The organism is Streptomyces sp. NPDC093544, from assembly GCF_040683495.1.
GTDB lineage: Bacteria > Actinomycetota > Actinomycetes > Streptomycetales > Streptomycetaceae > Streptomyces.
In genome coordinates this window covers 171,097-397,167 of the sequence record NZ_JBFBEA010000004.1, presented here as the reverse complement: position 1 = coordinate 397,167, position 226,071 = coordinate 171,097, and the positions used below count along the sequence as shown (strand labels likewise).

At 68.9% G+C, this 226,071-nt stretch carries 208 protein-coding genes, 2 tRNA genes and 8 pseudogenes (2 of these 218 cut by a window edge); 129 read left to right on the top strand and 89 right to left on the bottom strand.

Annotated elements, in window-relative coordinates; all coding sequences use genetic code 11:
* Both AB0N66_RS08050 and AB0N66_RS08045 read left to right on the top strand, forming a co-directional pair.
* Nucleotides 1–525: the final stretch of a fatty acid desaturase gene (locus tag AB0N66_RS08050; RefSeq protein ID WP_365430169.1), read on the top strand. 528 nt of this gene lie to the left of the window's left edge; 525 of the gene's 1,053 nt are visible here — the last part of the coding sequence; its start codon lies beyond the left edge, outside the window; the stop codon is at nt 523–525.
* Between the two features lie 75 nt (nt 526–600).
* Nucleotides 601–1,002, top strand: a complete 402-nt coding sequence (locus tag AB0N66_RS08045; protein ID WP_365430167.1) for a DUF5994 family protein — start codon at nt 601–603, stop codon at nt 1,000–1,002.
* Here the strand turns inward: AB0N66_RS08045 and AB0N66_RS08040 are convergent.
* The 9 genes from AB0N66_RS08040 to AB0N66_RS08000 form a co-directional block, all read right to left on the bottom strand.
* On the bottom strand, nt 968–1,567 hold the full coding sequence (locus AB0N66_RS08040; RefSeq protein ID WP_365430165.1) for a DUF5994 family protein: 600 nt from the start codon (nt 1,565–1,567) through the stop codon (nt 968–970). The two genes, AB0N66_RS08045 and AB0N66_RS08040, sit on opposite strands and share 35 nt — an antisense overlap.
* A gap of 267 nt (nt 1,568–1,834) precedes the next feature.
* A complete protein-coding gene (locus AB0N66_RS08035; protein WP_365430163.1) occupies nt 1,835–2,005 on the bottom strand; it encodes a hypothetical protein in 171 nt (56 codons plus the stop codon).
* 33 nt (nt 2,006–2,038) lie between these two features.
* Nucleotides 2,039–2,395: a PRC-barrel domain-containing protein gene (locus AB0N66_RS08030; protein ID WP_365430161.1), complete on the bottom strand. Its 357-nt coding sequence runs from the start codon at nt 2,393–2,395 to the stop codon at nt 2,039–2,041.
* 248 nt (nt 2,396–2,643) lie between these two features.
* Nucleotides 2,644–3,030, bottom strand: a complete 387-nt coding sequence (locus AB0N66_RS08025) for a hypothetical protein (RefSeq protein WP_365430159.1) — start codon at nt 3,028–3,030, stop codon at nt 2,644–2,646.
* Between the two features lie 171 nt (nt 3,031–3,201).
* Nucleotides 3,202–3,807: a hypothetical protein gene (locus AB0N66_RS08020; protein WP_365430157.1), complete on the bottom strand. Its 606-nt coding sequence runs from the start codon at nt 3,805–3,807 to the stop codon at nt 3,202–3,204.
* A gap of 200 nt (nt 3,808–4,007) precedes the next feature.
* Nucleotides 4,008–4,724, bottom strand: coding sequence for a GAF and ANTAR domain-containing protein (locus tag AB0N66_RS08015; protein WP_365430155.1), 717 nt, complete (start codon nt 4,722–4,724; stop codon nt 4,008–4,010).
* A gap of 79 nt (nt 4,725–4,803) precedes the next feature.
* Complete coding sequence (locus tag AB0N66_RS08010; protein ID WP_365430153.1) at nt 4,804–5,670, bottom strand: ANTAR domain-containing protein; 867 nt, start codon at nt 5,668–5,670, stop codon at nt 4,804–4,806.
* A gap of 103 nt (nt 5,671–5,773) precedes the next feature.
* Nucleotides 5,774–6,271: an STAS domain-containing protein gene (locus tag AB0N66_RS08005; protein WP_365430151.1), complete on the bottom strand. Its 498-nt coding sequence runs from the start codon at nt 6,269–6,271 to the stop codon at nt 5,774–5,776.
* Between the two features lie 458 nt (nt 6,272–6,729).
* Complete coding sequence (locus AB0N66_RS08000; RefSeq protein WP_365430149.1) at nt 6,730–7,632, bottom strand: TauD/TfdA family dioxygenase; 903 nt, start codon at nt 7,630–7,632, stop codon at nt 6,730–6,732.
* A gap of 31 nt (nt 7,633–7,663) precedes the next feature.
* Here AB0N66_RS08000 and AB0N66_RS07995 point away from each other — a divergent pair, with 31 nt between their 5' ends.
* A complete protein-coding gene (locus AB0N66_RS07995) occupies nt 7,664–7,819 on the top strand; it encodes a hypothetical protein (protein ID WP_365430147.1) in 156 nt (51 codons plus the stop codon).
* Between the two features lie 268 nt (nt 7,820–8,087).
* Here the strand turns inward: AB0N66_RS07995 and AB0N66_RS07990 are convergent, their stop codons facing one another.
* Nucleotides 8,088–8,414 carry a hypothetical protein gene (locus AB0N66_RS07990; protein WP_365430145.1) on the bottom strand — a complete coding sequence of 109 codons (327 nt, stop codon included), beginning with the start codon at nt 8,412–8,414 and terminating at the stop codon, nt 8,088–8,090.
* Nucleotides 8,415–8,552: 138 nt separating this feature from the next.
* Between AB0N66_RS07990 and AB0N66_RS07985 the strand changes: the two genes are divergently transcribed.
* A complete protein-coding gene (locus AB0N66_RS07985; protein WP_365430143.1) occupies nt 8,553–10,928 on the top strand; it encodes a histidine kinase in 2,376 nt (791 codons plus the stop codon).
* Nucleotides 10,928–11,584 carry a response regulator transcription factor gene (locus tag AB0N66_RS07980; RefSeq protein WP_365430141.1) on the top strand — a complete coding sequence of 219 codons (657 nt, stop codon included), beginning with the start codon at nt 10,928–10,930 and terminating at the stop codon, nt 11,582–11,584. The genes AB0N66_RS07985 and AB0N66_RS07980 overlap by 1 nt, the downstream gene beginning before the upstream one ends.
* 238 nt (nt 11,585–11,822) lie before the next feature.
* Here AB0N66_RS07980 and AB0N66_RS07975 read toward each other — a convergent pair whose 3' ends face one another.
* The gene (locus AB0N66_RS07975; protein WP_365430139.1) at nt 11,823–13,223 is read right to left on the bottom strand and encodes a macro domain-containing protein; all 1,401 of its coding nucleotides are present in this window, start codon (nt 13,221–13,223) and stop codon (nt 11,823–11,825) included.
* A 169-nt stretch (nt 13,224–13,392) separates the two neighbouring features.
* Here AB0N66_RS07975 and AB0N66_RS07970 point away from each other — a divergent pair, with 169 nt between their 5' ends.
* Complete coding sequence (locus AB0N66_RS07970; RefSeq protein WP_365430137.1) at nt 13,393–14,274, top strand: macro domain-containing protein; 882 nt, start codon at nt 13,393–13,395, stop codon at nt 14,272–14,274.
* Nucleotides 14,275–14,346: 72 nt separating this feature from the next.
* Here the strand turns inward: AB0N66_RS07970 and AB0N66_RS07965 are convergent, their stop codons facing one another.
* From AB0N66_RS07965 to AB0N66_RS07945, 5 genes are all read right to left on the bottom strand, one after another.
* The gene (locus AB0N66_RS07965) at nt 14,347–15,051 is read right to left on the bottom strand and encodes a nucleotide-binding protein (RefSeq protein WP_365430135.1); all 705 of its coding nucleotides are present in this window, start codon (nt 15,049–15,051) and stop codon (nt 14,347–14,349) included.
* Entirely contained in the window at nt 15,048–16,661 is a 1,614-nt protein-coding gene (locus AB0N66_RS07960) for a hypothetical protein (protein WP_365430133.1), read from the bottom strand. The genes AB0N66_RS07965 and AB0N66_RS07960 overlap by 4 nt, the downstream gene beginning before the upstream one ends.
* 45 nt (nt 16,662–16,706) lie before the next feature.
* Complete coding sequence (locus AB0N66_RS07955) at nt 16,707–17,387, bottom strand: hypothetical protein (RefSeq protein ID WP_365430131.1); 681 nt, start codon at nt 17,385–17,387, stop codon at nt 16,707–16,709.
* 162 nt (nt 17,388–17,549) lie between these two features.
* A complete protein-coding gene (locus AB0N66_RS07950) occupies nt 17,550–18,317 on the bottom strand; it encodes an SDR family oxidoreductase (RefSeq protein ID WP_365430129.1) in 768 nt (255 codons plus the stop codon).
* Nucleotides 18,318–18,415: 98 nt separating this feature from the next.
* The gene (locus AB0N66_RS07945; RefSeq protein ID WP_365430127.1) at nt 18,416–19,852 is read right to left on the bottom strand and encodes an RNA polymerase subunit sigma-70; all 1,437 of its coding nucleotides are present in this window, start codon (nt 19,850–19,852) and stop codon (nt 18,416–18,418) included.
* 159 nt (nt 19,853–20,011) lie between these two features.
* On the opposite strand from AB0N66_RS07945, the pseudogene AB0N66_RS07940 reads away from it, so the two are divergent.
* Nucleotides 20,012–20,248: pseudogene (locus tag AB0N66_RS07940) on the top strand (transcriptional regulator); the annotation flags it as partial.
* A gap of 8 nt (nt 20,249–20,256) precedes the next feature.
* On the opposite strand, the gene AB0N66_RS07935 reads toward AB0N66_RS07940, so the two are convergent.
* Both AB0N66_RS07935 and AB0N66_RS07930 read right to left on the bottom strand, forming a co-directional pair.
* The gene (locus AB0N66_RS07935) at nt 20,257–20,604 is read right to left on the bottom strand and encodes a DUF1330 domain-containing protein (protein ID WP_365430125.1); all 348 of its coding nucleotides are present in this window, start codon (nt 20,602–20,604) and stop codon (nt 20,257–20,259) included.
* Between the two features lie 166 nt (nt 20,605–20,770).
* A complete protein-coding gene (locus AB0N66_RS07930) occupies nt 20,771–21,418 on the bottom strand; it encodes an Lrp/AsnC family transcriptional regulator (protein ID WP_365430123.1) in 648 nt (215 codons plus the stop codon).
* 161 nt (nt 21,419–21,579) lie between these two features.
* Between AB0N66_RS07930 and AB0N66_RS07925 the strand changes: the two genes are divergently transcribed.
* From AB0N66_RS07925 to AB0N66_RS07860, 14 genes are all read left to right on the top strand, one after another.
* Nucleotides 21,580–23,166: an ABC transporter substrate-binding protein gene (locus AB0N66_RS07925; protein WP_365430121.1), complete on the top strand. Its 1,587-nt coding sequence runs from the start codon at nt 21,580–21,582 to the stop codon at nt 23,164–23,166.
* A complete protein-coding gene (locus tag AB0N66_RS07920; RefSeq protein ID WP_365430119.1) occupies nt 23,156–24,235 on the top strand; it encodes an ABC transporter permease in 1,080 nt (359 codons plus the stop codon). Before AB0N66_RS07925 ends, AB0N66_RS07920 begins: the two co-directional genes overlap by 11 nt.
* Entirely contained in the window at nt 24,232–25,146 is a 915-nt protein-coding gene (locus AB0N66_RS07915) for an ABC transporter permease (protein WP_365430117.1), read from the top strand. The genes AB0N66_RS07920 and AB0N66_RS07915 overlap by 4 nt, the downstream gene beginning before the upstream one ends.
* On the top strand, nt 25,143–25,937 hold the full coding sequence (locus AB0N66_RS07910) for an ABC transporter ATP-binding protein (protein WP_365430115.1): 795 nt from the start codon (nt 25,143–25,145) through the stop codon (nt 25,935–25,937). Before AB0N66_RS07915 ends, AB0N66_RS07910 begins: the two co-directional genes overlap by 4 nt.
* Complete coding sequence (locus tag AB0N66_RS07905; protein ID WP_365430113.1) at nt 25,934–26,884, top strand: ABC transporter ATP-binding protein; 951 nt, start codon at nt 25,934–25,936, stop codon at nt 26,882–26,884. The genes AB0N66_RS07910 and AB0N66_RS07905 overlap by 4 nt, the downstream gene beginning before the upstream one ends.
* 164 nt (nt 26,885–27,048) lie before the next feature.
* Nucleotides 27,049–28,209, top strand: coding sequence for a Xaa-Pro peptidase family protein (locus AB0N66_RS07900; RefSeq protein WP_365430111.1), 1,161 nt, complete (start codon nt 27,049–27,051; stop codon nt 28,207–28,209).
* Between the two features lie 92 nt (nt 28,210–28,301).
* Nucleotides 28,302–28,802, top strand: a complete 501-nt coding sequence (locus tag AB0N66_RS07895; protein WP_365430109.1) for a DUF4440 domain-containing protein — start codon at nt 28,302–28,304, stop codon at nt 28,800–28,802.
* A 515-nt stretch (nt 28,803–29,317) separates the two neighbouring features.
* Nucleotides 29,318–30,418 carry a beta-ketoacyl-ACP synthase III gene (locus AB0N66_RS07890; protein ID WP_365430107.1) on the top strand — a complete coding sequence of 367 codons (1,101 nt, stop codon included), beginning with the start codon at nt 29,318–29,320 and terminating at the stop codon, nt 30,416–30,418.
* Nucleotides 30,419–30,601: 183 nt separating this feature from the next.
* On the top strand, nt 30,602–30,835 hold the full coding sequence (locus AB0N66_RS07885) for a phosphopantetheine-binding protein (protein WP_365430105.1): 234 nt from the start codon (nt 30,602–30,604) through the stop codon (nt 30,833–30,835).
* Nucleotides 30,835–32,067 carry a beta-ketoacyl-[acyl-carrier-protein] synthase family protein gene (locus AB0N66_RS07880; RefSeq protein WP_365430103.1) on the top strand — a complete coding sequence of 411 codons (1,233 nt, stop codon included), beginning with the start codon at nt 30,835–30,837 and terminating at the stop codon, nt 32,065–32,067. The genes AB0N66_RS07885 and AB0N66_RS07880 overlap by 1 nt, the downstream gene beginning before the upstream one ends.
* Nucleotides 32,068–32,160: 93 nt before the next feature.
* A complete protein-coding gene (locus AB0N66_RS07875; protein WP_365430101.1) occupies nt 32,161–33,096 on the top strand; it encodes a 3-oxoacyl-[acyl-carrier-protein] synthase III C-terminal domain-containing protein in 936 nt (311 codons plus the stop codon).
* Between the two features lie 307 nt (nt 33,097–33,403).
* Entirely contained in the window at nt 33,404–34,255 is an 852-nt protein-coding gene (locus AB0N66_RS07870; RefSeq protein ID WP_365430099.1) for a ferredoxin, read from the top strand.
* 41 nt (nt 34,256–34,296) lie between these two features.
* Entirely contained in the window at nt 34,297–35,538 is a 1,242-nt protein-coding gene (locus AB0N66_RS07865) for a cytochrome P450 (RefSeq protein WP_365430097.1), read from the top strand.
* 225 nt (nt 35,539–35,763) lie between these two features.
* A complete protein-coding gene (locus AB0N66_RS07860) occupies nt 35,764–38,844 on the top strand; it encodes an FG-GAP-like repeat-containing protein (RefSeq protein ID WP_365430095.1) in 3,081 nt (1,026 codons plus the stop codon).
* A gap of 96 nt (nt 38,845–38,940) precedes the next feature.
* Here AB0N66_RS07860 and AB0N66_RS07855 read toward each other — a convergent pair.
* Nucleotides 38,941–39,030 (bottom strand): annotated as a pseudogene (locus AB0N66_RS07855) (phosphodiesterase); the annotation flags it as partial.
* Between the two features lie 12 nt (nt 39,031–39,042).
* Between AB0N66_RS07855 and AB0N66_RS07850 the strand changes: the two are divergent.
* A complete protein-coding gene (locus AB0N66_RS07850; protein WP_365430246.1) occupies nt 39,043–39,543 on the top strand; it encodes a CGNR zinc finger domain-containing protein in 501 nt (166 codons plus the stop codon).
* A gap of 292 nt (nt 39,544–39,835) precedes the next feature.
* Here the strand turns inward: AB0N66_RS07850 and AB0N66_RS07845 are convergent, their stop codons facing one another.
* The gene (locus tag AB0N66_RS07845) at nt 39,836–40,666 is read right to left on the bottom strand and encodes a hypothetical protein (protein WP_365430244.1); all 831 of its coding nucleotides are present in this window, start codon (nt 40,664–40,666) and stop codon (nt 39,836–39,838) included.
* Nucleotides 40,667–41,080: 414 nt separating this feature from the next.
* On the opposite strand from AB0N66_RS07845, the gene AB0N66_RS07840 reads away from it, so the two are divergent.
* From AB0N66_RS07840 to AB0N66_RS07825, 4 genes are all read left to right on the top strand, one after another.
* Nucleotides 41,081–43,021: a serine/threonine-protein kinase gene (locus AB0N66_RS07840; RefSeq protein WP_365430093.1), complete on the top strand. Its 1,941-nt coding sequence runs from the start codon at nt 41,081–41,083 to the stop codon at nt 43,019–43,021.
* A gap of 358 nt (nt 43,022–43,379) precedes the next feature.
* A complete protein-coding gene (locus tag AB0N66_RS07835; RefSeq protein WP_365430091.1) occupies nt 43,380–43,937 on the top strand; it encodes a TetR family transcriptional regulator in 558 nt (185 codons plus the stop codon).
* Nucleotides 43,934–44,827 (top strand): aldo/keto reductase, encoded by an 894-nt coding sequence (locus tag AB0N66_RS07830; protein WP_365430089.1) that lies wholly within the window; start codon nt 43,934–43,936, stop codon nt 44,825–44,827. The genes AB0N66_RS07835 and AB0N66_RS07830 overlap by 4 nt, the downstream gene beginning before the upstream one ends.
* Before the next feature lie 108 nt (nt 44,828–44,935).
* A complete protein-coding gene (locus AB0N66_RS07825; RefSeq protein WP_365430087.1) occupies nt 44,936–45,955 on the top strand; it encodes an NADPH:quinone reductase in 1,020 nt (339 codons plus the stop codon).
* 732 nt (nt 45,956–46,687) lie between these two features.
* On the opposite strand, the gene AB0N66_RS07820 is transcribed toward AB0N66_RS07825, so the two are convergent.
* Both AB0N66_RS07820 and AB0N66_RS07815 read right to left on the bottom strand, forming a co-directional pair.
* Nucleotides 46,688–48,841 carry a protein kinase gene (locus AB0N66_RS07820; RefSeq protein WP_365430085.1) on the bottom strand — a complete coding sequence of 718 codons (2,154 nt, stop codon included), beginning with the start codon at nt 48,839–48,841 and terminating at the stop codon, nt 46,688–46,690.
* Between the two features lie 575 nt (nt 48,842–49,416).
* Nucleotides 49,417–52,725, bottom strand: a complete 3,309-nt coding sequence (locus tag AB0N66_RS07815; protein ID WP_365430083.1) for a BTAD domain-containing putative transcriptional regulator — start codon at nt 52,723–52,725, stop codon at nt 49,417–49,419.
* 110 nt (nt 52,726–52,835) lie between these two features.
* Between AB0N66_RS07815 and AB0N66_RS07810 the strand changes: the two genes are divergently transcribed.
* On the top strand, nt 52,836–53,165 hold the full coding sequence (locus AB0N66_RS07810; RefSeq protein ID WP_365430081.1) for a hypothetical protein: 330 nt from the start codon (nt 52,836–52,838) through the stop codon (nt 53,163–53,165).
* A 130-nt stretch (nt 53,166–53,295) separates the two neighbouring features.
* A complete protein-coding gene (locus tag AB0N66_RS07805; RefSeq protein WP_365430079.1) occupies nt 53,296–53,463 on the top strand; it encodes a hypothetical protein in 168 nt (55 codons plus the stop codon).
* 302 nt (nt 53,464–53,765) lie between these two features.
* Here the strand turns inward: AB0N66_RS07805 and AB0N66_RS07800 are convergent, their stop codons facing one another.
* Complete coding sequence (locus tag AB0N66_RS07800; RefSeq protein ID WP_365430077.1) at nt 53,766–54,167, bottom strand: hypothetical protein; 402 nt, start codon at nt 54,165–54,167, stop codon at nt 53,766–53,768.
* Nucleotides 54,168–54,411: 244 nt separating this feature from the next.
* Complete coding sequence (locus tag AB0N66_RS07795) at nt 54,412–55,272, bottom strand: tetratricopeptide repeat protein (RefSeq protein WP_365430075.1); 861 nt, start codon at nt 55,270–55,272, stop codon at nt 54,412–54,414.
* A 484-nt stretch (nt 55,273–55,756) separates the two neighbouring features.
* Between AB0N66_RS07795 and AB0N66_RS07790 the strand changes: the two genes are divergently transcribed.
* Nucleotides 55,757–56,176 (top strand): hypothetical protein, encoded by a 420-nt coding sequence (locus AB0N66_RS07790; RefSeq protein ID WP_365430073.1) that lies wholly within the window; start codon nt 55,757–55,759, stop codon nt 56,174–56,176.
* A 435-nt stretch (nt 56,177–56,611) separates the two neighbouring features.
* Here the strand turns inward: AB0N66_RS07790 and AB0N66_RS07785 are convergent, their stop codons facing one another.
* Both AB0N66_RS07785 and AB0N66_RS07780 read right to left on the bottom strand, forming a co-directional pair.
* Entirely contained in the window at nt 56,612–57,568 is a 957-nt protein-coding gene (locus AB0N66_RS07785) for an IS5 family transposase (protein WP_365430071.1), read from the bottom strand.
* 108 nt (nt 57,569–57,676) lie between these two features.
* Nucleotides 57,677–58,126: a hypothetical protein gene (locus tag AB0N66_RS07780; RefSeq protein WP_365430069.1), complete on the bottom strand. Its 450-nt coding sequence runs from the start codon at nt 58,124–58,126 to the stop codon at nt 57,677–57,679.
* Between the two features lie 1,000 nt (nt 58,127–59,126).
* Here AB0N66_RS07780 and AB0N66_RS07775 point away from each other — a divergent pair.
* Both AB0N66_RS07775 and AB0N66_RS07770 read left to right on the top strand, forming a co-directional pair.
* Nucleotides 59,127–60,326, top strand: coding sequence for an AAA family ATPase (locus AB0N66_RS07775; RefSeq protein WP_365430067.1), 1,200 nt, complete (start codon nt 59,127–59,129; stop codon nt 60,324–60,326).
* A 20-nt stretch (nt 60,327–60,346) separates the two neighbouring features.
* A complete protein-coding gene (locus AB0N66_RS07770) occupies nt 60,347–61,966 on the top strand; it encodes a VWA domain-containing protein (protein ID WP_365430065.1) in 1,620 nt (539 codons plus the stop codon).
* Nucleotides 61,967–62,226: 260 nt separating this feature from the next.
* On the opposite strand, the gene AB0N66_RS07765 is transcribed toward AB0N66_RS07770, so the two are convergent.
* Entirely contained in the window at nt 62,227–63,075 is an 849-nt protein-coding gene (locus tag AB0N66_RS07765; protein ID WP_365430063.1) for a LysR family transcriptional regulator, read from the bottom strand.
* Between the two features lie 31 nt (nt 63,076–63,106).
* Here AB0N66_RS07765 and AB0N66_RS07760 point away from each other — a divergent pair, with 31 nt between their 5' ends.
* Complete coding sequence (locus AB0N66_RS07760; RefSeq protein WP_365430061.1) at nt 63,107–63,547, top strand: zinc-binding dehydrogenase; 441 nt, start codon at nt 63,107–63,109, stop codon at nt 63,545–63,547.
* Nucleotides 63,548–64,013: 466 nt separating this feature from the next.
* On the opposite strand, the gene AB0N66_RS07755 is transcribed toward AB0N66_RS07760, so the two are convergent.
* On the bottom strand, nt 64,014–64,847 hold the full coding sequence (locus tag AB0N66_RS07755; RefSeq protein ID WP_365430059.1) for a PIG-L family deacetylase: 834 nt from the start codon (nt 64,845–64,847) through the stop codon (nt 64,014–64,016).
* 343 nt (nt 64,848–65,190) lie between these two features.
* Nucleotides 65,191–65,264 (bottom strand) — tRNA-Gly (locus AB0N66_RS07750).
* Nucleotides 65,265–65,803: 539 nt separating this feature from the next.
* On the opposite strand from AB0N66_RS07750, the gene dcd reads away from it, so the two are divergent.
* The 5 genes from dcd to AB0N66_RS07725 all read left to right on the top strand — a co-directional run bounded on the left by dcd (nt 65,804) and on the right by AB0N66_RS07725 (nt 68,052).
* Complete coding sequence (dcd, locus tag AB0N66_RS07745) at nt 65,804–66,379, top strand: dCTP deaminase (RefSeq protein ID WP_365430057.1); 576 nt, start codon at nt 65,804–65,806, stop codon at nt 66,377–66,379.
* A complete protein-coding gene (locus AB0N66_RS07740; protein ID WP_365430055.1) occupies nt 66,376–66,900 on the top strand; it encodes a phosphoribosyltransferase in 525 nt (174 codons plus the stop codon). The genes dcd and AB0N66_RS07740 overlap by 4 nt, the downstream gene beginning before the upstream one ends.
* Before the next feature lie 75 nt (nt 66,901–66,975).
* Nucleotides 66,976–67,188 carry a hypothetical protein gene (locus AB0N66_RS07735; protein WP_365430053.1) on the top strand — a complete coding sequence of 71 codons (213 nt, stop codon included), beginning with the start codon at nt 66,976–66,978 and terminating at the stop codon, nt 67,186–67,188.
* Between the two features lie 184 nt (nt 67,189–67,372).
* Nucleotides 67,373–67,660, top strand: coding sequence for a hypothetical protein (locus AB0N66_RS07730; RefSeq protein WP_365430052.1), 288 nt, complete (start codon nt 67,373–67,375; stop codon nt 67,658–67,660).
* Nucleotides 67,657–68,052 (top strand): DUF6188 family protein, encoded by a 396-nt coding sequence (locus AB0N66_RS07725; RefSeq protein WP_365430050.1) that lies wholly within the window; start codon nt 67,657–67,659, stop codon nt 68,050–68,052. Before AB0N66_RS07730 ends, AB0N66_RS07725 begins: the two co-directional genes overlap by 4 nt.
* A 153-nt stretch (nt 68,053–68,205) precedes the next feature.
* Here the strand turns inward: AB0N66_RS07725 and AB0N66_RS07720 are convergent, their stop codons facing one another.
* Nucleotides 68,206–68,652, bottom strand: coding sequence for a hypothetical protein (locus tag AB0N66_RS07720; RefSeq protein ID WP_365430048.1), 447 nt, complete (start codon nt 68,650–68,652; stop codon nt 68,206–68,208).
* Nucleotides 68,653–68,803: 151 nt separating this feature from the next.
* On the opposite strand from AB0N66_RS07720, the gene AB0N66_RS07715 reads away from it, so the two are divergent.
* Complete coding sequence (locus AB0N66_RS07715) at nt 68,804–68,977, top strand: hypothetical protein (RefSeq protein ID WP_365430250.1); 174 nt, start codon at nt 68,804–68,806, stop codon at nt 68,975–68,977.
* Between the two features lie 115 nt (nt 68,978–69,092).
* Here the strand turns inward: AB0N66_RS07715 and AB0N66_RS07710 are convergent, their stop codons facing one another.
* The 7 genes and pseudogenes from AB0N66_RS07710 to AB0N66_RS07680 all read right to left on the bottom strand — a co-directional run bounded on the left by AB0N66_RS07710 (nt 69,093) and on the right by AB0N66_RS07680 (nt 75,555).
* Complete coding sequence (locus AB0N66_RS07710) at nt 69,093–70,226, bottom strand: hypothetical protein (RefSeq protein WP_365430046.1); 1,134 nt, start codon at nt 70,224–70,226, stop codon at nt 69,093–69,095.
* An 856-nt stretch (nt 70,227–71,082) separates the two neighbouring features.
* Nucleotides 71,083–71,919 carry a tetratricopeptide repeat protein gene (locus AB0N66_RS07705; RefSeq protein ID WP_365430044.1) on the bottom strand — a complete coding sequence of 279 codons (837 nt, stop codon included), beginning with the start codon at nt 71,917–71,919 and terminating at the stop codon, nt 71,083–71,085.
* A 277-nt stretch (nt 71,920–72,196) separates the two neighbouring features.
* A complete protein-coding gene (locus AB0N66_RS07700; RefSeq protein WP_365430042.1) occupies nt 72,197–72,385 on the bottom strand; it encodes a hypothetical protein in 189 nt (62 codons plus the stop codon).
* Between the two features lie 1,252 nt (nt 72,386–73,637).
* A complete protein-coding gene (locus AB0N66_RS07695; protein ID WP_365430040.1) occupies nt 73,638–74,024 on the bottom strand; it encodes a hypothetical protein in 387 nt (128 codons plus the stop codon).
* A 220-nt stretch (nt 74,025–74,244) separates the two neighbouring features.
* Nucleotides 74,245–74,559: a CPCC family cysteine-rich protein gene (locus AB0N66_RS07690; RefSeq protein ID WP_365430242.1), complete on the bottom strand. Its 315-nt coding sequence runs from the start codon at nt 74,557–74,559 to the stop codon at nt 74,245–74,247.
* A gap of 33 nt (nt 74,560–74,592) precedes the next feature.
* Nucleotides 74,593–74,799: pseudogene (locus AB0N66_RS07685) on the bottom strand (ATP-binding protein); the annotation flags it as partial.
* A 57-nt stretch (nt 74,800–74,856) separates the two neighbouring features.
* The gene (locus AB0N66_RS07680) at nt 74,857–75,555 is read right to left on the bottom strand and encodes a hypothetical protein (protein WP_365430038.1); all 699 of its coding nucleotides are present in this window, start codon (nt 75,553–75,555) and stop codon (nt 74,857–74,859) included.
* Between the two features lie 453 nt (nt 75,556–76,008).
* Here AB0N66_RS07680 and AB0N66_RS07675 point away from each other — a divergent pair, with 453 nt between their 5' ends.
* Entirely contained in the window at nt 76,009–76,794 is a 786-nt protein-coding gene (locus AB0N66_RS07675; protein ID WP_365430036.1) for a single-stranded DNA-binding protein, read from the top strand.
* 107 nt (nt 76,795–76,901) lie between these two features.
* On the opposite strand, the gene AB0N66_RS07670 is transcribed toward AB0N66_RS07675, so the two are convergent.
* The 6 genes from AB0N66_RS07670 to AB0N66_RS07645 all read right to left on the bottom strand — a co-directional run bounded on the left by AB0N66_RS07670 (nt 76,902) and on the right by AB0N66_RS07645 (nt 85,104).
* Nucleotides 76,902–77,906 (bottom strand): Yip1 family protein, encoded by a 1,005-nt coding sequence (locus AB0N66_RS07670; protein WP_365430034.1) that lies wholly within the window; start codon nt 77,904–77,906, stop codon nt 76,902–76,904.
* Nucleotides 77,907–77,956: 50 nt separating this feature from the next.
* Entirely contained in the window at nt 77,957–79,426 is a 1,470-nt protein-coding gene (locus AB0N66_RS07665) for an FG-GAP repeat protein (protein WP_365430032.1), read from the bottom strand.
* A 267-nt stretch (nt 79,427–79,693) separates the two neighbouring features.
* Complete coding sequence (locus AB0N66_RS07660) at nt 79,694–81,121, bottom strand: FG-GAP-like repeat-containing protein (RefSeq protein WP_365430030.1); 1,428 nt, start codon at nt 81,119–81,121, stop codon at nt 79,694–79,696.
* A 35-nt stretch (nt 81,122–81,156) separates the two neighbouring features.
* Nucleotides 81,157–82,593 (bottom strand): FG-GAP-like repeat-containing protein, encoded by a 1,437-nt coding sequence (locus AB0N66_RS07655; protein ID WP_365430028.1) that lies wholly within the window; start codon nt 82,591–82,593, stop codon nt 81,157–81,159.
* A 332-nt stretch (nt 82,594–82,925) separates the two neighbouring features.
* On the bottom strand, nt 82,926–84,245 hold the full coding sequence (locus tag AB0N66_RS07650; protein WP_365430026.1) for a VCBS repeat-containing protein: 1,320 nt from the start codon (nt 84,243–84,245) through the stop codon (nt 82,926–82,928).
* 151 nt (nt 84,246–84,396) lie between these two features.
* Nucleotides 84,397–85,104 carry an SDR family NAD(P)-dependent oxidoreductase gene (locus tag AB0N66_RS07645; protein ID WP_365430024.1) on the bottom strand — a complete coding sequence of 236 codons (708 nt, stop codon included), beginning with the start codon at nt 85,102–85,104 and terminating at the stop codon, nt 84,397–84,399.
* A gap of 101 nt (nt 85,105–85,205) precedes the next feature.
* Between AB0N66_RS07645 and AB0N66_RS07640 the strand changes: the two genes are divergently transcribed.
* Nucleotides 85,206–86,039 (top strand): helix-turn-helix transcriptional regulator, encoded by an 834-nt coding sequence (locus tag AB0N66_RS07640; protein ID WP_365430022.1) that lies wholly within the window; start codon nt 85,206–85,208, stop codon nt 86,037–86,039.
* A 116-nt stretch (nt 86,040–86,155) separates the two neighbouring features.
* Here the strand turns inward: AB0N66_RS07640 and AB0N66_RS07635 are convergent, their stop codons facing one another.
* Nucleotides 86,156–88,423 (bottom strand): heterodisulfide reductase-related iron-sulfur binding cluster, encoded by a 2,268-nt coding sequence (locus tag AB0N66_RS07635; RefSeq protein WP_365430020.1) that lies wholly within the window; start codon nt 88,421–88,423, stop codon nt 86,156–86,158.
* Between the two features lie 308 nt (nt 88,424–88,731).
* On the opposite strand from AB0N66_RS07635, the gene AB0N66_RS07630 reads away from it, so the two are divergent.
* From AB0N66_RS07630 to AB0N66_RS07610, 5 genes are all read left to right on the top strand, one after another.
* A complete protein-coding gene (locus tag AB0N66_RS07630; RefSeq protein WP_365430018.1) occupies nt 88,732–89,778 on the top strand; it encodes an undecaprenyl/decaprenyl-phosphate alpha-N-acetylglucosaminyl 1-phosphate transferase in 1,047 nt (348 codons plus the stop codon).
* A gap of 162 nt (nt 89,779–89,940) precedes the next feature.
* A complete protein-coding gene (gene dnaK, locus AB0N66_RS07625; RefSeq protein ID WP_365430016.1) occupies nt 89,941–91,788 on the top strand; it encodes a molecular chaperone DnaK in 1,848 nt (615 codons plus the stop codon).
* Nucleotides 91,785–92,453 carry a nucleotide exchange factor GrpE gene (grpE, locus tag AB0N66_RS07620; protein ID WP_365430014.1) on the top strand — a complete coding sequence of 223 codons (669 nt, stop codon included), beginning with the start codon at nt 91,785–91,787 and terminating at the stop codon, nt 92,451–92,453. The genes dnaK and grpE overlap by 4 nt, the downstream gene beginning before the upstream one ends.
* Nucleotides 92,454–92,486: 33 nt before the next feature.
* The gene (gene dnaJ, locus AB0N66_RS07615) at nt 92,487–93,674 is read left to right on the top strand and encodes a molecular chaperone DnaJ (RefSeq protein ID WP_365430012.1); all 1,188 of its coding nucleotides are present in this window, start codon (nt 92,487–92,489) and stop codon (nt 93,672–93,674) included.
* A 7-nt stretch (nt 93,675–93,681) separates the two neighbouring features.
* Nucleotides 93,682–94,134 carry a helix-turn-helix domain-containing protein gene (locus tag AB0N66_RS07610; protein ID WP_365430010.1) on the top strand — a complete coding sequence of 151 codons (453 nt, stop codon included), beginning with the start codon at nt 93,682–93,684 and terminating at the stop codon, nt 94,132–94,134.
* 143 nt (nt 94,135–94,277) lie between these two features.
* Here the strand turns inward: AB0N66_RS07610 and AB0N66_RS07605 are convergent, their stop codons facing one another.
* Complete coding sequence (locus tag AB0N66_RS07605; RefSeq protein WP_365430008.1) at nt 94,278–96,203, bottom strand: PA14 domain-containing protein; 1,926 nt, start codon at nt 96,201–96,203, stop codon at nt 94,278–94,280.
* A 323-nt stretch (nt 96,204–96,526) separates the two neighbouring features.
* On the opposite strand from AB0N66_RS07605, the gene AB0N66_RS07600 reads away from it, so the two are divergent.
* Nucleotides 96,527–97,654, top strand: coding sequence for a substrate-binding domain-containing protein (locus AB0N66_RS07600; RefSeq protein WP_365430006.1), 1,128 nt, complete (start codon nt 96,527–96,529; stop codon nt 97,652–97,654).
* Here AB0N66_RS07600 and AB0N66_RS07595 read toward each other — a convergent pair.
* A complete protein-coding gene (locus tag AB0N66_RS07595; protein WP_365430004.1) occupies nt 97,596–97,844 on the bottom strand; it encodes a DUF397 domain-containing protein in 249 nt (82 codons plus the stop codon). The two genes, AB0N66_RS07600 and AB0N66_RS07595, sit on opposite strands and share 59 nt — an antisense overlap.
* Nucleotides 97,845–97,956: 112 nt before the next feature.
* Here AB0N66_RS07595 and AB0N66_RS07590 point away from each other — a divergent pair, with 112 nt between their 5' ends.
* Nucleotides 97,957–98,334, top strand: coding sequence for an ATP-binding protein (locus AB0N66_RS07590; protein ID WP_365430002.1), 378 nt, complete (start codon nt 97,957–97,959; stop codon nt 98,332–98,334).
* Nucleotides 98,335–98,386: 52 nt separating this feature from the next.
* Nucleotides 98,387–99,064: a M15 family metallopeptidase gene (locus AB0N66_RS07585; RefSeq protein WP_365430000.1), complete on the top strand. Its 678-nt coding sequence runs from the start codon at nt 98,387–98,389 to the stop codon at nt 99,062–99,064.
* A gap of 2 nt (nt 99,065–99,066) precedes the next feature.
* Here the strand turns inward: AB0N66_RS07585 and AB0N66_RS07580 are convergent, their stop codons facing one another.
* The 3 genes from AB0N66_RS07580 to AB0N66_RS07570 are packed head-to-tail and all read right to left on the bottom strand — an operon-like array spanning nt 99,067 to nt 102,447.
* Nucleotides 99,067–99,930, bottom strand: coding sequence for a transglutaminase family protein (locus tag AB0N66_RS07580; protein WP_365429998.1), 864 nt, complete (start codon nt 99,928–99,930; stop codon nt 99,067–99,069).
* A 2-nt stretch (nt 99,931–99,932) separates the two neighbouring features.
* Complete coding sequence (locus AB0N66_RS07575; RefSeq protein ID WP_365429996.1) at nt 99,933–100,865, bottom strand: alpha-E domain-containing protein; 933 nt, start codon at nt 100,863–100,865, stop codon at nt 99,933–99,935.
* Nucleotides 100,866–100,902: 37 nt separating this feature from the next.
* A complete protein-coding gene (locus tag AB0N66_RS07570; RefSeq protein ID WP_365429994.1) occupies nt 100,903–102,447 on the bottom strand; it encodes a circularly permuted type 2 ATP-grasp protein in 1,545 nt (514 codons plus the stop codon).
* A 523-nt stretch (nt 102,448–102,970) separates the two neighbouring features.
* Between AB0N66_RS07570 and AB0N66_RS07565 the strand changes: the two genes are divergently transcribed.
* Entirely contained in the window at nt 102,971–104,020 is a 1,050-nt protein-coding gene (locus AB0N66_RS07565) for a helix-turn-helix transcriptional regulator (protein WP_365429992.1), read from the top strand.
* Here AB0N66_RS07565 and AB0N66_RS07560 read toward each other — a convergent pair.
* Together AB0N66_RS07560 and AB0N66_RS07555 are read right to left on the bottom strand one after the other, a co-directional pair.
* Nucleotides 103,986–104,978, bottom strand: coding sequence for a helix-turn-helix transcriptional regulator (locus tag AB0N66_RS07560; RefSeq protein WP_365429990.1), 993 nt, complete (start codon nt 104,976–104,978; stop codon nt 103,986–103,988). The genes AB0N66_RS07565 and AB0N66_RS07560 overlap by 35 nt on opposite strands.
* A gap of 23 nt (nt 104,979–105,001) precedes the next feature.
* Nucleotides 105,002–105,985, bottom strand: coding sequence for a helix-turn-helix transcriptional regulator (locus tag AB0N66_RS07555; RefSeq protein ID WP_365429988.1), 984 nt, complete (start codon nt 105,983–105,985; stop codon nt 105,002–105,004).
* A gap of 341 nt (nt 105,986–106,326) precedes the next feature.
* Here AB0N66_RS07555 and AB0N66_RS07550 point away from each other — a divergent pair, with 341 nt between their 5' ends.
* Entirely contained in the window at nt 106,327–106,665 is a 339-nt protein-coding gene (locus tag AB0N66_RS07550; protein ID WP_365429986.1) for a hypothetical protein, read from the top strand.
* Between the two features lie 133 nt (nt 106,666–106,798).
* Here the strand turns inward: AB0N66_RS07550 and AB0N66_RS07545 are convergent, their stop codons facing one another.
* Nucleotides 106,799–107,215 (bottom strand): TIGR03618 family F420-dependent PPOX class oxidoreductase, encoded by a 417-nt coding sequence (locus AB0N66_RS07545; RefSeq protein WP_365429984.1) that lies wholly within the window; start codon nt 107,213–107,215, stop codon nt 106,799–106,801.
* Nucleotides 107,216–107,406: 191 nt separating this feature from the next.
* On the opposite strand from AB0N66_RS07545, the gene clpB reads away from it, so the two are divergent.
* The 3 genes from clpB to AB0N66_RS07530 all read left to right on the top strand — a co-directional run bounded on the left by clpB (nt 107,407) and on the right by AB0N66_RS07530 (nt 110,949).
* Nucleotides 107,407–110,004 carry an ATP-dependent chaperone ClpB gene (gene clpB, locus AB0N66_RS07540; protein WP_365429982.1) on the top strand — a complete coding sequence of 866 codons (2,598 nt, stop codon included), beginning with the start codon at nt 107,407–107,409 and terminating at the stop codon, nt 110,002–110,004.
* A 242-nt stretch (nt 110,005–110,246) separates the two neighbouring features.
* Nucleotides 110,247–110,777: a YbjN domain-containing protein gene (locus AB0N66_RS07535; protein WP_365429980.1), complete on the top strand. Its 531-nt coding sequence runs from the start codon at nt 110,247–110,249 to the stop codon at nt 110,775–110,777.
* A gap of 34 nt (nt 110,778–110,811) precedes the next feature.
* Nucleotides 110,812–110,949 carry a hypothetical protein gene (locus tag AB0N66_RS07530; protein ID WP_365429978.1) on the top strand — a complete coding sequence of 46 codons (138 nt, stop codon included), beginning with the start codon at nt 110,812–110,814 and terminating at the stop codon, nt 110,947–110,949.
* A gap of 28 nt (nt 110,950–110,977) precedes the next feature.
* On the opposite strand, the gene AB0N66_RS07525 is transcribed toward AB0N66_RS07530, so the two are convergent.
* Nucleotides 110,978–112,168 carry a pyridoxal phosphate-dependent aminotransferase gene (locus tag AB0N66_RS07525; RefSeq protein WP_365429976.1) on the bottom strand — a complete coding sequence of 397 codons (1,191 nt, stop codon included), beginning with the start codon at nt 112,166–112,168 and terminating at the stop codon, nt 110,978–110,980.
* A 1,264-nt stretch (nt 112,169–113,432) separates the two neighbouring features.
* The gene (locus AB0N66_RS07520) at nt 113,433–114,215 is read right to left on the bottom strand and encodes a GntR family transcriptional regulator (protein ID WP_365429974.1); all 783 of its coding nucleotides are present in this window, start codon (nt 114,213–114,215) and stop codon (nt 113,433–113,435) included.
* 156 nt (nt 114,216–114,371) lie between these two features.
* Here AB0N66_RS07520 and AB0N66_RS07515 point away from each other — a divergent pair, with 156 nt between their 5' ends.
* The 21 genes from AB0N66_RS07515 to kynU all read left to right on the top strand — a co-directional run bounded on the left by AB0N66_RS07515 (nt 114,372) and on the right by kynU (nt 132,183).
* On the top strand, nt 114,372–114,701 hold the full coding sequence (locus AB0N66_RS07515; RefSeq protein ID WP_365429972.1) for a hypothetical protein: 330 nt from the start codon (nt 114,372–114,374) through the stop codon (nt 114,699–114,701).
* 2 nt (nt 114,702–114,703) lie between these two features.
* Complete coding sequence (locus tag AB0N66_RS07510; RefSeq protein ID WP_365429970.1) at nt 114,704–116,047, top strand: FtsK/SpoIIIE domain-containing protein; 1,344 nt, start codon at nt 114,704–114,706, stop codon at nt 116,045–116,047.
* Between the two features lie 87 nt (nt 116,048–116,134).
* Nucleotides 116,135–116,308 carry a hypothetical protein gene (locus tag AB0N66_RS07505; RefSeq protein ID WP_365429968.1) on the top strand — a complete coding sequence of 58 codons (174 nt, stop codon included), beginning with the start codon at nt 116,135–116,137 and terminating at the stop codon, nt 116,306–116,308.
* Between the two features lie 73 nt (nt 116,309–116,381).
* Nucleotides 116,382–117,041, top strand: coding sequence for a DUF2637 domain-containing protein (locus tag AB0N66_RS07500; RefSeq protein ID WP_365429966.1), 660 nt, complete (start codon nt 116,382–116,384; stop codon nt 117,039–117,041).
* Between the two features lie 19 nt (nt 117,042–117,060).
* Nucleotides 117,061–117,249 (top strand): mobile element transfer protein, encoded by a 189-nt coding sequence (locus AB0N66_RS07495; RefSeq protein ID WP_365429964.1) that lies wholly within the window; start codon nt 117,061–117,063, stop codon nt 117,247–117,249.
* 17 nt (nt 117,250–117,266) lie between these two features.
* Nucleotides 117,267–117,620, top strand: a complete 354-nt coding sequence (locus AB0N66_RS07490) for a hypothetical protein (protein ID WP_365429962.1) — start codon at nt 117,267–117,269, stop codon at nt 117,618–117,620.
* 91 nt (nt 117,621–117,711) lie between these two features.
* Entirely contained in the window at nt 117,712–117,894 is a 183-nt protein-coding gene (locus AB0N66_RS07485; RefSeq protein WP_365429960.1) for a hypothetical protein, read from the top strand.
* Nucleotides 117,891–119,318: a replication initiator protein RepSA gene (repSA, locus tag AB0N66_RS07480; protein ID WP_365429958.1), complete on the top strand. Its 1,428-nt coding sequence runs from the start codon at nt 117,891–117,893 to the stop codon at nt 119,316–119,318. The genes AB0N66_RS07485 and repSA overlap by 4 nt, the downstream gene beginning before the upstream one ends.
* On the top strand, nt 119,315–119,512 hold the full coding sequence (locus tag AB0N66_RS07475; RefSeq protein WP_365429956.1) for a helix-turn-helix domain-containing protein: 198 nt from the start codon (nt 119,315–119,317) through the stop codon (nt 119,510–119,512). Before repSA ends, AB0N66_RS07475 begins: the two co-directional genes overlap by 4 nt.
* Nucleotides 119,512–120,774, top strand: coding sequence for a site-specific integrase (locus tag AB0N66_RS07470; RefSeq protein WP_365429954.1), 1,263 nt, complete (start codon nt 119,512–119,514; stop codon nt 120,772–120,774). Before AB0N66_RS07475 ends, AB0N66_RS07470 begins: the two co-directional genes overlap by 1 nt.
* Before the next feature lie 178 nt (nt 120,775–120,952).
* Complete coding sequence (locus AB0N66_RS07465) at nt 120,953–121,276, top strand: hypothetical protein (protein WP_365429952.1); 324 nt, start codon at nt 120,953–120,955, stop codon at nt 121,274–121,276.
* 406 nt (nt 121,277–121,682) lie between these two features.
* A complete protein-coding gene (locus AB0N66_RS07460) occupies nt 121,683–122,216 on the top strand; it encodes a DUF2617 family protein (RefSeq protein WP_365429950.1) in 534 nt (177 codons plus the stop codon).
* Between the two features lie 96 nt (nt 122,217–122,312).
* Entirely contained in the window at nt 122,313–124,049 is a 1,737-nt protein-coding gene (locus AB0N66_RS07455) for a polyamine aminopropyltransferase (protein WP_365429948.1), read from the top strand.
* Nucleotides 124,050–124,127: 78 nt separating this feature from the next.
* The gene (locus tag AB0N66_RS07450; RefSeq protein ID WP_365429946.1) at nt 124,128–124,997 is read left to right on the top strand and encodes an SRPBCC domain-containing protein; all 870 of its coding nucleotides are present in this window, start codon (nt 124,128–124,130) and stop codon (nt 124,995–124,997) included.
* Nucleotides 124,998–125,182: 185 nt separating this feature from the next.
* Nucleotides 125,183–125,971: an aldose 1-epimerase gene (locus AB0N66_RS07445; protein ID WP_365429944.1), complete on the top strand. Its 789-nt coding sequence runs from the start codon at nt 125,183–125,185 to the stop codon at nt 125,969–125,971.
* Between the two features lie 10 nt (nt 125,972–125,981).
* Nucleotides 125,982–126,530: an orotate phosphoribosyltransferase gene (pyrE, locus tag AB0N66_RS07440; protein WP_365429942.1), complete on the top strand. Its 549-nt coding sequence runs from the start codon at nt 125,982–125,984 to the stop codon at nt 126,528–126,530.
* A gap of 175 nt (nt 126,531–126,705) precedes the next feature.
* Complete coding sequence (gene fbaA, locus AB0N66_RS07435) at nt 126,706–127,728, top strand: class II fructose-bisphosphate aldolase (RefSeq protein WP_365429940.1); 1,023 nt, start codon at nt 126,706–126,708, stop codon at nt 127,726–127,728.
* 62 nt (nt 127,729–127,790) lie between these two features.
* Nucleotides 127,791–129,284, top strand: coding sequence for an MFS transporter (locus tag AB0N66_RS07430; RefSeq protein WP_365429938.1), 1,494 nt, complete (start codon nt 127,791–127,793; stop codon nt 129,282–129,284).
* 258 nt (nt 129,285–129,542) lie between these two features.
* On the top strand, nt 129,543–129,956 hold the full coding sequence (locus AB0N66_RS07425) for a DUF3151 domain-containing protein (protein WP_365429936.1): 414 nt from the start codon (nt 129,543–129,545) through the stop codon (nt 129,954–129,956).
* Between the two features lie 153 nt (nt 129,957–130,109).
* A complete protein-coding gene (locus AB0N66_RS07420) occupies nt 130,110–131,003 on the top strand; it encodes a tryptophan 2,3-dioxygenase family protein (RefSeq protein WP_365429934.1) in 894 nt (297 codons plus the stop codon).
* Nucleotides 130,996–132,183: a kynureninase gene (kynU, locus tag AB0N66_RS07415; RefSeq protein ID WP_365429932.1), complete on the top strand. Its 1,188-nt coding sequence runs from the start codon at nt 130,996–130,998 to the stop codon at nt 132,181–132,183. The genes AB0N66_RS07420 and kynU overlap by 8 nt, the downstream gene beginning before the upstream one ends.
* Nucleotides 132,184–132,339: 156 nt before the next feature.
* Here the strand turns inward: kynU and AB0N66_RS07410 are convergent, their stop codons facing one another.
* Nucleotides 132,340–132,957, bottom strand: coding sequence for a TetR/AcrR family transcriptional regulator (locus tag AB0N66_RS07410; protein WP_365429930.1), 618 nt, complete (start codon nt 132,955–132,957; stop codon nt 132,340–132,342).
* Nucleotides 132,958–133,157: 200 nt separating this feature from the next.
* Here AB0N66_RS07410 and AB0N66_RS07405 point away from each other — a divergent pair, with 200 nt between their 5' ends.
* The 4 genes from AB0N66_RS07405 (at nt 133,158) to AB0N66_RS07390 (ending at nt 137,706) form a co-directional block, all read left to right on the top strand.
* The gene (locus AB0N66_RS07405; RefSeq protein WP_365429928.1) at nt 133,158–134,243 is read left to right on the top strand and encodes an alpha/beta hydrolase; all 1,086 of its coding nucleotides are present in this window, start codon (nt 133,158–133,160) and stop codon (nt 134,241–134,243) included.
* A 120-nt stretch (nt 134,244–134,363) separates the two neighbouring features.
* Nucleotides 134,364–135,701, top strand: coding sequence for a histidine kinase (locus AB0N66_RS07400; RefSeq protein ID WP_365429926.1), 1,338 nt, complete (start codon nt 134,364–134,366; stop codon nt 135,699–135,701).
* Nucleotides 135,698–136,375 carry a response regulator transcription factor gene (locus tag AB0N66_RS07395; RefSeq protein ID WP_365429924.1) on the top strand — a complete coding sequence of 226 codons (678 nt, stop codon included), beginning with the start codon at nt 135,698–135,700 and terminating at the stop codon, nt 136,373–136,375. Before AB0N66_RS07400 ends, AB0N66_RS07395 begins: the two co-directional genes overlap by 4 nt.
* Nucleotides 136,376–136,485: 110 nt before the next feature.
* A complete protein-coding gene (locus AB0N66_RS07390) occupies nt 136,486–137,706 on the top strand; it encodes a cytochrome P450 (RefSeq protein WP_365429922.1) in 1,221 nt (406 codons plus the stop codon).
* Between the two features lie 353 nt (nt 137,707–138,059).
* Here the strand turns inward: AB0N66_RS07390 and AB0N66_RS07385 are convergent, their stop codons facing one another.
* From AB0N66_RS07385 to AB0N66_RS07375, 3 genes are read right to left on the bottom strand one after another with little or no spacing between them, the layout of a single operon-like run.
* Nucleotides 138,060–138,251: a hypothetical protein gene (locus tag AB0N66_RS07385; protein WP_365429920.1), complete on the bottom strand. Its 192-nt coding sequence runs from the start codon at nt 138,249–138,251 to the stop codon at nt 138,060–138,062.
* Nucleotides 138,244–138,579, bottom strand: coding sequence for a hypothetical protein (locus AB0N66_RS07380; protein WP_365429918.1), 336 nt, complete (start codon nt 138,577–138,579; stop codon nt 138,244–138,246). Before AB0N66_RS07380 ends, AB0N66_RS07385 begins: the two co-directional genes overlap by 8 nt.
* A complete protein-coding gene (locus tag AB0N66_RS07375; RefSeq protein WP_365429916.1) occupies nt 138,580–138,993 on the bottom strand; it encodes an ATP-binding protein in 414 nt (137 codons plus the stop codon).
* A 173-nt stretch (nt 138,994–139,166) separates the two neighbouring features.
* Here AB0N66_RS07375 and AB0N66_RS07370 point away from each other — a divergent pair, with 173 nt between their 5' ends.
* Together AB0N66_RS07370 and AB0N66_RS07365 are read left to right on the top strand one after the other, a co-directional pair.
* Nucleotides 139,167–140,012: a helix-turn-helix transcriptional regulator gene (locus AB0N66_RS07370; protein ID WP_365429914.1), complete on the top strand. Its 846-nt coding sequence runs from the start codon at nt 139,167–139,169 to the stop codon at nt 140,010–140,012.
* Between the two features lie 20 nt (nt 140,013–140,032).
* Nucleotides 140,033–140,230, top strand: a complete 198-nt coding sequence (locus AB0N66_RS07365) for a DUF397 domain-containing protein (RefSeq protein WP_365429912.1) — start codon at nt 140,033–140,035, stop codon at nt 140,228–140,230.
* 191 nt (nt 140,231–140,421) lie between these two features.
* Here the strand turns inward: AB0N66_RS07365 and AB0N66_RS07360 are convergent, their stop codons facing one another.
* Both AB0N66_RS07360 and AB0N66_RS07355 read right to left on the bottom strand, forming a co-directional pair.
* Entirely contained in the window at nt 140,422–142,047 is a 1,626-nt protein-coding gene (locus tag AB0N66_RS07360) for an ABC transporter permease (protein ID WP_365429910.1), read from the bottom strand.
* Entirely contained in the window at nt 142,044–142,976 is a 933-nt protein-coding gene (locus tag AB0N66_RS07355; protein WP_365429908.1) for an ABC transporter ATP-binding protein, read from the bottom strand. The genes AB0N66_RS07360 and AB0N66_RS07355 overlap by 4 nt, the downstream gene beginning before the upstream one ends.
* 136 nt (nt 142,977–143,112) lie before the next feature.
* Between AB0N66_RS07355 and AB0N66_RS07350 the strand changes: the two genes are divergently transcribed.
* Nucleotides 143,113–143,640: a MarR family transcriptional regulator gene (locus AB0N66_RS07350; protein WP_365429906.1), complete on the top strand. Its 528-nt coding sequence runs from the start codon at nt 143,113–143,115 to the stop codon at nt 143,638–143,640.
* Between the two features lie 46 nt (nt 143,641–143,686).
* On the opposite strand, the gene AB0N66_RS07345 is transcribed toward AB0N66_RS07350, so the two are convergent.
* Entirely contained in the window at nt 143,687–145,207 is a 1,521-nt protein-coding gene (locus tag AB0N66_RS07345) for an APC family permease (protein WP_365429904.1), read from the bottom strand.
* Nucleotides 145,208–145,432: 225 nt separating this feature from the next.
* Here AB0N66_RS07345 and AB0N66_RS07340 point away from each other — a divergent pair, with 225 nt between their 5' ends.
* Complete coding sequence (locus AB0N66_RS07340) at nt 145,433–146,827, top strand: ethanolamine ammonia-lyase subunit EutB (RefSeq protein WP_365429902.1); 1,395 nt, start codon at nt 145,433–145,435, stop codon at nt 146,825–146,827.
* 222 nt (nt 146,828–147,049) lie between these two features.
* Complete coding sequence (gene eutC / locus AB0N66_RS07335) at nt 147,050–147,805, top strand: ethanolamine ammonia-lyase subunit EutC (RefSeq protein WP_365430240.1); 756 nt, start codon at nt 147,050–147,052, stop codon at nt 147,803–147,805.
* 222 nt (nt 147,806–148,027) lie between these two features.
* On the opposite strand, the gene AB0N66_RS07330 is transcribed toward eutC, so the two are convergent.
* Nucleotides 148,028–148,888, bottom strand: coding sequence for a diacylglycerol kinase (locus AB0N66_RS07330; protein WP_365429900.1), 861 nt, complete (start codon nt 148,886–148,888; stop codon nt 148,028–148,030).
* Nucleotides 148,889–149,089: 201 nt separating this feature from the next.
* Here AB0N66_RS07330 and AB0N66_RS07325 point away from each other — a divergent pair, with 201 nt between their 5' ends.
* Entirely contained in the window at nt 149,090–150,373 is a 1,284-nt protein-coding gene (locus AB0N66_RS07325; RefSeq protein ID WP_365429898.1) for an adenylosuccinate synthase, read from the top strand.
* Nucleotides 150,374–150,499: 126 nt separating this feature from the next.
* Nucleotides 150,500–150,814 (top strand): hypothetical protein, encoded by a 315-nt coding sequence (locus tag AB0N66_RS07320; protein WP_365429896.1) that lies wholly within the window; start codon nt 150,500–150,502, stop codon nt 150,812–150,814.
* Nucleotides 150,815–150,941: 127 nt separating this feature from the next.
* On the opposite strand, the gene AB0N66_RS07315 is transcribed toward AB0N66_RS07320, so the two are convergent.
* Nucleotides 150,942–152,138 carry an acyltransferase family protein gene (locus tag AB0N66_RS07315; RefSeq protein ID WP_365429894.1) on the bottom strand — a complete coding sequence of 399 codons (1,197 nt, stop codon included), beginning with the start codon at nt 152,136–152,138 and terminating at the stop codon, nt 150,942–150,944.
* 276 nt (nt 152,139–152,414) lie between these two features.
* On the opposite strand from AB0N66_RS07315, the gene AB0N66_RS07310 reads away from it, so the two are divergent.
* Nucleotides 152,415–152,705, top strand: coding sequence for a hypothetical protein (locus AB0N66_RS07310; protein ID WP_365429893.1), 291 nt, complete (start codon nt 152,415–152,417; stop codon nt 152,703–152,705).
* 91 nt (nt 152,706–152,796) lie between these two features.
* Here AB0N66_RS07310 and AB0N66_RS07305 read toward each other — a convergent pair whose 3' ends face one another.
* From AB0N66_RS07305 to AB0N66_RS07295, 3 genes are all read right to left on the bottom strand, one after another.
* Entirely contained in the window at nt 152,797–153,447 is a 651-nt protein-coding gene (locus tag AB0N66_RS07305; protein WP_365429891.1) for a hypothetical protein, read from the bottom strand.
* Nucleotides 153,448–153,608: 161 nt separating this feature from the next.
* Nucleotides 153,609–154,304, bottom strand: coding sequence for a GntR family transcriptional regulator (locus tag AB0N66_RS07300; protein WP_365429889.1), 696 nt, complete (start codon nt 154,302–154,304; stop codon nt 153,609–153,611).
* Nucleotides 154,305–154,512: 208 nt separating this feature from the next.
* Complete coding sequence (locus tag AB0N66_RS07295) at nt 154,513–155,868, bottom strand: aspartate aminotransferase family protein (RefSeq protein WP_365429887.1); 1,356 nt, start codon at nt 155,866–155,868, stop codon at nt 154,513–154,515.
* 284 nt (nt 155,869–156,152) lie between these two features.
* Between AB0N66_RS07295 and AB0N66_RS07290 the strand changes: the two are divergent.
* The 3 genes and pseudogenes from AB0N66_RS07290 to AB0N66_RS07280 form a co-directional block, all read left to right on the top strand.
* Nucleotides 156,153–156,323: pseudogene (locus AB0N66_RS07290) on the top strand (MarR family transcriptional regulator); the annotation flags it as partial.
* Nucleotides 156,324–156,402: 79 nt separating this feature from the next.
* Nucleotides 156,403–158,442: a protein kinase gene (locus tag AB0N66_RS07285; protein ID WP_365429885.1), complete on the top strand. Its 2,040-nt coding sequence runs from the start codon at nt 156,403–156,405 to the stop codon at nt 158,440–158,442.
* Between the two features lie 125 nt (nt 158,443–158,567).
* Nucleotides 158,568–159,971, top strand: coding sequence for a M20/M25/M40 family metallo-hydrolase (locus AB0N66_RS07280; protein WP_365429883.1), 1,404 nt, complete (start codon nt 158,568–158,570; stop codon nt 159,969–159,971).
* Between the two features lie 120 nt (nt 159,972–160,091).
* On the opposite strand, the gene AB0N66_RS07275 is transcribed toward AB0N66_RS07280, so the two are convergent.
* On the bottom strand, nt 160,092–160,853 hold the full coding sequence (locus tag AB0N66_RS07275) for an SLATT domain-containing protein (RefSeq protein WP_365430238.1): 762 nt from the start codon (nt 160,851–160,853) through the stop codon (nt 160,092–160,094).
* A 314-nt stretch (nt 160,854–161,167) separates the two neighbouring features.
* Between AB0N66_RS07275 and AB0N66_RS07270 the strand changes: the two genes are divergently transcribed.
* The 3 genes from AB0N66_RS07270 (at nt 161,168) to AB0N66_RS07260 (ending at nt 162,877) form a co-directional block, all read left to right on the top strand.
* Entirely contained in the window at nt 161,168–161,512 is a 345-nt protein-coding gene (locus tag AB0N66_RS07270) for a YbaB/EbfC family nucleoid-associated protein (protein ID WP_365430236.1), read from the top strand.
* A 113-nt stretch (nt 161,513–161,625) separates the two neighbouring features.
* Nucleotides 161,626–162,225, top strand: a complete 600-nt coding sequence (gene recR / locus AB0N66_RS07265; protein ID WP_365429881.1) for a recombination mediator RecR — start codon at nt 161,626–161,628, stop codon at nt 162,223–162,225.
* Nucleotides 162,218–162,877: a DUF5063 domain-containing protein gene (locus AB0N66_RS07260; protein WP_365429879.1), complete on the top strand. Its 660-nt coding sequence runs from the start codon at nt 162,218–162,220 to the stop codon at nt 162,875–162,877. The genes recR and AB0N66_RS07260 overlap by 8 nt, the downstream gene beginning before the upstream one ends.
* A gap of 148 nt (nt 162,878–163,025) precedes the next feature.
* Here the strand turns inward: AB0N66_RS07260 and AB0N66_RS07255 are convergent, their stop codons facing one another.
* Nucleotides 163,026–163,442 (bottom strand): hypothetical protein, encoded by a 417-nt coding sequence (locus tag AB0N66_RS07255; protein WP_365429877.1) that lies wholly within the window; start codon nt 163,440–163,442, stop codon nt 163,026–163,028.
* 78 nt (nt 163,443–163,520) lie between these two features.
* On the opposite strand from AB0N66_RS07255, the gene AB0N66_RS07250 reads away from it, so the two are divergent.
* From AB0N66_RS07250 to AB0N66_RS07235, 4 genes and pseudogenes are all read left to right on the top strand, one after another.
* A complete protein-coding gene (locus AB0N66_RS07250; protein ID WP_365429875.1) occupies nt 163,521–164,339 on the top strand; it encodes a helix-turn-helix transcriptional regulator in 819 nt (272 codons plus the stop codon).
* Entirely contained in the window at nt 164,336–164,527 is a 192-nt protein-coding gene (locus AB0N66_RS07245; protein ID WP_365429873.1) for a DUF397 domain-containing protein, read from the top strand. Before AB0N66_RS07250 ends, AB0N66_RS07245 begins: the two co-directional genes overlap by 4 nt.
* Nucleotides 164,528–164,618: 91 nt before the next feature.
* Nucleotides 164,619–164,726, top strand: a pseudogene (locus AB0N66_RS07240) (DUF4440 domain-containing protein); the annotation flags it as partial.
* A 165-nt stretch (nt 164,727–164,891) separates the two neighbouring features.
* The gene (locus tag AB0N66_RS07235; RefSeq protein WP_365429871.1) at nt 164,892–165,395 is read left to right on the top strand and encodes an SgcJ/EcaC family oxidoreductase; all 504 of its coding nucleotides are present in this window, start codon (nt 164,892–164,894) and stop codon (nt 165,393–165,395) included.
* Here the strand turns inward: AB0N66_RS07235 and AB0N66_RS07230 are convergent.
* A pseudogene (locus AB0N66_RS07230) lies at nt 165,361–166,071 on the bottom strand (response regulator); the annotation flags it as partial. The gene AB0N66_RS07235 and the pseudogene AB0N66_RS07230 overlap by 35 nt on opposite strands.
* A 225-nt stretch (nt 166,072–166,296) precedes the next feature.
* On the opposite strand from AB0N66_RS07230, the gene AB0N66_RS07225 reads away from it, so the two are divergent.
* The 4 genes from AB0N66_RS07225 to AB0N66_RS07210 all read left to right on the top strand — a co-directional run bounded on the left by AB0N66_RS07225 (nt 166,297) and on the right by AB0N66_RS07210 (nt 171,129).
* Complete coding sequence (locus AB0N66_RS07225; RefSeq protein WP_365429869.1) at nt 166,297–167,589, top strand: aspartate kinase; 1,293 nt, start codon at nt 166,297–166,299, stop codon at nt 167,587–167,589.
* Nucleotides 167,590–167,629: 40 nt separating this feature from the next.
* The gene (locus AB0N66_RS07220) at nt 167,630–168,718 is read left to right on the top strand and encodes an aspartate-semialdehyde dehydrogenase (RefSeq protein WP_365429867.1); all 1,089 of its coding nucleotides are present in this window, start codon (nt 167,630–167,632) and stop codon (nt 168,716–168,718) included.
* Nucleotides 168,719–169,195: 477 nt separating this feature from the next.
* Nucleotides 169,196–169,864: a SigE family RNA polymerase sigma factor gene (locus AB0N66_RS07215; RefSeq protein ID WP_365429865.1), complete on the top strand. Its 669-nt coding sequence runs from the start codon at nt 169,196–169,198 to the stop codon at nt 169,862–169,864.
* Between the two features lie 83 nt (nt 169,865–169,947).
* Complete coding sequence (locus tag AB0N66_RS07210) at nt 169,948–171,129, top strand: hypothetical protein (RefSeq protein ID WP_365429864.1); 1,182 nt, start codon at nt 169,948–169,950, stop codon at nt 171,127–171,129.
* A gap of 112 nt (nt 171,130–171,241) precedes the next feature.
* Here the strand turns inward: AB0N66_RS07210 and AB0N66_RS07205 are convergent, their stop codons facing one another.
* The gene (locus AB0N66_RS07205) at nt 171,242–172,051 is read right to left on the bottom strand and encodes an SURF1 family protein (RefSeq protein WP_365429862.1); all 810 of its coding nucleotides are present in this window, start codon (nt 172,049–172,051) and stop codon (nt 171,242–171,244) included.
* A gap of 147 nt (nt 172,052–172,198) precedes the next feature.
* On the opposite strand from AB0N66_RS07205, the gene AB0N66_RS07200 reads away from it, so the two are divergent.
* On the top strand, nt 172,199–174,079 hold the full coding sequence (locus AB0N66_RS07200; protein WP_365429860.1) for a prolyl oligopeptidase family serine peptidase: 1,881 nt from the start codon (nt 172,199–172,201) through the stop codon (nt 174,077–174,079).
* Between the two features lie 148 nt (nt 174,080–174,227).
* On the opposite strand, the gene AB0N66_RS07195 is transcribed toward AB0N66_RS07200, so the two are convergent.
* Both AB0N66_RS07195 and AB0N66_RS07190 read right to left on the bottom strand, forming a co-directional pair.
* Complete coding sequence (locus AB0N66_RS07195) at nt 174,228–176,147, bottom strand: NAD-binding protein (protein WP_365429858.1); 1,920 nt, start codon at nt 176,145–176,147, stop codon at nt 174,228–174,230.
* A 194-nt stretch (nt 176,148–176,341) separates the two neighbouring features.
* Nucleotides 176,342–177,229 (bottom strand): alpha/beta hydrolase, encoded by an 888-nt coding sequence (locus AB0N66_RS07190; protein ID WP_365429856.1) that lies wholly within the window; start codon nt 177,227–177,229, stop codon nt 176,342–176,344.
* Between the two features lie 238 nt (nt 177,230–177,467).
* Here AB0N66_RS07190 and AB0N66_RS07185 point away from each other — a divergent pair, with 238 nt between their 5' ends.
* Entirely contained in the window at nt 177,468–178,664 is a 1,197-nt protein-coding gene (locus tag AB0N66_RS07185; protein WP_365429854.1) for a helix-turn-helix domain-containing protein, read from the top strand.
* 73 nt (nt 178,665–178,737) lie between these two features.
* Here AB0N66_RS07185 and AB0N66_RS07180 read toward each other — a convergent pair whose 3' ends face one another.
* Nucleotides 178,738–180,150: a condensation domain-containing protein gene (locus AB0N66_RS07180; RefSeq protein WP_365429852.1), complete on the bottom strand. Its 1,413-nt coding sequence runs from the start codon at nt 180,148–180,150 to the stop codon at nt 178,738–178,740.
* A gap of 424 nt (nt 180,151–180,574) precedes the next feature.
* Here AB0N66_RS07180 and AB0N66_RS07175 point away from each other — a divergent pair, with 424 nt between their 5' ends.
* The 3 genes from AB0N66_RS07175 (at nt 180,575) to AB0N66_RS07165 (ending at nt 183,150) form a co-directional block, all read left to right on the top strand.
* Nucleotides 180,575–181,795 (top strand): amidohydrolase family protein, encoded by a 1,221-nt coding sequence (locus AB0N66_RS07175; protein WP_365429850.1) that lies wholly within the window; start codon nt 180,575–180,577, stop codon nt 181,793–181,795.
* Between the two features lie 143 nt (nt 181,796–181,938).
* Nucleotides 181,939–182,160 (top strand): ferredoxin, encoded by a 222-nt coding sequence (locus AB0N66_RS07170; protein ID WP_365429848.1) that lies wholly within the window; start codon nt 181,939–181,941, stop codon nt 182,158–182,160.
* 66 nt (nt 182,161–182,226) lie between these two features.
* Complete coding sequence (locus AB0N66_RS07165; protein WP_365429846.1) at nt 182,227–183,150, top strand: FkbM family methyltransferase; 924 nt, start codon at nt 182,227–182,229, stop codon at nt 183,148–183,150.
* Between the two features lie 95 nt (nt 183,151–183,245).
* On the opposite strand, the gene AB0N66_RS07160 is transcribed toward AB0N66_RS07165, so the two are convergent.
* The 6 genes and pseudogenes from AB0N66_RS07160 to AB0N66_RS07135 form a co-directional block, all read right to left on the bottom strand.
* A complete protein-coding gene (locus AB0N66_RS07160) occupies nt 183,246–184,013 on the bottom strand; it encodes a glycosyltransferase (protein WP_365429844.1) in 768 nt (255 codons plus the stop codon).
* 455 nt (nt 184,014–184,468) lie between these two features.
* Nucleotides 184,469–188,542 (bottom strand): AAA family ATPase, encoded by a 4,074-nt coding sequence (locus AB0N66_RS07155; RefSeq protein WP_365429842.1) that lies wholly within the window; start codon nt 188,540–188,542, stop codon nt 184,469–184,471.
* A 515-nt stretch (nt 188,543–189,057) separates the two neighbouring features.
* Entirely contained in the window at nt 189,058–189,831 is a 774-nt protein-coding gene (locus tag AB0N66_RS07150) for a polysaccharide deacetylase family protein (protein ID WP_365429840.1), read from the bottom strand.
* 478 nt (nt 189,832–190,309) lie between these two features.
* Nucleotides 190,310–190,546, bottom strand: a complete 237-nt coding sequence (locus AB0N66_RS07145) for a hypothetical protein (protein ID WP_365429838.1) — start codon at nt 190,544–190,546, stop codon at nt 190,310–190,312.
* A gap of 128 nt (nt 190,547–190,674) precedes the next feature.
* Nucleotides 190,675–190,782 (bottom strand): annotated as a pseudogene (locus AB0N66_RS07140) (ATP-binding protein); the annotation flags it as partial.
* Between the two features lie 76 nt (nt 190,783–190,858).
* Nucleotides 190,859–191,305 (bottom strand): DUF6086 family protein, encoded by a 447-nt coding sequence (locus AB0N66_RS07135; protein ID WP_365429836.1) that lies wholly within the window; start codon nt 191,303–191,305, stop codon nt 190,859–190,861.
* 128 nt (nt 191,306–191,433) lie between these two features.
* Between AB0N66_RS07135 and AB0N66_RS07130 the strand changes: the two genes are divergently transcribed.
* A complete protein-coding gene (locus AB0N66_RS07130; RefSeq protein WP_365429835.1) occupies nt 191,434–191,580 on the top strand; it encodes a hypothetical protein in 147 nt (48 codons plus the stop codon).
* Between the two features lie 1,387 nt (nt 191,581–192,967).
* Here AB0N66_RS07130 and AB0N66_RS07125 read toward each other — a convergent pair.
* Complete coding sequence (locus tag AB0N66_RS07125) at nt 192,968–193,414, bottom strand: hypothetical protein (RefSeq protein WP_365429833.1); 447 nt, start codon at nt 193,412–193,414, stop codon at nt 192,968–192,970.
* 307 nt (nt 193,415–193,721) lie between these two features.
* Here AB0N66_RS07125 and AB0N66_RS07120 point away from each other — a divergent pair, with 307 nt between their 5' ends.
* From AB0N66_RS07120 to AB0N66_RS07105, 4 genes are all read left to right on the top strand, one after another.
* Nucleotides 193,722–194,987 carry a TerD family protein gene (locus AB0N66_RS07120; protein ID WP_365429831.1) on the top strand — a complete coding sequence of 422 codons (1,266 nt, stop codon included), beginning with the start codon at nt 193,722–193,724 and terminating at the stop codon, nt 194,985–194,987.
* 839 nt (nt 194,988–195,826) lie between these two features.
* Nucleotides 195,827–196,204, top strand: a complete 378-nt coding sequence (locus AB0N66_RS07115; RefSeq protein WP_365429829.1) for a DUF5958 family protein — start codon at nt 195,827–195,829, stop codon at nt 196,202–196,204.
* A gap of 571 nt (nt 196,205–196,775) precedes the next feature.
* Nucleotides 196,776–196,976 (top strand): hypothetical protein, encoded by a 201-nt coding sequence (locus tag AB0N66_RS07110; RefSeq protein ID WP_365429827.1) that lies wholly within the window; start codon nt 196,776–196,778, stop codon nt 196,974–196,976.
* 104 nt (nt 196,977–197,080) lie between these two features.
* Nucleotides 197,081–198,223, top strand: a complete 1,143-nt coding sequence (locus AB0N66_RS07105; protein WP_365429825.1) for a hypothetical protein — start codon at nt 197,081–197,083, stop codon at nt 198,221–198,223.
* An 84-nt stretch (nt 198,224–198,307) separates the two neighbouring features.
* On the opposite strand, the gene AB0N66_RS07100 is transcribed toward AB0N66_RS07105, so the two are convergent.
* Entirely contained in the window at nt 198,308–201,490 is a 3,183-nt protein-coding gene (locus AB0N66_RS07100) for a type ISP restriction/modification enzyme (protein WP_365429823.1), read from the bottom strand.
* 1,172 nt (nt 201,491–202,662) lie between these two features.
* Here AB0N66_RS07100 and AB0N66_RS07095 point away from each other — a divergent pair.
* Nucleotides 202,663–203,415, top strand: coding sequence for a hypothetical protein (locus AB0N66_RS07095; RefSeq protein ID WP_365429821.1), 753 nt, complete (start codon nt 202,663–202,665; stop codon nt 203,413–203,415).
* A gap of 410 nt (nt 203,416–203,825) precedes the next feature.
* On the top strand, nt 203,826–204,215 hold the full coding sequence (locus AB0N66_RS07090) for a type II toxin-antitoxin system PemK/MazF family toxin (protein ID WP_365429819.1): 390 nt from the start codon (nt 203,826–203,828) through the stop codon (nt 204,213–204,215).
* Between the two features lie 43 nt (nt 204,216–204,258).
* Here the strand turns inward: AB0N66_RS07090 and AB0N66_RS07085 are convergent, their stop codons facing one another.
* Nucleotides 204,259–205,506, bottom strand: a complete 1,248-nt coding sequence (locus AB0N66_RS07085) for an XRE family transcriptional regulator (protein WP_365429817.1) — start codon at nt 205,504–205,506, stop codon at nt 204,259–204,261.
* Nucleotides 205,507–205,664: 158 nt separating this feature from the next.
* A complete protein-coding gene (locus AB0N66_RS07080) occupies nt 205,665–206,045 on the bottom strand; it encodes a GntR family transcriptional regulator (protein WP_365429815.1) in 381 nt (126 codons plus the stop codon).
* Nucleotides 206,046–206,499: 454 nt separating this feature from the next.
* Here AB0N66_RS07080 and AB0N66_RS07075 point away from each other — a divergent pair, with 454 nt between their 5' ends.
* The 13 genes from AB0N66_RS07075 to AB0N66_RS07015 all read left to right on the top strand — a co-directional run bounded on the left by AB0N66_RS07075 (nt 206,500) and on the right by AB0N66_RS07015 (nt 216,845).
* The gene (locus AB0N66_RS07075) at nt 206,500–207,267 is read left to right on the top strand and encodes a DUF4097 family beta strand repeat-containing protein (RefSeq protein WP_365429813.1); all 768 of its coding nucleotides are present in this window, start codon (nt 206,500–206,502) and stop codon (nt 207,265–207,267) included.
* 158 nt (nt 207,268–207,425) lie between these two features.
* Complete coding sequence (locus AB0N66_RS07070; protein ID WP_365429811.1) at nt 207,426–207,716, top strand: hypothetical protein; 291 nt, start codon at nt 207,426–207,428, stop codon at nt 207,714–207,716.
* A complete protein-coding gene (locus AB0N66_RS07065; protein ID WP_365429809.1) occupies nt 207,713–208,702 on the top strand; it encodes a DUF2637 domain-containing protein in 990 nt (329 codons plus the stop codon). Before AB0N66_RS07070 ends, AB0N66_RS07065 begins: the two co-directional genes overlap by 4 nt.
* Nucleotides 208,702–209,073 carry an RRQRL motif-containing zinc-binding protein gene (locus AB0N66_RS07060; RefSeq protein ID WP_365430234.1) on the top strand — a complete coding sequence of 124 codons (372 nt, stop codon included), beginning with the start codon at nt 208,702–208,704 and terminating at the stop codon, nt 209,071–209,073. Before AB0N66_RS07065 ends, AB0N66_RS07060 begins: the two co-directional genes overlap by 1 nt.
* A gap of 165 nt (nt 209,074–209,238) precedes the next feature.
* Complete coding sequence (locus tag AB0N66_RS07055) at nt 209,239–211,467, top strand: cell division protein FtsK (RefSeq protein WP_365429807.1); 2,229 nt, start codon at nt 209,239–209,241, stop codon at nt 211,465–211,467.
* Nucleotides 211,468–211,608: 141 nt separating this feature from the next.
* On the top strand, nt 211,609–211,884 hold the full coding sequence (locus AB0N66_RS07050) for a hypothetical protein (protein ID WP_362617477.1): 276 nt from the start codon (nt 211,609–211,611) through the stop codon (nt 211,882–211,884).
* Nucleotides 211,881–212,075 carry a hypothetical protein gene (locus tag AB0N66_RS07045; RefSeq protein ID WP_086748407.1) on the top strand — a complete coding sequence of 65 codons (195 nt, stop codon included), beginning with the start codon at nt 211,881–211,883 and terminating at the stop codon, nt 212,073–212,075. Before AB0N66_RS07050 ends, AB0N66_RS07045 begins: the two co-directional genes overlap by 4 nt.
* A 14-nt stretch (nt 212,076–212,089) precedes the next feature.
* Nucleotides 212,090–212,554, top strand: coding sequence for a hypothetical protein (locus AB0N66_RS07040; RefSeq protein WP_365429805.1), 465 nt, complete (start codon nt 212,090–212,092; stop codon nt 212,552–212,554).
* 161 nt (nt 212,555–212,715) lie between these two features.
* Entirely contained in the window at nt 212,716–213,606 is an 891-nt protein-coding gene (locus tag AB0N66_RS07035; protein WP_365429803.1) for a bifunctional DNA primase/polymerase, read from the top strand.
* Nucleotides 213,603–213,959, top strand: coding sequence for a hypothetical protein (locus AB0N66_RS07030; protein ID WP_365429801.1), 357 nt, complete (start codon nt 213,603–213,605; stop codon nt 213,957–213,959). Before AB0N66_RS07035 ends, AB0N66_RS07030 begins: the two co-directional genes overlap by 4 nt.
* Nucleotides 213,956–215,122, top strand: coding sequence for a DUF3631 domain-containing protein (locus AB0N66_RS07025; protein ID WP_365429799.1), 1,167 nt, complete (start codon nt 213,956–213,958; stop codon nt 215,120–215,122). The genes AB0N66_RS07030 and AB0N66_RS07025 overlap by 4 nt, the downstream gene beginning before the upstream one ends.
* Nucleotides 215,123–215,356: 234 nt before the next feature.
* Nucleotides 215,357–215,566 (top strand): helix-turn-helix domain-containing protein, encoded by a 210-nt coding sequence (locus AB0N66_RS07020; protein ID WP_365429798.1) that lies wholly within the window; start codon nt 215,357–215,359, stop codon nt 215,564–215,566.
* 73 nt (nt 215,567–215,639) lie between these two features.
* Entirely contained in the window at nt 215,640–216,845 is a 1,206-nt protein-coding gene (locus tag AB0N66_RS07015) for a site-specific integrase (protein ID WP_365429796.1), read from the top strand.
* 83 nt (nt 216,846–216,928) lie between these two features.
* Here AB0N66_RS07015 and AB0N66_RS07010 read toward each other — a convergent pair.
* The 3 genes and pseudogenes from AB0N66_RS07010 to AB0N66_RS07000 form a co-directional block, all read right to left on the bottom strand.
* Nucleotides 216,929–217,002: transfer RNA gene (locus AB0N66_RS07010), tRNA-Pro, on the bottom strand.
* 33 nt (nt 217,003–217,035) lie between these two features.
* A pseudogene (locus AB0N66_RS07005) lies at nt 217,036–217,831 on the bottom strand (Pr6Pr family membrane protein).
* 260 nt (nt 217,832–218,091) lie between these two features.
* Complete coding sequence (locus tag AB0N66_RS07000; protein WP_365429794.1) at nt 218,092–219,018, bottom strand: metallophosphoesterase; 927 nt, start codon at nt 219,016–219,018, stop codon at nt 218,092–218,094.
* Between the two features lie 133 nt (nt 219,019–219,151).
* On the opposite strand from AB0N66_RS07000, the gene AB0N66_RS06995 reads away from it, so the two are divergent.
* Entirely contained in the window at nt 219,152–219,619 is a 468-nt protein-coding gene (locus tag AB0N66_RS06995; RefSeq protein ID WP_365429792.1) for a GatB/YqeY domain-containing protein, read from the top strand.
* Nucleotides 219,620–219,953: 334 nt separating this feature from the next.
* On the opposite strand, the gene AB0N66_RS06990 is transcribed toward AB0N66_RS06995, so the two are convergent.
* On the bottom strand, nt 219,954–222,239 hold the full coding sequence (locus tag AB0N66_RS06990) for a transglycosylase domain-containing protein (RefSeq protein ID WP_365429790.1): 2,286 nt from the start codon (nt 222,237–222,239) through the stop codon (nt 219,954–219,956).
* A gap of 407 nt (nt 222,240–222,646) precedes the next feature.
* On the opposite strand from AB0N66_RS06990, the gene AB0N66_RS06985 reads away from it, so the two are divergent.
* Nucleotides 222,647–222,985: a WhiB family transcriptional regulator gene (locus AB0N66_RS06985; RefSeq protein ID WP_365430232.1), complete on the top strand. Its 339-nt coding sequence runs from the start codon at nt 222,647–222,649 to the stop codon at nt 222,983–222,985.
* 150 nt (nt 222,986–223,135) lie between these two features.
* Here AB0N66_RS06985 and AB0N66_RS06980 read toward each other — a convergent pair whose 3' ends face one another.
* Both AB0N66_RS06980 and AB0N66_RS06975 read right to left on the bottom strand, forming a co-directional pair.
* Nucleotides 223,136–224,599, bottom strand: coding sequence for an ArsA family ATPase (locus tag AB0N66_RS06980; RefSeq protein ID WP_365429788.1), 1,464 nt, complete (start codon nt 224,597–224,599; stop codon nt 223,136–223,138).
* The gene (locus AB0N66_RS06975; RefSeq protein ID WP_365429786.1) at nt 224,596–225,573 is read right to left on the bottom strand and encodes an ArsA-related P-loop ATPase; all 978 of its coding nucleotides are present in this window, start codon (nt 225,571–225,573) and stop codon (nt 224,596–224,598) included. The genes AB0N66_RS06980 and AB0N66_RS06975 overlap by 4 nt, the downstream gene beginning before the upstream one ends.
* A 118-nt stretch (nt 225,574–225,691) precedes the next feature.
* Between AB0N66_RS06975 and AB0N66_RS06970 the strand changes: the two genes are divergently transcribed.
* Both AB0N66_RS06970 and AB0N66_RS06965 read left to right on the top strand, forming a co-directional pair.
* Entirely contained in the window at nt 225,692–225,850 is a 159-nt protein-coding gene (locus AB0N66_RS06970; protein WP_073492664.1) for a DUF4177 domain-containing protein, read from the top strand.
* On the top strand, nt 225,847–226,071 hold the start of the coding sequence (locus AB0N66_RS06965) for a RidA family protein (RefSeq protein WP_365429784.1). Its footprint extends 264 nt past the window's final position; 225 of the gene's 489 nt are visible here — the first part of the coding sequence; the start codon lies at nt 225,847–225,849; the stop codon falls past the right edge of the window. Before AB0N66_RS06970 ends, AB0N66_RS06965 begins: the two co-directional genes overlap by 4 nt.

Sequence of the window (226,071 nt, the reverse complement as noted above, 5' to 3'; positions counted from 1 at the left end):
TTGCGTGGGCTGCTGCACGCACACGTCGGCTGGCTGTTCCGCAACGACGCCACGCCCGCGGACCGATACGCCCCCGACCTGGTCGGAGACCGCGACATCAGCGCCGTCTCCCGTGCCTTCCCGACCCTGTGCCTTCTCACTCTCGCGCTGCCGTTCGCGGTGGGCTGGGTCATCGGCGGTAGCTGGGTGTACGGCCTGACCGCTCTGCTGTGGGCGGGAGTTGTGCGTATCGCACTGCTCCAGCACGTCACCTGGAGCGTGAACTCGCTGTGCCACATGATCGGCGAGCGCCCGTTCCGCACCCGGCGCCACGACCGGGCCACCAACCTGTGGCCGCTGGCCCTGCTCTCCTTCGGCGAGAGCTGGCACAACCTCCACCACGCCGACCCCACCAGCGCCCGCCACGGTGTCGACCGCGGCCAGATCGACCCCTCCGCCGCCGTCATCCGCCTTCTCGAACGTCTCGGCTGGGTGAGCGAGGTGCGCTGGCCCGCGCCGGACCGCGTCGCCGCCCGCCGGGTGTGAACACCCCGGGCCGCCCATGGCCCACCCATCGTCGTACGGAAGTCCGTCGTCGTACGGAAGTCACCAGGAGCCCTCATGGCCATCGCACTGCAGGACCCGCTCCCCCCGCACCCCCTCCTCCGGCTACGACTCGCGCCCGGCGGTGGCCTGCCGCATCCCATCGACGGTGCGTGGTGGCCCCGCTCGTACGACCTGCTCGCGGAACTCCCGTCGCTGCTGGCCGGGTTGCCGCAGGCCTGGGGTCACATCGGCAGCGTCACGGTCAACGGGGCGACATGGGCCGCGACGCCCGGCCGGATGCTGGTCCTTGACCGGGTCGTGCGCCTGCACAGATCCACCGCCGCGTCCGCCCCGCACACGGTCTGTCTGCTCGCCCCCAGCCGGGGGCGATGGGACCTGCTGGTCGTGGCGCCCGATACTCCGCCGGACATCGCCGAGCCGCTCATGGCCGCTGCCGCGGGCTCAGCGGGGCGCTGAGGGCCACGGCGGCCGGGTAGGGCGCGGGGCCGCCCTCGTTCTCCCAGGTCTCCTGGGTCGTCCCGGGTCCTTCGGAATCCTGGTCCCGGTCGGCCACGGAGCTGCCGTGGAGGGCCTGTTCCGCCGCCATGAGTGCGCTCGCGGTCGTCTCGGGGCCGGTGCCCGCGCTCGCGGCGGCCATCAGACGTGCCGCTGCCGGGGGACTGGTCTCCGGCGGGACCACCAGCAGGTCCCAGCGGCCTGCGGTGTAGGAGAGCAGCAGGATCTTGTGCGGGTCGAGCTCCCGGGTGAACCAACCGATCTTCACCACATGGCCGTTGACGGGCACCATACGAGGGATGACCGGCCAGTGGGTCGGGTTGACCGCGATCCGGGTGATCCGTCCCCACAGGGGGTCCAACACCTCGGCCAGAGTGGAGAGTTCGGCTGTCAGGTCGCGGGAGCGGGGCCACCAGGCGCCGTCCAGCAGTCCTTTGGACGTGCTCGCGGGCTTCAGCGCGAGGCGGACGGCCGGAACCCTGTAGGGCACGATCCGCAGGGGGGGATGGTCGGTGGTCGCGGACATCGCGCGAACCTGTCTCCCGGCCGGTGCTCGTGGGCAGCGGCCCGGTGTTGTCACTCGCCGAGAACGACAGCGGCGTGGCGGCCGGTGCGCGGAATACTCTCGATGCGCCCACGCTACTCTCCCGGTTCGCCGAACGGACGCCCACGAGAAGCGGGTTCCGAACGCTGCCCTTCGGGTGTCCTGTTGGCGGGACGGGTCAGCCTGCCGGGATCGGTGAGCTTGCCGGGGCGGGGCATCCTGCCGGGGCGGTCAGCCTGCCGCGGCCGGTCAGCGGAGGGGACGCCGCCGGGCGCGCCGCGACAGTCGCACGGCGGCGAAGGCCACGTCGGCCACGAGCAGCACGATGCCGATCACCAGCAGATAGCCCAAACCTTCGGCTGCCGCGCCGATGATGCCCAGGACGAGGGCCACGAGCGCGAGCAGCAGGAAGAGCACCATGACTCGAAGACCTCCCTTGGGCCGGACGGGTGATCAGCGGCGTGCGAGCTGCCGTTCGCCGCCCGCGCCGGGCTGATAGGCCAGGCCGTAGTACTCGAAGATCTCGGGTTCCTGCTCGGCGGGCAGGACGTCGTCCGTGCCGATCGAGGGAGCCTTCCGCACCTGGTTCCTGTCGTAGGAGACCTTGACGTAGTCCGGCCCGAGGAGTGCCTTGTCCAGGGGGACGAAGACGAGGCGACGACGGGTCGGCAGTCCGGTCAGGACGGTGACCACGGCCGGTTCGTCGGTGGCGGTGTCCACGTAGACCGCTTCGAGCACGCCGATCTTGTGCCCTTTCGGGTCGACGACGTCATGGGTACGCCACTCGCGGATATCGGCTGCCTGGATCATGCCGTCTCCCTCCTGCCGAGCCAACGGCTGCGGCAACGACTCCGGCGCGGACACGCCGGAGTCGCCCTTCCGGGCGGCCGCACGTGAGAGTGCGCCGACCCGCCGCCTATTTTACTGCGGATGGCGCTTCTCGGTGCATTCGGCTGTTTATGCCCATTTACTGGAATCAATTGGACTGCTGGAACTGGAATTGCTCGCACGGTGTGAATGTCGGCCGCCTGAAGACACCTAAAGACACCTAAAGCTGCCTAAATGCGCAGCAGCCGTTGGGTGATCTCCCGGTACTGCCTCAGCGCGAGCCGGAGTTCCGTCGACCGTGCTTCGGGGTCTTGGCTCTGGCTCTCGCCCTGGCCCTGTTCCTGTTCCCGTTCTTGCTCCTGCCATGCCGCGTGCAGGTCGCGCCGCCGTTCCGCGAGAGTGTTCACGAGCTGGGCGGTGGCTTCGTCGAAGGCGGCCTCGGCCTCTTCCAACGCCTGGGCCGGGTTGTCGGCGAAGGTGTTCAGGGCTTTTTGCAGGCGCAGGTTGAGCCGGCTGCGTTCGTCCGACGGGAGGAGCGGCTCCGGGCCCGGGGTACGGCGATCGGCGCGGCCGGGAAGGTTGTTCGCGGGCTGCTGGGCGCGTGTCTGGTCGTACATCGTCGTGTGCCACTTCCCTGTGCTTCGTGCCGGCGGGTGCCCACGAGATGTGGTCGCGGCCGGGGTACGGGCGGCTGGTGGACGGCGGGCACGCCGAGACTACGCCTGAAGGCGCGCCGGACGAGCCGGGCGAAGCGGCGGGTGCGGTCCGCCGGGTCCGCCTCCCGTCGGCTATTCGGGCCGTTGCGTCCGGTCATTGTGCGCAAGGCCGTCAGGATGGGCGGCCGAGCGCTCCCCGAGGGGGAGGACCAGGACGCGCAGGACCGCAGGACCGGGTGTGGACGGCCGGTGGATCCGGCCCACCTCCTGCCAGCCCCAGTTCTCGAAGGCGGCACGCGCCGTACGGTCGGACGGGTCCGCCAGTGTGGCGCCGAGGGACGCCTGGTGGTCGTCGAGCAGTCGCTCCTGGAGCCGGCGGGCGAGTCCGCGGGCGTGTTCGTGCGGATGGACGAGGGTTTCGAGGATCGCGAAGACGTGCCCGGACGCGGTCAGCTGTTCCAGGTTGTGCGGCAGCGGCCCGTCGAACCCCTCCCACCAGGAGCCGTCGCGCGGCACCGGGTATCCGAAGACACAGCCGGTCAGGGCCCGCGCCTCGGCGACCAGCATGTCGAATCCGGGCAGTTGTACGCCGTCCGCCAGGCGTTGCAGGAAGTCCTCCCGGCCGCGGAACTCGGCGCCGGCGCGGGTCTCGGAGGACTCCACGTACAGGTCCGCCAAGTCCTCCCGCATTCCCTCGGCCTGCCAGCGGTTCAACCGGCGCAGGCGCACGACGTCCATGGCGGAGGGTTCTGAGTTTTCGGGGGTGTTGTCCGGTTGCCGGGAAGTGCGCATGGGCGCCTCGGTTCAGGAGACGTACGGGACAGCCATCGAGGCCGACTGACGTGGTGGCGCCGGGGTCCGGGACGTCCGCTCACCAGTTTACTCCCGGATCGGCCCTGCACCGGGGCCAGTTGGGCCGGTGGTCTTCGGGATGCCGGTCAGGGCACCAGGCCGGGGAGGGGTTCGGAGTTGTCGATGAAGGCACGGGCCACGTCGGACAGCCGGCGGTTGTGGGAGCGGGCGTAGGTACGCAGTGTGGTGAAGGCGCGTTCCATGTCGATGCCTTGGCGTTCGGCGAGCTTTCCCTTGGCCTGCTCGATCAGTACGCGGCTGTTCAGCGCCGCCTGTAACTGCTCGTTGAGGACGGTGTTGCGGTGCGCGGAGCGCTGTTGCAGCAGGCTGATGGTGGCGACGTCGGCGAGGGCCTGGGCGAGGGGTGCGGCGGCCGGGTCGAAGGGGCCGGGGGAGGCGCGGAAGAGGTTCAGGGCGCCCACGACCTCGTCCCGCAGGCGCATCGGCAGGGCCTGCACCGCCCCGAATCCGCTGAGCCTGGCCTGTACGGCGAAGCGCGGCCAACGGGCGGTCTCCGTGGCGAGGTCGGCGACGATCACCGGTGTGCCGGTGTGGAAGCATTCGAGGCAGGGGCCTTCGTCGTTCTGGAGCTGGAAGAGCTCAAGGAGGCGTACCTCTTCGTCGGAGGCGGCCATCACCCGCAGTTCGCCGTCCCGGTCGGCGAGCAGCACCCCGGCGGCGCTCGCGCCGAGCAGACCCACGCAGCGGTCGGTCAACAGACGCAGGAAGTCGATCAGATCGAAGTCGGCGACCAGGTTGTCCGCCAGTTCGACGAAAGTCCTGGCAAGGAGCTGCTGATTCATCGTGGGCACCCTCAGTTGGGACTGTTCCCGCCTGGACGGGGCGGGAAGTGTGGCGCGTTCGTCGGACGGCGCCGGTGCGTCAGGGTTCCTCGTCGGTCCGCTCCGCCACCGTCTCGGCCTCGTTCCCCGTTTTGGCCTCGTTCCCAGTCTCGGCCTTGGGTCCGGCTCTGTCTCCTGATTCCGTCCCCGTCCTTTTTCCTGTCCCTGTGCCTGTCCCTCTTCCTCTTCCTGCCCCCGTCTCCGGGGAGAAGAGGAGCCGGCGTGCCACCAGGTCGGCGGCCACGTCCGTGAGCCGGCGTTCGTGAGCGTAGGCATGGGCGCGGAGCCGGATGAAGGCCTCTTCGACGCCGACGCCGAGCTGGACGGTGAGCATGCCGGTGGCCTGGTCGATCTCATCCCGGTACGCGCCCAGATCCTCCATGGGGCCACCGAGTGCCCCGCCCTCGTCGATCCGCGCATCGAGCAGCACGAGCGTCGCGAGGTCGGCGAACGCGAGCGCGTCGGCGAGTTCCTCCGCGTCCAGCCGTACCGGGACGTTCGCGTACAGGTCCAGAACGCCGGGGCTGATCGCCCCCACGAGCAGGGGGAGCGCGAAGACGGCGGCCGCGCCGGCTTCCAGGGCCGCGTCGACGAACACGGGCCAGTGGTCCTGGAGTTCCGCGGTGCGCAGATCGGACGTCAGGACGGCCGAGCCGCGGGTGAAGGCATCCACGCAGGGCCCCTCACCCAGCGTGAGCTGCAGCTCCTCCAACTGCTCGCTGATGGCGTCGGTGCTGCACAGGGGATGGCTCGCCGCGGTCCTGGACATCGCGGACAGCCCGGCGCCGCCGACCGGCAGCGCGATCACTGCCGCGGTGCATACGTCCACCACGCCGACCCGGGCACCACGCAGGGCCGCCTGCTCGGCGACCAGCGACTGGATACGGGCCGAACGGCCGTCCGGCATCACCCTGGCCACCGCGTCCAGGCATGGCGGGCCAGTTCGTCCGGCCGCGCGTCCGGCAGCGAGTTCGTCCGTTCCCCGACGGGACCTCGCGGGGGCCGGGCCGTCACAGCGCGCACCAGGCGGCGGCGGTCGCGACCGGAACGAGCCGACGCAGTCCTTCGAAGGAGGGCATGGTGGGTGGGGCTGTCGGGACGGCGGCGGCGGTCGCGGTTGAGGTTGAGGTTGGGGCGGAGGCGGAGGCGGAGGCGGGGGCGGTCGGGCGAGGAGACGCTTCCGTCGCGGACGGACGGCCCACGAGCAGGAAACCCGTGTCGGTGACGTCCACGATGAGCGCCAACGTGTAGGGCGGGTGGTGCAGTTGGAGGGATCCGCCGGCCTCGACGGTGTGCTGCCATGCCTCGATGAAGACGTTCAGCCCGCTGCAGTCGCAGAAGGTGAGGGAGGTGAGGTCGACGTCGATGGTGCGGGCGCCGTCCCGCAGGCATTCCTTGAGCGCCTCGCGTACCAGAGACGTGGTCCCCAGGTCGATCTCACCGGCCAGGGTGATCAGTGACCGTTTCTTCCTGTCGTGCCGATAGATGTTCAACTGCGATAGGGGCATGACGCCTCGGTTCAGATGACCGCCCGGACGGCGAACGCAGTGGTGGTGCCGGGCTCCCGGCACCTCGTGGCGTGCTCCCCGGTACGGTCGGTGTACGTTCGGCGGAGAAGGATCGGCGGCCGGTCCGGCAGTCTCTGCGCCGGACGTGCAAACGGCCCGCCTGCCTCCAGGGCGATGCGCCGGGCGACCGGGCCAAGGGCTCGTTCCCCACAGCGATCTGTGCTCAGTGACAACACGCCGCCGGGGTCTGGGACGTCTGGCCTCAGCATAGCTCTCCGCCATGCCCGGATGGCGGTCCGTGGCCGACGGATACCCACCGGCTGCCGTGCGGGGAACCCCACGTGCAAGGAAAACGCTTTGACTCGCCGCGGTCCGGGATCAGCCGGGCCGCGGCGGACCGCTTGCCGGTACGGGTGACTTTGCCGGTACGGGTGCTGCCGGCTCGGTGACAGGGCGGGTCAGCGTGGGTCCGTGGGGCCCACAGGGGTGTCACCGCGCAGGGTGATGCGGTGCATGACGCGGTGTTGGTCGCCGTAGTCGCGGTTGGCGTAGTGGGCCGTGCTGCGGTTGTCCCACAGGGCGACGTCCCCCGGCTGCCACCGGTGACGCACGAGGTGCTCGGGCTTGGTGAGGTGGGCGTACAGGATGTCGAGGATGCCCCGGCTCTCGTACTCAGAGACGCCGGCGATGTGCGAGGTGAACCCGGGGTTCACGAACAGGCCCTTGCGGCCGCTCTCGGGATGCACCCGGACCACCGGGTGCTCCACCGGTGTCAGCTCGGTGAACGCCTCTCCCTCCCAGAGGTTTCCCTGTCCCTGCCGGCGCTGGGCGAGGTAGTAACCGAACGCGCGGTTGCCGTCGTGCACCGCGGTGAGTGGGTCGAGACAGGTACGCAGGCCCGGCGACAGCGACTCGTAGGCGAGCTGGCTGTCGGCCCAGGTGGTGTCGCCGCCGTTGGGCGGCAGGACGACGGCGCGGAGGACGGAGACCGCCGGCGGGCGCCGTACGAAGGTGACGTCCGTGTGCCAGACGTCGGAGAAGCCGTTCTCCTGGCTGTCCAGGGCGTACACCTCGGGCGCCACGTCACCGGAGTCGTGGATCGGGTGCCCGACGGTGACCTCGCCCAGCCGCCTGCCGAATTCGATCTGCGCGGTGTCGTCGAGGTCCTGTCCGCGGACGAAGAGCACCTTGTGCTCCACGAGTGCTTCGCGGACCCCGGTCACCTGGTCGTCGGTGAGACGGCTCAGGTCGATGCCGCGGATCTCGGCGCCGAAGCTCGGGCCGAGCTTGGTGAGGGGCAGCTCCGCCGGCGTGCGGCGGGCGGCTCCAGGTGCGGAGGTACGTTCGCTGGTGATGCTCAACTCTGCTTCCCTTCCTGGGTGTTCGTAACCGATGGTCAGGTCAGGCCGCCGCGGCGGACTTGACGGCGTGGGCGACCTGCGCGCGCAGCTCGGCGAACTCCCGGGGCTCGTGCAGTTCGTCGGCGTCGAGGTCGTGGTGTCGTCGACACGGGCGGCCTCCAAGGGGCGCCGGAATATCAGCGGTTGAGATCAGCGGAGCTGAACAACGCAGAGAAAGCACCGCGCATGGCATTGCGGTGCGGAGGCGATGAGGGGCGCTTCAGAAGCGCGAGGTCAGCAACAACACGTAGCCGGGCGTCGGCACAGGTCGATGACCAGGCGTCGCACCAAGGGCTCGTGATTCATGGGGCCCATTTCTACAACAGCCGCAGCTTTCCACCAACAGCCGTCCACTCTCTGGAACGGCAGAAACAGCCACACGGGACGAGCCGCTGTTCTCCCGCACGTCCGAGGGCTCAGGCCGTTGGGTGCGGCGACGGGGGACCGTCGGTTGAGGGGTCGTCGTCGGCGGCCTCGCGGCTGTCCTTGCCGACGAAGAAGCTCAACACGGCCGTGAGGGTGGAGGCGATCGCGAACCGCACGACGTGCTCGCCGACGGAACTGTTCCCGACGGCGGAGGTGAAGGCAGGCGTGTTGAGCAGGGCGGCGCTCAAGGGCAAGGAGCCCGCGCCGGTCAGCAGACAGGTCCACAGCGGAGGCTCGTTGAAGGTGATGAGGATCGCGGCCGCGATCATCACGACCACGCCGAGTATGACGGTGAGCGAGGTGATGTCCATGGCCATCAGCCTTCCGTCGGCCGGACGGTGAGTCGTCGGCGCAGCGGAGGAACGGGGCCTCTACCGCAGGGTAGAGACGCCCCGCCCGTTGCGTCGGAAGCCCGGTGTTCCGACCGCGCGGCGGGCCCTACGCTCGTGCCCGACATGGAGACGACACGAAACTGGGCGCTTCCGGGACTGCTCGCCGCCGCGCAGGTGGCGTGGCTGTGGCCCGGGGCCGGGCTGATGTACAGCCGCCCATCGGACCTGGTGGGCGTCGTCGGCATTCTCGTCGCCGTCGCGGTGGAGACCGTCGCGCTGAGCCTGCGGCGGCGCGCGCCCGTGCGGGCGCTGATGTGGACACTGGGGGCCTCCGTTCTGGGCCAGACGATGGCGTACGACGAGTACGGAGACCTCGGTCTGCCGGTCGCCCTCTATTCCGTCGCGGTCCGCTGCCCCGTCACGGTCACATCGCGCGTCCTGGCCGCGGCCGTCGTTTCGTCCTGGCCGCTGGCGGTCGTGCGGTTCGGCCCGCACACCGCACTCGCCACCCAACTCGCGCTCCAGGCAGCCATGTACGTCAGCTGCGCGGGCCTCGGTCTTGCGCGGCGGCAGTGGCTGGCCAGGAGGCTGGCGGCGGCCCGGCTGCTGGCCGGGGCGGAGGAGAGCCGGCAGCAGGCCGGTGAGGCCGAACGCGGCAGACTGGCGCGCGAGTTGCACGACGTCAGCGCGCACCACCTGACATCCGTCGTGGTGACCGCGGACGTGGCCCGCAGACTCGGCGACCGCAAGCCCGAACTCGTCGCCGAGGCGCTGGAGTTCGCCGAGCGGACGGGCCGCGAGACCCTGACGTCGATTCAGCGGCTGGTCGCGGTGATGCGGGACGCGGGCCAGGCCGACGCCCGGCCGATGACCGGACGTATCCATGAACTCGTCTCCGGATTCGGCCGGTTGGGCCGCCCGATCGCCACCGAGATACCCGACGACCTCGCCGGACCCGCTGCCGAGGCGGTGCACGGCATCATGCGCGAAGCCCTCACGAACGCCCTGCGGTACGCACCCGGAGCGGCTGTGCGGGTCGTCGTACGCCGTGCGGACGGGACGCTGGAGCTGACCGTGGACAACGCCGCCGCGCGCGGCACGGTCGACTACGGGGGAATGGGATCCGGCAGGGGCGTCGCGGGCATGCGGGAGCGCGCGGCGGCGGTCGGCGGGGAACTGACCGCAGGCCCCGTGCCCGACGGGGGCTGGCGGGTGCGCGCCGGACTGCCCGACACCACGGGGCCCCGACAGTCCGCCGTACGTCCCCGGCGGCGCGACTTCCTGCGCGAGCAGCGACTGACGGACACCGCGCTCGCCTTCACCGCGGCCGTACTCCCCTTGATCTTCCTGCTGGCGGCCGCGGAGGACTGGAAACTTTCCGACGGCACCACCGGCCCTTGGGGCATCGGCCTGGTGTCCGTGCTGTTCACTCTGCACGCGCTGCCGCTGCTGTGGCGGCGCCGCGCGCCCTGGACGGTTCTCACCGTGGTGCTGGCCACGGCGTGGCTGTGGCCGCCGGCCTGCGTGTTCGTGGCGCTGTCAGGACAGCTGTCGCCGTTCCTGGCGGGCGGTCTGCCGGCCGAGACGCTGGCCGTGTACACCCTGGCGGCCTACGGTCGCGGCGCCGCGTACACCTGGCCCTCGCCGTTCGTGGCCGCGGGAGCGGGCGCCGGGGTGCTGACCGTGACGGCTGCCGCCGACGGCGCTCTGGCCGGCGAGGCACCCTCCGTGCGCACCGTGGCGCTGAACATCGCGCTGCTGGGAATACTGCTGTGTCTGATGTTCGCCCTGGCCTGGGGCGTGGGGTTGATCGTCCGGAGTCAACGGCTGCGCGCTGTGGCCCGCGACGACCTCGCCCTCAGCTACTCCCTGTGGCAGGCGGAGACCGCGGCGGGTGCCGAGCGACACCGGCTGGCCGCCCGACTGCGCGACGCGGTGCTCCACCGCACCGTGTCACTCGTCGAACTCGCCCACCAGGGACGGCTGGACGAAGTGGCCGCCGAGGCCCGCGCGGCGCTCACCGCCATGCGGGAACTGCTCCACGGCATGAACGACGCACGGGACGGACAGGACGGTGAACATCCGCGCCAGCGGCAGCCGACCGTGGCCGACCTCGACGCCCTGTGCCGGACAGCGGGAGGGGCCGGCCGGAAGGTGACCGTGCGCGGTCTCCCCGAGGCCACCGCGGGCTTGCCGGAACCGGTGGTTGTGACGGCGTACCGGATGCTGGAAGCGGCACTCGGCGCGGGAGACCGGGGACCCGTTCGGATACGACTGCGGCTGCGGCGGCGCCGGGGAGCGCTGCACCTCACGATCACCGGCGTGCGCCTGGCGGTGAACGGCCCGGCCGCGGAACGCCTGCGGTCGCGGGCCACCGCCGCGGGAGCCCGCATCACCTTCGAACCGGCCGGTACGGTAAGGGCGTTGCTGCCGCTGCCGGCGCGACCGAGTCGAGCCCCGGCCCCGCCCCAGGAGGTGTCCCCGTCGCCACACGCGTGATGGTCGTCGACGACCAGGCAGTGGTCCGCGCCGGGTTCGCCGCCATCGTCGACGCCGAACCCGATCTGACCGTGGTCGGCGAAGCCGGGGACGGTGCGAGTGCCGTGGAACTCGCCATCCGGGAGGCACCCGACCTGGTCATGATGGACATCCGGATGCCCGGCATGGACGGCCTGACCGCGACCCGTCTCATCACCGCGCTGGAGACGGGGCCCCGCGTCTTGGTGCTCACCACCTTCGACCACGACGCCTATGTGTACGAGGCGTTGCGGGCCGGCGCCTCGGGTTTTCTGCTCAAGGACGCTCACCCCGATGACCTGCTGACCGCCCTCCGCGTCGTCGCCTCGGGCGAGGGGATCCTCGCTCCGGCCGTCACCCGCCGCCTGATCAACACCTTCGCCCAGGGCGCGCCCGCGCCGCCCGCCGTCACCGGCGCCCTCGGCCAACTCACCCCACGCGAACGGGAAGTACTGCTCCACATCGCCTCGGGCCTGGCCAACGCGGAGATCGCAACCGCCCTGGGCGTGACCACCGGAACCGTCAAGACCCACGTCAACGCCCTGCTCACCAAGCTGGGGCTACGGGACCGGGTGCAGGCAACCATCCTGGCCTACGAATGCGGCCTGATCCGCCCCCGCGGCGCGCCCGCCGACTGATCTCCGGGGCTGCGGCCTCTCATCGGAACCGGATCGGAAGCGGATGGCGGCTACCCGCGGAAGCGCCGGAAGCGGTCCACTGGGGGTCGGTGAGGCCGGGCGGCGGTGGCGGGCCGTGCGACCGGTGGACGATGCCGCATGGGGGAGCCGGAAGATGCGGAGGCACCCACCGGACCGGGGGACGGTCGCCGAGGACTGCCCGGTCTCACCTTCGACCTGTCGTCTTTGCCGCCCTCGGTCACTCCACCCGGTCCGGGCCCGAACCGGGCTCCAGATCCGGGACCAGCTCCTGGAAGCGGCGCTCCACCGGCGACAGATCGGTGCTGGCGAGGTCCTCCGGGCGGACCACGACGCGCAGTTCGGGCGTGAGCGCCGGGTACCGGCGGCAGGCGTCGATGAACGAGTCGACGATCAGGGCCAGGAGCTGGCCCCGGTCGAGGTCGGTGACGCGGGCGAGCCCGGAGCCGATGAGCGGGATCGCGACCGGTTTGAACAGGCCGTGCACGGCCACCGCGCCCCAGAGGTTGTCCAGGCTCAACCGCAGATCCGCGTCACCGGATCTGGCCACCAGGTCGTTGCCGATCCGCGAGTAGGCGGTCGCGAACACCCGGCGGCCGTCTACGGGTACGACGATGGTCGTGCCCACCGGATAGCGGACCCGCCGGCCCCGGGGCTTGGCCCGTGCGCTCTCGGTGGCGACCGGCCGCACGGTGCGCAGTCCGGTCCGCAACTTCTCGTCCAGCAGGCGGCGTTGACCGGCGAAGAGCCGGTCGACGAGCTGACTCTGCACGCTGTCGCGGCTGATGACGATGTCCTGGTCGGTCTCCGTGTCGAAGGTGTCGGTGAAACCGACCACCAGGTTGCAGTCCGCCTGCTCGAACAGGTCGCCGCGGACCAGGACGACATCGGCCCGCTGGCCGGACAGGGGCACCTTGTGGCGCAGCAGTTCGGCGCCGTGGCGCGCGCGGAGCGCGGTCCGCAGAGCGTCGAGGGTGCGCGCGGCGTCGAGCTCGTCGGGGTGGTCGCGGACGATCAGTTCGGCGATCGGCAGTGCGAGGTCGGGGCGGCCGAGATCGGCCTGGATGCGGACCAGTTCACGGCGGGCGGAGTCCCGCAGGGTGGTGAGGCGGTGGATGAAAGGGTTCGCGAAATCCTCGCCGTTGACTTCGGCCAGCGGCCGGCCATGGAGCAGGGAAAGCGCCTCGGCCAGCCGGTGGGCGGCGGTGGCGGGCGGAGCGAGGAAGGCGCTGCGGACGATCCCGGTGAACCGCGCGCTGTCCAGTTCCTCGGGGCGCAGCACCAGTCGGTAGGCGGTCTCCGGGCCGTGCACGGTCCCCTGCTGCTCGGTGCGCAGGACGCGGGCGGCCGTGCCGTCGTGGCGGGGGTCGAGAGCTCGCCGCAGTTCCAGGACGCGTTTTTGCACCTCGTTGCGGTTGCGCTGGGCCAGATGGCGTGGCTCGTCCGCCAGGCCCCATACGTCCCGGCGCAGTTGCCGTACCGGCACGGCCTCGCCCTCGGCGGCCACCAGACGAACCAGCAGCCGGGTGGTCAGCGGTGTCAGCCGGACCGGAACTCCGTCGATTTCGAGCTGGACCGGTCCCAGCACTTTCACCTGGACGCGCGCTTGTGCGTCGGTCACTCGCGTTACCCCCGACACATCGCTGCGTCACCCTACGTCACTGGAAGTGACCGGCAGATTATCATGATGTCTTGGAGCAGCCGTGAGTTCGGATGATTCCGCTGGGCGGGATCCGAGACGGGGCCGCGGAGAGTTCCGGGCAGGTCTCCGCGCTCAACTCCGCTTACCGGTGCGGCTGTTGCGGCGGCTGTGCGGTTCGTGGCGGGCTCGCCAGGTGTTCCTGCGCAACATGATGGTGGCCTTCGGCGGGATATCAGCGGTGCTCCAGTTCGTCGGACAGTTCTTCCCGCGGAGCTTTCCCGATCCCGGCACGGTCACGGTGGTGTCGGTCGCGGCGTGCCTGATGTGGGGACTGGGCCGGGCCCGTCCGGTGCCGCGGGTGGAACAGGAGTTCCGGCGGCCCGACATGACCGTGGTGGTCGAGGTGGGCGACGTGTTCGACCAGCCTGCACATCTCGTCGTCGGGTTCTGCGACACCTTCGACACCGCGACGCTCGACGGAGCGGTCATCAACGGCGGGAGTATGCAGGGGCAGTTGTCGGACCGGCGATACGGTGGCGACGTACGACGCCTGGACGCGGAACTGGCCGTGGCGCTCGCCTCCGTCACGCCGGTCGTGCGGGAGGACCGGGAGCACAAGCCGCTGGGCAAGCTGGACCGGTATCCGCTCGGGACCGTGGCGGTCCTGGGCGCCCGGCCGAGGCTGGTGTTCGCCGTCGCGTACAGCCGAATCGGCAACGACTGTGTGGCCGCCTCCAGTGTGGAGGACCTCTGGTTCGGCCTCAGCCGGCTGTGGGACGCACTGCACCGGCACGCCCAACTGGAGCGGGTGGCCATGCCGTTGGTCGGGTCGGGGCTCTCCCGGCTCGATCACCTCGACCAGGACAGCCTGCTGCGGCTGATCCTGATGTCCTACATCGCCCGGTCACGGGAGGGTTCGGTCTGCCGGGAGTTGCGGGTGGTGGTGCGGCCCGCCGATCTGGAGCGGATCAACATGCGCGAGGTGGCGGCTTTCCTGAGCGTTCTGGCGTCGGGCCTTGACCGGACGTGAACTGTAAGGACGTAGACACGACTTGAGGGGTGGCCACCCCTCCCGCAGGCGGCCACCCCTCAAGCGGGTCGATCAGGCGAGGCGCCGGTACGCCGACAGGTTCTGGAAGTGCCAGGTCTCGCGCCATTCCGGGCGGGTGTCGTCGAGTTCGCAGCCGGCCTGCCTCAGCCGCGAGGCGATCTTCGCGAGGGAAGCCTCCGTGCCGTCGAACCGGATGACGTTGATGCCCGCGATGTCGGCGACGTGCCGCAGCCGGCCGACCTCGACGATGACGGTCCGCTCGGGGTAGGCCATCAGCACCATGCCCAGCTCGATCAGCACGTTCTGCCGGGGCTGGCCGGTCAGCCGGGTCTCGTCGTCACGCTCGCTGTTGCCGAGCAGCTGCGGGTGGAGCTTGGCGATGTCGTCCGGGGTGAGCAGGACCAGCGCCGCCTGTGCCTGCGCCGGTGCGTTCATGACCACTTCGCCGAGGAAGGGCGAGGTCTTGCCGGTGGCCCGCACCAGTTCCTCCCACTCCAGCGGCCGCAGATCGAGCCGGCGCAGCAGCCCGAACATCGCCTGGCGGACCTCTTCGTCCCGGCCGTGCACGACGAAGACGCTGCGGCCCCGGCCGTACTCGGCGGTCGGCTGATCGGACGATTTCTCCGCCGTGCCGGACCGCCCGGCACCGGACGTGGGTGACTCGGCGGTCGGCGCCGCGTAGTAGTTGTAGCCGATGTGCCGGTTCTCCCCGCCGACGAAATTCTGGCTGTTGTCCCCGAACCGGTTCTCGCTCATGAAGACCGCCCCCCGCCGCTCCCGGGCGGGTTGGGGCCGCCCGCCTGGTAGTTGTAGCCGATGTGCTCGTTGTGCCCGCCGTAGAAGTTCTGGCTCTTGTCGTCTCCCATGAGGATGTTGGTCTGCGCACGGTCGTGCTCGGCGAGATCCACGTGGTGCTCGCTCAGGAACGACCGGATGTTCACGAGCAGCCGGCGCTCGATGATCTGCGTGTACTTCACGGCGTCGGATTTCTGGAAGAAGTGGTGGTAGGTGTCGCTCGTCGCCATTTCCCGGACGCTCGTCAGCGCCCCGCAGTCGACCGCCTCGTTCGCGTAGCGGCCAAGGCGGAACTCGCTGATGTCGACCGCCGAGTCCTCCGCGACGCCGCCGGCGAAGATCCGTCCGGCCCGCTGCGGGCGCATCAGCCGGCGCAACGGCGACGGCAGGAAACGCCCGGGAACCAGCCACAGCGGCCACACGGACAGGGCCACGCACCAGCGCAGCGCGGTCTTGGCCATGTCCCACGCCACCCGCACGGCCAGCCGTCCGTCGAATTTGTCGGGCAGTTGGTCGACGAGGTGGAACTCCCGCAGGAGTGGCCCGAGTACATAGGTGTAGAACTCGGTGTGCAGTGTGTCGCCCTTGAGGTCGAACCCGACGAAGACCGAGGTCACCAGCTCCTCGTTCCACGACCCGACGCGCACGCACAGATACTCGCGCGCCGAGTCGTAGTCCTCCCGCCAGTGGACGTCCGGAAGGTCGTCGGTACTGGGCAGCTGGGACCAACCCACCCCGAGTGTCCGGTCGTTGGTGCGGACCGCCGTGGTGAAACGGCGCTGCTCGACGGTCAGTCCCTCGATACGTTCGTCCCGGCGAGCCTCGTCGCGCAGCTCCGCGGCCATCCGCGCGGCGACGTACGTGGTGATGTCGTGGACGGTGAACGGCAGGACGGACTTTCGCTCCACGGTGTCCAGGTCGATCCTGGACTCCTCGTAGTCCCGGCGCGCGGCGATGCGGGTCTTGGGCGCGCCGAGCAGCAGTTGGGCGTTCGACCAGTCGCGCAGGGGTTCACCGGCGCCGACGAAGGGCCGGAAGCCGCCGTAGAAGACCAGGCCGCTGCCGGCGGACTGCTCACGGTCTATCTTGCGGATCAGGGCGTCGGTGAGCGGGCCACTGACCGGGTAGGAGCCGTCGAAGCCGCCGTCGGGGGCGGTCTCCTTCAGCCGGGTCATCAGGATGTTCAGGGTGACGACCCGGCGCAGATAGGCCGCGCCCCACAGCACCCAGCACAGGAGCAGCACGGCGACCAAGGGGCTCAGCAGGTCGTTGTACATCAGCGCCAGGAGCACGAGGACCGCGCCGATGCCCGCGCCCCACTGGATGCGGCGCATCCGGCGTGCGGTGAGCGCGTGGGCGAGGACCGACACGGCGTCGTAGCCGTACGACGGCGCGACCACCCGGAAGCGTCTCTTCAGCAGTTCCCGGATGACGGTCCGGCGATAGCCGGGATCGAGGTAGGTGCCCGCGGACAGCAGGCGGGTCGCCTTGGTCCGCGCGTACTGGCGGGGGACCGGCGGCGCGGGTGGCGGGCCGGGTGGATGCGGGTGGTGCGGTGCCTGTGTGGTCACGGTGGTTCAGCGCTCCGCTCGTGCCGGCGTGCCGGCCCCGGGTCGTCAGGTGGTCGGGGTTGCCGTGCCGTCGGTGATCACACCGTCGAGGACGGTGTAGGTGACGTCGTACGAGCGCGAGGTGCCGTCCGTCTCCAGGGCGTCGAGGACCAGTTGTACGACGTCGCCCTGCACGGACACGATGCTGATGGTGTCGTGCTCGGTGGTGCTGTAGCCCGCGACGAACGAGGTGTAGTCGGTCTCCAGGTTCCTGCCGCCCAGGTCCCAGGCGGTCGGGTAGTCACGGTTGTTGATCGCCTCGAAGTAGGCGGTGACGACGGCCTCCGGTGCCGCCACCGCCGTACCGGTCGCGGTGGCCCCGTCCGTCGGTTCGCCGAATAGTCCACCGGCGTCCGCGACTCCCCCGGACTCCGTCGTCCCCGGCGTGCTCGCCGTGTCGGGGGTGCTGTAGATGTCCGGCGTGGTCGGTTCGGTGTAGTCCGTGGCTGGTTCGGTGTACTCCCACGGCGAGCCCGCGGTCCCGGTCTCGTCCGGGTCGGAGCCGGCGGCCAGCCCCCCGACCAGGACGAACAGCAGGGATACGCCGACGACGCCCAGCCCCCAGGTCCGGGCGGGCCCGGCGGGCGGTATCAGCCCTCCGCCCCGGTAGGGCGGCGGAACCGGCACGACGGGATGGAACGGTGTGGGTGGCCTCGTGGTGGGCGGCGGCAGTCCGGCGTTGTTCATGTGGGACTCCAACGGTCACTGCGGTGCACCGATTGGCGCACCCGGACCCGCCGGCACGGTCGGCGGGGCAGGAGTGCGCGAAAAGGCTGATTGACACCCCTGAGGCCACCAGTTGGGCCGCTTCCGCCACCAGAACCGATCCGCTTCCGATCCACTTCCGGGTCAGCTGGGAAACATTCCGGCGGTCGCGTTGACCCAGGTGCCCGTGATGGTGACGCCGGCATCGGAGGCGAGGAACGTCGCCAGTGCGGCGATGTCCGCGATCCGCGGCGAGCGCTTCGTCATGCGGAGGCTGTCCAGGTGGGTACGGATGCCCTGTACGGCTTCCTCGTTCAGGCCCGGGGCGCCGGCGGCGGCGAGCTTCTCGGGGGTGAGGCTGTCGGTGACTCCGGCGGTCCAGATCCCGCAGACGCGCACGCCGGCCGGGCCCACCTCCTGGGCGAACTGCCGGATCAGCGCGTCGATCGCGCCGTCCGCCGCAGCCGTGCCGCCCAGCATGGGACTGCCGTTGCCGGACCCGCTGTTCAGGGAGAGGATCACGCCCGAACCCCGCGCGGCCATCCGGCGGGCCGCGGCCCGCGCGGTGATGAACTGGCAGGCGATCCCCCGTACGACCGGTCGTGTGTAGTCCTCGACCGACATCTCTGTCAGTGGTACGCCCTGGAAGTCGCCCCGCGGTACGAGGTTGAGCGAGATGTCGATTCGGCCCGCCCGCTCGACGACCGATGCCGCGTGGGCCTCGACGGCTTCCTCGTCACGGGCGTCGAGCACGTCGTACTCGGCACCTGTCCCGGCGGCGACCTTCTGGAGCGTGGCCTCCGTACGGCCGACGAGGAACACCCGCGCGCCCGCCCGTGTGTACGCCTCCGCGACGCCCGCGCCGAGGGAACCCGCTCCGCCGTAGATGACCGCGACCTTGTTCTTCAGCATGACTCTTCGACTCCTTGGGACGGGGGCGCCGTGTGCGCCCGTCACCCCTATGACGTCCCTGCCGGGGAAACTCATCGCTCGGAGACGATCAGAGACGGTCAGAACGTCATCGGCAGCCCGAACGCGGCGAACAGGTGCGGCTCGAAGGTGGTGATCTCGGCGATCCGCCCTTCCTCGACGCGCAGTACGTCGATGAGCTGGGCCCTGAAGACACTGGTCCCGGGCCGCCGCAGGTAACCGGCCACCGCCAACTGGCCGTTGGCCCGCACGGGCAGGTGCCGCCAGTGCCCGGCGAACATCGGGGACGCCGGATCGAGGTTCGGCCGTACGAACGCGAAGAGCGCGTCACGGGAGGTGAACCAGAACGGGTTCGGCGGCATGGTGAGGACCGCGTCCTCGCGCACCAGCTCGATCATGGCGTCGATGTCGGTCCGGGCAGCCGCGTCCATGTAGCGCTGGAGCAGCGCCAGATCCTCGGCGCTGGGCGCGGCGGCCGACCAGTCCTCGCGTCGGCCGGGCAGCGCCTGCCGCAGGGCCGATCGGCCGCGCTGAACCGCGCTGTTCGCCGACGCCACGCTGGAGCCCAGCAGTTCGGCGGTCTCCTGGGCCGACCACCCCGCGACATCGCGCAGGACCACCGCGGCCCGCTGGCGCGGCGGGAGTTGCTGGATGGCGGTCAGGAAGACGAGTTCGAGGGTCTCGCTCGCCACTGCCTGGTCGGCGGGCTCGTGCTGGGGCGCGGGGGCCTCGGGCAACTGGTCGTCCGGGAACGGCTGTAGCCACGGCATCCGTGGTGGCGGCGGCCCGCCACCCGAGTCCATGCCCGGTACCGGTTCATAGGGAACCGGGCGCCGGTTGTGCCTGCGCAGGAAGTCGAGGCACGCGTTGGTGGCGATCCTGTAGAGCCAGGCCCGCGCGTTGTCGACGCCCTCCAGCGTCTCCCGAGCCCGCCACGCCCGCAGGAACGCCTCCTGGGTGAGGTCCTCGGCCTCGTCGTACGAGCCGAGCAGCCGGTAGCAGTGCACCCGCAGTTCCCGCCGATGCCGCTCGATGAGGGCGGTGAAGGCGTCGTCACTTGGACGCGCTTCATCGGGATGCGCCTCATTGGGGTGGGCTTCATCGGGATGGGTCTCGACGGAATTCGTCACGCGGGATTTCGTCACGTCGGCAGGTGTGACGCTTTCCGCTTCGGCGGCGTCGGCGTCGATGCCGACGTGGTCCGGGACGGCCGCCGCAGGTACCTTGACCCGAACCGCACCCTCACGAGCCTGACGCGCGAGGCGTCGCAACTGCGCGAACCGTGTGGACAGCCCCTCGACATCGGCGTGGAACGCGAGGCCGGGCTTCAGCCGCAGCCGCCCCAGCCGGTCCCCTATGTCGGAGATCAGCTCTCTGGCGGGTACATCGGCCGGTCGCCGCCGTTCCCGGTTGGCGCGCTGGCGGCACGCCTGCGAGCAGTACGACGCGGCCAGCCCCGGCCCGCCGTCACTCGCGAGCGGACCCCCGCAGACCTGGCACTTCGCTGTCGTGCTCACCCGGTCACCACCCGCAGGGCAACGTCATCAGCCATGACCGCAAACTATCGTCCGGCACGCGCGAACGCGGCCGCAAGCCAACAGTGCCCGACGGCGAGGGGGACGCCGTCGCAGCCGGCGGATGTGGGGCTCCCGGACTCCGGGGAACGCCGTCGGGTGCCGGGTCTGCGCCCGAACACGGCACGGCTGGTCTTCCTCGACGCGCACACCCGGGACCTGTACGTGGACTGGCCGAAGGAGGCCGGAGATGTGGTGGGGAAGCTGCGGCTCGCCGCCGGGCAGCATCCCGACGATCCTCGGCTCGCCGCGCTGATCGGTGAACTGACCATGAGGAGAGGGGAGTTCGCCATGATGTGGTCCGAGCACCGGGTCCGTAACCGGGACCTCGCGACGTACCGCTCCTCTTACTCGGGAGCCAAGGACTCCCGCATCGACTTTGCCGTGGCAGCCGGGTCGTAGTCCTCGGGGACGCCGGCGACCAGGATGATGTCGCCCTCGATGTGCCGCGAGCGCAACGGGGCGATCTCCTGGTACGCGGGTGAGTCCCACCATGCCCGCGCCTCGGCGATTCCGGGGAAGCTGATCACCACGACGCCCCCGGGCCAGCTGCCCTCCTTCACCTCGTGCTGTGTGACGTGCACGAGGAAGCGGCCGCCGTACGGCTCGAAGGTGCCGGGGATGCGCTCGATGTACTCGGCGATCTCCGGGTGCGGGGTGGCATCCCGCAGGTGAGCTATGGCGTAGGCAGGCATGGTGTCCTTCCGGTCGGTCGGGCTCGGCTCCGTACGTCGACGATCCTGGCATCAGGACGCGCCGGGGGCGATTACCTGACAGGTAAGCGCTCCCGCTCTCTCTGTCGCGGGTCGGAGCGCACCGCTGCTGACCGTGGTCGCGCACCGCTGGTGACCGCCCCCGCTGTCAGTCGTCCGGCTCGGAATCGCGTTGAAGGTCGGCCCGTCCCTCGGCGGCGCGGATGAAGCGGGTCATGCCGAACTGGCTCGTTCCGGGGGCGTCCTGGGGGGTGCCGGACGCGGATTCGGTGGAGCGGGGTGCGGTCGGCAGGACGTAGGGGCGGCGCAGCACCTCGTCGAGGATGATCACGGTCTCGGTGGCGCGGACCGCGGGAATGGTGGACAGCCGGTCGGTGACCAGGCGGTGGACGGCGGAGACGTCGGCCACCCGGATCTGGATCATGGCGTCGTGCTGGCCGGTGGTGACGGCGCAGTACTCCACCTCCGGCATCTGGGCGAGAGCGGTGCGGAACTGCTTCCACAGCTCCTGGCGGACCGTGACGAAGATCAGGGCGCAGATCTCCAGGCCGACGCGGTTGTGGTCGACGCGGGCGCTGAAGCCGTTGATCACACCGTCGGCGCGGAGGGCTTCGAGGCGGGTGTAGGCGTTCGCGCGGGAGACGCCGACGCGATCCGCGAGGGCGGCGACCGAGATGCGGCCCTGGGTGCGGAGGACGTCAAGGATCTTGAAATGCACCGAATCCAGGACAAGACCGATGCCGATCCGTCCAGAGCGGCGCTCGCCGGGGGTCTCGGGGGCCGACAGATCTTCCATGTTCGCGCCTCTCCGTTGATTTTCGTCTCGCGGTGGTCCCGTCAGCCGAAAGTCCTGGTTAGTTTCAGCCAACCCTAACGGCGAATCGTCCAGCTCCCCTCTCGGTGTCGGTCCGCCCCCGCCTGGCCTTCTTCCGCTCCGCCCTGCTCACGGAGGCACGCATGCCCAGATTCACTGCCGGGTCCTACCCGGCGGCACTCTCTCTCGTCGCGGTCGCGGCGCTCGCCCTGAGCGCCTGCTCCGGCGGTACGAGCGCCTCCGGCTCCTCGACCGGCAAGACCCTGGTCGTCGACACCTCGTTCAACCTGAAGACCGCCGACCCGGGCCGCGAGTTCGAGCCGACCGGGCAGATCGTGGACAAGGCGCTCTACGAGACGCTGCTGACCTTCAAGGGCTCCGACGTCACCAAGCCGGTGCCGGGCCTTGCCTCCTCGTACGAGCAGTCCAAGGACGGCAAGACGCTCACCCTGCACCTGCGTACGGGCGCGAAGTTCGCGGACGGCAGCGCGGTCACCGCCGATGACGTGGTGTTCTCGCTGAACCGGGTGATCGCGCTCAAGGGCAACCCGTCGTTCCTGCTCGACGGCGTCACGGTCACCAAGACGGACGCCTCCACCGTCACCCTGGTGTCGAAGAAGGCGAACCCGGCGCTGCCCTTCATCCTCCCCAACCCCGCGCTCGGCATCCTCAGCGCGAAGACGGTCCAGGCCCATGGCGGGACCGCGACCTCGGCGGACGGGGCGGAGAAGTACCTGAACACGACGTCGGCCGGCTCCGGTCCGTACACGCTCACCTCCTTCAACACCAACACCCAGGTCGTCCTGACGAAGAACCCCAAGTACACAGGCTCGGACAAGCCCACGTACGACAAGATCGTCCTCCGCAACGTCCAGGCGCCCACCCAGAAGCTGAACGTGCAGCGCGGTGACAGCCAGGTCGCCCTCGACCTCACCTCCGACCAGGTCAGCGGGCTCGGCGGCGGGCTCCAGGTGGACAGCGGAGCGTCCTCGGACGTGATCTTCCTGCTGCTGAACCAGAACACCAAGGTCAGCAGTACGACGTCGAACGCGAAGTTCGCGGAGGCGGTGCGCAAGGGCATCGACTACAAGAGCCTGCTGTCGCTCGCCGGTACCGGCTCCGTCCAGCCCGCCGGGATCATCCCGTCGACCTTCCTCGGCGCGCTGCCCGCCTCGGAGGCCCCGGACCGCGACCTGGCCGGGGCGAAGGCCGCGCTCAAGGCGAGCGGGATCGCCAAGCCCTCGGTGACACTCGGCTACGCCAGCGACCTGACCGTCGACGGACTGTCCCTCCAGACCCTCGCCGAACGCGTCCAGGCACAGCTGAAGGAGGTCGGCATCACCGTCACGCTGGCCCCCGCGCCGACCACCACGGAACTGGACAACTACCGCAACGGCAAGGAGCAGTTGGGCCTCTGGTACTGGGGCCCGGACTACCCGGACCCCAGCGACTACCTGGCCTTCCTGCCCGGCAACCTGGTCGGCCTGCGGGCGGGCTGGACGGCCGGCGCCGACCCCTCCCTCACCGCGCTCGGCGACAAGGCGGCCACCACGATCGGCGACGACGCCCGCAAGACGCTGTACGAGCAGATTCAGACCCAGCTGAACGCCGATGGCCCCTTCATCCCGCTGATGCAGCCGAGCCGGAACACCGTCTCCGCCGCGTCCGTCACCGGCGTCGCCTACAACCCCGTATGGACGATCGATGTCGCCTCGCTGGGTGCCAAGTAAGGACACGGGCGGCGGCGGGCGTCTCCTCGCCCGCCGCCCCCTCGCCCGCCACCCGCTCGCCCGTTTCCTGCTGCGCCGCACCGCCACCGCCGTCCTGCTCGCCCTCGGCGTGACCCTGGTGACGTTCGTCCTCACCAACATGGTCCCGGGCGACCCGGCGGCGGCCAACCTGGGCCAGCGGGCGATCGGCGACCCGGCGATCGTCGCCCAGTGGCGGCACCAGAACGGCCTCGACAAGCCGCTGCCCGTCCAGTACGTCACCTACCTCGGCAACCTGCTCCAGGGCGACCTCGGCGAGTCCCAGCAGAGCCATCAGGCGGTCCTCACCGACCTGTCCACCGCCGTCCCCGCCACCCTGGAACTCGCCGGGGCCGCGATCGTCGTCTCACTGGTCGTGGGCGTGGCGTTCGGTGTCATCGCGGCGCTGCGCCGGGACCGCTTCACCGATCAACTCCTGCGTGTGATCAGCCTGTTGGGAGTCTCGGTGCCGACCTTCTGGCTGGCGCTGCTCGCCTTCTACGTCTTCTTCTACCGGCTCGGCTGGGCGCCCGGCAGCGGTCGCCTCGACCCCGGCATGACCGCCCCACCGCACGTCACGGGCCTGTACACGGTCGACGCGGTACTCGCAGGTCAGTGGCCGGTGTTCTGGAGCGCGGTGGGCCATCTCGCCCTCCCCGCACTGGTGTTGACCGCGTACACCGTCGGCCTGCTCACCCGCTTCACCCGCTCCGCCGTCCTGGAGGTGCTGAACCAGGACTACGTCAGGGCGGCCCGCGCCAAGGGCCTGCCCGGCCGCACGGTCCTCTTCCAGTACGTGCTCCGGGCGGCCCTCGTGCCCGTCATCACGGTCGCCGGACTGGCCTTCGGGGCGCTGCTTTCGGGCACCGTCCTGGTGGAGTCGATCTTCGCCTGGCCGGGCCTGGGCGCGTACGCCTACCGCAGCGCGACCACCCTCGACCTGCCCGCCGTGATGGGCGTCGGCCTGGTCGTCGGCATCGTGTACCTGACCGTCAACCTCGCCGTGGACGTGCTGTACGGCGTGATCGACCCGAGGGTGAGGGTGCAGTGAAACTCAGTCCCGAGGGTGTGGTGAAACGCAGTCCTGAGCGTGCGGTGAAACGCGGTCTGCTACGACGGCTGCCGCCCGCCTGGCGTCGCCCGCTGGCCGTCACCGGCGGCGTGGTCGCGGTGATCTGGCTGGTGATCGTGATCGCCGCCCCGCTGCTCGCCCCGCACGATCCCCTCGCGCAGGACCTGCCCCGGCTGGCCGCTCCCGGAGCCGGGCACTGGTTCGGCACCGACGAGCTGGGCCGGGACGTGCTGAGTCGCGTGCTGTACGGAGCGCGGGTCTCCATCCCGCTCGCCCTGCTCCTTGTGACCATGTCGCTGCTGGTCGGCGGAGTGCTCGGGGCCTGCGCCGGGTTCTTCGGGCGGTGGGTGGACGAGACCGTGATGCGGATCGCGGACCTGGTGTTCGCCTTCCCCACCGTCATCCTGGCGATGGTGGTCGCCGCCGCACTCGGCGCCAGCCTCCAGAACGCGGTGCTCGCCGTCCTGGTCGTGTCCTGGCCGTCGTACGCCCGGGTCACCCGGGGCCTGGTCATGGGGATGCGCAACCGCGAATTCGTGCTCAGCGGACGGCTGTTGGGCTTCTCCGCCTGGCGGTCCATGCGCGTCGACATTCTGCCCAATGTCCTCGGCCCGCTGCTCGTCCTTGCCACCCTGGACATCGGTACCGCGACGCTGCTGCTGTCCGGGCTGTCCTTCCTGGGGCTCGGCGCCAAACCGCCGACCGCCGAGTGGGGCGCGATGGTGGCGGACGGCACCCAGCAGTTCGACAAGTGGTGGATCGGGGTCTTCCCGGGCCTGGCCATCCTCACCGTCGTGCTCGCCTTCAACTTCCTCGGCGACACGCTCCGGGACGCCCTCGACCCCGGCACCGCCCGCACGATCGGTGCGGAGAAGGAGCGTGTGGGATGACACCAGTGAGTGCCGGCAACGTGCTGGAGATCAGCGGCCTCACCCTCGACCTGGGCGGCCGTCGCATCCTCGGTGGCGTCGACCTCGCGGTGCGGCCCGGTCAGGTGCACGGGCTCGCGGGGGAGAGCGGCTCGGGCAAGACCATGACCGGTCTGGCGGCGCTCGGTCTGCTGCCGCCGGGCGCGCGCACCGGCGGCCGGATCGAGTTCGAGGGCACCGACCTGTTGACCCTCCCACCCCGTCAACTGGCCGCGCTGCGCGGGCGGTCGGTGAGCATGGTGTTTCAGGACCCGTCCACCAGCCTGCACCCCATGCTCAGCATCGGACACCAGCTCACCGACCATCTGCGCCACCACCTCAAGCTGGACCGCAAGGCCGCGAAGGAGCGGGCCGCCGAGTTGCTCACGCAGGTCCGCATCCCCAACCCCCGTGAGGCGCTGGGGCGTTACCCGCACCAGTTCTCCGGCGGGATGCGCCAGCGGATCGCCATCGCGATCGCGCTGGCCTGCGAGCCGAAGGTGCTGATCGCCGACGAGCCGACCACCGCCCTCGACGTGACCGTGCAGGCCGGCGTCCTGCGGTTGCTGCGCGGCCTCTGCGACGACCTGGGCCTCGCCATCCTGCTGGTCACCCACGACCTGGGCGTGATGTCCGCGATCGCCGACGAGGTGAGCGTGATGCGCCACGGCCTGGTCGTCGAGACCGGCCCGCGCGGCCGGGTCCTGACCGATCCACAACACGAGTACACCCGCCAGCTCCTGGACGCGCTCCCCGGAAGGAGCACCGTATGACCCCCCACCCGACGGCCCCTCTCCTCTCGGTCGACGACCTTGTCGTCCAGTACCACCGGCCGGGTGCGCCGCCCACCCGCGCCGTCGCCGGGGTCAGCCTCCAGGTGCGGGCCGGTGAAGTCGTCGGGCTGGTCGGTGAGTCGGGCTGCGGCAAGTCCACCCTGGCCCGGGCGGTCTGCGGGCTCACCGCACCCGCGGAAGGCCGGATCACCTTCGACGGCACACCGGTGCGCCCGCTGCGGGTGCGCCGCCGCGACCCGGCCCTCACCGGCGTCCAGATGGTCTTCCAGGACCCGTACGGCTCCCTCAACCCCCGCCGCCGGGTGGGCGCGCAGCTCGCCGACGGTATCCGCACCGCCGCCGAGCGCGGTGAGGCACCCGAAGGCTCCACCCCTGAGGACCTGCTGACCCGGGTCGGGCTGTCGGCGAGTGCCGCACAGGGGTACCCGCAGGAGTTCTCCGGCGGCCAGCGGCAGCGCATCGCCATCGCCCGCGCGCTCGCCGCCCGCCCCCGGCTGCTCGTCGGAGACGAACCGATCTCCGCCCTCGATGCCTCCGCCCAGCTCCAAGTGGCCACGCTGATGCGGTCGTTGGCCGTCGAGTCGGGCGCAGGGCTGCTGTTCATCAGCCATGACCTGTCCGTCGTACGGCTGATCGCCGACCGGATCGCCGTCATGTACCTCGGGCGGATAGTGGAGACCGGTCCCACCGCCGAGGTCTGGGCCGACCCGCGGCACCCCTACACCCGGGCGCTGCTGGCCGCCGTACCGCGGCCCGACGGGGCGGGAGTGCTGCCCGCCGAACTCCCCGGCGACGTACCCGACCCCGCCGCCCCGCCGAGCGGCTGCCGCTTCCACCCCCGCTGCCCACAGGCCTTCGACGGCTGCGACCGCGAGGATCCGCAGTTGATCGCCGGGGGCGTCGCGTGCCGCCTGTATGCGGCCTGACCTGGGCCGGTCCGGGCTGCGCCGACTGACCAAGGGGACGTTCCACAGCGTCGGGTGACGCCACTCGTACAGGTCCGCCCGCCCCGAACGCCGACATGCGCGATCGCGACCCTCCCAAGGGTGCCTTGCCCTCCCGAGGGCACCCCACGCTTCAAGGAGACCTGATGCCTCACACCCCGACGCCCGACGACGGCCGCCCCCGTCCCGTCGAGCCGGCCGCGGCTCTGTACCCGGCCGGCCGCCTCGACGACGCCAGGGAAGCCACCGCCCGGGCCGGGATCGACGCCCTGCTGATCTCGCCCGGTGCGGACCTGCGCTACCTGACCGGCTACGACGCCCTGCCGCTGGAGCGGCTGACCTGCCTGGTCCTGCCGGCCGACGGCGACCCCTTCCTGCTCGTACCGGCCCTGGAGGAACCCGCCGCGCGGGCATCCCCGGCCGGTGACCTGGGCATCGAGATCACCGGCTGGAACGAGACCGACGACCCCTATGCCCTCGTCGCGGCCCGGCTGCCCGCCCGGACGGCCCGCCTCGGCGTCGACAACCACATGTGGGCGGAGAAGACCATCGCCTTCCGCGCCGTACTGCCGGGCGCCGAACAGGAGTTGGCCGGGAACGTGCTGAACGGGCTGCGGATGCGCAAGACCCCGCAGGAGGCAGCCGCCCTGCGCCGGGCCGGTGCGGCCATCGACCGGGTGCATGCCCGCGTGGGCGACTGGTTGCGCGCCGGACGCACCGAACGCGAGGTCGGCCGGGACATCGCGGACGCGATGATCGCCGAGGGGCACGTCCGGGTCGACTTCGTGATCGTCGGCTCCGGGCCCCACAGCGCCAGCCCGCACCACGAACTGTCCGACCGGGTGATCCAGCCCGGCGACCCGGTGGTGGTCGACATCGGCGGCACTACCCGGGACGGCTACTGCTCCGACTCCACCCGTGTGTACGTGGTGGGCGAGCCGGCCGCGGACTTCCGTCGGCTGCACGACGCACTGCTGCGTGCCCAACGCGCCCAGACCGACGCCGTACGGCCAGGCATCACCGCCGGTCAGCTGGACGCCGTCGGCCGGGACATCATCTCCGACGCCGGATACGGGTCGTACTTCATCCACCGCACCGGACACGGCATCGGCCTGGAGACGCACGAGGAGCCCTACATCGTGGCCGGCAACCAGCTCCCGCTGGAGCCCGGCATGGCCTTCTCCGTCGAACCCGGCATCTACCTGCCCGGCCGGTACGGAGCGCGCATCGAGGACATCGTGATCTGCACGGAGGAAGGCGGGGAGCGCCTCAACCGCACGCCCCGGGACCTGGTCGTACTCCCATGACCCCGGAGTCGTGGACGGCCCCGCGAACGTGGGCGCACGACCGCCCCTGACCCGAGCCGCCCCTCGTTCACCACTCACCCAAGGACCCCGCCATGCCCGCTTCACCGTCCCGTTCCGCCCGTCCCGCACCCGGCGGCAGAGCCCGCCCGGGGGGCGCACCCGCCGACCTGGCCGAGGTGTGGGAGGTGATCACGGGCATGTACGAGGGCTACACCGCGGGCGACCGCGAGCGCATCGACTCCTTCCTCGACCCCGAGGCCACCGTCTGGGACTCGGCGACCCCCGAACTGCTCTGTGGCAAAACCGAGTTGGACCGTGTCCGGGACGGCCGCCCCACGGAAGACGGCGCGCCCGCCGAGACCGCTCTCACGGCATACGACCAGGTCGTCGACGTCTTCGGAGACCTGGCCGTGGCCCGCTACTGGCTACGGGTCGACTTCCGCACCGGCCCACCGGCACTGGCCCGCAACACCGCGCTCCTGCGACGCACCCACCTCGACGACCACTGGCTCGTCATACATCTGCACGAGGACATTCAGAGCGCCCCGGACCAAGGGAGAAACCTTGGTCGGACAGAAGCCCCGGGCCACTGACCTGGGTCCGGATTCTGTGCGTCGGCCGATCGCCTCCGAGGGGCCCGGCCGAGGTGGTGGGGGCGGGCGGGACGGCACCGCCGTTGACCGTGGTTGTCGATCGTCCGATCGTCCGATCGTCCGATCGTCCGATCGTCCGATCGGAAGGACACGGCTGGGGCGCGAGCCCTTTGCGCTCACGCTCGACGTCACGTGTGCGGCCGGGTACGCACGCCTCCCCGGCCGGCACTCCTGCGCTGGAGGAATCGGCAGCCCCTGAACGGCCGGTGGGGCGGCGACCCGACATCCCTCCAACGGCCGTCCTCTTTCGCTGCCTTTCGGGTGATACGCGAATGGCTCCGTGGCCGTAACGTTTCTGCATTCCGGCCGCTGAGCTGGCGCTTTGTGGACGGTCGAGACGGATGGCTCATTCGTTCGGATGGTGTCGCGCCTCGGCGTGATCTTGATCCGATCTACAGTCGTGCCACTCGTTCAAGATCACTCTCCACCGAGGCGTGTGTGTCCTTTCAATTCCCATGCGCAGTAGCCGTCTTGATGACGCCGCTGTCGGCCCGACGCGATGGGGCCACCCGGTGACGGCGGCCGTTCTCGAGGGCATCGCCGGTTTCGTCCCCCCGCACGTGGTGGCGAACGACGAACTGCCCGTCGCATGGGGTGTCGACGACGCCTGGGTGCGCAGGCGCAGCGGCATCGGTGAGCGACGCTGGGCGGCACCCGGTGTGGCCACGGGCGATCTCGCGCTGGAGGCTGCTCGCAAGGCGTTGACGGTGGCCGGCCTTCCGCTGGTGGACGCCGTCATCGTCGCCACCTCCACGCCGGACCGGCCGATGCCGGCCATGGCGCCACGGCTGGCCACCCGCCTCGGGCTCGGCGGGGCCGCCGCGTGGGACGTGTCCGCCGCATGCAGCGGATTCGTCTACGGGCTCGCCACCGCCGCCGGTGTCCTGGCTTCGGGGTGTGCCGACCGGGTGCTGCTGGTCGCGGCAGAGGTGTACTCGACGCTGATCGCCCCGCAGGATCGTTCCGCCGGAATCGTGTTCGCGGACGGCGCCGCGGCGGCCGTACTGCGGCGCGGTGACAAGGGCGAGCCGGGCAGCGTCGTGGCATTCGACCTCGGCAGCGACGGCTCGGGCGACACCCTGATCCAGGTACCTGGTGGCGGTGCGCTGGAGCGCTCACGCCCCGACGGCTACGGGCCGGACGACCGCTACTTCCGTATGCAGGGACGCGAGGTGTTCCAGCACGCGGTCACGCGGATGGCGCAGTCCGCCCAGGCAGTGCTCAAGCATGCGGGCTGGTCCGCCGAGGACGTGGACCGGTTCTGCGCCCATCAGGCCAACGCGCGCATCCTGTCCGCCGTCGGGGCCCGCATCCCGGTACCGGCTCATCGGCACGTCACCAACATCGAGCGGGTCGGGAACACCGGCGCCGCCTCCATCCCCCTTGCCCTGGCCGACGCCGCTGCCCGGGGCGAACTGCGCGGCGGGCAACGCGTGTTGCTGACGGCCTTCGGCGCCGGACTCACCTGGGGCTCGGCCGTCCTGCTGTGGCCGGAGCTGCCGCCCGTGCCTCATGTGGACGTCGCCGCCCCGCCCGCGCGGGTACCGATCGCCTGACGCCCCGACTTCCCCAGGGCGTCCCCGCCCAGCTCGCAGATCCCGTCCATGCGCCCATGGCCCTACGTCCCCATGGCCCTAGGTCCCGCGTCTTCACGTCCCTACGTCCGCACGTCCCCATGTCCCCTCGTCCCCACGGGTTCCGTTGCTTTGCTCCCGTTGCTCCCATTGAAAGGAACGTTCATGTCCCCTGCCCAGTCCGCCGTAACTGCCGTACTGACCCAGAAGTTCGAGGTCAGTCCCGAGAGCATCCGTCCGGAGGCCACCCTGGAGAGTCTCGACCTCGACTCCCTCGCCCTGGCCGAACTCGCCCTGGCGCTCCAGGAGGAGCTGGGTGTCCCCGTGGAGGAGGACGAGGCGGCCAAGCACAGCACGGTGGGCGAACTCGTCGCGGCGCTGAACGCCAAGCGGGCGTGATGACGGCACTGCGTACGTCCGTCTCCGTCACCGGCCTGGGGCTGATCACCCCGGCCGGGGTCGGCCGCGAGGCGACGTGGGAGGGGATCCTGCGCGGTCGCTCCACCGCGTCGACGGACCCCGAACTCAAGGAATGCGCCGTCGACTTCTCCTGCCGCATTCCGGCGATGACGCCGGAGCAGGCCCGTATCGGCGGCGGCAAGGCGTGGCGCATGGGGCACTTCAGCCGGCTCGCCGTACTCGCCGCGCGCGAGGCGGTCTCCGACGCGGGCCTCGACCCCGCCGGGTGGGACGGTGCGCGGGTCGCTGTCGTGATCGGTTCGGGGCTGGCCGGAGCCGCGCATCTGGAGGAGCAGACCCTCCGCCATCACCAGGGAGGACCCGAGCTGGTCTCTCCCGCGCTCGTGCCCATGCTGATCTCCAACATGGCGGCGGGCGAGGTGCTTCTGGATCTGGGCGCCCGCGGCCCTTCGCTGGCCACGGAGACCGCGTGTGCCTCCGGAGCCAGCGCCCTGGCCACGGCACGCCAGTTGCTCCTGGCCGGTCTGTGCGACATCGCGGTCGCGGGCGGCGCGGAGGCGGCCATCACTCCGGTGATCACATCCGGCTTCCAGCGGATGGGGGCGCTCTCGGCCCGCACCGGCGACCCCGGGGCGGCTTCGCGGCCCTTCGCGGCGGACCGGGACGGCTTCGTGATCTCCGAGGGCGCCGCCGTACTCGTACTGGAGCGACAGGAGGATGCGCGAGCCCGCGGCCACCGTGCCTACGCCCAGTTCGCCGGCGCCGGACTCACCTCGGACGCGCACCATCCAACCGCGCCTGCCCCCGGGGGAGTTCATGCCGAGGCCGCGCTGCGGACGGCGCTCGCGGAGGCGGGCCTGCAACCGGTGGACGTCGATCACGTCAACGCGCACGGCACCTCGACGCCCCTCAACGACCTGACCGAGGCCGAGATGATCGGCCGCGTGCTTCCCCACCGCCCCAGCGTCACCGCCGCCAAGGGAGTCCTCGGGCACAGCCTCGGCGCCGCGGGCGCGATCGAGGCGGCGCTGACGGCACTGACCATCAGGCACTCCACCGTGCCGCCGATCGCCAACCTCACGGCAGGCAACCTCGCCTTCGACCTGGACTGTGTGACGGGTGAGGCCCGTACCCAGCGCGTCCGTGCCGCCGTGAGCCAGTCCTTCGGGTTCGGCGGGCACAACGTCGTGCTGCTCTTCACCGAGGGCTGATCAATACCGAGGACGATCAATGAGGACTGATCAATGACCGTTCACAGCAGTATCGTTCATGCGGCTGTCCATGTCCCCGAGGGGCGGCAGAGCGTGACCGCGGTGGAAGACCGCTTCCGTGCGAACAGTCCCGCCGTCCCGCTCTCCCGCGGGGTGCTCCAGCGCATGTACGGGCTGGCCGAACGCACGGTGGCCGACGACCAGGAGCAGCCGTCCGACCTGGCCGTCCACGCGGCGCGCCGGCTGCTGGCGGACACCGGCACCGATCCGGACCGCGTCGACCTGCTCCTGTACGCGGGCATCCTCGCCGACATGGAGGAGCCGGCCACCGCTCATGTCGTCGCCGACAAGCTGGGCCTGGGGTGTCCCGTCTTCGACCTGAAGAACGCCTGCAACGGAGTCCTCAACGCGCTGGAGGTCGCGGACGCGTTCATCCGCGGCGGCCAGTACCGCAGGGTGCTGGTGACCACCGCCGAGGTCAGTACCCGCGAAAGCCGCTGGCAGGTGGACGACCCGGCGGACCTACTGACCGCGCTGCCCAGCCTCAGCACCGGCGACATGGGATCCGCCCTCCTGGTGGAGGCGAGCGACCGGCCCGGCATCCTCGGCTCGCGCTTCTTCGCCAACTCCTGGGGCTGGCAGGCCGCGACCCTGCCCAACCCGTACGCGCAGCACCGCAGGCTCGGCCACCTGCGGATCGACTCCGCGCAGTTGGTGGGCTCGTTCGAGGGGCTGCCCGGCAAGGTGCGGGGAGCACTGAAGGAGTTCGGCGTCGAGGGCGACGACCTGGACCTCGTCTGCGTGCACCAGCCGTCGGTGCCGTTCACCCGGGTCGTCTGCGACTGGGTGGGCGTGGACCCGCAGCGGATCCTGGCCACCTTCCCCACCCACGGCAACGTGGCGACCAACACCATCCCGCTGCAACTCGCCACCGCCCTGGACAGCGGCCGCCTGCAACGCGGCGATCTGGTGGGCATGTTCGGCTTCGCGAGCGGGGCCAGCGCGGGAGTGGTCGTCTGCAGGTGGTGAACCACTCCTGACGCGGGCCGCCCTCCTGTGCCGGAGGCCGCTTCAGTGTCTGACATGGCTCCGGTGCCGGAGGCGGCTTCGGTGCCTGACATGGCTCCGGTATCGGAGGCGGTTCTCAGTGCCTGACGTGGCTTCGGTGCCGGAGATGGTCTCAGTGCCTGACACGCCTTCGGTGCCGGAGACGGCCTCGTGCCTGACACGCCTCCAGCGCCCGAGGCCGCCTCAGTGCCCGAGCCGGCCTCAGCGCCCGACACACCCCCAGCACCCGACACGCCCCGGACCCCGTACGAACGCGAAAGCTCCCCTCATGACCACATCGCCCGTCAACACCCCACTCCCCACCCCACTCCGCACCCCACCGGACACTCCACCAGACACCCCGCCCCGCATCCCTCCCCGCATCCCTCCCCTCCTTCCGTCCGAGTGGCCCCCGGTCCTGCGGTCGTTGCTCGCGGACTCCCACCAGGACGGTCCCGGCCGGGAGAACCTGTTCGGCACCCTCGCCCACCACCCTGCCCTGGCGCACGCCTGGCTCTCCCTCGCGCGCGTACTCACCCACGAGGGAACCCTCGGTCACCGCCGGCGCGAGCTGGTCGTGCTGCGCATCGCGCACCGGCTCGACGGGACGTACGTCTACGAGCGGCACCGGGCGCCGGCCGCGGAAGCCGGCCTGACGGCGGCGGAGATCGCGGCCACGGCGGCCGGACTGGACACCCACTCCTGGGTGGAAGAGGAACTCGTACTCCTACAGGCGTGCGACCTGCTCGCTGCCAACGCCCCCGTCCCCGACGGACTTTGGGACCGGCTCACCCGCGTCCTGCGCCCGGAGCAACTGGTCGAACTGCTGGTCCTGGCCGGCCAGAGCGCCACCATGTGCACCGCCCTCAACGTTCTGCGCACGCCCTCCGACGCGCCCTCCGCCGCGCCTTCCGACGGCGCCCCCGCCCGACAGCGACACCTCACCGTGCACCTGGACAGGGAACGCTGCTGCAGCGCCGGCCAGTGCGTCGGTGCCGCGCCGGAGGTGTTCGAGCAGGACGAGTCGGACGGGCGGGTCACCTTCCTCGTGCCGGAGCCCGACCAGCGGTACGCCGCCGACGTACGGCTGGCCGCGGACCTGTGCCCGAGCGGTGCCATCACCCTCGTCGACACCCCCTGAACCACCACGAGCCGAACCGCCACCAGGAGACAGCCCAGCTCATGATGCCCACCGCACCTTCCACCCCCACCGCACCCTCCCCTCCCACCGCAGCCGTCAACCTCCCCTCCCCATACGGCAGTTGCCCATTCGACCCGCCTCCCGCCTACTCGGCCGCCGCCCGCGACGGGGCCGTCACCCGTGCCGTACTGCCGGACGGCACCGCATGCTGGCTGGTGACCGGCTACGACGAGGTACGAGCCGTCCTGGCGGACCCCCGGTTCAGTGCCGACGCGCGTACACCGGGCTTCCCCTTCCTCTCGGCGGGTCAGCGTGAACTGGCCACCGCCAAGCCGAGCTTCATCCGCATGGACGATCCCGAACACGCCCGGCTGCGCCGCATGGTGACCAAGGACTTCCTGGTCAAGCGCGTGGAGGAACTGCGCCCTGGCATCCAGGACATCGTCGACAAGGCCGTGGACCGCATGACCGACGGCCGCACCTCGGCCGACCTCGTGGCCGACTTCGCCCTGCCCATCCCGTCCCTGGTCATCTGCCTGATGCTCGGAGTGCCGTACGAGGACCACGACCTGTTCCAGGCGCTCAGTCGCACGCTGCTCGACAACCACACGACACGGCGGCGGGCGGAGGAGGCCCACGCCCAACTGATGGGCTATCTGGCCCGGTTGGCCGAACACAAACGCGACCACCCCGCGGACGACATCCTCAGCCGCCTCGCGGCACGCGAGGACCTGACTCCCCAGGAGACGGCGTCACTCGGCTTCCTCCTGCTGGTCACCGGCCACGAGAGCACCGCGAACATGGCGGCCATCAGCGTGCTCGCCCTGCTGCGCGACCCCGACCAGGCGGGCCTCCTTCGCAACGACCCGGAACTGGTCCGCGGCGCGGTGGAGGAACTCCTGCGCCACCTCACGATCATCCACCTGGGTCTGGGCCGTGCGGCGACCGAGACCGTGACGGTGGGCGGAGCGACGATCCCGGCCGGCGACGGCGTGATCTGCATGCTCTCCACCGCCAACCGCGAGGAGGGGCTGTTCGCGGCCGGCAGCGGTACCGGTCCGGCCGACCTCGACGTCACCCGGGACGCCCGGCGCCATGTGGCCTTCGGCTACGGAATCCACCAGTGCCTGGGCCAGACCCTGGCCCGCGTCGAACTGCAGATCATCCTCACCACCCTGCTGCGCCGCCTGCCCGGACTAGGCCTGGCAGTGCCCCCTGCCCAACTCACCTACAACCAGGACAACATCGTCTACGGCCTTCGCGCCCTCCCCGTGACCTGGTAGGGCCCGGGCAACGAAACAGAGCCGAGCGGATGCCGTCTCCTCTGGGCCCGTCAGCGATCACTTTCCCCGGTACTCCTGAGGCGCCTGGGCCTGCTGTTATTCTCGTGCTTCTGTGCATGGGGGGCAGCCGGGGGGCTGGACATTTTCGCAGCACCGTCGACGCGCGCCTGATCGGCCGCCGCCGTCCCATCACGCCTTTTCTGTTGAGAAGCCTTGGAGGCGACGATGGCCCGTCGTACCACCGCCCGTGGCGTCGTCGCCACGTTGGCAGTCCTCGCCGTGACCGCCGGTCCCGGCGCGCTCGCCGTCACGGCCGAAGCGGACAACGGTGTCGGGGGCACCGCCCTCGCAGGTGCCGCTCTCGCGGCGGAGAAGGTCTTCCAGTCGGACCGCTACATACCGCGCCGGGACCGGATCTACAGCGCCGGCCCCAGCGGCTATCTGCATGCCCAGGAGGGGAGCTCCGGCTACCTGTGGACGTCGTACGCCACCGGTACGACGACCGAGCTGGGCGCCCTGTCCCGGCTCGAACTCCCCGCATACCTGGGGTCGTCGTCCGACGTCGTCGCCGATGTCGTCTCGCCCACCCAGAAAGTCGTCCTCAGGGACCTCGCCGCCGGTACCGCCACGGATGTCGCCCTCACCCACGGCACGTACGAGGCCACCTTCGGCACCCATGTGCTGACCCAGGCCCGGGACGCCGCCGGCAACCGTGTCCTGTGGCTCTACGGCGACGGCGCCCCCGCCAACGGCACCCTCGTCGACGGATGGCCGACCGGAATCACGGCCAACTTCACCGTCCTGGGCGGCGACAGCGGTACCGCCGTCATCGGCTACGCGTCGGCGAACGGCGAGCGGCACCTGGCGCTGGTGGACCTGGCCACCGCGACAGTCACCGGCGACGTGGCCGTGTCCGCCGCTCCGACGGCCGTCGCGCTGAGCGCGGACCGGCTGGTCTGGTACCGCTCCGACAACCCGGTGGCCCACGTCCTGGACCGCGCCGACCTCTCCGCCGCCGAGACGAAGTTGACGGTGCTCGGCACGCAGGGCACCCCGTCCGTGGGTATCGCCGGAGGCTGGCTGGTGGTGGCCAATACCGTGCCGTCGAACCCAAGCAACCCGGCCGACAGGTCCGGCGTGCCGCTGATGGCCGTCCCCCTCACGGGCGGTGACCCGCTCACCCTGCTCCGGCACGCGAACAGCTCCCTCGTCACGGCACCGGACGGCAGTCTGCTGGCCGTCGGCGGTGCCGACGCCGGGCACTGGGCGGTACGCCGGGTCACCGACACGGGGGCGGACACCCCGACCCTGACGGAACTGACCGCCGTACCACCGGCGGCCGCGACGATCAGCCAACTGTCTCTGCAGAACGGCACCCTGGCCACCGACGAGCCCAACAGCAGCTTCCTGGGCGCCTACTACACCCGGAAGATCGCCGACGACGGAACGCCGAGCGCGCCGGCCTGGCTGGCCTGGGACGGCCGCGGGGCGGGTCCCTATGCCACCGGCGACGGACGGGCGGTGACGTTCACCGCCGAGCCCGACCCCACCGTCGACTCGTACGTCCAGTCCCTCAACAACGGGGCGGGCTTCTCCGTGCCCTCGGCCGCCGGAACCGTCCTCGACGTCACCGGCCGCTACGCGATCGTCAACGGCACCTCCCCCACCAAGCAGTACGTCGGTGACCTCGGCTCCTCCTACAGCCCGCCGATCGTCACCCGTTCCGTCACGGCCGCCTCCGTCTGGGGGACCAGCCTGTGGACGCCGGGTTCCGGCACCGGTGTCGTCACCGCCAAGGACCTGAAGACCGGCAAGACCACCGACACCGTCAGCACCGGCGCACCGTGCGTCCCCAAGGAGCTCCAGGCGGTGGGCCGTTGGATCTACTGGTCCTGCGGCCCGGCCGCGACGGCGGGTGTCTGGGACCGTACGGCGAAGAAGAACATCCCCGTCCCGTCGGGCGAGGCACTGCTCGGTGACGGTTACCTCGTCCGGCACGACACGTCGGCAGGGGCCCTCCTGCTCACCGACTTCGCCGACGGCACCGCGGCCACCCGCAAGCTCGGCGACCTCGCGGCGGGCACGTCCAGCCTGCGCGGGGTGACCTGGACCGTGGACAAGTTCGGCGGGCCCGCGGCCTACGTCGACGCCGACAAGCGGATCCACCTGGTGCCCAGCGAGGTGGCCACCCAGCGGCTCGCGGTCATCGAGTCCGAGGTGCGGGACAACGCGTGGGGGAGCGACTCGGCAGGCAGCCCGTGGTGGCAGTGGTACGGGCTGCTCTCCAAGCCCGCCGCCTCCTGGACGGCCACACTGACCAGCAAGGTCACCGGCGCCGTGGTCCGTACGCTCTCCGGCGGAGAGGTGAGCGGCGACCTGCCCGCGAACTGGGACATGCGCGACACCAAGGGCGCGTTTGTCCCCAACGGCACGTACACCTTCAAGCTGACGGCCCCGCCCGCCGACGGTTCAGGACCGTCGCTGACGGTGTCCCAGACGGTGAAGGTGTCCAACGGAGCCGCCGTACGCCGCGACTTCACCAACAGCGCCAGCTGGGCACCCGACGGAACCGGCGACGCCCTCACCCTCAGCTCGTCCGGCGTCATCAGCTACCGGCCGGGCAACGGGACGGGCGCCTTCGGCGCGAGCATGCCGGCCTCGGGCTGGCCCTCCTCCGTGACACTGGTCCCGTTCGGTGACCTCAACGGCGACCGCCGCAACGACATCCTCGTCCGGTTCAGCAGCGGCGAGCTGCGGGTGTACCGGACCATGCGCGGGCAGGCCTTCCTCACCAACACCCCGCACACCTCCCTCGGCAAGGGCTGGAACCAGTACGACGTCCTGACCTCGCCCGGCGACGTCAGCGGCGACGGCCGCCCGGACCTCATCGCCCGCAACTCCTCCACGGGGGCCGTCTACCTCTACAAGGGGACGAGCTCCGGCAAGCTCTCGGCGCGCGTGAAGCTGTACGACAACTGGAAGACGTACAAGAAGGTCGTGGGCGTCGGTGACCTCAACGGCGACGGCATCGGCGACCTGATCGCCCAGGACAAGTCCAACAACCTGTACCGGTACTACGGCAAGGGCAACGGCACCTTTGCCGCCCGTGTGAAGGTCTTCTCTGCCTGGGGAGGTTCCTACAACGCCATCGTCGGCGTCGGCGACATCACCGGCGACGGCAAGGCGGACATCATCTCCCGCGACACCTCCGGCAACGTGTGGCGCAACAACGGCAACGGCAAGGGTTCGTTCGGCCCCCGAGCGAAGATCGCCTCGGGATGGCAGGCGTACAAGAGCGTGTTCTGACCTGGCCTTAAATCGTCGCAAGTACGACGAGTACATTGACTCTGGTCCCCCAGTTCATCGCGCCTCCTCAGTCCCTCGGACCGTGCGAGCGGGGGATCAGAGCACGACGCGGTAGTGGGTGGTCAGGCGCCGGTCGTCGTCCAGGATGTGGAAGGCGAGGCCGGGCGGCTGGTCGCGGTCCAGGGAACAACGCACTGGATCCAGGAGCAGGGGGATCTGCCGGCCGGCTGCGTCGCGGCCGGGGAACCCGCACCGGACGAGGACCTCAGGCTCGGGATCATCGAGCTTCGGCGGGCAGTCCGGGCACTGTTCGCTCGCGCGGTCAGCCCCGCTCCCCCCAGCCCGCCGGACGCCCATCGCCTGATGACTGCCGACCAGGCAATGGCCCACCTCAATACGGCTGCCGCGCGGGAACTGGTCGCCCCTCAGATGGACTGGCCCGCCGAAGGAGTCCCCGCCACCCGACTGCTGTCGGCGGAGAACGACCCGTACGTTCGGCTCCTCGCGGCCCTGGCCCGAGCCACCATCGACTTCCTCAGCGGCCCGCAGCGCACGCAGTTGCGCTCCTGCACCGCGCCCCGCTGCGTGCGCTACTTCGTCAAGAGCCACGGCCGGCAGGAGTGGTGCAAGCCATCATGCGGAAACCGCGCCCGAGCAGCTCGCCACTACAGGCGGCAGCGGACGATGGCTGATGGCTGATGGCGGTTCCGCGGTTGGTTGATCGCGCGCTTCGCCGGTGCACAGTTGCGGGTGGGCAGGGCGACCAGCATCCTGCCGCCGTCCGCGCGGCGACAGGCCGGCCGATCTCGAACCGGGGGTGGGCCCGGGAACCGTGACCTCGTCCCTGGGTCCCGGTCCTGTGCAGCAGCGGCCTCTTCCCCCCCGCCCCCCGGGCCGGGGGCCCACCCTCGCCGGTCGGCGCCCCGTCGCCGCACCGCCCGGCGCATTCCGGCGCATTCCGGCCGCCGGGCCGCGGCCCCCGGCCCCCGGCTCAGTGGTCGTCGGTGATGCTGGTCGCGATGCCGTTGCTGATCTGGACCTCGGCGGAGAAGCCCTTCTTGGCGGCCGCCTCCAGCTGGGCCTCGGTGCACTCGACGCCGCCCTCGCCGCCCGGACCGGTGTTCACGGCGTCGCAGATGTCGTCGTAGCCCACGATCTTGGTGTCATCGGCGACGAGGAACTGCTGCTCGGTGCCCTTCATGTCGGACACGGTGTACTTGCCCGGCGCCAGGTAGGACACGTTGCCGAGCCAGGTTCCGTTGACACCCTTGCCGTTGTCGATGCCCTCGATGACCGACTCGTCGCGGCCCGAGGACGAGTCGGAGTCCGTGTCCGTGCCGGCGTCCGACCCGGAGGAACCGGAGTCGGCGTCCTGCTGGGCGGCGCGGCGCTCGGTCACCAGGGTCGCGACGCCGCTCTTCATCTCCACGTCGGCGTTCACGGCACCCTTCTCGAGGGCCGCCTCCAACTGGTCCAGTGTGCACGGCGCGTCCACCTTGGAGCCGGCCTCACCGCATATGGTGCCGACGCCGTAGACCTCGGTGTCGTCGGCGACCCAGAACTGCTGGTCCTCCTTGCCCGGTACGGACACGATGTACTTGCCCGGGGCGAGATAGGTGACCTTGCCGTTCTTGAACGAGCCGCTGACGCCCTTGGAGTCCTTGGAGCCCGACGCCTTCTCCGCGACCGCCACCGGGCTTGCCGAGTCCGCCGGGCTGCTGCCGGACGAGCTGGTGCCGGTGCCGTTCTGGCATGCCGTCATCAGCAGTCCGGCGGTGAGCGTGGCGGTGGCGACGATTGCCTGGCGCAGGTGGCGGTTCATCACGGGAGGTTCCTTCCGGGGGCGGGAGTAGCAGGGAGCCGGCGGCGTTTCGTTTCCGCCGTTTCCCGCTCTGTGATCACTATGAGGAGGCCCAGGTCCCACAGGTCACGCCTGTCCTCGCTTCAGAACAGCACGGTCACACAGCCGTGACACAGCAACACGCGGCAGTACACAGCAACACATGCACTGTGGACGCCGGTTGGCATCGTTGGCGGCACCGTCAGCGGCGGCGTCGGTGGGGATCGGCGTGGGCTGTTCGGCGCGCTCCTCCTCATCCCGGCCCGGCGCGCTGTGGGGGTTCTGGGCGGGTCCGCGCGAAGTCCGGTGAAGCAGATCACTGCCAAGTCCGTGCTGAGTACACTCCGTCACCTGGCAGGACGGTCGGCTGTGGCGCGAGGGGCATGGGGTGGAGCGGTGCTGGTGACGCCGGAGGCCGGGGACAGGATCGCTGACCGGTATCTCTTGCAGGAGCCCATCGGCAGAGGCGGGATGGGCGTCGTCTGGCTGGCCTGGGACGAACGGCTGGAACGGCCGGTCGCGGTCAAGTGCGGGCGTCTGGACGACGATCGGGCCACGCGACGGCTCATGGGCGAGGCGCGCAATGCCGGGCGGCTGCACCACCCGAACATCGTGGGCGTCTTCGACCTCATCGACGAGGGCGCCACCTGCTGGATCATCATGGAGTACGTCCCCTCGCGCAGCCTCGCGCAGATCGTGACGGAGAGCGGCCCGCTCACGCACGAGGAGGCCGGGTCGATCGGCTGCCAGATCGCGGCCGCGTTGGTGAAGTCCCACCAGGCGGGCGTGGTGCACGGCGATGTGACGCCGGAGAACATCCTCGTCACCGACGAAGGCATCGCGAGACTGACCGACTTCGGGATCTCGCGGGCCCTGTGGAACGACGTCACCCACAGCGCGCCGGGCAGTGTGCGCGGCAAACCCCGCTATCTGGCACCGGAGTTGGCCAAGGGGCAGCCCGTGGGCGAGAAGTCCGACGTGTTCTCCCTGGGCGCCTCGCTGTTCGCGGCGGTCGAGGGCCGGTCGCCGTACGGGGAGGCCGAACACCTCATGGCGTATCTGGCCCGGGCCGTCGAGGGACATATCGAGCCCATGCACCGGCCCGGCCCGCTGGACGGGCCGCTCACCGATCTGCTGGAGGTGGAGCCCGGGCGCCGGCCCGACGCCGCCAGGGCGCAACGGCTGCTGATGCGCGCGGCACCCCCGCCCTCGTACATCCAGGAGCAGTTGCACGACAGCCGTACGGGGGACCGCACGCTACGGCTGCCGCGACTCCTTCGCCGCGCTGGGGACTTCACGCCCTTCATGCTTCAACCGCCACAGCCCGTACGCCGCCGACGACGCCGCCCTTTGGCGATCACGGCGGTGGCGCTGGCCGCGGCGGGCGCGATCACGGCGGGCCTCGTCCTCTTCGGCCCGTGGGCCTCGAAGGACGAGGCCGACAACAGTGGCCGTACCAGCGCGGCCGACGCGAAACCGTCGGCCACGGCGCAGGCCGGCGCCCTCGGCGACGAGCGCACGGCGGACCCCTGCGGGCTGCTCGACGCAGCCTCGCTGAGCCGCTTCGGCGACACCGCACTGGACCCCGACTACGGGGAGATCGACCGGTGCGACGTCCTGGTGCGCAACAACAGCGGTGACGACAACGCGGACGTTCAGGTCAACCTCGATTCGGACCGGGACGATTTCGACGACATCCTGTCCACCCGCCTGGTCGGCAGCCTCACCGTCGTGACGCTCAAGCGCGACGGGACGGACTGCGCACGGGCCGTCCTGACCGCCGACGGCAAGCAGATCCGCGTCATCGGGAAGCAGTTCGACACCCCGTCGCCCGACCCGTGCGAGATGGCCGACGCCGCCACCGACCACGTGGTCGGCGTACTGGCCGAGGGCCCGGTCCCCCGCCGTTCGTCGTCGCCGGCCGCGGACTCCCTGGCCCGGCTCGACACCTGCACGCTGCTCGACGCCACCGAGCTCAAGCGGGTTCCCGGCGTCGAGGCGGACAACAGGGACCGCGGCTTCGGTTCCTGGGACTGCGACTGGTCGAGCGACGACGGCGACCGCGCGGTGGAGATCCAGTTCAGCCGCGACAACTCGCTGGACGCCGACGACGGAACGCCGGTGAACGTCGCCGGCACGAAGAGCTACTTCATCGCGGACGAGGCAGAGGACGACAGCTGCACCGTACGGACCCCGCACCGCACCTACACGGACTCGGTGGGCGACCGCACCACCGAACTCTTCCAGCTCACCGTGTACGCCCCGGAGCCCTCCAAGCAACTGTGCGACACCGCAACGGAGTTCGCAGCCGTCGTCGTACGGAACATCGCGAAGTGACTGCCTCAGATGTGAGGGCATGGCGACGGCCGGGGGAGCGGGTAATGCCCGCTCCGGGCGGGGCTCCGGGCGCGGTGCGCCTCGGCCGGGTCGTCGGTGACGACCGCCGCCACCCGGGCGCCGGTCCTGCCGCCACCCACGGGAGCCTCGCCCGGGGGCGCGTCCGCTCCGATGCCCGGTGTCCTTTTCGCGAGCGCACCCTGCCTGCGCTCGCACTCTGAACCCGTCGCGAACGGGCTCGGTCGTCACGGTCGGGCCCTGTTCGCGGTGAGGTGACGTACCCCTCCCTAAAGAGAACCACCATTCTGCTAGTGTCTCGCGCACAAGCAGAACCGGCATTCCTTTTGAGGGGGGTGTGATGCCACGGCTCACCGACGCGCGCAAGGAACTGAGGCGCGCCCAGATCGCGGAGGCCGCCGTCCGCTGCTTCGGCCGCAACGGCCTGGAGCGGACCTCGATCGCCGACATCATCGCCGAGTCCGGACTCTCGGCCGGTTCCATCTACGCCCACTACCGCAACAAGGCCGACCTGGTCCAGGCAGCCGCCCGCGAGGTGCTCGCCGAACGCGCCAAGACCCTCGGCGAGCACGCCGCGAGCGACACCCCGCCCGACCCCGACGAACTGCTGGCCCGCCTGATCGCGGCGATCGACCCCGCCGAGGCCCGGGTAGGCGTGCAGACCTGGGGCGAGGCGACCACCAATGCGGCAGTCCGCGACATCGTCGTCGACATGACCGACCGGATGCGCGCGATGCTGCACGACTGCGTCACCGCCTGGCTCGTCAAGGTCGAACAGCACGAGCCCGCCGAGGCCCGGGAGAGGGCCACCCCGATCGCCCACCGGGTGATGGCGCTCTACCAGGCCGAACTGCTGTACACCGCCCTGCCATCACCAACCGAGGAGACAGCGTCATGACCACCCCGACCGCCTCGTTCTCCGGCCGCACCGTCCTACGCGTCGGCTACGGCGCGTTGCAGCTCGAGCGCCTGCACGACCGCCGAGGCGAGGCCGTCGCACTGCTGCGCCGCGCGGTGGAGCTGGGCGTCGACCATGTGGACACCGCCGAGTTCTACGGCTTCGGTTTCGCCAACGACGTGATCCGCGAGGCGCTGCGCCCCGCGGACGGCGTCCTGGTGGTCACGAAGGTCGGTGCCGACCCCAACCCGGGCGGGCGCGTGTCGTTGCGTCTGGCGCAGCGGCCCGAGCAACTGCGCGTCAGTGTCGAGGACAACCTGCGCAGTCTCGGCCTCGACCAGCTCCCCGTGGTCAACCTCCGGCGCCTCGACTCCGGCCCCGGTCTGCGTCCCGAGGGCGACCAGGTCGTCGACCTCGACGACCAGCTCGCGGTGATGACCGCCCTGCGCGACGAAGGCAAGATCGGTGCGATCGGTCTGAGCAGCGTCACCCTGGACGGCCTTCGCCGTGCGCTGCCGGCGGGCATCGTCTGTGTGCAGAACGCCTACAGTCTTGTCTCCCGCGACGACGAGGACATGCTGCGGCTGTGCACGGCCCAGGGCATCGCCTGGGTGCCGTTCTTCCCGCTCGGCGGAGCCTTCCCCGGCCTGCCCAAGGTGACCGACGAGCCGGCGGTGCACGCGGTGGCCGAGTCCCTGGGCGTCACGGTCTCCCAGGTCGGCCTCGCCTGGCTGCTGCACCACGCCCCGAACGTGCTGCTCATCCCCGGCACCGCCGACGCCGCGCACCTGGAGGACAACATGGCCGCCGCCGAGATCACCCTCGACGCGGTGACCCTCGCCGCCCTCGACGCCGTCGAATCCCGCTCCAACGAGGTCCCCATCGGCTGACCGGAGCCGACGCGACCGAGTCACGACCACACCCCGGACACCCGGAAGGAATCCCGGCCGCGCCGGGAACCCCTTCTTCACCGGGCACTGAGTTTCCAAGGACTGATCATGAAGGCCATCACCTACCGCGACAACGGCGGCCCCGACGTTCTCCAGCTCGTCGACCGTGACCTGCCCACGCCCGGCCCCGGCGAGGTTCGCGTCCGGGTCGCCGTGTCCGGGGTCAACCCGACCGACTGGCAGGCCCGCTCCGGCGCCGGCCACCCCAAGCACTTCTCCGAAGTCACCCCGCACCACGACGGCGCCGGCACGATCGACGCCGTCGGTGAAGGGATCGACCAGAGCCGGGTCGGTCAGCGGGTCTGGCTGTTCATGGCCGCCGCCGGTCGGCCCACCGGTACCGCCGCCGAGTTCACCGTCGTGCCCTCCGAACAGGCGGTGCCGCTGCCTGACGAGGCCGGGTTCGACGTAGGCGCCGCACTCGGCGTCCCCGCGCTCACCGCGCACCGCGCGCTCACCGTCGCCGAGGACGGGCCGCGCCGGCTGCGGCCCGGAGCGCTCGACGGCAAAGTGGTGCTCGCCGCGGGCGGGGCAGGGGCGGTCGGGCACGCGGTGATCCAGCTCGCCCGATGGGCCGGCGCCACCGTGATCAGCACGGTCAGCGGCCCGGAGAAGGCCCGGCTGGCGAGCGCCGCCGGCGCCCACCATGTGATCAACTATCGCGAGGGCGACCCGGCCGCCGAGATACGCAAGACCGCCCCGGACGGCGTCGACATCATCGCCGAGGTGGCGCTGGGCGCGAACCTCGCACTCGACCTGGCCGTGCTGCGGACCCGCGGCACGATCTCGACCTACGCCAACGACGGTGGCCGGCGGGTCGAACTGGACGTACTGCGGAACATGGTGCTCAACACACGCTTCCAGTTCCTGGTGCTCTACACCGCCGGACCGGACGTGCTGGCCGCCGCCGCCGAGGATGTCGCCGCCGCGATCCGCGACGGCGCCCTGCCGGTCGGTCAGGAGCACGGCCTGCCGCTGGTCCGCTTCCCCCTCGACCGCACCGCCGACGCACACCGCGCGGTGGAGAGCGGCACCGTCGGCAAGGTCCTGGTGGACATCCCGTCGTGACACATCGCCGGTCGTCGGTCGTCGGTCATCGGTCGTCGCGCGAAGAGCGCCGTAGCCGCCGTAGCCGCCGTAGCCGCCGTGGACATGGACGCCACGGCCCGGAGGGCTCGGGGCGCTTGCGGCCGGACCAAGCCGATGAGCCTTCCGGTATCGAACTCGCACCCAGCTTGGGAGGCGATGTCGCTTGCGTAGCCGGAAGCGGGTGCACGTCGAGGTTGGGGCGTTGAGCGACGGGTGCTGCCGCTCACCAGGTGAGGCGTCAGGCCACCCAGCCGATGAGCAGCCCGCTCAACAGGGCGGCGGCCCCGGCGAACCACAGCGGCCGGTCGTGCTCGGACCTATCTCAACAGCCGGCGCGGGGTAGCTCTCGTAGGTCGGAAGGGTGGCGGGACGGAGAGTGATCCCGTCCCGTCACCCTGTCAGTGTTCGACCGGCTTACTTACAGCCGTTCTCCTTGCCCCAGTAGGTGCAGGGAACGAAGCCCGGATCCAGCCAGGGCAGGCGCAGTTCGAGGCAGCGCCGCCCTCGACTACCGGCTGCCCCTGGCAGATGCCTTTTCCGAGTCACGGGTGACATCACGACGATTGCCTCGGTTGCCCTGCGGGACGTGCGCCGGTAGGCCTGAGCAAAGGAGTGTGCCCCGCGGAGGCGTTGCTGCGGTTGCGTGCCGACAGTGCCGACAGGGGTGATCGTGCTGGGGGTGCCAGTGGCGGCGTCAGACCTGTCGGCCGGTCAGGTGGGCCCGTCCGGACTCAGGGAGAAGGCCGTGTCGCCGGCCATCGCCACGATCGCGTCCTTGACGAGCAGTACTTGCGGCGGGGTGTTCTGCGCCTTGTCCCCGGGGTCGTCCAGTGCGGAGGTGCGCCATATCTCCGCTCCGGTGCGGCTGTCCAGTGCCAGCAGGCGGCCGAAGCGGTTGGAGAAATAGACGCGCTTGTACGTCGCTGACACCGCGGGCGCGGACAGACTCTCCACGTCCGTCGCCTTCTGCCAGAGTTGCTTGCCGCTGTCCGCCGACACCGCGGTGACCGACCCGTTGGACCGGACGAAGTAGACGACGCCGTCCACAAGGGTGGCCGTGCCGGTCAGCGGATGTGCCAGCGGAATCCGTCTGACCTGCCCGGTTTCCGGGACCACTCGCAGCAGCGCGTTGTACGGCCGTTCGTACCCGGCCTCGTACACGTCCTTCGCGGTCTGGGGGGCGAGGAACACGGGTTGCCCGCCGACGGCACCGAGCGCTTCCGCCTTCTGGGGCAGTGCGGCGGTTTCAGTCAGGCTGTCGGCTTCGAGCTTCATCAGCTCGACCGGGGCCTGGCCGGGCTCGGTGCCGGCCTCGCACAGGGCGTAAGGGACGCCTGCCAGCACCGACGGAGTGCAGTACTCGTCCAGCGAGGGCGCCCGCCACAGTTCCTTCCCGGCAGGCCCGTAGGCGACGAACGACGAGTGGTCGGGGGAAAGGGTCAGCAGTCCGCCGTCGTACAGGACCGCGTCCTCGGACTTGCTGATGTCGCGTTGCCACCGCTGGTGCCCGGTACCGGCGTCGAGGGCCACCACGCGCCTGGTCGTGTCGTCCGGATCCTCGTACGCGTAGACCACCCCGTCGCGGACGCCGATCGGTTGCGTCCCCTGAGGGCGGGTACCGGTCCGCCACACGGCGCGGCCGGAGGCCGGGTCGATCCTGGCGACCGTGACGCCCGTACCGCTACAGAACAGGGCGTTTCCCTCCGCCACGCATCCGGGGGTCTGGTAGTCGAGAGGGATACCCGTCACGTCGTACCGCAAGGCCGTGCGCCACGGCTGCCAGCCGTCGGGCAGCGACGCGGCACGGGTCGTGCTCGTGGCGGTGGAGGTGGCGTCGGAGGCGGCGGTCGTGTCCCGGCCTGACAGGAAGACGCCCACTCCGACACTCAGCCCCGTGACGGCCAGCGCCGTGCCGATGCCGGCGAGCACCATCCGGGCTCGGCGCCCCTTGCCGGTGCCGGTCGCGACGCCCGCAAAGGTGCTGCTCGCACCCTGAGGAGTGGGGCGGGGTCGGGGCTTCGCGGACTTCCTGGCCTTCCGGGGCGCAGTGGAGTCGGAATCCGGCAGCGCCTGGAGCATGCGATGCAGATCCGCCAGTTCCGGCCGTGCGGCCGCGTCCTTGTCGAGGCAGCGCTCCACAATGCGCAGCAGAGCTTTGGGCACGCCGTCGAGGTCCGGGGCCTCGTACATGACCTGATAACCGGTCAGGTATGGGCTGTCGCCGTCGAACGGTCCTGTGCCGACGGCCGCGAACACCATCAGTGACCCCAGCGAGAACACGTCCGAGGCCGGGGTGACGTCCCGGGGAGAGGAGAGCTGTTCCGGCGACATGAAGGGCGGAGTGCCGATCATCCGCCCGGTCACGGTGAGTCTCTGGTTGTCGGCAGCGCGCGATATGCCGAAGTCGATGACGCGCGGCCCGTCCTCGGTCATCAGGACGTTGGCCGGTTTGAGGTCCCGGTGCACCAGGCCCGCCCGGTGGATGTCGCGTAGCGCCTCGGTGAGCCCCAGCCCCAGCGCGCGCAGGTCCCGCGGGCTCAGCGGGCCGTCCTTCTTCACGACTTCGGCAAGATTGAGCGCCGGCACGTAGAGCGTCGCCATCCACGGGCGGTCGGCGTCGGGGTCGGCGTCCACGACAGGCGCGGTGAAGGCGCCGCTCACTCTGCGCGCTGCCACGATCTCTTGCCGGAAGCGCGCGCGGAACTCCTCCTCCTGGGCGTACGGCGCGTGCACGAGCTTGACCGCGACCTGCCGTCCCGAGGCGGAGACTCCCAGATAGACGACTCCCATGCCGCCCGCCCCGAGCCGATCGAGAAGGGTGTACCCACCTATGGACTTCGGGTCCCCGGTGCTCAGGGGCGTCATCGCCGATCATCCTTCCCAGCGCCTGCCTGCCTCACGGGGATCAGAGTAGGGCCTGCCATCCCGGAAGCGGAGCCGCGCCTATCACGGATCGGTGTCCCTGTGCCCCTGTGCCGTGCGACGTCGCGCAGATGTCTTGCAAGTGCGGCGCCGCGAGGCCCGTCTCGCGCCCCTGTTGACCGTGGTTGTCCGCGCTTACGGGCACGGATTGGGCACGGCTTCGGCCCAGGCTGTTCGGCAGCTCTGCCTCGCCCTTGGCGAGATGCACTGGGCGCAAGCCCGGCAAGGCGTGTGCGGCCGCCGTTGCATGCGTATCCAGGTGGCGCGGTCTCCGGAAACCCCACGCTCGCTCACCGTCTCAGGGCGCCAACGAGAGGGGTACGAGCAGGGGTCGTGCCGACCAGGCGGCAGCGATGCGGAACGTCGCCGCGATGATGGGAGCTCTGGCCGGCTCACAGACGCATCGGCTCCTGGTCGCGCAGTTCCAGGTCAGCCTTGCCTTCGAGGATGTGGATGAAGTCCTCCCTGGTGTGCTCGCACCAGCAGCGCTCGGACTGACGGGCCCAGCCGAGGAGACGTCACCGGTCGAGATCCTCGTACTCCGTCTCGGGCACGCCGATGTCCGAGTAGATGGCCCACGCCTGTCGCATCATCAGTTCGGCGGCGGCGGCGGCGACGACGTCGGTCTTCCGGTGGGCGCGGGCGAGTGCCATGAGGGTGCGGGCCTCGCCGAGTCGATGGCCGGTCTCGCGGTGTACGGCGAGGGCCTCCTGGCCGAGCTCGACGGCTGTGCCGTGTGCTTCTTCGGCCTCCGCCGTCTCGCACAGGGCTGTCAGGGCCTGGCCCTCCACCACGCGGAAGGAGTGGGCGCGGGCCAGGGCCAGCGCCTGTTCGGCGTGGGCGCGGGCCTCGTCGTACCGGCCCGCTTCCTTGTAGGTGAGGGAGAGGCACAGAAGGCTGTCCGCCTCGGCCCGTCTGAATCGCGCCTCGCGGGCCAGGGCGAGAGCCTGTTCGCCGGACTGAAGAGCCCGGTCCAGCTGGCCCAGTCGTCGGCGGGCGGCGGCGATCGTGTTGAGGATGCTGGACTGAACCCAGTGTCGTTTTGTGTCCTGGACCAGGGCGAAGGCTCGCTCGGCCTGCTTCAGTCCTTCGCCGTGGCGGCCGAGTTCGACATTGATCTTCGCGATGGCGTTGAACATCATCGCGTGGCCGTTGCGGTAACCGGCCCTCTTGTCGGAGGCCACCTCCGGGCCGAGGAGGTCGAGTCCGTCGGTGAGACGGCCGAGTTCCCAGTACACCCCGCCCAGGATCTGCAGGGCCGAGTAGGCGTCCCACCAGCTGACCTCTGCCGCGAGGCCGACGGCGCGTTCGAGGTGGTGCGCGGCCTCGTGCAGCCGGCCCAGATCCCGGCAGGCCATCCCGAGGCCGATCATCCCGAATCCTTCGAAGTAGCGATTCCCGGTCTCGCGGAAGATGCGCAGGCCGACGGTGAAATCGTCGTGCGCACTGTCGAGGCGCGCCATGCTCCAATACGCCATGCCTCTGAGGCCGAGACCCGACGCCTCGCCCGTCGCCCAACCGAGCTCCCGGCTGATGTCCAGTGCGCGTGTGGCGTGTTCCATCGTGTGTCGGACATGCCCCCGGTCCCACCGTGCCGCGGCGAGGCTGGAGTGCATCGCTGCCTGGCCGAACAGATCACTCTCGGCCTCGGCCGCGTCCAGCGCTGTCTGCGCGGTGGTCTGCCAGGTCTTCCGTGGCAGATGGATCCAGAAGTCGCTGAACAGTGCGGAGGTCAGGTGCCAGGCGACGGGACGGGGGCCGTGGTGGGCGGCATGGTTGATGACGGCGAGCAGATTCGCCCGTTCCGCATCCAGCCATGGTCCGGGCGCGGTGGCCGACGGCATGCCCGGATGCCTGCCGGGATGGAGGCTGCTGGGCAGCTCCGGAAAGAGTCCGGCCCCCGCCATGGTTCGGGTGGCGTTCAGGTACCAGATCAGGAGGCGTTCGAGGGCGGCTTCACGGTCCGAGGCTGTCTCCTCCACCAGCGCACACTCCTGTGCGTACTCGCGGAGGAGATCGTGGAACCGGTAACGCCCCACCGTCGCGGGTTCGATCAGGTGGGCCGAGGTCAGCGCACCGATCAGACGCCGGGCCTGCGGCAGGGGCGCGTCCAGGAGCGCCGCTGCGGCCTCGGTGGTGAACTCCGCTCCCGGGAAGAGGCCGAGCAGGCGGAACAGCCGGCGTGCGCCGGGTGCCAGGACCCGGTACGACACCGAAAAGGCCGTACGCAAAGGGGAGTTGGCGTTACCTTCCGGCTCCAGTGCCTCCAGCTTGTTGCCCTCGGTCATCTCGGCGACGAGGTCGGCCGTCCGCAGGGCCGGGTCGCCCGCGAGTCTGGCGGCGGCCACGCGCAGGGCCAGGGGGAGGCTGCCGCAGAGCCGGATCAGTTCGTCGACCGCGTGTTTGTCGTCGTCGACCCGGTCTGTGCCGAGGGTCCGGCTCAGCAGTGCGCGGGCCTCGTCCGGCTTGAGGAGGTCCAGGGCCAGGGCGTGGGCGCCGTCGTGGGCGACGAGGTCGCCGAGCCGGTTGCGGCTGGTGACGAGGACGCAGCAGGTCGGGCCGGACGGCAGCAGTGGACGTACCTGCTCGGCCGAGGCCGCGTTGTCCAGCAGGACGAGCATGCGCCGGTCGGTCAGCAGGGTCCGGAACACTCGGCCCTGGGCCTCGTGGTGCGGGGGAATCTCCGACGCCGCGAGCCCCAGGCTGCGCAGCAGCAGTTCAAGAGCCTCGCCGGGTTCGAGGGGCTGCCGGTCGTGGTCGAAGCCGTGCAGGTTGACGTAGAGCTGGCCGTCCGGGAAGCGGTCGCGGACCTGGTGTGCCCAGTGCACGGCCAGCGCGGTCTTGCCGATGCCGGCGGCGCCGCCGATAGCGGAGATGACCACGGTGTTCGCCGTCCCTTGTGCCCGCGCGGGCACAAGCAGCGAGTGGAGCCGGTCGAGTTCACCGGTACGGCCGGCGAAACCCCGGGTGTCGTGCGGGAGTTCGGCGGGCACGGCGATTGCACGCGGCGTGGAGAGCGCAGACGGGGGCGGACGCAGGAGGAACACGTCGTCCTGCTGCAGTACCGCTTCGTGCACCCGGCGCAGTTCCTCACCGGGATCGGTTCCGAGCTCGTCACGCAGCCGTTCGCGCAGGCCCTCGTAGGTCGTGAGCGCTTCCGCCTGACGTCCGCTGCCGTAGAGGGCCCGCATGCGCAAGGCCGTCAGCGACTCGTCGTAGCGGTCAGCCGACGAAGACGCCGACAGTCCGCTCAGGTCGTCGAGGGCATCTCCGAACCGGCCCAGCAGGACCAGGCACTTGAGCCGCTCCAGCCGAAACGTCCGTCTGCGTTCCTCCAGCCGCTGCCGCTCCTCCTGCGCGAATGGTCCCGGCAGCCCGGCCAGGGGCTCGCCCCGGAACAGCCCGATGGCTGCGGAGAGTTGGTCTGTGGCGGTGGCCAGGTCGCCCGACGCGACGGTACGCAGCGCCTCGTCGCCCCGTTCGTCCAGATCCGCCGTATCCAGCCTGACCTCCTCAACGGCGAAGCGGTACCAGCCCTTGCCGCTGCGGATCACCGACTCCGCAAACGGGGTGCCTTCCGGATCGAGCACCCTGCGCAGCGAGTTGATGTGTGTGGGCAGCACCTTGCGGCCACCTGCGGGAGGCTCCTCACCCCACACCGTGTCGAGCAGTCGCTCATGACTCACCACGGACCCTTGGCGCAGCAGCAGAGCGGCCAGCACGGCCTGCCGCTTGATCGGCCCCAGCTTCAGCGGCGCCCCGCCCCGCCATGCCCGTAACGGTCCGAGCACTTCGAACCGCAGCAGCTGAGGAGATCCCTCGTCCACGCCGAAGCCTCCGCTCCCCTAAGTCATCGGAATTTCATCAGAATTGCAGCACCCCCGGCCACATTGATGGACACGACATCGCACAACCCGCACAACCGAAGGGGGTCCTCGTGACCGAAGTGGAGTTGGTGGCCACCGCATTGGCCACGGGGGCGGCGGCCGGGCTCACCGACACCTCACGAGGACTCGTCCACGACCTCCACGCCGAACTGAGGGAGGCGGTCCGCCGACGGTTGTCCGGTGGCGGCGACGGCGTGCGGGGCGGATACGGCGTACGGGTTCTGTACGCATACGAGACGGACCCCGATGTGTGGCGGACCCGGCTGCTCCAGGTGCTGGCCTCCGGGCTGGAGATGGACGAGGAGATCCTCGGGGCGGCTCGTGCAGTGCTCCGCGCGGAAAGGAGGAAAGGGCACATCACCGCGGTCGTCGGTCAATGACGGAGTGGGCGACCTTTCTGGCCATGCTGTTGGGTGCGGGTGTCGCCATGGCGATCTCGCTACTGGTGGAAGCCCGCAGGGACCATCGTGAGCTGGGGCGGGAGGCCCGCAGGCACACATACGACGTCACGTGCGGGCGGCGCAGGACCCGACCGCAGTTGCGACTCCCGCGGTTCTCTACGCGGGCAAGGGAGCCGACGGACTCGTCTTCCTCGGCGAGAAGAGCGCGGCCTTCCGCCGCGGCACCTTCGGCCGGAAATGCGCAAGGCTCGTACCGAAGGCAGCGTTGATCCGCTAACACTCCGACGATGACCGACAGCACGAAGTTGCTGCCGGTCCCGACGCCACTGTCTGGATGGCACGCCAGGAAGCTGCGACCGTGCCAGATGACGACACCGATGATCCAGACGATCAACCCTCTGGCACGAATCTGGCACGAATCTGGCACGCGACGAGTGATCCACGGAGACAGCAAAAAGGCCCGGGCTGATGACCTGGGCCTTTGTCATGGCGCGGGTGACGAGAATCGAACTCGCACTCTCAGCTTGGGAAGCTGCGGGCATTTGAGTCCCGTTCGAGCGCTGACCTGAGCGAGCGGCCCTACCACTTCCGCCACTTGTCCGTGATCTGGTACCGGCCGAGTCCATGCCAGGCGGCCAATGCGACGATGTCGATGCCGTGATCGGTGAGCGACTGGTCGATGAAGTCGCACAGTTGCTCGCGCTCGTCGGTTTCGTAGGTGCTTTCGTTGTGGGCTGCGTTCACGGCGTTCAGGGCTGGGACGACGCGTTCCACGACGCCGAAGATCTGCGCGTCGTCTGCCTCACCCAGGCCGGCAAGCTCCCTCTCGAAGGTGCCGAGGACGGCATCCGTCGACGTGAGCAGCTCTTTGGGGAAGAGTCCCGCCATGCACGCGCACTCAGGGTCCAGGGTGCCGGCGGCAAGCTCTTCGGCTTCCTTGGCTATGCCCTCGCGCCAGTACGTTGTAGGTCTCTCGGCCATGGAGCGGACCGTACGGCGCCAGTCTGACAGGGGGACTGGGTACCGACGTGCCTTGCACGCCGGCGTCAGCACCAGGTACACGCTCTCCAACTATGGTGGGATGGCGGCTCTTGTAGGGGGCCGTTCACCTGCGTTCATAGGCGGCTGACTAGTTCTGGCGGAGCCGAATTGGGTCTCGCCTGAACGACCGTGAACGTAGCTGAATGAGACGGAAATTGAGACGGGCCGCGGCCTTGGTTGCCGATCACCCGCCGTGCTGGCGGGCCATGCTGATGAGCATTTCGGCTTCGGAAGGCCGGCCGGCCAGTTGACCAGCCGTGCGGATCTGCTCCTCGCTCATGCCCTGCTTCGCGAGCCGGATCGCCTCATGGATCCCGTCTCCATTGCCCTTGTCGAGTATCGCCAGGAACCACCGCACGGCCTGGACCGGGTCCGGCGCTGTTCCCAGGCCGTCGCGGTACGAGCACCCGGCGGCGAACATGGAGCCCGCGTGGCCCCGCTGGGCGGCATGCAGGTACCAGTTCAGGGCCTCGGCGTCCTTGTCGACGGCGGCGAGTAGGTCGCCGAGCACGGCGGCGGCCTCGGTCACGCCCCCGCTGACGGCTTGGCGCAGGAGACGCAGACACTGGTTGTGGTCTCGCACCTGGGTATCGCCCGTGATGTGCATGCCCGCCAGGTTGAAAGCGGCGTATGCGTCGCCGGCCTTGGCGGCCGCTGTGAAGAGGGCCTCGGCCTGGCGCACGTCCGTCTCAACTCCGCGGCCGGTGCGGTACATGACGCCCAGTGTGCGCTGGGCTGCCGGATGCCCGGCCCGTGCCGCGGCAGTTGCATAGGTCAACGCCGTAGGCAGAGCGGACTCGTGGAAGAAGTCGAGCATCACACCGGCCAGGAGGGCCTGTGCGTCAACGTCCCCTTCATCCGCCTGAGCCTTCAAAGGCGGGGCCGCCGTGAGCACCAGGTTCGCCGATTCCAGACTTCCGGCATTGGAACCAGTGATCCAGGCTGTGACAGCCGTCTTCCAATCTCCCTTGGCGGCAGCCTGCTGGCCTCGCTCGATGAAGTCGGTGGCGGAGCCACCACCTGAGGGGGCAGGGGTATCGCTCATGAGGAGACATCCTGCCGCACGACAGGTCGATGCCGCCGATTGGATCTGGTTGCCAGAGACCGCTGTTCGACAGGCAGGGGCTCACCGAGACCTCAGCTTGGGCTTCTTGGCGGCGGTTGCTGTGCTGACCTGCGGCGAAGTGACGCGGGGGCCTGCCTGACCGTCGGCCTTGGCCCTCGCCATTCCCAATGGTTTCCCGCACGTTCTGGCACGTACCTGGCATGGGCATGGCCGTCTGTCCGGACAACTTAACCTGCCGGTCTACTGATCACCGGTTCCGCTGACCAGCGGGCCTGACGAAGCCCACGGCACTGACCAGCTCAGATGCCGTGGGCTTCTGTCGTTGTCGGTCAGCGTCGGCTGACATCGGACGGCCCAGGTGCAGAACAATGTCATCGGTCATGGCGGCAAGCTACTGAACTTGATCGGGCGATGTCGGGTGATTGTCTGACAGATGAGGGATGGGTCCGGTAGATGTGTGTGCGTGAATGACTTCACGCCCGAGGACGGCGAGCCCGCCTTCTTCGTCGAGAAGACGAAGAACTGGTACGAGAGACACAAGCCGAAGATCCGCATCGTCGGCGCTGTGACTCTGGCCGTGGGCCTGACCGTGGTTGCCCATCTCGCCACGAGGCAGGACGGCGAGAGGTGCGACGCCGAGGACCTCGGGGATTCCGAACCGGTCTCCGGCCGTGAAGCCACGGACGAGCCTCGTCGGTCCTTCCTTGACCCTGACCGCGACCCCTTCCTGCGGAGGCTCCCCCTCGGTCAGCAGGCCAGCGAGGCGGCCAAGGCGAGGTACAAGGAACTGACGGGCAACGACCTCCCTCCCGGTTACACCTTGGTTCGCCGGTGGTTCTACCTGAGCCCAGGCGACGAGGACCCCGGCGAAGCCGCAGCCTGAGTGAAGGGCCCTTCGGCCTGTCACTCAGCCGAACGCCCTGACATCACCCAATCGCCCGTCTCTCGCCAAAGTGAACGGGCGCGTCCTTTCTCTTGCCGAGCCGCGCCCACGATGTGAAATGACACCGACGAAAAGAGATGCCCAAGTCCGCTTGCCTACACGAAAGTTGGACGTGAGGTGGCGTTTCACGTGAAGCCAGAGGGTCGGCCCAAGCCCTTACCTGTGCGGAATCAACGACTAGTTCAGGACGAGGACGCCGCTAGACACCTGGGTCGGCGGAGTCTCAATGGGCGAGTCCACCCCCGAGCGACCTTGAAAACCGTCGTGGCAGCGATGTCACCGTGGGTTCAAATCCCACACCCACCGCACGTGAACGCCCCCTGACCAGGTGAATCGCGGAGCGCGGGTGGCTCCTCCTGGAGGCGTCGGGGGCATTCAGTGCCGGCCGGAGGCCCGTGGCCGTGCCAGACGTCGGCTCATCCGCGTGACCATCGACCACCGGATCATTGCCTCACTGGTGGCGGGCAGGGTCTCGTAGTCCCGGGCCGGGCGGCGGGAGTTCATCAGCCACGGGAACGTGCGCTCTGCCACCCACCGCCTCGGCAGCACTACGAATCCCTGCATGTCGTCGGTGCGCTTGACGATCTCCAACGTCAGGGCGAGTTTGTCCCGGCACCAGCCGACGAGGGAGCCGGTGTAGCCGCCGTCGGCCCAGACGACGGTGATGTCGCGGTGCAGGCGGCGCAGCCGGGTCAGCAGGCCCGCCGCGGCGTCCCGGTTGCCGATGTTCGCGGCGGTGACTGCGACCACCAGGAGCAGACCGAGGCAGTCGGTCACGATGTGCCGCTTGCGGCCCGGCACCTTCTTCCCGCCGTCGTAGCCGCGTGAGGCGGCTGGCACCGTCGCGGCGGCCCGCACCGACTGCGCGTCGATGATCCCCGCCGTGGGCTCGGCCTCGCGGCCCTCGCGCTCACGGCCCTTCCCGCGCAGCCGGTCGTGGAACTCGGCGACCAGCCCGTGCTCGCGCCACCGGCGGGAAAAGGCGTAAACCCGGCCCCAGCCAGGGAAGTCCGCGGGCATCGCCCGCCACGAGATACCGCCCGCGACCAGGTAACGGACCGCGTCAATCAGCTGCCGATGACAGTAGCCCTCGGGCCGTCCGCCCCGCCCCTGAAGCCAGGCCGGCACTGGCAACAACGGCCGGGTGGCCGCCCACTCCGCGTCCGTCATGTCCGACGGATACCGGCGCACCCGATCCGGATGATCGGCCGCGTTGCCGTACACGTGCGCGAGGCAATCGCACGACACGGCAGGCGAGTTGAAATTAACGGGCTCGGGCGCGTACAACAACGACAACAGGGCCTCCGGGAACCGCTCGGAATGGGATCGCACCCCCGAGCTACCAGGAGGCCCTGCCTTCATGCGCGTACCGCCGGAAGACCACCCGACCAGGAACTCCGTTCGATCCACACGTTCCAAGGTCAGTTGAGATGCGGCTCCTCAGTCAGCACTAGGCCAAATCTGAACAACCCACACCTCAAGGGGATCCTCGTGCGGCCCTTCAGGAGGGAAGGGATCGAGAGCCAGCAAAGCCTCAACATGATCTCGCCCTCGGCAGAGCAAACGCAGGTGATAGCGCCCAGGCCGCAGCGGGATTTCGCCGTAACAGACGCCACCCAAGTCGACCACCGCGAGGTGATCTGCCATCGGAGAATGGAAAAACCGTTCATACTCCCAAGAGCCTGATGGCTGAGGAGCGGGCCCGTCCCACACCTCCAAACGCACCAAAGGGTAGAAATCGTTGTCGCTGGAGGTAAGGCTCAAGCCTTCCCCGGGGATCTGAACAATGTCGTCCTCCGTCGGCGCTTGTTCGAAGAGGATGGGGCCGATCTGGATGGTCCTGTAGTACACGCGCGGGCGGACATCAACAGCGTTGATCAGAGCGGGCACTTACTCTCCTCACCATCGAGCGAGCAGGGCCCGTCAGGCTAGCCCGACTTGAACTCACAGCCCCTCACCTCACCTCGCAACGATCGCAAACGGGCACTCGCCCCTGGCTTCATGCGCGTACCGCCGGAAGATCACCGTTCAGAACTCCGTTCGATCCACACGTTCCAAGATCGGTTGAGATACGGCTTCTCAGCCGGTGATGTCAGACATCAGTGGCCTGCTTGACGTTTTTCGCGATCAGGACTAGTGCCTGCGTAAGGGCACCCAACTCTCCCTACAGATAAGGGGGTTGCGCCGGGCCCGAACGACGTTTCACGTGAAACCAACTATCCGGTGGTCCTGTCCGCGCGGTCTGCGGCGGTGTTGTCGATCCGGCGAGCCATCCCGCGATAGATCACCCAGAGGCTGACCAAGACCAGGACTGCTCCGCAGATGGGCCACCCCACGGATCCGCCGTCACGGTAGTCCCTGATGCCGATCACAAGCAGGAAAGTGGACGGAATCAGCCCTGCCCAGTCGAGGACTCTGCTCAACCTTGAGAATCTCGAAGACTCCATCACAGCCTGATCATGGCAGGCAGTTGCGCCCCTTACCCACCTAACCCCAGTACTGCCGCCTTCACCCCACCCACCTCAACCCGCTATCCACCTCAGCTCCCATCCCGTCTGCCGTTGACCCACACACCGTGGAGCGGGCGTGGTTCAGGGCGTCAAGGTGGAGCGCGCCACTGTACGAACGACCTTGCCCTGGGCCGCGACTGCTCGGCTCTGCCTGGGTCGATGGCGGACGGGATGGGAGCACCCCGCGCACGCCACTACGCGGTCGGCACTCGCGAACGGCGCCGTTGTCCGCCTGAAGGGCACGCGATGCGCACGACGCCATGAGGCGGACGAGTCTCGGAGTGGCCGCCCGTACCCTCAGGTACCTTGCACCTCGTCGTAGCCTCGCAGGAAGGGCCGTCTCGTCAGCCCAACAGGGCGTCACAGGCTAGGAGTTGACTATGGGCGCGCTGGGCGTGCAGGACACGGCCATGAGGCTGCGGGCGATCAGCGACGAGTTGTCGGACCGCTTCTATGAGCGGGCTGACGTGGTGCGGACGCTGGTGGTGACGCTGCTGGCCGGACAGCACTCGCTGGTGCTCGGCCCGCCCGGAACGGCGAAGTCCGAGATGGCCCGCGAACTCACGGGCAGGTTCGAGGGGGCGTCCTACTGGGAGATCCTCCTGTCGAAGTTCACCGCGCCGACGAGGATGTTCGGCCCCATCGACGTCGCGGCGCTGGCCAAGGGCGAGTACCGCCAGGTGTACGAAGGTCGTGCCACGACCGCGCATGTCGCGTTCATCGACGAGATTTTCAAGTGCTCCACGGCAGCGCTGAACGAGACGTTGGGCTTTCTCAACGAGCGGATCTACCACCCCGAGAGCGGCGGCGAGCCGATCCGCTGCCCCCTGATCGGGGCCATCACGGCGAGCAACGAACTGCCCAGCGGGGACGACACGGCCGCGATCTACGACCGGCTGCTGGTGCGGATCGAGGTCGGGTACCTGGAAGACCCCTCCAATTTCGCCGCGCTGGTCCGCTCCGCCGTCAGCCGCCCGGCGGCACCGACACGGACCACGGTCGAGCTGGCCGCGTTGCAGCACGCCGTGACCGAGGCCGTCCCGGCCGTGGACGTACCCGACGTGATCGTGGAATCGGTGTGCACCCTGCGGGCCGCCCTGCGCCGCAAGGAACTCGTCGCCTCCGACCGCCGCTGGCGGCAGGCGGTGGGCCTGCTCCAGGCGTCCGCGTACCTCGACGGCCGCCCGGCGGTCGCCGAGACCGACCTGTCGGTGCTGACTCACGTGCTGTGGGACTCCCCCGCCGAACGCCCGACCGTCGAGCGCGAGGTGCTGCACCTGGTCAACCCCGATGCCAAGGAGGCACTCGACCTGGCCGACACCATTGATGAGCTGGAGGCCCAACTCGACGCCATGGCAGGGCAGTCCCGCGAAGCGCTGAGCGAGTGGGTCATCAAGAAGGCCCACAACCAGCTGGCCATGGCGGGGAAGCGGCTGGAGAAGCTCCGCGAGGAGGCGGCGGGCGCCGGCCGCTCCACCGCCGCCATCGACAGGGTCACCGGCCGCCAGCGCGCCGTCCGCACCCGCGTTCTCACCGAGGCCCTCGGCATGGACGCGAGCATGGTGCAGGCCCAGCTCTGAACACCTGGGGTATCAGGACCATGGGCAGGACACCGAGCACACTCGACGAGCTGGCAAGCCGGGCCGGGAGGTGGCTGGGCCTGTCCGCCACCGCATCCGAGCAGCACACCACGGCCGTGGTCGCGGACCGGTTCGACCGGTTCACCTGGCAGGACACCTACGGGCAGTCGGCCGGATTGCGGGACCTGGCCGAGGAGTTGAATCAGCGCTACGACCACACCACCGACGTCCTGACCGACGTGTTCCTGGCCGCCTACAAGGTCAGACCGCAGTTGCGTGAGCGCGAGGAGATGGACCCCTCGCGACTGGTCAATCACCAGGTCGTCACCTCACTGGTGGAGTCACCGGAGTTCGCCGAGCTGCACCGGGAGACGGCCGGCGACCCTTACGCCGCCGCCATGGCCGTGCTCGCCCAGGCCGCCGCGCTGCGCCGGATACTGGAGTGCTCCCGGGATGCCCAGGAACAGGTCGAGCAGGCGAAGCAGGCCCGGCAGGCCGTCGAAGGTGCGGCGAACGCCGTGGGCGAGGCGCTCCAGGAGGCCGCCGACGAGGCCGACGAGGACGGCACCGTGCCCTTTCCCGCCGACGATGCCGTACAACAGGCGATCGAGGCCGCCGGCGCCGCCGAGGCCACTGCGCGGCAGGCCGCACGGGCCGCCGCGCAGGCCCTCACGGCGACGGCCCCCGGCATCGGTGCCGCCGCGCGGAACGCGGTGGCGAAGGCCGCCGAGGCCACGCGGGAGGAGGGCGCGCTGATGCGGGCATGGGGAGTTGGTCCCGGCGAGCTGGAGCGGATGCCGTTCGACCAGCGGGCCCGGCTCGCCGAGCGGCTGCGCACCGGCCGACTCGCCGAGTGGGCCGAACTGATCGGCCGTTTCCGGCAGATGGCCGACGGCGAGCGCGCCCGCAAGGTCGAGAACGCCACCGGAGAACTGGTCGGCGTCACCCTGGGCAACGACCTCTCCCGCGTCATCCCCTCCGAACTGGCCAACCTCGGCCTGCCCGCACTGCGCGCGGTGTTCGCCGCGCGCTACGCCGCCGGGGAGCTGATGCTCTACGACAGCCAGGGAGAGCAGAGCACCGGCCAGGGCGCCATCATCGCGTGCGTCGACACCTCGCACTCCATGTACGAGGCAGGGCCCGGCGGAGTCACCCGGGAGGCGTGGGCCAAGGCGTGCGCCCTGGCGCTGCTGGACCAGGCTCGCAACGCGGGGCGTGAATTCGTCGGCATCCTGTTCTCCGCCGCGGACAAGCTCCAGGTCTTCCGTTTCCCGGCCGATCAGCCGGCCGATATCGCCCAGGTGCTCGACTTCGCGGAGACCTTCCTCGGCGGCGGCACCAGCTACCAGCGACCGCTGTCAGCGGCCGGTGAACTGCTGGAGGAGGAGTTCACCGACACCGCCCGCATGCGCGGCGACATCGTGATGCTCACCGACGACGACTGCGGCGTCACCGAGAAATGGATGCGCGGCTGGAACGAGGCCAAGCACCGCCTGGGCTTCCGCGTCTTCGGCGTGGCCATCGGCGCCCCGCGCGTCGCCGAAGCCGACTCGGTCCTGGACGCCCTGTGCGACAACCTGCGCTCCATCGAGGACTTCACCGACGTCCACGCAGCCGCCGACCTCTTCCGCGTGATCTGACCCGGGCCTCCTCCCCGGCGACGTGGTGGTACGTGGCTCCAGCCGGGCCTTGAGCGACAGAGACTGCTCCGCTGCTGACCGCGGGATTCGAACCTTCGACACCCGCTTTGAGGAGTTCAATCCGCGCACACCGTCGGCTCGGAGGCGTGGAGGGCCCTCTTGGCGGCTGGCGAGCGGCCGAGCTCTGGAAGCGAACGTTGCCCGGAAGGCCGCTGTTTCAGGTTCAAGGTTCTGGCCGCTTTTCCGCGCATGCACGCCGCTCAGCCGGCGGCGGGGGTGATTGCGGCCCTGACCATGGTCGGCCGGGATACCGACGGCGTCACGGTGCGGGCGAGATCAAGGATCTCTGCGATCCGGCGGTCGCGCGATTCTGCCGGCCAGGCGAGCAGGAGGTCGGTCGGCGGCAGGCCGGTGACCGGAACTCCCATGACAGCGGAGCCGAGGCGGTCGGTGACGCTGTGGCCGACGACAACGACGAGCCGTCCGAGTGCCACGCGGTCGATGAGTTCGTCCAGGCCGGTCGCAGGGCACTCGGGCAGGTAGGCGGGATCGCTGCGCAGGCGGGCGAGGGAGACGTCGCTTCGCGCGGCGAGGGGATGGTGGGCGGGCAGCAGGGCCACCGGGTACTCCTGGGCGATGTCGCTGCTCTCGAGGTCGCGGAGGTCCTCGGTCGCGCAGAGCAGGGCGACGTCGGCCTGCCCGGTTCGTACGGCTGTGGCCTGATCGTGGGTGAAGATCAGCTGCATCGTGTCGTGGCCGTGGTGTGCCTGGTAGCGGCGGTGGGTGTCGCGCAGCAACCCGGAGCCCATGCCCGGGGCGACGGCGATGCGCAAGGTGCCGCCGGCGGCATGGAGCGTCCGCTGGACAACGCGATCGATCGCTTGCAATGCCTTGCGGGCCTCGACCAGGAAGACCTTGCCTGCCGGCGTGAGTTCGACGTGCCGACTGGTCCGCTCGAACAGTTTGACACCCAGGCGTCGTTCCCTCTGAGCGATGGCACGGGACAGCGGCGGGGGCGCGATGCCGAGTCGTTCAGCGGCGCGGCTGAAGTGCAGCTCCTCGGCGAGGGCGATGAAGTATTCGAGCTGTCGAACCTCGACCCGATCCATACCTCCAGGGTAATGATCTGCGCCAAAGTCTGTGGCCGTTCAGATCGCGGTGGCTCGCGGGGTAACAGTGCTGGGTGCCGGCGCAGCTGATCACGCCGAGTTCCTGCGGCGCCTCGGCGCGACGCCGGTCGGCGGCGACGAACAGGTCACCGAGCGGGTCCGCACCATCGTCCCCGGCGGGGTCGACGCAATGTTCGACACTGTCGGCCGAGGCATGCTCACGCGCGCCGCCGCGGCCGGACACGACGCCACACGCCATGCGTCGACCGTCGACATCACTGATCCGAGCACCCGCCCGGTGTTCGCGCGCCTGGTACCCGGGGACCTGCACGCGGTAACCGAACTCGCCACACACGGCCGTCTCCTCCCACACGTCGGAGCGGTCCTCCCCCTGTCCGAGGCAGCCGATGCGCACCGCCTCGCCGTGACACGGCACGGCAAGGGACGTGTCGTTCTGCGGATCGGTGCTTGACGGAGCACGGTGTTCGTTCGGGCTGGGCGGCAAGGCCCCCGGCGTCGACGGCAGTGCGACGTCGGGGACGGATTGGCCTCAACTCGCCGATGATCACTGCCCGTACGCACCATCAGCAAGATCTGCCGGTTCACGCAACCCGGTCAGAGCCTGGACCAGCCAACAAACAACCCCCAGGCCGCTGACCCGGGGGCAGATGTTCGCGACGCCGGACAGGCTGAACGCATGGTACGTGGAGTCCGCCATCGTCGATGCGGCCTCGCGGTTGCCAGGTGGGAGACCTGCGGGGACGAGCGTGGTGTCGGGTCGGCAGCGCGGGCACGCGTCGGCGCCGCCGACGAGGGCCTGGTCGCGGGCTGTCGGAGCGCTACTCGCGTGGAGGAGCCTTCGGGTGTGTGATGCGCTCGATCGCGCTGTGCGGCCGATGAGCTTTCCCGAGCCCGAGCCCGAGCCCCGGTCGGGCGGATCAGCGCAGTCCGGCGAAGAGATCGTTTTCGGATACGGCCGCGCCGGTGGCGTCCTTGACACGTACGAAGGTTTCCACGCCCATCAATTCGCCGAACCTCTCCTTGCCCATCTTGAGGAAGAAGATGTTCTCGCCCTGACTGGCGTGCGCGGCCAGCGCGTCGAACTTCTGACCGCTGAACGCGGTGGTGTCCACCCACGTGGTGATCTCAGTATCGGGGAGGCCGATCTCGGCCATCGCGGCGGCCTCGGCAGGATCCGGCTCCGGCATGTCCGGATGAAACTCGCGCATGACCTCGCCGAACCGCTGCATCATCGAGCGGGGCATCGTGGTCCAGTACACCTTCGGTGTCAGCGCGGTCATCTCCAGCGCCGCCATCGTGATGCGGTGGGCCTGGATGTGGTCGGGGTGGCCGTAGAAGCCGTTCTCGTCGTAGGTGACGACCACATCCGGTCGGTAGTGCCGCATGAGGTCCGCGAGTCGGACGGCGCCTTCCTGCACGGGGGTCTGCCAGAAGGATCCGGGGGCGTCGTTGCTGGGCCAGCCCGCCATCCCGGAGTCGGCGTAGTCCAGCATCTCCAGATCGCTGACCTTCAGGACGTCACAGCTCGCCCCGAGTTCTTGACGGCGCATCAAGGCGACCGCCGCCGGATCGTGCCCGGGATCGCCCGGTTTGACACCCCCCGGTCCGTCACCGCAACCGCCGTCGGTACACGTCACGAGAACCGTGCGGATGCCTTCCGCCGCGTACCGCGCGAGGACCCCTCCGGTTCCGGTGGCCTCGTCGTCGGGGTGGGCGTGCACTGCCATGAGCGTCAAGGGCCGGTCAGTCATAAGAACAGTCCTCCTGCAGAAATACGTATCGGTCCGAATGCGCGGCGGGCGTACCGCGATCCCGGGGCCCGGACCCTGGCGGGCGGACGACCTTGTGGTCTCCGTGTCCCCCGCCCGTGCGGCGCCAGTGCCTCGGTCGATGCAACAGCGCCGACCGGACCGGCTGTTCCCGGCGCCGGACTGGATGATGGAGAGTTCCTGTTCGTTGAAGCGGACGCGGTGGGCGGGGCGCTGCTTCTTGTCGCGCGGGCGGGACTTCCCTTAGGGCACGCAGGGAGCACGCCGCTCTCAAATTGGTCAGACAACAAACAAACCCCAGGCCGCCGGCCTGGGGCTTCAATACTGGAGCGGGTGACGAGAATCGAACTCGCACTCTCAGCTTGGGAAGCTGATGTTCTACCACTAAACTACACCCGCTTAAGACGCCGGTTCGGGCCGGTGTCGAATGCCCGCTCACTCTACCTCATGCCTGGCCCCCGGCACCGAAGCCGTGGGGCCAGGGTGCGTTTCGGGGGAGGTGATGCGGCTGCGGGGGGCCGGAGTTGGGGCGTACGGTGGGGGCGCGGAAGAGGGTCTGTGTGTGACCGGAGTGCCGCCTGGAGGGTCATCCCTTACGTCCCGTAATGTGGGCTTTCGTCGTCAGTCAGACGCGGCTCTTGGGGAAGGGACTCTGAGGACTTGATGGAACGCACCGTCGTCCGTTGTGCCGAGGGGCACGTGTTCAGCACCACTTCGTTCCCGATGCAGCAGGCCGAGCGGCTCGGCCCTGGTCGGCTCATCCGGTGTCCACGCTGTGCGCGGCTCCGGAACGTCGTACCGGTCACGCTGGAGAAGCGGTAGTCAGCAGGAGTAGCAGGCACAGCAGCGAGTAGAAGCGAGCGAGTAGAAGCGGTAGGTCGTAGCTGAGGCGTGGGGACTGTGCGCAATTGCAGACAGTCCCCGCGTATCCTCGGGGCGTGCTTCTCTCAGACAAGGACATCCGGGCCGAGATCGATTCCGGACGGGTGCGGATCGATCCGTACGACGAATCCATGGTGCAGCCGTCGAGCGTCGACGTGCGGCTCGATCGCTACTTCCGGGTGTTCGAGAATCACCGCTATCCGCATATTGATCCGTCCGTCGAACAGGCGGATCTGACTCGGCTGGTCGAGCCCGAGGGGGATGAGCCGTTCATCCTGCATCCCGGGGAGTTCGTCCTCGCCAGTACGTACGAGGTCATCTCACTGCCGGATGATCTCGCTTCGCGGCTTGAGGGCAAGAGTTCGCTCGGGCGGCTCGGGCTCGTCACGCACTCCACAGCCGGGTTCATCGACCCCGGGTTCTCCGGGCACGTCACCCTTGAGCTGTCGAATCTCGCGACGCTCCCCATCAAGCTCTGGCCGGGGATGAAGATCGGGCAGCTGTGCTTGTTCCAGCTCAGCTCGGCGGCCGAGTTCCCGTACGGCAGCGACCGCTACGGTTCCCGCTACCAGGGTCAGCGCGGGCCGACCGCGTCCCGGTCCTTCCTCAACTTCCATCGGACCCAGGTGTGAGCGACAACAGCACGAGTGACGTGCGCGAGAACCTCACCTACGAGCGCTTCGGCACCGCCGTCCGCGAGCTCGCCCAGACGATCGCCGACGACGGGTACGAGCCCGACATCGTGCTCTCCATCGCCCGCGGGGGCGTCTTCGTCGCGGGCGGGCTCGCCTACGCCCTCGACTGCAAGAACATCCACCTCGTGAACGTGGAGTTCTACACGGGCGTCGGAACCACCCTGGAAATGCCCGTCATGCTCGCCCCCGTCCCCAACACCATCGACTTCTCCGCCAAGAAGGTCCTGATCACCGACGACGTCGCCGACACCGGCAAGACGCTCAAGCTGGTGCATGACTTCTGCGTCGACGCCGTCGCCGAGGTCCGCAGCGCCGTGATCTACGAGAAGCCCCACTCGCTGGTGAAGTGCGAGTACGTGTGGAAGCGCACCGACGAGTGGATCAACTTCCCGTGGAGTGTGTTGCCTGTAGTACGTAAGTCGGGCGAGCCGATCACGCCGTCGAAGGAAGCGCTCTGACCTGGGCTGTCTCGCATGTGGCCAATCTGCAAGGTTCGCGTTGATGCTAGCCACGTGGTCCGCTTTGATCGCTGTATGGACGTTGAGCGAGACGGCATAGATGTCGCGGACGGCGAGATCGTCGCTGGGCGGATCATCTTCGGCATCAAGGTGCTGCGTGATCACTTTGGCTGCTCGCTACATGAAGCCCTCGATGCCTACTCGGCACGCTACGAGGTGCTGCGACGGGATCGGCCAGCTGACTTCTCTACGTCCCATGAGGAGTACTGGAAGAACTTCTACTCCTAATACAAGCCGTGCCATGCCTCGACCGATACAACGGACCGGTCCACCTGCGTTCATGGGCGGCTGGCCGAGGGCGCTCGGACGGCTTTGCGTCTCGGCTGAACAGGGTTGAACGGGACGGAAACTGAGACGGCGGGCGCTGCAATCGCTGCAGCGTTGTGCGGTCTCCCGTGGCATGTTGGGCCGCATGAACGACGTGACGGACCCTCGTAACCCTGCCGGGATCCGAGTGGGGGACATCTACGAGGACTGCTCCTTCCACCCGGTGCTCTGCACTGAGATCGACAATGACGGAGGCGTGGTCCTCAGCGGTATCTCTCTGATTGACGGCACCTTCCCCCGCTCGTGCGACGCACAGTTCTGCGCACCGATCCGGATACAGGTTGAGGACGTCATGGCCATCAAGAACGACCTGGAGGCGTACGCCAGTCGACGGCAGGCCGAGCTGCGCGCTGGCGGCCGGGAGTCGGAATGAAAGTGCCTACAGCTCTGATCGGAAGTCACGTGGAGTGCACCGCATTCGATCACCAGGTGCGGTTGAACCTGTCCGCTCCCGCTGCGGGCGGAGGACATGGAGTGGATGCTGAGTTGATCGTGGAGACACCGTTTCTGCTCCGAGATGCGAGCGGTGAATGGCACGAGCTGGAGCCTGGATCGGGTGTGCACCTCGCCCCTGTGCTCGGTCTCTTCGGACAGTCGATCACGGCTGTTGACGTCCAGGACTGCGGTGGCCTGAGTATCGATTTTGGCGACGGCGCCGGCTTGCGTATCGGCCCGGACCCGCGGTTCGAGTCATGGCACTTGCTCGGACGCGGCATCTCCCCTGTCATCGTTGGGCCTGGCGGCGACGACCGCTGGGAACGCTGACGCCGCCCCAGGCCACGAACGCGCTCGCGCTCTCAGCTTGGGAAGCTGCGATCATTCGTGGCCGGTTCGGCGCTGACCTCGGCGACGCCTGCGTTTCTCGCGATTCCCCGATGTTCCCCGCTCGATCTGGTGCGGTTGTGGTGCGGCGGTCCGTCAGGGGCGCTCCAGGCGCTTGCCGATCACACGGCTGCTCTGCTCGATGAACGAGTGCATGGCTGCACGGCACCGGTCCCGCCGGGCTCGGTACTCGGACTCTTCCGCGTCACCCCGTCGCCAATAGGCTCCCAGAGCCTGGCCGGCGTCATTGACCTCGCATAGCGCGGCCAACAGCCCAGCGTCGTGGGCCAGGATCTGCAGCCGTGCGGATGCCAGACGATGGCTCGCCAGATCCCACTCGATCACGCGGCCCTCAAGGTTCAGTACCTGCTCTTCCCAGACGCGGTTGAGGAAATCTCCGCTCGAAGCCGCGATTTGGGCGCAGGCATCCATCAGCAGCTCGACAGTCTTGGCGCGTGCCTCACTGCGTTTGTTCAGGTGCTGTCCCAGCAGAGCGATCGCCGCGCCGGTAATGGTTGCCAGAAGCGTCCCCCATGCGTCCATGCCAAGAAGACTTCCCTCACCAACACGCTTTCCAACTGTGTTGGTGGGGCGGTGGGCGGAGTTCAGGCGCGTTCACCTGCGTTCATGGACGTCTTGGCCTCGCGTCGTATCGGACTCGCAGTCTTGCCTGAACGGCGGTGAACGGGTCTGAATGAGACGGCAACTGAGACGAGCCGATGAACGCGACCAGTTCCTCCAGGTCTTCAGGTTCCAGGAACTCGAGGAGCCGAAGCCGGGCTACGTGGTGGACTGGCCAGACCTGCCGTCCTGGCAGCAGGGGACCGACGCTGACATCTTCGAGGCCATCGAGAAGGCGTGCAGCTGATCATCGCTAGATGTGGGTGGGGAAGAGAACCCGCTTATCGGCCTACGAGCGCACGCCCCCGAGTCTGATGTGGACCGGGGGCGTGCTTTCTGTGTATGTCGCAGTTGCCAGAGTGTCAGAATGGAATTTCTTTTTCCAGTTCCAACAGGCGTTGAGCCTCGGACTTCAACCCGGCGTCGTTGAGTATGCGAGAGAAATCCGCATGCTTGCCCATGGGTACCGCTGCCAGTAGATATTCCAGCGTCGTGTGCGATTCGATTCCCTGAATCTGCTCTGTTTTCAGGCAGTCGATCAACCTCAAGAGTCGATGCGGTCCACCCTGTGAGCCTGCATGTAGGATGAGCTCTCGATCCCCGAGAAAGTCTTTAGGGATAGCTCCGGCAGTCGCCAATGTTATTCTGGGCCATGAATGCAGCCCGATATTCTCTGCGAGTTTATCGGCGTCATCCTTCAGTGTGGCCGCGCGCAGCGCTCGCAGGACGTCGGCCAGATCTGGCCTGGTGCCCCCTAGCCAGTCGCCTTTGCCGAGAATGGCGTCAACGAAATTGTGCGCGTACCAGAAGCTCAGCTCCCATTCGGCCCGGCGAAGTGCGACCAGGAGCTTGGGTATCTCGGAGGGGTGCTGAGTCAGCAGGCAGGTCTGGAAGTATCGGTTGCCGATACTTTCGGGACCGTCCTCAGGTATCGATCCGAGGATTTTCACGATCTGGCCGGGTGGTGCATGGGCGGCCAAGTTGAGGAAACCTTGGTAATCCATATGTGCGTAGCCGAGTGCGACAACGACAGTTGGCAGCCATGTTTCTAGGGGTTGGCCTGCCCCCTGTCTTGCGAGACTTGAGATATCGTCCATGCCGGCGTTGATGAGGGGCGGGATTAGTGCCTCTAGATCGGATGGGTCGCCGGTCTTCTGATCCTGAGACGCCTTAGGGTCCGTCTCGCGTGGCGGTTCAACGGCATGCCGATTTTTGGGCGCAGTGGGGTGTGCTGCCTTTTCTTGCCAAACTTGCTCATCGGTATCTTCAGGCGGGAGCGGAGCGCCGATCGAATGTGCGTAGTCGGCGCATGCTCGAACCAGAGCTAGCACCTGGACCATTTTCAGACCACTAGTTCCGGAGAACTTATCCTGGATAGAGGCCCGGCTCATCCTTCTGCCTTGGCGATCGGTGAGCTTCTCCAGGTCTCGCAGCGAGGGGTTGCCAGCCCGGACACGCAAGTGACCCAGCTGTTTCGCCAGAGAGTCATCAGTCATCGCCCCGCCCCGTCTCATGGTTCGTTGCCGACGCCTGTCCAGAGTCGTCCAGCATCGGCCACAACTGTCCAGCTCAGTTCCGTTCAGACTAGGGCGCGGTGAGCCGACTGTCCGGAGTTCAGCAGGAACGTCCGAGGTACTGGTGGACAGCTGCGACGCACAGCTTCCCTTGGAGCGTGTTCCCATCAACGGACGCGTTGTCAGACAGTGAGAGGAGCATGGAACCAGTGGATGTGACCATCACGCTCTGGGTTCTGGCCGGCTCGGGCGTGGCGAGCGTGGCATTGTTCGCTGCCAAGGGCCTGCTTGATCAACTAGCGGGAGTCTTCGAGTCTTGGCGTGCTGCGCAACGCGCGTGGCGAGGAGACCCGCCACCAATACTGGAGCTTCACTGTTCAAATCCCACGCCCACCGCAGGTGAACGGCCCCTGACCAGGTAATCGGTCAGAGGCCGTTGACTCGCCCGCCGCCCGGGAGTGGCCGCGAATCACCGTAGTTCCCCGCCCGGTCGGACAAGACTGGGGCGCGGCGCCTTCTGATCCGTAGCTCTACAGAGATCGGTCATTGAAGGTCATACAGGCCGCGCGTCGGGTCTACAGAGACGCTGCGGGATGGGGACGGCTGCTGTGGTTGCGGTACTTCGCTGCTGTACCGCAGCGAGGCTCCGTCGGGCCTCCTGGCGCCAGGTTGTTGTCAGTGCCGCTTGCTAGTTTGCCTGGTGAAATGAGTCCGGTCAGAGAACCTTCGAGGTCCGCGGTCAAGGGGGGTGGGCATAAAGGTTCCCGGGAGCCACCTCGGGACTATGTGCAGGCCGTGGATCCCCACCCCCCTCATCCTCCGCGAGGGACGCGGCCGATCACCCGCCGTGCTCAAGGGCCATGCGGATGAGCATTTCAGCTTCGGAGGCACGGCCGGCCAGTTGACCAGCGGTGCGGATCTGCTCGTCGGTCATGCCCTGCTTCACCAGCTGGATCGCCTCATGGATCCCGTCTCTGTTGCCCCTGTCGAGCATTGCCAGGAACCACCGCACGGCTTGGACCGGGTCCGGCTCTGTTCCCAGGCCGTCGCGGTACGAGCACCCGGCGGCAAGCATCGAACCCGCGTGGCCCCGCCGGGCGGCATGCAGATACCAGCTCAGGGCTTCGGCGTCCTCGTCGATGGCGGCGAGTCGGTCGCCGAGCACGGCAGCGGCCTCGGTCACGCCCCCGCTGACAGCTTGGCGCAGGAGACGCAAGCACTGGTCGTGGTCTCTCACCTGGGCATCGCCCGTGATGTGCATGCCCGCGAGGTTGAAAGCGGCGTACGGGTCGCCCGCCTTGGCAGCCGCTGTGAAGAGCGCCTCGGCTTGGTGCGCGTCTGTCTCGACTCCGCGGCCGGTGCGGTACATGACGCCCAGGGTGCGTTGGGCTGCCCGGTGTCCGGCCCGTGCCGCGGCTGTTGCGTAGGTCAACACCATCGGCAGAGCAGAAGCGTCCGCAAAGTCGAGCAGCACTCCGGCCAGAAGAGCCTGCGCATCAACGTCCCCATCATCGGCCTGGGTCTTCAGGGGTGGGATCGCCGTGAGCACCAGGTTCGCCGATTCCAGGCTTCCGGCATTGGAACCAGTGATCCAAGCGGATACAGCCGTCTTCCAATCTCCCCTCGTGGCAGCCTGCTGACCGCGCTCGATGGACTCGGCGGCGGGATCACCCACTGAGGGGACGGGAGCATCGCTCATGAGGGGACATCCTGCCGCACGACAGGCCAGCACCCCCTACGAGGGCAGGGTGACGACCGAGACCGCTGCTAAGCGGGAGAACCCTGCCGAGACCCCAGCTTGGGAACCTGCGAGCTCTTGCTGTCAGTTGACGTGCTGACCTGGGCGAACGTTGGGGTCGTGGCCTACTCGGACCCGGCCGCCTGCACCGTGGTTCCCCGCTCGATCTAGTGCGGTTGTGGTGCGTGCCGCGTCATCCACGACTCGGCGATACCTATCGCTTCAGCGCCCTGTAGCGCTTCGTTAGCGCAGTGATCCGCGTCGGGTCTGCCTGGCTGTTGAGCTCGGCCAAGAGATCGTCAGGGCACAGCTCGTAGAGGTTGCCCCACCATCGACGTCCGCGGTTGTCCCAGATCCGATAGCCACCCGGCACACCCCTCGCAACGTAGCGTCTCTTGCTCACCCTGCTCCGCTCTTCGAGGCACCGCACATGCCCTCACCCAACGGGGTCATCCCGACGCGTGACCATACGCAGGCTGCGGCCGAACGGCGAGCCAATATGCAGTCGGCCTGCACTCTTTCCAACTGTCGTGGTGGGGTGTTGGGGTGGGTGCAGGGGAGTTCACTTGCGTTCATGGGCGGTTGGCTACGTGTGCGGGGACGGCTTCGGGTCCCGCCTGAACGACCGTGAACGGGGCTGAATGAGACGGAAACGGAGACGGCCGCCCATGGTCCTAGAGCTGGCCTCGCCACCATGGCACGTTCAGGCTGTCAGCCGGAATGACCTTGGCCCTTGCCAGAATCTTCCCATCGAGGGCCCACACGAGGGCGCGCAACTCACGCGCGCTCTTCCTGGGCAGTGCGTGAAGCACGGCTTCGAGGTGCTCGCGGAAGCCGGCACCGTAACACCCGCACTCAGGGATGCCGCAATCAGGACCTGTGAGTGGATCTACAAGTTGTCTGAGGGGGCCATGGGCAAATGCCTGCCAGTGCCAGAACGCTTCTTCTGTGGCTTCGGGCCAGAAGCGGGTCCGCTCTAGCCGACGCAGGTCAGCTGTGCAAGATCCTGAAAGGCGATCAATGAACGGGTACCGTCGCCGCCTCCAGGGGCGGAGAGGCAGGTCGTCCCGTAGGGCTGACGGGCGCCTACGCGGCATTGCCCCTTTGGTTGTCGGTCATGGGGGCAAGGTACAGAACCACGCGTCAGGTGGCCACCGCGTATCCGATGGCCGAGCCCTGAGCTAGGGAAGCTCGGGTGATCTAGAGGTAGTTGGGCCTCTGACCTGCGCGGGAGTGGCCTGATCGCCGCTTGGCGTCGACGCTTACTCGTCCGCGATTCCTCGTGGGTTCCCGGCCAACCTGGCACGGTTCTGCCACGGACAACTGCCGGGGGCCGGTGGGGACTACTCAGGACGCCGATCGTGCGCCACGCGTGCGACCACCCTGCGAGCTGCCTCTTACTCCCACCGGTTTGGCTTCCGCCTGGGGCGCCTCCGAGCGCCGTTTGTCGGGGCAACGTGACCGTACAGCCGCCACGGCTCAGAGCTCCAAGGCTTTTCCGGGTGACTGCTTCATCCCGAAGCAACTTGGGTGGGGGCGCTGCCTTGGGCTGAGGTGGCTTTCACCTGCGCTGACGATCCGCAGACGTCCGCGGTCGTCCGCCGGTGTTCGTCGGCGTTGTCACGCAGTTAGACACTCACGCCGCGCAGGCTCCTTCACTCCTCTTCGGGCGGAAGGAGGCGATCGGCGCTATCAGCGTCGTCCACATGTCCGTGCTTGTCGACGGTGATTGGAGTGGTTCGCCCCTTGGAGGTGACGAGCCATGCAAGGACCTGTTCGGTCAACGGCCCGTTCTCGGGGCCCTCGTCCTTCCAGTACGCACGCCAGCCCCCTCCGGGGATGGCGGCCACCACTTGGTCGGCTTGCTCCAGGTGCGAGAAGTCCGGGTAGTCCGTCACCAGGCGCCGAGTACCGCGCTGCGGATCGACAACTAGGGCAACGCCTGTCGCCGTGTCCCACGCGTCCACGTCCACAGTCCGAGCCATCATCGTCTCCGTGCCGGTGAACATCGCGAGCCAACCGGCCCCGTTGAAGTAATGCATGCGGTCATCCTCCACGGCGGCGGCCGGCTCTGGCAGACCAACTGCGGTGCCCTGGTGTGACCTCAGCTTGGGAAGCTGCGTTCATTTGAGGCTCGGTCGGCCGCTGACCTGCTCTGACGACCCAGGCATGGCCTCGGTGGGCTTGGCCGCTTTCACCGTGGTTCCCCGCTGTTGCCCGCTGGATCTGGTGCGCTTATGGTGCGGCGGGAGCCGTGGGATGTCACGACCACGAGCGGAGCGTTGCTGTTCCGTACGGCGTGCCGCCATCCGGGTGTTCCTTGGGCAACGGGGCACGTACGAATTGGGTGCAGTACTCGTTGCAGGCGCCCATCGCTTCAAAGTTCCTTTGTGCCTGCCGCAGGCTGAGGTCGTGGTTGGGACCGCCGCGTACCTCGTCGGCGTCGTGCTCGTCCTGGCCGTCGTCCTCCCAGTAGCAGATATCGCAGGTCTCGAACGTTCCACGCTCGGCCAGGGTGATGAACCCGCAGCAGGGGCAGCGGTACGGCCCGTTCTGGGCGCTCCCACGAACAATCATGAAGGTCACGTCTGCATCCTGGCCCGGGTGCGTGTCCGTGAAGAGCTCCGCGGTGACTGTGTGGCCGCCGTCGCTGTCGTGGACCACCAACCGGTGGGCAATCGCGCAGACCATGCCCAGCCCCCGGCCGTGCTCCGCCTCCTGGTCCCGGTGCTCGACCTTCGGAGCGGTATCGGCTCCCCCGTCGTCCGTCACCGACAGGGCGACCACTTGCCAGGACACGGCCAGCGCCAGGTGGAAACAGTTGGACTCGCTGCGGCGCCGTGGCCCACGGCCAGGTTCTGAGAGCGTCCCCGTCTACTGGCTCCGTCCCGTAGGAATGGCCGGCACACCTGCGGCTCCGGTCATCGAGAGCGGGGTGATGAGGCCCGCCACTACTGCCTGGACGATGACGTCGTTGGCTGCTCGCTCGCTTCCCGTGCCGGCAACGTATAGCCGGGTGGAAACAATTAGGAGGAAGGCCCACCAAGGCGATTGCATCCAAGTGAGCGCAGCCGTGAGACCCAGGAGAGCGTAGGCGACGTTCTTGCGGAACTCTGCCTCACCCACCGCTCGGTCGTACTCGTTGAACAAGTCGTAGTTGGCGATCAGCAGTTTGGTGCGGAGTTGGCGTGTCTCACCAAGGATGTCTCGTACTGCCAAATTCACCACGAGGCGTCGGCCGTCCTCGCGCTCCGACCTCCCCGTCGCGGGGACCTCCGGTTCCGCGGCGGGCACCCGTTCGTGATCCTGAAGGAAGCTGACCAGGTCGTCGTACGCAAGCTGGGACACGCGAGGCGTGAGGTCTGTCTTGGTGCTCCAGAACCTCGCGGCCTTCGGCGCTTCCCTCGCGTTCACGGTGACTACTCGGACGGCGAGCATGGCGCCGATGAGATAGGCAAGGAAGGCGACCGCCGCGAGTACTCCAGCGGGACCTATCAAACCGCCAAGGCGATACAGGGAAGCCCAGACACCGTGAGCCTGCTGTGGCGTCGGAACACGGTCCTCCAGGATCATCCACAGTGTCAGGAGCCAGATGCATCCCGTCGAGAGCGGCGCTCGGACATCACGAAAGCCCGGCAGTAGATTCGCCAGCAAGTTCTCTCCCTGGTCCAAGGTGCCGCCCCGAGGGGCAGCGAGCCTTTGGAGCTTCCCGAGTTTCTGATGCGTGAACCCGACCGATTATCACGATCGGTTGCTGGCATGGGGGGCTCTCAGGCGGATGCGCTGGTGGATCGCAGATCCTTGGCGAGGGGGAGACCACGTCTCGAACGTCCCTCAGAGGGTCACCGAGCCTGGAGTGTCTTGCCTCCGGTGCACAGGTCGGGGGAAGCGGTCAAGGTGAACAGGGAAGCGCTCTGAGCTGGACAGGCTGGGTGTGCTGAAGGCGTCGGAAGAACGACGTGGTGAACCGTTGGCCTGAGCCGTACGCTCCCTCTGGTCAATCAAGGACTCCATGGGGGGACGTTCATGCGCACAATCGCGCGCCTTGCCCTGCTCGGCACCAGCGTCGCGCTGGTCGCCACCGCAACCGGTGCCACCGCGGCCCAGGCGGCTGACGGCGGTTCGGGCAACATCACGATCGACAAGGTCGTCGTCAACGGCGGCAAACCGGTCGTGGTCGGTACCGCCAACGTGGTGTCTGCCAAGGTGTCCGTGACCGCGTCGGACGATTCGGGCATCGCGCAGACCACGTACATCAGCGCCTCCGGTCCGAAGCCGAACTTCGCGCAGATCTGGTACGACGACGGCAAGATCAAGTGCGTCAAGGCGAGCGCCACCACGTCGACCTGCACGGGCACGTTGACGTTCGACCCGCAGGCGGCGACCGGTTTCGTCGATAACGGCGCGGCGGCCACCTGGAACCTCGCCACGCTGGTCTCCGCCAACGACTCCAACTACATCCACCGGGACGCGGCCACCACGTTCAAGGTGCAGCGCTACTCGAAGCTGACGGTCAACGCCTCGCCGGAGCCGGTGAAGAAGGGCAAGACCATCACCGTCACCGGCAAGCTCTCCCGGGCCAACTGGGAGGACAACAAGTACCACGGCTACACGAATCAGTCCGTGAAGCTGCAGTTCCGCAAGAAGAACAGCAACACCTACACCACGGTGAAGACGATCAAGTCCAACTCGACGGGCAGCCTCAGGACGACCGTCACCGCCTCCACCGACGGCTACTTCCGCTACAGCTTCGCGGGCACGACGACGACTCCGGCGGTCAGCGCGACCGGCGACTTCGTAGACGTCCGATAGCCACGAGTGAGAGCCCCTGGCCACGTACTGAGGGCCCCGTAGCCACGTAACGAAGGGCCCCGGTCGAGTGCTCGACCGGGGCCCTTCACGTGTGCCGCTGAGGTTGTCTAGAACGTACCCAGCTTGATGATCGACAGGATCGCGATCAGCTGGATCGCCGAGGCGGCGAGGGCCTTCGGCCACGGGAGGTCGTGGGACTTGCTGACCATGAGGGTCAGCAGGGCGCCCGCGGCGACCCAGGTGGCCCAGCCCAGGAGCTGGACGAAGGACGCGTCGCCGCCGAAGAACATGGCGACGACCAGGCGCGGGGTGTCCGTGAGGGACATGATCAGCATCGAGAGGCCGACCGTGGGCTGCCAGGCGCCGTCGCCGCCGAGCTGGCGGGCCAGGGTGTGGGTGACCACACCGAGGATGAACGTGCTGAGCACGATCGCGACGGCCGTTGTCAGGACGATCGGGATCGCGTTCGACAGGGTGGCGTTTATCGCGTCCTCGCGGGCTCCGTCGAAGCCGAAGACGGCGAGCAGGCCGTAGAGGAACGTCACGATGAGGGCCGGGGCCCACATCGCGTAGTCGCGCATCTGGAGGAAGGTCGGGTTCGGGCGGGCGATGATGCCCTTCAGCAGGTCCTTCCAGTGCAGACGCGGGCCCACCGGCGGGGCCGCGGCCTGGCCGGCGCGGTAGGTGTCGCCCTGGACGTACGGGTCCTCGCCGATCGAGAAGGCCTGCGTGTGGCCGGGCTGGTTCGCCGCGTAAGGGTCCGGGCCCTGCTGCGGGTGCCCGTCACCGAAGTACTCCGGCTCGCCGTAGCCGTAGCCACCACCACCGCCCCCGCCGTTCCCGGCCTGGGGCCAGCCCCCCTGCTGCCCGCCGTACGGTTGCTGCTGCGGCGGCGCAGGTGGGTAGCCGTACGACGGCCGGCCTCCCTGGGGAGGCTGCGGGGCCTGCTGCCCGTACGACGGTTGCTGCTGTTGCGGTCGCCCTTGCGGGGCGCGGTTGTCCCGGCCGCGTCCGATCCTGAATCCAGCCACGTTATCGAACGTACCTGGTCCCGGAGAGTGATGCGCCGGGACCGGCCTTCCGAGCCCGGCTTTGCGGCTGAGCTGTGACATCCCGTAGGGGGATTCCTTGGCGCCCCCTACGGGATGTCACACCCTCCGGGTCAGCCGGTCAGGCCGGTGCCGAATGCGCCGTACGTGCGGGAGAGACCGAAGGTGCCCGGGCCGAAGGACTTGGAGCCGGTGGCGGTGATGCCGGTCGCGGAGCCGCGCAGAGCGGTGACCGCGCCGACGCCCTCGTCCTCGAAGGCGGCGCCCACGGTCAGGTCGGCGCGGCCGTCCTTGTTCACGTCCGTCAGCAGGAGGTCGGAGCCGAAGTAGTCCATGTCCTCGTTGGTGCCGGGGACGCCGACGGTGTTCTGGGAGACGGTCCGGGCGCCGGTGCGGGAGACACCCTGGGACGAGCCGTTCATCAGCACGACGAGACCGGTGTCCTCGGCCGCGCCGATGTCCTTGAAGACGACTCCGATGGCGAGGTCGCCGTAGCCGTCGCCGTTGGTGTCGGCGATGGAGACGTCACCGCCGAAGCCGTCGTCCGCCTTGTCGGTGCCGGGGACGCCGGTGGAGGCCTGGGTGAGTTCGGCCATGGGCGCGTCGCCGTTGACCGGGCCGCCCGCGCTGCCGCGAATGACGACGACCTGGCCGCCGAGGGTGCCGGTGTGATCGCTGTCCTCGCCGAAGACGTTGCCGAGGGCGATCTCGTCGTAGCCGTCGCCGTCGATGTCCCCGAGGGCGACGGAGGTGCCGCCGTTCAGCGGGCGCGGCTGGGACACGACCAGGCCGGTGGAGGCGCCGAGGTAGGCGACGCCCTTGGACCAGCTGCCCGACGGGGCCGAGGCGAGTGCCGTGCGGTAGGTGAGGACGAGGTCGGACTTCGTGTCGCCGTTGGTGTTGCCCGCGCTCATGGCGTCGACGCCGAACATCGCTTTCTCGGGCAGGTTGACCTTCTGAGTGCCGCCTGTGGTGCCTGACTTGGTGAAGCGGCCCTTGACGACGTAGACGTACGAGGCGCTGGTGCCGGAGGCCAGGTCGGCCTTGCCGTCGCCGTTGAAGTCGCCGGCGGCCAGTACCCGGCCCCAGTTGTCGTGCTTCGTGGGTGCGGGGTCCTTCACCGAGGTGCCGTTCTTGAGGCCGCTCGACGAGCCCCACAGCACGGTGATGGCGCCGCCGTCGACGTCCGAGCCGTTGTCCTCGCCGGGGGTGCCGACCGCGAGGTCGGTGTAGCCGTCGCCGTTGAGGTCGGCCACGGCGATCGCCTCACCGAAGCCGTCCTCGGTCTCGGCGGTGCCGGGCACGCCGGCGGTGTTCTGGCTGACGACGGTGCGCTTGGCCGAGTTGAGGCCGGTCGAGCTGCCGTAGACCACGGCGACGTAGCCGGCCATGTTCTTGCCGCCGACCTTCGCGTACGGGGCGGCGAACGCGACGTCGCCGTAGCCGTCGCGGTTGAAGTCGGCCTTGTACTGGCGGGCCGGGGTCGCGGCGGTCGCCGTACCGGCGGAGAAGGTGAGCAGGCCGCCCGTCAGCGCGGCGGCGGTGGCGGTCGCGAGGGCGATCCGGCGGTGGTGCTGGAGCATCTGAGATTCCCTGTGCTCGGTGTGGGCGATCAGAGGCAGTGAGTGGTGTGTGTGGGCGGGGTTCAGCCGTCCAGTGCCAGTGGTGCGTGTGTGTGGGCGGGGTTCAGCCGCCGAGTGCCAGTGGTGCGTGTGTGTGGGCGGGGTTCAGCCGTCCAGTGCCAGTGGTGCGTGCGTGTGGGCGGGGTTCAGCCGTCCAGTGCCAGTGGTGCGTGTGTGTGGGCGGGGTTCAGCCGCCGAGCGCCAGTGGTGCGTGTGTGCGGGCGGGGTTCAGCCGCCCAGCGTCGTGCCGTAGCCGGGGCTGCCGGTGGTCGGGATCCCTGTCGCCGACGGGCCGAAGCTCGTCGCTCCGGTCGTCGTGGGGCCGGTCGTCGTGCCGCGCAGGGACCAGACCGCGCCGTCGCCCGCGTTCTCGCCAGGGGCGGAGACGGAGAGGTCGGCGCGGCGGTCGCCGGAGTGGTCGAGCAGGGTGGTGCGGCCGCCGAAGTGATCGGCCTTCTCCTCGGTACCGGGCACGCCGGCCGTGTTCTGCGTGTACGTCTTGGCGCCCTTGGTGGTCAGGCCGGAGGCCGAGCCGTACAGGACGGTGACCGAGCCGGTCGACTCGGTCGCGGCGCCGACGGCCAGGTCGGCGTACCCGTCGCCGTTGATGTCGCCGAGGGAGACGCCGCTGCCGAAGCCGTCGCCCTTCTCCGCCGTGCCGGGAACGCCCGCGGTGGCCTGGGTGAGGACGCGCGGGGTGCGGCTGGTGTCCGGGCCGTCGGAACCGCCGTAGACGACCGTGACCTTGCCGCCGAGCGCGCCCGAGGGGTCGGCGGAGGTCTCGCGGTGGTTGCCGACGGCGATGTCGGCGTGGCCGTCGCCGTCGATGTCGCCGACCGCGGAGACGTAACCGGAGGGCAGGTACTGCAGCCAGTCGACGAAGTTGCCGATCCGGCCGTCCACCAGGGAGGTGACCGCGTCGTCGGTGCCGGTGGCACGGCCGTGCACGACCAGGCTGTCGAACCCGGCGCCCGTGACGTCTCCGGAGGAGAGGTACTCGATGCCGTACGACGACGAGTAGGGACGAGATGTGTACTCGAAGGATCCGCCGTTGCCGCCGCCGAAGTCGCCGGTCTTGGTGAAGGGTCCGGACACGAAGTTGAGGCCGAACATGCCGTTCGAGCCGGTCGCGACCTCGTCCCGTCCGTCGCCGTCGAAGTCGCCGGCGGCCACGGCCAGGCCGTAGCGGTCGTTCTCGCGCTGGTTGTGGTTGACGAGCGTACGGCCGCCGGACAGGCCGGACTTCGAGCCCCAGACGATGGCTATCGTGCCGTCGTTGGTGTCGCCGTCCACGTCCTCTCCGGGGGCGCCGATCAGGAGGTCCGCGTAGCCGTCGCGGTTCAGGTCGGCGGAGGCGATGGAGGAGCCGAAGGCATCGCCCGTCTCGGCGGTGTCGGGTATGCCGGTCGAGTTCTGGGTGATCAGCTTGTACGTCGAGCTCTTGAGGCCGGTCGAGCTACCGTAGACGACGGAGACCGCGCCCGCCTTGGACTTGCCGCTGACGGTGGCGCCGGGCGCGCCGATCGCCAGGTCGGCCCGGCCGTCGCCGTTGAAGTCGTACGGGGTGGCGGGGGTGGCGGCGTGGGCGGCGGGCGCGGACAGGGCGAGCGGGGTCAGGGTCGCGGCGACGAGGGCGGCGGTGGCCCGGATGCGCATGAATGTCCTTGCTGAGTAAGGGGGTTGGCGGCGCGTCACTGGGCGATGGTCCAGCCGAAGTCGGCGCCGCCCTTGAGGGAGACGTCGCGGGCGGTGAGGGTCTTGGCGCCGGTGGTGGTGAGGCCGGAGGCGCTGCCGCGCAGGACGGTGACCGCGCCGTAGCCGTTCTCGGTGCCGGCGCCGACGACCAGGTCGGCCTTGCCGTTCTTGTCGAGGTCGACCAGGCGGACCGACTGGCCGAAGGCGTCGTTGGTCTCGTTGGTGCCGGGGACGCCCGTGGTGTTCTGCGTGTACGTCTTGGCGCCGGAGCCCTTCAGCCCGGAGGCCGAGCCGAACAGGATGGTGACGGAACCCGACTCCTTGGCGGTGCCGTTGTCCTCGCCGAGGGCGCCGACCGCGACGTCGGCGTACTTGTCGCCGTTGACGTCGCCGACGCTCACCGCCGAGCCGAACAGGTCGTCGGCCTCGCCCGTGCCGGGCACACCGGCGGTGTCCTGGTGGATGACGGTCGGCTTCTGCGCCGGGTCGGGGCCGGTGGCGCTGCCGTACCAGACGGCGATCTGGCCGCCCTTGTGACCGGCGGACTTGCCCTTGCGCGGGTCCTCGTAGTCGCCGAGGACGAGGTCGCCGTAGCCGTCGCCGTTGATGTCGCCGACCGTGCCGAGGGAGCCGTCGGCCTTCGGCAGGTAGGTCTGGGCGTAGTCCGACTCGGGGTGGGTGTCGTAGCCGTCGGGGTCGTGGCTGAGGTAGCGGATGTCGCCGCCCTGGTCGGCGTCGGTGCTGAACGGGTAGACGCGCTCGGCCGCGCGGTCGCCGTTCAGGTCGCCCGCGATGACGTCGTACGTCGAGCCGACCTCGTAGACGCCGGACTGGCTCGCGGGCTTGCCGGTACGGGCGAAGGGGCCCTTGTAGAGGAGGGTGCGGCTCTGGCCGGTGACCGTGACATCCGTCCTGCCGTCGCCGTCGAAGTCGCCGGTCGCGATGCCGGAGGAGTAGCCGCCCCATTCGGTGAGCCCGGACGGCTGCGGCAGGGCCGAGCCGCCGGTCAGACCCTTCTTGCCGCCCCAGATGATGGTGGCCGTGCCGACGCCGTCGCGGTCGCCGATGCTCTCGTACTGGGCGCCTACGACGAGGTCGGCGTAGCCGTCGGCGTTCAGGTCGCCGGCGGCGAGGCTGTTGCCGAAGCGGTCGTCGGACTCGGCCGTGCCCGGCACTCCGGCGGAGTTCTGGGTGATCACGGTCTTCTTGGCGGCCGAGACGCCGGAGGCCGATCCGTACAGGACGACTACGGCACCGGCGCTCCGGACGGAGCCCACGTCGGCACTGAACGCGCCGATGGCGAGGTCCCGGTAGCCGTCGCCGTTGAAGTCCCCCGCAAGACCGGAGGGTGCGGCGGCGGCCGTGGTGGCGGGCAGCGCGGTGAGCAGGCCGGTGGTGAGGGTGGCGGCCAGGAGGAAGGTGCGGGTACGCATGGCGGGGCTCCAGGAAGGAAGCCGGGGCCCGTGGACGGGGCGCGGGTGGTGGTTGTGCATGTTGCGGGGTTCTCCTGCGGCATGCAGGGATGCCGGGCGGGCATCCGCAGTCGGTGGGTGGGACCGTGCGCTGTCGCCGCGGGTTGTCCCGGGCGTGCAGGCAGGTCACCAGTCAGGAGACCGCTCCAAGTGAGTAAGGGTTGTACGTGAGTTCGGTGAATCTTTGATGCTGGTGTGACGGATGTGCCGGCAGTCCGATCCGAGGAACCAGGACCCGACTCAAGGAATTTCGAGGCGTCAGGCGTCAGGCGTCAGGAGTCAGGAGTCAGGCGTCAGGAGTCCGTTCCGAGGAACTCGGACGTGGAGAAAGTGACCGTCGGCTTCTTCGCCACCAGGCCCTCCTTCGCACCCGGGTACACCGCGACCGTGTCCTTCGTCTCTCCCGGGTACGTCCGTACCACCAGGTCCGCGCGTCCGTCCCCGGTGAAGTCGGCGACGGCGAGGACGCGGGTGGTGCCCTGGGCGGGCGGCTGCACGGTCACCATGCCCGCCGTGGACGGGCCGGTCGTACGGCCGCGCAGCAGCCGTAGCTCCGAGCCGCTGGAGACGAGTTCGCTGAGGCCGTCCCCGTCGAAGTCGCCGGAGTCGAGCACCGAGCCCGCGGTGGTGAGGCTCCCGCGGGCGGTGCCGGGCAGGTCGTAGCGCAGCGAGGTTCCGCCCATCGCACCGACCGCCGCGTCCAGGGCCTTGCCCTTGCCGAAGCTGCCGAGGGCGACGTCGATTCCGGTGGGCAGGGTGGCGCCGGTGCGGGTGGGGCCCGCCGGGCCGCCGAGGACGATCGCGGACCCGGCGGCGCCTTCCGCCGTACGGACGAGGAGGTCGTCGTAGCCGTCGTCGTTCACGTCGGCAGCGGGGCCCGTGGGCACGTTGCCCGGGGAGGCGAGGGGGGCGCCCGCCGCGCGCGGGGCGCCCTTGCGGGTGAACGGGCCGCGCAGATAGCTGAGTTGACCGTTCGAAGCGTGCACGACGAGGTCCGTCGCGCCGTCGCCGTCGAAGTCGCCGGGGACCGGCTGGTCCGGCCACTCGTTGCCGAAGCGTGCCTTCGCGGGGATGGCCAGCTTGACGGCCTTGCCCGTCAGGCCCGAGGGGGAGCCGAAGAGGATCTGGAGGGGTACGGGGGGCATGCCCTGTCCGTTGTACGGCGGATCCGTGGAGACCACGAGGTCCGTGAAGCCGTCCCCGTCCAGGTCGGCGCTCGCCTCCGCGTCGAATACGGCGGGGAGTTGGCCGTCCGTGGCGGCCGCCTGCCGGGTGGGGCTGAGGAGTTGGCGCGCGCCGGGTGTGAGGCCGCGGGCCGATCCGTACACGATGCCGATGCCCGCGTCGTCGCCGTGGGTGTCGTCGGGGCCCTTGACGAGATCGTTCAGTACGAGGTCGGGGTGGCCGTCGCCGTTGAAGTCGTCCGTCGTCTCGCTGCCCTTGCCGCGCGGGACGGGGAGCAGGGCGGGGGCCTTGGCGACGGCGATGGGGTCGTGGGCGGCGGGCGCCGAGGAGCTACCGGCGCCCCCTCCCGTACATCCCGCCAGGAGCAGGGCGCATCCGAGCCCCGTGACGGCAGCCGCCGTACGTATTCCGCTCCCGTTTCCTCGCACACGCACCATCCATCTCGAACACACCGTCGACAACAACCGTCACATGATGGCCCTGTTGCGGCGGGGAGTTAAGGGGAGCGACGTGCGGGGTGGGTCACTCGGGGTTCACCCGGGGATCGGGCTGTTGACTAGCAGAGGATCGGGCCGTCGACTACCAGGGGATCGGGCCGTCGATGTCGAAGTAGCCCCCGGTGGATCCGTCCGGGCCGGTCAGGGCCATGCGGACGATGATCTCGGCGCCCTGCTCGACGGTCTGCGTGCCGGTGCGGCCGTTCAGGTCGGTCGCGGTGTAGCCGGGCTCGACGCAGTTGATCCGCATGGCGGGGAACGCCTTCGCGTACTGCACGGTGATCAGGTTGACCGCGGTCTTCGAGGCCGGGTAGGCGACGCCCGGGTAGCCGTACGCCGGGGTGTCAGGGGCGGTGATCCGGGCCATGGAACCCAGGCCGCTGCTCACGTTCACCACGACCGGCGCGGCGGAGCGCCGCAGCAGCGGCAGAAAGGCGTGGGTGACGCGCACGAGGCCGAAGACGTTCGTCTCGAACGTCGACCGCATCAGGTCGGCGGTCACGTCCGCGGCGCCGATCACGGCGTTGTTGTCACCCCTCTCCTCGATGCCGGCGTTGTTGATCAGTACGTCAAGGCCGCCGTCGGCCTCCACGGCCTTCACCGCGGCCGCCACGGACGCGTCGTCGGTGACGTCGAGCGGGACCGCCCGCGCGCCCAGCCGCTCGGCGGCCAGGCGCCCGCGCTCGGCGTCGCGGCTTCCGATGTGGACGGTGTGGCCCGCGGCGATGAGGCGGCGGGCGGTCTCGAAGCCGAGACCCTTGTTCGCTCCGGTGATCAGTGTCGTGGTCATGCCTCCACAGTGCGACGGAGCGGCGCGGTCAGCCAGGCGTCCCGTTTTCCTGGGACTGGCAGTACCAGGACGATCCGAGCGGAGCGGTGCACAGTGGATCCATGGCGACCACGGAGTTCGGGCACACGGTGCGGCGCTGGCGCGAGCGGCTCTCCCCGGAGGCGGCCGGGCTGCCCGTCGGCGGCCGGCGGCGCGCGGAGGGGCTGCGCCGCGAAGAGCTCGCCCTGCTGGCCGGGATCTCGGTCGACTACGTCACCCGCCTCGAACAGGGCCGGGCGGCCAACCCGTCGGAGCAGGTCGTCGAGGCGCTGTGCCGGGCGCTGCGGCTGTCCGGAGCCGAACGCGAGCACCTTTTCCACGTCGCCGGGCTGGTACCGCCGGGGAAGGGCACCGTGCCCGCGTACATCACACCGAGCGTTCAGCGGATGCTGGACAGGCTCACCGGGACGCCGGTCGCGGTCTCCGACGCGGCGTGGACGCTGCTCCTTGCCAACCCGCTGTACGTGGCGTTGATGGGCGAGTACCACGGCAACGACCGCAACGCGGTGTGGCGCAACTTCCTCGGCTCGGGCAACCGCGTCCGCCACACCCCCGAGGCCCTGCGCACGCTGGAGGCCACGCAGGTCGCCGAGTTGCGCGCGACGGCGAACCGGTACCCGGCGGACCAGCGGCTACGGCAGCTTCTCACCGAACTGCGCACGAACAGCGCCCGGTTCGCCGAACTGTGGGACTCGGGCGCGGTGGGCCGGCCCGAGGCGTCGCGCAAGACCATCGATCACCCGCAGGTGGGCCCCCTGACGCTGGACTGCGACGTGCTGACCGTCGCGGGGTCGGATCTGCGGATCATGATCTACACGGCTGAGCCCGGCACCGAGGACGCCGAACGGATGGCGCTTGTCGGGGTGTTGGGCACGCAGGCGCTCAGTACGCCCTGAGGAACTTCCGTAACTCCCGTAACTCCCTGAGGAACTCCCGTAGGAAACGCTGTAGGGGCCGAGAAAACTCGGCCCCTACAGCGTCCACCCATGTTCCTACTGCCGTACCTACTGCGTCACTTCACCGGCTCAGGCTCCGGCACGCTCTCCGTCTCCGCCGAACCCGCCGGGTCGGCCGGGGTCCTGACCGAGTCGAGGAGCAGCTGGGCCACGTCGACGACCTGGACGGATTCCTTGGCCTGGCCGTCGTTCTTCTTGCCGTTGACCGAGTCGGTCAGCATGACGAGGCAGAACGGGCAGGCGGTGGAGACGATGTCGGGGTTCAGGGAGAGGGCCTCGTCGACGCGCTCGTTGTTGATGCGCTTGCCGATCCGCTCCTCCATCCACATGCGGGCACCACCCGCGCCGCAGCAGAAGCCGCGTTCCTTGTGGCGGTGCATCTCCTGCTGTCGCAGGCCGGGGACGGCGGACATGATCTCGCGCGGCGGCGTGTAGATCTTGTTGTGGCGGCCCAGGTAGCACGGGTCGTGGTAGGTGATCAGGCCCTCCACCGGAGTGACCGGGACCAGCTTGCCCTCGTCGATGAGGTGCTGGAGCAGCTGGGTGTGGTGGATGACCTCGTAGTCGCCGCCGAGCTGCGGGTACTCGTTGCCGATGGTGTTGAGGCAGTGCGGGCAGGTGGCGACGATCTTCTTCGCGGACTTCGGCTTCTTCGTCGCCGGGTCCTCGTCATCCTCGCCGTACGCCATGTTCAACGCGGCGACGTTCTCCATGCCGAGCTCCTGGAAGAGGGGCTCGTTGCCGAGACGGCGGGCCGAGTCGCCGGTGCACTTCTCGTCGCCGCCCATGATGGCGAAGGAGACGCCGGCCATGTGCAGGAGCTCGGCGAAGGCCTTGGTGGTCTTCTTCGCGCGGTCCTCCAGGGCGCCGGCGCAGCCGACCCAGTACAGGTAGTCGACCTCGGACAGGTCCTCGATGTCGCGGCCGACGACCGGGATCTCGAAGTCGACTTCCTTGGTCCACTCCAGGCGCTGCTTCTTGGCCAGCCCCCAGGGGTTGCCCTTCTTCTCCAGGTTCTTGAGCATCGTGCCCGCCTCGGACGGGAACGCGCTCTCGATCATCACCTGGTAGCGCCGCATGTCGACGATGTGGTCGATGTGCTCGATGTCGACCGGGCACTGCTCCACACAGGCACCGCACGTGGTGCACGACCACAGCACGTCCGGGTCGATGACGCCGTTCTCTTCGAGCGTGCCGATGAGCGGGCGCTCGGCCTCCGCGAGGGCGGCGGCAGGGACGTCCGCCAGCTGCTCCTTGGTGGCCTTCTCGTTGCCCTCCGCGTCCTTGCCGCCGCCCGCGAGGAGATAGGGGGCCTTGGCGTGGGCGTGGTCCCGCAGCGACATGATCAGCAGCTTCGGGGAGAGCGGCTTGCCGGTGTTCCAGGCCGGGCACTGCGACTGACAGCGCCCGCACTCGGTGCAGGTGGAGAAGTCCAGCAGACCCTTCCAGGAGAACTGCTCGACCTGGGAGACACCGAAGACATCGTCCTCACCGGGGTCGGTGAAGTCGATGTCCTTGCCACCCGAGGTCATCGGCAGCAGCGCGCCGAGCGCGACCGTGCCCTTGGCGTTGCGCTTGAACCAGATGTTGGGGAAGGCCAGGAAACGGTGCCAGGCCACGCCCATGTCGGTCTTCAGCGAGACCACGATCATCCAGATGAACGAGGTGCCGATCTTGATCATCGCGGTGAGATAGATCAGGTTCTGGAGCGTGCCGACGTCCGTCCCCCTGAAGGCGGCGACGATCGGGTACGAGGCGAAGTACGCGGCCTCGTAGCCGTGCACGTCGGCGAGGGCGCCCTCCAGGCCGCGCAGCGTCATGATCGCGAGCCCGATGATCAGGATGACGGACTCGACGAAGTAGGCCTGGCCGGTGTTGGACCCGGCGAAGCGGGACTTGCGGCCCGGCTTGTCCGACTTGGACAGCTGGCGGATGACGATCAGCGTGAGGATGCCGAGGGTCGTCATCAGGCCGATGAACTCGACGAAGATCTCGTACGGCAGCCAGTGGCCGACGATCGGGAGCACCCAGTCGGCCTGGAAGAGCTGCCCGAAGGCGTTCACCAGGGTCGCGATCAGCGCGTAGAAGCCGATGGCGACGAACCAGTGCGCGAAGCCGACCACGCCCCAGCGGTTCATCCGGGTGTGGCCGAGGAACTCCCTGACCACTGTGACGGTGCGCGCGGTCCAGTCGTCGGTGCGGGTGTCCGCGGGGACGTCCTGGCCGAGCCGTACGAACCGGTAGATCTGGGCGATGGCCTTGCTGAACAGGGCCACACCGACCGCGGTGAGTACCAGCGACACAATGATCGCGGCGAGTTGCATTTGGGGGCTCCTCGGGCCTGCGAGGTGGTTACTGGATCTTGGTTTCTTGGCAGCGACTACTGAAGCGACCGCCAAAGCGACCGCCAAAGCGACCGCCAAGCAACCACGAAAGCGATTACTAAGCGGTAACTTAGGTATTCGGTCTGAGACTACCCACTTCTTGCGCCGCACTGTAGTCAGGGGTGCGGTGATCTGCGTCGCTGAGGGTTGCCTGAGCGGGAGTGCCCCACATATCGGCCGTACGCCGACACGTAAACCCGATCGTGTTATTCGCACAGTATTGTGACATTTGCGCCTAAATTGGCGAGGTGCTGTACGGAATCGTCGCCGCCCTCGCCGCCCTGCTCCTCACCGCCGCGCTCGCCGCCCTGCTGCGGATGTTCGCCCTGCGCTTCGGGGTGGTCGAGCGACGGCCGCGGCGCCCGCGTCCGGTTCCGTTGCTGGGCGGGGTGGCGGTGCTCGGGGGAACGGCGCTGGTGGCCGGGGTGGGGGAATGGACGGAGGTCGCTCCGCTGGGGGCGGCGGCCGGGCGGCTCCTTGTGGTCGGGATCGGGGTCGCGCTGCTCGGGCTGGTCGCCGATCTGCGGGCCGTGCCGCTCGCGGTCCAGGTGGGAGGGGTGGGACTCGCCGCCGCGCTGACCGTGCCGTACGACGAACTCGGCGTGCTCGGCGGGGTGTTGGGCGTCGCCTGGACCGTCCTGGTCACGTTCGCCTTCGTCTCGCTCGATCACGCCGACGGGGTGCTGGGGACCGTCGGGGTCGTCACCGCCTTCGCGCTGAGCGGGTGTGCGGCGGCCGAGGTCATGGACGGTACGGCGGTGCTGCTGAGCGTGCTGGCCGCGGCGCTCGCCGGGTTCCTGATGCAGGGGCGGCCCCCGGCGCGGATCGTGCCGGGGCGGTGCGGGGCGCTGTTCGCCGGGTTCGTGCTCGCCTCGGCGGCGGTGCTGGTGCACGGGGGCCGGGGGACGGGGTCCGGGGTCGCGGCGCTGTTCTCGCTGACCGCTGTCGGGCTCGCCGATCTCGCTCTCGCGGCTCGGCGGCCGGGCGGGCACCTCGGGCGGCGGCTTCGAAGGGTCGGACTGACGTCGCGGGGGGTCGTGGTGGTGATCGGTACGGCGGCTTTCGGTGGGGCGCTCGTCGGTTTGCTCATCGATCTGGGGTGGGTGGGTGCGAGCGCGGCGTGGTGGGTGGCGGGGGGTGTCGCGGTGGTGGTGCTTGTGGGGGGTGCACGGCCCGTGCGGGGTGCGGGTGCGGTTTCTCGCCCCCGCCCCCCTACCCGTTCCCGTCCCCCGTGGGCCCTGCCTCCAGGCCCCCGATCGCCCGAAGGGCTCGTCCTCGAGCGCCGGACGGGCTGAAAATCCAAGCACCGGACCGGCTGAAAAGCGCCAGGTCAGACGCAAGGTGCGTGTAAGGAACAGATAAGAGTTGAGCCTCCTCGACTCAGCTCTGTTGACGATGTGGCGGGCGTCGTGCACACTTGAGTCTGTTCCACTCAAGTCATTGTTGGAGGAATTGAAATGGCACGTGCGGTCGGCATCGACCTGGGCACGACTAACTCCGTCGTCAGCGTTCTGGAGGGCGGCGAGCCCACCGTCATCACCAACGCCGAGGGTGCCAGGACCACGCCGTCCGTCGTCGCCTTCGCGAAGAACGGTGAGGTGCTCGTCGGCGAGGTCGCCAAGCGCCAGGCGGTCACGAACGTGGACCGGACGATCAGGTCCGTGAAGCGTCACATGGGTACGGACTGGAAGATCGAGCTCGACGGCAAGAGCTTCAACCCGCAGCAGATGAGCGCCTTCATCCTGCAGAAGCTGAAGCGCGACGCCGAGGCCTACCTGGGCGAGAAGGTGGCCGACGCGGTCATCACCGTCCCGGCGTACTTCAACGACTCCGAGCGTCAGGCGACGAAGGAGGCCGGCGAGATCGCGGGCCTGAACGTCCTGCGTATCGTCAACGAGCCGACGGCCGCCGCCCTGGCGTACGGCCTCGACAAGGACGACCAGACGATCCTCGTCTTCGACCTCGGTGGCGGCACCTTCGACGTCTCGCTGCTGGAGATCGGCGACGGCGTCGTCGAGGTGAAGGCCACGAACGGCGACAACCACCTCGGTGGTGACGACTGGGACCAGCGCGTCGTCGACTACCTGGTGCAGCAGTTCCGCTCCGGTCACGGCGTTGACCTGGGCAAGGACAAGATGGCCCTCCAGCGCCTCCGCGAGGCCGCCGAGAAGGCCAAGATCGAGCTGTCCTCGTCCACCGAGACCTCGATCAACCTGCCCTACATCACGGCCTCCGCCGAGGGCCCGCTGCACCTGGACGAGAAGCTCACGCGCGCCCAGTTCCAGCAGCTCACCGCTGACCTTCTGGAGCGCTGCAAGACGCCGTTCCACAACGTCATCAAGGACGCCGGGATCAACCTCTCCGAGATCGACCACGTCGTTCTCGTCGGTGGCTCCACCCGTATGCCCGCCGTCGCCGAGCTCGTCAAGGAGCTGACCGGTGGCAACGAGGCGAACAAGGGTGTGAACCCGGACGAGGTCGTCGCCATCGGCGCCGCCCTCCAGGCCGGTGTCCTCAAGGGCGAGGTCAAGGACGTCCTGCTCCTCGACGTCACCCCGCTGTCCCTCGGTATCGAGACCAAGGGAGGGATCATGACCAAGCTCATCGAGCGCAACACCACGATCCCGACCAAGCGGTCCGAGATCTTCACCACCGCCGAGGACAACCAGCCCTCCGTACAGATCCAGGTCTACCAGGGCGAGCGCGAGATCGCGGCGTACAACAAGAAGCTCGGGATGTTCGAGCTGACCGGTCTGCCGCCGGCCCCGCGTGGTGTCCCGCAGATCGAGGTCGCCTTCGACATCGACGCCAACGGCATCATGCACGTCACGGCCAAGGACCTCGGCACGGGCAAGGAGCAGAAGATGACCGTCACCGGTGGCTCCTCGCTGCCGAAGGACGAGGTCAACCGGATGCGCGAAGAGGCCGAGAAGTACGCGGAGGAGGACCACGCCCGCCGCGAGGCCGCCGAGTCCCGTAACCAGGGCGAGCAGCTCGTCTACCAGACGGAGAAGTTCCTCAAGGACAACGAGGACAAGGTCCCGGGTGACGTCAAGATCGAGGTCGAGGCGTCCGTCGAGGAGCTGAAGGCCGCGCTCAAGGGCGAGGACGCCGTCGAGATCCGTACCGCCACGGAGAAGGTCGCCGCGGTCTCGCAGAAGCTTGGCCAGGCGATGTACGCCGATGCCAACGCCGCCCAGGCCGCGGGTGACACCCCCGGCGACGAGGCTCCGAGGGCCGACGACGACGTGGTCGACGCGGAGATCGTCGACGAGGACCGTGACCGCAAGGACGGTGCCGCGTGACGGAGGAGACCCCGGGCTTCGAAGAGAAGCCTGACGTCCCTTCCGGCGCCACCCCTGATGACGCCGAGTCGACAGCCGCCCCCGAGGGGGCGGCTCCGGCCGGGGACGAATCAGCAGCAGCACAGGCACAGGCCCAACTGGCCGGTCTGACAGCACAGCTGGACCAGGTGCGCACGGCGCTCGGTGAGCGCACGGCGGACCTCCAGCGGCTCCAGGCCGAGTACCAGAACTACCGCCGCCGGGTCGAGCGCGACCGGATCGCGGTCAAGGAGGTCGCCATCGCGAACCTCCTGACCGAGCTCCTGCCCGTGCTCGACGACATCGGTCGCGCGCGGGATCACGGCGAACTGGTCGGCGGCTTCAAGTCGGTGGGCGAGTCGCTGGAGACCGTCGCGGCGAAGCTGGGGCTTCAGACCTTCGGCAAGGAGGGCGAGCCCTTCGACCCGATGATCCACGAGGCCCTGATGCACTCGTACGCGCCGGATGTCACGGAGACGACGTGCGTGGCGATTCTGCAGCCGGGGTATCGCTTCGGCGAGCGCACCATCCGCCCCGCGCGGGTGGCCGTCGCCGAGCCCCAGCCCGGTGCCTCTGCCGTCAAGTCCGAGGACGCGACGGCCGAGGCGGCGGACGACAAGGAGAGCGGTGGCCCGGACGAGGGCTGACGTTGAACGCATGAGAGAGGAGGGACGTCGAGGATGAGCACCAAGGACTTCATCGAGAAGGACTACTACAAGGTCCTCGGCGTCCCCAAGGACGCCACCGAGGCCGAGATCAAGAAGGCGTACCGGAAGCTCGCCCGCGAGTTCCACCCGGACGCCAACAAGGGCAACGCCAAGGCGGAGGACCGCTTCAAGGAGATCTCCGAGGCGAACGACATCCTCGGGGACCCCAAGAAGCGCAAGGAGTACGACGAGGCGCGCGCCCTCTTCGGCAACGGCGGCTTCCGTCCGGGCCCCGGCGCCGGTGGCGGCGGCAACTTCAACTTCGACCTGGGTGACCTCTTCGGAGGCGGCCCCCAGGGCGGCGGAGCGCAGGGCGGCGGCTTCGGCGGCGGGATCGGTGACGTGTTCGGCGGGTTGTTCAACCGCGGCGGCACCACCACCGGCACCCGTACGCAGCCCCGGCGCGGCCAGGACATCGACACCGAGGTGACGCTCAGCTTCACCGAGGCGGTGGACGGCGCGACGGTTCCGCTGCGGATGACCTCGCAGGCGCCCTGCAAGGCCTGTTCGGGCACCGGCGACGCGAACGGCACACCTCGCGTGTGCCCGACGTGCGTCGGCACCGGCCAGGTCGCGCGGGGCTCCGGCGGCGGGTTCTCCCTGACCGACCCCTGCCCCGACTGCAAGGGCCGCGGTCTGATCGCGGAGACCCCTTGCGAGGTCTGCAGCGGCAGTGGCCGCGCCAAGTCCTCGCGCACGATGCAGGTCCGTATCCCGGCCGGCGTCAGCGACAACCAGCGCATCCGCCTGCGCGGCAAGGGTGCCCCCGGCGAACGGGGCGGCCCGGCGGGCGACCTGTACGTCACGGTGCATGTCGACGCCCACCCGGTCTTCGGCCGCAAGGGCGACAACCTCACCGTCACCGTTCCCGTCACCTTCGCGGAGGCGGCCCTCGGCGGCGAGGTCAAGGTGCCCACCCTGAGCGGTCCCGCGGTGACCCTGAAGCTGCCGCCGGGCACGCCGAACGGCCGCACCATGCGCGCCCGCGGCAAGGGCGCGGTCCGTAAGGACGGCACCCGCGGCGACCTGCTGGTCACCGTCGAGGTGGCGGTCCCCACGGACCTGACGGACAAGGCTCGTGACGCCCTGGAGGCGTATCGCGAGGCGACCGCGGGTGAGGACCCGCGGGCGGAGCTGTTCCAGGCCGCGAAGGGAGCATGAGGACGCCATGGACGTACCCGGCCGTCGACGCAACCCGTACGAACTGACCGAGGAGACGCCGGTCTACGTCATCTCGGTGGCGGCCCAGCTCTCCGGCCTGCACCCGCAGACCCTGCGTCAGTACGACCGCCTCGGCCTCGTCTCCCCCGACCGCACCGCCGGCCGGGGCCGGCGCTACTCGGCCCGTGACATCGAACTGCTGCGCACCGTCCAGCAGTTGTCGCAGGACGAGGGCATCAACCTCGCCGGCATCAAGCGCATCATCGAGCTGGAGAACCAGGTCGCCGCGCTCCAGCAGCGCGCCGCCGAACTCCAGGCGGCGGTGGACGGCGCGGCAGCCGCGATGCAGCAGCGCGAGGCGGCCGTCCACGCCTCCTACCGCCGCGACCTGGTCCCGTACCAGGAGGTCCAGCAGACGAGCGCGTTGGTGGTGTGGCGGCCGAAGCGGCAGCCCGAGTAGCTGCCGAAGCGGCAGCCTGAGTGACCGACAGTGTGAAGGGGCCCGGAGGTTGAACCTCCGGGCCCCTTCGTTGTCCGCCGGGCTTCCCTGCACGGCTTGGGAGGCAGGGCCACCCAGGCGTCGCCGGGGGCGGACTTCCGAGCTCAGCCGACCTTGAACGTCAGGTTGGCCCAGTCGCCGAAGCGGCCGTACACGTCCATGGTGGCCACCTTGACGACGTGGGTTCCGATGGCGGTCGGCGTATAGGTGAAGGTGTCGTCCGTGGTCACCGTGGTCCCTGTTTGGCTCATTCCGCCGACGACCTGCCACCGGTACCCGCCGACGACGCGGTCGTCTCCCGCGGAACGGGACATCGTCACGGTGACGGCCTGGCCGATCCCACCGCGTCCCACGCAGTCGTTGGCCGTGCACTCCGTGTACGGCGCCGAGAGCGTGAGGACCGGCGGCAGTGCCGCGGTGCCGGTCGCCGGGGTGAGCCGGTCCACCGTGACGATGTCGGAGGGCCCGGACTCCCGGCCCTGCGCGTCGAGCATGACCACGTAGTAGTACGCGCGCCCTGCCTGGGCTTCCGTGTCCATGAAGAGGTACGAGGTGGTTGAGCCGACCTGGTCCCAGGCCGCGGAGGTGTCCGTACGGCGGTAGATCCGGGTGCCGTGCACCGCCCCGTCCATGGCGTGGTCCCAGGCGAGCTGGGTGCCGCTGTCGCGCGGCGTGACCGTCACGGTGGTGGCCTCCGCCGAGTCGCCGGGGGCGGGCCGGGTCGCGCTCACCGCCTCGGACGCAGGGGAGGTGTTCCCGTAGGCGTCGATCGCCAGGATCGTGTACGTGACGGCGGTGCCCGCGGTCGCCCGCGCGTCGTTGAAGGAGGTGCCGAGGACCGTGTCAGGGCCGTCGAGGTCTGGCTGCCCCTTGGGCGCGGCCCAGATCTCGTAGCGCTCGACATCGTCCGAAGGGGCCGTCCAGCGCAGTGCGTTGCCCGCCGTGGTGCCCTCCGCGGTCAGGCCGGTGACCTGGCCGGGCGCGGTGGTGTCCGGTTCGCCGGTGTCGGCGGTCGCGGACGGGCCGGACTCGTTGCCGGCCGCGTCCAGGGTCGTGACCCGGTAGTACAGGCGTGTGTGGATGTCGGCGGAGGTGTCCCGGTACGAGATACCGGAGACGGAGCCGGCGATCCGTTGGAAGGGTCCCAGCGGCGCGGTCGCCCGGTAGAGGCGGTAGCTTTCGGCGCCGTCGACCGTGTCCCAGCTCAGGTTCACAGAGTTGGTGGCCACGCTCGCGTGCGGGCCGGTGGGCGCGGCGGTCGGCGTCCGGTCCAGCGTGGTCACGCCTCGGTCGGTGCTCCCCGCCGACTCGTTCCCGGCCTTGTCGTAGGCGCGGACCTCGTAGTAGTACGTGTCCCCGGTCGTCGGTGGGGTGTTGGTGTACGAGGTGGCGGTGGTCGTGGACAGTTCTGTCCAGGTGGAGCTGCCCTTGAGGCGCCGGTGGACGCGGTAGCCCGCGAGGTCCAGCTCCTTGTTCTTGGACCAGGTCAGCTTGGCCTTGCCGGTGGCTGTGTCGTACGTGACGGCGGTGCCCGTCGGAGTGAGGGGCTTGACCTTGTCGACTGTGGTCGAGGTGCGCGGGGTGTAGGCGAACTTGACGTTGGCCGTTCCCGTCCAGTTGACGTAGTCCACTCGCAGGGTGTGTTTCCCGGCGGGGACGGTGATGTTGACGGTCTTCTTCACCGTCGACGACACGTTCTTCCAGATGTCGACCTTGCGCGTCCCGTCGAGGTACACCCGGATGCCGTCCTGCGTGGCGACCGGGAGGGCGAAGGGGCCACCGGAGCCGAAGTCGCGGGTGACGGTCCAGCGGACTCCGAAGTTGTCCTTCGGGAGTCCGGAGGCGGGGGTGCCGGAGCCCCAACTCTGGTCGATCGCGGAGTCGCAGTCCGTTTTCTTCGGAGTGCCCGAGAAAGTGGTGTTTGCGAAGAACTGCCGCTTGTAGACGGGGGAGGCGCAGGCGGTCGCGGCGGACGCCGGGGTGGCGGCCATGGTGAGCAGGCTGCCGGTGGCGGCTGTCGCCAGCGTCACGGCGAGTGCCGCTCCGCTATGTCTGGCTGGGCGCATGCTTCCCCTGTTGCGTGAGGTGGTGTGCTTGGTCGACTTCAAGACACCTGGTCGGCGGCAGGGGTTGTACGCGCGTGCTGGGGAGCTTGTGAAATGAGTGAGGCGTGTGAATCAGTGAGGATTTATGGAAGTGGAGGCGCGCCCTCTTCCCATCGTGTTCACTTGGGGAACACAGCATGCCGTTGCCATCTCGTTAAGTGGTTGGTCCTTGACGCTGAGGTCATCGCCGCGTTGGCTTTCAGCCACCTGGGTCGCAATGCTGCAACCTCGCCCGGAAGGCACCTGATGTGAACACTCGTAACACCCGTCGGCGTCGGGCCGTCATAGCCCTGAGTTCGTCCGCGATGGCCGTCTCCCTGGTCGGCTGCGGGGTCGTGGACGGGATCGGCGGCAGCGACACCGAGGCCAGCCCCACCAAGGGCGACGACCTCACGGTGGGTCTGCTCCTCCCGGAGACGGAGAACACGCGTTACGAGAAGTTCGACTACCCCATCATCAAGTCCGAGGTGGCGAAGCTCACCAACAACAAGGGCACGGTGGTCTACGCCAACGCCGGGGCGGACGCCAAGAAGCAGGCCACCCAGCTCGACAAGATGGTCGACGACAAGGTCGACGTGCTCCTCGTGGACGCCGTTGACTCCAAGGCCATCGCGAGCGGTGTGCAGAAGGCCAAGGACGCGGGCATCCCCGTCATCGCGTACGACAGGCTGGCCGAGGGGCCGATCGACGCGTATGTCTCCTTCGACAACGAACTCGTCGGCGAGGTGCAGGGCAAGGCCCTCATCGGCAAGCTGGGCGACGACTCCGCCAGCAAGAAGATCATCATGATGAACGGCTCGGTGACCGACCCGAACGCGGCGCAGTTCAAGGCGGGCGCCATGGTCGAGTTCAACGACAAGGTCAACATCGCCAAGACGTACGACACCAAGGACTGGCTTCCGTCCGAGGCCAAGAAGAACATGGAGAAGGCTGTCGCGGCCGTCGGCCTCGACAACATCGCCGGCGTGTACGCCGCCAACGACGGCATCGCGGGCGCGGTCATCGACGTCCTGAAGACCATGGGCGTCAGCACGGTTCCGCCGGTCACCGGGCAGGACGCGGAGCTCGCCGCAGTGCAGCGCATCGTCAAGGGCGACCAGTTCATGAGTGTCTACAAGTCGTACCCGCAGGAGGCCAGCGTCGCCGCCGAGATGGCCGTGGCGAGGGTCCAGGGCCGCACGATCGAGTTCGACGCCCTGGCCAGCGACAAGGTCGACAGCCCCACGGACAAGAACATCCTGGCCGCGCTCGTCCCGGTGGTCGCTCTCACCCGCGACAACATCGCGGACACGGTCATCTCGGACGGCATCTACAAGGTCAAGGAAATCTGCACGGCCGACTACAAGTCGGCGTGCGACGCGATCGACCTGAAGTAGTCCGCGGTCCCTTCGGTCCCTTGACGTGACCCAGCAGAGCGGCGAGCCCCTCCGGGCCGGTGACGATCACCGTACGGGGGTCGTCGCTTTCGCGTAGGCGGATCGTTCTGTCGGGGGCGGTGGCGATGAACAGGCACTCGCCCTGCGGGCCGCCGCTGAACGTCGACTTCTGCCAGGTGGGCTCGGACATGGTCAGGCCTCCTGAAAGCTGTGGATCAGGTGGACTTGATGTGCCTCAGGAGGGTGGCGAGGCCGTGGGGGGTGGTGGCGAGTATGGTGCGGGGCTCGTCGCTCTCCCGGAGGTGGATGGTTCTGTCGGAGACGCCACCGCCCCCAAGGTCTGCCGGGACTTCGTACGCGGTGTCCTCCTCACGCTCGACCGTGAGCCCCTGGTCATGCCGGCGACCCTCTGCACCTCGGAGCTGGTCACCAACGTCCATCTGCACACCAAGGGCACCGCCATGCTCCGCGTCCAGCTCACGCCGGTGCGAATCAGGGTGAGCGTGTACGACGAGAGCCATGACCCACCGGTCGCTCCGCCCGCCGAGGCGACCGCGTGCTGGGGCCGCGGGCTCGCCCTCGTCGCGGAGGTGGCGGACCTGTGGGGCGTGGCAGTCGACCGGGCGGGGCGGTTCGCGAAGGGGGTGTGGTTCGAGCTGGGGGAGGGCGAGGCCGACTGATCGTTCCGCCCTCACCGGATCGGGTGACCGTGCGGCATGATCTGATCCGCTCATGACCGAGATCGTGTTGATGTCAGATCCGAAGATCGCCGCGATACCCGTTGTGGACTGTGGGGAACTCCTTCTCGACGTGCGGGAGAGGGAGTTGTTTCCTGTCGATGCCCGCAGGTGGGACGACTCGGGAGCTTTCGCGCATCTGCGGGCAGGCGTGCTGAGCAGGCTCGTGAAGGCCAGGGCCCTGCTCCCCCGTGGTGTGCGGCTGCTGTTCGTCGAGGGGTACCGGCCGCCCGCGTTGCAGCAGGAGTACTTCGAGCGGTACGCCGGTGAACTGCGGGCGAGTAATCCCGGCTGGGACGCCGAGCGCATCCGGAGCGCGGCCAGCCGGTACGTGTCCCCTCCGGAGATCGCCCCGCACAGCGCGGGCGCCGCCGTCGACCTCACCCTCGTCGACGCCGACGGCCAGGAACTCGACATGGGGACACCGGTGAACGCGAACCCGGAGGAGAGCGACGGCGCCTGCTACACGGGCGCGAGCGGCATCGGCCCACGGGCACGCGCCAACCGGCGTCTGCTCGGCGACGCGCTGACGGCGGCAGGTCTGGTCAACTACCCCACGGAGTGGTGGCACTGGTCGTACGGCGACCGCTACTGGGCCCTCACCACCGGCGCCGACCACGCGATCTACGGCCCCCGGGAACTCGGCGTGCCCCTTCCTCCCGTACTCCGATGAGTTCAAGCCACCCGCGTGAACTCCACCGTCACCTCGGGCGGCCCCCCTGCCACCCCCCGGTACACCCCCTTGTGCGGTGTCACGTCGTCGTAGTCGCGTCCTCGGCCCACCACCACGTGGGTCTCGGCGGCGCGGGTGCTGTTGGTGGGGTCGTAGCCGTTCCAGTCGCCCGCCCAGTACTCGACCCAGGCGTGGCTCTGGCCGGCGACCGGGCGGTGGAGTTCGGCGTCGCGCTCGGGGTGGAGGTAGCCGGAGACATAGCGGGTGGGCAGGCCGAGGCCGCGGAGGAGGGCCGCGGTGAGGTGAGTGATGTCCTGGCAGACGCCCGCACCCTGTTCCCAGGCCTCCATGGCGCTGGTGTTCACGCCCGTGGCGCCGGGGATGTACGAGACCTGCTCGGTGACCAGGGACGAGACGGCGACGGCGGTCTCGTGCGGGTCGAGGCCGGCGGCGACCGCGCGCGCCCGTTCCACCAGCTCGGGCGAGACGATCGTACGGCCGGTCGGTGCCGCGAACTCCAACAGGCGGGAGTTGGTGGTGAGTTCGGCTATCTCCGCCCAGGTGGGTGCGGGGGCCTGCGGGTCCGGCGGTGCCGTCTCCACCAGGCTCGACGCCGTGATGGTCAGATTCGCGTGGGGCTCCGTGAGGTCGAAGCCGGTGACCTGGGTGCCCCAGTAGTCCCAGTAGGACCAGGTGGCGGTGGAGGGGCTCACCGTCACCCGGGCGTCCAGGGTGGTCTGGCCGGGGAGCGTCAGCGGGGTCATCCGTACCTCGTTGTGCGAGGAGACCACGGCCTGCGCGTACGAGACATGGGTGATGTGCCGGATCCGGAGCCGACGGGTCGGCGCCTGCGTGTTCCCGGTCATGGTCACGCTCCTTCCTGAGCCCACTCGACGGGCCCCTGGTTCGGGAAGAACTTCTCCGCCACCGCTTCGGCGGACGCCATGCATGCCTGCTGCAAATCCCGCAGCAACAACGGGAGTTGCTCCTCCAGCGCGGACAGATCCAGGTATTCGAGGCGGGTCCGCATACGCCCTATCGGGCGGCGCGCCGGGTCCTGTCTGGGCCGTCCAAGGGCCGCCAGGCACTCCTCCGCCGTGGTCAGCGCGTGCAGCGCCGAGCGCGGGAAGTCCCGGTCCATCAGGAGGAATTCAGCCACGCGCGGGGTGTCGCCGAAACCGCCGTAGACACGGGCATACGCCTCGTCGGCGCCGCTCGCACTGAGCAGTGTCGGCCAGTCGGGAGCATGGGCGGCGTCCAACACCCGTACGGACAGCAGCCGTACGGTCATGTCGACCCGCTCCAGGCTCCGCCCGAGGACCACGAACCGCCAGCTGTCGTCCCGGCTCATCGTCGAGTCGGCGAGCCCGAAGAAGAGGGCGGCCCGGCGGCGTACGAGCTCCAAATAGGCGTACGGGCCCGTCCGCCGAGAAGCCAGCCGCTGGTCGGCGAGCGCGTGCCAGGTGGAGTTGAGGCACTCCCACATCTCGGAGGAGACCGCCTCGCGGGCGCTGCGCGCGTTCAGCCGGGCGGCTCCGATCGCGCCCTCGATGGCGCAGGTGGAACGGGCGTCGAAGGCCAGCTGGTCCAACACCTGCTGCATGTCCACGCGTTCGTCGCCCGCGTCGACGCCGAGGATCGCGTACAGCGACCGGCAGGCCACGTCCTCGTCGCGCCAGGGGTCTTCCAGGAGCCGGTGCAGATAGGCGTCGAGGATGCGGCCGGTGGCGTCCGCCCGCTCCACGTACCGTCCGGTCCAGATCAGGGCTTCGGCTATCCGGGAGAGGATCACGTCGTTCACGGTCGTACCTCCTGGGCCTTGGGAACCAGAGAAGCGGTCACTGCTGCTGTGCCCCTTCCTGTACGGCGTTGCGGTCGCCGTCGGGGCCGAGCTGGCGGGGGACGACGTCAGGCACGGAGCTGTTGATCTCAGGCGTGGGCTGATCGGCGGGCCCCTCGGCCAGTACCCAGGTGTCCTTGGAACCGCCGCCCTGGCTGGAGTTGACGATGAGGTTGCCCTCCTGGAGGGCGACCCGGGTGAGCCCGCCGGGCAGCACCCACACATCGCTGCCGTCGTTGACGGCGAACGGGCGCAGGTCAATGTGGCGCGGCGCCATCCGGTCACCCGCGAGGGTGGGAGACGTGGACAGGGCTACCGGCCGCTGGGCGATCCAGCCGCGCGGATCAGCGGCGACGGCCGCGCGCGTACGCTCCAGGGTCTCCCGGTCTGCCTTCGGTCCGATGACGATCCCCATGCCGCCGGCGCCGTCCACGGGCTTGATGACCAGCTGGTCGATCTGGTCGAGGACGGCGTCCAACTGGCCAGGCTCGTCAGGCCGGAAGGACTCGACGTTGGGGAGAATCGGTTCCTCGGAGAGGTAGTAGCGGATCAGGTCCGGGACGTACGTGTAGAGCAGCTTGTCGTCGGCGATGCCGTTGCCGACCGCGTTCGCGAGGGTCACCGTGCCCGCCTGTGCGGCGTTCATGATCCCCGGGCAGCCGATCACCGAGTCGGGCCGGAACTGCAGTGGATCGAGGAAGTCGTCGTCGAGCCGCCGGTATACGACATGGACGGGCACTTCGCCGCGAGTGGTACGCATCCACACGCGGTTGTTGCGGCAGACCAGGTCGTGCCCCTCGACCAGCTGCACGCCCATCAGCCGTGCCAGCAGGGCGTGTTCGAAGTAGGCGGCGTTGCTGGGGCCGGGGGTGAGGACGACGACCCGGGGGTCGGTCACCCCGTCGGGAGCGGCCGCCCGCAGCGCGGCCAGCAGCTTCTGCGCGTACCCGTCCACCGGCACCACATGCTGCTCGGCGAAGAGGGACGGGAAGATCCGGGTCATCGCGCGCCGGTTCTCGATGACGTACGAAACGCCGGACGGTACGCGAACGTTGTCTTCCAGTACCCGGAACTCGCCTGCCTCGTCCCGCACGAGATCGATCCCGGCGACGTGAATCCGTACCCCGCCCGGTGGCTCGATCCCGTGCGCGGCTCTGTGGAAATGCGGCGAATTGAGCAGCAGCCGCCAGGGCACGACGCCGTCCTCGAAGGCACGGCAGGGCCCGTACGCGTCACTGAGATACGCCTCAAGAGCTCTGACCCGCTGGGCCACTCCGCGCTGGATGAGGTCCCATTCGAGTGCGTCGAGGATGCGCGGCACGAGATCCAGCGGCCAGGGCCGCTCCTCGCCCGCGAAGGCGTAGGTGACACCCCGGTCGGTGAACGCCCGTGCCATCTGGTCGGCTCTGAACCGCAGTTCAACCGGCTCGATCGGCTGCAACGCGGCCAGCACCGGCTCATAGGCGGTCCTGACCACACCAGGCCGCTCAAACATCTCGTCCCACGCGTCGGCCAACGCGTACGCGTCAAATATGTCCGCCATGGACTGACGTTAAGTGCGGTACGTAACACGCTGATCACTCGGTTATTTCCGGCAGCTCACGTGGTGTGTCGCGGATTTCCGGCGGGTTTTCCGGCGCGCGACGCGTGGCCCGGCCGCAGGGGGGAATCCGGCCAGGGCCGCTCGGGCCGCCATGGCGCAGGGAGGACGCGCCACCACGATGTACGGGACGGAGCCGTCGTAGGCGTCGGAGCCGTCGGGGCCGACGGATGGGAGTCGCCACCGCAGCTTGTTGCAAGGGCCCGCGCGGAGGTGGGGATATTTACGGACGTATACGGATGATAGTGGGCGGCGTGGCGGCGCAGCAGTGTTGCGATGGTGGACGTGGCCGCGCATAGTTGCGCTGCGGAAGTCGCGGAAGCGCGGAACACTCGGGCGTCGCGAAAGTCGCCGACCACGGGGATGACGCGGAAGCGTGAACACGCAGGAGCCGACGGCGGAACGGGCCGGGCGGGAATGGGAGAGGCCGGGCGGGCGCGGGAGATGGCCGGGCAGGAGTGGGGAGATGGCCGGGCAAGAGACGGACAGGCATCCGCACGGCGCTGACCAGCTGTGCGTGGCAGGGGACCGGGTGTACTCCCGGGCCGTGCGGCGCGGACGTGTGCCCCGCGAGGACGCGGAGGCGGTGCCCTGCCTGGTGGAGCTCGCGCTGCTGCACCCCGACCCCGACGACATGGGCTGGCTGGTGCCGACCTCGCCGCAGGAGGTCATGACGCGGCTCCTGCGAGGGGTGTACGCGGAAGTCAGCGCGAGCCAGGCGCGGGTGGGCGAGGCGGTGTCCGCGTTCGAGTGGTACGCCGGGCTCGGCGGGCGCGTCCAGGCGCCGGCGGAGGGCGCGGCGATCCGCGTCCTCGACGGACTGCCCCGTATCCGGGCGGCCATGGACGCGGCGACCGAGGCGTGTACGTCCGAGGTGCTCACCGTCCAGCCGGGCGGCATCCGCCGCGAGGACGAACTCTCCGAGGGCCTGCACCGCGCCCTGGGCCTGCGCCGCCGCGGCGTCCGTATGCGCGACCTGTACACGCATGTGGCCAGGCATGGCCAGGGCCTGTTGAACTACATGGAGTTGATGGGCGAGGCGGCCGAGGCCCGCACGCTCGACGAGGTCGTGGAACGTCTCATCCTCTTCGACCGCACGGTCGCCTTCATCCCCGCGAACTCGGACCGCACGATAGCGCTGGAGCTGCGCCACCCGGCCCTGGTCGACTATCTGGTGACGGTCTTCGAGCGCCTGTGGCGCCTGGCCATCCCGATCGCCTCCACGCTCCCCTCGACGGGCATCGAGGGCATCACACACCGGGAACGGTCCATCGCCGCCCTCCTGGCCGAGGGCCACCAGGACGCGGTGGTCGCGGAACGCCTCGGCATCAGCGTCCGCACCTGCCGGGCACACATCGCCCGCCTCTCGGAGACCCTGGGCGCGGCGAGCCGCACCCAACTGGGGGTCCGCATCGCCCAGGCGGGCCTGGACGACCCTCCACGCTCCCCAGAACTCGAAACGGCCACGGCCCCCGGCGTGCCTACGGTTCCCGGCCCTGCCGTTCCTCCTGCTTGAGGATTCCTGACTCGGCGATGAGGTAGCCGAGCTGGGCCCGGCTCTCGCTGCCGAGGGTGGCGGCGAGTTTGGCGATGTGGACCCGGGCGGTGCGGATGTTGAGGCCGAGGCGTTCGGCTATGGCGGCGTCTGTGAGGCCCTCCGTGAGGAGGCTTGCGATGGCGTGTTGGCGGGGGGTTATGCCGTTCAGGGAGGGCTGCTGGGCTGCCTGGGGGTACATGGGGGTGGCCAGCCGCCAGAGGCGGTCGAAGGTGGTGGCGAGGTAGGCGACCATGGCGGGATTGCGGACCTCGACGGCCATCGTGCGGTCGGTGTTCGCGGGGATGAAGGCGACGCTGCGGTCGACGATGATCAGCCGCTCGGTGACTTCGTCGAGCGTGCGGACCTCGACATCGCCCTTCAGGTGCTCGTAGTGGGCGAGGACCGCCGGGTCGTGGCGTGAGGTGTGCTGGTAGAGGGTGCGCATACGGCAACTTCGCGAGAGCATCTCCTGCTCCTGCAGGAACGCCGCTGCCAGGACGGGAACGGGACGTTTTCCGCCGGGCTGGATCGCGAGTACCTCGTGCGAGGAGGCGGCCATGGCTCTGGCGATCGCGGCGTTGATCCGCTCGATGTCGATCAGCACGGTGTTCGCGGGTGCGTCCGTGGGCGTTGCCTGTGCTGCGTGCAGGGCTATGAGTGGTTCGAAGGCTTCCACCAGGCGGGCTTCACGCTGTCGCTGCTGGGCGATGTCCTCGGCAGTGGCGTGCAGTAGCCGGGGAAGGGCTATGGCGGGGGCTACGGGTCGCAGCCGGCGGATGTCTTCGAGATCCGGCTGGAGCAGGCCGGAGTTGATCAGGCAGGGGGCGGCGTCCGCGTCCTCCCGGGGAACATGGCCTTCGCGCAACGCACGGGCGTACAGATCCAGGCCTGCCTCGCACAGCTCGTCGGCTCTGTGTCCGTGCGCCCCGGTGGTCACGTGCGGCTCTCTTCCCTGGACATTCAGTGATCCTGGTCCAGGATTCCCGACTGCGCTATGAGAAAGCCGAGCTGTGCCCGGCTGCCGCTGCCGAGAGCCGTGGCCAGTTTGGCTATGTGGGCACGGCAGGTGCGGACGTTCATGCCGAGACGGCGAGCTATGGCCTCGTCGACGTGGCCCTCTATCAGGAGCTTCGCGATGGAGTGTTGGATGTCGGTGATGCCGTCGGGGGCGGTTTCATAGGGGGCGCCCGCGTTCAGCGGGACCGCGCGGCCCCACATGAACTCGAAGACCTTGACCAGGTAGCGGACGAGGCCGGGGTGGCGCAGTTCCAGGGCGACCTGCCGGTCGTCGCGGGTGGGGATGAAGGCGACCGTCTCGTCGCAGATGATCAGCCGCTCGACCAACTCGTCGATGGTGCGGTACTCCACCTTGCCGTTGGAGAACTGGTCTACGTAGGCCTGCGTCTCGGGGCTGTACCTGGCCGTGTGCTGGTAGAGCGTCCGAATGGTCACGCCTCGTTCGGTCAACGGCCTGTCGCGTTCCAACCCCTGGACGAGGGTGTGCTCAAGCCGACGACCACCAGGCTGGACCGTCAGCATCTCGTTCTGGCACTGGGCCGTGGCCAGGTCGAGTGCTCCGTTGATCCGGTCGAAGCCCTCCAGCACCGTGATCGAATGGCTACTCGCCGTCACCTGGGCGCTCAAGGTCATGAACGGCTCGAAAGCATCTGCCAGTTCGATCGACATCCGCCTGCGCTCCGTGATCTCACTCTCTATGGGGTTGAGTCGCTGAGCGAGAGCGACCGACGGGGGCACTGGGCGTAGCCAGTTCGCGTCGTCAGGATCTGGATGAAGGAGGCCGAACTCCATCAAGCAGGGAACAGACTCGACATCCGCGCGTGCGATGCGTCCCGAGCGGAGAGCGTCCGCATATAGGCGGCCGCCTTCCTGGCATAGTTCGGTCACCGCATGGGGATGTGTCCCATTAGTTCTTTTTGTTACCAAATCTCCACCCCCCAGGGTCCTGAACGTGCAGGAACATGATGCATCGAATGTGTGGCCACCACGTGCCCGAATGAGCCATCGTCTTACTCGACGGGGGAAGAGGAGACCTTCAAGTGAGGACGAAGCCGATTATGCGTAGGAAAATGCTTCGGTCGATGCTTGTCGCCGCCTTTTCCGCCGCAGTGGCCTTCGGGGCGCTGAGTGGCCTTGTCGGTGCGAAGAGTAACGACCTGGCGGACAGTAGCTGGGGTCCGTTGGTGCCGGCGACCGCAGGCCAGACTTCCGAAGCCTCGGGTCCGGTGTCTCCGGACGTCGCGGATGACAGCAGTTGGGGCTGACTTATGACGACTCCTCCTGACGACCGTTCCTTCCGCAGAGAAATGGCAACCGCGTACCGCTCCGGCTGGCACTTCATCGATCTGGTCACCGCCATCCCCCACAGTGGTGACTCGTTGATGGTGACGGTATTCGGAGAGCCGGTCGTCGTCACCCGGGACGACGACGAGGATCTGCGGGCGTACCGGTGTCTGCGACGTCCTCGGGGGGCGCCGCAGCCAGTACGGTGCGCCATTCGGTACGGAATGATCTTTGTGAACCTGGACCAGCGTGACCACCAGCTGGTCGAGCCGGAGGAAATCCCGGACGTACAGACCATCTCAGCCACCCCCCGCAGTGCCTGACGCGATTCCCCCGTCGTAACAAATCGCGCAGGTACTTCCCCCCGCAGCGGCGTCACCGTGACCTGAACACGGTGACGCCGCTGCAGTTTTACGTGAAATCTCCAGGTGTGGGCCCATTCCAGAGCGGCCGAAATCAGCCGCGTCCCAGCGCCGAGGCCAGCTCGATCTCGATCACCACCCGGGACGGGTTGGGGGACGGCTCCCGCCCGTACCGCTCCGTGTAGCGCCGTTCCGCCTCCGTGATGCGCCCGGGGTCGACGGACACCGTCGCACGCCCCTCCAGGGTCGCCCAGCGGCGCCCGTCGACCTGGCAGGCGGCCACCCGCACCCCGTCGGGACCCGCGGCCAGCACATGCCCCACCTTCGCGCTGGACTTGTTCGCGATCACCCGAGCCAGACCGGCCTCGGGATCGTATGTAACCCCGACCGGCACCACATGTGGGCTGCCGTCGGGTCGAAGGGTCGTCAGCGTGCACAGGTGCCTCTCCCGCCAGAAGCTGAGGTAGGCGGCGTCCGGCCGTCGCGGGTCCACTGGGTACGAGGAAGCCATGAGGCCCGAATCTACTTCCCGGCCCCGGCTTCCGCTCGGTCCGGGCTTCCTTCCGGCCCCGACTTCCACTCGGCCCGGATCCGCTTCCGGACCAGCCTTGAGTGGAATAGACTCAACTTTGTGCTCGTTGGCACACTCAGCATGGAGACAGAGGCTGACCAGCCCAGGAACCCCAGGAGGAGAGCGCGACCGTGGACGCAGAGCTGACCAACAGGAGCCGGGACGCGATCAACGCGGCCAGCACCCGGGCCGTCTCCGGGGGCCATCCGGACCTCACCCCTGCCCATCTGCTGCTTGCGCTGCTGGAGGGCGAGGACAACGAGAACATCCTCGATCTGCTGGCCGCCGTCGAGGCCGACCAGGCCTCCGTGCGGGCCGGCGCCGAGCGCGTGCTCGCCGGTCTGCCCAGCGTGACCGGATCCACCGTCGCGCCCCCGCAGCCCAACCGTGAACTGCTCGCCGTCATCGCCGACGCGGCCGAACGGGCGAAGGAGCTCGGCGACGAGTTCATCTCCACCGAGCATCTGCTCATCGGAATCGCCGCGAAGGGCGGCCGGACCGGCGACGTACTCTCCCAGCAGGGGGCGAACGCCAAGAAGCTCCTCGACGCGTTCCAGAAGAGCAGGGGAGGGCGCCGGGTGACCACCCCGGATCCCGAGGGCCAGTACAAGGCGCTCGAAAAGTTCGGCACCGACTTCACCGCCGCCGCCCGTGAGGGCAAGCTCGACCCCGTCATCGGCAGGGACCAGGAAATCCGCCGGGTGGTGCAGGTCCTGTCCCGGCGTACCAAGAACAACCCCGTCCTCATCGGTGAGCCCGGCGTCGGCAAGACGGCCGTCGTGGAGGGGCTCGCCCAGCGGATCATCAAGGGCGATGTGCCCGAGTCCCTCAAGAACAAGCGGCTCGTCTCGCTCGACCTCGGCGCCATGGTCGCGGGCGCCAAGTACCGCGGTGAGTTCGAGGAGCGGCTCAAGACCGTCCTCGCCGAGATCAAGGGCTCCGACGGGCAGATCATCACCTTCATCGACGAGCTGCACACCGTCGTGGGCGCGGGCGCCGGCGGCGACTCGTCCATGGACGCCGGCAACATGCTGAAGCCCATGCTCGCGCGCGGTGAGCTGCGCATGGTGGGTGCGACGACGCTCGACGAGTACCGGGAGCGGATCGAGAAGGACCCCGCCCTGGAGCGCCGCTTCCAGCAGGTGCTGGTCGCCGAACCATCCGTCGAGGACACCATCGCGATCCTGCGCGGGCTCAAGGGGCGGTACGAGGCCCACCACAAGGTCGTGATCGCGGACAGCGCGCTGGTCGCCGCCGCCACGCTCTCCGACCGGTACATCACCTCCCGCTTCCTCCCCGACAAGGCCATCGACCTCGTCGACGAGGCCGCGTCCCGGCTGCGCATGGAGATCGACTCGTCACCCCTTGAGATCGACGAGCTCCAGCGCCAGGTGGACCGGCTGCGGATGGAGGAGCTGGCGCTGGAGAAGGAGACCGATCCGGCCTCGCGCGAGCGCCTCGAAAAGCTGCGCCGCGACCTCGCCGACAGGGAGGAGGAGCTGCGCGGCCTGACCGCCCGCTGGGAGAAGGAGAAGCAGTCCCTCAACCGCGTCGGTGAGCTGAAGGAGAAGCTCGACGAACTCCGTGGCCAGGCCGAACGTGCCCAGCGCGACGGCGACTTCGACACCGCATCCAAGCTGCTGTACGGCGAGATCCCCACCCTGGAAAGGGACTTGGAGGAGGCCTCCGAGGCCGAGGTGGAGGTCTCCAAGGACACCATGGTGAAGGAGGAGGTCGGGCCCGACGAGATCGCGGACGTGGTCGGCGCCTGGACCGGCATCCCGGCGGGACGCCTCCTCGAAGGCGAGACGCAGAAACTCCTGCGCATGGAGGAGGAGTTGGGACGCCGGCTGATCGGGCAGGCGGAGGCCGTGCAGGCGGTGTCCGACGCCGTGCGACGCACGCGCGCCGGAATCGCCGACCCCGACCGGCCCACCGGATCCTTCCTCTTCCTCGGCCCCACCGGCGTCGGCAAGACCGAACTCGCCAAGGCCCTCGCGGACTTCCTCTTCGACGACGAGCGCGCCATGGTCCGCATCGACATGAGCGAGTACGGCGAGAAGCACAGCGTCGCCCGCCTGGTCGGCGCGCCGCCCGGCTACGTCGGATACGAGGAGGGCGGCCAGCTCACCGAGGCGGTGCGCAGGCGGCCGTACAGCGTCGTGCTTCTCGACGAGGTCGAGAAGGCGCACCCCGAGGTCTTCGACATCCTGCTCCAGGTGCTGGACGACGGCCGCCTGACGGACGGTCAGGGCCGGACGGTCGACTTCCGCAACACCATCCTGATCCTCACCTCGAATCTGGGCAGCCAGTTCCTGGTCGATCCGCTGTCCTCCGCCGAGGAGAAGAAGCAACAGGTGCTGGAGGTCGTACGGACCTCTTTCAAGCCGGAATTCCTGAACCGGCTGGACGACCTGGTGGTCTTCTCGGCCCTGAACAAGGAAGAGCTGGAGCGCATCGCCAGGCTCCAGATCGACCGGCTCGCGGGGCGCCTCGCTCAGCGGCGGCTCACCCTGGAGGTCAGCGACGAGGCCCTGGCCTGGCTGGCCGAGGAGGGCAACGACCCCGCCTACGGTGCCCGCCCGCTGCGCCGCCTCATCCAGACCGCCATCGGCGACCGCCTCGCCAAGGAGATCCTCGCGGGCGAGGTCAAGGACGGCGACACGGTCCGGGTGGACGCCTTCGGGGCCGGGCTGATCGTGGGTCCGGCGACGGGCAAGACGCTGTAGTACGCCGGCCCCGTCGTGGAGCTGCGGGCTCCAAGGGTCTCGACGGCTCTCTCGTCGGCCCTCGTCGGCTCTCGACGGGTTTCGCCCCGGAGCCCCGCAGCTCACAGCGCTGAATCCGGCCCCTCGGCGGCAGCCGGGGGGCGAGGCTGTTGCAGGTTGGGTGCGAGGCGAGAGAGGGTGGGGTGCGAACGTCTGGTCTCAGCGATGGCCGGACGAGTCAGACGACTGCAGGAGTGTCACAGATGTCCATCGACCCGTCTTCGATTCCGAACTTCGGGGGCCAGCCCGAGCCGCAGCCCGGCGGACCGGCGGGCCCCGTCGTCCCGGATCAGGACCTTGTGAAGCAGCTCCTGGAACAGATGGAGCTGAAGTACGTCCTGGACGACGAGGGTGACCTCGCGGCGCCGTGGGAGCAGTTCCGTACGTATTTCATGTTCCGCGGTGAGGGCGACCAGCAGGTCTTCTCGGTGCGGACGTTCTACGACCGGCCGCACCAGATCGACGAGAAGCCCGCGCTCCTCGAGTCCATCGACGACTGGAACCGCCGCACGCTGTGGCCGAAGGTCTACAGCCACACGCACGACGACGGCACCGTCCGCCTGATCGGCGAGGCACAGATGCTGATCGGCACGGGCGTCAGCCTGGAGCACTTCGTGTCGTCGACGGTGAGCTGGGTGCGCGCCGCCATCGAGTTCGACAAGTGGCTCGTCGAGCAGCTCGGCCTGGAGCAGGAAGTCAACGAGGCGGAGAAGCCCGGCGACGACGAGGAGTAGTCTCCCCGCGACTTGGCGTGGCAGGTGCGCGACCGTGACCAGGCGCGCGCCGCCGTACGCGAACGAGAGCCCGGCCAGGGCGCCGACCGTCACGGTCGCGCGCCCGGGCCGGGCTCTCGCCGTCCCTGCGAGCGCGGCGCTCGTCCACAGCCTGTGGGGAACCGGCCTGTGAGGAACTGGCCTGTGGGGAACTCTTCGCGCTACCGGGCCGCCTTGAGCCGCTCGACCGCCTCCGCCAGGACCTCGGTCCGCTTGCAGAAGGCGAACCGTACGAAGGGGGCGCCCGCCTCGCGGTGGTCGTAGAAGACCGCGTTCGGGATGGCGACGACACCGGCGCGTTCCGGCAGGGCGCGGCAGAAGGCGAAGCCGTCGGACTCGCCGAGCGGCCGGATGTCGGTGGTGACGAAGTACGTGCCCGCGGGCCGGTAGACCTCGAAGCCGGCGTCCGCGAGCCCCGCCGCCAGCAGGTCGCGCTTGGCGAGCATGTCAGCCCGGAAGCCCTCGAAGTAGGAGTCCGGCAGCGCGAGCGCCTCGGCGACGGCGTACTGGAACGGCCCCGACGACACGTACGTCAGGAACTGCTTCGCCGACCGTACGGCGGTGACGAGATCCGGGGTCGAGGTGATCCAGCCGACCTTCCAGCCCGTGAAGGAGAAGGTCTTCCCGGCCGAGCCGATCGTGACCGTCCGCTCGCGCATCCCCGGGAACGAGGCCAGCGGCAGGTGCTCGGCGTCGTCGAAGACGAGGTGCTCGTACACCTCGTCGGTCACCACGAGGAGGTCCCGCTCCACGGCGAGCCGCGCGATCTCGGTGAGCTCCTCGCGGCTGAGCACGGTGCCGGTGGGGTTGTGCGGGGTGTTGATCAGCAGCAGCCGGGTGTTGTCGGTAACGGCGTCGCGCAGCTCGTCGAGGTCGAGCCGGAAGCTGCCCTCGTGCGGACGCAGGGTGACCGGGACCCTGGTCCCGCCCGCCATCGCGATGCAGGCCGCGTACGAGTCGTAGTAGGGCTCGAAGGCGATCACCTCGTCGCCCGGTTCGAGCAGCGCGAGCAGGGCCGCGGCGATGGCCTCCGTGGCGCCCGCCGTGACGAGGACCTCGCGGTCGGGGTCGTACGACAGTCCGTACCGGTGCTTCTGGTGCGCGGCGATCGCTGTACGCAGCTCGGGTACGCCAGGACCCGGCGGGTACTGGTTGCCGCGCCCGTCGCGCAGTGCGCGCACCGCCGCCTCGCGGATCTCCTCGGGGCCGTCGGTGTCGGGGAAGCCCTGGCCGAGGTTGATCGAGCCGGTACTGAGGGCCAGGGCCGACATCTCCGCGAAGATCGTCGTACCGAACTCGGCGAGCCGGCGGTTGAGCAAGGGGCGGCGGGCGTGGATGGTCATGCCCGTCATCCTGCGCCCAAGCTCTGGAGTTCCTCAACTCACGTTCACGGGTCGGGACCTGCGGCGGTATCCGGTGTACCCACTCTGAGCAGCATGGGAGCCGTCGTCATCTGTCGTTGTTGGTCGATGCCGACTGCCTTCGGACGGCCCACAGACGGCCCCGGACGTATCGGGGCCATCGTGGTCCGCCGACGTTCAGCTCCCTGGAGGCGAGGACTGCTGACGCTGGGCCTCTCGCAAGGCCTGCCTCTCTTTTCGGTTGAACGACTCGCCACAGTTCAGGCAAGCCCAGTCCTCGTCTCGCGCCCCCAGGTAGAACTCCTGATCCAATTCGAGATGCTCACATGCCGGACTTCCGGCATCGATCCACCTCTGCCTGATCTTGGCAACTTCGTTCATTTGCACCATGTTTGGAGCCTATGGCATCTCAGGCGTGAGCTGGCTGCGTGGTCGGGGGAGAGAGTTTGAGGTCTGGTGATCTGTGGGGCGAGAGCATGAAAGGGGGCTATTACACTTGATCCAATGGAGAGGGTCATTGATCCTCACCGTGCGAAGCAGGCACTCGGCCCCCTTTCTTGCTCTCGGAGGGCCCCCGCGGATCACCAGACCTTAAAGTCTCGGAGCGACCGCCCCGGCCCCCACTGACCTCACCACTTCCCCGCCTCGGCTTTCTGCACGCTGCGGTGGATTCCCGGGCGTGATGTCCTCACCGCGACACTCCGGCTGACCTCCGCCGGTCGTGCGATGGGCCGATGACGGCTGCGCCTGGGGTCTGGCCCTGGTGGTGGGTGAGGGATGGGAATCAGGCTCGGTCCGATGCATCGACCCTGGCGTGCCGAAGCGTGAAGCGGGAATCATCCCGGGGCATCTTCAGGTGGCGCGGGGCCGGGGCCGGGGCGGCGCGGGCCGAAGGCATGAGCGCAGCCCCGAGTCCCGAGCTTCGCGCCGGCCCGCAGTGCGGGCCGGTGGGTGTGATCCCGTAGCAGCGGCTGGAAAGCCGGTGGGCCAGCGCGTCGGATGCCCGACGGGCAAGAGCCCCCAACCCCTCCCACACGCCGGGGACGATGTGCCCGCGGTCGGGCCGGTCCTGCTGGCTGGTGAAGCATGGGACGGCTGGGGGCTCTGCGCGATAGTGCTGCGTGATGTCAGGTCCTGGGGCGCCTGGGGCATTCCCTCTGCGATCGCTCACGCTGGAGCTGCCGACGGTTGCTCCCCCTCCCCGCCCGACGGGCGGGGCTTGATGAGGTAGAGAAACCTGTAACAGCTCGCACCATCATACGCTTGACGGTGCGTCAGGCTGACTGGCCTCTTGCTCAATGGCGTACTCGTCAACGATCACGATTCGGTCTGCGGGCCAGACAGATTCGGAGACTTCGAGAATCTGATCGTCGTCAGCGCGTGCGGTGTGGACGACGTGCATGACAGGCATGCCTGCCGGCATCTCCAGAGCCGTGGCCTCGTCGCCCGTGGGCACGCGTGCGCGCCAAAGATCCTGGGCCTGCGTGTAGCGCTTCCCGGTGATCTCCTCGATACACAGGAATAGAGCTTTGGGTACGACTTGGGGTTCCTCGACGTACGTTCCTCCGGCCACTTCCACCAGGATGTAGCTCGCGCCGATCTCCTCGGGACGTCCCGTCTCCCTGTCGCGGAGTAGGCGGCGGCGGATGATGACTTCAGTCCCTGGTTCGAGTCCCATCACCTTGGCGATGTGAGCGGGTACCGGTGCGCGGCCTGCGAAGAGGATGGAGTGCTGAAGATCGCGAGTCAGCAACTTGTTGTCGTGACGTGCGCGTCCGTAGCGGTTGCGCGATCGGCGCGTATGAGGGTGCTCGTCTTTGACGAACGTGCCCTTGCCGTGCTGGCGATCAATGAGCCCTTCGGCAACAAGAACGCTGAGGCCTTGTCGAACCGTGGGCACGCTCATGCGGTACTGCGCTGCTAGCTGATCCTCGGGCGGCAATTTCTGGCCGGGGCGGTAGGTCCCTCCTTGGATTGCCTGGCGGAGCGCGCTTGCGACGCGTTGGTACTTCGGCGCTCCGGCTGTTTGTTCAGTCATGGTGTCCTCCTGTCCTTCGCAGGATCCTCCTACGCATCACGATCAGTCTAGCTGAGGTCTGAATGTTTTTTCCTCAAGTCCTATTGAGGACATGAGGTCCTGAGGCTATAGTCACTCATTAAGAGGACATGAGGTCCTCAGGAATCGGAGTGACGTATGCCGTCCTTCAAGATCGACACTTCTACCGCTCTCGTGTTCGTGGCGACCGCGCCGGAACCGAAGGTGAAGAACTTCGCGACCGGCGAGCGGGCCGTGAACCAGGAGGGCAGGGCCATGTCGACGGTTGGCCTGCTCGTCTCGGACGACGGGGAGGGCAACCTCCTCAAGGTCGCGATCCCCGAGAACGGCTACCCGGAGGGCCTCGCGCCGGGTATGCCGGTGCAGGTCATCGGACTGAAGGCCAGGGACTGGGACAACGTGATCAAGGGTGAGAAGCGCTCGGGTATTGCGTTCAGCGCGGTCGCGATCACCCCGGCAGGTGCCTGACCATGACAGATGTGGCCACCCTGTTAGAGATCGCAGGGGCTGCCGCTGGTGCCGGTGGGCTCGGCTACGCGAAGGTCCGCGCTCCTCGCGTGTACTGGTCGCTGGTCGGCCTCCCGGTCACCTGGACCCGGTTCACCTGGACCTACCGGTCCACGATGGATGTCTGCGGTCTGACGGTCCAGCCGTCCGCCATGCGGGCGTTCATGACCCGCAACGTGGCCCGTCGTGAGGTTCGTCCGGTGCCGCCGAAGGTCCGCCGCGTGTGGGGTACTTCCACGGGGCTGCGGGTCTCTCTACGGCTCCCGGCCGGCCTGGAACCCGCGGACTTGGTTGCGGCCTCCGAACGACTCCGTCACGCGTGGGGCGTGCACTCGGTCACCGTGACTGAGGTCAAGCCTGGCTTCGTGGAACTGCGGATGACCGGTTACGACGTGCTGCGCCGGGTGCGGATGCCGCGGAATGCCCGGCCTCGCGACATGGTCGTGCCGGTTGCCCTGCGCGAAGATGGCACGGCGTTCGAACGCGACTACCGCAAGGTGCCCATGGCGCTCACACTGGGCGCGAACCAGTCCGGCAAGTCCATGTATCAGCGCAACCTTGTCGCCGGCCTCGCCCGGCTCCCGGTCGGCCTGGTCGGCATCGACTGCAAGCGCGGTGTGGAGCAACGCCCCTACGCACCGCGCCTGTCGGCCCTGGCCACCACCCCGGAGACGGCCGGCCAACTGCTCGATGCCCTGGTTGTCGAGATGGAATCCCGCTTCGACCTGCTCGCCGATCACGGGGTTTCCGACCTGTGGGCCCTGCCGGACGCTGTCCGCCCGGTCCCGCTGGTGGTCCTGATCGACGAGGTGTCCGAACTGTTCCTCGTGGCTGCGAAGAAGGATGAGGCGGCGCGGGACCAGATGGTCATGCAACTGGTGCGGCTGGGTCAGATGGCCCGTGCGATCGGCATCTACCTGGAGGTCTGCGGGCAGCGCTTCGGCTCCGAGCTCGGCAGGGGCGCCACCATGCTCCGTGCCCAGCTCACCGGCCGCGTCGTGCACCGTGTCAACGACAAGCAGACAGGCGAGATGGGCCTGGGCGACATCGCCCCCGATGCCGTCACCGCGGTGACGATGATTGCCCCGGATCGTCCCGGCGTCGCGGTGGCCGGTGACACCTCCGGTGGCTGGTCCCGCATCCGCACCCCCGAGATCACCCCGGATGAGGCGGCGGCCGTGTGCCGCGACTTTGCCTCCCTGACTCCGCACCTGTCCTTCCTCGCGCCGTTCCGACCGGCCGTGCGCTCTGTGCCGGTACCCGAGGACGCCCGGCCGCACGTCGCTCCGCGGCCGGTCACCGAGTAACTGCACCTGCACTTCCATCGGTTGGCGTGACCGCCTCGCGCCAGGTCCCTCCCCCGCCCATGCCAAAAACCGGAAGGAGCACCACCCATGGCCGCACGCAAACCCACCGCACACCCCGCCCCCGAGCCCGTGAAGTGCCGTCCGTGCGACGGGACCGGGGAGGTCTCCCGCACCGTCCGGGTGGGCCGCAAACAGCGCGTCGTCGGCCAACAGGCCGGTATCTGCCTGGCCTGCCTCGGCTCCGGCGAAGCCACCGACTGAACCCGCCCGGGGCAGGGCGGCCGGACACGTTCCCCGCCCTGCCTTGGCCCAACTCCCTGAAGGAGGTGAGGACATGTCCCGCTCGGTCCGCGTCGATGCCGTGCTCATACAGGCCGTGATCGCCGGTGCCCTGTCCTTCGCCCACCTGCACGACCTGGCCGAAGCCGCCGGACAGACCGGATGGAAGGCCTGGGCCTACCCGGTCAGCGTCGACCTGCTGCTGGTGGCCGCGTGGCGCCGACTGCGGACCGCTCGCAAGGACGGAGCGGCCTGGACCTGGTTCGTGATCGCCCTGGTCGCCTCGCTGGGCGCGAACATCGCCACCGCGGGACTCCTCGACCTGGAGCACGTGCCGGACTGGCTGTGCATCCTCGTCGCCGGCTGGCCCGCGCTGGCCTTCCTCGGCGGAACCCTCCTCGTCCATTCACCCACCGGCGACAAGACCCCCGCCGCGGTGCCTGCACAGGCTGTGGATAACGAGCCCGTGACCGCGGTCGACATGCACCGCGACACCCCCACACCGCCGCCTGCCCCGGAGCTGCCCGCCGCGTCGCCCGAACCCGTGACGCCTGCGGTCAAGGTGCCGGCCGCGCTCCTGGACCACGCCCGAAAGATCGCCGAAACGCACCAGGCAACGACCGGAACTCCGATGGGCGCGGACGCTCTCTCCACCCGGCTCGGACTGCCCGGCCCCATGTCCGACGCGATCACCGCCGAACTCCAACTCACCTGACACGAAAGGAGATCAACGAGTGCCTCGTCCGAACCGCTTCTACGACGTGATCCGCATCGGGCCTGTCCGGGTCGGCACGTTCAACAACGGCCGCGGACAGATCAAGCACACCGCCGCCTGCACCGCCCCCGACTGCGGATTCTCCACCGAGCACGGAAACCGCTCGGCTGCCGAACTCGCTGCCCGTACCCACCGCTGCACGGTCTGAGAAGGGAGAAGCCTTCCATGCAACTGCCCGACGAACAGTTCCGCGCCGGCCACATCCCCACCGAGCTGTATCGGCAGATCCCGCCCGGCACCGACGTCCACAAGATCGTGATCGTGCAGGAAGCACCCCGCTCCTACACCGGTCCGATCGTGCTGGTCGTGGTCAAGGTCGTCGGCACGATCGCCGTACTCCTGGTGATCGCGTTCGTCGTCCAGGTCATCGCCGGCGCCATCATCGCCGTGCTCTCCGCGACCTGCGGGGTCACCTACTCGCTCAACCGCAAGTCCAGGCGCCGGGAGCTGTCCCACGCGATCCGCAAACGCCCCTCGCGCTCCCGGGCCGTCCGGTCCAAGAACCGCTACCGCAAGTAGAGCCCTCCGGGGCGGCCTCAACCGCCAAGTTTCCGCCGCCCCGGACGGCCTGACCTCTTCCAGACCATCGATCCGAAAGGGCTCACCCATCATGCCGCAGCACGTCCCTGCCTCCGGGCACGTCTGCCCGGACTGCGACGGCTTCGCCTCCGCCAAGGTCACCTCCGGCGGCCGCGACCGACACGGCCACCTGCTCACGATCACCGCGCGGTGCATCACGTGCCGCGGTACCGGAACCATCCGCCCGGCCCGTCGGCGGGAGGTGTTCGCGTGACCGACGCCGCCACCCTGGCGGGTCTCGACCCGGCCACCCTCACCGACGTGTTGAGGGTGGCCGGCGCCGACGACTTCGACCGCTGGAACGAACAGATCCGCCGCACCGGAGGATGCTCCGACCCGATCCGCCTCACCGGCGCAACCAAGACCATCGACCCGACCACCAAGACCGTGCTGCACGCGTACACGACCGAGCATGAGCCGGGCGGCATGCTCCGTATCGCCTGCGGCAACCGCCGTGCCTCCCGCTGCCCCTCCTGCGCCTGGACCTACGCCGGCGACACCTACCACCTGATCCGCGCCGGACTCACCGGCGATCCCGCCAAGGGCACCCCGCACACCGTGCGCGACCACCCCCGCGTCTTCGCCACCCTCACCGCCCCCTCCTTCGGCCCCGTACACAATCAGGGCAAAAGCATTAACAAGCTAAAGCAAGGAAGAAACGGACACTGCCGGTGCGGTGCACGCCACGACGCCGATGACCCGGCGCTCGGCACACCGCTCAACCCGACGACCTACGACTACGCCGGCGCCGTGCTGTGGAACAACCACGCATCCGACCTGTGGCGCTACTTCACGATCTACCTCCGCCGCGAGATCGCCAAGCGGGCCGGCCTCACGCAGAAAGCCGCCCATGAGCAGTCGCGGCTGTCCTTCGGCAAGGTCGCCGAATACCAGAAGCGCGGGGCCGTCCACTTCCACGCCGTGATCCGCTTCGACGGACCCGAAGGACCCGACACCCCGCCCCCGCACTGGGCCACCGTCGACCTGCTCACCGACGCCATTGGCGCGGCAGCTGCCCGCGTCGCGGTCGACGTGCCTCCCGCGGGCGACCAACCTGCACGGACCCTGCGATGGGGCACGCAGCTCGACGTCCAGCGCATCAAGGCCTTCGGCGACGGTGAAGAGATCACCGAACTCGCGGTCGCCTCGTACGTCGCCAAGTACGCCACCAAAGCCGCCGAAACAACCGGCACCGTGGATCGTCGGATCGGCAACAAGGAAGCCCTCGTACTCCTCGACGTGCCCGACCACCCGCGCCGACTGATTGAGGCCTGCCTCGACCTGCACGCGCTCTACCCGGACCGGAAGCTGCGGGAGTGGGCTCACATGCTCGGCTTCCGCGGGCACTTCTCGACCAAGTCCCGCCGCTATTCGACCACCCTCGGCGCACTCCGACAGGTCCGCGCCGACTACCGCGCAGCCCAGCAACGCGCCTCCCTCGGCTTACCCAACCCCGACGACAACCCGGAGGCAACCACGCTCACTCTCGCCCACTGGACCTACGCCGGCCACGGCCACACCCCCGGTGAGTCCTGGCTCGCTGCCTCGATCGCGAAGGACATCCGGACCAACCGAGAACTTGCGCGCGAAGAACTGCCCTACCAATCCGACCTGGACGATTGGGAGGTGTGCGCATGAGTCTCCCGCTGCCTGATCAGTTCTTGACCCCGGAAGATCTCGTGACGCTGCTGCGCCTGCCCAGTGTCGAGACCGTCTACCAGTGGCGTCGTAAGAGGATCGGACCGCGAGGCTTCCGTGTCGGTCGCTACGTCCGCTTCGACCCCGAGGACGTACGGGCCTGGGTCGCGTCCCTCATGGAAGGGGCAGCCTGATGGCCGGGCATGTCCAAGACCGCTGGTACAAGACCGAGGCCGGGCCGAACGGCAAGTCGGTCAAGGTCAAGTCCGAACGGTACGGCACGGGCATGCGCTACCGCGCTCGCTACGTCGGGCCCGATGGCAGCGAGAAGTCCAAGAGCTTCCCCGACGGCATGAAGCGCGTCGCTGAGAAGTGGCTCAGCGCCATCGAGACGGACATGACCCGCGGCCAGTACACCGACCCCAAGTCCATACAGATCACGTTCCGGGAGTACGCAGAGAAGTGGTTGGTCAGCAAGACGTCCAGCCCGATGACACGGAAGGAACTCGGCCGGCGCCTGCGGCTGCACGTCTACCCGGTGCTCGGGTCTCGGCCGATCGGGACCTTCCGGCCCGAACACATCAGGGACCTCCTCGCCGTGCTGGAAGAGAAGCCCGGTGTGGGCCCCAACTACACACGGAACATCTTCGCGGACGTTCAGTCGGTCTTGTCCGCCGCTGTCGACGACACCTTGCTGTCCCGTAACCCGTGCAGTGCGCGAACCGTCCGCCGGCCCAAGCCTGCCCCGTATCTCGTCGTCCCGTGGTTGCCCGCTCAGGTGTTCGCCGTTCGATCGGCTCTTCCGGTGCGATACCGGCCGATGGTCGATGTGGGCGCCGGATGCGGTCCACGTCAGGGCGAGATCTTCGGGCTGGCAGAGGATGCCGTCGACTTCGAAGGGCGCACGCTCCGTGTCGTTCGGCAGATCAAGCATGTGGAAGGACACCCGGTGTTCGCTCTCCCCAAGGGCGGCAAGACACGGGAGGCGCCGTTGCCCGACCACGTGGCGGCCTCTCTCCGGGCGCACATGGACGTCTTCAAGCCTGTCGAGGTCACGTTGCCTTGGGACACCCCGGAAGGCCCGTTGGTGTCCTTCCGGCTGATCTTTACCGCTGAACAGGGCGGGATGGTCTGGCGGAGCAACTTCAACGGCAAGGAGTGGAAGCCCGCTCTCGCGGCCGCAGGCCTCATCCCGGAAGCAGACGATCACGGCAAATACGAGTCGGCACGCGAGCACGGCATGCACGCCCTCCGCCACTTCTACGCCTCCGCGCTGCTGGATGCCGGCGAGAACATCAAAGCTGTCAGCGAGTACATGGGGCACGCGGACCCGGGGCTGACGCTGCGGGTGTACGCCCACCTGATGCCCGACAGCCGCGAGCGTGCCCGCCGTGCCATCGACACGGTGTTTCAGCGGCTCTTCCAGGAAGATCACGGCCCACAGACGGCCCAGTGAGATCCCGACGGCCCCTGACCTGCTCTTCTGCGCAGGTCAGGGGTCACTGCCCAGAGAGAACCCTCTGGAGTTCCTCAACTCTGCTTTGGCGCGTGAGACGCGGGGGCATCCCCCTCTCACGCAAGATGCGAGGCGCCCACGGGGGGTCGCTTCGGGGGAACGAAAGGAGGGTGGCGCCATGATCATCGGCATCATCCTGGCGGTCTTCGGCAGCACGCTGGTCGCGGTCTTCGGCTTCCGCGGCCGGAAGGACAAGACGAAGAAGGCGGACCAGAAGGTCCCGCTGACGAAGGCATCGAACGCGTCGAAGGCATCGAAGACGGTCAAAGCGGCGAAGGGGAGGCGCTCCCGCTCGGGCGGCGGTTCCTCGGGCAGCTGGTGGGCCGGCGGGGCGGGCGGCGCGTCGACCTGCGGGGGTTCGTCGTCCTGTGGAGGTGGATCCTCCTGCGGGGGCGGTTCGTCCTCCTGTGGCGGCGGGGGCGGATGCGGCGGAGGCAGCTGACACGGGGCAGCTGAGCTCCGCAAGGGGAAACGCGTCCGGAGTACGAAGAAGTGCCCGTCGGCGACGGCCGCCGACGGGCACTTCCGTACGCCGGGGCGTATGCCGTTGTTGAACAGTTGAGCTGTGGAGCCCTCGGGGGGATGGAAACCCCACGAAGTTGGGTAAAAACGCTGTGGTGGCACCACAGTTCATGATTCCCTCTAAATCACCAAAGCAGCCCCAAGGCCCTGTCGTCTCCATGACGTCTGCCGGGCGACGCCCGGCACCGCCCTTCCGGCGGGCGACGCCGAGGTGACGACAGGGCCTCGGATCGTCCTTCCTGACCGGGCTGACCGGGCCGAACCCCCGGTACCCACCGGGTGTGCCGGACCCCCCACCTCCCTTTGCGTGCTAGCGGAGCCGACCCATGCTCACAACCCTCAACACCTCGTACACCGACACGCGCGCGGCCGACCTCGCCTGGACCCTGGGGCGCGAGCCGCTGCCCGCGCTCGCGACCCTCGATCTCGAACTCGGCGGGGCGAAAATGCAGTTGAGACTGCTCGGTGCGTCCCACCAGGTACTCCTGGAGGAGGCGCGGGGCAGCTGTTCGGAGACCGTCGCGTGCATCCCCGGCAGCAGTACGCCCCTTCCGCTCGGCGTGGCCAAGCGGGTCGGCGACTGGGAGTACGAGTTCGCGGCACGCGTCGAGACCCTCTCCCACGGCTCCTTCGCGGGCCGCGCCCAGGAGTTGCTGGCCCTGGTCTCCGACCACCCAAACGGCCTCGCCGGTGTCTTCCCGGGCAGCCCCCACGCCTTCACCGCGATGCTGGCCCAGCGACATGAGGGGCAGGTGCACTGGCGTACGTGGCACGCGTATCCGCAGGACGGGCAGTTGGTGGCGACGCGGACGAGGGTGGGGGTGCGGGTGGCGGCGGAGGCGGATCTGCTCAGCGCGTAGCCGGTGGCCCGCATCAACTCCGGTCACACCTGAGCGCAACAGTTCCACACGTGTGGGTGACGAGGCGTAGTACCGCTGTGACGTAGCGTTCGCAACGTGATCGAACCGCACGCGCCCGCACCCCCTGGCGCGCCCCCTCCCTGGGGCGGCGTCCAGGGTCAGGCGCGGCTGCCTGTCCGCCAGGGCACCGGCCGGTTCCTCGTCCTCGCCGGCGTGTTCGTCTGTGCGGCGTGCGGACTCGTGTACGAACTCGAACTCGTCGCCCTCGCCTCGTACTTGATCGGCGACTCGGTCACCCAGGCCTCCGTGGTCCTCTCCGTCATGGTCTTCGCCATGGGCATCGGCTCCCTCGCCGCGAAGCGGCTGCGCCCCCGCGCCGCGGCCGGCTTCGGCGCGGTCGAGGCGGCGCTCGCCCTGGTCGGCGGCTACAGCGCGATAGCGCTGTACGCGGTGTTCGCGTGGACCGGCGACTGGGGCGGCGTATGGGGCGACGGCTCCCGCTACCTCCTCGTCGCCTTCTCCCTCACCATCGGCCTGCTGATCGGCGCCGAAGTCCCCCTCCTCATGGAGCTCATACAGCGAGTCCGCCGCCAGGACCCCGGCGGCGCGGTGGCGGACCTCTTCGCGGCGGACTACGTGGGCGCACTGGTCGGCGGCCTGGCCTTTCCCTTCCTCCTGCTGCCCTGGCTCGGCCAGCTGACCGGCGCGCTGCTCACCGGCGGGGTGAACGCGCTGGTCGGCGGCGCACTCGTACTCGGCCTGTTCCGAAAGGACCTGACCCGGCGCGCACGCTGGGCACTGGTCATCGCCAACCTCCTGGTCCTCGGCCTCCTCGCCTCGGCGGCGGTGCTGGTCGACGACTTCGAACGGGCGGCGCGGCACGCGGTGTACGGGGCGGAGGTGCGGGTCGCGCTCCAGACGGGGGTCCAGGAGGTCGTCCTCACCGGCGGTACGCACGGCCGCCCGCTCGACCTCTTCCTCGATGGCCGCCTCCGGGTCAGCGGCCGCGACGAGCGCCGCTACCACGAAGCCCTCGTCCACCCCGCGATGAACGGTCCCCACGCGCGCGTGCTCATCCTCGGCGGCGGCGACGGACTAGCCGCCCGCGAGGTGCTGCGGTATCCCGGGGTACGCCATGTCGACGAGGTCGAACTCGACGCCGGGGTGGTCCGGTTGGCGCGCCAGGACCCCGCGCTCTCCCAGCTCAACGAACACGCGTACGACGACCCGCGCATGCACGTCATGACCTCGGACGCCTTCCACTGGCTGCGCGGCGCCCCCTCGACGTACGACGTGGTGATCTCCGACCTGCCCGACCCCGGCATCACGGCGAGCACGAAGCTGTACTCCCAGGAGTTCTACGGCCTGGTGCGCCGCGTCCTGGCCCCCGGTGGCCGCCTCGCGGTCCACGCGGGCCCCGTGGAGACCCGCCCCCGGGTCTTCTGGACGATCGACACGACGATCCACGCGGCCGGACTGCGCACCGTGCCCTACCGCGTGGGCGGTCGCGACTCAGGCTTCGCGGCCGGCCCCGACCGCACGGCGGGCGCGTCCCCGGCCCCGCACGACTGGGGGTTCGTCCTGGCCTCCGGTGCGGAGACTTCCGGTACGGGTCTGTCGTCTACAGGTCTGTCTTCCACGGGTCTGTCGTCTACAGGTCTGTCCTCCACGGGTCAGTCGTCTACGGGTCCGTCCCTGGGCCTGGATCCGGGCGGGCCGCGCCCGCGTACCCTCACGCCCGCCGCGCTGGCCGCCGACGCGCGTGCGGCCTCCCGCACCCGGATCCCCGGCCTCCTGCCCTCCACGCTGGTGCATCCGCGGTACTCCGACTGAGCCGGCGGCGGGGGAATCCCACCGGAATCCCGCCATACGCGGGTACGGGCCGGGTCGTGCTGGGTAGGCTCGGCTGGCATGGAGCATGAGGTGTACGTTCCGGTTCCGGCCGAGCGACTGCGGGAGGCGCTGGGCGATCCCGTGCGGGTGGCCCGGGCGGTTCCCGGCCTCCAGCAGGACGCGGGGACTCCGCCCGTCTCCGGGCGGCTGAAAGTCCGTTTCGGCGGTCACACGATCACCTATCGCGGCAAGCTTTCCGTCGCCGCCCAGGAGGACGGTTCCTACGCCGTCGAGGGCGACGCGACCGAGGCCCGCGGCAGTGGTTCGGTGAAACTCGCGCTCGCCGTGCGGCTGGCTCCCGCCGAAGGCGGCACGACGGTCACTGTCGGCGGTACGGCGTCCGCCGACGGGCGGGTGGCGGAGCTGGCGCCGGATGCGGTGTCCGCGGCCGTGGTGCGGCTCCTGGAGCGGTTCGTGGAGAACCTGGGGGCTGCGGCGTCGGTCCCGGAGGAGTCGGACGAGCCGGGGGAACCTGTTCCCTCCGAGTCCGACGCCGACGCCGATGTACCGGCGCCGTCCGTTGAGTCGTCGGTCGAGGACGATCTCGTGGCGGAGGGGTTCGGTGGGGAGTTCGTGGACGAGGTCGACGAGGAGGAGCCGGTGCCGGGTGTGGCGGATTCCCTCGACTCTCTCCACTCCCTTGACTCCCTCGATTCGCTCGACTCGGTCGAGGAGGACTCCATCGCCGAGGCGGCGCATGCCCGTCGGACGATGATCGGCCGCAGCGCGGAGGAGGTCGACCATGCGCCGCCCCGTGGACGGTACGCACCCCTGCCCGCGCCGGAGACCACTGCCGCCCGGGCCACCCTGCGGTGGGCCGCTCCGGCGGCGGCTCTCGCGCTCGCGTCGGCGATCGTCGTGACACGGGCGTTGCGCAAGCGGCGATGAGGGGCTGTGGGGTGGTGGGTGGTTTTTTCGCCCCCTCCGTCCCGTTTCAGCCCGTCCGGCGTTTGAGGACGAGGCCGTTCAGGCCGACAGCGGGGGTCTGGGGGCGCAGCCCCCAGGTACGGGACGGGCAGGGGCGGAGGGGGCGAGAAAACGTTTCCGGCCCCCGCCCCAGTAGGGTCAACTCCGTGAGTAACGAAGACATCACGCTGACCGCGGGTGACGCGGAGGTGACCGTGCTGCCGGGGAACGGCGGACGGATCGGGAGTCTGCGGGTCGGGGACATCGAACTGCTGCGGCAGGGCGAGAGGTTCGGGTGCTTCCCGATGGTCCCGTGGTGCGGGAGAACCCGCGACGGCCGCTTCCTGGACGGCGCCACCGTCCAGCAACTGCCGCTCAACTCCCCACCGCACGCCATCCACGGCACCGCCCGCGACGGCGCCTGGCGCACCGCCCGCACCACCAAGAACGAGGCCGTGATCACGTACGACCTCGTCGCCCCCTGGCCCCACCCGGGCCGCGTCACCCAGGCGTTCGCCCTGACGGAGGACGCCCTCACGCTCACCATGTCCGTGGAGACGTACGACTCCTCCTTCCCCGCCCAGATCGGCTGGCACCCGTGGTTCAACCGGAACCTCGGGGAGGAGGACGCGCAGGTCGACTTCACCCCCGCCTGGCAGGAGGAGCGCGGCGACGACCACCTCCCCACCGGGCGCCGCATCGAGCCGCTCCCCAGCCCCTGGGACGACTGCTTCGGCATGCCGGACGGAGTCGACGTCACGCTCACCTGGCCAGGGCAGCTGGCGCTGAAGGTCACCAGCCGCGAGCAGTGGGTCGTCGTGTACGACGAGCAGGAGGCGGCCGTGTGCGTCGAACCGCAGACCGGGCCGCCCAACGGGCTCAACACCCTCCCCCGCCTTGTCACCCCCATCGAGCCCCTGGAGGCGGCCACGACCTGGGCTTGGCGGCGCCTCTAAGCTGGCTGCCATGAGTGACGTACGCGACGCGCTGTTGCAGCAGATCAAGGACAAGGCCGTGGTGCACGGCAAGGTGACCCTCTCCTCGGGTCTTGAGGCGGACTACTACGTGGACCTGCGCCGCGTCACGCTGGACGGCGAAGCCGCGCCGCTGGTCGGACAGGTGCTGCTCGACCTCACCGACGGACTCGACTTCGACGCGGTCGGCGGCCTCACCATGGGCGCCGACCCGGTGGGCACGGCTCTGCTGCACGCCGCCGCCGCGCGTGGAAAGCGCCTGGACGCCTTCGTCGTACGCAAGGCCGCCAAGGCGCACGGGATGCAGCGGCGCGTGGAGGGTCCGGAGATCGCGGGCCGGCGCGTGCTCGTCGTCGAGGACACCTCCACCACCGGCGGCTCCCCGCTCGAGGCCGTGGCGGCGGTGCGCGAGGCCGGTGCCGAGGTCGTCGGCGTCGCGACCATCGTCGACCGTGCGACGGGCGCCGCCGAGAAGATCGAGGCGGAGGCCGGGGTGCCGTACCTCTTCGCGTACTCGAAGGACGAGCTGGGCCTGGACTGAGCCCCCGTCCTCAGGCCCATGCCCACGGCCCCGGACCGGGGGTTATCCACAGGCTGGACACGGCGTCTGGAGCATCTGGGCAAGTCTGGAAAGATGGGGACGACGATGACGTCACTCCCTAGGTCAGGGCCGTAAGCAGCAGAACGCCACCCGCACATACACAAGGAGCGGACAGATGCCGATCGCAACCCCCGAGGTCTACGCCGAGATGCTCGACCGGGCGAAGGCAGGCAAGTTCGCCTACCCGGCCATCAACGTGACCTCGTCGCAGACCCTGCACGCTGCGCTGCGCGGCTTCGCGGAGGCGGAGAGCGACGGCATCATCCAGATGTCCACCGGTGGCGCGGAGTTCCTGGGCGGCCAGTACAACAAGGACATGGTGACCGGCGCCGTCGCGCTCGCGGAGTTCGCGCACATCGTCGCCGCGAAGTACGACATCACGGTCGCGCTGCACACGGACCACTGTCCCAAGGACAAGCTGGACGCCTACGTACGTCCGTTGCTCGACATCTCCGCCGCGCGCGTCGCCAAGGGCGAGAACCCGCTGTTCCAGTCGCACATGTGGGACGGCTCCGCCGAGACCCTCGCCGACAACCTGGCCATCGGTCAGGAGCTGCTCGCGAAGGCCGCCGCCGCGAAGATCATCCTTGAGGTCGAGATCACCCCGACCGGTGGCGAGGAGGACGGCGTCTCGCACGAGATCAACGACAACCTCTACACCACGGTCGACGACGCGATCCGCACCGCCGAGGCCCTCGGCCTGGGCGAGAAGGGCCGCTACCTGCTCGCCGCGTCCTTCGGCAACGTGCACGGTGTCTACAAGCCGGGCAATGTCGTCCTGCGCCCCGAGCTCCTGAAGGAGCTGAACGAGGGCGTGGCCGCCAAGTTCGGCAAGCCGTCCCCGTTCGACTTCGTCTTCCACGGCGGCTCCGGCTCCTCGGTCGAGGAGATCGCCACCGCGCTGGAGAACGGCGTCGTGAAGATGAACCTCGACACCGACACCCAGTACGCCTTCACGCGTCCCGTCGTGGACCACATGTTCCGCAACTACGACGCGGTCCTGAAGGTCGACGGCGAGGTCGGCACCAAGTCGAAGTACGACCCGCGCACCTGGGGCAAGGCAGCCGAGGCCGGCATGGCCAAGCGGGTCACCGAGGCGTGTGCGGCGCTGCGTTCCACGGGCACCAAGCTGAAGTAACCGCCGGATGGATTTGGGCTCGGCATCCGCGCGGTGCCGGGCCCTTCCGTATGCTCCGGGGTATGGACGCCCCTCCGCAGACCCCGTGGGAGAAACCGGCAGAACCGGGCGTCAGGATCTCCAGCCCCACGGGCAAGTGGATCCTGCTGACCACCGTTCTCGGCTCCAGCATGGCCATGCTGGACTCGACGGTCGTCAATGTCGCGCTGCCGCGCATCGGCCGTGACCTGGACGCGGACCTCGCGGCCCTCCAGTGGACCGTGAACGCGTACACGCTGACGCTCGCGGGGCTCATCCTGTTGGGCGGGTCGCTCGGGGACCGCTTCGGGCGGCGCAAGGTCTTCGTCATCGGGGTGGTGTGGTTCGCGGTCGCCTCACTGCTGTGCGGGCTGTCGCCCAGTGGCGGAGTGCTGATCGCGGCCCGTGCGTTGCAGGGCATCGGCGGGGCGCTCCTCACGCCCGGTTCGCTCTCGCTGATCCAGGCCTCCTTCCATCCGGACGACCGGGCCAGGGCCGTCGGCCTGTGGTCCGGGTTCGGCGGCGTCGGTGCGGCGGTCGGACCGTTCCTGGGCGGCTGGCTGGTGGACGGTCCCGGCTGGCGCTGGGTGTTCCTGCTGAACATTCCGGTGGCGCTGGTGTGCGTGCCGGTCGCGTTGCGGCATGTTCCCGAGTCCGCGGACGGGCGTAAGCACCACGGCTTCGACGTACTGGGCGCGGCCCTCGGCGCACTGTCGCTGGCACTGGTGACGTACGCCCTGATCGAGGCCCGCACCGGTTCCGTGCTGGTGTGGGTGACGGCGGTCGCGGGTGTGGCCGCGGGGGTGGCCTTCGTGTACGTCGAGCGGAGCAGGTCCGATCCGATGATGCCGCTGGACATCTTCTCGTCGCGCCAGTTCACGGCGGTCAACGCGGTCACGCTGTGCGTGTACGCGGCTTTCAGCGGCTTCTTCTTCCTGGCCGCGCTCCAGCTCCAGGTCGTGGCGGGTTACTCGGCCCTCGGTGCCGGTACGGCGCTGCTGCCCACGACCGTCCTCATGCTGCTGTTCTCCGCCCGCTCGGGCGAGCTCGCCCAGCGCATCGGGCCGCGGATTCCGCTCACGGTGGGGCCGCTGCTGTGTGCGGCGGGGATGCTGCTGATGCTGCGGGTGGGTGAGGGCGCCTCGTACGTCGCCGATGTGCTTCCCGCGCTGGTGGTCATGGGCCTGGGCATGGTGACGCTGGTCGCGCCGCTGACCGCGACGGTGCTTGCCTCCGTGGACACCGGGCGGGCGGGGCTCGCCAGCGGTATCAACAACGCGGCGGCCCGCGCGGCGGGGCTCATCGCGGTGGCCGCGCTGCCGTTGCTCGCAGGTATGGGATCGGAGGCGTACCGGTCGGCGGACGCCTTCGACTCCGCGTTCCGCCGTGCGATGCCCATGTGTGCCGGGGTGCTCGTCCTCGGCGCGGTGATCGCCTTCGCGACGGTCCGGCGGCCGGCACCGGACTGCCGTCGGCCGGAGTGCCGCACGCACGGGTGGGTCACGGCTCCGCCGTTGGAGGCGGGTAGGCGGGGGTGAGGGTGGTTTTTTCGCCCCCTCCGCCCCTTCCCGTCCCATCCTTCACGGGCTCCGCCCCGTTTCAGCCCGTCCGGCGTTTGAGGGCGAGGCCGTCCAGGCCGAAAGGCGGGGGTCTGGGGGCGCAGCCCCCAGGAACGGGACGGGAAGGGGCGGAGGGGGCGAAAAACCTCCAAGCTCAGCCCCGGCTCCAACCCCGGCGCCGGGTGTCCTCCCTCCGGGGTCACAACCCGCACCCGAGAATGCCGCAGACTGGAACCCATGACGATTCACGAGAACCTCCTCGGGGGACCGCCCCCGACCCACCTTCCTGATGACCCGGAGCCCCGCGAGCTCCTCGCGAACGGCACGGCCCCCGCGGACGTCGCCGCCAAGTACCCCACCTCCTCCCTCGCCTGGGCGCAGCTCGCCGACGAGGCGTACGAGCGCGGCAGCGTCGTCGAGTCGTACGCCTACGCTCGTACCGGCTACCACCGCGGACTGGACTCCCTGCGCCGCAGCGGCTGGAAGGGCCACGGCCCGGTCCCCTGGGAGCACGAGCCGAACCGCGGCTTCCTGCGTGCCCTGCACGGCCTCGCCCGCGCCGCACAGGCGATCGGCGAGCAGGAGGAGTACCAGCGCTGCAGCCAGTTCCTGAAGGACTCTTCCCCGACGGCGGCGCACACGCTGGGCTAGCCCGCACCGCGTTTGTGCAGGTCCGCCTGGTGTGACCAGGCGGACCTTGCGTTTTCGGGGGACGATTGCGCAGGATGCCGGTGGGGACCGGGGCCCCCGTGTCGGAATCGGCAGGGGCGGACCGCTACCCGGAGTACGCATCAGGAGACAGCGATGTCGTCCCAGCAGGCTCAGCCCGCAGAGGCACCTCTCACAGAGGCCCAGCTCACAGAGGCCCAGCTCGCAGAGGCTCAGGAGCCCGAGACCCCGCATCTCGACTTCCAAGGCACCACGCCGTACGAGGACTACGTACAGGCGGACGTCCTCACGCACCTCCAGCAGACCCGCTCCGATGACCCCGGAGAGATGGTCTTCCTGGTGACCACCCAGGTCATGGAGCTGTGGTTCACGGTCATCGTCCACGAGTGGGAGACCGCGGCGAAGGCGCTCCGCGAGGACCGGGTGCCGGTCGCGGTGGCCGCGCTGAAGCGTTCCCTACGGGAGCTGGAGGCGCTGAACGCGTCCTGGCGGCCCCTCGCGCAGCTCACGCCGGCCCAGTTCAACTCCTACCGTGGCGCCCTCGGTGAGGGCTCCGGCTTCCAGTCCGCGATGTACCGCCGGATGGAGTTCCTGCTCGGCGAGAAGTCCGCGTCCATGCTGGTCCCGCACCGGGGCGCGCCGCGCGTCCACGCGGAGCTGGAGAAGGCGCTGCACGAACCGAGCCTGTACGACGAGGTGTTGGGGCTGCTTGCACTGCGCGGGCACGCGATCCCGGCGGCGGTGCTCACGCGCGATGTGTCGTTGCGCTATGAGTCCTCGCCGGAGGTGGAAGAGGTGTGGACGTCGCTGTACGCGGGCGACGAGGACGCCGAACTCGCCCGTCTCGGCGAGGTGTTGACGGATGTCGCCGAGCTGGTGTGGCGCTGGCGCAACGACCACCTCGTCGCCACGCGCCGTGCGATGGGCGCGAAGACGGGCACGGGCGGCTCCGCCGGGGTCGCCTGGCTGGAGAAGCGCGCGCAGAAGAACGTGTTCCCGGAGCTGTGGACGGCGAGGTCCCATGTCTGAGCTGCGGAGCAGGGCCCAGGAACTCGACTCTGCCGACGAACTGGCCGAGCTGCGCGAGCGGTTCGTCCTCGACGACGTGGTGTACCTGGACGGGAACTCGCTCGGCGCGCTGCCCGGAAACGTACCCGGCCGGGTCGACGACGTCGTACGCCGCCAGTGGGGCGAACTGCGCATCCGGTCCTGGGACGAGAGCGGCTGGTGGACGGCGCCGGAGCGGATCGGTGACCGGATAGGGCGGCTGGTCGGGGCGGCGCCCGGCCAGATCGTGGTGGGCGACTCCACAAGTGTCAACGTCTTCAAGGCGGTTGTGGGTGCTGTGCGGCTGGCCGGGGACGACCGGGACGAGATCCTGGTCGACGCGACGACGTTCCCGACGGACGGGTACATCGCCCAGTCGGCGGCGCGTCTGACGGGCCGTACCCTGCGCCCCGTCGCGCCGGGCGAGGTGGTGGACGCGCTGGGCCCCCGTACGGCAGCGGTGCTGCTGAACCACGTCGACTACCGCACCGGCCGCCTGCACGACCTTCCGTCCCTGACGTCCGCGATCCACGCCGCGGGCGCTCTCGCCGTCTGGGACCTGTGCCACAGCGCGGGCGCGCTGCCGGTGGGTCTCGACGCCCACGGGGTCGACCTGGCCGTCGGCTGCACCTACAAGTACCTGAACGGCGGACCTGGTTCACCGGCGTACCTCTACGTGCGCGAGGAACTCCAGGACCGTTTCGACTCCCCGCTGCCCGGCTGGAACTCCCACACGGACCCCTTCGGCATGAGCCCCGACTACGCACCGGCGCCGGGCGCGCTGCGGGGCCGGGTGGGCACCCCGGACATCCTGTCGATGCTCGCCCTCGAAGCGGCTCTCGATGTCTGGGAGGGAGTCACGATCGGTACCGTCCGCACCAAGTCCCTCGCCCTGACGGACTTCTTCCTGGAGTGCGTCTCGGCGTACGTCCCCGAGGGCCGGGTGGAGCCCCTGACACCGTCCGCGCACGCGGAGCGCGGAAGCCAGGTGGCCCTGCGGTGCGCGGACGCGGGCGAGGTCATGAAGCGCCTGATCGGTCGGGGGGTCGTCGGCGACTTCCGCCACCCGGACGTCCTTCGGTTCGGTTTCACGCCTTTGTACGTCGGCTTCGCGGATGTGGAACGGGCGGCGAGGGTGCTGGGGGAGGAGATCCCCTTTTAGCCCGTCCGGCGTTTGAGGACGAGGCCGTCCAGGCCGAAAGCGGGGGTCTGGGGGCGCAGCCCCCGGTACGGGACGGGAAGGGACGGAGGGGGCGAAGAAACGCCTGGCTCCAACCCGCTCCACCCCGCCCCACCCTGCACCTCACCCCGCCCCGGATCACCGGGCGACGACGTACGCCCCGGCCACCGCGGCAGCGAACGCGGCCGAGGCGGCCCGCTCGGCGTCATCGTCGCCCGGCGCCACCCCGGCGGTGAGCAAGGAGTAATAGAGCGGCGCCGACACCGCGCGCACAACCAGCGCGGCGTCGGTCCCCGCGGGCAACTCCCCCCGGGCAACCCCCAGTTCCACACAAGGTGCCCACTCCGCAACCCGCACCTCGTAGAACCGCCGCAACGCCTCCCCCGTACGCCCGTCACACGCCGCCGCGGCGATGACCGCCCGGAACAGCGCCCCCTGCCGGGGATCGGCGAGCGTCCGTCGTACCAGCGAGGCATTGGCGCGCAGATCCCCCAGCACCGACCCGGTCTCGGTCCGCGGCAGCGACTGCTCCGCCATATCGCTCAGCAGATCGGCGACCAGCCCGGTCACGGACCCCCACCGCCGGTACACCGTGGTCTTCCCGACCTCGGCCCGCCGTGCCACGTCGGCGAGATCGAGATGCGCGAACCCCTCCTCGGCGAGTACGTCACCGGCGGCGCGCAGCACGGCCGCACGGACGCGGGCGGTGCGTCCCCCGGGGCGTACGGTGCCGGGCTCGGCGGACATGGCGGACATGGCGCACTCCTTCGCGGACCGGACTACGGGTGTGGGCATTCCCGTCATCCCGTCAGCGTAACGAAACAGCAGAACCGTTTAACCCTAACCGAGCGTGACATCCGCGTGTCGGTGCACGTCACGGGCCTGATACCGTCCCCGCCAACGGCCGAATTCTTCCCTGGTCCGCCAAATCCGTTTCACCGCTGAGAGGTTGGAGCATGCAGGACGACGCCGCAGCCCGGGACGACGCCGCGGAAGGGACCACCGCACGCGGCGGCAATTCGCCCGCGGAAGGGGCCGAGACCGCCGAGCGCCGCGAGGCCGATGTGAGCCGCGAGGCGGCAGCGCAACACGAGGCGGCAGCGCAACACGAGGCGGCAGCGCAACACGAGGCAGCCGCGCGCCGCGACGCCGCGGAAGAGGCGTCCGCCTTCTCGCACCCGCCCGTCGACCCCGACTTCACCGTCGCGTACGGCGACCACCCCGACCAGGTGATCGACTTCTACGCCCCGCGCGAACCCGATCCCGCCGTCCTCGCCCCTCTCGTGGTCGTCCTGCACGGCGGCGCCTGGCGTGCCCCGTACGACCGCCGCCACATCACGCCGTTCGCGGACTTCCTGGCCCGCCGCGGTTTTGCCGTGGCCAATGTCGAGTACCGGCGGGGCGGCGCGGTCCCCGGGCAGGACGCCGCGATCCCCGCGCAGGGCGGTGCGGTCCCCGCGCAGGGTGACGACGCTCCGGTCGCCGGCCGTTGGCCGGACACCTTCGACGACGTCGCGGCCGCGCTCGACGCCCTGCCCGGGCTCGTACGGGAGAAGCTGCCGCAGGCCGACTCCCGCCGCATCGTGGTCACCGGCCACTCGGCGGGCGGCCATCTCGCCCTGTGGGCCTCCGCCCGGCATCTCCTGCCCGCCGACGCCCCCTGGCACACGGACCGCCCGGCGCCCCTGCGCGGCGTCGTCGCCCTCGCCCCGATCGCGGACTTCCGGGTCGCTGAGAAACTCGACGTGTGCGGTGGGGCCGCGCGCCAACTCCTCGGCGGGGAGGGCAAGTTCGCGGGCCGTCTGCCGTACGCCGACCCCACGTACCTCCTGCCCACCGGTATCGCCACGACCCTCGTACAGGGCCGTACCGACATCGTCGTCCCGCAGGCGGTCGCCGAGTCGTACGCCGACGCGGCGGCGAAGGCGGGCGAGGTGGTCGGCCTGACGCTCCTGGAGGATGTCGGGCACTTCCCGCTGATCGATCCGGCGGCGGACGCGTGCGCGGTGGTGGCCGAGGAGATCGCCCAGCTGGCCTGGTAGGAGTGGCTCCACCCCTCCATCGAGGGACCGCGGGGCTGCCCGTAGTACCTGAGAGGGACCTCGAAGGACCCTCCTTGCAGGTGACGACCGCGACCCCGGAGTCGGCCTACCTTTTTGAGTGTGACCGAGACGACCCAGACGCAGATGACGCCGCCGGGCGGGGCAAAGCCGCGCAGCCCGGAGTTCCGGCTGGCCGCGGACGCCCTGCGCGGGCTGCGCCAGGACCTGTTCCATGACGCCTTCGCCTACCGTCCGCTGCCGCGGATGCGGGTGGACGGCCCGCTCACCCGACGGCTGCCCGCGGGCATACGGAAGTACGCAGCCTGGACCCCGCACGCCGTGGTGGCGGCGGCCGGACTGTTCGCGATGTCCATCGCGAACGCCAGTGGCAGTGACAACATCGGGACGCTGGTGTGCGGCCTTCTCGCCCTGCTCCCGGTCCTGCTGACGCTGGTCCGGCCGGTCGGTGCCTTCTGGTTCTCGTTCGCGGCGACACCGGTCGCCGGCGTCTTCGACGAGAGCTGGAGCGCCTGGCCGTGGTCACCGGGCAGCTTCGCGGCCCACCTGGTGGTGCTGACGGTCGTGGCGCTCCGGACGAGGCCGCGCACCGCCGCGTGGATGTGGACGTTGACCGCGGTGTACGGGATCCTCGTCGAGACCGTCCATGGGCAGACCTACGGCGGTACCAACACCGTGCCGCTGCTCTTCCTCTCCGCCCTGGCTCTCCTGGTCGTCACTGTCCTTCATGTACGCCGAGATGCCAAGCAAGAGGTGACCGCCCACCAGTCGGAGACGGCGCACGAGCGTTCCAGGCGCACCCTTCTCGAGGAGCGCACGACGATCGCCCGCGAGCTGCACGACGTGGTCGCCCACCACATGTCGGTGGTCGCGATCCAGGCCGAAGCTGCTCCTTACCGGGTGAAGAACCCGCCGCCCGAGCTGGAGCAGGCCTTCGTCACGATCCGGGAGAACGCGGTGGCGGCCCTGACCGAGCTGCGCCGTGTGCTCGGCGTCGTCCGGGCGGAGGACTACGAGGCTCCGGACGCCCCCCAGCCCACCCTCGCCGACCTCGACGCCCTCCTCGCCAATGTGCGTGACGCGGGCCTGACCGTCGACAAGGTGGTCACCGGCGCGGTGCGCGAGCTCCCGCAGGGCGTCGAGCTGTCGGCGTACCGCATAGTCCAGGAGGCCCTCAGCAACGCCCTGCGGCACGCGCCGGGCGCGCCGGCCCGCGTCGAGATCGGGTACGTCCTCGGCGGGCTCGGCCTGCGCATAGTCAACGGCCCCGCACCGACGACGAGTCTGGCGAAGTCCACGCACGGCGCGGGGCACGGCATCACCGGCATGCGCGAGCGCGTCACGATGCTGGACGGCGAGATGACGGCGGGCGAGTCGGACGACGGGGGATACGAGGTGGCGGTGTTCCTGCCGGTGCCCGCCGCAGAGGAGTCCTCATGACAGGCGGCGTCCCCATCCGCGTCCTGATAGCCGATGACCAGGTGATGGTCCGCGAGGGCTTCTCCGTGCTGCTCGGCGCCATGCCGGACATCGAGGTGGTCGGTGAGGCGGTCAACGGCCGGGAGGCGGTCGAGCGGGTCCGTGAGCTCGCCCCGGACGTCGTGCTGATGGACATCCGGATGCCGGAGATGAACGGGATCGAGGCGACCCGGGAGATCGTCGCGGCGGACGGCGCCGCGAAGGTGCTGGTCCTGACGACGTTCGACCTCGACGAGTACGTGTACCAGGCGCTGCGTGCGGGAGCCTCCGGCTTCCTCCTCAAGGACGCCTCGGCACGCCAACTCGCGGACGGGGTCAGGGTGGTGGCGGCCGGGGAGGCGTTGCTCGCGCCCTCCGTCACCAGGCGGTTGATCACCGAGTTCTCCAAGCTCGCGGACGCGCCCCGGCTCTCGGCCACGGCGCAGGCGGCGTACGGCGACCTCACCGACCGGGAGACGGAGGTGCTCGTCCTGATCGCGCAGGGCCTGTCGAACGCGGAGATCGCGACGCGGCTGTTCGTCGCCGAGTCCACGATCAAGACCCATGTGAGCCGGATCCTGGTGAAGCTGGGCCTGCGGGACCGTACGCAGGCGGCGGTGTTCGCGTATGAGGCACGACTGGTCACGCCCAGGTGATCAGGCAGGTGATCGGGTAGGTGATCAGGGGGTGCGCGCGGTGGTCCGATAGGGGGCGTCCGTCGAGACGGCCCTGGTCAGGGAGGGGTGGGTCGGGCTAGCGTCCGTTCATGGCAGCTTTGGAGACTCCGCAGGCCTTCGACCCGTGGGACCCGGCGTTCTTGGCGGACCCGTACCCCGTGTACGAGGAGCTGCGTGCCCGTGGCCGGGTGTACTACTTCGAGCCCACCAAGCAGTGGGTGGTCCCGCATCACGCGGACGTGTCGGCGCTGCTGCGGGACCGCCGCCTCGGCCGGACCTACCGGCACCGTTTCACGCACGAGGATTTCGGACGTACGGCGCCGCGGCCCGAGGACGAGCCGTTCCACGTTCTCAACGACAACGGAATGCTGGACCTGGAGCCGCCGGACCATACGCGGATCCGGCGGCTGGTGTCGAAGGCGTTCACGCCGCGCACGGTGGAGCAGCTCAAGCCGTATGTGGACCAGCTGGCCGGCGAGCTGGTCGCCCGGCTGGTCGCGGCGGGCGGCGGTGACCTGCTCACCGATGTCGCCGAGCCGCTGCCGGTCTCGGTGATCGCCGAGATGCTGGGGATCCCGGAGTCCGACCGGGCGCCGCTGCGGCCTTGGTCGGCGGACATCTGCGGGATGTACGAGATGAACCCCTCGCAGGAGACGGCGGCGAAGGCGGTCCGGGCGTCGGAGGAGTTCACGGAGTATCTGCTGGGGCTGATCGAGGCCCGCCGCAAGGAGCCGGGCGAGGATCTGATCTCGGGGCTGATCGCCGCGTACGACGACGGGGAGCGGCTGACGGAACAGGAGATGATCTCGACCTGCGTCCTGCTCCTGAACGCCGGGCACGAGGCGACGGTCAACGCCACGGTGAACGGCTGGTGGGCCCTCTTCCGCAACCCCGGTCAGCTGGCCGCCCTCCGTGCCGACCACTCGCTGGTCCCGACGGCCGTGGAGGAGCTGATGCGGTACGACACCCCGTTGCAGCTGTTCGAGCGCTGGGTTCTCGACGACATCGAGATCGACGGTACGACCATCCCCCGCGGCTCCGAGATCGCCATGCTCTTCGGCTCCGCCAACCACGACCCGGCTGTCTTCACCGCCCCGGAGGAGCTGGACCTCTCCCGCGCGGACAACCCGCACATCTCCTTCAGCGCGGGCATCCACTACTGCATCGGTGCGCCGCTTGCCCGTCTCGAACTGACAGCTTCCCTGCGCGCGCTGCTGGACCAGGCACCGACCCTCAGCCTCGCCGCCGAGCCGGAGCGGAAACCGGCCTTTGTGATCCGGGGCCTGGAGGGACTCGGCGTCGCGCTCTGATCCGCCGCCCGAGGGCCCAGAGTGCCAGCGAGGCGGCCACCCCGCCCAGAACCATCAACGGCAGTTCCGCGTAGAGCACACTCCAGTCGGGCCCCTGCTCGAACCGCCGGAACCGTCCCTGGAAGCCGATGGTCCATATCGCCAGCCCCTCGCCCGCACCGACGACGGCGATCAGGCATCCGCCGGCGGCCTGCATCCGTTGTCCCATGCCGGTCATGGACGTGGGCTCGGGGCTCGGGGTTCCCGTGGCGCCGCTGCCCTGTGTGAACTACTTGGGTCCCCAGGGGTGTTGCACTGCCCAGCGCTGGGGGCGCGGCTTCCGCCCGACTGCTGCGGCGCCTCCGGTACGGCAGTCATCGGGGCGTGACGCGCTCGATCAGGACCCGCGCCCTGCGCAACGCCTCGCGCAGCTCGCCCGCGGTGGCGCAGTCCCGGCCACGGAACCGGCAGTCACCGGTACACGTCTTGACGTGCCGGAGCCACGCGAGCCACTCCCGCTCCTCCGGCGCGTCCGACACCCGTACGCTGTCCTTCGCTTCACTCATGCCTTGGCCGCCATCCGCCCGGGGACCACTCCTCGCCCATGGCTTCGCGCACGTACGGGCGGACCGGGTCGTCGTCGGCGGCGTCGTCGTCGTCCGAGCCGCGTTGCCACGGCTCGGACGGGAGCCAAGCTTCCACGCGCGGGTTCGGCACGGGCCCCACGTACGGGTCCGGGGTCCGTACCGGCTGGGCGACGTCGTGCGGATCCGACGTCGAGTGTCTGACCCGCCTGCGCGGCTGAAAGGGAAGTAACGCGCCCAGCAGGGCGACCATGCACAGGATGGCGTTCTGCAATGCCGACAACTCCGGTCCGGCCGTTGACACGGCCACTCAACTGCTGCCTTCTACGCAGGGTTTCTCCGTCATGGCGAACCTGGCCCACACGCACTTCGCGTACGGCTGTTGCCTGTGTCCCCACGCGTCGGCCAGCCGTCCGACGAGGACCAGGCCGCGCCCGTCCTCCCCGTCCGGGCCGTGGTCGCGGGCCTGCGGAAGCCTGTCCCTGTCGGGGTCCGAGACTTCGAGGACCAGGTCAGGACCCCGCACGGAGAGCGTGACCTCGATCCGGGCGAGCGTCACACGGCAGTGGGCCACGGCGTTGGTGACGAGTTCGTTCGCCGACACGGTGACGCTGTCGGCGAGTTCGCCGGTGAGTCCCCAGTCGGCGAGGGTTCGGCGTACGTGCTGCCGTGCTGTCGGCACGTGGCGTCTGTGTTTGGGGATGTGGAAGGTGGCGGTGGGCATGTCTGTGTTCCTCCTGACGGGCAGTCAAGACTGCGCCGGGTGTGGGCGCGTGACTTTGAGGCTAGAGGCGCAAGGGGAACAACCGCAACCAGTAAGCTCGCATACATGCTGTCGTACAAATGTGCTGTGCTTTCCTTGCTTTACAGTGGGCTTGCGAAAGAGAGAGGTGTGCGATGCCCGCAGGGGGACGACCTACCGTGCGCAGCAGGCGACTTGGTGCAGCGCTCAGGAGGTACCGACTGTTCGCCAAGCTCGACCAGCCGCAGGCAGCCGAGGTGATCGCGGCACATCAGACCAGGGTCAGCCGCATTGAGACCGGACATGTCATCGCCCGCCCCATCGAGATCCGGGCGATGCTGAAGGCGTATGGCGTCGACGAGCCCGAAGTCCGCGAGAAACTGGAGGCGTTGGCCAAGCAGTCGAACCGGCGCGGCTGGTGGCTCGAGCATGCCGAACACCTGCGGCCGGACTACCTCGACCACATCGCGTTGGAGGACGACGCGACGTACATCCGCGAGTGGCAGCCGGTTCTGGTCCCGGGGCTCCTTCAGACTCCGGCCTACGCGGAGGCGATCATTACGGAGGGCCCCAACTACGTTGCTCCTGAACGGGTTGCCCAGTTGGTGAAGGTGCGTGAAGGGCGGCAGGCGAAGATCGAGGAAGGTGGGGCCGTGTACACCGCCATCCTCTGGGAAGCGGTCATCGCGCACCCGTTGGTGAGCGTCGAGATTCACCGGGAGCAGCTGTCCGCGATCCTTGAGGTCGGGAAGCGGAAGAGCGTCACGGTTCAGGTGCTGCCGTTCAGTGCGGGCGCGGTGGCGGGTTCGACATACGCCTTCTCCTCCTTCAGCTTTGAATCCGAGCCGACCGTAGAGGCCGTAACCATGGAGAACCTGCGGGGTACTTCGGTACTTGAGGCCCCCGAGGATCTTGCCGCTTACGCCAACGCGTACGACCAACTACGATCGGCAGCCATGGCACCGGACGCCAGTGCGCGACTCATCCGCAGCGCACTGTGAAGTAGCAAGGAAGCCCCATCGTGACCGAGGTCATAAGCACCTTCCGCAAGTCCTCGTACTCCGGGCAGGAGGGCAACTGCCTCGAGGTCGCCGCCACAGCAACCGGCGGCCGTGCCGTACGCGACAGCAAGGCGCAGGGCGGCCCGTTGCTCGCCGTCTCCCGCGAGAGCTGGCGGGCATTCGTCACGGGCGCGCAGGCCGGTGAGTTCGGCCACTGATTGGCAGATCTGTCCCGGACATGTGGGCCGTGAACAGGCCTTACCGCGGCTGCCGTTGGTACACATCGGCCAATCCACAAGGGCATGGGCACCCGCTCGGATTCCCTTTGCGGCGGGATCAAGGAGCAGCGGACGTCAGTCTCTGAACGACTCACAACGAGCGCGTCAGGGACGGCGAGGGTGAAGACCCCTCAGCCGCTCAAGTCCCGCCGTCGCAGCGCCCCCAGCCCCACCCCCACCAGCCCCGCCGCAATCCCCATCAGGATCAGCACCGGCGTCCAAGCCATCTCGTCCCCCGGCAGCTTGGGAAGGTGCCCGAAGGGGGACAGGTTCATGACGGTCTGCGGCACGTTCAGTGCGGGGCCGATCCATCCCAGGAGGAGGGCGAGGCCGGCCACGGCCCAGGCGCCGGGGGCCAGTTGGGGCGAGAGCCCGTAGAGGAGGACGGCCAGGGCGCCCAGGGTCCAGATGGCCGGGACCTGGACGAGGCAGGCGCCGAGGATGGGGCCGAGTTCGGCGCCGTACCCCAGGCCGAGGCCGAGGCCGCCGAGCAGCATGATCAGTACTGCGCCGCCGAAGGCGACGGTCAGGTGGCCGCAGGCCCAGCGCAGTCGGCCGACGGCCCCGGCGAGGACGGGTTCGGCCCGCTGGGAGGTCTCCTCGCCGTGCAGCCGCAGCACGCAGGAGACGACGTACAGCGCGGCGACCATCCCGAGCATCCCCACCATCGTGGCCAGGAACGCGTCCGTGATCCCGCTCTGACCGCCCATCCGTTCGATGATCTCGCGGGTCTTGTCGTTGTCCCCGACGAGATCAGCCGCCCCCTTCGTGATTCCGCCGAATGCGGCCCCGGCGGCCAGGAATCCGAGGCTCCAGCCCAGCACAGTGCCCCGCTGGAGCCGCCAGGCCAGTGCTCCGGCACTGCCGAGGCGCCCCGACGCGGGCCCCGGCCGGGTGGGCAGGAAGCTCATGCCGACATCGCGCCGCCCGGCGAGTTCGTACGCGGTCGCGCCCTGCACGGCGCACGCCGCGACGAACAGGAGCAGTACCCACCAGCGTTCGTCCGCGAAGGCCCGCGACTCCTCCAGCCACCCCACCGGCGAGATCCAGGTCAGCACGGAGGAGCCGTCGGTCGTCGCCGAGTCGCCGGCTGCCCTCAGGACGAAGGCCGCGCCGAGCAGTCCGCCGGTCAGCCCCTTCGCGAGCCGCGCGCTCTCGGTGAACTGCGCGACGATCGCAGCCATGGTCGCGAAGATCATGCCGACACCCGCGACCCCGAGCCCCAACGCCAGTGCCCCCGCGCCGCCCTGGCCCGCCAGGCCGCCCGCGATCAGCAGCGCGAGCGCGCCGTTGGCGACGAACGCCGCCAGCAGCGCCGCGGTCAGTGGGGCGCGCCGCCCCACCATCCCCGCGGAGATCATCTCCTGCCGCCCGCTCTCCTCCTCGTCACGGGTGTGCCGTACGACGATGAGCAGGCTCATGATCCCGGCGAAGACTCCGGCGTAGCCGCCGATGCGCCAGGCGGTGAGCCCGCCGAGTGAATCGCTGAACACCGGTCCGTACGTGGCGCGCAGGGAGCTACTGGTGAGCATCTGCTGTGCCACGGCGGCGCGTTCGGCCGGGGTGCTGTAAACGGTCTCCAGCGAGCTCGGCATGGAGAGCACCAGCAGGGCGATCACGCCGACCCAGAGCGGGATCATCACCCGGTCGCGACGCAGCGCGAACCTCAACAGGGTTCCAGTGCCTGCCAGTTGGCCGGAGCCCCCGGCCCGTACCGCGAAGGCGGAGGTGGCGGTCGAGGTGGTGGTGGCGGTCATCGCGCCATCGCCCCTTCCGAACTTTCCGAACCTTGCGAAGCGGGTACGTCCTCCTGGTAGTGCCGCAGGAACAGTTCCTCCAGCGTCGGCGGGGTCGAGGTGAGCGACCGTACGCCCGAGTCGGTGAGGGAACGCAGTACGGCGTCGAGCTTGTCGGTGTCGACCTGGAGCTTGACCCGCTTGCCCGTGACGTCCAGGTCGTGGACCCCGGGCAGCGTCGCCAACGCGCCCGGCGGGCCCGCGAGTTCGGCGGTGACGCTGGTACGGGTGAGGTGGCGCAGGTCGGTGAGTGAGCCGCTCTCGACGGTCTGGCCCTTGCGGATGATGCTGACCCGGTCGCAGAGTTCCTCGACCTCGCTGAGGATGTGCGAGGACAGCAGGATCGTCCGGCCGCGGTCGCGTTCCTCCTCCACGCAGGCCTGGAAGACCTCCTCCATCAGCGGGTCGAGACCGGAGGTCGGCTCGTCCAGGATCAGCAGGTCGACGTCCGAGGCGAAGGCGGCGACGAGGGCGACCTTCTGCCGGTTGCCCTTCGAGTACGTGCGCCCCTTCCTGGTGGGGTCGAGCTCGAACCGCTCGACGAGATCGGCCCGGCGCGCCTTGTCGAGGCCGCCGCGCAGCCGCCCGTACAGGTCGATGACCTCGCCGCCGGAGAGGTTGCGCCACAGGGTCACGTCACCGGGGACGTACGCGATCCGGCGGTGCAGTTCCACGGCGTCCGCCCAGGGGTCCCGGCCGAGCAGTTGCGCCGCGCCCGAGTCGGCGCGCAGCAGGCCGAGGAGGACCCGGATGGTGGTGGACTTCCCGGCACCGTTCGGGCCGAGGAAGCCGTGCACCTCGCCGGTCTCGACGTCCAGGTCGAGGCCGTCGAGCGCGTGCGTCCTGCCGAACGACTTGTGCAGTCCGGAGACGGTGATCGCCTTCGTCATGATTCAGCCTTCGCCTTCGTCATGGTTCAGAACGTACGCTTCTTTCAGAAATTTGTGAAGTTAAGGAAACGTATGAACGGCCGATACACTTGATGGCGGCGCCTGAGCAGGGGAGATGATCGGAGATGATCCAGGGATGACCGAATCCAGCGGAGGCGGACGGGACCCGGAGGCGGTCTCGAAGTTCGTGGAGGGCTTCGCGGCGCAACTCGTCGAGGCCGGGATGACGCGTATGCCGGCCCGGGTCTTCGCGGCGCTGCTCGCCTCCGACGCAGCCACCCTGACCTCCGCCGAACTCGCCGAGCAGCTGCGGATCAGTCCGGCCGCGGTCTCCGGCGCGGTGCGCTACCTCGCGCAGGTGCACATGGTCTCGCGCGAGCGTGAACCCGGCTCACGGCGCGAGCGCTACCGCGTGCACAGCGACCAGTGGTACGAGGCGCTGACCAACCGGGAGGCCATCCTCAAGCGCTGGGCGTACGCGCTGCGCGAGGGCGTCGAGAACCTCGGCGTCGAGACGCCCGCGGGCCGCCGACTCGCCGAGACCCAGGCCTTCTTCGAGTTCATCGACGGGGAGATCGCCCTGATGATGGACCGCTGGCGCGTCCACCGGGATCAGGTCTTCGGCGAGGGACGACTCCTCGCCGAAGACCGTGAAGGCCGTTGAACTCCTTTACGGAGACTCCTCTACGGAGCTTTGCCGGCCCCCACGCCTACCGCTCCTTGGTCTCCTCCAGCACCGTCCGCCCCAGCAGTGCGTACCGCTCGGGAGCACGTCGCTTCAGATAGGTCGCGTACCCGAGGCCGCTCACCGCGACCAGCGCCACGATCCACGGGGTCGCCTTCAGGACCAGTGAGCCGGACTCCGCCCCCGCCGCCGCGCCCATGTTGGAGAGCAGCAGGACCACCACGGCGAGCATCGCGACGCCGCCGATGAGGGGGGCGGTGAAGGTCTTGAACCAGTGCCTGCTTTCGGGGTGGTGGGTGCGGAAGTAGGCGAGGACCGCGAACGAGCAGACGGCCTGGACGACCAGGATGGCCATGGTGCCGAGGATGGCGAGCAGGACGTACGTACCGGTGTACGGGTCCTTGCCGGCGATCCAGAACGCGCCGATCAGGACGGCGCTGACGACGGACTGGACGAGACCCGCGATGTGCGGGGAGCCGTGCCTCGGGTGGGTCCGCCCGATCGTCCGCTGGAGCGAGGGCAGGACTCCCTCGCGTCCCAGGGCGTACATGTAGCGGGCGGCGCAGTTGTGGAAGGCCATGCCGCAGGCCAGCGAGCCGGTGATCATCAGCCACTGCATGACGTCGACGGCCCAGTGGCCGACGTACCGCTCGGTGGGGTTGAAGAAGAGCGCGAGGGGGTTCGAGGAGGAGGCGGCGGCGACCGCTTCGGTCTCGCCGTTGCCGATGATGGCCATCCACGAGACGAAGACGTAGAAGACGCCGACGCCCAGGACGCTGATCATCGTCGCCTTGGGGATGATCTTCTTCGGGTCGCGCGACTCCTCGCCGTACATCGCCGTCGACTCGAAGCCGACCCACGACCAGAAGGCGAAGAAGAGACCGAGTCCGGCGCTGGTGCCCTGGAAGGCGTTGACCGGGTTGATAGGACCGAAGGTGAAGCCGTGCGGGCCGCCGCCGTGCGCCGCGACGGAGATCGCCATCGCGGCCAGCACCGTCACCTCGGTGGCGAGCAGCACGACAAGCAGCTTCTCCGCGACCGAGACACCGAACCACGTCCCCATGGCGTTGACGGCGAGCATCACGATCGCGAACGCCCACCACGGGATGTCCAGCCCCGTCTGGTCGTTCAGCGTCGTCGTGGCGAAGGTCGAGAAGATGCCGATGAGCGCGGGCTCGAAGACGACGTACGCGAAGGTCGCGAGCAGCCCGGACGCCAGACCGACGGTGCGGCCGAGACCGTACGAGATGAAGCCGTAGAAGGCGCCGGTGGACGTGATGTGCTTCGCCATCGAGGTGAAACCGACCGCGAAGACGGCGAGTACGGCCATCGCGACGAGGTAGCTGGCGGGGGCGCCTATGCCGTTGCCGGCGGAGACCATGAAGGGCACGTTGCCGGTCATGGCGGTGATGGGGGCCGCGGTGGCGACGGCCATGAAGACCACGCCGAGCAGGCCGATCGCGTTCGGCTTCAGCCGGTGGACGGTGCCTTCGCCCGCCTCCGCGCTCGCCCCTTCCGCAGGGGCTACGCCCTCTTGAACCGCCATGGAGTGGCCCCTCTCCTCGATCACATCAGTCAAATCAGTGACATCTGTTCGATCACTGTCCGCGCTCAATGGGCCGGAATCCTGCTGTCCGAATGATTCGCCCCGCAGGTCGGGGCGTTAAATGTTTGTCAACTAGACCTTTAGGCCAGCTGAGGATCGAACGTCTGCGTTAACTCTCCGTCCGGCCATGGACCCCGGGTCCCGGCCCTTCGTACGGTCGGCGACATGACCACCTACACCGCGACCCTCGGCGGCCGGAGCTACCGGTTCGACGGACTGGCCCGGCTGCTCGCCGCTGCGAGCCCCGAGCGGTCCGGCGACCGGCTCGCCGGGCTCGCGGCCGAATCCGCGCAGGCCAGGGTCGCGGCGCGGTGGGCGCTCGCGGACGTGCCGCTCGCACGGTTCCTTGCCGAGCCGGTGATCCCGTACGAGGACGACGACGTGACCCGGCTGATCGTGGACACCCACGACGCGGCGGCCTTCATGCCGGTGGCCGGGCTCACGGTCGGCGAGTTCCGGGAGTGGCTGCTGTCCGCGACGGCGGACGCGGCGGCCCTCGCGTCCCTGGCCCCCGGTCTGACACCGGAGATGGTCGCCGCCGTCTCCAAGCTCATGGGCAACGCCGACCTGGTGGCCGCCGCCCGCAAAGTGCGCGTGGTCACGGCGTTCCGCTCCACCATCGGCCTGCCCGGCCGCCTGGCGACCCGCCTCCAGCCCAACCACCCCACCGACGACCCGGCGGGTGTCGCCGCGGCGCTTCTGGACGGACTCCTCCTCGGCTCCGGCGACGCCGTCATCGGCATCAACCCGGCGACCGACAGTCCAAAGGCGGTACGGGACCTCCTGGACCTCCTGGACGGCGTGATCGCCCGCTACGACATCCCCACCCAGTCCTGCGTCCTGTGCCATGTGACGACGAGCATCGACCTGATGGAACGCGGCGCCCCCGTCGACCTCGTCTTCCAGTCCATCGCCGGTACGCAGGCCGCGAACGCCTCCTTCGGCGTCACCCTCGGCCTCCTCGACGAGGCGCACGAGGGGGCGAAGGCGCTGGGCCGGGGCACCGTCGGGCACAACGCCCTCTACTTCGAGACCGGCCAGGGCAGCGCGCTGTCCGCCGACGCGCACCACGGTGTGGACCAGCAGACGGTGGAGGCACGCGCGTACGCCGTGGCCCGCCGCTACGACCCGCTCCTGGTGAACACCGTCGTCGGCTTCATCGGCCCGGAGTACCTGTACGACGGCCGCCAGATCCTGCGGGCGGCACTGGAGGACCACTTCTGCGGGAAGCTCCTCGGCCTGCCGATGGGCCTGGACATCTGCTACACGAACCACGCCGACGCCGATGACGACGACATCGCGACCATGCTCACGATGCTCGGCGTCGCCGGCGCCTCCTTCGTGATCTGCACCCCGGGCGGCGACGACATCATGCTCAATTACCAATCCGCCTCCTACCACGACGCCTTGTACCTGCGCGAAGTGCTCGGCCTGCGCCCGGCACCGGAGTTCGAGGCGTGGCTTGAGCGGATCGGGCTGCTGGACGACGCGGGCGGCATCCGTGATGTCTCCGGTACGGCCCACCCCCTGATGACGATCGGCAAGGAGCTGGTGGCGTGAGGGAGCGTGAGTCAGGTGTGGGGGGTTAGGTCGCGTGGCGGGTCGTGGGTCGGGTGTGGGGGGTTGGGTCGCGTGAGGGATCGCGAGTTGGCTGTGGGGGGTTGGGTCGCGTGAGGGGCCGTGAGTCGGTTGTGAGGGGTTGGGTCGCGTGGCGAATCGTGAATCGGTTGCAAGGAGGTGGGTCGTGTGACGGATCGTCAACTTGCTGATCTTGTACGGGCATTGATCGCGCCCGAGTCCTCCGACGTGGCCCTGTGGACCGCTCTGCGCCGGCACACCCAGGCCAGGATCGGCCTCGGCCGGGCGGGCTCGGCCCTGCCGACGCGGCACCGTCTTGAGCTCCAGGCCGCGCACGCCGCCGCGCGGGACGCGGTGCACTCGCCGTTCGAACCGGAGTTGGTGGCGGCCGCGCTGACGGGAGTTCCGACCGTACGGGTCCGGAGCGCCGCCCCCGACCGGCTGACCTATCTCCAGCGTCCCGACCTGGGGCGTCGCCTCGACGACGTCGACCGGGCGCACCTTCCCCGCGACGACTGGGACGTGGTGTTCGTGGTCGCCGACGGGTTGTCGAGCCGGGCCGTGCACGAGCATGCGGCGCCGGTGATCCACGAGACTGCTTCGCTGCTGCCCGCCGACTGGCGGATCGCTCCGGTCGTCCTCGCCGAGCAGGCCAGGGTGGCCCTCGGCGACGACATCGCCCACGCGCTGGGCGCCACGATGGTCGTCGTCCTCATCGGCGAACGCCCCGGCATGTCCGCGGCGGACTCCCTGGGTGCGTATCTCACGTACGCGCCCGTCCCGGGCACCACGACGGACGCCGACCGCAACTGCCTCTCCAACATCCGGCCGCCCCTGGGCCTGTCCCACACCGCGGCCGCCGCCAAGCTGGCGACGCTGATGCGGCGGGCGCGGGAGCTTGGGGGGACCGGGGTGGGGCTGAAGGACGAGTCGGACGCGGCCGCTCTGCCGGCGGGGTGAGGGTGGGGAGTGTTTTCTCGCCCCCTCCGCCCCTACCCGTCCCGTACCTGGGGGCTGTCGCCCCCAGACCCCCGCTTTCGGCCTGGACGGCCTCGTCCTCAAACGCCGGACGGGCTGAAACGGGGCGTAGCCCCGGAAGGATGGGACGGGTAGGGGCGGAGGGGGCGAGCTGCGTCCATCAGCGGCTCCGCCGCGGGCCACCCCCAGCCGCCCACTCACCCCTCACCCCACCGGCAACGTAAGCCCCCAAGCCCCCTCCCAGACGACCCACGTCCGAGTCCGCACGGGTCCCCCGACCACCGCGTCCGCCCGATACCGGAAATCCGCCCCGGAGACGGTCACCCTCCGCCCGACAACCCGTAGCGGAGCGACCGCCGCCCCCACGGACACCGGCCGCACCTCGACCTCCGCACCGCCGAGAACCCCCGGCGTCACGGAAACCGACTCCACGGGCTGGTCGAGGTCGACGACGAGCACACCGTCGACCTCGACCCGTAGCCGCGAAGGCCGCGAGTGCCGCGAAGGCTCGGGCGCGGCGGCCAGGCGCCCCGGCCGCGAGGCCAGCGTGCGGACCAGCGACTGGCAGGTCCGCAGCCAGGGCGACCGGCCGGCGGCCGTCTCCCCGGAGAACGGGACCGCGCCCGGAGCGGGCGAGGGCAGCGACGGAATCCGCAGCGCCCCCACCACCACCCCGTCACTGTCGTCCACCAGCAGATCCAGCCGCCGCTCCGCTCCGTCGAGCACGGCCCGAGCCGCCGCCACGGCCCCCATGGGCACACCCAGCGACCGGGCGAGCGACAGCACACCCCCCACCGGCACGAGGGACACCGCGCACGCCCCCAGCGCCCGCTGCCGGTGCAGCAGCGACACCGCCCGCAGCAACGCCCGGTCGTCCCCGATGACGACGGGTCGCCGGGACCCCCGACGGGCGAGCATGCGAGCAAATTCCTCAGGCCCGGCCGGGAGGCACACTTTCGTGGCCGCACCGGCGCTGAGCACGTCTTTTGCGATCCGTACCGACTCACCGTCACTGCGATGGGCGACCGGGTCGATGACCACCAGGAGCTGGTCGGAAGGCGCCACCTCGGTCTTGCCTCGCTTCCTCGGGTAGCATCTTTGTGCAAGAGCCCCTTGCGCTATTGCGCCAGGGGCTTGGTCTATTCCGGGGCATCCGGTCCGAAGGTCGCGGCCAAAGAAGGTCGCCGGCATACGCAGCCGTGCACAGAAATCAGCCGCGTACGTCCCCGACCTTGGACATGCCCCGCCCGGAAGGGGTGTACGCGCGTGCCCGCACTTGTGCTGCTCGGTGCTCAGTGGGGTGACGAAGGTAAGGGAAAGGCCACGGACCTGCTCGGCGGTTCCGTGGATTATGTGGTGCGCTACCAGGGCGGCAACAACGCCGGCCACACGGTAGTCGTGGGCGATCAGAAGTACGCCCTCCACCTCCTCCCTTCCGGAATCCTCACACCGGAGTGCACTCCGGTCATCGGAAACGGAGTCGTCGTCGACCCGTCGGTCCTGTTCGCCGAGCTGAACGGACTGAACGAGCGAGGCGTCGACACGTCCAAGCTCCTGATCAGCGCAAACGCGCACATCATCACGCCTTACAACGTGACGGTGGACAAGGTGACGGAACGCTTCCTCGGGAAGCGGAAGATCGGCACCACCGGACGCGGTATCGGCCCGACGTACGCGGACAAGATCAACCGCGTGGGCATCCGCGTCCAGGACCTGTACGACGAGTCGATCCTGACGCAGAAGGTCGAAGCGGCCCTCGACGGCAAGAACCAGCTCCTCACCAAGGTCTTCAACCGCCGCGCCATCGAGGTCGACCAGGTCGTCGAGGAGCTGCTGACCTACGCGGACCGGCTCAAGCCGTACGTCGCCGACACCGTGCTGCTCCTCAACAAGGCGCTCGACGACAACAAGGTCGTCCTCTTCGAGGGCGGCCAGGGCACGCTGCTCGACATCGACCACGGCACGTATCCCTTCGTGACCTCCTCGAACCCCACCGCGGGCGGGGCGTGCACGGGCTCGGGCGTCGGTCCGACGAAGATCAGCCGCGTCATCGGCATCCTCAAGGCCTACACGACCCGGGTCGGCGCGGGCCCGTTCCCGACCGAGCTTTTCGACGCGGACGGCGACGCGCTGCGCCGCATCGGCGGCGAGCGGGGTGTCACGACGGGCCGCGACCGTCGCTGTGGCTGGTTCGACGCGGTCATCGCCCGCTACGCGACCCGAGTCAACGGCCTGACCGACTTCTTCCTCACCAAGCTGGACGTGCTGACCGGCTGGGAGGAGATCCCGGTCTGCGTGGCATACGAGATCGACGGCAAGCGTGTCGAGGAACTCCCGTACTCCCAGACCGACTTCCACCACGCGAAGCCGATCTACGAGACCCTCCCGGGCTGGTCCGAGGACATCACCAAGGCGAAGTCCTTCTCCGACCTCCCGAAGAACGCCCAGGCCTACGTCAGGGCACTTGAGGACATGTCCGGCGCCCCGATCTCCGCGATCGGCGTCGGCCCGGGCCGCGACGAGACGATCGAGATCAACTCGTTCATCTAGTACGGCGGTTCACCTGGTACGGCGGTTCATCCAGTACCGCCGGTACGACCGTTGAGCGCGCCCCGGTTAGGCTTCGGCCGACCCGGGGCGCGGTCGTCGCCCCAACGGCCAAGAGGAGTCGACCAGATGGCCGCGCCCTTTGAACCACCGAAAGCGATCCCGGTGCCGCGCCGAGTCCTGATGGTGCTCGCGCTCGATGCCCTGCTCACCGTTGCGGCCATCGTGTTTCTGGTCAGCCTGATGTGGACCGAATTGAACGTACTGCGCGTGATTCTCCTCGCATTCGTGGTGATCATGGGAGTGGCGATGGCACTCGTCAAGGCCTGGGCACTCTGGTCCAGGGCACGCCGCGGTCAGCCCTTGAACCTGCTCGCGACAGGTGCGTTCGGCGCCGGGTCGCTCGCGCTGTCGCTCCTGGTCTGGTTCCTCCTGGGTGAGTAGTTCAGGAGGCGCGGAGAGCAGGGCTTGACCGTTCACCCACGGAGTCGGACCTCGTGCTACGGGAGTAGTGAGGGTGGGCCGCCGGGTTTTGGAGTCGCGGATCCACGAAGCGAGCCTCGTACCCCGGCTACGGCCTCGTGGCCGGGGCTGTGGCCCGCTGCTCGTCGGCGGTACCGCGTGGCGCCGGAAGCGTTGCCTGCAGCGTCAACGTGGCGGTGGCGACGGTCGCGGACGCCGCCGAGTACACCGGCTGCTGACGCGGCGGGGCAGGGGCGAACAGCCAGCCCATGGGCGGCCGGGTCAGCGGCTGGACCAGTTTGCGGACCGGCGGGGAGCCGAGCACCATCGCCAGCAGGACCGCGCAGAGCAGCAGACCGACGATCTCGACCCGGGTGTTCACCCGGGAGATCAGGTCCTGCTCCCGGATCGGCAGAATGACCAGCGGGTGCAGCAGATAGATGGTGAAGCCGCCTGCGCCCAGCGTGGATATCAGCGGCAGCCGTCGCCGGGGGATCAGCCGCAGCAGACACAGGACAAGGGCCGCGGCCGAGGCCAGCACCAGCAGCCGGATGACCCAGGCCCATTCCAGGCTCATCGGGTCGGCGGCGGTGTAATGGTGGCGCATCGACAGCCAGTTGCCCTTGATGTCCCGGTGCCACAGCCACCCCACAGCGCCGGCGGCCAGCATTCCGGCGACCGCCACGGGCAGGCTCCAGCGGCTGTTGAACCAGGCGTTCAGATGGCCCTGGCCGATCCGCCAGCCGAGGTAGAACAGCGGCAGATAGACGAGGGTCCGGCTCGCGGAGTAGAGCATTCCGAACTCGTCGATGTACCCCACGGCCAGCGCGACGCCCGTGGTGATGAGCAGCGGGTGACGCAGCTGCACCACCAGCGGCAGCAGCAGCCGCCAGCAGAAGAGGGACATCAGGAACCACAGCGTCCACGGCAGTTGGACGACATGGAGAACGAACTTGGACCCCAGCCAGTAGCTCTCCAGCGAGAAGAGCAGACTGAAAATCCCCGCGGGCACCACGATGCTCTGCAACAGGGACCGCAGGGAGCGGGAGCTGAGCGGACCCGCGCTGCTGAACACCCCGGCCAGCATGACGAAGGCCGGCACCCGGAAGGCCCAGCTGGCGACGTGGAACGAGTGCAGCACATCGACCCGGGTCATGATGCTGCCCATGGAGTGCAGGATCACGATCAGTGTCGCGGAGGTGAACCGGGCGTTGTCCCACCATGGATCGCGGGCGGGTGCGGCTCGCTCGGCCCCGGCGTCGGTAGCCGGTCTGTCGGTGGCAGGTCCAGGGGGCGACTTGTCCATGGCGGTGGCATGCTCCTGACAGCAAGGTCGGCCGGTCAGGGGCTTGTCGTGCTGATGATCGGACCGGAGGACTGTGAGCATACTGTGGATTCTGTGGCGAATGACGTCAGTTGTTGACGGTCAGGCAGTGTCAAACCCGGTGAACCAGGGCCTCCGTTTCTGTGCGTTCCGCGCTCCAGCCGCAAGAGTGGGCGTACCTCGCATAACGGGCATACGCTGAAAACGCAAACGCACGTGCGTCGACCAGGAGAAGTCGACAAGGAGAAGGTGAGTGCGATGCGCGTTCTGCTCAAAGCCACGCTGGACACGGAGAAGTCGAACGAACTGATCCGCAGTGGCAAGATGCCGGAGCTGATCAAGGAGATCGTGGACCATCTCAAGCCGGAGGCGGCGTACTTCGGGCCCTTGGGCGGCCGCCGTACCGCCCTCCTGTTCTTCGACATGAAGGACAGTTCCGAGATACCTCCCGTCGGTGAACCGTTCCTCACCCAGTTCAACGCCGAGATCGAGATCTCCCCGATCATGAACGGCGAGGACCTCGAGACGGGCCTGTCCCAGCTCCGCTGAGCAATGTGGATGCGGACGCGGATGCGTCTGCGGGGGCAATGCGAACGCGGGCCGGGCCATGAGCGGCCCGGCCCGCGTCCACCGTGCCGTCTCAACTGAAGATGATCATCGACCCCTGTGCCAGGCTGCGCGTCGCGGCCGCGTGCAGGCCCAGCCAGACGTGGCGTTCGCGGGCGAAGGGGCTGGCGTCGTAAGGGGCGGGTGCCGCCGGTTCCTCCAGGTCCGTGGGGGCCACGGGAGGCTGGGGGGCGGCCGGTGGGTTGGCCGGGTCGATGCCGATCGACGCGGCTACGAATTCGAGTTCGCGCAGGAGCGTCTGGGAGGAACCCAGCGGGCCGCCGCCCGCGAGGAGTTCGTCGTTGGCGAGAGGGTGCGGGAAGTCGACCGGGACGTACGCGCCCGCGTGGTCGTAGTGCCAGACAAGGTGCGACTGCTGGGCGTTCGTCCCGAACATCTCCAGCAACTGCTCGTAGTCGCCGCCGAGTTCGTCCACGGGCGTCACCGCAAGGCCGCACATCTGAAGCAGGTACGCACGGCGCAGGAAGTGCAGGGCGTCGTAGTCGAACCCCGCGACCGGGGCCACGTCGCCGGACAGGCCCGGCATGTACGCGTACACCGGGACCGGCGGGAGTCCTGCCTCCGCCAGCGTCTTGTCGTAGAGCGCGAGTTCTTCGGCGAAGGGATTGTCGGGGGTGTGGCACAACACGTCGACGAGCGGGACCAGCCACAGGTCACAGGCCAACAGACGGCTCCTCTAGCTCCTTGGTGTGCACGGTGGTCAGGGAAGCGTAATGCGCGCGGCGGTCTTGGTCAGGCCTCGGTGCGCAAGTTGGCTTCCCGGTCGTGGTGGTGCTGTGCCCTCCGGGCAGACCAGTTACTCGGCTTAGTCGGCGGACAAGCGTGTCACTCGGCGGCCAGGCGCTCGATCAGCGCGAGCGAGTGCGCGTTGTACGCCGTCACGATCGCGTGCGCCTCGGCCGGGTCGCGGCGGGCGAGGGCGTCCACCAGTTCCGTGTGGGCCGACCACAGGTGACCCTTGAGGTCGGCAACCTGGCGCAGGTGCTGGACCGCGCAGGCCCAGGACTGGATGCGCAGCCGGTGCAGGAAGTCGGCGAGGTAGGGGTTGCCGAAGAGGCCGCTCAGCTCGCGCCAGAAGCGGAGGTCGTAGCCGATCAGGATGTTCAGCTCACCGGCGGCGGCGGCGCGCTGGGCCTCCTCGCCGCGGCGGCGGACGCCCGCGAGGGCGGCGGCGACGCGGGGATCCTGGGGCTTTGTCATGACGCCGACGGTGATGGAGCGGAAGATGCCGTCCGTGACGAGGCTCCGTGCCTCGATCATGCCGCGGTAGTCGGCCGGGGAGTACTCGCGCACCCGGAAGCCGCGGTGCTGGTCCGCCTCGAGCAGGCCTTGCGCCGACAGATCGACCAGGGCCTCGCGGACCGGGGTCGCGGAGACGCCGTACTGTTCGGCGATCTCCTTCACCGTGAACGCCTGGCCCGGCTGGAGGCGGCCGGCCAGCACCTCGTCGCGGAGCGCGTCCGCGATCTGCTGGCGCAAGGTGCTGCGGGTTACGGCGCCATTGCCGCCGGTGCCGGGCATGGTGTCGGGCTCCCCTTGTCGCGTATGTCTCGGAGCCAGTCACCATACGCCGTGGAGTGTAAGGGGAGAGTTTTCGCCCCCGCCGCCCCGTTTCAGCCCGTCCGGCGTTTGAGGACGAGGCCGTTCACGCCGAAAGCGGGGGTCTGGGGGCGGCAGCACCCAGGAACAAGGGACGGGAAGGGGCGGAGGGGGCGAAAATCATCCCCCCTCACACCACGTACTCGTCCGCCACAGCCAACGCCTCGTCCAGCACCGCGAGCCCCTCCTTGGCCTCACCCTCGGTGATGTTGCACGGCGGCACGACATGGGTGCGGTTCATGTTGATGAAGGGCCACAGGCCCCCCGCCTTGGCGGCGGCGCCGAACGCGGCCATGGCGGCGTTGTCCGCCCCGGCGGCGTTGTAGGGCACCAGCGGCTCCCGGGTCTCCCGGTTCCGCACCAGCTCAAGGGCCCAGAAAACCCCCGTACCCCGCACCTCACCGATGCTCGGATGCCGCGAGGCGAGCTCGTGCAGCCCGGGCCCGATGACGGTCTCCCCGATCAGCGCGGCCTGGTCGACGATCCCCTCCTCCTCCATCACGTTGATCGTGGCGACCGCGGCGGCACAGGCCAGCGGATGCCCGGAGTACGTCAGACCGCCGGGGTACGGCCGCCGTGCGAAGGTCTCCGCGACGGCTCCGGAGATGGCGACACCGCCCAGCGGCACATACCCGGAGTTCACGCCCTTCGCGAAGGTGATCAGGTCCGGCGTCACGTCGTAGTGATCGGCGGCGAACCACTTGCCCGTACGCCCGAACCCGGCCATGACCTCGTCCAGGACGAAGACGATCCCGTACCGGTCGCACAGCGCGCGCACACCCGCGAGGTAGCCCGGCGGCGGCGTCATGATGCCCGCCGTACCCGGAATCGTCTCCAGGATCACGGCCGCGATCGTGCCCGGGCCCTCGAAGGCGATCGTGTCCTCAAGGTGCTGGAGCGCCCGCTCCGACTCCTGCTGCTCGGTCTCCGAGTGGAAGGGGGAGCGGTAGAGGAAGGGCGCCCAGAAGTGGACGACGCCCGCCGCGCCGCTGTCGTTCGGCCAGCGTCGGGGGTCGCCGGTGAGGTTGATCGCGGCGGAGGTGGCGCCGTGGTACGAGCGGTAGGCGGAGAGGACCTTCGGACGGCCGGTGTGCAGCTTGGCCATGCGGGTCGCGTTCTCGACGGCCTCCGCGCCACCGTTGGTGAAGAAGATCTTGTCCAGGTCGCCGGGTGTCCGCTCGGCGATCAGCCGTGCGGCCTCCGACCGTGCCTCGACGGCGAAGGCGGGCGCGAACGTGGTCAGGGTCGCGGCCTGCTCCTGGATCGCGGCGACAACCTTCGGGTGCTGGTACCCGATGTTGGTGAAGACGAGCCCGCTGGTGAAGTCCAGATACCGCTTGCCGTCGTAGTCCCAGAAGTACGACCCCTCCGCACCGGCGACGGCGAGCGGGTCGATGAGCTCCTGCGCGGACCAGGAGTGGAACACGTGCGCACGGTCCGCGGCCTTCACGGCGGCGCCGACCTGGGGGTTGGGCTGAGGGGTCATGCGCCGAGCGTAAATGTCCACGGCACGGCCGCGACATCGGCGTCTTGTCTGCGGTCGGGGGCTTTCCGCGACAGTCTGTCGGGCTTCACGGGGGCTTCGCGGGGGCTTCGAGGGGGGCTTCACAGGGAGGAAGCCCTTCCCGGCGTCGGTCGACGCGGGCGTCCCCGTCGCCGCCATCCGTCGCCGCCATCCGCGGGCGGCACCGCCGGTCTCGCCCGCACCGCCGGTCTCGCCCGCGAAGGGCTTCGGGCTCCTCGGTGCGTACGAGGGCGAGGTGCACCGAGGTCGGCCCCGGCCACGCGGAGTTGGCCGACCGGCCGGCCGAGGCCCTTGGGGAGGACGGATTCGCGGAGACCGTACGGGTGTTGGAACGCCTGTCGGCGGCGCTGGACGCCATGACCACGGCCGGCGCTCCGGGTGTCACAGAAACGGAACACCCCGTTACGGAACCGTAGACACCGCCCCGCCCGCCTCCCCGTACGGCCGCACTATCCTCAGGCTGTCGCACTGGTACGGGGGAGGGTGGGCGCAGCCATGGAGAAGCTCGGAGTGGGGGATCCGCAGCGGATCGGGGCGTATCGGCTGCTGGCGCGGCTCGGTACCGGTGGGATGGGGCACGTGTATCTCGCCCGGTCCGACCGGGGGCGTACGGTCGCGGTCAAGCTGGTGCGCCAGGAACTCGCCGAGCAGGAGGAGTTCAGGGCGCGGTTCCGGCAGGAGGTGCTGGCCGCGCGGCGGGTCGGCGGGTACTGGACGGCGCCCGTCCTCGACGCGGACACCGAGGCCGCGATCCCCTGGCTGGCCACGGGTTATGTCGCGGGGCCCACCCTGCAGACCGTCGTGGGCCACGACCACGGGGCACTCCCCGAGCGGTCGGTACGCATCCTCGCGGCCGGGCTCGCGCACGCCCTTCAGGACATCCACGCCGCGGGGCTGATCCACCGGGACCTCAAGCCCTCGAACGTCCTTGTCACCATCGACGGGCCCCGCGTCATCGACTTCGGGATCGCGCGCGCCCTGGAGACCGTGACCGAGAGCGGCCTCACGCGCGCCGGCGCGCTCGTCGGCTCGCCCGGGTTCATGGCCCCCGAGCAGGTCCGCGGTGACCGCATCACGCCCGCGTGCGACGTGTTCTGCCTGGGCTCGGTCCTCGCCTACGCCACGACGGGCGCCCTTCCCTTCGGTACGGCCAACTCCGGTGTGCACGCGATGATGTTCCGCATCGCGCAGGAGGAACCCGACCTGGAGGGGATGCCGGAGGGCCTCACCGACCTCGTACGCGCCTGCCTGCGCAAGGATCCCGCCGCCCGGCCCGGCCTCGGCGAGATCCTGGAACTGACCGGCGCGGAGGACACCGTCTCGGACGGGCGGTCGCGCGATCCCTGGCTGCCGAGTGCGCTGGTTGCCCAACTCGGTCGTCATGCCGTGCAGTTGCTGGACACGGAGGACCCGGACGAGGGGCCGGGGTCGGGGGCCCCGACGACACGGCTGGGACGTGTCCCGGCCGCCCCGACATCGGCTCCGGCATCGGCCTCCGCTCCGGCACCGGCCCCGGCCCCGGACCTGTCCAAGCCGCCGTCCGCGCCCCGGCCGGGACCTGCCACCCCTCCCCGGACCTCGCCGGAGCACGCCCCCACCCCGTCCGAGGAAGGCTCGACCCCGCCCCCGCCGGGACGGCCCGCTCCCGTGAACCACCTGCCCACGATGATCGCGGGGACGGGCACGGGTCCGGGTGCCGGTACGGGCCAGGCGTCGCCCCCGCCGCCCCCGCAGGCCACCCCGCACGCCGCGTACGGCTATCCCCAGCAGCACCCGCACCCGCATGCGTACCCGCAGCCGCAGCAGCCGCCGTCGGCGCACCCCGCGCAACCCCCGCATCCCGCGTACGGCTATCCGCAGTCGGGCGGCTGGATCCAGCCGCCTGGGCCAACACCCCCGTACGGCCCCGGAGTTCCCCCCTTCTCTCCCTTCGCCCCGCAGCCCGCCCCCGCGGGCAGAAGCAGTCGGTCCACCGCGGCCCTGATCGTCGTGGCCCTGGTCGTCGCGCTCGGCGCGGGCGGCTCTGTCTACGCGCTGATGAGCGGCAGCGGGAACGACACGACCGACGACTCCAAGTCGTCGCCCGCCTCCAGCGCGCCCGAGACGCCCGGCCCGACCACACCCGAGCCGTCCGCCGACACCGCAACCGCCTCGCCCACGACGCAGGCACCCGAGGGCGGCGCGATTCCGGAGGCGTACCTCGGCACCTGGAGTTCCGGCATCGACAACGACTCGGGCTCCAACACCCGCCAACTGGTCATCCAGCAGGGCGAGGTGGGTGACACGGTCCTCTCGCTCACCGCGGACGGCCCGGCCGGCAACGGCACGTACCACTGTGTCTTCCAGGCCGCGCTGACCGGGGCCCCGACCGCCGACGGGCCGCTGGAGATCGGCCCCTCCGAGGTCACCGTCGGTGAACCGGCCACCGCCTGCTCCCCGGGCGCCGCCTCCGAGGTCACACTCCTCCCGGACGGCAGCCTGCGCCGGGTGAACACGGACTCGGGCGAGTCACTGACGTACACGAAGAGCGGCTGACGGCGCCTCAGGCTGAGCCCGGGTTTCCCTCAAGGACCGCCTCGAGGCCCCCTTGCCCGAGGCTTGTCGCGTACACAACCATTGCGGTGGTAGCCCAGCGGTTGACCTCAGCCTCAGGAGGACGCATGCGCCACAGCAGGAGATCGGTCCTGACCGCGACGGCGGCGGGTGCGGTGACGCTGGGGGCGACGGCTCCTCCGGCACAGGCAGCGTCCGCCGGCTCAGGCTCCCGGCCGCCCGCGACCGCCCAGCCTCCCACCCGTGAACTCCGCGCCCTCCTCAAGGAGATCGACCGCACCCGTATCGAGGCGACCGTCCGCAAGCTGGTTTCCTTCGGTACCCGCCACACCCTCTCGTCGCAGGACGATCCGGTACGGGGGATAGGCGCGGCGCGTGACTGGATAGCGGCGGAGCTGCGCGCGTACGCGGCGGACTCGGGTGGCCGGATGACGGTCGAACTCCAGTCGTACGTCCAGGAACCGGCATCCGGTGTCCCCACCCCCACCCGCATCACGAACGTCGTCGCGACCCTGCGCGGCTCGGTCACACCGGAGCGCGTGTACGTCGTCTCCGGCCACTACGACTCACGCGTCACCGACCTCATGGACGCCACCTCGGACGCGCCGGGCGCGGACGACGACGCGTCCGGGGTGGCGGTGGCGATGGAACTCGCCCGTGTGCTGGCCAGGCGCCGCCCCGCCTCGACGATCGTCTTCGCGGCGGTCGCGGGGGAGGAGCAGGGCCTGTACGGAGCCACGTACATGGCGCAGCAGTACAAGGCGGCCGGTGTGGACGTCCAGGGCATGTTCACCAACGACATCATCGGCAGCTCCACCGCGGACGACGGCACGCGGGACCCGTACACCATCCGCCTCTTCGCGGAGGGCGTGCCCAGCTCGGAGACTCCGGCGCAGGCGGCGACGCGCCGCTCGGTCGGCGGTGAGAACGACTCCCCCTCCCGTCAACTGGCCAGGTTCGTCAGGGATGTCGGTGACAACGACGCGACGGGGATGCATGTGCGGGTCATCTACCGCCGCGACCGTTACCGCCGGGGCGGCGACCACATCCCCTTCCTCGAACGCGCCTACCCCGCCGCCCGGTTCACCGAGCCCGCCGAGGACTTCGCCCACCAGCACCAGGACGTACGCGTCGACGCGAACGGCCAACAGTTCGGCGACCTCCCGGAGTTCTGCGACTTCGCGTTCATCACGCGGGTGGCGAGGGTCAACGGCGCCGCCCTGTGGACCCTGGCCCAGGCCCCGGGAACCCCGCGCGACGCGAAGATCATCACGTCGACCCTGACCAATTCCACCAAGCTGGTCTGGACTCGCGGCCCCGAGCCGGACCTCGCCGGCTACGAGGTGGTCTGGCGCGAGACGACGGCCCCCGAGTGGACCCACGTGATCCCCGCGGGCGACGTGTCGACCTACGAGGTCGACATCTCCAAGGACAACGTGTTCTTCGGCGTACGGGCGGTGAGCCGGGCGGGGGCGAGGAGCCCGGTGGCGTTCCCGGCGCCGCAGGTCTGATCAGCCCCTCCGGCGTTTGAGGAGCGGGGTCTGGGGCGGAGCCCCCGGAACAAGGGACGGGTAGGGGCGGAGGGGGCGAAAAAACACCCCACCCCACCCCACCCCACCCCACCCCACCCCTCACCGCGGCTCCGGCGGCCGCTGCCGGGGCATGTTCGGCCGGGTCCCCGGCGGCAGCGGGAGCCGCCCCGGCGGGGCCCCCTCGGGCCGGGGCGACCCGGCCAGGGACGACTGGATCCCCATCGGCGCCGACCCCGTCCGGAACTCCACCATCCAGTCCGCCGTCTCGGCCCGCACCAGCTCCGTCACATCGTCGGAGAACCGCCGCAGGACACCGAGACACCGGTCGGCGGCCTCACTGGCCGTCCCCTCCGTCGGCCCCAGAACCTCCCGCACACTCTCGGACGCCCAGTCGAACTGGAGCACCTGGAGCCGCCGCTGCACCGCCTGAGCCGTGGCCACGTCCCTTATCCACCCGGACGTCACCCCGAAGAACCGGTCCCCCGCGACGCACGCGCCCCCGAGCAGCAGCGCCAGATACCCCCAGGGAGCAACCCCGCCGACCACGCCCGTGAGGTCGAGCAGCGGCAGCGCGGCCCCGGCGACAGCGCCCAGCGCCGCCCCGCCCCGCAGCACCCGCGCCCCGCGCCGCTTCCGTACCCGGTCCGCGAGATACCAGGAGGCCGTGTCGAGCGCCCCGCGCTCCACCCACCGGTACAGCTCGTCGAGCCGCTCCGCGGGCTCACCCCAGTCCCCGAGCGGAAACGGCCGCCCGGTCAGGTCGCCGCCCGGCCGGGTCCCCGCGGCGCCGTCGTCGCGCCCGCCCGGCCCGCCCCGGCCGTCCTGGGGCGGCCCCTCGGGCTGCATCTCCGGCTGGCTCACCCGGCACTCCCTACTGACGACGGTGATGACGTTCCGTGACGTCACGTGACGCATGATGCAGGAGCGTCGCCCCCTTCTTACCGCCCAATGGGTGGCGATGGCCCAGGTTTCACCGCTTTTCCGACCGGAAGTGGGGCTTGATCAGGTATAGGCTTCCGGACCATCTCACTCGAAAGAGTGCTTGAGCGACGGACCCGCGGACCACGTAGGCTCGTGCTGACGGGGGAAACCCCGTACTCAAAGCCGTACTGACAGCGGTGTTCACAGCCGTACTGACAGCCGTCCTCACAGCCGTACGAAACCAGGAGCTGATCGTGATTCCCGGTGGTGGCCAGCCCAACATGCAGCAGCTGCTCCAGCAGGCCCAGAAGATGCAGCAGGACCTCGCGAAGGCGCAGGAGGAACTCGCGCGCACCGAGGTCGACGGCCAGGCGGGCGGCGGCCTGGTGAAGGCGACGGTGACAGGCTCCGGTGAGCTGCGGGCCCTGGTCATCGACCCGAAGGCCGTCGATCCGGACGACACCGAAACCCTCGCGGACCTGGTCGTCGCGGCGGTCCAGGCGGCGAACGAGAACGCGCAGGCACTCCAGCAGCAGAAGCTCGGCCCGCTCGCCCAGGGCCTCGGCGGCGGCAGCGGTATCCCCGGCCTGCCGTTCTGAGACACGGCGTGCCGTTCTGAGACGTGGCCTGCCTTACTAAGAGGGGCAACGGCCAACTACGGTACGTACGTACCGCCGAAGCACGCACGTGAGGATCCAGGAAAGGCAGTCCGTTGTACGAAGGCGTGGTCCAGGACCTCATCGACGAGTTGGGGCGGCTCCCCGGCGTCGGTCCCAAGAGCGCGCAGCGGATCGCTTTCCACATCCTCCAGGCCGAGCCGACGGACGTCCGCCGTCTCGCGCAGTGCCTGATGGAGGCCAAGGCGAAGGTCCGCTTCTGCGCGACCTGCGGGAATGTCGCGCAGGAGGAGCTGTGCAACATCTGCCGCGACCCGCGCCGCGACCTGTCGGTCATCTGCGTGGTCGAGGAGTCGAAGGACGTCGTAGCGGTCGAGCGCACCCGCGAATTCCGGGGCAAGTACCACGTCCTGGGCGGCGCGATCAGCCCGATCGAGGGTGTCGGCCCTGACGACCTGCGGATAAGGGAACTCCTGGCCCGCCTGGCCGACGGCGTGGTCACGGAGCTGATCATCGCCACGGACCCGAACCTGGAGGGCGAGGCCACGGCCACGTACCTCGCCCGCATGATCAAGCCCATGGGCCTCAAGGTCACCCGCCTGGCCAGCGGCCTCCCGGTGGGTGGCGATCTGGAATACGCGGACGAGGTCACGCTCGGCCGCGCCTTCGAGGGGAGACGACTCCTAGATGTCTGACGCCACACTGCACGCGACCAGTCAGGACCCGGACGACTTCGTGGTCCAGATCGCGGACCAGGTAGAGAGCTTCCTGGTCGCCGTCTCCGAGGTGGCGAAGGGCGACGAGCCGGACTCGGCGGTCCCCTTCCTCCTCCTGGAGGTCTCCCAGCTCCTGCTGGCCGGCGGCCGCCTCGGCGCGCATGAGGACATCCTCCCCGACGAGCGCTACGAGCCCGACCTGGGCCCGGAGCCCGACGTGGACGACATCCGCGAGCGCCTGGCGGTGATGCTGGAGCCGATCGACGTCTACTCGGAGGTCTTCGACCCCTACGAGCCGCGCAAGGCCCCGGTGCCCGCCCGTATCTCCGACGACCTCGCCGACGTCATCGCCGACCTCCGTCACGGCATGGCCCACTACCGCGCCGGCCGCACCACCGAAGCCCTCTGGTGGTGGCAGTTCTCCTACTTCTCCAACTGGGGCTCCACCGCCTCCGCAACCCTCCGCGCCCTCCAGTCCGTGGTCGCCCACGTCCGCCTCAACCAGCCCCTGGAAGAACTGGACGGCCTCGACACCGACCAGGACCTCGGCGAGGACGCCCTCGCGGAGGAAGCGGGCAAGGTCATGGCAGAGGAGATCGCGGAACCACTGGGGTTGCGGACGGTCAAGTAACCCATCCGATGAGCCCTCATCTTCCTTCGTACGTCGATGAGTTGAGCGTGCGGTGTGGGGCGCGGCGACTACGCTGCGCCCCACACCGCATGTACGGGGATGAAGGGGCGCCTGAACGGCCATCGCTGTGCGTAGCGACCGTCAGGACCTACAACTTGGCCAGGTCCAGCACGGCCCGCAGTCGCCCCGCCTCCACGTAAGGCGCCGTAGCCGTCGGTTCGCTGTACCAATTCAACGGCCAAGTGTTCCCGTCCAGCGCAGGGATCCCGATGTACGTGACCGTACGGCTCCCGGCTCCGCCGAAGCGTTGTACGCCCAGCGGCCATTCGTGCGCCTTTGCCGTGCCAGGCGCGAGCAGGAAGTACATCCACCGGAAGCCGACCGCCTCGCAGACCACCGGCCCAGCATCCCCGTCGGCCGCCTCGATGAGGTCGGTGGCGACCTGTTCCCCGCGTACGCCCTGGATGCGGATCGCGTCGAAGTAGATGCCGGACACGCGGAGTTGGTGGCCGGCGAGGGGGACCCAGTTCGGGCGATGGTGGGGGATTGCGTTCGTCATGGTCACACGGTGGCGGGTGGCGGGCTACGCTCGGTAGCGACTGAGGTGATACACGCCGGGGTGTATCGGTCGGAGGTGGCCGCTGTGTCAGTCCAGTACAACTCCAACTCACAGCCGTCGCCGGGCACCTGGCGCTACAGCGGCAACCAGATGAAACGCTGGCGCACGAAGGCGAACGTCACCCGCGAGGAACTGGGCGCCGCCGCCAACTACTCGCCCGACACCATCAAGTCCATGGAGCAGGGCGTACGGATGCCGACGCCGCGTGTGCTCGACGCGGCGGATGAGTTGTGCCGGGCGGAGGGGCTGCTCAGCGCGGCGAAGGAGTACGTGAAGAGGGAGCCGTTTCCGGCTCGGGCGCAGGACTTCATGCTGTACGAGCAGCAGGCGATCAGCCTCTGGTCGTACGAGGTCACCGTGATCCCGGGGTTGTTGCAGACCGAGGCATACGCGCGCTCACTGATCGAGAACCGCTATCCGCCCCTGGACGAGGAGACCGTGGAGGAGCGGATCGCGGCACGCATGGAGCGGCAGGCCATCCTCACGGACCGGAAGCCGCCGGTGGGCCTGAGCTTCGTTCTGTACGAGGCGGCACTGCGCAGCTCTCAGGTGAACGCCGAGCAGTTGCACCGACTGCTCGTATCGGCTTCCCTGCGCAACGTCGTGTTGCAGGTGCTCCCCTTCGAGCGGGCCATCAGCGACGCGCTCATGGGGCCCATGGTGCTGCTGGAGACCCGCGAACACGAGCGACTCGCCTTCGCGGAGGGCCCGTTCGCCAGCGATCTCACGGCCGACCCGGAGGTTGTCAGCCGGGTGATGGAGCGGCTTAGCATGATCCGAGCGGAGGCTCTCAACCCCGCTGAGTCGGCCCGTTTCCTCGAACGGATGGTGGATCAGCCATGACCGAGCAGTTGCAGTGGTTCAAGTCGAGTTACAGCGACAACGAGGGCGGCAACTGCGTCGAAGTGGCCCTCCCCGCACCCCAGACGACCGTCCACATCCGCGACTCCAAGAACTCCACGGGCCCCGAGCTGTACATCACCGCCCCCGCCTGGACGGCGTTCGTTTCCGCAGCTCAGTCCGGAGCTTGAGCCCCGAGACCCGAGCTCCTCACCATTGGTTCTGGTCTGGTGAAAATCAACCCAACCAACCAAGCCTGAAGGTGAGTTGAGGTGGCATATCGGCGAGCGGCGTGACGTCGAGGCGCGTTACACGTACGAGTACGAGAAGCATGATGGCAAGTGGCTCATTGTGAACCATCACGCCTCTCTGCTTTCGGCCGTGGGCTGACCGTCACGGCCGGTCGCGCCGGACCGGGGCTGACGCTGAATCCTCAGGAAACCTTGGCCATCCGCTGATCGTTTCCTGGGCGGGTCTTTGCCCGTACAAGAGGAAAGTGGAACCGCTCCCGGAAGGCACCAAGCGGGAGCAACTAACTTAACCTGCACAGGAGTTGTGATGCGTCACATACGGACCCGCGCGGTCATAGCCACCGCCGCGGCCCTGATCGCCGCAGGCACCATCACCGCCGGCGTCAGCACGGCCAGCCCTGAGGCGAAGAGCACCAAGCCCACCAACGCGGAGATCGCCGGCCTCTTCAACGGCTGGAAAGCCGCGCTGGCCACGGGCGACCCGGAGGTCGTCGCAGACCGGTACGCGAGCGACGCGGTGCTGCTCCCGACCCTCTCGCCCGTAATCCGTACGGACCGCGCGGGGATCATCGACTACATGGAGGGCTTCCTCGCCAAGAAGCCCGTGGCCACGAAGGTCCAGACCGTGATCAAAGTTCTCGACAACAACGAGGCCATCGACACGGGGCTTTACGAGTTCCAGCTCACCGATCCCGATACCGGCGTGGTGAGCACCGTCGAGGCGCGCTACACGTTCGAGTACGAGAAGGTGAACGGCCACTGGCTGATCGAAAACCACCACTCCTCGGTGCTGCCGGCCGCAAGCTGACCGCGACGCACAGGCCGCCCCCGGGAGCGTTCCGCAACGCCACGGTCCCGCCGTCGTCCGTCACCAGCTGTTCGACGACGCGAGGCCGTGGCCGGAGCCGGAGCGCCCGGTCAGGCCCTGGCCGCGCCAGAAGCGGTCAAAGGCACGGCACTTCTCCGCTTCCGACACATCCGAACCACCTCGGCAGTCGCCTGTTTCACGTCCTCTCGTACGAAGAAGGCGTCCGCCCCGTCCGCGATGTTGTCCAGCGACAGCTGCAACGCCGCGAGAGGCGTCGGAGTTGGTGCGAGGCTTCGGCCACGAACATCCGCTGGGAGTCGATGCCGTCGAGGCGTACGCGGGCGGCCTTGCGGTCGATGGTCAGGCGCGCCCCGTACTGATCAGGGGCTGTCGTCGAAGAAGCGTCGTTACGCGGCTGTGCGCGCCGCATCACCGCTCTTGTCCGCGCGATGACCCCGCGTACGCCGAAGGGCTTGGTGACGTAGTCGTCCGCGCCGAGCTCCAGCCCGACCACCCGGTCCGTCTCGTCGCTGTGCGCGCTGATCACAATGATCGGGACGTCGCCGCGGGCCCGCAGCGCCTTGCAGACGCCTAGGCCGTCGGTGTCGGGCAGGCCGAGGTCGAGGAGGACGACGTCGTAGGGGCCTTCGTACGTCGGTGCCGCGCCGCCCGTCAGGCCGCCCGAGTGTGACGCGGCGCACTTTCCCGAGTGGTCGGTCCCCGCTGCGGGCAGGTGCCGTTCCGGAGCGGCCGGAGGACTTCGCTGACCTGACGGACCGGGTGATCACTTCGTGGGCGGGACATCTCACGATGCGATACCCCGGAGGGGAATTCCGGCCGCTCGTTAGACTGAGCCGACCGCAGTTGTGCGGTGCAGAGACGGATTGATCGAGGAGCGCACGTGGGCCTTGTCGTGCAGAAGTACGGAGGTTCCTCCGTAGCCGATGCCGAGGGCATCAAGCGTGTCGCCAAGCGAATCGTGGAAGCGAAGAAGAACGGCCACCAGGTGGTCGTGGTCGTTTCCGCGATGGGCGACACGACGGACGAACTGATCGATCTCGCCGAGCAGGTGTCTCCGATGCCCAGCGGGCGGGAGTTCGACATGCTGCTGACCGCGGGAGAGCGGATCGCCATGGCGCTGCTGGCCATGGCGATCAAAAACCTGGGCCACAGCGCCCAGTCGTTCACGGGCAGCCAGGCGGGTGTCATCACCGACTCGGTCCACAACAAAGCGCGGATCATCGACGTCACGCCGGGCCGTATCCGTACGGCGCTCGACGAGGGCAACATCGCCATCGTCGCCGGGTTCCAGGGCGTCTCGCAGGACAAGAAGGACATCACCACGCTCGGACGCGGCGGGTCGGACACGACCGCCGTCGCGCTGGCGGCGGCCCTCGACGCCGAGGTGTGCGAGATCTACACCGACGTGGACGGCGTGTTCACCGCCGACCCGCGGGTGGTCAAGAAGGCCCAGAAGATCGACTGGATCGCCTTCGAGGACATGCTGGAACTCGCTGCTTCCGGCTCCAAGGTGCTGCTCCACCGCTGTGTGGAATACGCGCGCCGCTACAACATCCCGATCCATGTGCGCTCGTCCTTCAGTGGACTTCAGGGCACCTGGGTCAGCAGCGAACCACCCGTTCGTAAGACACAGCAGCAAGGGGACCAGAAGGTGGAGCAGGCCATCATCTCGGGTGTCGCTCACGACACCTCCGAGGCCAAGGTCACGGTCGTCGGCGTCCCGGACAAGCCCGGTGAGGCCGCCTCGATCTTCCGCGCCATCGCCAACGCGGAGATCAACATCGACATGATCGTGCAGAACGTGTCCGCGGCGACGACGGGTCTCACGGACATCTCCTTCACCCTCCCCAAGACCGAGGGCCGCAAGGCCATCGACGCCCTGGAGAAGGCGAAGGGCGTCATCGGCTTCGACTCGCTTCGCTACGACGACCAGATCGGCAAGATCTCGCTCGTCGGCGCCGGCATGAAGACGAACCCGGGTGTCACGGCCGGCTTCTTCGAGGCCCTGACCGACGCCAACGTGAACATCGAGCTGATCTCGACCTCCGAGATCCGCATCTCGGTCGTCACCCGCGCCGACGACGTGAACGAGGCCGTGCGCGCCGTGCACTCCGCCTTCGGGCTCGACTCCGACAGCGACGAGGCCGTCGTCTACGGAGGCACCGGACGATGACCGTCCCCTCGTACGACTCGTACGGAGGTACGGGCCGCTGATGGCCCGTACCGGTGCCCATACCGGGGCGCGGACCGAACGGCCGACGCTCGCGGTCGTGGGTGCGACCGGGGCCGTCGGCACGGTCATGCTCCCGATCCTGTCCCAGCACGCGGACATCTGGGGCGAGATCCGCCTGATCGCCTCCCCGCGCTCGGCCGGCCGCAAGCTGGCCCTGCGCGGCGAGGAGGTCGAGGTCGTGGCCCTCACGGAGGAGGCCTTCGACGGGGTCGACGTCGCCATGTTCGACGTACCGGACGAGGTCGCCGCCCAGTGGGCGCCGATCGCCGCCGCCAAGGGCGTGATCGTCGTCGACAACTCCGGTGCCTTCCGGATGGACTCGGACGTCCCCCTCGTCGTACCGGAAGTGAATCCGCACGCGGCGCGTGTGCGCCCGCGCGGGATCATCGCCAACCCGAACTGCACGACCCTCTCCATGATCGTGGCCCTCGGCGCGCTGCACGCCGAGTTCGGGCTCCGCGAGTTGGTGGTGTCCAGCTACCAGGCGGTGAGCGGGGCGGGCCGCGCGGGAATCGAAACCTTGCGTCAGCAGCTGTCGCTGGTCGCGGGTACGGAACTGGGGACCAAGCCCGGTGACGTACGGCGTGCGGTCGGGGACAACACCGGACCGTTCCCGGAGCCGGTGGCGCTGAACGTGGTGCCGTGGGCCGGGTCCCTCGCCGAGGACGGTTTCTCCTCGGAGGAGATGAAGGTACGGAACGAGACCCGCAAGATCCTCGGGCTCCCGACGCTTCCCGTGGCCGTGACGTGCGTACGCGTCCCCGTCGTCACCACGCACTCCCTCACCGTCCATGCCCGCTTCCAGGGTGAGGTCACCGTCGCCAAGGCGCGGGAGATCCTCGCCACCGCGCCCGGGGTCGTGCTGTTCGACAACCCGGCCGCCGGTGAATTCCCCACACCCGCCGATGTGGTGGGCACCGACCCGACCTGGGTCGGCCGGGTACGCCGGTCACTGGACGATTCGACAGCACTCGAACTGTTTGTCTGCGGGGACAACCTGCGCAAAGGTGCTGCATTGAACACGGCGCAGATCGCGGAGCTCGTGGCGGCGGAGATCACGAGGATTTAAGTTCTGCGTTTTAGGTGTCCGGTAGCCGGAATCCTGGTGGCGACAGAAGGATTCGTTTGTAGGATCTGTGTTGGATGTGTGGTGAGAGCATCCGGATGGGCGTGCCGGTCTTCAGGTGACCGGTGTGTCTGCATGGACGTCTCGGTCTTCAGGTGGCCAGTGCGTCCGGATGGGCTTCCCGGCGTTCAAGTGGCCGGTGTGGTCGGCCGGATGTGTGGTGAAGGTAATGGTCCATACCACTTGAATCGAGTCACCAGTCGTTCGAAGATTTTCCTCCCCGTCCTCCGCAACCGTGCGGAGGGCGGGGAGCGTCTTTGCGGTCGCCGTTCAGGGGTGGTCGGGCGTCGCGGTAAAACGGGACATAGGGGATGAGCTGGTACGCATGAGGGCATTTGACGCATTGTCAAAAGGGGTGCCTGACGCAAACGCGACGTCTGATGCGTACAACCCTGACGGGGGGACGCGTGTCCAACTGGCGTGGCAGAGGTACTCGATTTCACAGCGGTACAGACAAGGGGCAGCGCCCTGCGTCCGCCCCGCCGACTCCGTAGCCCCGGTGCGCCCGGCGGCATGCCGGTGATCGCGCCCATGCCCGCAGCGCGACCCACCCATATACCGGACCAGCGCGACGGCGCCGAGGGCAGCACGGCGGCCGGAACCACCGTCGACCATCTGACCGAGACCTACCGCGCGCACTACCGCTCGCTCCTGGGTCTCGCCGCGCTCCTGCTCGACGACACCGCGTCCTGCGAGGACGTCGTTCAGGAGGCCTTCATCCGGGTGCACTCGGCGCGCAAACGCGTCCGCGACCCGGAGAAGACGCTCGCGTATCTGCGGCAGACCGTCGTGAACCTCTCGCGTTCCGCCCTGCGTCGGCGCATCCTCGGTCTCAAGCTCCTCTCCAAGCCGATGCCCGACATGGCGAGCGCCGAGGAAGGCGCCTACGACCAGTTGGAGCGCGACGCGCTGATCAAGGCCATGAAGGGACTCCAGCGCCGCCAGCGCGAGGTCCTGGTCCTGCGCTACTTCGCGGACATGACCGAGGCCCAGGTCGCCGAGACGCTCGGGGTGTCGCTGGGATCGGTCAAGGCGTACGGCTCGCGCGGTATAGCGGCGCTCCGTGTTGCCATGGAGGCGTCGGCATGAGTGGGTACGACGAGCAGGGGCGCACCGGGGAACCCCGGCGCCCCGAACAAGAGCACAAGCAATCGCACGCTGGGAACGGAATTGTGAATCACGGCCCCGAAGGACACGGCCGCGACGGAGCTGGCCCGGAGGGACGGGGCTCGGCGGGACAGGGCTCGACGGGGCAAGGCTCGACGGGACAGCAGGGCCCGGGAGGGCTCGGTCCTGACGGACATGGCTCCGACGGTCTTGGCTCTGACGGACACGGCTCCGCCGGCCTTGGCACTGACGGACACGACTCCGAAGGGTTCGGCTCGGACGAGCGGGCGCTGCGGCTGTTGTTGCGTCAGGCCGTCCAGGAGATCGAACCCACCGACGGGACCCTGGATCACCTGCGCCGCGCGGTGCCGGCCAGGCGAGCCCGCAAGCGCCAGGCCTTGGTCGGCCTGGCGGCCGCCGCGCTCTTCATCGGCACCGCCGTCCCGGCTGCTCTCCATGTCTCGAACGCCTCGGGATCGAACGCCAATCCGTCCATCGCGGGCAACAGCTCGCAGACACAGGGCGGCTCCGGGCAGGGCAAGACCGCGGACGGAGGGGAACGTTCGGCGGGCGGTTCCGCCGGCACGGCCCAAAGCCCGGGCAAAGGAGGCCCGACGAGCACGCCGGAGGCGAGCAAGGACGCGGGGGGCGGGGCAGTCACGGGCGGCGTCAATCCGACGGAAGCCTCATCGATGAGCGCGCCCCTGTGCACTCCGGCCCAGCTCGGCGCCACCAGCACCCTCGGCGACCCGGACTCCACCGGCACGATCTACGGCTCCTTCGCCGTCTCGAACGTCTCCACCACCCCGTGCGAGGTCAGCGGCGCGGGCAGCGTGGGCACCGTCGAGCAGGGCGCGGCGGACGCCACCAAGGTCAACGTGGTGAACCATGTGGCGGGCGACGCGGCCACCGGCCTGCCCGACCCCTCCACGGAGGTCGCCTCCCTGGTACTTCAGCCGGGTGTCTCGTACGTCGTGAAGTTCGCCTGGGTGCCCTCGGAGACCTGTCCGATCATCAGCGAGCCCACGCCGGACCCGAGCCCGACGGACGCCACCACCACCGGGGGCACCTCGACGGACTCCGGCGGCACCTCGACGCAGCTGGTCACGGAGGGCGGGGCGGCCGACGGCAGCGTCACCATCTCGCACACGGATCAGACGGGTACGGCCACGGCGAGCACGACGGTCTACAACGCGTGCGCGGGGACGGTGTACCGCACGGGGATGCTGGCGGCCGAGGTCTCCTGAGCAGGCTCCCGCAGGCCTTTGCGAGGGGCCGGCTCCCGCGGGTCTTTGCGAGAGACTGCGGAAGGTCTACGAGACCGGTGTACGGGAAGGCCTTGCCGGTGTACGGGAAGGCCTACGAGACCCGTGTACGCGCGGTGTCCGGTACCGGTTCCTCGTTCGGGACCTCCGGGACCAGGCCCAGTTCCGCGTCCCGCGCGAACTCCACCTCGCGGCGCAGCAGCCGGAACCACATGAAGAGCACGAAGCCCGCGAAGACGAACCACTCACCGGTGTAGCCGAGGTTCTGGAACGCCTTCAGGTCCAGGCCGGTGTCCTGCGGAGCGACCGCGGGAACGGCGGTCATCCCGCTGTCGGCCTTGTCGAGGGTGATCCACGCGTCGTACACCTTGTACGGAACCAGGTTCACCAGCGACGCCGAGCTGATCGCGCCGGTCTGGCCCTTGGGCAGCCCGCCGACGGCACTCACCCCGTTCGACCCCGGGCTCTCGGACGCCTGGAGCGCACCCGTCACCGTGACCTCGCCGGTGGGCGGGGCCGGGACCTTCGCCGGGTCCGGTTCGCCGGGCAGCCAGCCCCGTACGACGGGAAGCGCCCTGCCGTCGTCGGTCCGCAGCAGCGTCAGTACGTAGAAGCCCTGCTTGTCGTCCACGTCGCGGTCCGGCACGAGCAGCTGGTCGGCGTACCGGCCGGTCGCGATGGCCTGATTGCCGGACGTGCTCTTGTCCACGGGCAGCAGCTCGGCGAGCGGGCGCGCCGCTTCCGTCTTGGCCGCCTCGACCTGCTTGTCCGCGTCGCGGCTGGACTGCACCCGGTCCTCGAACCGCCCCAACTGCCATGAGCCCATGAAGATGCAGAAGGGGATGGCCAACAGCACGAAGACGTTGATCCCCCACCAGCGGGGCGTCAGCAGGAACCGGTACACGACTTCAAAGGTACGGGGCTGCCGGGCGGGGCCGGGCGTCGGGGTACGGCACCGTTTCGCACGATGGCGTCCTCGATGGCCGGGAAGTTATCCACAGGCTGGGGACCTCGGCAGCGGATTGTCGGGCGGGCCAGGCACTATGGGGCCATGACTGAGAGCAACGGGCCCATCCAGGGGAAAGCGACCGCACCGCAGGACGGTTCCATGCCGGACTGGGAGAAGCGTTTCAGGGCGCCGCGGGTGTCGCTGCCGGACTGGGCGGAGGACGCACCGCACCGCTCGCTGTTCGTCTCGAACGCGACGGGGACGTACGAGCTGTACGCGTGGGACCGGGCGACGGGGAAGCAGCGCCAGGTCACGGACCGGGCGAACGGCACGACGGACGGGGTGCTCTCGCCCGATGGCGAGTGGATCTGGTGGTTCGACGACAAGGACGGGGACGAGTTCGGCATCTGGCGCCGACAGCGCTTCGAGGGTTCTGATACCTCTGACGGTTCGGAGACGTCCGATGCTTCGGACACGTCCGACGGTCCCGATGAGCCCGCGGCCCCGGGACTTGAGCCCTCCTACCCCGGGGGACTCGCGATCGGCCGGGACGGGCGTACGGCTGTCGTGGGGCGTTCCACGGACGAGGACGGCTCGACGATCCATGTGGCCAGGGCCGGCGAGGCCCCTGTGGAGATCTACCGTCACCGCGAGTCCGCCGGTGTCGGCGATCTCTCGCACGACGGCTCGCTGATCGCCGTCGAGCACACCGAGCACGGCGACGCGATGCACTCGGCGCTGCGGGTGCTGCGCCCGGACGGTTCGGCGGTTGCGGAGCTCGACGACACCAAGGGCGGCACGGTCGAGCTGGGCCTGGAAGTGCTGGGCTTCGCCCCGGTCGACGGGGACACGCGGCTGCTCATCGGGCATCAGCGGCGCGGCCGTTGGGAGCCCCTGGTGTGGGACGTGGCGACCGGCGAGGAGACGGAGCTGGCCCTCGACCTGCCGGGCGATGTGGGCGCCGAGTGGTATCCGGACGGCTCCGCGCTGCTCGTCGCGCACAGCTTCGAGGCCCGCAGCGACCTGTGGCAGTACGACCTGGCGTCCCACGAGCTGATCCCCGTGCCGACCCCACCCGGCTCGGTGTCGGGGGCGACGGCCCGGCCCGACGGAACCGTGGAGTACCTGTGGTCGTCGGCGGCCGAGCCGTCGGTGGTCCGCTCGACGACGGGCGCCGTGGTCCTGGACCCGCCGGGCCTGAAGTCCCCGGGATCCGTCCCGGTGGAGGACGTCTGGGTGGAGGGCCCCGGAGGCCGCGTCCACGCCCTCGTCCAGAAGCCGGCGGGCGCGAGTGGCCCGCTCCCCACGGTCTTCGACATCCACGGCGGCCCGACCTGGCACGACAGCGACTCGTTCGCGGCGGGCCCGGCGGCATGGGTGGACCACGGGTACGCGGTGGTGCGGGTCAACTACCGCGGTTCCACCGGGTACGGGCGCGAGTGGACCGACGCCCTCAAGCACCGTGTCGGTCTCATCGAGCTGGAGGACATCGCGGCCGTCCGTGAATGGGCGGTGACGTCCGGACTCGCCGACCCCGACCGCCTGATCCTCACCGGCGGTTCCTGGGGCGGGTACCTCACTCTTCTCGGCCTGGGCACCCAGCCGGACGTCTGGACCCTCGGTATCGCCGCCGTCCCGGTCGCCGACTACGTCACTGCGTACCACGACGAGATGGAGGCCCTGAAGGCCATGGACCGCACCCTCCTCGGCGGCACCCCGGAGGAGGTCCCGGAGCGCTTCGCGGCGTCGTCCCCCCTGACGTACGTCGACGCGGTCAAGGCGCCGGTGTACATCTCGGCCGGCGTCAACGACCCCCGCTGCCCCATCCGCCAGATCGACAACTACGTCGACCGCCTCACCGCCCGCGACGCCGTCCACGAGGTGTACCGCTATGACGCGGGCCACGGTTCCCTGGTCGTGGACGAACGCATCAAGCAGGTCCGCCTGGAACTGGACTTCGCGGAGAAGCACCTGGGCTCTTAGCCTGTCCGGCGTTTGAGGACGAGGCCGTTCAGGCAGAGGGGGGGCTGGGGGCGAAGCCCCCAGATACGGGACGGGTAGGGGCGGAGGGGGCGAGAAACTCACCCACCTCCACCTCCACCCCCACCCCAATCCCCCTGCCCCCTTCGCCCTACGCCCCCGCCCGCTCCCGAGCCCGCCGCCCCAACAACTCCGCCAACCCCCGCCGGGTAGCCGCCAGCACCACCCGATCCTCAGCCCGCAGCACATACGTGGAGGGAAGGTCCCACACCAGCCCGGAAGAGGACCGAGGGGACCTCGGGGAAGACGGCGACGACGGGGACCTGGAGGACGACGCGGGCCTCGGGTCGGTGTCCAGCGCGAGCACCCGCCACGCCCCCGCCCGAAACGCCTCCCCCACGGTCCGCCCCTCCAACTGCGCATGCCCGCCCACATCGAGGGCCGCGAACAACAACACCCGCCGCTCCACAGGAATCGCCCCGAGAATCTGCCGCCCCATCATCGCCCCGGCGAACGCGGGCGCGGCCAGATGGGACACACTCCGGCTCCGGGTGAGAGCACCCGGATGCGCGGCCCGCAGGGTCCGGTACACGGCGGTCGCGAAGTCGTCGTCGTACAGCCGAAGCACCACCCGCAGTTCGGGCTGCACGGTCCGCGCGTACAACGCGGCTTCCAAATTCGTCGTATCCGCACTGGTCAACGCCAGCAGCGCATGCGCCCGATGGATCTTCGCGGCCTCCAGTACGCCTTCCTGGGTCACATCCCCGAGCACCACAGGCACCCGCAACCGCCGGGCCAGCGCCAGCCCGCGCGCCTCGGGGTCGGCCTCGATACAGACGACGGGAATGTGCAGCTCACGCAGGCGCGCCAGCACCCGCGTGCCGATCTTGCCGACCCCGAGCAGCACCACATGCCCGGACAGCCCGCGCGGCGGACGCCGCAACGCGGACCCGCTGCGGAAGGTGCCGAGTGCCTCAAGGACGGCGGCGAGGAGCACCGGAAGGAGCAGCAACCCGACGAGCCCGGTGAGGAGTTGAAGCAGTTGTTCCCCCATCGGCCGCCCGATCGCGGGATCGTTGATGGCGAAGAGGTCGAGCAGCGTCAGGTATGTCGCATGCAGCGGATGGTCCCTGGTGACGATCATCGACGCGACCGCGAGGCCGATCACACACGCCACGAGCCCCACGAACGACCACCGCAGCCGCCGCGACATCAGCGAGCCGAACGGCACGACGCTGCGCCCCGGGGGCGAGGAGGGCCCGGAGTACGAGACGGTCTCCAGTACGACGGTTCCGCGTCCGGTGGCGGCGGCGATCGCCCTTTCGTCGGGCAGCAGCCGGGGTCCCTGCGCGCCACTGCTCTCGGACCCGTCGGCGCCGGCGGGGTCGCTGGCCGTGGTGGACAGCAGCGCCAGGGTGCACAGCCCGGGATCGGCGACCTCACCGGGAGCGGGCGGCGGGCGTTCCACCGCGCGCAGCATCAGCCCGTCCGTCTGAACGACCTTGCTGGTGCCGGCCACGGCGGTCGCGGCCAGTGCCGGCGCGGCGGTGTCGGCGTCGGACAGGACGGTGGTGGACGCGTCGAACCCGCCGGTGTCCTCGCCCTCTCCGGCGGCCGCCAGCGCCGAGGCCTGGTCGAGGAGCGCTTCGATGTGCTGGCCGAGGCGCCGGTTGTAGAGGCGCAGGACGAGGCGGATCCGCGGGTTGAGCCGCCGGGCGGTGAGGGCGGCCCGGATGTTCGTCTCGTCGTCGTCATAGACCAGGGCCAGCGCGGCGGCCCGCTCCACGCCCGCGTCGGAGAGCACCGGCTCGGTGAGTTCGGCGGCCTCCAACACGCGCTCGGTGCCTGGAGGTTCGGTCGTCCGGGCGTTCCCCGGATCGCCGTTCCCGGCGGCCCGGTTGACCGCCGCGGACACCCGGTCGAACAGCGCGGTGGCCCGCGTCCGCCCCACCACAGGTGGACGCACGCTGCGCTGGGCGGGCGGCACGACCAGGGTCACCTGCTCCCCGTACACCCCGCGCAGTTCGGCGGCCAGCCGGTGCGCCAGGGCGTCGTCCCCGGACACAATCATGTGTGCGGTGGCGTCAGTTGACGCGCCCGGTGTGCCAGGTGTGCCCGATGCGTTCGATGCGCTCTGAGACGGAAGGTTCACCACAGGAGAGAAGACTGCCTCACCTGTACGAGTGGTTCCACCAGGTCGGCCGTCGACGACCCCGCGCAGGAGGGGCACACCACCTCGGCATGCCCCTCGTACCGCCGGCCGGATCAGCCGTTGGGGCAGGTGCCCCGGTACTGGCTGATGTTGTCGTTCGGCGCGGGCGTCGGGCAGAGGAACTGGTCGTAGCGGGTGTCGTCGTCGACGAACCGCTTCAGCCAGGACAGCGCGTACTTGCCCACGGTCGCACTCTCACTCGCCGGAGCGAGATGATCCCCGCCGTTGAGTTCGAGATACGCCTTCTCAGGGGCGGCCGTGATGCTGGTGTACTGCGGGATGGCGTGCGAGGCGACGGGAGCGATGACGTCGTCCTCACCGCCGATGATCATCGTGGGGACCCTGTCGCCCTCCCAGGTGGTGTCCGGCTCCCAGGGCGCCAGCGGGATCGCCGCCTGGAGGCTGGGCCGGCTCACCGTGGCCCTGAGCGTGCCGCCGCCGCCCATGGAATGGCCCATCACGGCAAGGCGGTTGGCGTCGACACGGTCCCTCACGGAGCTGCGCGTGGTGAGGTGGTCGAGGGCCGCGAGGAGTTGCTGGCCCCGCGCCTCCGGCAGGTCCGTGCCGTTGAAGGTGTCCAGCGTGAACACGACGAATCCCTGCGAGGCCAGCCGCGGGCCCAGCCACTGGATCACGGCCTGCGGGGAGACGAAACCGGGGATGACCGCGACCGCGCCGAACGTGCCCGCGGCGGTGGATGTCGGGTAGTAGATCGTGCCGTTCTTGAAGCCGGTTCCGCTGCCGGACGGCACGTTCAGCTGGCTCACGGCGAAGGTCCCGCGGGAGGCGGTGACACTCGCCTCGGTCGGGGCAGGTCCGCGTTCGTACGGGTTCTCGGCCGCGCCGGCCTGGCTGTTTACGCCGAGCGCCACGGCCAGCGAGAAGCCGGTCAGCAGCACTCCGAGGCGCCTTGCGGCAGCAGACCTCGTGGAGGATCGCATGGAGGGTATTCCTCTCGTGGGGTGCGGGTTCGAGAGGAATGGTGGAAGCGGCGCGGCGGGCGCGCTGTATGGGACGGCGGGCAATTCGGGGCGGTGTTTGTCGCTTCTCCGCAGGGTTGGCCTCGGGCGACAGTTTCCGGAACCCGGCTTGTCACTCAGGTGAGTTGACGGATATTCAATACGCCAGGAGCCTTCCTCCGTGACCTACCTACCGTTAGCCCCGCCGGTGCCAGGGACCGTGTCGGACCTGCTCCGCCCCCACCTTCACGACGCCGTCGCGGAGATCGAGCACCAGGTCCGTACTCACGTCCTCGGCGCCGGACAGCCCCTGGACGGCGACTACGAGCACATGGTCCACCAGGTCATCAGCGAGACCGTCGCGCACTTCGTCGACTCGCTGAGCCGGGACGAGGCCCGCGGGAGAGAACTCCGTACGTCCGAACTCCGCGCGCTCTACACCAAGTTGGGCGCCGAGGCCGCGCGCAGGGGCCGTAGCGCCGACCTGTTGCAGAGCGCGCTGCGGCTGAGCGGCCAGATCGTGTGCCGCCGGTTCATCAAGGACGCCTACCGCTTCTCCTGGCCGCGGGAGACCCTCGCCACCCTCACCGACAGCCTCTTCGAACTGCTGGGCAGGGCCGCCGACGCCGGAGCGCAGGGGTACGCCCGTCAGCAGGGCCGGATGGCGAGCGACCGCGCCCATCACCGCACCCGGCTGCGCGACCTGCTGCTCCGCGACCCCCCGCCCGCGCCCGACGCGCTCACCGCCCAGGCCGGGGCCGCCGGCTGGACCGTACCCCACACGCTTGCGGCGATCGCGCTGCCGCCGACATCGCGCACACATCCGCCCGGCCGGGTGCTGCCCCCGGACATCCTGCCGAACTGGGACCCGCCGGCCCCGTATCTGATCGTCCCCGACCCCGACACCCTCGGGCGGGAACGCCTGCACACCCTGCTCGCGCCACTCGGCAGCATCGGGATCGGCCCCACCGTCGCCCCGTCCGGCGCCGCGAACTCCCTGAGCTGGGCGCGCCACACGCTGCTGCTCATCGAACGGGGCATCCTCCCGTCCGACGGTCCGGTCCGCGCGTCCGACCACACGGCGCTGCTGGCCGCCGCCCGGGCTGAAGACCTCATCGGCACCACCGCGACCCCTCTCCTGAACCCCCTGCTGGCGCTGCCCCCGGCCCGCCGGGCCCCTCTCCTCGCCACCCTCCTCACCTACCTGGAGTCCGGCGACAACGCCGTCACCACCGGCAAGCGGCTGCGTGTCCACGAACAGACCGTCCGCTACCGCCTCCGCCGCATCACCGAGCTGACCGGCAGCCTCTTCGACGACCCCGCCCAGCGCCTCGACCTGATGCTCACGCTGACCTGGCTCGTACACGCGCCACCCGGTCGTGCGGCGGGGAAGCGTACGGGCACGGCGGAGTCATGAGGGGCCAACAGGCACTGCCCGCCCGGGCGCGGACCCCGGAGGTGCCGGACGGGGAGGGCGGTACGGGGGTGCCTCAGACCCGGGCTCGGGCGGTCAACTCCTCCTCCCGGCTGTGCGCGACCGAGACGATGTGCTCCCGCAGTCCCTCGGCGTACAACCGCATGTTCTTGTACGCGATGTCGGTGGCCGGATAGCGGCTGGCGAACTGCAGGCCCTCGTGCACCCTGGTGAGCCAGGCGCACACCTGGTCGCCGTACGAGATCCGGATCAGCCCGTACGCCTTCAGTTCCTGCCACCGCTCCGAACCCGGGGTGTCGCGCGAGTCGACGAGCGAGACGATCGAGTACAGGTCGGGGGAGGTGGGCCGGAAGTCGGAGCCCAGCAGGTGGAGCACGCGGGCGATGGGCATCCGCGACAGCGGCCGGCTCTCCCGCAGCGCGGCGCGGACCATCTCCAGCGCGCTGTCGAAGTCCGTCGCGCGGGCCACCGGAATCTCGATCGGCGCACCGCCCACGTACCAGCCCATCGAGGCCGACCACTTGGACTTCGCCCGGGTGTGGAACGGCACGACAGTGCGGTACACCTCCTGCCCGCCGATCTCGCGGACGATGAGGGCGGTGGCCGCGAGAATACCGACCAGGCTTCCCCCATACGGTCGGCAGTACGCCTCGAAGGCCGCCGCGTCCGTGTCGTCCACCAGCATCTCGTGCATGAACTTCTGCGCGGGCAAAGGACCTTCGGGGTCGAGGCCGAGGTCGACGGGGAAGCCCGGCAGTTTCCCGTCGCACTGGGCGATGAACTCCCGCCAGCGGGCGACGATCGCGTGCGTGTCGTCGATCTCGTCGGCCTGCGCGCGCTCGATCGCGCAGAAGTCGACGTAACTGGCGACCGGTGCCTCGGCCAAGGTGCGGCCTTCGAGGCCGGCTTCGTAGAGTTCGTGGATCTCGGAGGCGATGCGGTGGAGCGAGTATGCGTCGACGTTGCTGTGGTCGAACGCCATGTAGACGCTCGCGCCGTCCTCCCGGACGACCGCGGTGTAGATGAAGTTGGGCCAGGTGAGTGCGTCCGCCGCCACGTCGAAACGGTCCTGCAGGTACCGGGTCAGCGTGGCCGCTTCGGCGAAGTCACCGACGTCCTCGCGGTGCAGTACGACCGCCTCGGCGTCCAGCGTGAACCGCCGCATGTCGTCACCGACCCAGCGGAAACCGCTGCGCAGCGTCTCGTGCCGAAGTGTCCAGTTCCGTAAGGCCTGTTCGAGTACGTCGAGATCGACCGCCCCCGGAATGTCGAACGCGGTGCCCAGCCAGGTGGGCACGAACAGCCCGTCCTCTCGCACTGTTCGCGCCGTCCGGACATGCGACTCCTGCACATACGCGGGTGGTCGACCGTCCTCCGGCAGTCCGGCCGCGTCCTCGACGGCCCTTGGATGCAACGTCCACTCCACGAGACATCCGGGCCGGATCTCGCAACGCTGGATGTCGGTCATTCGCACAGAGCTCTCCGTTCGCATGCCCTCGGGATGCAGACAGGGCAGTGGAGGGGCGGACACGACCGGACCAACGATTCGGATGATCGGAAAGAAACGCCGTGGCCGAACGGGAGGCGAACGAAAGGGCTGAGCAGTGGATCGGGCTGAGCAGTGGATACGGAGGGGCTGCCGAGGAGGGGGACCCCTGTCACAGATGCAGCATCGACATCACCTCGGGGCTTCGCACACCCGTCGGCACCCGAGGCAGCTCCTGGCCCGGCCGCAGCCGGCCCGCCTTCTCGGCGGCGGCGCAGGTCCTTGCTCTTGCCTGCCGTGGGAGTGGTCGCCTAGCCTGAATTCGTGAATCTGATGGACCGTCAGATACTCATCAGATACCCGTCAGATACGAGTCGAGGATTCGACAGGCAGCAGGGGGTAAGTCGTGGTCAGTACCGAGAGCGGCACCGGGGATCTCCCCAGGGTCATCAGCGTGGACGACCACGTGATCGAGCCCGCGCACCTCTTCGAGACGTGGCTCCCGAGCAGGTACCGCGACCTGGGGCCGCAGCCCTTCACCGCCGGTATCGGTGACCTCCAGTACATCGGCGGGAAGTACCGGTTCACCACGGACCCGAACGGCCAGATCACCGACTGGTGGAGGTACGAGGGCGAGGTCTTCCCGTACAAACGCATCATCGCGGCCGTCGGCTTCTCGCGGGACGAGATGACTCTCGACGGGATCACGCGCGAGCAGATGCGGCGCGGCTGCTGGGACCCGAAGGCGCGCCTGGAGGACATGGACCTCAATCACGTGGAGGCCTCGCTCTGTTTCCCGACCTTCCCGCGGTTCTGCGGGCAGACCTTCGCGGAGGCCAAGGACAAGGAGGTCGCGCTCGCGTGCGTCCGCGCCTACAACGACTGGATGGTCGAGGAGTGGTGCGGCGACAGCGGCGGGCGGCTGATCCCGCTGTGCCTCATCCCGCTGTGGGACATCGACCTCGCCGTCGCGGAGATCAGGCGCAACGCGGCCCGTGGCGTGCGGGCGGTGACCTTCAGCGAGATTCCGACGTACCTGGGGCTTCCGTCGATCCACTCCGGCTACTGGGACCCGTTCTTCGCGGTGTGCGAGGAGACCGGGACCGTGGTCAACATGCACATCGGCTCGTCGTCACAGATGCCGGCGGCGTCGCCGGACGCACCGCCGGCCGTCCAGGCCTCGCTGAGCTTCAACAACGCGATGGCGTCGATGATGGACTTCCTGTTCTCCGGTGTCCTGGTGAAGTTCCCCCGCCTCAAACTGGCGTACAGCGAGGGCCAGATGGGCTGGATCCCGTACGCCCTGGAGCGCGCCGACGACGTCTGGGAGGAGCACCGGGCGTGGGGCGGGGTGAAGGACCTGATCCCGGAGCCTCCCTCGACGTACTACTACCGGCAGATCTTCTGCTGCTTCTTCCGCGACAAGCACGGCATCGCGTCGATCGAGACCGTGGGCGTGGACAACGCGACCTTCGAGACGGACTACCCGCACGTCGACTCGACATGGCCGCACACGAAGGAGGTGGCGGCGGACCACGTGGCCGGGCTCTCCGAAGAGGTGACGTACAAGCTGTTGCGGGGGAACGCCATCCGGATGCTGCAACTCCCGTTTGACCAGGGCAAGTAGACGTCGGGGCGCCGTCGATTCAGTTGGTTGTCTGGCGGGCGGTCAAGGCGGGCAGTCAAGTGGGGAAGTCGGAAGTCTCCTGGCTTCCGACCCGCTCGTCGGCCCGCTCCGAGGGACGGCGCCCTCTTGCAACTGGAGTGCGAATGAAGGTCTCCGTCAACCGCGAGGTGTGTTACGGCTCCGGCGACTGCGCCCACCGGGTCCCCGCCGTCTTCGCTCTGGTGGACCCCGGATACGGATCGGTCCTGCCCGGCCACGAGGACAGCGGTGACGATCCACAGGTCCGCGAGGCGGCCGACTGGTGTCCGTCCCAAGCCATCGTCATCGCTGAGACTGAGACTGAGACTGAGACTGAGGCTGAGTAGGAGCCGAAGAAGTAACCGAGGAGCCACGCGCTACGGTTTCCGCCGGACCGGCGGAGAGGCGAGCGGATGAGCAACCCCATTTCGGAGGCCCTGGTCACCGTCGGTCGCGGGTATGTGCGTGGCGCTCCGGGCTCGTTCGGCAAGGCGCTCCTTGCCGCGCGTTTTCTCAATCCGCACCTGAGGGAGCACCCGCGCCGACGGGTCGTGGAGACGCGGTTCGGTGCCCGGTTCGCCGTCGACACCCAGGACCTGATCCAGCGGTACCTGTATCTGTTCGGAGTGTGGGAACCGCACATGACGAGCTGGCTCCAGAGCCGGTTGAGGCCGGGTGACGGTTTCATCGATGTCGGAGCCAACATCGGTGTGTTCAGTGTGCTGGCCTCGCAACTCGTCGGTGAGGAGGGCCAGGTGGTCGCGATCGAGGCCTCGCCGGTGTTCCACCAACGGCTGTTGCAGGAGGCCCGGCTCAATGAGTGCCGCAACCTTCGCGCGGTCAACGCCGGAGTCTCGGACAGCCGCCAGACGCTGACGTTCGTGCTGGCGAGCTCGCGCAACATGGGGGCGAACAGCATCGTTCCCTATGACGGCCCGGCGGAATCCACGTTCGAGATCGAGGCATGTCCGCTGCCTGAGCTGCTTGATGCCTCAGAGGTCGCCAAGGCCCGGGTGATCAAGATCGATGTGGAAGGCGCGGAAGGAAAGGTCGTCCGCGGCCTGGCGCCCATCCTGGACAAGCTCCGGCCGGATGCGGAGATCTCGATCGAGGTCACGCCTGATCGGATGGCTCAACTCGGCGACTCGGCAGATGAGTTGATGAAGACGATGGTCGGCGCAGGCTTCCACGTGTACCGCATGGAGAACGACTACGCCCCGCAGAGCTACCCGCGTGCGCTGAGTGGCACGCCTCGTGTTCCGGTGCGCTGGCGGGGGCCGCTGCTCGGCGAGAGCGACTTGATCTTCTCCAGACTTGATGTCGAGGTGCTGGTCTGAAGGAGGGCGGCTTCCCCTCCGGCCTGGACGTGCGTGGTCCGTGCGCGCATTCGGCGGTCGGGTCAGTTGGAGGGCCGCGCGGTCGGGGGGTCCGCTCAGTCGGGGACCGGATAGCGCCAGCCGAAGGAGGCCAACGCTCTGGCCCTCGCCTCCACGACAGCCATACGAGCTTCTCGTTCGGCGGGGTCGACGTGCGAGGTCTGGCCCGTCGCCTGCCCTTCCCACTTGCGGTAGAGAAGTCCGACCTCCTCCGAGAACCATCCCCGGCTGACGGCGTTCAGCGCGAGGAGCAGACCGGTGTCCTCGGATGCCGGCAACGCCATCCACCCGCCGAGCGCGAGCACCAGGTCACGCCGTGCGAAGAGCGAGGCCGGGTGCACCTGCGCGCGGAAACCGTTCGACGGCCAGAAGTCGAGCACGGCCCCGCGTTCGATCGGCCCGTGGCCCGGGTCGCCCGGAAAGCCGGTGGTGGAGCCGTCGGGAAGGAGGTCCAGGGCCCGGGAGGTCGCCCACCCGATGGTGCGGTCACCTTCCAGGGCGGTCAGATCGCGGGCGAGGACGCCCGGAGCGAGCTGGTCGTCGGCGTCCAGCACCTTGACGTACTCGCCGTCGGCATGGGCGAGGGCGATGGTCCGGGCGACGCCAGGGCCGCCGGGACGGTCTTGGCGGCCTTGGCGGAAGGTCACGCGGTCGTCCTCGGGCACGTACGGGGCGACGGCGTCGGTCTTCCCGTCCTCCTGGATCACCCAGTGCCACTCCCAGCCGTCCGGGAGCGCCTGTTCGCACAGCGACTTGTAGGCCTCCGGCAAGAAGTGGGCCGAGGGCCCGTGGACGGCGGTGACGATGATGATGCGCCCGCTCACGGCAGCGGTCACCACCTTTCCGGGGGAGTGGTGAAGAGCGGCTCTGACTCAGGCGTCAGCCTATGACCTCTTCAAGACGGCCCGACGAGTGGAAAAATTCACGCTGAGGCTGAATTCTTACGGAGATTCGTTCTGAAATTGATCGGTGCCATGCTCGATCGGGGCCGGACCGGCGACCGATAGCGACCGATAGCGAAATTCATGGTCGACAGGGAAGAAGCCGGCACGGAATAAGTCGACATGGCGGAACGAGGCATGGCGAAACGAGACACGGCGGAACGAGACATGAAAGAACCCGACCGCTGGAGACGGGGGATGCACCAGCGATCGGGTCGAACCCAAGTCTAACAAGGCTGATTCGGCGGCGGGAGCCGACTGCCCAGCTGTAACGGTGAGTTGTGATCGGGATCACGTGGCGCGGCCGGTCTCCCGGTGCGGTGGCCGGTGCGGCTCCGCTACTGGTCGCACGGGGGATCGTACGAGAGGCGAGGCAGATACTCGTGCCATTTCGCCGATGTCAGAACACCACGAGTAGTCGAGCAGATACGGCGAATTGCCTCGTCGACGTCGAGGTTCCAGAGCCGGACGGTATCGGCGCCGCTCGATACTCCGAGCATGTGGCTTTTGGGACTGAACGACAAGAAATTGCCCGTCTTGGCGTTGGGGCTCATCGATTGACCGATGGGAGAGGCCTCGGACGGGTCGGCGACGTTCCAGAGCCGGACCGTGTTGTCGTTGCCGCCGCTCGCCAGGGTGTGGCCGTCCTGGCTGAACGTCAGCGACACGACGGCTTCGGTGTGACCGGTGAGCGGCGAGCCCAGCCGGGTCGCCTTGAGGGGGTCGGTGATGTTCCAGAGCCGAACCGTGTCGTCGTCGCTGCCGCTGGCCAGCGTATGGCCGTCCGGGCTGTAGGAGAGCGCGTTGATGGGTCCGAGATGTCCCGTGAGAGGTGAGCCGAGCTGGGCGGCGTGGCGGGGGTCGGCCACGTTCCACAGCCGGATCGTGTCGTCGGCGCTGCCGCTGGCGAGAGTGCTGCTGTCCGGGCTGAAGACGAGGGAGTTGACGTAGCCCTTGTGGCCGGCGAGCGGCGTGCCGAGCGGGAGAAGGCGGGACGGGGCGGCGGCGTCCCAGAGCTGAATGGTGCGGTCCTCGTAGGCGGTTGCCAGCATGCGCCCGTCCGGACTGAAGGCCAGCGTGTCGGGGCCCGCGAACCGTGTCCGCAGTTCGACGGGCGACCCGTAGGAGACAGGGCGGGCCGGGTCGGTGACGTCCCACAGCTGCACGGCGCCTGCCGTCAGTACCGCGAGGGTGCGGCCGTCGGGGGAGAACGCCAGTGAACGTACCTCGGTCTCCGCGGGCGTGATCGCGTCGCCCAGTGACGCCGGCCGGTCGGGGGGCGCCACCTTCCACAGCCGGACCCTTCCGTCGCGCGCGGCCGTGGCCAGCACCTGACCGTCCGGGCGGAAGGCGCCTATCCGGCCGATCATGTCCGACGTCGGGATCGACCACAGGCGGACCTTGCTGTCACCGCTCCCGGTGGCGAGCGTACGGCCGTCGGGGCTGAAGCCCAGGGCGTACATCTCGCCACTGCTCCCCGCGAGAGGCTCGCCGACCTGCGACGGGTACGCCGGGTCGCTGACGTTCCACAGGCTCGCCGTACTGTCCGCGCTCGCCGCGGCGATCATCGTTCCGTCGGGGCTGAAGGCCACCGACCAGATGGGACTGGTGTGGCCGGTGAGAGGTGCGCCGAGCTGGGCGGCATGACGGGGGTCGGCGACGTTCCAGAGCCGGACCGTATTGTCCGCGCTGCCGCTGGCGAGCGTACGGCCGTCGGGGCTGAACGCCACGGAGTGCACCAGGTCCGTGTGACCGGTCAACACCTTGCCGATCCGCTTCGGCTGCCGCGGATCGGCCATGTCCCACAGCCTGACCGCGTCATCGTCGCCGCCGGCCGCCAGCGTCCGTCCGTCGGGACTGAAAGCCACAGAGCGTACGGCGGCCGCAGCACCGGTCAGCTCACCGAGCGCCTTCGCGCGCCCCGGGTCGCGCACGTTCCACAGCCGTACGGTGTGATCTTCGTTGGCGGAGGCCAGCGTCTGTCCGTCCGGGCTGAAGGCGAGCAGGTAGATCGTGCCGCCGTGGCCGGTCAGGGGCGCACCGAGCGCACGCGGGTGGCCAGGATCCCGCACGTTCCACAGTCTGATCGTGCCGTCGTCGGAGGCGCTGGCGAGGGTGTGTCCGTCAGGGCTGAACACCGCGCTGCTCACCCAACTCGTGTGACCGGTAAGGGGTTTGCCCAGCTGCTTGGGGTGCGTCGGGTCCGATACGTCCCACAGCCGTACGGTCCTGTCGTAGCTGGCGGTGGCCAGGGTCCGCCCGTCCGGACTGAACGAGGTGAGGTAGACGGCGCCGGTGTGGCCGAGGAGCGGGGTGGCCAGCGGTGCGTTCACGATCGAGATCAGCCGGTTGTTCGCACCCTCGTCGCCGGGCCGCAAGTGGTGCGCCACCAGGTCGAGTTGAGCGGACAGCGACGGGTCCGTGTACTGGACGCGATCGGCTTCGGCGACCACCTGCTCGAACACCGCGTCGTTCCGCTGCTGCCACGCGACCACCGCCGAACCGACGGCCAGCACCGCCAGGACGACCAGGGCCGACACCGCGCCACGGCCGATCCAGACCGTGCGCTTGCGCAGCCTGACCGAGGCGGCCAGGAACTCCACCGCGCTCCGGGTCAGGAAGGTGTCTCCGGCGGACTTCGCCCAGGCACGGGCCTGTTCCAGTCGGGAACCCCGGTAGAGCAGTGACGTGTCGCGGCTCGAACCCTCCCAGGCCCTGCCGTCCTCCTCCAGCCGCTGGCGCAGCAGGTTGCTGTTCTTGTCCTCGTCGATCCAGTCGCGCAGGCGCGGCCAGGCGTGGAGCAGCGCCTCATGGGTGATCTCCACGGTCTCCGCGTCGAGTGTCACCAACCGGGCCCGAACCAGCGCTTCGAGCGACTCCTCCGTCTTGCCGGGATCCGTCGACTCCTCCGCCAGTTGACGCCGCGTCCCCCGCCTACGGGTCGCCTGCGTGTCCTCGCCCAGCCGGACCAGCCGAAGGAGGAGCAGCCGCGCGGCCGTGCGTGCCGCCGGGTCGAGACCGGACCAGGCCCGCTCGGCGGTCGCCGCCACCGCTCCCTGGATGCCGCCCGCCGCGCGGTAGCCGGCCAGCGTGAGCCGTCCCGCCTTCCGTCGCTGCCAGGTGGCGAGCAGGGCGTGGGAGAGCAGCGGCAGCACCCCCGCGTCGTGCGTCCCGCGGGGGCCGTCGGCGCTCAGTTCCCGGACGATCAGCTCCGCGAGCCCCGGTTCGAGTTCCAGCCCCACGGCCTTGGCCGGGCCGGTCACCGCTTCGCGCAACTCCGCGGTGGCCAGCGGCCCGAGCACCATGTGCCGGTGCTGCAGCGCGTCGGCCAGTTCGGGATACCTGAGGCACTGCTCGTAGAAGTCGGCGCGTATGCCGAGGACCACGAGCACGGGGGCCGGGTCACCGGGATCGGTGGGATCGGCGGGCTCGGCGGGCGAGCACGCGGCGTGCAGGACCTGGATGAAGGCGCGCCGGTGCGCCTCGTCGGAGCAGAGGGTGAACGCCTCCTCGAACTGGTCCACGATGAGGACAGGACGGCCGCCGAACGACGCCTCGCGTCGGGCCCATGCGGTGACGGCCTCCCGTACGCCGTGCGCGAATCGGGGAGTACAGGGGTCCTTGGCGTGGTCTTTGGTGTGGTCTTTGGTGGGATCCTCGGCCGTCGGCTCCTCCGTGGCGGAGACGACCTGCGCGAGCTCGGGTATCCGGCCGGTCAGCTCCGCGAGGGGATCGCCTCCCGGCACGAGTTGCAGAACCACCCTTGCCTGGCTGTTGTCGTCGCCCCGTACGCCGTTCCGCAGCGCGGGCACCAGACCGGCGTTCAGCAGGGAGGACTTACCCGCCCCCGAGGCACCCACGAGCATGACCAGGCCACCCGTGTCCTCCGCCGCGCTGAGCTGAGCGATGAGGGCATCCGTACTCCGCTCGCGGCCGAAGAACCATCGGGCGTCTTCCTGACGGTACGAAGCCAGCCCCCGGTACGGGCACACGCCGGCGCCGGTCGGGGCTTCGACGCCGGATTGCTCATCCTCCTCAGCCGAGGCCACGGCCGCCGAGGGGCGGTCGCCGACGGGGTTGGCCACCGCCTGCTCCCACAGCCGCTGCCACTGGGCCAGTTCGTACAGCCCCGGGGACACCGGCGCGGGCCGCGAGCGCCGTGCTTCGGGGATCAGGATCTGTAGCACCGCGGCGAGGGCGGCGAACTGGGCAGGCACGTTCCTGGCCCGTCGCCAGTCACTGATGCGCTGGGCGGACACCCGTACGGGCCGCCCTTTTTCGTCGATCCGCTGAAGCCGTACGACCGCCTCGGCCACGCGACTGAGGGGAGGATTGCCGGCTTCCTTGTACAGCAGCGCGAGACGCTCCGCGAAGGCCGTGCGTGCCCCTGAGTCGGAACTCAAGGCCTCCACCCCTTACTTCCCGCGCACCTGAACATCCGGACCGGAAAACTCACCTTATACGGCTGACCTGCGGCTAAGTAATCGCTCCGGTACCGGAACCTCCTCCCCGGCGGCCACAACTGGCAGGATCGCGATGCACCGACGAAACCACCTCGCGCCGCCCGGACAGGCCACCAGCACAGCGCTCGGAGAGCACCTCATGACGCTGCATGTTTTCGGTCAACTTCCCTTGGACTGAGGAGACGACGGCGACGCCCTCGCCGCAGGGGCCCAGGAGTCCCGCGAAGCGGTTCCCACCCGAACCGCCTTCGCGCCGACCAGCGGCCCGCCCCACTCCTCGATCCGCGCCGGTACGCCACCACGGCACCCCGGCACGGATCGACCTCGCCCGCACCGTTCGGTACCGGTCCCCACGTGGGGAGGGACCGGTACCGAACGGTGCGGCATGTACGGGCCGGCCGACCGGCCACTGGCAGGCGATCTGTACGGGCGTGTCACGCAGTTGGACACTCATCACCCGGGGCTCAGCGCACCGGGAAGCCGAAGGCGTAACCCTGCTCCTTGAGCTGGGGGAGGATCCGGCGCAGGGCCTCGACGGTCTGGGAGCGGTCGCCTCCCGCGTCGTGGAAGAGGAGCGTCGGCCCGTTGGGCAACTCCCGCTCGACGGTGGCGACGATGGCGTCCGTGCCCGGAAGCTCGAAGTCCTTGGTGTCCACGTTCCAGCCCAGCGGGCGCATGCCGCGGGAGGCGGCGAGCGTACGGCTGTACGGGGTGAAGGCCCCGCCGGGCGCCCGGTAGTACATCGGCCGTACGCCCCCGGACGCCTCGGTGATCATGCGTTCGGCGTCGAGGATCTGCTGCGACTGGTAGGCCTGGGACTTCTTGTCCATGGTGGTGTCGTGCGACACCGTGTGATCGCACAGCCGGTGCCCGGCCGCGACCACCATCTTCACGAGGTCCGGGTGGGCCTGCGCCTGCGTCCCCACCATGCAGAACGTGGCCTTCACCCCGTACTCCCGCAGCACGTCGAGCACTTGCGGGGTCCACACGGGGTCGGGGCCGTCGTCGATGGTGATGTTGACGCCGCGCTCCCCCAGGTCCGAGGCGTGCGCGATGGTCACCGCGACGGCTTTGACGTCACTGCCCGGCGTGGCCGACGCGGTCGCCTTCGGCGACGAGCCGCCCACGGCACCGGCCTGCGCGGTCCACATCGAGGTGCCGGCGCCGAGCAACGCCACCCCGAGCGCCGCGCCGAGCACCTTGCTGTACCAGCCTCGCCCGCCGCCATGCCGTGCCATGTCCGCCCCGCTTTCACGCAGTTCCTCGCCAACCCCTTGGCCACCTCGCGACCACCTGACAGGACGAGGATCGGCAGCCACAGGATGCGTCCGTTACCGATCAAGGACAATCCCGGGGGATTTCCCGGACAACAGAGCGAGCGATGGGCGGAATTGGTCCGCTTCGTCCGATCCCGCCTCTCCCCGGACACCGGTGGCCCGCCGGAACCGACGTCCCTCAGCCGACGTCCCTCAGCCAAGCGGAGTGCCGCCAGTCGCACCGGTGAGCCCGACGAACTGGACACCGCCTGCGCCGGGGCCATCCCATGATCCCTACGGCGTTGGCCACTGCCCGGCGACCTGCCACTGCGAAGAAGGCCGAAGGCCTCCGGCATCGAAGTCCAGGCTTGCTGAGGGAACGGCGAGGTCCTCGCTCCGCGCACCGGCGTCGCCACCGCCGTCCAGCATTCGCACCTTTAGCCCTGGACGACGAGTTCCTTCATCGGACAGCCTCCGACGGGTAGATCACGAGTACGTAGCGCGTGTTCTCGTCGTGCAGGGCGAGTTGGTAGGCCGTTCCTGCGGTCAGGTACGCGAGGGCCCGTTCATGCTCGGCCTCGTCCGTGAGCCAATGACGGCCAGGCTGCGCGTATGCGGCGTCGAGCTGGTCGGTTATGCCGCCCGTCCGCTCACGAAGCCAGCGCAACGCAAGTCGCGGGCTCGCGGCTGCGTGCACTCCCAGAACAATGCAGTCGGCCTCGTGCACTGGGTAGGCGGCTGCCCAGCACTGGTACGACGTGTGCTGTCCGCTCGGATCCAAGTCTTCAGCAGGAGTGGACATCAGCACGGATGTCCTCCTGGGTGAGCGTCTTGCTCCGGGTGTTCGACCTTCGGGGCAGTGCCGTTACCCCCGTCGTCCGTAGCCGACAATGCGATCACCTGTGAGGACACCGCTAAAAGAATTTCCCAGTTGGGGCGGGCAAGAGACAGAAACGGCAAGCTGGTCCAGGGCGTTGGGTCGGCAAGGGCCGGTCTTGAGTACACCAACTCAGCGGGCCATCCAACGGTCCATCTCCCGCGCCCGGGTGTCCAGCGCGGTGACGACGGTGGCTGACGCGGTCCGGGAATTGCTGGGAACCTGCACGTCGCGCTGGACGCCTCCGGCCACATGGCCGGACCCCGGTTCGGGCATCTCCACCTCGATTCCCGCGCGCCGCGCGAGCGCGACCGCCGCTGCCACGAACCCTTCGGAGAGCGCAAGGATCACGGAGTGCCCTGTCCGGCAGTGCCAGACGACCAGACCGCGTACGAACTCCGCGTACACGGCCGGATCGACCTCGAGCGTGTCCGGGTCGCCCCAATACTTGCCCTGCCCGATTCCCGAGGCCAGCTTGAGCTCGGCCTCGAAGACCTCGACCTGCCGCAGGAAAAGGCGGCCGGCACCGTTCGACGGGTTCCACAGCGTCGCGTCACCGGTGTCGAAGTACATACTCATCGCCGATCCCCCTGCTCAGCCGCCTCGGCACAGGGTAGAAGATCATGCGGGTGGTAGGCACCTGGGTTGCTCTTGCGTGGGCTTAGTTGAGCAGCGGGCACCGGACGGACTGTGGGAGACCCCAGGACGTGGCACCAGAGCCGCCGCGCGTGCCCGGGGCGGGCGGCCGGGGCCGGCGACGGCGTGACGACCGCGCGGTCCTGGCCGCGATCATCTCCCTCGCCACGTCGGGCCGCACCCGGCGGCAGCCACCGCCGGTTTTCGGCGCCCCCTGACAAACGGTCCACCGGCGCTCTACTGGCTGGTCCAGGCCCGGATATGCGCAAAGTCGCCCCGCGTGGTGCTGGACCGGCTCGGCGCGAACGCCGATCCGGACTGGTAGCGGTGCACGATCGACTCGGTCAGAGTCCGGGCAGTCAAAGGGGAGGGGCCCTTCGACCGGACCGAATCCGACCGATCGACCGATCGCGGCAAGCGAGGGTCAAAGATCCACGCCACCTGTGACAGCAACGGCCCGCCGATCTCGTAGGGCATCTGCGGAGCCACCCCGCACAACAGCCAGGCCCTGATCCCGCTGATGCGCGACATCCCACCGATCCGCTCCCACTACGGCCCAAGGCCCCGCCCCCCGGCCAAGCCGCACGCAAACAAACGCTACGCCCTTGACCACCTACGCAACTGGCTCCACCGCGGCATCGAACCTTCCAACTGCCCAGGCCAGCATCGCCAGCACGCTCATTTCCTACCACCACTGCACCAACTGAGACGACGTCCCAGACACGCAGCAACGTCAGAGGGCCCAGCGCAACTTGCACACTGGGCCCTCTTATCTGCGTTTTAAGCTGCCGGGGTGGCGGGATTTGAACCCACGACCTCTTCGTCTCGAAGCAGCTTGGGTGGGTGCGGCCTTGGGCAGTTCTTCTGCTCACCTGCTGCGATGGTCCGCAGACGTCCGAGCTTGTCCGCCGCTGTCCGTGGGCGTTGTCACGCAGTTAGACACTCACACCTCTGGTCCAAGGTGAGGCGGCCTTTCCGTTTTTGAGGTTGGTCAGAAGGCGGTCTGCCACCAACGGTGTGGTGGATCGCGGTAGGGCGCGGCGTCCGGACGTTTGAGGACTCTCCTATCCAGAGGCTCCACGATGGTGCGGAGCTCCCGAGCGCTCTTCTTGGGAAGCGCGCAGATAGCGAGCTCCAATAGGTCTCGCTCGTCCGCTGGCTCGGGACAGCAGTCGGGTACACCGCATCGGTCGCTGAACGGTGAGGGGAACTGATCTCGCGGTGCCCTTGCGATGGCAGCCCACCGGGAGAGAGCCTGCTCGATGAGGCCTGGCTGGAGCCGCGTCCGCTCCAACTGAATGATCTGCGCCTGAGCTGGGCCGGAAAGCCGACCGATCTTCGAGTAGCTGCCACGTGCAGCCGGAAAATGCCTGTTCTCTGCCCGTAGGCGTGAAGGGCGCCTACGCGGCATGGCCCTTTCGGTTGTGAGTCATGAACGACAGTCTGGCATGCACACTCTCAGCTTGGAAGGCGTGGGCTTCTAGGCTCTTCAGGCCGTTGGCCTGGGAGTACGAACTGGTTCGGGCCTCGTGGAGTTCGGTTGCTTTCACCGTGATTCCCCGCTGTTCCCCGCTCGATCTGGTGCGGTTGTGGTGCGGTGGTCCGTCAGGGGCGCTCCAGACGCTTGCCGATTACACGGCTGCTCTGCTCGATGAACGACTGCATGGCGGCACGGCACCGGTCCCGCCGGACTCGGTACTCGGACTCTTCCGTGTCACCCCGTCGCCAATAGGCCCCTAAGGCCTGGCCAGCGTCATTGACCTCGCGGAGCGCGGCCAACAACCCAGGGTCGTGGGACAGGATCTGCAGCCGTGCGGATGCCAGACGATGACTCGCCAGATCCCACTCGATCACGCGGCCCTCAAGGTTCAGTACCTGCTCTTCCCAGACGAGGTTGAGAAAATCTCCGCTCGAAGCCGCGACTTGGGCGCAGGCGTCCATCAGCAGCTCAACAGTCTTGGCGCGTGCCTCACTGCGTTTGTTCAGGTGCTGCCCCAGCAGAGCAATCGCCGCGCCGGTAATGGTTGCTAGAAGCGTCCCCCATGCGTCCATGCCAAAGAGACTCCCCCACCAACACGCTTTCCAACTGTGTTGGAGGGGTCGTGAGCCTTGAACGTGGCCGTTCACCCGCGTTCACGAGCAGTCGGCCATGGGACTGGCCATCAGCTCCGGTCTCGTCTGAACGGTCATGAACGACGCTGAATGAGGCGGAAAGTGAGACGGACGGCAGGACCGTCGGTGCGTACTTGCCACCCTGGACATGAGCGACCCGAAGGTGCTTAACCGCAGGAAACGGTGTTTGTCGTACACGAACCGGCCGGAGACACCACGATGTACGCACCATCGTGAGAGGCCACACATGACTACTACTCTTGCCAAAGGCGGCAATGCAGTATTGCCCGCCGCGTTCTGCCGGGTCACCCTCACCGCGCTTACTACGGGCATCGACGTCTCCGCTGTTCTGCTCGGGCAGGACGGCAAGGTGCGGAGCGATGACGATCTTGTCTTCTACAACCACTCCTCGCAGGACGGGATCGTAGTGAAAGGGCAAACAATCCTCGCGGATCTGGCCGCGGTCCCCACCGCAGTCGACCGCATCGCGATTGTCGCCAGCATCGACCCCGAACTGCGGGCCACTCACTTCGACGCGAGCAACACCCCCCACGCGGTCATCGAGTGTGGGAGCGCACGGATCGCTTTCGCACCGCCATCGCTCACGCATCGGGAGACGGTGGCCATCCTGATTGAGCTCTACAGACGTTCAGGTAGTTGGAAAGCAAGGGCTGTAGGCCAGGGATGGGACACAGGGTTAGCAGGTCTGGCCTTGGACTTCGGCATCGTTGTGGATGATCCAGGTCCACCCACGGCGCAGACCTCATCTGCGGCGAAGGCCACACAGGTCCGGCATACGCCTGCTGTGCCGCCGCCACCCACCTACGCACCGCACATCTCGCCTGCGGCTGCACCAGTCTCGCCGACGTCACCGTCTCGCCCTCTCGTCCCGCTGGGAAAAGTCGCCCTTACCAAGGCCGGCCAGGCGACCATTGACATGCGCAAGGACGACCCAAGTCTCGCCGTGACGGTCACACTTGAGTGGAACGGCGGAAGCGCAGCCAGACGACAAGCTGGCGCAGACCTCGACCTATACGCTCTCTACGTTCCTGGAAGTCTTGTCACCCCACCTGGTAGGCGCCCGAACAAGTCAGATCAGGTCGTCTACTACCGCCAGCTCGGATCTCCCTTTGCTCCGCCCTACATCGCCCTGGACGGCGACTCCCGGGTGCCAGGCCGCGAGACCATTACTATCCGGCGGCCCGATCTCCAGGGCTTCGTCCTCTTGTGTGCCTACAGCGCAGTGGAGAACGGTGCCGGTTCGTTCAAGTCATACGGGGCCCGGGCAGTCATCACCGATGGACGGGGCTCCATCGTGACGGTGCCACTCTTCAGCAATCGCAACTTGTCCTACTGGGTCGCCATTGCCCTGATCGACTTCACCGTTTCCGGCGGTGCCCAGATCCGGCACGTGGAGAAGTACAGCGGCCACCATGTCGAGGCACGTCCCACGCTGTACTCGAACGGGAACTTCCGAATGAGCACAGGAAAGATCGAATTCAAGACCAGATAGTTGGTAGCAAGATCAGGGCAGGTCTCAAGTGGTTGGCGGCTCCCAAGTTCCCGCAGACCTGAGGCTCGGAGCTTGGGAAGCTAAGGGCATCTAGCACTTGCTCCGGGCCTGACCTGCGACGAAGGGGCGCAGTGACGGTCGATGGGTTCCCCCTGCTCTCCGTGGTTTCCCGTATGACCTGGCACGCATCTCGCACGAGCCTGATCACGAAGTCGGTTTCACCATGTGGGCCAAGGCGACAAGGCCGATTCCGACCGCTGTCAACGATGGATGCTCGAACCCGCCGCCTGCAACGAGCAGAGCACCCGCTCCTCAGAGTCTCGGCTGTTGAACGTGGCGCTGTAGCCATCGGCCCGGCACGCGTCCTAGGAGCAGGCCATGCAGGCCGAGAACAACACACGTGAGCCAGAGTGTCCCGACCAGAACCAGCAGCGGCAGAAGGAAGCCCGCAAACGATGTTGACATGGTCGTTCCCCGGTGGACTGGTTACCTCGTTCCCTGCGTGGAAGTCTGGCATGTCCGTGCGGACAAGGACGGTTGAACGCTTCGTCCCGAAGCAACTTGGGCGGGGGCTCTGTCTTGGGCTGATATGGCTCTTCCCTGCTGCAATGATCCGCAGGCGTCCGTGCTCGTTCGCCTGCGTCGTCGCGCAGTTAGACACTCACTCGGGACACGGGCCAGCTGGAAGGCGCTGCGCGGGTTCGACGGGAGCCCGCTGCTTGCGTCCGATGGGTGTGCCATCAGGGCACGAGAAACCGTGCTGCTCACAGGTGGCCGTGTGCGTACCGTCGGTCTGAACCAGGGGGTGGAAGTCTGTGTTGTATGCACACGAGGTGATCGTGAACGAACTCGCGCAGGGGCTCAGACCGGTGGCCGAGGGCGTCGAGTGGTTCGAGGGCCTCTCAGAAGATGACCAGCGCAAGGTCCTGCACGCGCTTGTGCTGTTCTGCAGGCAGGCCCGCGTCTGCGAGGAAGACGCGCCGGAGAGCATCGCCCGTTCCGGTATCCGCCCCACTCACACGCCGGCGGTGATACTCACGAAGTGGCGCTTCGGAATGGAAGCACTTCCGGCCTACGAACTCACCAAGTCCTTCCGCCTGCTCGTCGCCCTCTTCAGCATTGCCGACGTCCGCAGGCGGACGCTGTTCTGCGTCGGGGGATGTGGTCACGCGTGGCACAACCTGCCGGATCCGACACGTGACGCAACCTTAAGATGACTCCTCGTCCTGGGGTTTGTCGGGTTCTAGGTGACCTGCGTTTTCCCAGTTCAGGAACAGTGCTCCTTCGTGCGTGGCGGTCGTCCTTGGCCACTGTTGCGTGGCCTGGACGGCCCAGCTAGTCGCCAAGCGACGGCGCGGCTTCGGAAGGAGGACATTGATTGATCGCCTGACGTGATCTTGTCTGCGCTGGCTTGGGCGTATATCTCGGCAGGCGAAGGGATCACACTGGCAGGATGCCGTTATGGGGAACACATGTGCGTGGCCCGTGTTGCGAACCACGGATCTGGCTGAGGCGTTGGGGCTCGCGGAGAGGTTGCTGTCGGTCGCGTCCTGGTACAACTCCAGCGGCTGCTACCTGGATGCGTGGGCGCGCGATGATGATCAGTTGAGGCGTTTGACCGAGGCTTCTTCTGAAGCGAGGGTTGAGTGGTATGGGGAGGGCCACATCGGCTTTCCCGCGAGTCTGCTCCTGAACGTGACGACCTTTGCGCAGGCGGGTGATGCCCTGGGGACGTGGGCGTATATCACCAGATGCTATGTCCTATGGCATGACCTGAGGTGGCCGGCCGTGCCTGAGCTTGGACTGGGCGAGGAGTACAAGTACGCCGAGTTGCAGGTCGCGTGCAACAGTCACGACATCCACTGTGAGGAGTGGGCGGCCGAGCACACCGTCTTCATCCACGCCCGCCCCGGGCATGACGAGCGGGCTGCTTGGCTGGCGGCGCAGGTCGACGCCCAAGTTGTCGGGTCCCCCGAGGAGGGGTGGTAGCTGATTACTGATCTCTTCGGGTTGTTGTCTGCCTCGATGCGTAGTGCTCGTGATTGAGTGGATTCCTCCCCGTCGTGCGGCATATCCCTGCCAGGATCGGACGCGTGACATACGTAGTGACTGTGGACGCCCACATCCCGGAGGGCACTCCGGCGATGGACCCACTTCAACGCGCCGGCGCCGTGGCGCTCATCGAGGACGGTTTCGACTCGGTCCAGGCCATCGAGGGACCCGACGGCATTGAAGTCGATCTCCTCGACAGCATCGTGGCCGTCTACCCGGGCGGAGCGCTTCTGAAAGTGTTCGTGGATGCTTCGGCTCTGGAGTTCGCCGAGGAGGCCGTGCGGTCGGTCGTGGGTGAACTGCTGGAACGGTCCGAGCTGTTGGCTGACTGGCAGATCGAGCGATGTGAGGTCGAACTGCACCCGGAGCTCGCCCAGGAGAGTCTCGCCGCCGCCGACGGTCCCGATGCCCCGCCCGATGATCCGGCTGACCGTAAGGCTCGGCATATCGAGCGTTCCACAGCCGAGTACGACAGCGAGGGCTACGACGCCGCGGCGAAAGCTGAGGCGGTACGCGGTCAGATGCTGGCACTGGCAGACGATCTGCGTTCCTTCCCGCCCGTGATGTTCGGCGTCCTGGACGACGAAGACGACGAGGAGGAAGACGGCGACACCGAGTTCGCCGTATCGCCGGAGGACGCCAAACTTGCTGCCGGTGCATTGGTGTACGCGACGGACATCCTGGTGGACGAGCTGTTCCAAGACGTGCAGACCCTGACGGAGGAGGACACCAACGCTGCGGAATGCGACGGTCCCCTGTGGCACTTCGAGGACCTTCCCGAGCGATATGCCCTCCACTACGACGCCCGTTTCGCTCGCCGCTTCCTGGTGACGGTGATCGCCATGACCACCCGCTTCACGGACGGCAGTTTTCAGCAGCTGAGCTGCGTCGCAGAGGAACTCGCGCTGAAGCTGCTGCTGACTGAGACGAACGTGACCCTGGAGACTTTCGGGCTGCTCGACGACGGCGTCTCGGCCGCGCTCGACTCGTTCGCCGACAACGTCTACGAGGACATGGACCACGAGTGGCTCTACGACGACTCCATGGACGGCATCGACGAGAGCGCCGTCGGAGCGGCTCTTGGTGTCGCGCCGATGGCGTTCAAGGCGTGGTTCACTCCGTTCAACGAGGGAAGGTACGTCCACCCGTCCGCGGCTGATGAGCCGGAGGGGGCGGCGCAGTGAGTTGTCCCGCTTCCTGAGGCTCCTTACGCAGGCGGGTTCTGCGGGAGTGACGGGCCCGACAGTAGAAACGAGCTGCTGTTTCGCTCACAGGTCGAATAGTGCGTCGCCCGCGTCCGATGTCGCCTTCAGTGCCTTGGTCGCCTCTATGGGCACGGGAAGGACGCCCGCCGTGGTCAGATCTGCCACCGTGACCAGTTGGCCCGCGCACACCTCATTGAAGAGGTCGGCCTGTGCCGGCTCCCCATGCACGAGCAGGCCGAGGACGTTCAGCAGCTCCAGCAGTTCCGTGGTCCATGAGGGAAGCCAGCGCCGAGTGAACTCATGGTCCAGTTCGAGGCGTCGCTTGCCGGCGGGATTCCTTCGGCGGTAGCCAAACCACTTGTCGAGAACGTTCATCCCGGACACTTCGTACTCCCGGACCGCGCGAGGCACTGGACTGATCCGTCCACTGCCGACCCACAGGTCCTGTGTCACGGGGTCGTACGCCAGCTTCTCCGGCATGGCTTCCGCATCGTCCGGAATCTCCGCGACGCATCGGGGGCGGTCGTGTGCCAGCAGTACCCTGCCGTACGGCCTCTCAGCCGTCTCGTCGGCGTATCGCTCACCGTAGGAGTGCAGCCACAGGACACGCTGGCCGATTGCAACCGCCTGCTCCCACAGACAAAGGTCAGCGGTGAGAGGTATCCGCGCACCCGGGACTTCGAGGTCCTCCTGGAATCGAGCCGTGTACTCCGGGTGGGACGCAATCGCGGCGATGTAGGCCAGCAGGTCTTCGGCGGCGACTCGTACGCCGAGCCGCTCGGAGAGGAGGGGGAGCAGACCGGGCGTGACATTGGGCAGCGTACCGGCGGCGTTGCGGTAGAGAGGACGGGCGCAACCGCTGCGGTTGTTGAAATAGTCCATGTCGGGAATGAGGGCGCTGAAGACTAGCGCTGGCCCGTTGACCACCGGGTGGGCGTTCTGCTCGATGGTGTAGATCTGGCGGTCGCTGCGGACTCGCCAAAGGTCCGCCCTGCCTCGCTCCATCAATCGGCTGTCCGGCAGTACATATTGCCGGTCGAATGACCGGAATCCGATGCGTACCGTTTGAGGGCTTGTCCTGTGTTCGGCCGCGAGTGGTATCCGTTCGTGAGACGCGACCCCTGGCAAGGGCGGAACATTGTCCGCAGGCGTTCGCTCACCAGAGTGTCCGAGCATCTCGGCGCGTCGCTCGGTATCCGCAGCGAGCAAGCGCTGCCACCGCCTGTGAAGCGTCTCCTGATCCGGTGCATAGACCCACATCCGCCCGGGCGTGACGCCACGCGACGACCACGGCATCAGATCTCTCAACTGCGAGCAGGACTCCCACAGGTCGCTGCCGGGCGGCAGGAAAGCATCCGTCTTGCCCGTGGCGCACTCGCGCCATTCGGAGTCGTCGAGCCTGAGGGTCGCCAGATGTTCGATCTTCTCGTCGCGGCGCCCGGCGACCTTGAGATGCCTTACCTTTGCGATCTGCTGCTCTGTCCGCGGCCTGGGGCTGTTCCGCCATCGTACGAAGATCGCGATGCACAACTCCTGCGCGACCTCGGGGAAGATGCGGGTCGCGACATCAGCTCGGTGGCCCTCCGGTGACAGGTCGATGATCCAGCCCTCGTCGGCGGTTTCACGCAGATAGCGCCGCATTCCGGCGAACGCCCGCCCTTTGAGCCATGCCTTAGGAGTGATCAGCGCGACCACGCCGAAGGGCGCGTCGTCGTGTGCGTCGAAGACTTTCCAGGTGGCCCAGCGCCAGAAGTAGACGTATAGGTTGGCGATCTTCGATTCGTATCTGCCGTTGCCAGGTTGCCGGAAGGCCCCCAGCGGGGCGGGGATGTCCGCTTCGGGCTCCCCTCGTTCCACCCACTTGCCGGCGCCCCGTTTCACGGCGTCGTGCGGCGGGTTGCCCATGACGACCATGACACGCTCGTCCCGCTTGACCTGGTTGGCCTGACGGCGGGATTCCGCGAGCGCCCGGTAGGTGTGGGGGATCCAGTTGAACTCGGCTGTCGGGCTGTCCAGAGCATCAGCTACCAACAGCCTGAGTCCCTGAGCGGGGGCCGCAGACCCGTACTGCTTGAGCATGGCGTGCATGCGCAGTTCCGCGACGGCGAACGGACCGACCTGCATCTCGAAGCCGACCAGTCGACGCCCCACCATTTCTCGCAGGCGCGGGCCCACCGCGCCTGGGCCCTCTTCTTCGGCGATGGTCTTGGCAGCCAGCTCCAGTGCCGACAGTAGGAAGGTGCCGGTGCCCATGGCCGGGTCGACAAGGACCACATCGGGAGAAGCGAAGCCGGACGGGATACGGAAGCCCTCCCGCCTCAGGACGTCCTCGACGAGCCGGGCCATGGCCGAGACGACGCCACGCGGTGTGTAGTACGAACCTGTACGTATCCGCAGCTCAGGGTCGTAGATGTGAAGGAAGTGCTCGTAGAGCAGGAAGTAGGCGTCGCCGGTGCCGTCGTCCAGCACGTCCCATCTGACCGCGCCGATGACACGAAGCAGTGTGTTCAGCGTGGTGGACAGTCCAGCAACAGAGTCGCCGGCCAGGACATCCAGCGCCTGCCCCATCAAGGAGTGCTTCTTGCCCAGCTTCGCGGCGATACTGTGCATGGTTTCGCCCTCGAAGGTGATCTCCTCCACCCGGGCGAGCAGAAGGGCGAACACGACGGCTTGACCGTACTGTTCGACGAACTCCGCGTCGGTCGCCTCCGGGAACAGCAAGTGCCGCCAGTCCTTGGCCAGTTTTGTAAAGGCTGGCAGGCGGCGTCGGCTCTTTTCCTGCGCGATCGCCTCGCCGACCTCTTCCGACAGAAGTCGGCAGAGTCCGGCGACTGCTCGGATGAGCTGGCTCGTGGTGCGGGGTGTCTGCGGCTCCCAGGTCAGGAAGTCGTACAGCACCCGCGCAAGCGCCCCGTCGGCGGGAGCAAGCCGGGCGCCGGAGGTAAGGACCGAGCCGCGCAGGTAGGCCACTTCGCCAACTTGTTGGCCCTGCTGGTGGACAGAGAACTCGTTCCCGTCACAGAGCAGTACGTTGTTGAGCAGCCGCAGTTTCGCCCACTGTCCGGCGTTGCGGCCTGTGTAGACGGACGGGTCGGCCTGGGTGCCCGGCTTTTTGAGCTCGATGTAACCGACGAGAGCGCCGCCGACCTCAACCGCATAATCAGGGCGGGCTCCCATGTCGACGAGCGGAACCTCGCCAATGAGGGTGACGTCCAGACCGAGGCCGCGGCACACGGACCGGGTCATGTTCTCCAGCGGTCCTCGGAGTTGGTCCTCCTGCCATCCGCCGCCTCTCAGCTTCGGCGTGACTTCCGCTCCAAACGCGGACACAGCGGCTTGGACGGCCTGTTCGAAGCTGTCATGGATCCTGCGCCGGGCACTCATACCGCCCCATCCCCAAGGCGGGCAGATCCGGCCGACGTCAGGTCGGTGCGGCTATCTGCCGCACCTTGCTCCCGTCGGGGTCGGACTTCCTTCCGGCCCTCGCTGTTCCATGACCGTAGGAGGGGAGCGTGGGGCGCAAGGAGGGTGCATGCGAGGGCGCATGGAGGCGCGTATGCATGCAATATGCGCCGATGCTGGACTGGTGAGGTGGTGGACGCGCCAGGTCAAGACCGTCGCGAGGCGGCGGGCGTTGTCCAGGGAGGTCGTCGTTCAGCCGGATTGCCGAGACGAATCAGCAGCACGACTCCCGAGCGCATGGCGCCCAGTTCACGAACGCGCACATGAGAGGGATGTGGTGACGCGGTGATCAAGTGGGTGTGGATGTTGCCCGCTGGGAAACCTCGACCAAGATCTTCTCCCAGATTTCTCCCAAGCGATCTCTAGGAACCAATCAGGGGCCCGACCCGCTCTGCGGATCAGGCCCCTGACCTGGTATGTCACTGTCGGGGTGGCGGGATTTGAACCCACGACCTCTTCGTCCCGAACGCGGTCAGACCCCTTGTGACCTTGCTCTGCCGTCACCAGCCTGCCCGCTTAAGCACTGGCGCTGTCCACTTCTGTCCAGGACAGTCCGCGCGCGGCTACCTCGTTTGGCCCCCCGTTTGGCCCCTGCTGTTGGCTCCGGCTGCGTCGTGACGACAGGAGCATCCGGCCCGTGCGGGAGCATGGTCTGCCACTGTTTGGTGTACGGATTCTAGTTCGGCAGAGTTCTCGGGCTCCGAGCCTCCGGCCAGCGAGTCCCTGGCCTTGACATGCTGTGAGTGCGTGTAGGGGCGCTGCCAGAGGTGCTGCCCAACGAACTTTGGGAACTCTTCAGGGGCGGGGGCCAAGCCAGTCGTGGCAAGGCAGGCTGTCTGGATCCTCCGCAGGCACGTCGGTGAGCCCCTAAATGTGAGGGAGACGAGCTCACGAGTACTCGCGACCAGCCCCCTACGACTGTAGATTGAGACCATGACGACTGCCCGAGAGCTGGTATGGCTGCGATGGAAGATGTGACGGCTCCCTGGACGATGATCCTCGACGTCCGATGGCGCCCAACGCCCCGTGTCTACGATGGTCGCACTCGGCTGCTCCTGCTGCTTGAAAGCCAGAAGCGTTTGCGCGCCTTCAAGATTGATGACGAGATTGTGCGCGCAGTTGTGGGAAAGGATGTAGAGATTCTCCTTTCCCCTACCCACATCTCCATTGCGGACTCAACCGGATCGGGCGACTCCGAGGCTTTTAATGCTGTCCTTGATGCTGCAAAGGAAGCCGTAGATTTCAGAGCTACCTCCGTTAGCGCCTCGTTTCAGCATCTCGTGCCCTTTGCGTTGAGGGGCGACTATGAGGAGTCACGGATAAGCGCTGCAAAGGGCCTGTTCGGTCGCTCTCTGGTTGATGGATTCACCGTCACCGATACGGCAACTTTGGTGGACGGAAAGACGGAAGAGAGCGGGAGCCTATTCAAGGCTGAATTCGGGATCGTGGATCGCGAGGAAGCCCTTGAGAGGCTCAGCAAGAAATTTGGCAGACTTCGAAGTAGCGAACAACCTGACTTTAGTCACGTGAAGTTCGATGAGCGGGAAATTTCGGATGCAGCACTCTACGTCGATTCTACGTGGCATAGGCACTCGAAGATCCCCCAAAATGCAGGTAGTGAATGGTTTGTAAATCTCGGCCGTGAATATAGTCAGGAGGCTGGTCGGCTAGTTAGTGGTGTCTTCAGGAGAGTTTCCGTAACAGGCTAAGGGTGGGGGTAGGTTTGATGACGACTGGGACAATCTCTCGGGCGGCTGGGGTCATAAGCCGTCAGGGCTACTACTACGTCGACGCTAGCGACGACATTCCGTGTGACGATGCAGTTCCTGCGGCAACTGCAACTCCTAGCTTGTTCGTCGTCGATCCGCAAAGTTCCGTGCCTAGTCCACAGCGGGAACGTCGTGGTGACCTGGCTACGCGGTGGCGGTACACCGACGTAATTCCGGAGCTTCTGAGCGAACTCATCGCGACGGGACGCTCAAGCGAGGCAGTTGCCATCGAACGAGTACTAGGGCATGACGACGATGAAGCTGCCATGCGCGCGTACGTTTCTCGTCTCTGGGCAGAAGACTGGGATTCGGACGAAGACTCGGTGTATGACGCTTAGAGAGCTTTACAGGTGACACCCGGCGACGTCGCCTTGGTTCATTTTCCGTTTAGCTATATGGAAGAGGAACCCTTCAAAAGGCGTCCAGTGTTGGTTATTGGGTGCACGCTACCAGGTGAAGTGGGAGATCATGCTGCGCTGGTAGCGCAAATCACAGGCGTGGCCGGCCGGGTTGCAAACCCTGGTCAAGGTGACGTCGTCGTGCACAAGTGGAAAGAAGCTGGACTTCAAAAAATCAGCGTAGTGCGGGCTAGACGCCTCTGGACTCCCGAGCCAAGAGACTTTGAGGGAACGGTTCTGGGTAAGATTGACGTGGAGACTTTCGAGGAAGTCCTGTCTCACGTCAGGCTTTTTATTAGTCCGCAAGGCGCATCAAATAAGCCAGCAATACCGGAGAATTGACTCAGCCCAGGTCCATGTGGGACCTGGGCTGAGTATGACGGGCTCAGCGAGGCATGAAGCCGGGTTTTTGTTCAGCGAGCGAGCGAAGCCGTGCAAGGTAGTTTTGTGCCGCTGGCTCGGAGCTGTACCGGTGCCGCATCTCGGCAGCAAGTTCGCGGCTGGTCATTATGAGCGACGGTACCGATTTGCGGTCGCCTTCAAGAGCGCGCTCTCCCATGATGAGCGCTTGCTCCAAGTCGCCTTCACGCGCCGCCGTGACGCCCAGCGTGACGCGGGCTTCAGCGTTGCGCATCGGCGAACGCTCGGTTCCGTCGAAGTCCGTGCCTGCCCTCAGCACCTCTTCTGCGAGCGTGCGCGCGAGCTTGTCCTCACCGACGAGGCGGTAGCAGTCCATCGCGTAGAAGTCGAACTTGGCGGGGTCCACCACGAAGTGGTTGTCCAGGTTCTCGGGGTGCGGCATTGCTTCGAGCGTCCGCCGTCCCTTGTCGAGGGCCACCTCGACTTGCCGGCGGTCCCCGAGCCGCGCCCATGCCTTGGCTTCCTGCGCGGCAAGCTGCACAGCCACGCCGTGATGCGGCGCCGCCTCACCTCCGGCCCGCGCTGCCGAGATCACGCCGCGATAGTCGCCGGTCGTGAGCGCGAACCAGGCGCGCATTTCGTGTGCCCACCCTGCCACTTCTGCGTGGTCGGCTTCAGTCGCCAGAGAGAGGGCGGCACGGCGTGTCGACTCGGCAGCATGACGGTCGCCTGTGTCGTATTCGACGCAGCCGACCAGTAGAGCGAGCCAGCCGGAGAGGGAGAGCACCTCGCGGTGCTGCGCGAGCGTGAGGCTCTTCGTGTGAAGTTCGACGACCCGGCGGAGCCACTGCCGCCCCTCAATGAGGAGTTGTTCGCTAGGCATGAACGGGTACTCCGACGCGAGCCGGTCTGTCGTGATCCGCAGGGCATCAAGCGTGGCGTTGTCGACATCGGACCGGTTCAGCCGGCTCACGATCTCCAACGTCTCCATGCCGCTCGCCGCCAAAATCTCTCGGTCTCCGTCTCGCCGCGATGGCGCCGGGAAGAGCGCATGCGTCACGGTGCCGAACACGGCCGCGATCATCGGTTGATAGAAGTCGTTGGGTGTCTGGCCGGACTCCCAGCGCTTCCACTGGCGGATCATGCTGTCTTCCGCCGGCAGCTCCGTCGGAGCGTGCGCCCGTAGAGCCCTGACTGCGTCACGTTGCGACCAGTCGCGCGCCGCGCGTTCAGCCGCGATGCGTCGCGCCCATGCGGGCCTGTCGTCGGTCATGCGCCCTCCTCCGAGTACCTGCTCCGAGTCTCGCGCGCGAGCCGGGGGGACAGGGAAGGTGACAGGGGGGTGTCACCGGGCATGTCCCCTCCCCTGCTCTGCCGTCCCCTGGCTGTCACTTACCTCACAACTCCCGTTCCACGCATGCTGGTTGCAGATCACGCACCACCCGGTTCGGAGCGACTTTCGAGCGCTTCGACCCTGCCGCGAAGTTCCGAGACTTGGGAGGTGAGATGTTCGAGCCGACGCAGCACTTCGGGAACGTCGACAACCGCGTCGGTTCCGCTGCCTTGGCCGGCCTGCTCCGGGTCGCGGGCATAGCTGCCCCGCGACGTCGTCATGATGAGCCCATCCTCACGGAGGATCGCAAGGGCCCGCTGCACTGTCATTCCCGAGATCTTGAACCGTTCGGTCAAGTCTCGCACGGAGCCCACATGCCCTCCGGGTTTGATGTCACCACGCAGGATCTCTTGCCGCATGATGTCGGCCGCTTGCTCGGACTCTGGCCTTGGGTCGTCTTTCGAGATTTCAGCGCTCATCACGCCATCGAGCGTACCCACCCCTAGTACGACCTAGTACGAATCTGTGGCGACCTCTTGCGCCATGGTGCGTGCTAGTACATGCTGTTACAAGTTGGTACGGCGAGCCCGGAAGGGCTCAGCCGAGTGCACCCGTAAGCGCTTGACCTGCAAGACCGCACGACCAGGAGCCCCGCATCGGACGGGGGGAGGCGACCCGGCGCCTTGGCATTCACCGGAGGGCTTAGACCGAAAGGTCACGTCTCCATACGCCTACTTCGAGGCCGGACAGCTCTACCTGACACGGGAGCGCGTCGCGATGAAGGAGACACGCACCACCTCAACTTTCACCGCCCTGCCGCCTTGCAGCGTGAGGGCTCTGCGGGACGGCCGCGTCTCACCACTTCACTGCCGCAGCCGTTCCGCCTGTTCGCGCACGTCGTGTCCCACTCCAACAAGCCTTGGGGGCTTACCCATGACCGAGCGCATTTTCGACTCCGAGACCTCCGGTCCGATCGTGCTGGGACTGTCGCTGCCGGTCGGCAGCGTCCGTGTCCAGGTGATCGAGAACCTGCTCACCGCCCGCGTGGTGCTGCGCACTGACGACAACACGGGGCCCGCGGCCGACGCGATCAACCGTGCTCGCAGTCAGCAGAACGGGCAGGCGTTCGGCATCGAGGTACCGGAGATGCCGAACGGTGTGGTTGTGCAGGGTCGCCGCGGCACCGTGATTCAGAGCGTCCGCAGCATGAACATCGTCGGCGGCACGGTCCGGATCAACGGTCGCGTGGTCTCCGGCGGCATGGCCGACATGCCGACCGTCAGCCCGATCGAAGTCACGGTCTGCTTGCCCGCACAGTCGTCCCTTGCGGTCGTCTCGCAGTCCGCTGACACCGAGGTCTACGGCTACGTCGACCGTATGGAGTTCCGCTCCGTCTCCGGTGACCTGGGGGTTGACGGCGTTCGCGAGCTGCGAGCCAACACCACCTCAGGGGATATCCGCGTCGGTCGGGCCACCGAGCAGATCAACGCGCACTCGGTGTCCGGCGACATCAAGGTGCGGCTGTACGACGGTCGCAGCGCCGCCCTGAACACCACCTCTGGGGATGTCGAGGTACAGGCCACCAGCGGCGCCGCCGGGCACGTCAGCGCCCACAGCATCTCCGGCGATGTCGAGGTATCCGGCGCCCGCCACCTGAACGTGTCCGCCGACAGTGTCTCCGGCCGCGTCCGCAACCGCTGATCGCTCTACCGCCCCGATGGTCGCACGGACCGTTCGACTCGGTCCGGGGGCGCTTTCCCCTGCCGCGCTGCGGCTCGGGTTCTTCCGGAAAAGCTGCCGTCTCACCAAACGCCTGTGGCTGCTCCGGCTCTATGTCCCTCCCACTTCAGGAGCCTTCCATGCGTACGTACATCGGCCGTCAACAGGCCGTATCCGCTGAGGACTTCGCGGAACTCGCGCTCGGTACCCCGGTTGAGCTGTGGCTCGGGGTCGAGGGCGAGAGCGACGAAGAGCGCGCGGCCCGTTTGGACGCGGCGCGCGACATCCTCGCTGAGCACCCCGAGATGCCCGACGACCTGATCCGCATCGCGGCCGAGGCTGTCGAGGCGCACCCCGAGTTGTTCGACGTCATCCCCATGGTCCGGTTCGCAGGCCGCCGCCGCTCCGTACGGAAAGGAGCGGCGGCATGACCGCCACAACGACCGCCCTTGCGGCGCCCCCGTCCGGGGTGCCGCCGCTGACCAGGCCGGAGATGGGTCTCGCCGGAATCGCCGCGCTTGCCGCGGCCGGAGTCGGTGCACTCGGTCTCATCTCCTCCTTCGACGCCGTGTCGGCTGCTGCGGCCCGCTGGGGATTCGGCGAGCCGTGGATGCTGCCGGTCGGTATCGACGTGGCCATTCCGGTGTTCACCGTGGCCAACCTGCTGTTGATCCGGATGGACATGGCGCTTGCGTGGGTCCGGTTCGTGCCTTGGGTGCTCACGCTCATCACGTGCGGGCTGAACGTTGCGGCCGGACAGGGCATGTGGGCCAAGGTCGCGCACGGCACCATGCCGCTGCTGTGGGTGGTGTTCTCCGAGATCGGCGCGCACATCTACGCCGCACGAATCGGCGCGGCCACCGGTCGACGCATGGAAAAGATCCGTTTCTCTCGGTGGCTGCTCGCGTTCCCGTCGACGTTCGCTCTGTGGCGCCGCATGACGCTGTGGGAGGTCACCTCCTACTCGGAGGCACTGACGCGGGAGAAGGAACGGCAGTTGGCCCGTGCGGACCTGCGCGAGCGCTACGGCCGCAAGTGGCGCTCGAAGACCCCGCGGCGCGAGCGCGTGATGTTGCGCATGGGCGAACTGGCCCCTGCCTCCGAGCAGGAGGCGCCCGCCGTGCCCCCGCCGGTACATCCGGCCGACCCCAAGCCGCGCCCGCGCCGGCAGACGAACGCCAAGGCCAAGGCCAAGCCGCAACGCACCTTCAAGGAACTACTCACCGAAGCGCGTACGGCCACCGCAGAGTGGGCCGACGCGGAGCTGACTGCGGATCGCATCCGTACTGCCGTGCACGTCTCGCAGGCCAACGCTCGTAAGCTGCGCGACCAGTTGCAGACCGAGCGTGCCGACGGCCGCCCGCTGCACTCCGTGGCTGACTCGGAGGGCGACGGCACAGCGGCTGAGGCTGCGTGATGTACGGCAAGTGCTTCGACCCGACCGGCGCGACGTACGGACTGCCCACCTACCCGTGGCGCTACGCCCCCGATGGACTCGCCACCAAACGGCAGTTACGGGCCCGCGGCTTACGGCCCGGCGGGCAGTCGATCGCGGCACAGATCATGCGCCCGCGCTACCGGCGCGGCCCGCTGGTCGCCTACCTCTACCGCGTCGACCGCGCCAAGCCCGTCCGGCCGATGACGCCGGGCAAACGGGCCGCGCTCGCCAAGGCAATGCGCGCTCGCCGAACCTGTCCGGCCTGCCGACAGGACGCCGGATACGTCATCCCCACCTCGCTCGGCACGTGCGTGCCCTGCGCATACCCCGAGGAACAGCGCGCCGCCTGACGACCTTCCGGCGCTGTCCGCTTGTCCGCTGAACAGCGGACACCACCGGACAGCTTGTCGGGGTCTGGACGACTTCCCGCACGCCATCGTTCATCCACGGGTCCGGCCGCCCACCTCCTACAGCGTCGGCCGGACCCGCCTTGCCTCCCACTGGAAGGAACCTCAGTGAAGCACCCCGACGACGACAACGAACTCTTCAACCGACTCGAAGCCGAGATGAGCACCGACCCCGGGGGAGAGGTAGTCGACCTCGACAAGGCACGGTCGGCCCGCATCGGGTCGGCCGACTCGACTGCCCGACCCGATGCCGACCCGTCGGCCGACTCCGACCCGAGTCGGTCGGGTGCCGAGTCGGCCGACCCGACTGCGCGCGTGATGGTCGACCTACCGACAGCCAAGGCGTCCGGTCCGGGTTACCTCGGTCGGCTGCTCGCTACACAGCGCCGTCCGGTCGTTCCGCTGTGGCTGAAGTCCGTGGCGGAACTGAAGACCGCCGCGGCGTGGGTGGCCCGCCACTATGCCCACTCGGTCGGCTACCACGCGCTTCGCTCCCCGGTCTACGCCGCGCGCCTGACTCTCCAAGCCCCCTCCGGTGCCGCGAAGTTCGTGGGCGGCACGATGCGGTGGGCGGCCGACCGCGAGGGCGAGCCGGTCCGACTCGCCGCGGTCCGGCGCGAGGACGCAGCCGAGTACCTGAAGCTGTCGCGGCAGCGCGACGGACGGGTCCGACTGCGTGCTCTCGTGACAGTGCTCGCCATGTTCACTGGGCTCGGTGCTGCGCTCGCCCTGTACGTGCTCGCCCCTGACTGGCTTCAGGCGGTGTCGGTGGGCGCGGTCGTCATGGCGCTCGGGGTCGCCGGCCGCAAGGCGGATGCCCCGGTCATCCACCGCGCGGTGGAACTGCCCAAGGCGGTCAAGCTCACCTCAGACATCGTGCTGCGGTCGCTCGGCTCGCTCGGCATCCCCGCCATCAACCAGGCGCAGGGCAAGGGTCGCGACGGTTTCGAGTTCACCGCCCCGATCACTCGCGACGGTCCGGGATGGCGTGCGGAGGGCAACCTCCCGTACGGCGTCACGGTCACGGACATCATCGAGCGGCGCGAGCGGCTCGCTTCCGGCCTGCGCCGCCCGCTGGGCTGCGTGTGGCCGGAGGCAGTGCCCGACCAGCACACCGGGCACCTGGTGCTGTGGGTCGGGGATCAGGACATGTCCAAGGCCAAGAAGCCTGCGTGGCCGCTGCTGAAGTCGGGCAGCACGGACCTGTTCAAGCCGGTCGCGTTCGGCACTGACCAGCGCGGACGCTGGGTCGAGATCACCCTCATGTACATCGCGGCCGTCATCGGCGCGATTCCGCGCATGGGCAAGACCTTCCTGCTCCGTCTGCTGCTGCTCATCGCCGCGTTGGACCCGCGGGCGGAACTGCACACGTACGACCTCAAGGGCACTGGCGACCTGGACCCGGTTGGCGAGCGCGTCGCTCACCGCCACCGTGCCGGCGACGAAGAGGAGGACATCGAGTACGCGTTGCGCGACCTGCGAGCGCTGCGCGAGGAACTGCGGCGCAGGGCAAAGGTGATCCGCTCGCTGCCGCGGGACATCTGCCCCGAGTCCAAGGTGACGTCCGAACTGGCCAACAAGAAGTCGTTGGGGCTGCACCCGATCGTGGTCGGGGTGGATGAGTGCCAAGTCTGGTTCGAGCACGAGAAGTACGGCAAGGAACTCGAAGAGATCTGCACTGACCTGGTCAAACGCGGTCCCGCTACCGGGATCGTTCTGCTGCTCGCCACGCAGCGGCCGGACGCGAAAGCGCTGCCCACGGGCATTTCCGCGAATGCGTCGGCTCGGTTCTGCCTCAAGGTCATGGGGCAGTTGGAGAACGACATGGTGCTCGGCACCTCCGCGTACAAGCGGGGCATCCGCGCCACCATGTTCAGTTGGGGCGACAAGGGCATTCACTACTTCGTCGGTGAAGGGTCGGACGCCCGGATCGTCGGCTCGGTGTACGTGGACGCGCCCAACGCGGAGGCCATCGCCGCACGCGCCCGCAAGCTGCGCGAAGCCGCCGGCACCCTGTCCGGGCACGCGCTCGGGGAAGAGCCGGAGACGGACGCGAGCACGTCGTATGACCTGCTCGCCGACATCCTCGCGGTCATCCCTGCCGATGAACCCAAGGTGTGGTCCGAGACTGTCGTGTCCCGGCTCGCTGAACTGCGGACCGACGTCTACGACGGATGGACGCCGGAGGCACTGGCCTCAGCCCTGAAGCCCCACGGCGTCTCCACTGTCCAGGTGGGCCGCCGTGTGGACGGCAAGGTCGTCAACCGGCGCGGCGTCGACCGCTCTCACATCGTGGCTTCGATTGCGGAGCGTGACGGAAACCGCGACGCGGGATGACCGTCCGGAGCCGCTAGCGCTAGCGGCACACACCGCTAACGTTAGCGGCTCCGCTAGCGCCCCATACCTGTTCTGATCAGGCCGCTAGCGGATAGCGGCCCACCTGCGGAAACCCCTGAAACCCGCCTGGAAGGGCCCGTGATGACCCCTGCCCTGCTCGCTATCACTCTCATACTTGGCGTGACTTTGTGTTACGTCGCCGTGTGTGCCGCCTCCCCGTTCGGCAACTGCCGCAAGTGCAGCGGATGGGGCTTCCGGATGAAGACCGACCGCAAGGGCCGCATGAAGCGCGGGAAGGACTGCCGCCGCTGCAAGGCGACCGGCAAGCGCATACGCGTCGGCCGCTGGCTCTACAACCGCTGGGCTCGCGTCTACCGCGCCGGCACCGACGGCCCCCGTCCGGAGGCCTCCCGATGATCCTCACCTTCTCGGCGGTGCTGCTGTTCGGTATCGCCGCCTTCGTCGCCGTCAAGACCAAGGCGACCGGCGCGGGCGCCGCGGTGGTCCTGTTCCTCTTCGGTTTCTTCACCGCCGGGACCGGCGCTGACGGCCCGGTCCGTGACTTGGTCCGGGCGTTCGCTCGCTTCCTTGCATCGCTCGGTACCTGACAGGAGGACCCGTCGTGAACGAACCCTTCAAGCCCCTCGTACCCGGCCACCGTGAGGCGACCGTGGAAGTCCACCGGCCCATCCCGCTCGCCCCCGTGCAGTCCGCACCGCTCGTGCCCATGCACCCGGGCACGATCCCGTCGGTGACGAGCATCGTCCTACCGGACGGCCGCGTCGTCACCGGCTACTCCCTCGAACCCGCCAAGCCCGAACCCGTCGCGGGCAAGCCGCCCGTCTCTCGCGCGGCGGTGAACATCGCCCTCGGAGGCATCGGGTTCGGTGCCGTCTGCGGTGGTCTGTTCCTGCTCACCGCGTTCATCACCGCGCTGACAGCGCTCATCACCCAGCTCATCACTCTCGCCGCCGTCATCTTTGGCGGTTGGGTCGCTGTGCAGGTCTTCAGCGCGAGCGGCCACAGCGGCGGCAACACGTTCCACATCCGCAAGGCCGTCTTCAAGCGCAATCACTTCCGCGGCTAGCTACGCCCGAGGCGGGCGCCGTCTCACCACAAGCCTGCGCCCGCCCCGGTTCTCCTGTCCCTCCAACAGAACAAGGAGACCTCAAGCATGACCCAACGTCGTGCATTCGGCGAGGGCCGTCCGGCCCATGCCACCCCATCGAGCGGATTGGCGGTGGCCGTATGAACCGCCACCTCCTGTACGCCGCACTGGACGCTGCCGAGCGAGGATGGGCCGTCCTCCCTCTGCGCCCCGGTGACAAGCGCCCCGCCCTCCACGGTGAAGACGTCTGCCCCGCCATCGGAGACTGCGCCGGCGGTCACCGGAAGTGGGAAGGGCGCGCCACGATCGACCCGGACCGTATCCGCCGGGCATGGGGCGACCTCCCGTTCAACGTCGGCATTGCGACCGGCCCGTCCGGGCTTGTCGTCGTCGACCTCGACATGCCTAAGCGCAAGTGCAGTACGGACACGCCTAACGGCGTGACGACCTTCACGGCGCTCTGCGAGCGCGCCGGGCATGCCGTCCCCACCACGCGTACGGTGCGGACCGCGGGCGGCGGGGTCCACCTGTACTTCGTGGCACCGCCCGGTGTCCGGCTCGGCAACACGGCTGGACGGCTCGGTAAGCGCATCGACACCCGGGCATGGGGCGGTTACGTCGTCGCGCCCGGCAGCATCACCAGCGCGGGCGCGTACGCGATCGTCAACGACGTGCCGCCCGCGCCCCTGCCGGATTGGCTGTGCGCCCGCCTGACGGTTCGTCAGTCTTCGCGAGCACTAACGGCTGCACCGTCGGCCGTACGAGCCTCTCGCTACGCGGCAGCGGGCTTGAACGCGGAAACCGCGAGCGTTCGAACGGCACCGGAGGGCGAGCGCAACGCCACGTTGCTCCGGGCGGCGCGCGCCTTGGGGCGGTTTATCGCGTCGGGCGACCTTCCCAGGGGGCAGGTGGAAGAGGCTCTTCAGTGGGCGGGGGAGCAGGCCGGTCTCTCGCCGCGATCGTGTGAGGCGACCATTCGCAGCGGTCTGAACTGGTCGATTGCTCGAAACCAGCACCGGAGGGCGGCATGAGCGCCCCTACTCGCCCCCTCCTGAAGAGCCTCCCCGCTTCCCACTCCGGCCCGCGTGCCGCCGCACAAGCCGCGCTCGGTCCGGCCGTGGGCGAGCCGACAGGCGCCGCCCGAAAGGGCGTCCGCTCTGCTGTTGGCCCTGACTCGCAACAGGGAGACGGACGGTACCCGGTCGCATGGCTGCGCATCTCCGTACCGCGCGGCACCGTACCGACCGCCACCTCGAAGTGCCTGTGCGGCAGGGATCGCAGCGCCGTCGGTCACACGAAGGTGCTCGCCCTGGTCGAAGACCACACCGCCCACCGCGACGTATGCCCGCTCCGCACCAACCAGGAAGGGAGGCAGGCGGCATGAGCGCCAACTCGCCGGCACCCGTCATGGACGGCTCCGCACTGCTCGATGAGGTGGAAGCCTTCCACCGACGCTTCAACATCTTCCCGCTCGAAGCCGCGTACGTCGCCGTGACGCTGTGGAACGCGCACGCGCACCTGCTCGACTGCTTCGACTCCACACCGCGACTCGCGTTCCTGTCGCCGGAGCCGGGGTCGGGCAAGTCCCGCGCTCTGGAGATCGTGGAAACCCTCGTGCCGCAACCGATGGTCGCGGTCAACGCATCCGCGTCCGCACTGTTCCGCGCGGTGTCCGGGATGGAGGGGCGGCCGACGATCCTGTTCGACGAGATCGATACGGTCTTTGGGCCCAAGGCCGGAGAGAACGAACAGCTCCGGGGCTTCCTGAACGCGGGCCACCGACGCTCCGGCGTCATGTGGCGCTGCGTGGGCGACGGCTCCAATCAACAGGTACAGGAGTTCCCGTCGTTCTGCGGGGTCGCGGTCGCCGGGCTCGGCTCGCTGCCCGACACGATCCTGACTCGCTCGGTCATTGTCCGCATGCGGCGCCGCGCGCCGAACGAGCAGGTAGAGCCGTTCCGTCAGCGCATTCACGAGAAGGAAGGACACGAACTGCGCGACCGGCTCGCCAATTGGGCACAGTCCATCCGCCACCTGGTCGACGGAGTGTTCCCGGAACTGCCGGACGGCATCAGCGACCGGCCCGCGGACGTATGGGAGCCCCTGCTCGCCGTGGCCGACGCGGCGGGCGGCACGTGGCCGGAGCGGGCCCGCGCTGCGTGCATCGAGATGGTGAACGCGGCCAAGACCAGCGACAAGGGCAGCATCGGCATTCGCCTGTTGATCGACCTGCGCGACTACGTGTTCAACGGCATCGACCGTCTGCCTACCGTCGCCATCCTCGACAGGCTGCACAGCCTCGAAGAGGCGCCGTGGGCGGACATGAGCGGCAAACCGCTTGATGCCCGAGGCCTCTCACGGATGCTGCGCGAGTACATGACCGCGGACAACACGCCGATTGCGGCCCGCAACATCAAGGCCGGCGGAAGCGTCATGAAGGGCTATTACGCGTCCGATCTTCACGACGCGTGGCAACGCTACTGCCCTCCCCCTGCGGAAAGTGCGCTACTTCCGCTACCTCCGCTACCGGGCAGGTCAGAGCCCTAAAACCGGTAGCGGATCGGCACTCCGCATCCGCTACCGCGCCGCCCGTCCGCTACCGGCCCCGTGGCCACGATTCCGGGGCCGGTAGCGGCTCCATCCGCTACCGCTGCCCATATCCGCTACCACGATCACGCCCTTGAGCAGGGCGGTAGCGGAGGTAGCGGAAGTAGCGGAAGTAGCGGACCTGACAGGAAGGGGGCCACCGCCCCCAACTCCCTGCCGAGGAGGCACCACCGCATGAGCACCGCCGTTGCGCCTGCTGAACAACTCCTCTATCGGCCCGAAGAGGCCGCGAAGGCTCTCCGGATCGGCCGCTCGATGGTCTACGAGGAGATACGGCTCGGACGACTCCAGACCGTTCGCATCGGTCGACGTCGACTCGTGCCGCCTGAGTACATCGCGAAGTACGTCGAACTCCTCAAGCGCGAGGCAGAAGCCACCGCCTGAATTCCCAACCACCCATCACACCAGGGCCGCGCCCCTCAAGGCGCGGCCCTGTCCTATGGAGGCACAACACAGCATGACCGAGACCCCGAAACGCGCCACCAAGGCCGGACACGGTGCGGACACGATCTATTGGGACCCCGCGAAGAAGAGCTTTGTGGGCGCCGTTTCTTTGGGACACGCCCCGAACGGCAAGCGCCGTCGACCGAAGGTGTACGGCAAGACGAAGACCGAAGTCCGCAACAAGATCCGGGACTTGAAGAAGGAGGTACAGACCGGCGTCAAGGCGCCGGCCAACTACACCGTGGCGGACGCGGTGAACGACTGGTTGGAGCGTGGGCTCAAAGGGCGCGACGAAAAGGGCACCATCGGCAAGAACCGCTCGATGGCGAACAAGCACCTGATCCCGTTCATCGGCAAGGCCAAGCTGAAAGAACTCAGCGCGGACGACGTCGACGACTGGTTGGACGACAGGGCCGAGTTTCTCGCGACGCGAAGCCTGCGTGACCTGCTGGCCATCCTGCGCCGGTCCACCGCGCACGCTCAGCGCCGGGACAAGGCAGCGCGGAACGTCGCCCTTCTCGTCACCGCGCCGGAGGGGCGCCCCGGTCGACCGAGCAAGGCACTGAACTTGGAAGAGGCGAAAGCCGTGCTCATTGCCGCACGGCCGTCACGGCTGTACGCGTACCTCGTGCTCTCGCTGCTCAGCGGCGTTCGTACGGAAGAGGCGCGGCCTCTCACCTGGGATCACGTGTTCCTGGAGACGAAGGGCGACCTTCCGCCGCACGTCGCGGTGTGGCGCTCGGTGCGCAAGCACGGTGAGACCAAGACCAGGAAGAGCCGACGGACCATCGCGCTTCCGAAGCAGGTGGTCGACGTACTCGAAGAGCACCTGAGGTTGCAGAAGAAGGAACGCACGTCGAAGGGGAAGGGGTGGGACCCGGCCGGCCGTGTCTTCACCACCCGGAGCGGCGAGCCGCTCGATGCCGCCAACGTCCGGCGCGACTTCAAGGCCATCGTGAAGAAGGCGGGGATGAAGCCGGAGTGGACACCGCGGGAGTTGCGGCACAGCTTCGTGTCGCTGCTCTCGGACCATGGCATCCCGTTGGAGCGCATCGCGCTGTTGGTCGGTCACAGCAGTCAGACGACCACGGAAGCGGTGTACCGCAAACAGCTCCGTCCGGTGATCACGCAGGGAGCTGAAGCCATGGATGAGATCTTCGCTGAAGATCAGAAGGAGGAGAGTGCGGGGGACCAGGTCGAGGGCGACGCGGTGACCTGACCCAATCCCTTTGGCCCCCTGTTTGGCCCCCCGGGCATGAAAGAGGCCCATTCGCGATCATGCGAATGGGCCTCTGACCAGTGTCGGGGTGGCGGGATTTGAACCCACGACCTCTTCGTCCCGAACGAAGCGCGCTGCCAAGCTGCGCTACACCCCGATTGTCGCTGCCGTGGCGGCGACGTCGTTTACTTTAGCCCACTGGTGGCTGGAGACGAAATCCGGTTTTCGGGGCGTCTGACCCGGCGGCGGACCGGGTCGGGGCGGATGTGGTCGAGGGCGACGAGGAGGATGGCGAGGGCGTAGAAGGCGAGGCCGAGGAGCAGGGCGTTGGCGAGGACGCCGGGGTATCCGTGCTGGTCGACGTCTATGACGGGGTAGAGATAGCGCGCCGGGGTTCCGGGGGACATCATCGCGCCGCGGGCCAGGGAGAAGGCCAGGTAGGCGAGGGGGTAGAGGAGCCAGGTGGCCGCGTGGCGTAGGGCCAGTGGGGCGGGGCGGGTCAGCAGGAGCCAGTCGGCCGCGGCCGCGATCGGCGTCACCGTGTGCAGGAGCTGGTTGGCCACTGCCTGCCAGCCGGTGAGCGGGGTGCCATCCCCTGTCATGGAGAAGACGCTGGACTGGTTCACGAGGATCAGGTGGTAGACCAGGCCCGTGATCGAGACGTACAGCAGGATGCCGCCCGTCACCGCGCCGGGTAGTGGCCGGTGGGCCGTCCATGCCCGCCAGGCCGAGGCGACGAAGACCACCACCACGAGCAGGCTGCTCTGGATCGCGAAGTAGCTGAGCACGCGGGGCGGGCTGCCCAGGGTCAGGTCGATGGCCACGCCCGTCGCCGCCGCGATGGCCACGAGGATGCGGAATGTCGCCGCCAGCGGGCGGCGTACGGGGGCCACCACGGCCGTCACCGGGACGACGGAGGGGGCCGGCGCGGGGATACCCGGTATCGCGGGGAGGCCGGGTATGTCCTTGGGGATCGGGGCGATCATGGCCCCACGCTAAAGCGCATCGACGAATCGGGCGATACGGGTCATCTGGGTGGGTTACGGCTGGACGGGTGGATCTGGACCGCGGATCTGGACAGTGGACCTGGACCTCTCCAGACCCGCCCGCCTAGATCCGCCCGCCTAGATCCGGCCGTCCAGATCCGCTCTGCCCGGGCCCGACCTTCCAGGTCCGGCTTGATCCCCGCCAGGCCCGGCTCGATCCCCCGCCAGGCTGGGTCGGCCCGACCCGCACCCCACACCCACTACTTCCGCGGCACCAACGTCAACAACGAAGCCTCCGGCGGGCAGGCGAACCGTACCGGCGTATACCGGTTCGCCCCGCAGCCCGCCGAGACGTGCATGTACGACGTTCGCCCCTCCGCCGTATGCGTGGACAGGCCCTTCACGCGGTCCGTGTCCAGGTCGCAGTTGGTGACGAAGGCGCCGTAGAAGGGGAGGCAGAGTTGGCCGCCGTGGGTGTGGCCGGCCAGTATCAGGGGGTAGCCGTCGGCGGTGAACGCGTCGAGCGTGCGTAGGTACGGGGCGTGGACCACGCCCATCGAGAAGTCGGCGGACTCCGACGGGCCGCCGGCCACGCGCTCGTACCGGTCCCGCCTGATGTGCGGGTCGTCGAGGCCGGTCAGCTCGACCGACGCACCCTCGATCTTCAGCTCCCCGCGGGTGTTCGTCAGGTTCAGCCAGCCCGCGGTGTCGAAGGCGTCGCGCAGGCCCTCCCACGGGTTGTGGACGGCGCCGACGACCGGCTTGTTCCCGTTCAGGCCGTGCTGGCCCTGCGCCTTCTCGAACAAGTACCGGGCGGGGTTGCGGAGTTTGGGGCCGTAGTAGTCGTTCGAACCGAAGACGTACGCCCCCGGGAACTCCATCAGCGGACCGAGCGCGTCCAGTACCTCGGGCACGCCCTCCGGGTCGGAGAGGTTGTCCCCGGTGTTGATGACGAAGTCGGGGCGCAGGCCCGCCAGTGAGCGCAGCCAGCGCTGCTTCTTGCGCTGGCCGCTCACCATGTGGATGTCGGAGACCTGGAGAACGCGCAGCGGCCGCATGCCGGGCGGCAGCACCGGCACCGTCACCCGTCGCAGACGGAAGGAACGGGCCTCAAAACCCGCCGCGTACAACAGACCGGCGGCGCCCACCGCCGTGATTCCCAGGGGTACTCCGTATAGCGCGCGCATACGTCCATCGTGTCAGACCGCGGCAACCTGGCGTGCCCCCTGTGGACAACCAAGGACAACCTCGCGTGCACGACGTACGCCCCCGCCGAAATCAACAGGCAACCGTCTCGCCACACCTGCGACAATCGACGGCATGACCACGCTTAAGTCGAAGCTCAAGGAAGACCTCAACGCCGCCATCAAGGAGCGCGACGAGCTCCGCTCCTCGACGCTCCGGCTGACCCTCTCCGCGATCACCAACGAAGAGGTCGCGGGCAAGACCAAGCGCGAACTCTCCGACGAGGAAGTGCAGAAGGTGATCACCCGCGAGGCGAAGAAGCGCCGTGAGGCCGCGGACGCCTTCGCGCTGGGCGGGCGTCCCGAGTCGGCCGAGCGGGAAAAGGCGGAGGGCGAGATCCTCGCCACGTACCTTCCCAAGCAGCTGTCCGACGACGAGCTCCGGCAGATCGTCGCCCAGGGCGTCGAGGAGGCGAAGGCGGCGGGTGCCGAGGGGCCGCGTGCCATGGGCCAGGTCATGAAGATCGTGAACCCGAAGGTGGCCGGCCTGGCTGAGGGCGGCCGCGTCGCCGCCCTGGTCAAGCAGCTCCTCGCGGGCGCCTGAGCGACCTCGCTCACCGTACGAAGCGACCACACGCACGAAGCCACCGCACGCGTGAGGCGACCGCACGCACGAAGCCACCGCACGCGTGAGGCGACCGCACGCACGAAGCCATCGCATGCGTGAGGCGACCGCACGCACGAAGCCATCGCATGTACAAAGCGACCGCACGCACGAGGCGTCCGCACGAAGGCGACCGCACAAAGCGACTTTCCGACCCATACGCCGGTGGGGGCGCCCCCAGTAACCAGGGACGCCCCCACCGGCGTATCAAACCCAGGGCCCGAAACAGCCAGGCGGCAGGCTAGTCCCGGGCCCGGAACAGTCAGGCGGCAGGCTAGTCCCGCCCACCGGTCCCGTTCCCGCCATCGCCCTGCCCCTGGAGGAAGCCCTCCGGGATGGAGAAGGAAGGCGTCGGGACGGTGCCGCCGCCGCCGGTGTCGCCACCGGTGGTGGTACCGGTCGTGGTGAGGCCGCCGTCGGTCTGGCCGCCGTTCCCGTTTCCGTCGTCCCCGTTGTCCCCGTCGTCGTTGCCCTTGTCTTTTTCCTTCGGGGCGTCGGGGATGTTGACGAGGTTGAAGGACGGGGAGTCCTTGCCCTCGAGGGCGCCGGTCATCGCGTCCTTCCAGATGGGACCCGGGACCTGGCCGCCGTAGACCTTGTCGTGCCAGACGCCGCCGATCGTGATGTTCTCCATCTCGACCTTCTGCGTGGCGCTGCCGACCCAGACCGCGCCGGCGAGGTTCGGCGTGTAGCCGACGAACCAGGCGTTCTTGCGGGAGTCCGTCGTACCCGTCTTACCGGCGTTGGCGCGGTCGGTGAGACCGGCCGCCTGGCCCGTACCGGAGTCGATCACGCCGCTCAGCAGGGTGTTGACGGTGTCCGCGGTCTTCTCGGACATCGCGCGCGTGCAGGTCGACTTCGGCACCGCGAGGGACTTCTGACTTTCGCCGACCTTCTGCGTGATCGACTCGATGGCGACCGGGGTGCAGTACATGCCCCGGGCGGCGAAGGAGGCGTACGCGGTGGCCATCGTCAGCGGCGAGAGGCCCACCGCGCCGAGGGCGATGGACGGGCTCTCCGGCAGCTTGTCGCCGTTGCCCTGTGTGACGTGCAGGTTGTCGGTCATGTCGACCACCGGGCACAGGCCGATGTCGGAGATCATCTGCACGAAGTAGGTGTTGACCGACTTGGCCATCGCGTCCTTCAGCCGGTACGGCCCGACCTCCGACTCGGCCTCGTTCTCCACCGTGTCGTCGCCCGTGTTGACCCACGGCTTGCTGTCACAGGTCTGGACGGGACTCGGGTACTCCATCTCGTACGGCGACGCGTACTCCTGGGTCGCGGGCCGGCCCTCCTCCAGCGCGGCCGCGGCGACGAACGGCTTGAACGTCGAACCGGTCGGGAAGCCGAAGTTCGAGCCGCCCATGGAGTAGTTGACCGAGTAGTTGTACTCGGTCTCGTTCTTGCCGTAGCCGTAGGGCGTCGCCTGGCCCATGCCGACGATCTTGCCCGTGCCGGGTTCGACCAGGGTGGCCGCGGCGGTGACCTTGTCCGTCTGGTTGACGTGGTCCTTGAGCGAGGCCTGCACCGACTCCTGTGCCTGCGGGTCGAGCGTCGTACGGATCGTCAGGCCGCCCTGGTTCCAGATCTTGGCCCGCTCCTCCTTGGTCTTGCCGAAGACCGGGTCGCTGAGGAAGACCTTCTCGACGTACTTGCAGAAGAAGGCCGCGCCCTCGACCGCCGTGATGCAGCCGTTGTTCGGCTTGCTGACCTTCAGACCGAGCGGCGTCTTCATGGCCTGGTCGGCTTCCGCCTGCGAGATGTCCTTCGTCTCGGCCATGCGCTGCAGCACGGTGTTGCGGCGCTTGGTGGCCTCCGCCTCGTCGTTGACCGGGTCGTACCGGCTGGGCGACTGGACGATGCCCGCGAGCAGTGCCGACTCCTGGAGGTTCAGGTCCTTGGCGGGCTTGGAGAAGTAGCGCTGGGCGGCGGCCTCGATGCCGTAGGCCTGCTCGCCGAAGAACGTGATGTTCAGGTAGTTCTCGAGGATCTTCTTCTTGCCGAGCTTCTCTTCCAGCTGGATCGCGTACTTGAGCTCGCGGATCTTGCGGCCGAGGGTCTGCTGGGTGGCCTGGGCGACCTTCGTCGGGTCGTCGCCGGCCTCTTCGACGAAGTAGTTCTTCACGAGCTGCTGGGTGAGCGTGGAGGCGCCCTGGGACACTCCGCCGCTCTGCGCGTTCTGGTTCAGGGCGCGCAGGACGCCCTTCAGGTCGACCGCGCCGTGCTCGTAGAAGCGTGAGTCCTCGATCGCGACGATCGCCTTCTGCATGTACGGCGAGATGTCCTTGAGGTCGACCACGGTCCGGTCGCGCGAGTAGACCGTGGCGATCTGGCCGCCCTCGCTGTCCAGGATCGTGGTCCGCTGGCTCAGCTGTGGGCTCTTCAACTCGTCCGGAATCTCGTCGAAACTCTGGACCGAACCCTTGGCGGCGAGGCCGAGCGCACCCGCTGCGGGCAACGCGATTCCGGCCATGACCGCACCTGCGAGCACGCTGACACCGAGGAACTTGGCGGACTGCTGAAAAGGTGACAGACCACCGCCCGAGCGCTTCTTTGGCATGGGGGCAGCCTACGTTCTCAATCGCCGGACACGCGTATAGGCCTTGGCCTAAGCTGCTCACAACTGTCACAGCAGTGCGGCCATGTATCAATACGTCCGGCGACCCCGAATCGTTCCGGAGGTAGCCCAACTTTTTGTTGGGGGCGTGTCCGAATCCGCCTTGAGTGTCACCCGGCGTCCGTTGTGACTCAACTGAACTGTCCCGGTATGCCGGGAAGCTCACGCATGTCGCCAGGTCACTCCCCCGGGTGATCTGCCGCTTACGCATAGTCCGTTCGGGCCATTCAAGATTGGGCCCGAAGGGGGTGTTGCGCTGTGCCCACCTTCCGTAACGTCCTCAACTGGCGGCGGTGAATATGCCGCTGCCGCCGTGGGGGAGCCTCGATTCGGGAGAGGACGGCGCCGGTATGGGCTGGGTAACCGACTGGAGTGCGCAGGCGGCCTGCCGCACTACCGATCCAGATGAACTGTTCGTTCAAGGAGCAGCGCAGAACAGGGCAAAGGCAGTGTGCACCGGATGTCCGGTTCGCACGGAGTGCCTCGCCGATGCGCTCGACAACCGCGTCGAATTCGGCGTGTGGGGTGGCATGACAGAGCGGGAGCGTCGCGCATTGTTGCGCCGGCGCCCCACCGTCACCTCGTGGCGACGCCTGCTCGAGACCGCGCGCACGGAGTACGAGCGCGGCGCGGGCCTGCTGCCCCTCGACGAGGAAGAGGTGTACGAGCGCTACTTGGCGGTGGGTTGAGGGTGTTTCCCTCAGGCCATCGCGGGCCCCGCAGGCCCTCAGGCCACCGGGGGCCCCGCAGACCCTTGGGCCACCGCAGGTCTTTTCGGGTCTCGCAGGCCTTTTGAAGCCCTGCGGGCCTCTCAGGAACAGGACACGGGAGGCGCCGCGTCAGGCGCCGGTCGCGGGCAGCTCCGGCCGACCGGCCGCGAGCCGGTTTCCGACGTCCCGCAGCCCTGCCAGGTCGTGTACGTCACCGGGCAGCGCCGCCACTTCGGCCACCGCCACCTCGGGGTGGAGGGCGGTGAAGCGGTCACGTGTGCGCTGCTCGCGGGAGAGCAGCTGCATGCGCTCGGCGTGCAGCCTCAGCAGGCCTGCGGTGAGTTGTTCGACGGTCCGGCCGGTGTCGGCGGTCCCGTGCGCAGCGACGCTCCCGTTCGTTGTGACGGTCCTGTCCGTGGCGGCGGGGGAGCCTTCGTCGGGATCGTCGGACGCGTCGGGAGCCGGTGCCTCGGAAGCGGGAGATTCTGAACTGTCGTACGTGTCGGGAGCGTTACGAAGTCCAGCCTTCCCGCCCCCCTGATCGACAATGCGAGCCTCGTCAAGATTTTCCGCGGCTTCGAGGTCATGATTTTCCGCGGCGACGAGTCCGAGGTTTTCCGCGGCGCCGAGCGCCCGCTCGGCCGACAGCTGAGCGGCGCCGCTTCCGTGCACACGGTTGAGCACCAGACCGGCGAAGGGCATGTCCTCGGCCGCGAGCCGCTCCACGAAGTACGCGGCCTCGCGCAGCGCGTCGCGCTCCGGGGCCGCCACCACCAGGAAGGCGGTGCCGGGGGCCTGGAGCAGCTTGTACGTGGCGTCCGCGCGCGTACGGAACCCGCCGAAGGTCGTGTCCATCGCGGCCACGAAGGTCTGTACGTCCTTGAGGAGTTGTCCGCCAAGGAGCTTCCCCAGGGTGCCGGTCATCATCGACATCCCGACGTTCAGGAACTTCATCCCCGCGCGCCCGCCGAGCTTCGCCGGCGCCGTCAGCAGCCGGATCAGCCGTCCGTCCAGGAAGGACCCGAGCCGCTTGGGCGCGTCCAGGAAGTCGAGGGCCGAGCGGGACGGCGGGGTGTCGACGACGATGAGGTCCCAGTCGTCCCTCGCCCGCAGCTGCCCCAGCTTCTCCATCGCCATGTACTCCTGCGTGCCCGCGAAGCCCGCCGAAAGCGACTGGTAGAAGGGGTTGTTCAGGATCGCGGACGCTCGCTCGCGGTCCGCGTGCGCCTCGACGATCTCGTCGAAGGTGCGCTTCATGTCGAGCATCATGGCGTGCAGCTCGCCGTCCCCCTCCACGCCCTTCACCCGGCGCGGGGTGTTGTCCAGGGAGTCGATGCCCATCGACTGGGCGAGGCGGCGTGCGGGGTCGATGGTGAGCACGACGACCTTGCGGCCGCGCTCGGCGGCACGCAGCCCCAGCGCCGCCGCCGTGGTCGTCTTGCCGACGCCGCCCGAGCCGCAGCACACCACGATGCGGGTCTTCGGGTCGTCGATCAGCGGATCGACGTCCAGGAGGCGTGCTGTTTCCAGCGCGCGAGGCGAGTCGTGCGTGTGGGCGGAGTCCTGTGAGGCGCGGGCCGGGTCCGAACTCATGAGATCCCTTGCTGACGCAGTTCCTTGGCCAGTTGGTACAGGCCCGCCAGGTCCATTCCCTCGGCGAGCAGCGGGAGTTCGTGCAGCGGCAGGCCCTGCTCCGTGAGCACGGCCCGCTGCTCGCGCTCCAGGGTGTGCCGCGCGGCGTACTCGGCGGCCTCTTCGAGCAGCGGGTCCACCAGCCGCTCGGCGAGCCCGCCGCGACGGGCGCCGCCCAGCCCGGCCGCGGAGAGCGACTTGGCGATGGCGGTACGGGGAGCGGCGGCCGTCAGCTCCAGATCGGCGTCGTCGAGCAGCGTGGGCCGCACCATGTTCATGATGATCCGCCCCACCGGCAGCTTCGCCGCCCGCAGTTCGGAGATGCCGTCGGCGGTCTCCTGTACGGGCATCTCCTCCAGGAGCGTCACCAGGTGAACGGCCGTCTCCTTGGACTTGAGGACGCGCATGACGGCCTGTGCCTGATTGTGTATCGGGCCGATCTTCGCGAGGCCGGCCACCTCGTCGTTGACGTTCAGAAAGCGAGTGATGCGCCCCGTGGGCGGTGCGTCCATGACCACGTAGTCGTACGCGAACCGCCCGCTCTTGTCCTTGCGGCGTACGGCCTCGCAGGCCTTGCCGGTCAGGAGCACATCCCGTAGACCGGGCGCGATGGTGGTCGCGAAGTCGATGGCGCCGAGTTTCTTCAGGGCGCGGCCGGCACTGCCCAGTTTGTAGAACATCTGGAGGTAGTCCAGAAGGGCCAGTTCGGGGTCGATGGCGAGGGCGTACACCTCCCCGCCCCCGGGAGCGACGGCGATTTTCCGCTCGCCGTAGGGCAGCGCTTCTGTCTCGAAGAGCTGCGCGATGCCCTGCCTGCCCTCGACCTCGACGAGGAGAGCGCGCTTGCCCTCTGTCGCGAGGGCGAGCGCGAGGGCGGCGGCTACCGTGGTCTTGCCGGTACCGCCCTTGCCGCTGACGACCTGGAGCCTGCTCACGTATTCGAGCCTAACCAGTCCGCCGCCGTACTAAGCAGGAGGCTGTGGACAACGTGTGGGTGAAGCGGCGTAGGAGGCCCGCGGGAGGGCGCCCGTGACAGCCGCTACAGTCGCCCGTATGACCAAGTGGGAATACGCAACCGTGCCTCTGCTCGTCCATGCCACGAAGCAGATTCTGGACACCTGGGGCGAGGACGGCTGGGAGCTCGTCCAGGTCGTGCCCGGGCCGAACAACCCCGAGCAGCTGGTGGCCTACCTGAAGCGGGAGAGGGCATGAGCGGCGCCGTCGAGGCCAAGCTGGCCGAACTCGGGCTGACGCTGCCCGACGTGGTCCCGCCGCTGGCGGCGTACCAGCCCGCCGTGCAGTCCGGCGTGTACGTCTACACGGCGGGCCAGCTCCCGATCGTGGAAGGCAAGCTTCCGCTCACCGGCAAGGTGGGCGCGGAGGTCACGCCGGAGGAGGCGAAGGACCTGGCCCGCATCTGTGCGCTGAACGCG

What these genes read in the sequence shown, in the direction of transcription:
- AB0N66_RS08045 (WP_365430167.1), top strand. Translation starts at nt 601, where the DNA reads ATGGCCATCGCACTGCAGGACCCGCTCCCCCCGCACCCCCTCCTCCGG.
- AB0N66_RS08040 (WP_365430165.1), bottom strand. Translation starts at nt 1,567, where the DNA reads ATGTCCGCGACCACCGACCATCCCCCCCTGCGGATCGTGCCCTACAGG.
- AB0N66_RS08035 (WP_365430163.1), bottom strand. Translation starts at nt 2,005, where the DNA reads ATGGTGCTCTTCCTGCTGCTCGCGCTCGTGGCCCTCGTCCTGGGCATC.
- AB0N66_RS08030 (WP_365430161.1), bottom strand. Translation starts at nt 2,395, where the DNA reads ATGATCCAGGCAGCCGATATCCGCGAGTGGCGTACCCATGACGTCGTC.
- AB0N66_RS08025 (WP_365430159.1), bottom strand. Translation starts at nt 3,030, where the DNA reads ATGTACGACCAGACACGCGCCCAGCAGCCCGCGAACAACCTTCCCGGC.
- AB0N66_RS08020 (WP_365430157.1), bottom strand. Translation starts at nt 3,807, where the DNA reads ATGGACGTCGTGCGCCTGCGCCGGTTGAACCGCTGGCAGGCCGAGGGA.
- AB0N66_RS08015 (WP_365430155.1), bottom strand. Translation starts at nt 4,724, where the DNA reads ATGAATCAGCAGCTCCTTGCCAGGACTTTCGTCGAACTGGCGGACAAC.
- AB0N66_RS08010 (WP_365430153.1), bottom strand. Translation starts at nt 5,670, where the DNA reads ATGCCGGACGGCCGTTCGGCCCGTATCCAGTCGCTGGTCGCCGAGCAG.
- AB0N66_RS08005 (WP_365430151.1), bottom strand. Translation starts at nt 6,271, where the DNA reads ATGCCCCTATCGCAGTTGAACATCTATCGGCACGACAGGAAGAAACGG.
- AB0N66_RS07995 (WP_365430147.1), top strand. Translation starts at nt 7,664, where the DNA reads ATGGTCAGGTCAGGCCGCCGCGGCGGACTTGACGGCGTGGGCGACCTG.
- AB0N66_RS07990 (WP_365430145.1), bottom strand. Translation starts at nt 8,414, where the DNA reads ATGGCCATGGACATCACCTCGCTCACCGTCATACTCGGCGTGGTCGTG.
- AB0N66_RS07985 (WP_365430143.1), top strand. Translation starts at nt 8,553, where the DNA reads ATGGAGACGACACGAAACTGGGCGCTTCCGGGACTGCTCGCCGCCGCG.
- AB0N66_RS07980 (WP_365430141.1), top strand. Translation starts at nt 10,928, where the DNA reads ATGGTCGTCGACGACCAGGCAGTGGTCCGCGCCGGGTTCGCCGCCATC.
- AB0N66_RS07965 (WP_365430135.1), bottom strand. Translation starts at nt 15,051, where the DNA reads ATGAGCGAGAACCGGTTCGGGGACAACAGCCAGAATTTCGTCGGCGGG.
- AB0N66_RS07955 (WP_365430131.1), bottom strand. Translation starts at nt 17,387, where the DNA reads ATGAACAACGCCGGACTGCCGCCGCCCACCACGAGGCCACCCACACCG.
- AB0N66_RS07950 (WP_365430129.1), bottom strand. Translation starts at nt 18,317, where the DNA reads ATGCTGAAGAACAAGGTCGCGGTCATCTACGGCGGAGCGGGTTCCCTC.
- AB0N66_RS07935 (WP_365430125.1), bottom strand. Translation starts at nt 20,604, where the DNA reads ATGCCTGCCTACGCCATAGCTCACCTGCGGGATGCCACCCCGCACCCG.
- AB0N66_RS07930 (WP_365430123.1), bottom strand. Translation starts at nt 21,418, where the DNA reads ATGGAAGATCTGTCGGCCCCCGAGACCCCCGGCGAGCGCCGCTCTGGA.
- AB0N66_RS07925 (WP_365430121.1), top strand. Translation starts at nt 21,580, where the DNA reads ATGCCCAGATTCACTGCCGGGTCCTACCCGGCGGCACTCTCTCTCGTC.
- AB0N66_RS07910 (WP_365430115.1), top strand. Translation starts at nt 25,143, where the DNA reads ATGACACCAGTGAGTGCCGGCAACGTGCTGGAGATCAGCGGCCTCACC.
- AB0N66_RS07905 (WP_365430113.1), top strand. Translation starts at nt 25,934, where the DNA reads ATGACCCCCCACCCGACGGCCCCTCTCCTCTCGGTCGACGACCTTGTC.
- AB0N66_RS07900 (WP_365430111.1), top strand. Translation starts at nt 27,049, where the DNA reads ATGCCTCACACCCCGACGCCCGACGACGGCCGCCCCCGTCCCGTCGAG.
- AB0N66_RS07895 (WP_365430109.1), top strand. Translation starts at nt 28,302, where the DNA reads ATGCCCGCTTCACCGTCCCGTTCCGCCCGTCCCGCACCCGGCGGCAGA.
- AB0N66_RS07890 (WP_365430107.1), top strand. Translation starts at nt 29,318, where the DNA reads ATGCGCAGTAGCCGTCTTGATGACGCCGCTGTCGGCCCGACGCGATGG.
- AB0N66_RS07885 (WP_365430105.1), top strand. Translation starts at nt 30,602, where the DNA reads ATGTCCCCTGCCCAGTCCGCCGTAACTGCCGTACTGACCCAGAAGTTC.
- AB0N66_RS07880 (WP_365430103.1), top strand. Translation starts at nt 30,835, where the DNA reads ATGACGGCACTGCGTACGTCCGTCTCCGTCACCGGCCTGGGGCTGATC.
- AB0N66_RS07870 (WP_365430099.1), top strand. Translation starts at nt 33,404, where the DNA reads ATGACCACATCGCCCGTCAACACCCCACTCCCCACCCCACTCCGCACC.
- AB0N66_RS07865 (WP_365430097.1), top strand. Translation starts at nt 34,297, where the DNA reads ATGATGCCCACCGCACCTTCCACCCCCACCGCACCCTCCCCTCCCACC.
- AB0N66_RS07860 (WP_365430095.1), top strand. Translation starts at nt 35,764, where the DNA reads ATGGCCCGTCGTACCACCGCCCGTGGCGTCGTCGCCACGTTGGCAGTC.
- AB0N66_RS07845 (WP_365430244.1), bottom strand. Translation starts at nt 40,666, where the DNA reads ATGAACCGCCACCTGCGCCAGGCAATCGTCGCCACCGCCACGCTCACC.
- AB0N66_RS07835 (WP_365430091.1), top strand. Translation starts at nt 43,380, where the DNA reads ATGCCACGGCTCACCGACGCGCGCAAGGAACTGAGGCGCGCCCAGATC.
- AB0N66_RS07830 (WP_365430089.1), top strand. Translation starts at nt 43,934, where the DNA reads ATGACCACCCCGACCGCCTCGTTCTCCGGCCGCACCGTCCTACGCGTC.
- AB0N66_RS07825 (WP_365430087.1), top strand. Translation starts at nt 44,936, where the DNA reads ATGAAGGCCATCACCTACCGCGACAACGGCGGCCCCGACGTTCTCCAG.
- AB0N66_RS07820 (WP_365430085.1), bottom strand. Translation starts at nt 48,841, where the DNA reads ATGACGCCCCTGAGCACCGGGGACCCGAAGTCCATAGGTGGGTACACC.
- AB0N66_RS07800 (WP_365430077.1), bottom strand. Translation starts at nt 54,167, where the DNA reads ATGGCCGAGAGACCTACAACGTACTGGCGCGAGGGCATAGCCAAGGAA.
- AB0N66_RS07795 (WP_365430075.1), bottom strand. Translation starts at nt 55,272, where the DNA reads ATGAGCGATACCCCTGCCCCCTCAGGTGGTGGCTCCGCCACCGACTTC.
- AB0N66_RS07775 (WP_365430067.1), top strand. Translation starts at nt 59,127, where the DNA reads ATGGGCGCGCTGGGCGTGCAGGACACGGCCATGAGGCTGCGGGCGATC.
- AB0N66_RS07770 (WP_365430065.1), top strand. Translation starts at nt 60,347, where the DNA reads ATGGGCAGGACACCGAGCACACTCGACGAGCTGGCAAGCCGGGCCGGG.
- AB0N66_RS07765 (WP_365430063.1), bottom strand. Translation starts at nt 63,075, where the DNA reads ATGGATCGGGTCGAGGTTCGACAGCTCGAATACTTCATCGCCCTCGCC.
- AB0N66_RS07755 (WP_365430059.1), bottom strand. Translation starts at nt 64,847, where the DNA reads ATGACTGACCGGCCCTTGACGCTCATGGCAGTGCACGCCCACCCCGAC.
- AB0N66_RS07735 (WP_365430053.1), top strand. Translation starts at nt 66,976, where the DNA reads ATGGACGTTGAGCGAGACGGCATAGATGTCGCGGACGGCGAGATCGTC.
- AB0N66_RS07730 (WP_365430052.1), top strand. Translation starts at nt 67,373, where the DNA reads ATGAACGACGTGACGGACCCTCGTAACCCTGCCGGGATCCGAGTGGGG.
- AB0N66_RS07725 (WP_365430050.1), top strand. Translation starts at nt 67,657, where the DNA reads ATGAAAGTGCCTACAGCTCTGATCGGAAGTCACGTGGAGTGCACCGCA.
- AB0N66_RS07720 (WP_365430048.1), bottom strand. Translation starts at nt 68,652, where the DNA reads ATGGACGCATGGGGGACGCTTCTGGCAACCATTACCGGCGCGGCGATC.
- AB0N66_RS07715 (WP_365430250.1), top strand. Translation starts at nt 68,804, where the DNA reads ATGAGACGGCAACTGAGACGAGCCGATGAACGCGACCAGTTCCTCCAG.
- AB0N66_RS07710 (WP_365430046.1), bottom strand. Translation starts at nt 70,226, where the DNA reads ATGACTGATGACTCTCTGGCGAAACAGCTGGGTCACTTGCGTGTCCGG.
- AB0N66_RS07695 (WP_365430040.1), bottom strand. Translation starts at nt 74,024, where the DNA reads ATGCATTACTTCAACGGGGCCGGTTGGCTCGCGATGTTCACCGGCACG.
- AB0N66_RS07690 (WP_365430242.1), bottom strand. Translation starts at nt 74,559, where the DNA reads ATGATTGTTCGTGGGAGCGCCCAGAACGGGCCGTACCGCTGCCCCTGC.
- AB0N66_RS07680 (WP_365430038.1), bottom strand. Translation starts at nt 75,555, where the DNA reads ATGATCCTGGAGGACCGTGTTCCGACGCCACAGCAGGCTCACGGTGTC.
- AB0N66_RS07675 (WP_365430036.1), top strand. Translation starts at nt 76,009, where the DNA reads ATGCGCACAATCGCGCGCCTTGCCCTGCTCGGCACCAGCGTCGCGCTG.
- AB0N66_RS07670 (WP_365430034.1), bottom strand. Translation starts at nt 77,906, where the DNA reads ATGTCACAGCTCAGCCGCAAAGCCGGGCTCGGAAGGCCGGTCCCGGCG.
- AB0N66_RS07665 (WP_365430032.1), bottom strand. Translation starts at nt 79,426, where the DNA reads ATGCTCCAGCACCACCGCCGGATCGCCCTCGCGACCGCCACCGCCGCC.
- AB0N66_RS07660 (WP_365430030.1), bottom strand. Translation starts at nt 81,121, where the DNA reads ATGCGCATCCGGGCCACCGCCGCCCTCGTCGCCGCGACCCTGACCCCG.
- AB0N66_RS07655 (WP_365430028.1), bottom strand. Translation starts at nt 82,593, where the DNA reads ATGCGTACCCGCACCTTCCTCCTGGCCGCCACCCTCACCACCGGCCTG.
- AB0N66_RS07645 (WP_365430024.1), bottom strand. Translation starts at nt 85,104, where the DNA reads ATGACCACGACACTGATCACCGGAGCGAACAAGGGTCTCGGCTTCGAG.
- AB0N66_RS07640 (WP_365430022.1), top strand. Translation starts at nt 85,206, where the DNA reads ATGGCGACCACGGAGTTCGGGCACACGGTGCGGCGCTGGCGCGAGCGG.
- AB0N66_RS07635 (WP_365430020.1), bottom strand. Translation starts at nt 88,423, where the DNA reads ATGCAACTCGCCGCGATCATTGTGTCGCTGGTACTCACCGCGGTCGGT.
- dnaK (WP_365430016.1), top strand. Translation starts at nt 89,941, where the DNA reads ATGGCACGTGCGGTCGGCATCGACCTGGGCACGACTAACTCCGTCGTC.
- dnaJ (WP_365430012.1), top strand. Translation starts at nt 92,487, where the DNA reads ATGAGCACCAAGGACTTCATCGAGAAGGACTACTACAAGGTCCTCGGC.
- AB0N66_RS07610 (WP_365430010.1), top strand. Translation starts at nt 93,682, where the DNA reads ATGGACGTACCCGGCCGTCGACGCAACCCGTACGAACTGACCGAGGAG.
- AB0N66_RS07595 (WP_365430004.1), bottom strand. Translation starts at nt 97,844, where the DNA reads ATGTCCGAGCCCACCTGGCAGAAGTCGACGTTCAGCGGCGGCCCGCAG.
- AB0N66_RS07585 (WP_365430000.1), top strand. Translation starts at nt 98,387, where the DNA reads ATGACCGAGATCGTGTTGATGTCAGATCCGAAGATCGCCGCGATACCC.
- AB0N66_RS07580 (WP_365429998.1), bottom strand. Translation starts at nt 99,930, where the DNA reads ATGACCGGGAACACGCAGGCGCCGACCCGTCGGCTCCGGATCCGGCAC.
- AB0N66_RS07570 (WP_365429994.1), bottom strand. Translation starts at nt 102,447, where the DNA reads ATGGCGGACATATTTGACGCGTACGCGTTGGCCGACGCGTGGGACGAG.
- AB0N66_RS07565 (WP_365429992.1), top strand. Translation starts at nt 102,971, where the DNA reads ATGGCCGGGCAAGAGACGGACAGGCATCCGCACGGCGCTGACCAGCTG.
- AB0N66_RS07550 (WP_365429986.1), top strand. Translation starts at nt 106,327, where the DNA reads ATGACGACTCCTCCTGACGACCGTTCCTTCCGCAGAGAAATGGCAACC.
- AB0N66_RS07545 (WP_365429984.1), bottom strand. Translation starts at nt 107,215, where the DNA reads ATGGCTTCCTCGTACCCAGTGGACCCGCGACGGCCGGACGCCGCCTAC.
- AB0N66_RS07535 (WP_365429980.1), top strand. Translation starts at nt 110,247, where the DNA reads ATGTCCATCGACCCGTCTTCGATTCCGAACTTCGGGGGCCAGCCCGAG.
- AB0N66_RS07525 (WP_365429976.1), bottom strand. Translation starts at nt 112,168, where the DNA reads ATGACGGGCATGACCATCCACGCCCGCCGCCCCTTGCTCAACCGCCGG.
- AB0N66_RS07520 (WP_365429974.1), bottom strand. Translation starts at nt 114,215, where the DNA reads ATGACTGAACAAACAGCCGGAGCGCCGAAGTACCAACGCGTCGCAAGC.
- AB0N66_RS07515 (WP_365429972.1), top strand. Translation starts at nt 114,372, where the DNA reads ATGCCGTCCTTCAAGATCGACACTTCTACCGCTCTCGTGTTCGTGGCG.
- AB0N66_RS07510 (WP_365429970.1), top strand. Translation starts at nt 114,704, where the DNA reads ATGACAGATGTGGCCACCCTGTTAGAGATCGCAGGGGCTGCCGCTGGT.
- AB0N66_RS07505 (WP_365429968.1), top strand. Translation starts at nt 116,135, where the DNA reads ATGGCCGCACGCAAACCCACCGCACACCCCGCCCCCGAGCCCGTGAAG.
- AB0N66_RS07500 (WP_365429966.1), top strand. Translation starts at nt 116,382, where the DNA reads ATGTCCCGCTCGGTCCGCGTCGATGCCGTGCTCATACAGGCCGTGATC.
- AB0N66_RS07490 (WP_365429962.1), top strand. Translation starts at nt 117,267, where the DNA reads ATGCAACTGCCCGACGAACAGTTCCGCGCCGGCCACATCCCCACCGAG.
- AB0N66_RS07485 (WP_365429960.1), top strand. Translation starts at nt 117,712, where the DNA reads ATGCCGCAGCACGTCCCTGCCTCCGGGCACGTCTGCCCGGACTGCGAC.
- AB0N66_RS07475 (WP_365429956.1), top strand. Translation starts at nt 119,315, where the DNA reads ATGAGTCTCCCGCTGCCTGATCAGTTCTTGACCCCGGAAGATCTCGTG.
- AB0N66_RS07470 (WP_365429954.1), top strand. Translation starts at nt 119,512, where the DNA reads ATGGCCGGGCATGTCCAAGACCGCTGGTACAAGACCGAGGCCGGGCCG.
- AB0N66_RS07465 (WP_365429952.1), top strand. Translation starts at nt 120,953, where the DNA reads ATGATCATCGGCATCATCCTGGCGGTCTTCGGCAGCACGCTGGTCGCG.
- AB0N66_RS07460 (WP_365429950.1), top strand. Translation starts at nt 121,683, where the DNA reads ATGCTCACAACCCTCAACACCTCGTACACCGACACGCGCGCGGCCGAC.
- AB0N66_RS07450 (WP_365429946.1), top strand. Translation starts at nt 124,128, where the DNA reads ATGGAGCATGAGGTGTACGTTCCGGTTCCGGCCGAGCGACTGCGGGAG.
- pyrE (WP_365429942.1), top strand. Translation starts at nt 125,982, where the DNA reads ATGAGTGACGTACGCGACGCGCTGTTGCAGCAGATCAAGGACAAGGCC.
- fbaA (WP_365429940.1), top strand. Translation starts at nt 126,706, where the DNA reads ATGCCGATCGCAACCCCCGAGGTCTACGCCGAGATGCTCGACCGGGCG.
- AB0N66_RS07430 (WP_365429938.1), top strand. Translation starts at nt 127,791, where the DNA reads ATGGACGCCCCTCCGCAGACCCCGTGGGAGAAACCGGCAGAACCGGGC.
- AB0N66_RS07425 (WP_365429936.1), top strand. Translation starts at nt 129,543, where the DNA reads ATGACGATTCACGAGAACCTCCTCGGGGGACCGCCCCCGACCCACCTT.
- AB0N66_RS07420 (WP_365429934.1), top strand. Translation starts at nt 130,110, where the DNA reads ATGTCGTCCCAGCAGGCTCAGCCCGCAGAGGCACCTCTCACAGAGGCC.
- kynU (WP_365429932.1), top strand. Translation starts at nt 130,996, where the DNA reads ATGTCTGAGCTGCGGAGCAGGGCCCAGGAACTCGACTCTGCCGACGAA.
- AB0N66_RS07410 (WP_365429930.1), bottom strand. Translation starts at nt 132,957, where the DNA reads ATGTCCGCCATGTCCGCCGAGCCCGGCACCGTACGCCCCGGGGGACGC.
- AB0N66_RS07405 (WP_365429928.1), top strand. Translation starts at nt 133,158, where the DNA reads ATGCAGGACGACGCCGCAGCCCGGGACGACGCCGCGGAAGGGACCACC.
- AB0N66_RS07395 (WP_365429924.1), top strand. Translation starts at nt 135,698, where the DNA reads ATGACAGGCGGCGTCCCCATCCGCGTCCTGATAGCCGATGACCAGGTG.
- AB0N66_RS07390 (WP_365429922.1), top strand. Translation starts at nt 136,486, where the DNA reads ATGGCAGCTTTGGAGACTCCGCAGGCCTTCGACCCGTGGGACCCGGCG.
- AB0N66_RS07385 (WP_365429920.1), bottom strand. Translation starts at nt 138,251, where the DNA reads ATGAGTGAAGCGAAGGACAGCGTACGGGTGTCGGACGCGCCGGAGGAG.
- AB0N66_RS07375 (WP_365429916.1), bottom strand. Translation starts at nt 138,993, where the DNA reads ATGCCCACCGCCACCTTCCACATCCCCAAACACAGACGCCACGTGCCG.
- AB0N66_RS07370 (WP_365429914.1), top strand. Translation starts at nt 139,167, where the DNA reads ATGCCCGCAGGGGGACGACCTACCGTGCGCAGCAGGCGACTTGGTGCA.
- AB0N66_RS07360 (WP_365429910.1), bottom strand. Translation starts at nt 142,047, where the DNA reads ATGACCGCCACCACCACCTCGACCGCCACCTCCGCCTTCGCGGTACGG.
- AB0N66_RS07355 (WP_365429908.1), bottom strand. Translation starts at nt 142,976, where the DNA reads ATGACGAAGGCGATCACCGTCTCCGGACTGCACAAGTCGTTCGGCAGG.
- AB0N66_RS07350 (WP_365429906.1), top strand. Translation starts at nt 143,113, where the DNA reads ATGACCGAATCCAGCGGAGGCGGACGGGACCCGGAGGCGGTCTCGAAG.
- AB0N66_RS07345 (WP_365429904.1), bottom strand. Translation starts at nt 145,207, where the DNA reads ATGGCGGTTCAAGAGGGCGTAGCCCCTGCGGAAGGGGCGAGCGCGGAG.
- AB0N66_RS07340 (WP_365429902.1), top strand. Translation starts at nt 145,433, where the DNA reads ATGACCACCTACACCGCGACCCTCGGCGGCCGGAGCTACCGGTTCGAC.
- AB0N66_RS07320 (WP_365429896.1), top strand. Translation starts at nt 150,500, where the DNA reads ATGGCCGCGCCCTTTGAACCACCGAAAGCGATCCCGGTGCCGCGCCGA.
- AB0N66_RS07315 (WP_365429894.1), bottom strand. Translation starts at nt 152,138, where the DNA reads ATGGACAAGTCGCCCCCTGGACCTGCCACCGACAGACCGGCTACCGAC.
- AB0N66_RS07310 (WP_365429893.1), top strand. Translation starts at nt 152,415, where the DNA reads ATGCGCGTTCTGCTCAAAGCCACGCTGGACACGGAGAAGTCGAACGAA.
- AB0N66_RS07300 (WP_365429889.1), bottom strand. Translation starts at nt 154,304, where the DNA reads ATGCCCGGCACCGGCGGCAATGGCGCCGTAACCCGCAGCACCTTGCGC.
- AB0N66_RS07295 (WP_365429887.1), bottom strand. Translation starts at nt 155,868, where the DNA reads ATGACCCCTCAGCCCAACCCCCAGGTCGGCGCCGCCGTGAAGGCCGCG.
- AB0N66_RS07285 (WP_365429885.1), top strand. Translation starts at nt 156,403, where the DNA reads ATGGAGAAGCTCGGAGTGGGGGATCCGCAGCGGATCGGGGCGTATCGG.
- AB0N66_RS07280 (WP_365429883.1), top strand. Translation starts at nt 158,568, where the DNA reads ATGCGCCACAGCAGGAGATCGGTCCTGACCGCGACGGCGGCGGGTGCG.
- AB0N66_RS07260 (WP_365429879.1), top strand. Translation starts at nt 162,218, where the DNA reads ATGTCTGACGCCACACTGCACGCGACCAGTCAGGACCCGGACGACTTC.
- AB0N66_RS07245 (WP_365429873.1), top strand. Translation starts at nt 164,336, where the DNA reads ATGACCGAGCAGTTGCAGTGGTTCAAGTCGAGTTACAGCGACAACGAG.
- AB0N66_RS07220 (WP_365429867.1), top strand. Translation starts at nt 167,630, where the DNA reads ATGGCCCGTACCGGTGCCCATACCGGGGCGCGGACCGAACGGCCGACG.
- AB0N66_RS07200 (WP_365429860.1), top strand. Translation starts at nt 172,199, where the DNA reads ATGACTGAGAGCAACGGGCCCATCCAGGGGAAAGCGACCGCACCGCAG.
- AB0N66_RS07195 (WP_365429858.1), bottom strand. Translation starts at nt 176,147, where the DNA reads ATGATTGTGTCCGGGGACGACGCCCTGGCGCACCGGCTGGCCGCCGAA.
- AB0N66_RS07190 (WP_365429856.1), bottom strand. Translation starts at nt 177,229, where the DNA reads ATGCGATCCTCCACGAGGTCTGCTGCCGCAAGGCGCCTCGGAGTGCTG.
- AB0N66_RS07180 (WP_365429852.1), bottom strand. Translation starts at nt 180,150, where the DNA reads ATGACCGACATCCAGCGTTGCGAGATCCGGCCCGGATGTCTCGTGGAG.
- AB0N66_RS07170 (WP_365429848.1), top strand. Translation starts at nt 181,939, where the DNA reads ATGAAGGTCTCCGTCAACCGCGAGGTGTGTTACGGCTCCGGCGACTGC.
- AB0N66_RS07165 (WP_365429846.1), top strand. Translation starts at nt 182,227, where the DNA reads ATGAGCAACCCCATTTCGGAGGCCCTGGTCACCGTCGGTCGCGGGTAT.
- AB0N66_RS07150 (WP_365429840.1), bottom strand. Translation starts at nt 189,831, where the DNA reads ATGGCACGGCATGGCGGCGGGCGAGGCTGGTACAGCAAGGTGCTCGGC.
- AB0N66_RS07135 (WP_365429836.1), bottom strand. Translation starts at nt 191,305, where the DNA reads ATGAGTATGTACTTCGACACCGGTGACGCGACGCTGTGGAACCCGTCG.
- AB0N66_RS07125 (WP_365429833.1), bottom strand. Translation starts at nt 193,414, where the DNA reads ATGGACGCATGGGGGACGCTTCTAGCAACCATTACCGGCGCGGCGATT.
- AB0N66_RS07120 (WP_365429831.1), top strand. Translation starts at nt 193,722, where the DNA reads ATGACTACTACTCTTGCCAAAGGCGGCAATGCAGTATTGCCCGCCGCG.
- AB0N66_RS07100 (WP_365429823.1), bottom strand. Translation starts at nt 201,490, where the DNA reads ATGACCCGGTCCGTGTGCCGCGGCCTCGGTCTGGACGTCACCCTCATT.
- AB0N66_RS07095 (WP_365429821.1), top strand. Translation starts at nt 202,663, where the DNA reads ATGGCTGCGATGGAAGATGTGACGGCTCCCTGGACGATGATCCTCGAC.
- AB0N66_RS07085 (WP_365429817.1), bottom strand. Translation starts at nt 205,506, where the DNA reads ATGACCGACGACAGGCCCGCATGGGCGCGACGCATCGCGGCTGAACGC.
- AB0N66_RS07080 (WP_365429815.1), bottom strand. Translation starts at nt 206,045, where the DNA reads ATGAGCGCTGAAATCTCGAAAGACGACCCAAGGCCAGAGTCCGAGCAA.
- AB0N66_RS07075 (WP_365429813.1), top strand. Translation starts at nt 206,500, where the DNA reads ATGACCGAGCGCATTTTCGACTCCGAGACCTCCGGTCCGATCGTGCTG.
- AB0N66_RS07070 (WP_365429811.1), top strand. Translation starts at nt 207,426, where the DNA reads ATGCGTACGTACATCGGCCGTCAACAGGCCGTATCCGCTGAGGACTTC.
- AB0N66_RS07065 (WP_365429809.1), top strand. Translation starts at nt 207,713, where the DNA reads ATGACCGCCACAACGACCGCCCTTGCGGCGCCCCCGTCCGGGGTGCCG.
- AB0N66_RS07060 (WP_365430234.1), top strand. Translation starts at nt 208,702, where the DNA reads ATGTACGGCAAGTGCTTCGACCCGACCGGCGCGACGTACGGACTGCCC.
- AB0N66_RS07050 (WP_362617477.1), top strand. Translation starts at nt 211,609, where the DNA reads ATGACCCCTGCCCTGCTCGCTATCACTCTCATACTTGGCGTGACTTTG.
- AB0N66_RS07045 (WP_086748407.1), top strand. Translation starts at nt 211,881, where the DNA reads ATGATCCTCACCTTCTCGGCGGTGCTGCTGTTCGGTATCGCCGCCTTC.
- AB0N66_RS07035 (WP_365429803.1), top strand. Translation starts at nt 212,716, where the DNA reads ATGAACCGCCACCTCCTGTACGCCGCACTGGACGCTGCCGAGCGAGGA.
- AB0N66_RS07030 (WP_365429801.1), top strand. Translation starts at nt 213,603, where the DNA reads ATGAGCGCCCCTACTCGCCCCCTCCTGAAGAGCCTCCCCGCTTCCCAC.
- AB0N66_RS07025 (WP_365429799.1), top strand. Translation starts at nt 213,956, where the DNA reads ATGAGCGCCAACTCGCCGGCACCCGTCATGGACGGCTCCGCACTGCTC.
- AB0N66_RS07020 (WP_365429798.1), top strand. Translation starts at nt 215,357, where the DNA reads ATGAGCACCGCCGTTGCGCCTGCTGAACAACTCCTCTATCGGCCCGAA.
- AB0N66_RS07015 (WP_365429796.1), top strand. Translation starts at nt 215,640, where the DNA reads ATGACCGAGACCCCGAAACGCGCCACCAAGGCCGGACACGGTGCGGAC.
- AB0N66_RS07000 (WP_365429794.1), bottom strand. Translation starts at nt 219,018, where the DNA reads ATGCGCGCGCTATACGGAGTACCCCTGGGAATCACGGCGGTGGGCGCC.
- AB0N66_RS06995 (WP_365429792.1), top strand. Translation starts at nt 219,152, where the DNA reads ATGACCACGCTTAAGTCGAAGCTCAAGGAAGACCTCAACGCCGCCATC.
- AB0N66_RS06990 (WP_365429790.1), bottom strand. Translation starts at nt 222,239, where the DNA reads ATGCCAAAGAAGCGCTCGGGCGGTGGTCTGTCACCTTTTCAGCAGTCC.
- AB0N66_RS06985 (WP_365430232.1), top strand. Translation starts at nt 222,647, where the DNA reads ATGGGCTGGGTAACCGACTGGAGTGCGCAGGCGGCCTGCCGCACTACC.
- AB0N66_RS06980 (WP_365429788.1), bottom strand. Translation starts at nt 224,599, where the DNA reads ATGAGTTCGGACCCGGCCCGCGCCTCACAGGACTCCGCCCACACGCAC.
- AB0N66_RS06970 (WP_073492664.1), top strand. Translation starts at nt 225,692, where the DNA reads ATGACCAAGTGGGAATACGCAACCGTGCCTCTGCTCGTCCATGCCACG.